Origin of the sequence: Rhodoferax sp. GW822-FHT02A01 (assembly GCF_038784515.1) — a bacterium.
In the GTDB taxonomy this organism is placed as follows: Bacteria; Pseudomonadota; Gammaproteobacteria; order Burkholderiales; family Burkholderiaceae_C; genus Allorhodoferax.
The window spans coordinates 2,904,849-3,135,534 of record NZ_CP152376.1 but is presented as its reverse complement, the minus strand read 5'-3'; the positions used below and the strand labels follow the sequence as shown (position 1 = coordinate 3,135,534).

General features: G+C 60.7%; 194 protein-coding genes, 1 tRNA gene, 1 pseudogene and 5 riboswitches (2 of these 201 only partly in view). Of the genes and pseudogenes, 83 read left to right on the top strand and 113 right to left on the bottom strand.

What is annotated here, in order from left to right:
- Positions 1-191 carry the final stretch of an RNase adapter RapZ gene (gene rapZ, locus AAGF34_RS14655; RefSeq protein ID WP_342621102.1) on the top strand. 703 nt of this gene lie to the left of the window's left edge, so 191 of the gene's 894 nt are visible here — the last part of the coding sequence; the start codon falls outside the window, past its left edge; it ends in the stop codon at positions 189-191.
- Positions 192-204: 13 nt separating this feature from the next.
- On the opposite strand, the gene mutY is transcribed toward rapZ, so the two are convergent.
- Genes mutY through mutM form a run of 3 tightly spaced genes read right to left on the bottom strand, consistent with a single transcriptional unit; the run spans position 205 to position 4,067 of the window.
- Complete coding sequence (gene mutY, locus AAGF34_RS14650; protein ID WP_342616463.1) at positions 205-1,248, bottom strand: A/G-specific adenine glycosylase; 1,044 nt, start codon at positions 1,246-1,248, stop codon at positions 205-207.
- A 2-nt stretch (positions 1,249-1,250) separates the two neighbouring features.
- Positions 1,251-3,203, bottom strand: a complete 1,953-nt coding sequence (locus tag AAGF34_RS14645) for a dynamin family protein (protein ID WP_342616462.1) — start codon at positions 3,201-3,203, stop codon at positions 1,251-1,253.
- Between the two features lie 48 nt (positions 3,204-3,251).
- Positions 3,252-4,067: a bifunctional DNA-formamidopyrimidine glycosylase/DNA-(apurinic or apyrimidinic site) lyase gene (mutM, locus tag AAGF34_RS14640; RefSeq protein ID WP_342616461.1), complete on the bottom strand. Its 816-nt coding sequence runs from the start codon at positions 4,065-4,067 to the stop codon at positions 3,252-3,254.
- A gap of 51 nt (positions 4,068-4,118) precedes the next feature.
- On the opposite strand from mutM, the gene AAGF34_RS14635 reads away from it, so the two are divergent.
- From AAGF34_RS14635 to AAGF34_RS14600, 8 genes are all read left to right on the top strand, one after another.
- Positions 4,119-5,849 (top strand): tetratricopeptide repeat protein, encoded by a 1,731-nt coding sequence (locus AAGF34_RS14635; protein ID WP_342616460.1) that lies wholly within the window; start codon positions 4,119-4,121, stop codon positions 5,847-5,849.
- Entirely contained in the window at positions 5,846-6,343 is a 498-nt protein-coding gene (locus AAGF34_RS14630; RefSeq protein WP_342616459.1) for an outer membrane lipoprotein LolB, read from the top strand. Before AAGF34_RS14635 ends, AAGF34_RS14630 begins: the two co-directional genes overlap by 4 nt.
- Positions 6,344-6,376: 33 nt before the next feature.
- Positions 6,377-7,255 (top strand): 4-(cytidine 5'-diphospho)-2-C-methyl-D-erythritol kinase, encoded by an 879-nt coding sequence (gene ispE / locus AAGF34_RS14625; protein WP_342616458.1) that lies wholly within the window; start codon positions 6,377-6,379, stop codon positions 7,253-7,255.
- Positions 7,254-7,330 (top strand) — tRNA-Gln (locus AAGF34_RS14620). The genes ispE and AAGF34_RS14620 overlap by 2 nt, the downstream gene beginning before the upstream one ends.
- Positions 7,331-7,407: 77 nt before the next feature.
- Positions 7,408-8,385 carry a ribose-phosphate pyrophosphokinase gene (locus AAGF34_RS14615; RefSeq protein ID WP_342616457.1) on the top strand — a complete coding sequence of 326 codons (978 nt, stop codon included), beginning with the start codon at positions 7,408-7,410 and terminating at the stop codon, positions 8,383-8,385.
- Between the two features lie 103 nt (positions 8,386-8,488).
- Positions 8,489-9,154, top strand: a complete 666-nt coding sequence (locus AAGF34_RS14610) for a 50S ribosomal protein L25/general stress protein Ctc (protein ID WP_342616456.1) — start codon at positions 8,489-8,491, stop codon at positions 9,152-9,154.
- Between the two features lie 81 nt (positions 9,155-9,235).
- The gene (gene pth / locus AAGF34_RS14605) at positions 9,236-9,889 is read left to right on the top strand and encodes an aminoacyl-tRNA hydrolase (protein WP_342616455.1); all 654 of its coding nucleotides are present in this window, start codon (positions 9,236-9,238) and stop codon (positions 9,887-9,889) included.
- Positions 9,890-9,922: 33 nt separating this feature from the next.
- Complete coding sequence (locus AAGF34_RS14600) at positions 9,923-10,381, top strand: hypothetical protein (protein WP_342616454.1); 459 nt, start codon at positions 9,923-9,925, stop codon at positions 10,379-10,381.
- Positions 10,382-10,409: 28 nt separating this feature from the next.
- Here the strand turns inward: AAGF34_RS14600 and AAGF34_RS14595 are convergent, their stop codons facing one another.
- Positions 10,410-10,679 (bottom strand): YfhL family 4Fe-4S dicluster ferredoxin, encoded by a 270-nt coding sequence (locus AAGF34_RS14595; protein WP_342616453.1) that lies wholly within the window; start codon positions 10,677-10,679, stop codon positions 10,410-10,412.
- A gap of 81 nt (positions 10,680-10,760) precedes the next feature.
- Between AAGF34_RS14595 and AAGF34_RS14590 the strand changes: the two genes are divergently transcribed.
- Positions 10,761-12,185 (top strand): amidase, encoded by a 1,425-nt coding sequence (locus AAGF34_RS14590; RefSeq protein ID WP_342616452.1) that lies wholly within the window; start codon positions 10,761-10,763, stop codon positions 12,183-12,185.
- Here the strand turns inward: AAGF34_RS14590 and coaD are convergent.
- From coaD to AAGF34_RS14565, 5 genes are all read right to left on the bottom strand, one after another.
- A complete protein-coding gene (gene coaD, locus AAGF34_RS14585; RefSeq protein WP_342616451.1) occupies positions 12,175-12,663 on the bottom strand; it encodes a pantetheine-phosphate adenylyltransferase in 489 nt (162 codons plus the stop codon). The genes AAGF34_RS14590 and coaD overlap by 11 nt on opposite strands.
- Positions 12,664-12,719: 56 nt before the next feature.
- A complete protein-coding gene (gene rsmD, locus AAGF34_RS14580; RefSeq protein WP_342616450.1) occupies positions 12,720-13,355 on the bottom strand; it encodes a 16S rRNA (guanine(966)-N(2))-methyltransferase RsmD in 636 nt (211 codons plus the stop codon).
- 174 nt (positions 13,356-13,529) lie between these two features.
- Positions 13,530-14,168, bottom strand: a complete 639-nt coding sequence (locus AAGF34_RS14575) for a hypothetical protein (RefSeq protein WP_342621101.1) — start codon at positions 14,166-14,168, stop codon at positions 13,530-13,532.
- A gap of 97 nt (positions 14,169-14,265) precedes the next feature.
- Positions 14,266-15,609, bottom strand: coding sequence for a pitrilysin family protein (locus AAGF34_RS14570; protein WP_342616449.1), 1,344 nt, complete (start codon positions 15,607-15,609; stop codon positions 14,266-14,268).
- 23 nt (positions 15,610-15,632) lie between these two features.
- A complete protein-coding gene (locus tag AAGF34_RS14565; RefSeq protein WP_342616448.1) occupies positions 15,633-17,060 on the bottom strand; it encodes a pitrilysin family protein in 1,428 nt (475 codons plus the stop codon).
- Positions 17,061-17,089: 29 nt separating this feature from the next.
- Here AAGF34_RS14565 and ftsY point away from each other — a divergent pair, with 29 nt between their 5' ends.
- The 8 genes from ftsY (at position 17,090) to AAGF34_RS14525 (ending at position 25,727) form a co-directional block, all read left to right on the top strand.
- On the top strand, positions 17,090-18,166 hold the full coding sequence (ftsY, locus tag AAGF34_RS14560) for a signal recognition particle-docking protein FtsY (protein ID WP_342616447.1): 1,077 nt from the start codon (positions 17,090-17,092) through the stop codon (positions 18,164-18,166).
- 7 nt (positions 18,167-18,173) lie between these two features.
- Complete coding sequence (locus tag AAGF34_RS14555; protein ID WP_342616446.1) at positions 18,174-19,388, top strand: ABC transporter substrate-binding protein; 1,215 nt, start codon at positions 18,174-18,176, stop codon at positions 19,386-19,388.
- Positions 19,389-19,419: 31 nt separating this feature from the next.
- Entirely contained in the window at positions 19,420-20,100 is a 681-nt protein-coding gene (locus AAGF34_RS14550; protein ID WP_342616445.1) for a carboxylesterase, read from the top strand.
- The gene (locus tag AAGF34_RS14545; RefSeq protein WP_342616444.1) at positions 20,097-21,380 is read left to right on the top strand and encodes an Hsp70 family protein; all 1,284 of its coding nucleotides are present in this window, start codon (positions 20,097-20,099) and stop codon (positions 21,378-21,380) included. Before AAGF34_RS14550 ends, AAGF34_RS14545 begins: the two co-directional genes overlap by 4 nt.
- Positions 21,381-21,398: 18 nt before the next feature.
- A complete protein-coding gene (locus AAGF34_RS14540; RefSeq protein ID WP_342616443.1) occupies positions 21,399-23,078 on the top strand; it encodes an ABC transporter permease in 1,680 nt (559 codons plus the stop codon).
- A complete protein-coding gene (locus AAGF34_RS14535; protein WP_342616442.1) occupies positions 23,075-23,488 on the top strand; it encodes a Rieske 2Fe-2S domain-containing protein in 414 nt (137 codons plus the stop codon). Before AAGF34_RS14540 ends, AAGF34_RS14535 begins: the two co-directional genes overlap by 4 nt.
- Entirely contained in the window at positions 23,485-24,117 is a 633-nt protein-coding gene (locus tag AAGF34_RS14530) for an ATP-binding cassette domain-containing protein (RefSeq protein ID WP_342616441.1), read from the top strand. The genes AAGF34_RS14535 and AAGF34_RS14530 overlap by 4 nt, the downstream gene beginning before the upstream one ends.
- Before the next feature lie 110 nt (positions 24,118-24,227).
- Positions 24,228-25,727 (top strand): AAA family ATPase, encoded by a 1,500-nt coding sequence (locus tag AAGF34_RS14525; RefSeq protein WP_342616440.1) that lies wholly within the window; start codon positions 24,228-24,230, stop codon positions 25,725-25,727.
- On the opposite strand, the gene AAGF34_RS14520 is transcribed toward AAGF34_RS14525, so the two are convergent.
- Both AAGF34_RS14520 and AAGF34_RS14515 read right to left on the bottom strand, forming a co-directional pair.
- Positions 25,724-26,320, bottom strand: a complete 597-nt coding sequence (locus AAGF34_RS14520; protein WP_342616439.1) for a methyltransferase domain-containing protein — start codon at positions 26,318-26,320, stop codon at positions 25,724-25,726. The two genes, AAGF34_RS14525 and AAGF34_RS14520, sit on opposite strands and share 4 nt — an antisense overlap.
- A gap of 52 nt (positions 26,321-26,372) precedes the next feature.
- A complete protein-coding gene (locus AAGF34_RS14515; protein ID WP_342616438.1) occupies positions 26,373-26,939 on the bottom strand; it encodes a nitroreductase family protein in 567 nt (188 codons plus the stop codon).
- Positions 26,940-27,105: 166 nt separating this feature from the next.
- On the opposite strand from AAGF34_RS14515, the gene AAGF34_RS14510 reads away from it, so the two are divergent.
- The 5 genes from AAGF34_RS14510 to AAGF34_RS14490 all read left to right on the top strand — a co-directional run bounded on the left by AAGF34_RS14510 (position 27,106) and on the right by AAGF34_RS14490 (position 32,427).
- Positions 27,106-27,711, top strand: coding sequence for a CDP-alcohol phosphatidyltransferase family protein (locus AAGF34_RS14510; RefSeq protein WP_342616437.1), 606 nt, complete (start codon positions 27,106-27,108; stop codon positions 27,709-27,711).
- Complete coding sequence (locus AAGF34_RS14505) at positions 27,708-29,867, top strand: FAD-dependent oxidoreductase (RefSeq protein WP_342616436.1); 2,160 nt, start codon at positions 27,708-27,710, stop codon at positions 29,865-29,867. Before AAGF34_RS14510 ends, AAGF34_RS14505 begins: the two co-directional genes overlap by 4 nt.
- A complete protein-coding gene (locus tag AAGF34_RS14500) occupies positions 29,795-30,979 on the top strand; it encodes an FAD-dependent oxidoreductase (RefSeq protein WP_342616435.1) in 1,185 nt (394 codons plus the stop codon). The genes AAGF34_RS14505 and AAGF34_RS14500 overlap by 73 nt, the downstream gene beginning before the upstream one ends.
- Complete coding sequence (locus tag AAGF34_RS14495) at positions 30,976-31,446, top strand: Mpo1-like protein (RefSeq protein WP_342616434.1); 471 nt, start codon at positions 30,976-30,978, stop codon at positions 31,444-31,446. Before AAGF34_RS14500 ends, AAGF34_RS14495 begins: the two co-directional genes overlap by 4 nt.
- A gap of 141 nt (positions 31,447-31,587) precedes the next feature.
- On the top strand, positions 31,588-32,427 hold the full coding sequence (locus AAGF34_RS14490; protein ID WP_342616433.1) for an alpha/beta hydrolase: 840 nt from the start codon (positions 31,588-31,590) through the stop codon (positions 32,425-32,427).
- 24 nt (positions 32,428-32,451) lie between these two features.
- Here the strand turns inward: AAGF34_RS14490 and metH are convergent, their stop codons facing one another.
- The 5 genes from metH to AAGF34_RS14465 form a co-directional block, all read right to left on the bottom strand.
- Positions 32,452-35,190, bottom strand: coding sequence for a methionine synthase (gene metH, locus AAGF34_RS14485; RefSeq protein ID WP_342616432.1), 2,739 nt, complete (start codon positions 35,188-35,190; stop codon positions 32,452-32,454).
- A gap of 21 nt (positions 35,191-35,211) precedes the next feature.
- Positions 35,212-35,292, bottom strand: a riboswitch (S-adenosyl-L-homocysteine riboswitch).
- Positions 35,293-35,301: 9 nt separating this feature from the next.
- The gene (locus tag AAGF34_RS14480; RefSeq protein ID WP_342616431.1) at positions 35,302-36,348 is read right to left on the bottom strand and encodes a homocysteine S-methyltransferase family protein; all 1,047 of its coding nucleotides are present in this window, start codon (positions 36,346-36,348) and stop codon (positions 35,302-35,304) included.
- An 84-nt stretch (positions 36,349-36,432) separates the two neighbouring features.
- Positions 36,433-37,533: a hybrid-cluster NAD(P)-dependent oxidoreductase gene (locus tag AAGF34_RS14475; RefSeq protein ID WP_342616430.1), complete on the bottom strand. Its 1,101-nt coding sequence runs from the start codon at positions 37,531-37,533 to the stop codon at positions 36,433-36,435.
- Positions 37,534-37,543: 10 nt separating this feature from the next.
- Positions 37,544-38,791: an aromatic ring-hydroxylating dioxygenase subunit alpha gene (locus AAGF34_RS14470; protein WP_342616429.1), complete on the bottom strand. Its 1,248-nt coding sequence runs from the start codon at positions 38,789-38,791 to the stop codon at positions 37,544-37,546.
- A gap of 119 nt (positions 38,792-38,910) precedes the next feature.
- Positions 38,911-39,068: riboswitch (cobalamin riboswitch) on the bottom strand.
- A gap of 86 nt (positions 39,069-39,154) precedes the next feature.
- Positions 39,155-40,450: a PilT/PilU family type 4a pilus ATPase gene (locus tag AAGF34_RS14465; protein ID WP_342616428.1), complete on the bottom strand. Its 1,296-nt coding sequence runs from the start codon at positions 40,448-40,450 to the stop codon at positions 39,155-39,157.
- 115 nt (positions 40,451-40,565) lie between these two features.
- Here AAGF34_RS14465 and AAGF34_RS14460 point away from each other — a divergent pair, with 115 nt between their 5' ends.
- The 3 genes from AAGF34_RS14460 (at position 40,566) to AAGF34_RS14450 (ending at position 46,856) form a co-directional block, all read left to right on the top strand.
- Complete coding sequence (locus tag AAGF34_RS14460) at positions 40,566-42,497, top strand: YhgE/Pip domain-containing protein (protein ID WP_342616427.1); 1,932 nt, start codon at positions 40,566-40,568, stop codon at positions 42,495-42,497.
- A 141-nt stretch (positions 42,498-42,638) separates the two neighbouring features.
- Positions 42,639-43,634 (top strand): AAA family ATPase, encoded by a 996-nt coding sequence (locus AAGF34_RS14455; protein WP_342616426.1) that lies wholly within the window; start codon positions 42,639-42,641, stop codon positions 43,632-43,634.
- 384 nt (positions 43,635-44,018) lie between these two features.
- Positions 44,019-44,108, top strand: a riboswitch (cyclic di-GMP riboswitch).
- Between the two features lie 27 nt (positions 44,109-44,135).
- Positions 44,136-46,856, top strand: coding sequence for an EAL domain-containing protein (locus tag AAGF34_RS14450; RefSeq protein ID WP_342616425.1), 2,721 nt, complete (start codon positions 44,136-44,138; stop codon positions 46,854-46,856).
- Positions 46,857-46,865: 9 nt separating this feature from the next.
- Here AAGF34_RS14450 and AAGF34_RS14445 read toward each other — a convergent pair whose 3' ends face one another.
- The 4 genes from AAGF34_RS14445 to AAGF34_RS14430 all read right to left on the bottom strand — a co-directional run bounded on the left by AAGF34_RS14445 (position 46,866) and on the right by AAGF34_RS14430 (position 49,116).
- On the bottom strand, positions 46,866-47,402 hold the full coding sequence (locus tag AAGF34_RS14445) for a DUF2867 domain-containing protein (RefSeq protein WP_342616424.1): 537 nt from the start codon (positions 47,400-47,402) through the stop codon (positions 46,866-46,868).
- Position 47,403: 1 nt separating this feature from the next.
- Entirely contained in the window at positions 47,404-47,841 is a 438-nt protein-coding gene (locus tag AAGF34_RS14440; RefSeq protein WP_342616423.1) for a DUF2267 domain-containing protein, read from the bottom strand.
- 47 nt (positions 47,842-47,888) lie between these two features.
- On the bottom strand, positions 47,889-48,434 hold the full coding sequence (locus AAGF34_RS14435; RefSeq protein ID WP_342621100.1) for a YceI family protein: 546 nt from the start codon (positions 48,432-48,434) through the stop codon (positions 47,889-47,891).
- Positions 48,435-48,501: 67 nt separating this feature from the next.
- Positions 48,502-49,116: a glutathione S-transferase gene (locus AAGF34_RS14430; RefSeq protein ID WP_342616422.1), complete on the bottom strand. Its 615-nt coding sequence runs from the start codon at positions 49,114-49,116 to the stop codon at positions 48,502-48,504.
- A 159-nt stretch (positions 49,117-49,275) separates the two neighbouring features.
- On the opposite strand from AAGF34_RS14430, the gene AAGF34_RS14425 reads away from it, so the two are divergent.
- Positions 49,276-50,211: a LysR substrate-binding domain-containing protein gene (locus tag AAGF34_RS14425; RefSeq protein WP_342616421.1), complete on the top strand. Its 936-nt coding sequence runs from the start codon at positions 49,276-49,278 to the stop codon at positions 50,209-50,211.
- Between the two features lie 87 nt (positions 50,212-50,298).
- Positions 50,299-51,474, top strand: coding sequence for a diguanylate cyclase (locus AAGF34_RS14420; RefSeq protein ID WP_342616420.1), 1,176 nt, complete (start codon positions 50,299-50,301; stop codon positions 51,472-51,474).
- Between the two features lie 20 nt (positions 51,475-51,494).
- On the opposite strand, the gene AAGF34_RS14415 is transcribed toward AAGF34_RS14420, so the two are convergent.
- The 7 genes from AAGF34_RS14415 to AAGF34_RS14385 all read right to left on the bottom strand — a co-directional run bounded on the left by AAGF34_RS14415 (position 51,495) and on the right by AAGF34_RS14385 (position 62,033).
- Positions 51,495-51,755 carry a hypothetical protein gene (locus AAGF34_RS14415; protein ID WP_342616419.1) on the bottom strand — a complete coding sequence of 87 codons (261 nt, stop codon included), beginning with the start codon at positions 51,753-51,755 and terminating at the stop codon, positions 51,495-51,497.
- A 61-nt stretch (positions 51,756-51,816) separates the two neighbouring features.
- The gene (locus AAGF34_RS14410; protein WP_342616418.1) at positions 51,817-52,554 is read right to left on the bottom strand and encodes an alpha/beta fold hydrolase; all 738 of its coding nucleotides are present in this window, start codon (positions 52,552-52,554) and stop codon (positions 51,817-51,819) included.
- A gap of 263 nt (positions 52,555-52,817) precedes the next feature.
- Positions 52,818-54,020 carry an ammonium transporter gene (locus AAGF34_RS14405; protein WP_342616417.1) on the bottom strand — a complete coding sequence of 401 codons (1,203 nt, stop codon included), beginning with the start codon at positions 54,018-54,020 and terminating at the stop codon, positions 52,818-52,820.
- A 188-nt stretch (positions 54,021-54,208) separates the two neighbouring features.
- On the bottom strand, positions 54,209-57,103 hold the full coding sequence (locus AAGF34_RS14400) for an EAL domain-containing protein (protein WP_342616416.1): 2,895 nt from the start codon (positions 57,101-57,103) through the stop codon (positions 54,209-54,211).
- A 15-nt stretch (positions 57,104-57,118) separates the two neighbouring features.
- A complete protein-coding gene (locus AAGF34_RS14395; protein WP_342616415.1) occupies positions 57,119-58,171 on the bottom strand; it encodes an ABC transporter substrate-binding protein in 1,053 nt (350 codons plus the stop codon).
- A 131-nt stretch (positions 58,172-58,302) separates the two neighbouring features.
- Positions 58,303-60,423, bottom strand: coding sequence for an NADH:flavin oxidoreductase (locus tag AAGF34_RS14390; RefSeq protein WP_342616414.1), 2,121 nt, complete (start codon positions 60,421-60,423; stop codon positions 58,303-58,305).
- A 26-nt stretch (positions 60,424-60,449) separates the two neighbouring features.
- Positions 60,450-62,033: a trimethylamine methyltransferase family protein gene (locus tag AAGF34_RS14385; RefSeq protein WP_342616413.1), complete on the bottom strand. Its 1,584-nt coding sequence runs from the start codon at positions 62,031-62,033 to the stop codon at positions 60,450-60,452.
- Positions 62,034-62,172: 139 nt separating this feature from the next.
- Here AAGF34_RS14385 and AAGF34_RS14380 point away from each other — a divergent pair, with 139 nt between their 5' ends.
- Positions 62,173-63,072, top strand: a complete 900-nt coding sequence (locus AAGF34_RS14380) for a LysR substrate-binding domain-containing protein (protein ID WP_342616412.1) — start codon at positions 62,173-62,175, stop codon at positions 63,070-63,072.
- 12 nt (positions 63,073-63,084) lie between these two features.
- On the opposite strand, the gene AAGF34_RS14375 is transcribed toward AAGF34_RS14380, so the two are convergent.
- The 7 genes from AAGF34_RS14375 to AAGF34_RS14345 form a co-directional block, all read right to left on the bottom strand.
- Positions 63,085-63,603 (bottom strand): glutathione peroxidase, encoded by a 519-nt coding sequence (locus AAGF34_RS14375; protein WP_342616411.1) that lies wholly within the window; start codon positions 63,601-63,603, stop codon positions 63,085-63,087.
- Positions 63,604-63,706: 103 nt separating this feature from the next.
- Positions 63,707-64,075: a CHRD domain-containing protein gene (locus AAGF34_RS14370; RefSeq protein WP_342616410.1), complete on the bottom strand. Its 369-nt coding sequence runs from the start codon at positions 64,073-64,075 to the stop codon at positions 63,707-63,709.
- Between the two features lie 153 nt (positions 64,076-64,228).
- The gene (arsB, locus tag AAGF34_RS14365; protein WP_342616409.1) at positions 64,229-65,272 is read right to left on the bottom strand and encodes an ACR3 family arsenite efflux transporter; all 1,044 of its coding nucleotides are present in this window, start codon (positions 65,270-65,272) and stop codon (positions 64,229-64,231) included.
- A gap of 7 nt (positions 65,273-65,279) precedes the next feature.
- Positions 65,280-65,786: an arsenate reductase ArsC gene (locus AAGF34_RS14360; RefSeq protein WP_342616408.1), complete on the bottom strand. Its 507-nt coding sequence runs from the start codon at positions 65,784-65,786 to the stop codon at positions 65,280-65,282.
- A gap of 17 nt (positions 65,787-65,803) precedes the next feature.
- Complete coding sequence (locus AAGF34_RS14355) at positions 65,804-66,127, bottom strand: helix-turn-helix domain-containing protein (RefSeq protein WP_342616407.1); 324 nt, start codon at positions 66,125-66,127, stop codon at positions 65,804-65,806.
- An 87-nt stretch (positions 66,128-66,214) separates the two neighbouring features.
- Entirely contained in the window at positions 66,215-69,262 is a 3,048-nt protein-coding gene (locus AAGF34_RS14350) for a CheR family methyltransferase (RefSeq protein ID WP_342616406.1), read from the bottom strand.
- A gap of 4 nt (positions 69,263-69,266) precedes the next feature.
- Positions 69,267-70,952, bottom strand: a complete 1,686-nt coding sequence (locus tag AAGF34_RS14345) for a PAS domain-containing protein (protein WP_342616405.1) — start codon at positions 70,950-70,952, stop codon at positions 69,267-69,269.
- A gap of 370 nt (positions 70,953-71,322) precedes the next feature.
- Here AAGF34_RS14345 and AAGF34_RS14340 point away from each other — a divergent pair, with 370 nt between their 5' ends.
- The 4 genes from AAGF34_RS14340 to thiD all read left to right on the top strand — a co-directional run bounded on the left by AAGF34_RS14340 (position 71,323) and on the right by thiD (position 74,349).
- Positions 71,323-71,859 carry a flavin reductase family protein gene (locus AAGF34_RS14340; RefSeq protein WP_342616404.1) on the top strand — a complete coding sequence of 179 codons (537 nt, stop codon included), beginning with the start codon at positions 71,323-71,325 and terminating at the stop codon, positions 71,857-71,859.
- 36 nt (positions 71,860-71,895) lie between these two features.
- Positions 71,896-71,989: riboswitch (TPP riboswitch) on the top strand.
- A gap of 38 nt (positions 71,990-72,027) precedes the next feature.
- Positions 72,028-72,858, top strand: coding sequence for a hydroxyethylthiazole kinase (gene thiM / locus AAGF34_RS14335; protein ID WP_342616403.1), 831 nt, complete (start codon positions 72,028-72,030; stop codon positions 72,856-72,858).
- Positions 72,852-73,520, top strand: a complete 669-nt coding sequence (thiE, locus tag AAGF34_RS14330) for a thiamine phosphate synthase (protein ID WP_342616402.1) — start codon at positions 72,852-72,854, stop codon at positions 73,518-73,520. The genes thiM and thiE overlap by 7 nt, the downstream gene beginning before the upstream one ends.
- Positions 73,510-74,349: a bifunctional hydroxymethylpyrimidine kinase/phosphomethylpyrimidine kinase gene (gene thiD, locus AAGF34_RS14325; protein WP_342616401.1), complete on the top strand. Its 840-nt coding sequence runs from the start codon at positions 73,510-73,512 to the stop codon at positions 74,347-74,349. Before thiE ends, thiD begins: the two co-directional genes overlap by 11 nt.
- 5 nt (positions 74,350-74,354) lie before the next feature.
- On the opposite strand, the gene AAGF34_RS14320 is transcribed toward thiD, so the two are convergent.
- Together AAGF34_RS14320 and acpA are read right to left on the bottom strand one after the other, a co-directional pair.
- Entirely contained in the window at positions 74,355-75,638 is a 1,284-nt protein-coding gene (locus AAGF34_RS14320) for a cytosine permease (RefSeq protein ID WP_342616400.1), read from the bottom strand.
- A 52-nt stretch (positions 75,639-75,690) separates the two neighbouring features.
- Positions 75,691-75,793: riboswitch (TPP riboswitch) on the bottom strand.
- 169 nt (positions 75,794-75,962) lie between these two features.
- Entirely contained in the window at positions 75,963-77,624 is a 1,662-nt protein-coding gene (gene acpA / locus AAGF34_RS14315) for an acid phosphatase (RefSeq protein ID WP_342616399.1), read from the bottom strand.
- A 131-nt stretch (positions 77,625-77,755) separates the two neighbouring features.
- On the opposite strand from acpA, the gene AAGF34_RS14310 reads away from it, so the two are divergent.
- A complete protein-coding gene (locus AAGF34_RS14310; RefSeq protein WP_342616398.1) occupies positions 77,756-79,078 on the top strand; it encodes a cytochrome c peroxidase in 1,323 nt (440 codons plus the stop codon).
- On the opposite strand, the gene AAGF34_RS14305 is transcribed toward AAGF34_RS14310, so the two are convergent.
- Genes AAGF34_RS14305 through AAGF34_RS14290 form a run of 4 tightly spaced genes read right to left on the bottom strand, consistent with a single transcriptional unit; the run spans position 79,079 to position 85,167 of the window.
- Complete coding sequence (locus tag AAGF34_RS14305; protein ID WP_342616397.1) at positions 79,079-80,557, bottom strand: GGDEF domain-containing protein; 1,479 nt, start codon at positions 80,555-80,557, stop codon at positions 79,079-79,081.
- Positions 80,558-80,593: 36 nt separating this feature from the next.
- Positions 80,594-83,134 (bottom strand): EAL domain-containing protein, encoded by a 2,541-nt coding sequence (locus AAGF34_RS14300; protein WP_342616396.1) that lies wholly within the window; start codon positions 83,132-83,134, stop codon positions 80,594-80,596.
- The gene (locus AAGF34_RS14295) at positions 83,135-83,533 is read right to left on the bottom strand and encodes a bacteriohemerythrin (RefSeq protein WP_342616395.1); all 399 of its coding nucleotides are present in this window, start codon (positions 83,531-83,533) and stop codon (positions 83,135-83,137) included.
- A 47-nt stretch (positions 83,534-83,580) separates the two neighbouring features.
- Positions 83,581-85,167 (bottom strand): methyl-accepting chemotaxis protein, encoded by a 1,587-nt coding sequence (locus AAGF34_RS14290; protein ID WP_342616394.1) that lies wholly within the window; start codon positions 85,165-85,167, stop codon positions 83,581-83,583.
- A 249-nt stretch (positions 85,168-85,416) separates the two neighbouring features.
- Between AAGF34_RS14290 and AAGF34_RS14285 the strand changes: the two genes are divergently transcribed.
- The 3 genes from AAGF34_RS14285 to add are packed head-to-tail and all read left to right on the top strand — an operon-like array spanning position 85,417 to position 89,707.
- Entirely contained in the window at positions 85,417-87,771 is a 2,355-nt protein-coding gene (locus tag AAGF34_RS14285) for an EAL domain-containing protein (protein WP_342616393.1), read from the top strand.
- On the top strand, positions 87,768-88,646 hold the full coding sequence (locus AAGF34_RS14280; RefSeq protein ID WP_342616392.1) for a phosphate/phosphite/phosphonate ABC transporter substrate-binding protein: 879 nt from the start codon (positions 87,768-87,770) through the stop codon (positions 88,644-88,646). Before AAGF34_RS14285 ends, AAGF34_RS14280 begins: the two co-directional genes overlap by 4 nt.
- Before the next feature lie 47 nt (positions 88,647-88,693).
- Positions 88,694-89,707, top strand: a complete 1,014-nt coding sequence (gene add / locus AAGF34_RS14275) for an adenosine deaminase (RefSeq protein ID WP_342616391.1) — start codon at positions 88,694-88,696, stop codon at positions 89,705-89,707.
- Between the two features lie 10 nt (positions 89,708-89,717).
- On the opposite strand, the gene AAGF34_RS14270 is transcribed toward add, so the two are convergent.
- The 4 genes from AAGF34_RS14270 to AAGF34_RS14255 form a co-directional block, all read right to left on the bottom strand.
- Positions 89,718-91,148 carry a GGDEF domain-containing protein gene (locus AAGF34_RS14270; protein ID WP_342616390.1) on the bottom strand — a complete coding sequence of 477 codons (1,431 nt, stop codon included), beginning with the start codon at positions 91,146-91,148 and terminating at the stop codon, positions 89,718-89,720.
- Between the two features lie 95 nt (positions 91,149-91,243).
- Positions 91,244-92,173 (bottom strand): DMT family transporter, encoded by a 930-nt coding sequence (locus AAGF34_RS14265; RefSeq protein ID WP_342616389.1) that lies wholly within the window; start codon positions 92,171-92,173, stop codon positions 91,244-91,246.
- Positions 92,170-92,928 carry a 2OG-Fe dioxygenase family protein gene (locus tag AAGF34_RS14260; protein WP_342616388.1) on the bottom strand — a complete coding sequence of 253 codons (759 nt, stop codon included), beginning with the start codon at positions 92,926-92,928 and terminating at the stop codon, positions 92,170-92,172. Before AAGF34_RS14260 ends, AAGF34_RS14265 begins: the two co-directional genes overlap by 4 nt.
- Positions 92,925-94,130, bottom strand: coding sequence for an argininosuccinate synthase-related protein (locus tag AAGF34_RS14255; RefSeq protein WP_342616387.1), 1,206 nt, complete (start codon positions 94,128-94,130; stop codon positions 92,925-92,927). Before AAGF34_RS14255 ends, AAGF34_RS14260 begins: the two co-directional genes overlap by 4 nt.
- A 233-nt stretch (positions 94,131-94,363) precedes the next feature.
- On the opposite strand from AAGF34_RS14255, the gene AAGF34_RS14250 reads away from it, so the two are divergent.
- Positions 94,364-95,290, top strand: coding sequence for a LysR family transcriptional regulator (locus tag AAGF34_RS14250; RefSeq protein WP_342616386.1), 927 nt, complete (start codon positions 94,364-94,366; stop codon positions 95,288-95,290).
- A gap of 242 nt (positions 95,291-95,532) precedes the next feature.
- Positions 95,533-97,857 carry an EAL domain-containing protein gene (locus tag AAGF34_RS14245; RefSeq protein WP_342616385.1) on the top strand — a complete coding sequence of 775 codons (2,325 nt, stop codon included), beginning with the start codon at positions 95,533-95,535 and terminating at the stop codon, positions 97,855-97,857.
- Positions 97,858-97,867: 10 nt separating this feature from the next.
- Here AAGF34_RS14245 and AAGF34_RS14240 read toward each other — a convergent pair whose 3' ends face one another.
- The gene (locus AAGF34_RS14240) at positions 97,868-98,944 is read right to left on the bottom strand and encodes a PLP-dependent cysteine synthase family protein (RefSeq protein WP_342616384.1); all 1,077 of its coding nucleotides are present in this window, start codon (positions 98,942-98,944) and stop codon (positions 97,868-97,870) included.
- 137 nt (positions 98,945-99,081) lie between these two features.
- Between AAGF34_RS14240 and AAGF34_RS14235 the strand changes: the two genes are divergently transcribed.
- The 5 genes from AAGF34_RS14235 (at position 99,082) to AAGF34_RS14215 (ending at position 102,555) form a co-directional block, all read left to right on the top strand.
- Positions 99,082-99,321, top strand: coding sequence for a DUF3820 family protein (locus AAGF34_RS14235; RefSeq protein ID WP_342616383.1), 240 nt, complete (start codon positions 99,082-99,084; stop codon positions 99,319-99,321).
- A gap of 110 nt (positions 99,322-99,431) precedes the next feature.
- On the top strand, positions 99,432-99,974 hold the full coding sequence (locus AAGF34_RS14230) for an iron transporter (RefSeq protein WP_342616382.1): 543 nt from the start codon (positions 99,432-99,434) through the stop codon (positions 99,972-99,974).
- A gap of 89 nt (positions 99,975-100,063) precedes the next feature.
- Positions 100,064-100,342: a cupredoxin domain-containing protein gene (locus tag AAGF34_RS14225; RefSeq protein ID WP_342621099.1), complete on the top strand. Its 279-nt coding sequence runs from the start codon at positions 100,064-100,066 to the stop codon at positions 100,340-100,342.
- Between the two features lie 27 nt (positions 100,343-100,369).
- Positions 100,370-101,173, top strand: a complete 804-nt coding sequence (locus AAGF34_RS14220) for an FTR1 family protein (RefSeq protein ID WP_342621098.1) — start codon at positions 100,370-100,372, stop codon at positions 101,171-101,173.
- A complete protein-coding gene (locus tag AAGF34_RS14215) occupies positions 101,173-102,555 on the top strand; it encodes a 4Fe-4S binding protein (RefSeq protein ID WP_342616381.1) in 1,383 nt (460 codons plus the stop codon). The genes AAGF34_RS14220 and AAGF34_RS14215 overlap by 1 nt, the downstream gene beginning before the upstream one ends.
- 24 nt (positions 102,556-102,579) lie before the next feature.
- Here AAGF34_RS14215 and AAGF34_RS14210 read toward each other — a convergent pair whose 3' ends face one another.
- From AAGF34_RS14210 to AAGF34_RS14185, 6 genes are all read right to left on the bottom strand, one after another.
- On the bottom strand, positions 102,580-103,839 hold the full coding sequence (locus AAGF34_RS14210; protein ID WP_342616380.1) for a putative Na+/H+ antiporter: 1,260 nt from the start codon (positions 103,837-103,839) through the stop codon (positions 102,580-102,582).
- Positions 103,840-103,899: 60 nt separating this feature from the next.
- Positions 103,900-105,084, bottom strand: a complete 1,185-nt coding sequence (locus AAGF34_RS14205) for a DUF1501 domain-containing protein (RefSeq protein WP_342616379.1) — start codon at positions 105,082-105,084, stop codon at positions 103,900-103,902.
- A gap of 29 nt (positions 105,085-105,113) precedes the next feature.
- Positions 105,114-106,727 carry a DUF1800 domain-containing protein gene (locus tag AAGF34_RS14200; protein WP_342616378.1) on the bottom strand — a complete coding sequence of 538 codons (1,614 nt, stop codon included), beginning with the start codon at positions 106,725-106,727 and terminating at the stop codon, positions 105,114-105,116.
- Between the two features lie 139 nt (positions 106,728-106,866).
- Positions 106,867-108,048 carry an AI-2E family transporter gene (locus AAGF34_RS14195; RefSeq protein ID WP_342616377.1) on the bottom strand — a complete coding sequence of 394 codons (1,182 nt, stop codon included), beginning with the start codon at positions 108,046-108,048 and terminating at the stop codon, positions 106,867-106,869.
- Positions 108,049-108,170: 122 nt separating this feature from the next.
- Positions 108,171-109,475, bottom strand: a complete 1,305-nt coding sequence (locus AAGF34_RS14190) for an AAA-associated domain-containing protein (RefSeq protein WP_342616376.1) — start codon at positions 109,473-109,475, stop codon at positions 108,171-108,173.
- Positions 109,476-109,484: 9 nt separating this feature from the next.
- Entirely contained in the window at positions 109,485-111,215 is a 1,731-nt protein-coding gene (locus AAGF34_RS14185; RefSeq protein ID WP_342616375.1) for an ABC transporter permease subunit, read from the bottom strand.
- Between the two features lie 129 nt (positions 111,216-111,344).
- Here AAGF34_RS14185 and AAGF34_RS14180 point away from each other — a divergent pair, with 129 nt between their 5' ends.
- Both AAGF34_RS14180 and AAGF34_RS14175 read left to right on the top strand, forming a co-directional pair.
- A complete protein-coding gene (locus AAGF34_RS14180; RefSeq protein WP_342616374.1) occupies positions 111,345-113,462 on the top strand; it encodes an ATP-binding protein in 2,118 nt (705 codons plus the stop codon).
- Positions 113,435-114,058 carry a response regulator gene (locus AAGF34_RS14175; RefSeq protein WP_342616373.1) on the top strand — a complete coding sequence of 208 codons (624 nt, stop codon included), beginning with the start codon at positions 113,435-113,437 and terminating at the stop codon, positions 114,056-114,058. The genes AAGF34_RS14180 and AAGF34_RS14175 overlap by 28 nt, the downstream gene beginning before the upstream one ends.
- A 328-nt stretch (positions 114,059-114,386) precedes the next feature.
- On the opposite strand, the gene AAGF34_RS14170 is transcribed toward AAGF34_RS14175, so the two are convergent.
- The 10 genes from AAGF34_RS14170 to AAGF34_RS14125 all read right to left on the bottom strand — a co-directional run bounded on the left by AAGF34_RS14170 (position 114,387) and on the right by AAGF34_RS14125 (position 124,950).
- Entirely contained in the window at positions 114,387-115,868 is a 1,482-nt protein-coding gene (locus AAGF34_RS14170) for a nicotinate phosphoribosyltransferase (protein WP_342616372.1), read from the bottom strand.
- A 1-nt stretch (position 115,869) separates the two neighbouring features.
- Positions 115,870-116,745: an NAD(P)-binding domain-containing protein gene (locus AAGF34_RS14165; RefSeq protein ID WP_342616371.1), complete on the bottom strand. Its 876-nt coding sequence runs from the start codon at positions 116,743-116,745 to the stop codon at positions 115,870-115,872.
- Entirely contained in the window at positions 116,742-117,674 is a 933-nt protein-coding gene (locus tag AAGF34_RS14160; RefSeq protein WP_342616370.1) for an ornithine cyclodeaminase family protein, read from the bottom strand. The genes AAGF34_RS14165 and AAGF34_RS14160 overlap by 4 nt, the downstream gene beginning before the upstream one ends.
- A 26-nt stretch (positions 117,675-117,700) precedes the next feature.
- Positions 117,701-118,312 (bottom strand): XRE family transcriptional regulator, encoded by a 612-nt coding sequence (locus AAGF34_RS14155; protein ID WP_342616369.1) that lies wholly within the window; start codon positions 118,310-118,312, stop codon positions 117,701-117,703.
- A gap of 112 nt (positions 118,313-118,424) precedes the next feature.
- Entirely contained in the window at positions 118,425-119,129 is a 705-nt protein-coding gene (locus tag AAGF34_RS14150; RefSeq protein ID WP_342621097.1) for an ABC transporter ATP-binding protein, read from the bottom strand.
- Positions 119,130-119,137: 8 nt separating this feature from the next.
- Positions 119,138-119,971 (bottom strand): high-affinity branched-chain amino acid ABC transporter ATP-binding protein LivG, encoded by an 834-nt coding sequence (gene livG / locus AAGF34_RS14145; RefSeq protein ID WP_342616368.1) that lies wholly within the window; start codon positions 119,969-119,971, stop codon positions 119,138-119,140.
- The gene (livM, locus tag AAGF34_RS14140) at positions 119,968-121,284 is read right to left on the bottom strand and encodes a high-affinity branched-chain amino acid ABC transporter permease LivM (RefSeq protein ID WP_342616367.1); all 1,317 of its coding nucleotides are present in this window, start codon (positions 121,282-121,284) and stop codon (positions 119,968-119,970) included. The genes livG and livM overlap by 4 nt, the downstream gene beginning before the upstream one ends.
- A complete protein-coding gene (locus AAGF34_RS14135) occupies positions 121,281-122,207 on the bottom strand; it encodes a branched-chain amino acid ABC transporter permease LivH (RefSeq protein ID WP_342616366.1) in 927 nt (308 codons plus the stop codon). The genes livM and AAGF34_RS14135 overlap by 4 nt, the downstream gene beginning before the upstream one ends.
- A 17-nt stretch (positions 122,208-122,224) precedes the next feature.
- Positions 122,225-123,295 (bottom strand): branched-chain amino acid ABC transporter substrate-binding protein, encoded by a 1,071-nt coding sequence (locus tag AAGF34_RS14130; RefSeq protein WP_342621096.1) that lies wholly within the window; start codon positions 123,293-123,295, stop codon positions 122,225-122,227.
- Between the two features lie 128 nt (positions 123,296-123,423).
- A complete protein-coding gene (locus tag AAGF34_RS14125) occupies positions 123,424-124,950 on the bottom strand; it encodes an aldehyde dehydrogenase family protein (RefSeq protein WP_342616365.1) in 1,527 nt (508 codons plus the stop codon).
- A gap of 93 nt (positions 124,951-125,043) precedes the next feature.
- Here AAGF34_RS14125 and AAGF34_RS14120 point away from each other — a divergent pair, with 93 nt between their 5' ends.
- From AAGF34_RS14120 to nadB, 8 genes are read left to right on the top strand one after another with little or no spacing between them, the layout of a single operon-like run.
- A complete protein-coding gene (locus tag AAGF34_RS14120; RefSeq protein WP_342616364.1) occupies positions 125,044-126,219 on the top strand; it encodes an FAD-binding oxidoreductase in 1,176 nt (391 codons plus the stop codon).
- A gap of 14 nt (positions 126,220-126,233) precedes the next feature.
- Positions 126,234-127,931 carry a thiamine pyrophosphate-binding protein gene (locus AAGF34_RS14115; RefSeq protein WP_342616363.1) on the top strand — a complete coding sequence of 566 codons (1,698 nt, stop codon included), beginning with the start codon at positions 126,234-126,236 and terminating at the stop codon, positions 127,929-127,931.
- The gene (locus tag AAGF34_RS14110; RefSeq protein ID WP_342616362.1) at positions 127,928-129,076 is read left to right on the top strand and encodes an FAD-dependent oxidoreductase; all 1,149 of its coding nucleotides are present in this window, start codon (positions 127,928-127,930) and stop codon (positions 129,074-129,076) included. Before AAGF34_RS14115 ends, AAGF34_RS14110 begins: the two co-directional genes overlap by 4 nt.
- A 40-nt stretch (positions 129,077-129,116) precedes the next feature.
- A complete protein-coding gene (locus AAGF34_RS14105; RefSeq protein ID WP_342616361.1) occupies positions 129,117-130,007 on the top strand; it encodes a DMT family transporter in 891 nt (296 codons plus the stop codon).
- Between the two features lie 46 nt (positions 130,008-130,053).
- Positions 130,054-130,902: a 3-hydroxybutyryl-CoA dehydrogenase gene (locus tag AAGF34_RS14100; protein ID WP_342616360.1), complete on the top strand. Its 849-nt coding sequence runs from the start codon at positions 130,054-130,056 to the stop codon at positions 130,900-130,902.
- Between the two features lie 52 nt (positions 130,903-130,954).
- Positions 130,955-131,845, top strand: coding sequence for a carboxylating nicotinate-nucleotide diphosphorylase (gene nadC / locus AAGF34_RS14095; RefSeq protein WP_342616359.1), 891 nt, complete (start codon positions 130,955-130,957; stop codon positions 131,843-131,845).
- Positions 131,846-131,853: 8 nt separating this feature from the next.
- Positions 131,854-132,993 carry a quinolinate synthase NadA gene (gene nadA, locus AAGF34_RS14090; protein WP_342616358.1) on the top strand — a complete coding sequence of 380 codons (1,140 nt, stop codon included), beginning with the start codon at positions 131,854-131,856 and terminating at the stop codon, positions 132,991-132,993.
- A gap of 15 nt (positions 132,994-133,008) precedes the next feature.
- Entirely contained in the window at positions 133,009-134,592 is a 1,584-nt protein-coding gene (gene nadB / locus AAGF34_RS14085; RefSeq protein ID WP_342616357.1) for an L-aspartate oxidase, read from the top strand.
- Between the two features lie 39 nt (positions 134,593-134,631).
- Here the strand turns inward: nadB and AAGF34_RS14080 are convergent, their stop codons facing one another.
- The gene (locus AAGF34_RS14080; RefSeq protein WP_342616356.1) at positions 134,632-135,573 is read right to left on the bottom strand and encodes a TIGR02285 family protein; all 942 of its coding nucleotides are present in this window, start codon (positions 135,571-135,573) and stop codon (positions 134,632-134,634) included.
- A 365-nt stretch (positions 135,574-135,938) separates the two neighbouring features.
- Here AAGF34_RS14080 and AAGF34_RS14075 point away from each other — a divergent pair, with 365 nt between their 5' ends.
- Positions 135,939-140,081 (top strand): response regulator, encoded by a 4,143-nt coding sequence (locus AAGF34_RS14075; RefSeq protein WP_342616355.1) that lies wholly within the window; start codon positions 135,939-135,941, stop codon positions 140,079-140,081.
- Here the strand turns inward: AAGF34_RS14075 and AAGF34_RS14070 are convergent.
- From AAGF34_RS14070 to AAGF34_RS14060, 3 genes are all read right to left on the bottom strand, one after another.
- Entirely contained in the window at positions 140,078-140,815 is a 738-nt protein-coding gene (locus tag AAGF34_RS14070) for a sulfite exporter TauE/SafE family protein (RefSeq protein WP_342621095.1), read from the bottom strand. The two genes, AAGF34_RS14075 and AAGF34_RS14070, sit on opposite strands and share 4 nt — an antisense overlap.
- Positions 140,816-140,863: 48 nt before the next feature.
- Entirely contained in the window at positions 140,864-141,790 is a 927-nt protein-coding gene (locus tag AAGF34_RS14065; protein WP_342616354.1) for a bestrophin family ion channel, read from the bottom strand.
- 109 nt (positions 141,791-141,899) lie between these two features.
- Complete coding sequence (locus AAGF34_RS14060; RefSeq protein ID WP_342621094.1) at positions 141,900-142,820, bottom strand: LysR family transcriptional regulator; 921 nt, start codon at positions 142,818-142,820, stop codon at positions 141,900-141,902.
- Between the two features lie 158 nt (positions 142,821-142,978).
- On the opposite strand from AAGF34_RS14060, the gene AAGF34_RS14055 reads away from it, so the two are divergent.
- The 3 genes from AAGF34_RS14055 (at position 142,979) to groL (ending at position 146,459) form a co-directional block, all read left to right on the top strand.
- Positions 142,979-144,247, top strand: coding sequence for an MFS transporter (locus AAGF34_RS14055; RefSeq protein ID WP_342616353.1), 1,269 nt, complete (start codon positions 142,979-142,981; stop codon positions 144,245-144,247).
- Positions 144,248-144,384: 137 nt separating this feature from the next.
- On the top strand, positions 144,385-144,675 hold the full coding sequence (gene groES / locus AAGF34_RS14050) for a co-chaperone GroES (RefSeq protein ID WP_342616352.1): 291 nt from the start codon (positions 144,385-144,387) through the stop codon (positions 144,673-144,675).
- Between the two features lie 128 nt (positions 144,676-144,803).
- Complete coding sequence (gene groL / locus AAGF34_RS14045) at positions 144,804-146,459, top strand: chaperonin GroEL (RefSeq protein WP_342616351.1); 1,656 nt, start codon at positions 144,804-144,806, stop codon at positions 146,457-146,459.
- A gap of 99 nt (positions 146,460-146,558) precedes the next feature.
- On the opposite strand, the gene AAGF34_RS14040 is transcribed toward groL, so the two are convergent.
- Genes AAGF34_RS14040 through tal form a run of 5 tightly spaced genes read right to left on the bottom strand, consistent with a single transcriptional unit; the run spans position 146,559 to position 151,664 of the window.
- The gene (locus AAGF34_RS14040; RefSeq protein ID WP_342616350.1) at positions 146,559-147,170 is read right to left on the bottom strand and encodes a DNA-3-methyladenine glycosylase I; all 612 of its coding nucleotides are present in this window, start codon (positions 147,168-147,170) and stop codon (positions 146,559-146,561) included.
- The gene (locus AAGF34_RS14035; protein ID WP_342616349.1) at positions 147,167-147,793 is read right to left on the bottom strand and encodes an HAD family phosphatase; all 627 of its coding nucleotides are present in this window, start codon (positions 147,791-147,793) and stop codon (positions 147,167-147,169) included. Before AAGF34_RS14035 ends, AAGF34_RS14040 begins: the two co-directional genes overlap by 4 nt.
- Entirely contained in the window at positions 147,790-149,094 is a 1,305-nt protein-coding gene (locus AAGF34_RS14030; protein ID WP_342616348.1) for a crosslink repair DNA glycosylase YcaQ family protein, read from the bottom strand. The genes AAGF34_RS14035 and AAGF34_RS14030 overlap by 4 nt, the downstream gene beginning before the upstream one ends.
- 18 nt (positions 149,095-149,112) lie before the next feature.
- Positions 149,113-150,666 carry a glucose-6-phosphate isomerase gene (gene pgi / locus AAGF34_RS14025; protein WP_342616347.1) on the bottom strand — a complete coding sequence of 518 codons (1,554 nt, stop codon included), beginning with the start codon at positions 150,664-150,666 and terminating at the stop codon, positions 149,113-149,115.
- Between the two features lie 50 nt (positions 150,667-150,716).
- Complete coding sequence (gene tal / locus AAGF34_RS14020; RefSeq protein ID WP_342616346.1) at positions 150,717-151,664, bottom strand: transaldolase; 948 nt, start codon at positions 151,662-151,664, stop codon at positions 150,717-150,719.
- Positions 151,665-151,752: 88 nt separating this feature from the next.
- On the opposite strand from tal, the gene zwf reads away from it, so the two are divergent.
- Positions 151,753-153,219: a glucose-6-phosphate dehydrogenase gene (gene zwf, locus AAGF34_RS14015; RefSeq protein WP_342616345.1), complete on the top strand. Its 1,467-nt coding sequence runs from the start codon at positions 151,753-151,755 to the stop codon at positions 153,217-153,219.
- 12 nt (positions 153,220-153,231) lie between these two features.
- A complete protein-coding gene (locus AAGF34_RS14010; RefSeq protein WP_342616344.1) occupies positions 153,232-154,080 on the top strand; it encodes an SIS domain-containing protein in 849 nt (282 codons plus the stop codon).
- A 669-nt stretch (positions 154,081-154,749) separates the two neighbouring features.
- On the opposite strand, the gene AAGF34_RS14005 is transcribed toward AAGF34_RS14010, so the two are convergent.
- A complete protein-coding gene (locus AAGF34_RS14005) occupies positions 154,750-155,754 on the bottom strand; it encodes a porin (protein WP_342616343.1) in 1,005 nt (334 codons plus the stop codon).
- A 241-nt stretch (positions 155,755-155,995) separates the two neighbouring features.
- On the opposite strand from AAGF34_RS14005, the gene coq7 reads away from it, so the two are divergent.
- Complete coding sequence (gene coq7, locus AAGF34_RS14000; RefSeq protein WP_342616342.1) at positions 155,996-156,613, top strand: 2-polyprenyl-3-methyl-6-methoxy-1,4-benzoquinone monooxygenase; 618 nt, start codon at positions 155,996-155,998, stop codon at positions 156,611-156,613.
- Positions 156,614-156,625: 12 nt separating this feature from the next.
- On the opposite strand, the gene AAGF34_RS13995 is transcribed toward coq7, so the two are convergent.
- Entirely contained in the window at positions 156,626-157,075 is a 450-nt protein-coding gene (locus tag AAGF34_RS13995) for an OsmC family protein (RefSeq protein ID WP_342616341.1), read from the bottom strand.
- A 74-nt stretch (positions 157,076-157,149) separates the two neighbouring features.
- Between AAGF34_RS13995 and ilvA the strand changes: the two genes are divergently transcribed.
- From ilvA to AAGF34_RS13970, 5 genes are all read left to right on the top strand, one after another.
- Positions 157,150-158,763 carry a threonine ammonia-lyase, biosynthetic gene (gene ilvA, locus AAGF34_RS13990; protein ID WP_342616340.1) on the top strand — a complete coding sequence of 538 codons (1,614 nt, stop codon included), beginning with the start codon at positions 157,150-157,152 and terminating at the stop codon, positions 158,761-158,763.
- Between the two features lie 18 nt (positions 158,764-158,781).
- Positions 158,782-159,681, top strand: coding sequence for a 5'-nucleotidase (locus AAGF34_RS13985; protein ID WP_342616339.1), 900 nt, complete (start codon positions 158,782-158,784; stop codon positions 159,679-159,681).
- 120 nt (positions 159,682-159,801) lie between these two features.
- The gene (locus AAGF34_RS13980; RefSeq protein WP_342616338.1) at positions 159,802-161,373 is read left to right on the top strand and encodes a DUF1800 domain-containing protein; all 1,572 of its coding nucleotides are present in this window, start codon (positions 159,802-159,804) and stop codon (positions 161,371-161,373) included.
- 14 nt (positions 161,374-161,387) lie between these two features.
- Positions 161,388-162,677 (top strand): DUF1501 domain-containing protein, encoded by a 1,290-nt coding sequence (locus tag AAGF34_RS13975; protein ID WP_342616337.1) that lies wholly within the window; start codon positions 161,388-161,390, stop codon positions 162,675-162,677.
- Between the two features lie 71 nt (positions 162,678-162,748).
- A complete protein-coding gene (locus AAGF34_RS13970; protein ID WP_342616336.1) occupies positions 162,749-164,572 on the top strand; it encodes an ABC transporter ATP-binding protein/permease in 1,824 nt (607 codons plus the stop codon).
- On the opposite strand, the gene queC is transcribed toward AAGF34_RS13970, so the two are convergent.
- The 4 genes from queC to AAGF34_RS13950 all read right to left on the bottom strand — a co-directional run bounded on the left by queC (position 164,521) and on the right by AAGF34_RS13950 (position 168,052).
- On the bottom strand, positions 164,521-165,267 hold the full coding sequence (gene queC, locus AAGF34_RS13965) for a 7-cyano-7-deazaguanine synthase QueC (RefSeq protein ID WP_342616335.1): 747 nt from the start codon (positions 165,265-165,267) through the stop codon (positions 164,521-164,523). The two genes, AAGF34_RS13970 and queC, sit on opposite strands and share 52 nt — an antisense overlap.
- Before the next feature lie 43 nt (positions 165,268-165,310).
- A complete protein-coding gene (locus AAGF34_RS13960) occupies positions 165,311-165,829 on the bottom strand; it encodes a hypothetical protein (protein WP_342616334.1) in 519 nt (172 codons plus the stop codon).
- Positions 165,830-166,035: 206 nt separating this feature from the next.
- Entirely contained in the window at positions 166,036-166,545 is a 510-nt protein-coding gene (locus AAGF34_RS13955) for an anti-sigma factor (protein ID WP_342616333.1), read from the bottom strand.
- Positions 166,535-168,052: an acetyl-CoA hydrolase/transferase family protein gene (locus AAGF34_RS13950; RefSeq protein WP_342616332.1), complete on the bottom strand. Its 1,518-nt coding sequence runs from the start codon at positions 168,050-168,052 to the stop codon at positions 166,535-166,537. Before AAGF34_RS13950 ends, AAGF34_RS13955 begins: the two co-directional genes overlap by 11 nt.
- A 186-nt stretch (positions 168,053-168,238) precedes the next feature.
- On the opposite strand from AAGF34_RS13950, the gene AAGF34_RS13945 reads away from it, so the two are divergent.
- Positions 168,239-169,174, top strand: coding sequence for a DMT family transporter (locus tag AAGF34_RS13945; RefSeq protein WP_342616331.1), 936 nt, complete (start codon positions 168,239-168,241; stop codon positions 169,172-169,174).
- On the opposite strand, the gene AAGF34_RS13940 is transcribed toward AAGF34_RS13945, so the two are convergent.
- The 14 genes from AAGF34_RS13940 to AAGF34_RS13875 form a co-directional block, all read right to left on the bottom strand.
- On the bottom strand, positions 169,169-170,083 hold the full coding sequence (locus tag AAGF34_RS13940; RefSeq protein ID WP_342616330.1) for an NAD(P)-dependent oxidoreductase: 915 nt from the start codon (positions 170,081-170,083) through the stop codon (positions 169,169-169,171). The two genes, AAGF34_RS13945 and AAGF34_RS13940, sit on opposite strands and share 6 nt — an antisense overlap.
- A gap of 28 nt (positions 170,084-170,111) precedes the next feature.
- Entirely contained in the window at positions 170,112-171,095 is a 984-nt protein-coding gene (locus AAGF34_RS13935; protein WP_342616329.1) for an aldo/keto reductase, read from the bottom strand.
- Between the two features lie 2 nt (positions 171,096-171,097).
- A complete protein-coding gene (locus AAGF34_RS13930) occupies positions 171,098-172,321 on the bottom strand; it encodes an MFS transporter (protein WP_342621093.1) in 1,224 nt (407 codons plus the stop codon).
- A 59-nt stretch (positions 172,322-172,380) separates the two neighbouring features.
- Complete coding sequence (locus AAGF34_RS13925) at positions 172,381-173,358, bottom strand: MDR family oxidoreductase (protein WP_342616328.1); 978 nt, start codon at positions 173,356-173,358, stop codon at positions 172,381-172,383.
- A 41-nt stretch (positions 173,359-173,399) separates the two neighbouring features.
- Positions 173,400-174,809: an efflux transporter outer membrane subunit gene (locus AAGF34_RS13920; protein ID WP_342616327.1), complete on the bottom strand. Its 1,410-nt coding sequence runs from the start codon at positions 174,807-174,809 to the stop codon at positions 173,400-173,402.
- A gap of 8 nt (positions 174,810-174,817) precedes the next feature.
- Positions 174,818-177,997, bottom strand: a complete 3,180-nt coding sequence (locus AAGF34_RS13915; protein ID WP_342616326.1) for an efflux RND transporter permease subunit — start codon at positions 177,995-177,997, stop codon at positions 174,818-174,820.
- A 12-nt stretch (positions 177,998-178,009) separates the two neighbouring features.
- Positions 178,010-179,260 (bottom strand): efflux RND transporter periplasmic adaptor subunit, encoded by a 1,251-nt coding sequence (locus tag AAGF34_RS13910; protein WP_342616325.1) that lies wholly within the window; start codon positions 179,258-179,260, stop codon positions 178,010-178,012.
- A gap of 157 nt (positions 179,261-179,417) precedes the next feature.
- Positions 179,418-180,056, bottom strand: a complete 639-nt coding sequence (locus AAGF34_RS13905; RefSeq protein WP_342616324.1) for a histidine phosphatase family protein — start codon at positions 180,054-180,056, stop codon at positions 179,418-179,420.
- The gene (locus AAGF34_RS13900) at positions 180,056-180,664 is read right to left on the bottom strand and encodes a DUF4136 domain-containing protein (protein ID WP_342616323.1); all 609 of its coding nucleotides are present in this window, start codon (positions 180,662-180,664) and stop codon (positions 180,056-180,058) included. Before AAGF34_RS13900 ends, AAGF34_RS13905 begins: the two co-directional genes overlap by 1 nt.
- A 2-nt stretch (positions 180,665-180,666) precedes the next feature.
- Positions 180,667-181,590 carry a tRNA 2-thiocytidine(32) synthetase TtcA gene (ttcA, locus tag AAGF34_RS13895; RefSeq protein ID WP_342616322.1) on the bottom strand — a complete coding sequence of 308 codons (924 nt, stop codon included), beginning with the start codon at positions 181,588-181,590 and terminating at the stop codon, positions 180,667-180,669.
- Positions 181,587-181,985, bottom strand: a complete 399-nt coding sequence (locus AAGF34_RS13890) for a dihydroneopterin aldolase (protein WP_342616321.1) — start codon at positions 181,983-181,985, stop codon at positions 181,587-181,589. Before AAGF34_RS13890 ends, ttcA begins: the two co-directional genes overlap by 4 nt.
- Complete coding sequence (locus AAGF34_RS13885) at positions 181,982-182,380, bottom strand: dihydroneopterin aldolase (protein WP_342616320.1); 399 nt, start codon at positions 182,378-182,380, stop codon at positions 181,982-181,984. The genes AAGF34_RS13890 and AAGF34_RS13885 overlap by 4 nt, the downstream gene beginning before the upstream one ends.
- Positions 182,377-183,192, bottom strand: a complete 816-nt coding sequence (locus AAGF34_RS13880; RefSeq protein ID WP_342616319.1) for an SDR family oxidoreductase — start codon at positions 183,190-183,192, stop codon at positions 182,377-182,379. Before AAGF34_RS13880 ends, AAGF34_RS13885 begins: the two co-directional genes overlap by 4 nt.
- Positions 183,179-184,012, bottom strand: a complete 834-nt coding sequence (locus AAGF34_RS13875) for an SDR family NAD(P)-dependent oxidoreductase (RefSeq protein ID WP_342616318.1) — start codon at positions 184,010-184,012, stop codon at positions 183,179-183,181. Before AAGF34_RS13875 ends, AAGF34_RS13880 begins: the two co-directional genes overlap by 14 nt.
- 112 nt (positions 184,013-184,124) lie before the next feature.
- On the opposite strand from AAGF34_RS13875, the gene AAGF34_RS13870 reads away from it, so the two are divergent.
- From AAGF34_RS13870 to AAGF34_RS13860, 3 genes are all read left to right on the top strand, one after another.
- Positions 184,125-185,204 (top strand): SAM-dependent methyltransferase, encoded by a 1,080-nt coding sequence (locus AAGF34_RS13870; protein WP_342621092.1) that lies wholly within the window; start codon positions 184,125-184,127, stop codon positions 185,202-185,204.
- A 129-nt stretch (positions 185,205-185,333) separates the two neighbouring features.
- Positions 185,334-185,702: a phosphomannose isomerase type II C-terminal cupin domain gene (locus AAGF34_RS13865; RefSeq protein ID WP_342616317.1), complete on the top strand. Its 369-nt coding sequence runs from the start codon at positions 185,334-185,336 to the stop codon at positions 185,700-185,702.
- Between the two features lie 31 nt (positions 185,703-185,733).
- Positions 185,734-186,717, top strand: a complete 984-nt coding sequence (locus AAGF34_RS13860) for an ROK family protein (protein WP_342616316.1) — start codon at positions 185,734-185,736, stop codon at positions 186,715-186,717.
- A gap of 9 nt (positions 186,718-186,726) precedes the next feature.
- On the opposite strand, the gene AAGF34_RS13855 is transcribed toward AAGF34_RS13860, so the two are convergent.
- The 15 genes from AAGF34_RS13855 to AAGF34_RS13785 form a co-directional block, all read right to left on the bottom strand.
- Positions 186,727-188,274: a methyl-accepting chemotaxis protein gene (locus AAGF34_RS13855; protein WP_342616315.1), complete on the bottom strand. Its 1,548-nt coding sequence runs from the start codon at positions 188,272-188,274 to the stop codon at positions 186,727-186,729.
- A gap of 82 nt (positions 188,275-188,356) precedes the next feature.
- Positions 188,357-188,566 carry a hypothetical protein gene (locus AAGF34_RS13850; protein ID WP_342616314.1) on the bottom strand — a complete coding sequence of 70 codons (210 nt, stop codon included), beginning with the start codon at positions 188,564-188,566 and terminating at the stop codon, positions 188,357-188,359.
- A 49-nt stretch (positions 188,567-188,615) separates the two neighbouring features.
- Positions 188,616-190,133: a methyl-accepting chemotaxis protein gene (locus AAGF34_RS13845; protein WP_342616313.1), complete on the bottom strand. Its 1,518-nt coding sequence runs from the start codon at positions 190,131-190,133 to the stop codon at positions 188,616-188,618.
- 294 nt (positions 190,134-190,427) lie between these two features.
- Complete coding sequence (locus AAGF34_RS13840; protein WP_342616312.1) at positions 190,428-191,786, bottom strand: vanadium-dependent haloperoxidase; 1,359 nt, start codon at positions 191,784-191,786, stop codon at positions 190,428-190,430.
- A complete protein-coding gene (locus tag AAGF34_RS13835; protein WP_342616311.1) occupies positions 191,783-193,393 on the bottom strand; it encodes a CRTAC1 family protein in 1,611 nt (536 codons plus the stop codon). The genes AAGF34_RS13840 and AAGF34_RS13835 overlap by 4 nt, the downstream gene beginning before the upstream one ends.
- 16 nt (positions 193,394-193,409) lie before the next feature.
- Positions 193,410-194,408, bottom strand: a complete 999-nt coding sequence (locus AAGF34_RS13830) for a Gfo/Idh/MocA family oxidoreductase (RefSeq protein WP_342616310.1) — start codon at positions 194,406-194,408, stop codon at positions 193,410-193,412.
- Between the two features lie 6 nt (positions 194,409-194,414).
- Positions 194,415-195,731: a xylose isomerase gene (gene xylA / locus AAGF34_RS13825; RefSeq protein ID WP_342616309.1), complete on the bottom strand. Its 1,317-nt coding sequence runs from the start codon at positions 195,729-195,731 to the stop codon at positions 194,415-194,417.
- A 57-nt stretch (positions 195,732-195,788) separates the two neighbouring features.
- The gene (gene xylB / locus AAGF34_RS13820) at positions 195,789-197,249 is read right to left on the bottom strand and encodes a xylulokinase (protein WP_342616308.1); all 1,461 of its coding nucleotides are present in this window, start codon (positions 197,247-197,249) and stop codon (positions 195,789-195,791) included.
- Positions 197,233-198,363: an ROK family transcriptional regulator gene (locus AAGF34_RS13815; protein ID WP_342616307.1), complete on the bottom strand. Its 1,131-nt coding sequence runs from the start codon at positions 198,361-198,363 to the stop codon at positions 197,233-197,235. Before AAGF34_RS13815 ends, xylB begins: the two co-directional genes overlap by 17 nt.
- A 42-nt stretch (positions 198,364-198,405) precedes the next feature.
- The gene (locus AAGF34_RS13810) at positions 198,406-199,230 is read right to left on the bottom strand and encodes an ATP-binding cassette domain-containing protein (protein WP_342616306.1); all 825 of its coding nucleotides are present in this window, start codon (positions 199,228-199,230) and stop codon (positions 198,406-198,408) included.
- Positions 199,227-200,417, bottom strand: coding sequence for an ABC transporter permease (locus AAGF34_RS13805; RefSeq protein ID WP_342616305.1), 1,191 nt, complete (start codon positions 200,415-200,417; stop codon positions 199,227-199,229). Before AAGF34_RS13805 ends, AAGF34_RS13810 begins: the two co-directional genes overlap by 4 nt.
- A 105-nt stretch (positions 200,418-200,522) precedes the next feature.
- Positions 200,523-201,542 (bottom strand): substrate-binding domain-containing protein, encoded by a 1,020-nt coding sequence (locus AAGF34_RS13800; protein WP_342616304.1) that lies wholly within the window; start codon positions 201,540-201,542, stop codon positions 200,523-200,525.
- A gap of 197 nt (positions 201,543-201,739) precedes the next feature.
- Positions 201,740-202,981, bottom strand: a complete 1,242-nt coding sequence (locus AAGF34_RS13795; protein ID WP_342616303.1) for a multifunctional CCA addition/repair protein — start codon at positions 202,979-202,981, stop codon at positions 201,740-201,742.
- A gap of 5 nt (positions 202,982-202,986) precedes the next feature.
- Complete coding sequence (locus AAGF34_RS13790; RefSeq protein ID WP_342616302.1) at positions 202,987-203,670, bottom strand: glutathione S-transferase family protein; 684 nt, start codon at positions 203,668-203,670, stop codon at positions 202,987-202,989.
- Positions 203,671-203,719: 49 nt separating this feature from the next.
- The gene (locus tag AAGF34_RS13785; protein ID WP_342616301.1) at positions 203,720-205,711 is read right to left on the bottom strand and encodes a transglycosylase SLT domain-containing protein; all 1,992 of its coding nucleotides are present in this window, start codon (positions 205,709-205,711) and stop codon (positions 203,720-203,722) included.
- Between the two features lie 36 nt (positions 205,712-205,747).
- Here AAGF34_RS13785 and AAGF34_RS13780 point away from each other — a divergent pair, with 36 nt between their 5' ends.
- The 3 genes from AAGF34_RS13780 (at position 205,748) to AAGF34_RS13770 (ending at position 208,620) form a co-directional block, all read left to right on the top strand.
- Positions 205,748-206,320 (top strand): 5-formyltetrahydrofolate cyclo-ligase, encoded by a 573-nt coding sequence (locus AAGF34_RS13780; RefSeq protein ID WP_342621091.1) that lies wholly within the window; start codon positions 205,748-205,750, stop codon positions 206,318-206,320.
- Positions 206,321-206,398: 78 nt separating this feature from the next.
- Positions 206,399-207,829, top strand: coding sequence for a bifunctional UDP-N-acetylglucosamine diphosphorylase/glucosamine-1-phosphate N-acetyltransferase GlmU (gene glmU / locus AAGF34_RS13775; RefSeq protein WP_342616300.1), 1,431 nt, complete (start codon positions 206,399-206,401; stop codon positions 207,827-207,829).
- 8 nt (positions 207,830-207,837) lie between these two features.
- Entirely contained in the window at positions 207,838-208,620 is a 783-nt protein-coding gene (locus AAGF34_RS13770; RefSeq protein ID WP_342616299.1) for an ATP-binding protein, read from the top strand.
- Here the strand turns inward: AAGF34_RS13770 and AAGF34_RS13765 are convergent.
- Entirely contained in the window at positions 208,600-209,088 is a 489-nt protein-coding gene (locus tag AAGF34_RS13765) for an Lrp/AsnC family transcriptional regulator (RefSeq protein WP_342616298.1), read from the bottom strand. The genes AAGF34_RS13770 and AAGF34_RS13765 overlap by 21 nt on opposite strands.
- A 137-nt stretch (positions 209,089-209,225) precedes the next feature.
- Between AAGF34_RS13765 and glmS the strand changes: the two genes are divergently transcribed.
- Positions 209,226-211,121, top strand: coding sequence for a glutamine--fructose-6-phosphate transaminase (isomerizing) (gene glmS, locus AAGF34_RS13760; RefSeq protein ID WP_342616297.1), 1,896 nt, complete (start codon positions 209,226-209,228; stop codon positions 211,119-211,121).
- A gap of 287 nt (positions 211,122-211,408) precedes the next feature.
- On the opposite strand, the gene AAGF34_RS13755 is transcribed toward glmS, so the two are convergent.
- From AAGF34_RS13755 to AAGF34_RS13745, 3 genes are read right to left on the bottom strand one after another with little or no spacing between them, the layout of a single operon-like run.
- Positions 211,409-211,846 carry a hypothetical protein gene (locus AAGF34_RS13755; RefSeq protein ID WP_342616296.1) on the bottom strand — a complete coding sequence of 146 codons (438 nt, stop codon included), beginning with the start codon at positions 211,844-211,846 and terminating at the stop codon, positions 211,409-211,411.
- The gene (locus AAGF34_RS13750; RefSeq protein ID WP_342616295.1) at positions 211,800-212,135 is read right to left on the bottom strand and encodes a response regulator; all 336 of its coding nucleotides are present in this window, start codon (positions 212,133-212,135) and stop codon (positions 211,800-211,802) included. Before AAGF34_RS13750 ends, AAGF34_RS13755 begins: the two co-directional genes overlap by 47 nt.
- A complete protein-coding gene (locus AAGF34_RS13745) occupies positions 212,132-213,946 on the bottom strand; it encodes an ATP-binding protein (protein ID WP_342616294.1) in 1,815 nt (604 codons plus the stop codon). Before AAGF34_RS13745 ends, AAGF34_RS13750 begins: the two co-directional genes overlap by 4 nt.
- Positions 213,947-214,026: 80 nt before the next feature.
- Between AAGF34_RS13745 and AAGF34_RS13740 the strand changes: the two are divergent.
- Positions 214,027-214,311 (top strand): annotated as a pseudogene (locus tag AAGF34_RS13740) (transketolase C-terminal domain-containing protein); the annotation flags it as partial.
- Between the two features lie 254 nt (positions 214,312-214,565).
- Here AAGF34_RS13740 and AAGF34_RS13735 read toward each other — a convergent pair.
- Positions 214,566-216,023, bottom strand: a complete 1,458-nt coding sequence (locus AAGF34_RS13735) for an efflux transporter outer membrane subunit (protein ID WP_342616293.1) — start codon at positions 216,021-216,023, stop codon at positions 214,566-214,568.
- Positions 216,024-216,112: 89 nt separating this feature from the next.
- On the opposite strand from AAGF34_RS13735, the gene AAGF34_RS13730 reads away from it, so the two are divergent.
- The 8 genes from AAGF34_RS13730 (at position 216,113) to AAGF34_RS13695 (ending at position 225,844) form a co-directional block, all read left to right on the top strand.
- Positions 216,113-216,730, top strand: coding sequence for a TetR/AcrR family transcriptional regulator (locus tag AAGF34_RS13730; RefSeq protein ID WP_342616292.1), 618 nt, complete (start codon positions 216,113-216,115; stop codon positions 216,728-216,730).
- Between the two features lie 81 nt (positions 216,731-216,811).
- Positions 216,812-217,927: an efflux RND transporter periplasmic adaptor subunit gene (locus tag AAGF34_RS13725; protein ID WP_342616291.1), complete on the top strand. Its 1,116-nt coding sequence runs from the start codon at positions 216,812-216,814 to the stop codon at positions 217,925-217,927.
- Positions 217,924-221,016, top strand: coding sequence for an efflux RND transporter permease subunit (locus tag AAGF34_RS13720; RefSeq protein WP_342616290.1), 3,093 nt, complete (start codon positions 217,924-217,926; stop codon positions 221,014-221,016). Before AAGF34_RS13725 ends, AAGF34_RS13720 begins: the two co-directional genes overlap by 4 nt.
- 25 nt (positions 221,017-221,041) lie before the next feature.
- Positions 221,042-221,848: an oxidoreductase gene (locus AAGF34_RS13715; RefSeq protein ID WP_342616289.1), complete on the top strand. Its 807-nt coding sequence runs from the start codon at positions 221,042-221,044 to the stop codon at positions 221,846-221,848.
- A gap of 146 nt (positions 221,849-221,994) precedes the next feature.
- Positions 221,995-222,942 (top strand): LysR family transcriptional regulator, encoded by a 948-nt coding sequence (locus AAGF34_RS13710; RefSeq protein ID WP_342616288.1) that lies wholly within the window; start codon positions 221,995-221,997, stop codon positions 222,940-222,942.
- Between the two features lie 814 nt (positions 222,943-223,756).
- Complete coding sequence (locus tag AAGF34_RS13705; RefSeq protein WP_342616287.1) at positions 223,757-224,533, top strand: transglutaminase domain-containing protein; 777 nt, start codon at positions 223,757-223,759, stop codon at positions 224,531-224,533.
- 110 nt (positions 224,534-224,643) lie between these two features.
- Positions 224,644-225,066 carry a hypothetical protein gene (locus AAGF34_RS13700; protein ID WP_342616286.1) on the top strand — a complete coding sequence of 141 codons (423 nt, stop codon included), beginning with the start codon at positions 224,644-224,646 and terminating at the stop codon, positions 225,064-225,066.
- Positions 225,067-225,157: 91 nt separating this feature from the next.
- Positions 225,158-225,844, top strand: coding sequence for a hypothetical protein (locus AAGF34_RS13695; RefSeq protein WP_342616285.1), 687 nt, complete (start codon positions 225,158-225,160; stop codon positions 225,842-225,844).
- A 226-nt stretch (positions 225,845-226,070) separates the two neighbouring features.
- Here AAGF34_RS13695 and AAGF34_RS13690 read toward each other — a convergent pair whose 3' ends face one another.
- The 3 genes from AAGF34_RS13690 to AAGF34_RS13680 all read right to left on the bottom strand — a co-directional run.
- Complete coding sequence (locus AAGF34_RS13690) at positions 226,071-228,281, bottom strand: EAL domain-containing protein (RefSeq protein ID WP_342616284.1); 2,211 nt, start codon at positions 228,279-228,281, stop codon at positions 226,071-226,073.
- Between the two features lie 131 nt (positions 228,282-228,412).
- Positions 228,413-229,300 carry a response regulator gene (locus AAGF34_RS13685; RefSeq protein ID WP_342616283.1) on the bottom strand — a complete coding sequence of 296 codons (888 nt, stop codon included), beginning with the start codon at positions 229,298-229,300 and terminating at the stop codon, positions 228,413-228,415.
- On the bottom strand, positions 229,290-230,686 hold the 3' portion of the coding sequence (locus AAGF34_RS13680; protein WP_342616282.1) for a PAS domain S-box protein. Its footprint extends 148 nt past the window's final position; 1,397 of the gene's 1,545 nt are visible here — the last part of the coding sequence; its start codon lies beyond the right edge, outside the window; its stop codon occupies positions 229,290-229,292. The genes AAGF34_RS13685 and AAGF34_RS13680 overlap by 11 nt, the downstream gene beginning before the upstream one ends.

Here is a 230,686-nt window from a genome sequence, read left to right as displayed (position 1 = left end):
TCAGCGGTTTTGTGGAAAGCTGGCTGCCTGACCTGGCCCGTGACAACCGCAGCTATGTGACGGTGGCCATCGGCTGCACCGGCGGTCAGCATCGCTCGGTGTATCTGGTGGAGCAACTGGCACGCCATTTTGAAGCCCAATGGGTGACGCTCAAGCGGCACCGCGAAATGGACGGGCGCGCCCACCACTAGCGCAAAACGGCTGTCAGCCGCGTTCCAGCAATTTGCGTACCGGTGCCGGAAGCCCCAGGGTGGGCCACTCTTCCGGCATCACCCAGCGCCCCTCACCCAACCGGTTGCTTGCAGCGAGCTGTACGCGGCAGGCGTGCAGGTGCAAGTCCTTGTGCGTCAGCACATGTGTGAAGGCCGGCTCGCACTGCAGTAGCTCCTGGAACCTGCCTGGCAATGCGTTGCGCAGGTCGGCCTCACTCTCGAACAGGGGCAGGCAATGCAGCCCCGCCCACACGCCCGGCGTGGGTCGCCGATCCAGCCACACCGCGCCCGCGCGTGTCTGCGCCCATAGCAGCCAGATTGACTGGCTACTGCGCTTGAGCTTGCGGCTACGCACCGGGAAGTCTTCGGGGTTCCCGTTCTTGAAGGCAATGCAGTCCTGTTGCACCGGGCAATGCAGGCACATCGGCTTCCTGGGTGTGCACACCATGGCACCCAGATCCATCATGCCTTGCGTGTAGCGCGCCATGTCCTGCTCGGCACGTTGGGGTGTGGGCAACAGCGAACTGGCGGCATCCCATAGGGCGCGCGCATTGGCCGCTACCGCAACATCGCCTTCAAAGCCCCGCACGCGCGTCACCACCCGCTTGACGTTGGCGTCCAGAATCGCAACCCGCTCGGAAAAGCACAGCGAGGCAATGGCGGCCGCAGTGGACGGACCAATACCGGGCAAAGTTGCCAGCGTTTGCGCATCCGCCGGAAAGGCGCCGCCATGCAGGCGCATGACATCCTGCGCGCAACGGTGCAGATTGCGGGCCCGGCTGTAGTAACCCAGACCACTCCACAGGCCCAGCACTTCGTCCTGGCTGGCAGCAGCCAGGGCAGCCACGTCCGGGCACTTTTTCAGAAATCGTGCGAAGTAGGCTTTGACCGTTGCCACCTGCGTTTGCTGCAGCATGATTTCCGAGAGCCACACGCGGTACGGGTCGCGCGTGTTCTGCCAGGGCAGGTCGTTGCGACCATGCTGCGCTTGCCACCGCACCACGCGGGTGGCGAAATCATCCGTCTTGCTGGACACGCTCAGGCGATCTCCAGGTCCACTGGTGCCTTGGCTTGTTCGGTGTCCATCAGGTGCGAAGTCAGCTCGAACAACTTGGCTTCGAGCTGCGCGATGTCCTGTTCTTGCTGATCAAACTCCTGTATCCGGTCATCCAGGCCGCCTGCAGCCTGCTGGATGCGGTCTATGGCCTCCATGCGCCGGGCAAATGCACGGCGGCGCTCACGCAGTTGGGCATCCAACTGGGCTGCCGCCGACTTGCTCCACAACTCGATTTCACCCAGTGCGACTTCGTTGATGGCGCGAATGCGCGAATACAGCGCACGCACCAGCCGGTCTACAAACTCCGGCTGGGCCAGGCGGAATACATTGCTGATGCCCAGGTACTGCAGGTGGCTACGCTCCGCCATCTCCAGGTCCTTGAGATAGAAACCCAAGTCCGGTTCGGCGACGGTCTGAAGGGAAAATCCGTACTCGGTATTGAGCTGCTTGAACATCGCCGAGAGCATGGTCTGCATCTCGGTGGTCAGCCCCTGCACTTTGGCGAAATTGGCGCGCAGGCGCTCAAACGTTTCGCCATACGCCTTCTTGACGCCAAGCTTCAGACCTTTTTGTGTCAGCAACTCCGTGAGCTGCTGCATCTCGGCCTTGAGTGCCTTGGAGCCCAGCATGCCAAACACTTCCTTTAGCAGCTTGAGATTGACGGATCGCACCGCATGGATCTTGGCCCCACCCAGATCAAAGTCCGCCTGCTCCTGGGAGATGCGCGCCCGCATGTGCTTGATGACCGAAGCGTTCTTGCCCTGCAGCCCCTGCAGTTCCATCTTCTGCTCGGTCAGGTCGCGCTTACGCACATTGATGGCCCGACCGGTTTCGTCACGCAGATCGGAGATGCCCTTGTCCACGGCCAGCCGAAGCAGGCGTTGGCGCGCCAGCAGCATGCCATCACCCAGCGCCGCTTCCAGTTGCCCCAGACAGCTCTTCTCCAACAGTTCTGCGTCGCGGTTGACTTTGGCAACCAGGCCTTTTTGCGCCGACACGGCAATGACCTGTTCGGCCCGGATACCCAGGATTTCGGCCGTGCTGGCCTTTTGCCGCACGATTTGTGCCTCAATCTGCTCGGGTGTACTGAGTTCGTCCCACAGCGTGTCAATCTTGTTGAGCACCACCAGACGCGCCTCGGTTCCGGTGCTGTCCGAAATCAGATGCTCGCGCCAGATGTCCAGGTCGGACTTGGTAACGCCGGTGTCGGCGCCCAGAATGAAGATGACCGCCTGGGCCTGCGGTATCAGACTCACCGTCAGCTCAGGCTCGGCGCCGATGGCATTGAGCCCAGGTGTATCCAGTATCACCAGCCCCTGCTTGAGCAAGGGATGTGCGATGTTGATCAAGGCGTGGCGCCACAGCGGGATTTCCACCAGACCGTCCGCGTCCAACAATGGTTTGTCCTCGGGCGTCTGGCTCTGCCAAAAGCCCAGGGCGCGCGCCTCTTCCTGCGTGACCTTGCGGGTTTGCGACACCATTTCCAGAGCCGCGGCTAGCTGCTTGGGGTTGTGTACATCCAGGTCGACGCGGTGCCACTTTTCGGGAACCATGCGCCATTCCATCAGGGCCTGGGGTTGCAAACGGGTCTCTATGGGGAGCAGTCGCAGGCACGGCGGTACTTCGGCGTCATAGCCCATTTCGGTCGGGCACATGGTGGTGCGCCCCGCGCTGGCGGGCATGATGCGCCTGCCGTATCCGGCAAAGAAGATGGCATTGATCATCTCCGACTTGCCACGCGAAAACTCCGCCACAAAGGCCACCATGACCTTGTCTGCGCGCACCTGGGCTTCCAGGCGCTGCAGCCGCTCGCGGGTCGCGGAATCCAACAGTTCGTGGTCGGCCATCCATTCCGAGAGCAACTTCAGGCGCAAGGCAAAGGCACGACGCCATGCGCCATGCTGATCCAGTTGCTCATTGAACGATGTGGCCAAGTGTTCCCCCGCTTTGCTTCAATATAGCACTGCGCCTGCAGTTTTCACTCAGGGCTTCTGGCACACCGGGCAGAAAAATGTGGAGCGCTGCCCCTGCCGCAGTGACTTGATGGTGGTGCCACAGACGCGACAGGGTTCGCCCTGCCGACCATACACCATGGCTTCAAGCTGAAAGTAGCCCGACTCCCCTTGCGCGTTGGAAAAGTCACGCAAGGTGCTGCCGCCTTTTGCCACGGCGCGCGCCAGCACATCGCGTATGGCCTGTTGCAGTCTCGCCGCACGCGGCCGGCTGATGCGGTTGGCCCGGGTTGTGGGGCGAATACCCGCCAGGAACAGGGCTTCGGACGCGTAGATATTGCCCACACCCACGACTAGGTCCCCCGCCAACAACACCTGTTTGATAGGAGCACTACGCGACTGCAATCCCTGGTGGAACTGCGCCACCTGGAATGACTCTCCCAGAGGCTCCACCCCCAGCTTGCCCAACAGCTTGCACGCCAACGGGTCCGCTTCATCGTGCGCAAAGACCACCGCTCCAAATCGTCTGGGATCATTCAGGCGCAAAGTGCCATGGCTGGTTTGCAACTCAAAGTGGTCGTGCTTGCCGGCTGGCGGTAAATCCCGGGTAAAGACCACACTGCCGGACATGCCCAGATGCAGCAGCAGCAGGCCATCGCTCAGATCAATCAACAGGTATTTGCCGCGCCTGCGCACGTCCCGCACGGTTTGCCCGACGAGGCGCTCGGGTTGCACGCCCAGCGGCCAGCGCAAGGGTTTGCCCATGCGGACTGCGACAATGGAGGCACCCCGGATGGCATCCACAAAACTCAGGCGGGTAACTTCAACTTCCGGTAGTTCGGGCATGGGGTGGTCACAGGTTGACGAAGGCTTCTCGTGTTGGATTATTATGGCCTGATGACACTCTTCAAGCGCTCCAAGCTCGCCCCGCTGATGCTACTCATGGCCTTGGGGTTGCATCCGGCATGGGCGCAATTCAAAACCCCGCAGAACTCGGAACTCAACGGCGACCTGATGTATGAGTTGCTGGTGTCGGAGATCAGTGCACAAAGCGGTGACAACGGCTCTGCCTTTCAGTTGATGCTGGATGCTGCGCAAAAGACCCGTTCCGAGCAATTGTTCGAGAGAGCCGTGGAAATTGCATTGCGCGCTCGCGCAGGCGACTCGGCCCTGCAGGCCGCACAAGCCTGGGCCAAGGCCCAGCCTACTTCCCGCAATGCACTGCGCTTTGTGTTGCAGATACTGATTGGCCTGAACAGACTGCCCGAAACGATAGAGCCAGTCAGGCGCGACCTCGCGCTGCTGCAGGGTATGGAAAGGGCCTCTGCCATCGGACAACTGCCGCGCTTCTTCGTGCGGGTCAATGACAAAAAGCAGGCTGCCAAAGTAGTGGAACAAGCATTGTCCAACGAGATCGGCAATGCCACCACCGGCCCGGCAGCATACGCCACAATAGGCACCATGCGACTGCTGGCCGGTGACGGCGAAGGCGCACTCGAAGCGGCCAGAAAAGGGGCTGCACTCAACCCCAAGGCGGAAGAGCCGGTGCAATTGGCACTGGCCCTCATGGACCCCAAACTGCCAGCGGCCGAGGCCATGGTGCTTCGGCACTTGCAGGCCGCTTCACGGCCTGAGCTGCGCATGGGCTATGTACGCAAGCTGCTGGAAGCCCAACGCCTGCAAGACGCCAAGGCACAGGTCATTGCCATCAACGACAGCACGCCTGACTTTGCCGACGCTTGGCTGGTACGTGGCTCGCTGGCCCTGCAGGAGAGAAATGAAAGCGAAGGCCGCTTTGCACTCAACACATTTGTGAAGCTGCGCGCGCCTGCGGGTGACGCTCCAGCCGACGCCGTGCAGGATCGGGGCTTGACCCAAGCCTACTTCATGCTGGCAGATTTGGCGGAACAAAGCCAGCAATGGGACGAAGCCGAGCATTACCTGGACCTTATCGACAGCCCGCAGGATGCCTTGCGCGTACAGGGCCGTCGTGCTGCCAATCTGGCACGCCAGGGCAAACTGGACAAAGCCCGCGCCCTGATCCGTTCCGCGCCCGAACTCCAACCCGAAGATGCACGCACCAAGGTCAATATGGAGGTGCAGCTGTTGCGCGACAGCAGACAGTACCAAGCCGCTTACGAATTGCTGAAACAGGCGGCACAAAACAACCCGGACGACGTGGACTACGCGTATGACCTGGCCATGGCAGCAGAGAAGCTGGACAAGGTCGACGAGATGGAGACCTTGCTGCGCCAGTTGATCGCTGCCAGGCCCGACTACTACCAGGCCTACAACGCATTGGGCTATTCACTGGCAGATCGCAAGTTGCGCCTGGACGAAGCACGTGAACTGATCCGCAAGGCGCTGGAAGCGGCCCCCAACGATCCGTTCATCCAGGACAGCATGGGCTGGGTGGAATTCCGCAGCGGCAATCTGGCCCAGGCGCGGCAGATTTTGCAGGACGCATACCGGAACCGTCCCGACCCGGAAATTGCAGCCCATCTGGGCGAGGTACTGTGGTCCCTCAGCCTCAAACCTGAGGCGCAAGCCATCTGGAAAGAAGGTCTGGCGCAAAGCCCGGACAACGAAACGCTGCGTGAAACCATCAAACGTCTGAGCGCACCGTGAATCGCACCTTTTGCACCTGGCGAAGTGTGGTCGCCTTGTGCGCTATCGCCCTGCTCAATGCCTGCGCCAACAATGCCCCGCTGCAGACACGTGCGCCAGATGAGGCCCATTGGCAGGGGAAACTGGCCGTTCGTGTTTACAGCAAACCACCGCAGGCTTTTTTCGCAAACTTCGATTTGCAGGGCAGACCATCGCAAGGTGAATTGCTGCTGACTTCGCCACTGGGCACAACCGTGGCGCGCATGCGCTGGGACGCAAATTCCGCCACGCTGGACGCACAGGGAGGTCAACGCAGCTTCAGTTCGGTGCAGGAACTGGCCCGTCAAGTCACGGGTGCGGACCTTCCCGTGGCCAGCCTGTTTGCCTGGTTGCAAGGCGTTGACGAAGCGGTGCCTGGTTGGCAGGCCGATCTGCAGGATGCGGCCAATGGCCGAATCAGCGCCAAGCACCTGGAAGAAGTGCAGTCGGAAGTCAAAATCATCCTGGAGCGCTGAAGCGGGTCTGCCGCCAAAGGGATAATGCTGCCCATGCAGTCGCTCTACGACATCCCCGCTCCGGCCAAGCTCAATCTGTTTTTGCACATCACTGGGCGCAGGGAAGACGGCTACCACCTGCTGCAATCGGCCTTCATGCTGATTGACTGGTGCGATACGTTGCACTTTTCGCTGCGCCAGGACGGCAATGTTTCCCGCGAGGACCTCACATGGGAATTGCCAGTGGACGACCTCAGCACCCGTGCGGCACGCGCGCTACAGACGGCGACGGGTTGTGCATTGGGCGTGCACATCGGCGTGAGCAAATCGGTGCCCGCACAGGCCGGCATGGGCGGAGGCTCTTCGGACGCAGCATCCACCCTGCTGGCCCTCAACTGCTTGTGGAACCTGCATCTTCCTGTGAAAAGCCTGATGAAAATCGGTCTAACCCTGGGTGCAGACGTGCCTTTTTTCCTGTGCGGGCGCCATGCCTGGGTGGAGGGCATCGGCGAGAAAATAACGCCCATTACGTTACCCAACGCACAGTTTTTGGTGGCAAAACCAGAGGCCGGATTGGATACCCGACTGATTTTTTCGGACCCTGAGCTAAAACGCGATTCAGAGCCTGCTATAATCACAGGCTTCGCTGCAGACGCACTGGCCTTTGGCCGAAACGACCTGCAAGCCGTTGCCCAGAAGTTGTGCCCCGGTGTGAATCAAGCCCTTGCGTGGCTCGCATCACTCGGTCTCAACGGCCGGATGACGGGTTCAGGTAGCGCGGTGTTTGCACATGTAGCGCATGGCGTGAACTTGGATAGTGCCCCAGGCAGTATGCAAGTCAGGTTGTGCAGTAGTTTGGATGTCCATCCCCTCCTCGGGTGGGCAACCAGCGACGGTTTATCGGTGGGTAGTGTTCACTGCCAACCCGTGTAGGGGAGTCGCCAAGTTGGTTAAGGCACTGGATTTTGATTCCAGCATGCGAAGGTTCGAATCCTTCCTCCCCTGCCAAATCTGTTGCAAGTTAGGTTCTTGCGACAGAATGCGCAAAGTTACAAAGTAAACCCACTCTTTTCGCTGGAATCCGCATGCAGGCACCCACTCCACCTGATTTCATGGTCTTCACTGGCAATGCCAATCCTGGCATGGCCGCTTCCATCGCAGACCACCTGGGTATTTCCCTTGGCGCTGCAACCGTGGGCCGATTCTCCGATGGCGAAGTCACGGTGGAAATCAATCAGAACGTGCGTGCCCGTGATGTGTTCGTGGTGCAGAGCACCTGCGCGCCTACCAACGAAAACCTGATGGAGCTGCTGATCATGGTGGATGCGCTCAAGCGCGCATCTGCTGAGCGAATCAGCGCCGTCATTCCCTATTTCGGTTACGCACGCCAGGACCGCCGCCCGCGTTCCACCCGTGTGCCCATTACTGCCAAGGTGGTGGCCAACATGTTGCAAGCCGTCGGTGTGGCACGCGTGCTGACCATGGACTTGCATGCCGACCAGATCCAGGGTTTCTTTGACATCCCGGTGGACAACATTTACGCCTCGCCCGTGCTGCTGGGTGACTTGCGCCAAAAGAATTACGAAGACCTGATCGTGGTCTCTCCCGACGTGGGTGGCGTGGTGCGTGCACGCGCCTTGGCCAAACAGCTGGGCTGCGATCTGGCCATCATCGACAAGCGCCGCCCCAAGGCCAATGTGTCCGAAGTGATGCACGTCATCGGTGAAATCGAAGGCCGCAACTGCGTCATCATGGACGACATGATCGACACCGCCGGCACCCTGGTCAAAGCTGCCGAAGTGCTGAAGGCCCGTGGCGCCAAGAAGGTCTACGCCTATTGCACCCACCCGATCTTTTCGGGCCCGGCCATCGAGCGCATTGCCAATGGCGGCGCACTCGATGAAGTAGTGGTGACCAACACCATTCCGCTCAGCCCTGCGGCTGCGCAGTGCACCAAAATTCGCCAACTCACCGTGGCTCCGCTGATCGCCGAAACGATCCAGCGTATTGCCAAGGGCGAGTCGGTCATGAGTTTGTTCTCGGATCAGGAGAACCTTTTCTAGGTTTCCCGATCAGGACAAAAAGCAAACGCCGCCGCATGGTGCAGCGGCGTTTTTATTAAACCGGAGTCACACTGGTCGCGGTGGACTCTTTCAGGAGTAAGTTATGAAATTTGTCGCTTTTGAGCGCGCTAAGCAGGGCACGGGTGCGAGCCGCCGTCTCCGCAATACAGGCCGTACCCCCGGCATCGTTTACGGTGGTGCAGGTGAGCCTCTGTTGATCGAACTCGACCACAATGCTCTGTGGCATGCCATCAAGAAAGAAGCCTTCCACGCTTCCGTGCTGGACATGGAACTGGCTGGCAAGGAACACAAGGTCTTGTTGCGTGACGTGCAAATGCACCCCTACAAGCAACTGATCCTGCACATCGATTTCCAGCGCGTGGACGCTACCACCAAGCTGCACATGAAGGTGCCACTGCACTTCTTCGGTGACGAGCTGTCGCCTGCGGTCAAGACCGACGGTTGCATCGCCAACCACGTGGTGACCGAAATCGAAGTCCTGTGCCTGCCCACCGACCTGCCTGAATTCATCAAGGTGGACCTGAGCGGCCTGAAGAAGGGTGCTTCCCTGCACCTGAACGACATCGTTCTGCCCAAGGGCGTGTCTGCTGTGACCCACGGCAAGAACAACCCCGTGATCGTTTCCGTGGTGGCCATCGCTGGCGCCGCACCGGAAGCACCTGCTGCTGACGCAGCCGCTGCACCTGCTGCTGCACCAGCAGCCAAGGGTGCCAAGCCAGCCGCCAAGGCACCTGCTGCCAAGAAGTAATCCACTTCCGCGCTAGCTGTCGACGGCCCACTTCGGTGGGCCGTTGTCATTTGTACAGCCCAATTGCTCTACCATCATTGCATGATCAAACTGTTTGTCGGCCTGGGCAATCCAGGCCCGGAATACGAAGCCACCCGCCATAACGCCGGTTTCTGGTGGATTGACGCATTGGCCCGCGCGCTCAAAGTCCCGCTGGTAATGGACCGCAGCTACCACGGCTTTGTGGCGCGTGCCACAGTGGACGGCAAGACGGTGTGGTTGTTGCAACCCCAGACCTTCATGAACCTGTCAGGCAAGTCCGTGGCCGCCTTGGCACGCTTCTTCAAGATCCTGCCGGAAGAAATCCTGGTGGCACATGACGAGATGGACATCGCCCCCGGTGAAGCCAAGCTCAAGCGCGGTGGCGGCCACGCCGGCCACAACGGCTTACGCGATATCCACGCCCAGCTGGGCTCACCGGACTATTGGCGACTGCGCATAGGCGTAGGACACCCCGGCGTGAAGTCCGAAGTGGTGAACTGGGTTCTCAAAAAACCCTCGCAAGACCATCGCATCGCCATTGAACAGACGCTGGACCGCGCACTCAAGGCCTTGCCTCACTTTCTCTCCGGTGACATGGACAAGGCCACGCTGCTGATCCATACCAGCAAGCCACCCAGGCCCAAGCCACCGCGCCCGCCGCAACCCGAAAGCCCACCGTCCGCGCCACCCCCTGGCGAGGCAGGGCCGACGTAGCCCCTCTCTCCCTCCACTGCAAAGGAAAAAACCATGAAGAGTTTTAAGTGCAACACCCTCCAGCCCCTGGTACTGCTGGCAACGGCGGCATTTGCTGCCGGAGCTGGTGCCCAAACGGTCTACCGCTGCGGCAACAGCTACAGCCAGACTCCGTGCACAGGAGCGACAGAAGTACCGGTGGATGACTCACGTACCGAGGCGCAACGGATTGCCGCAAAAGAAGGGCTGGCACGCGACAAGGCTCTGGGCAAGGAGATGGAGGCCAGCCGCCGCAAGGACGAAGCCCAGGCGCTGGCGCGTGACAAGGCTGCCTTGGCAGCCCACGCCAAACAGGCCGCCAAGCAAAAGATGGAAAACAAAAAAGCGGAAGAGAAGCAAAAAGCCGCAAGCAAAAAGTCCGGCGGCAAGGCCAAGTCCAAGGACCATGAAGTCTTCACGGTCAATGTCCCAGGCAGCAAACCGGACAGCAAACACACCCCAAAGTCAAAGTAACCGCCTTTGCCAGGCGGAGCCTGCGCCTTCAGCCCTCCTTGGCAACCGTTGCTTGCGCTTGCAGGCGACGGTACTTTTCCCACAGGGTTTCCTTGCTCTCCACATGCTGCGGATTGACCGGTATGCAGGCCACAGGGCAGACCTGCACGCACTGCGGCTCATCAAAGTGGCCCACGCACTCGGTGCACTTGTCCGGGTTGATCTCGTAGATCTCCGGCCCTAGAAAAATGGCCTCGTTCGGGCACTCGGGCTCGCATACATCGCAGTTGATGCATTCGTCGGTAATGATCAGTGCCATGCTGTTCTCGGTTTCATGCCCCGATTATCGCAACCCGATCGATAATCCGCCGGACGCAGCCCCCTTACACCCACTAACGACATGAGCACTGCCACCGAGCAATCCCTCCCCCTGCACGATTGGAGCGCCTCCGCGCTCGCCGACGCCTACCGTTGCCGTGCACTGTCACCGGTCGAAGTGGTGCAGGACGTGCTTCAGCACATTGCGCTCTGGGAGCCCCACATCCACGCCAGCTACCTGCTCAATCCGGAGCAGGCCCTGGAAAGCGCACGCGCTTCTGAAATGCGCTGGCTGCAAAAAAACCCTTTGAGTCCACTGGACGGCGTGCCGGTCACGTTGAAGGACAACATAGCCACGCGCGGCGATCCCATGCCACTAGGGACCCAGGCCACCGACAGTACACCCGCGCCCAATGACGCGCCGCCTGCAGCCCGACTGCGCGAGGCCGGCGCCGTGCTGTTGTGCAAGACCACCATGCCCGACTACGGCATGCTGTCCTCCGGCGTATCCAGCTTCCATGCGCTGGCGCGCAACCCCTGGGATCTGAGCAAGACACCGGGCGGCTCTAGCGCCGGTGCTGCAGCTGCGGCGGCCGCTGGTTACGGCCCGTTGCATGTGGGCACCGACATCGGCGGTTCACTGCGCCTGCCAGCGGGCTGGTGCGGCATCTACAGCCTCAAACCCAGCCTGGGCCGCATACCGATTGATCCGCCCTACACCGGCCGTGCTGCCGGCCCCATGACACGTTGCGTGGGAGATGCCGCCCTAATGATGCAGGCTTTGTGCTGGCCGGATGCGCGCGACAGCATGAGCCTGCCCTTCCAGGCCATTGACTGGGACAACTGGAATACGCCGGTGAGCCACCTGGAAGGCGTGCGCATCGGCCTGCTGCTGGATGCCGGCTGCGGCCTGCCGGTCGACCCGGAAGTGCAGATCGCGGTGGAGCGCGCCGCGCAGCTGCTGGAGCAGGCTGGCGCCATCATCATCCCCATGCAGCCATTTTTGACGCGGCAGATGCTGGACGGCATGGACCACGCCTGGCGCATGCGCTCCCACCTGGATCTTGCAGCCCTTTCACCCGAACGGCGCGCTTCTGTGCTGCCCTATATCCGCACCTGGGCCGACAGTGCTGCCAGCATGTCAGGTACTGCCATGTTTTCCGCCACCAGCCAGTTCCACGCCACCCGCATAGCCACCGTCAAAGCCTGCCAGGCATTTGATTACGTGCTGTCGCCCACCTCGCCCATCCCGGCTTTTGCAGCAGAGCTGCCCTCCCCTACCAACGACCCGTTGCGACCGCTGGAGCACATTGCCTTCACGGTGCCGTTCAACATGTCGGAGCAACCTGCGGCCAGCATCAACTGCGGTTACACCCGCAGCGGCTTGCCGATTGGCCTGCAGATTGCAGGGCAACGTTTTGATGATCTGGGTGTGCTGCAAATGAGCCGCGCCTTCGAAGTCCTGCGCGAACCTCAAAGGCCCTGGCCGCTTCCTCCTAAGCCTTGAGCTTTTCCAGCAGCATGGCGTGCACCTCGGGTGCCACGAACTGCTGCACATCACCCCTGAGCGTGGCGATTTCACGCACCAGCGTACTGCTGATGAACTGGTAGCGCGAGTCCGGCGTGAGGAATAGCGTGTCGACATTGGGCGCCAGCGCCCGGTTCATGCCGGCCAGTTGCGCCTCGTAGTCAAAGTCGGTCACCGAACGCACGCCGCGCACCATGGCGCCGGCGCCGTGTGCCACGGCAAAGTCACGCACCAGCCCGGTAAACGATTCCACCTGCACGTTGGCCCATGGCGCAAACACGGTTCGTACCATTTGCAGCCGCTCGTCCAGGGTGAACAGGGTCTTCTTGTGATGTGCCACTGCCACTGCCACGATGACCGTGGAAAAAAGACCTGCGCTGCGGCGAATCAGGTCCTGGTGGCCCAGCGTGATGGGATCGAATGTGCCGGGGAAAACTGCAGTCACTGCCTTGGACATGAGGGCTCCAACGTACAAAGGGTTAAACGTCTATCGTGCGTCGATTATGCAAAGGCCTAGACCTGTGGAGCAGCCCCGATCGGCTTCAGCAGATGCGCATGGACCGCACCTGCCTTGAGGTACTTGTGTACGGTCAGGCCCATGGGCGACAACAGCTCGTCGGTCCATCGGGTCGGGCCTTCCAGATAGATAGCCCCGGTGGGCGCCAACGCGCGGGTACAGGCATTCAGTGCGGGCTCCAGCAAAGGCGCATCGAAAGGCGGGTCCAGAAAAATCAGGTCCAGGCTGGCCGGTGCCGCCTGCCGGATGGACACGACGCCATCGCCACGCTGCAACTGCACGGCAGTGGCTTGCAACTGATCTTTGGTTTTCTGCAATTGGGCAATCAGCGCGGAGTCCGACTCCACCAATACAACGTTCGTGGCACCCCGGGACGCCGCCTCAAAGCCCAGTGCGCCGGTGCCAGCAAAAGCATCCAGACAACGCCAGCCGGTCAGGTCTTGGCCCAGCCAGTTGAACAGGGTTTCACGCACGCGATCGGGCGTAGGGCGCAGGCCGGGCTTGTCGGACACCTTGAGCTTGGTGCGTTTCCACAGGCCGCCGATGATGCGGACCTCGTTGCTATGCACACCACGGGGTCTGGCGGGGCGCTTGGGTTGGGTCGATGCGGGTTTTGCGGCTTTGGTACTCATGTGGGTGAGCTTAGCCGGTTTTGGTTGTTGTGCTTCATCGGCAAACAGTGGCACTTGCCTGTCCGGGAGGGGTGTGCCGGGCGGCTCATGCGTCCGTTGGCCGCAAAATCGCCGCCCGGCACTCCCCTCCCGGACGAGAACAGCGCGGCGGGTTGGCCCGGACGCTGGTTCGACCTACTTCACTGCAAAGCAGTAAAACAGTCCTTCACCCCCGGTGGGTTTGATCTTCTCGGCGCTGCAGCCGAGCGTGGGGTGGGCCGAATTCCACGATGTGGCCCATGTGGTTTCCAGCGGGCCTTTGCGGTCATGGTGGCCGGTCATGGCGGAGCCGTCGGGGCCGGACTTGGTCCAGTTGCCACAGGTCATGTCGGCAAACGGTGCACCGGGGAACGCCGTGCCATCGGGGCGGGAACCGGTCAGCATGTCGTGCACGTTAGGTGTATCGCCCCGTCCGTTGACTAACTCACCCTTCTCGGTCAGTGCTGTCGCCTTGTTCAGATTGCTGGCTGGGGAATGCAGTTCGTCCACCGAGCGCGCAATCACCTCGCCTTTGGCATTCTTCCAGGGGCCGGAACCAATGCGGTCACGTGCGTTGACAAAATTGGTATCGGTGAGCTTGGGTGCTTGCGTGCTCAGGTAGGCATGCCATTCATGGTTGCCCGCCCCGACGGCTTGCGCCAGACTTTGGCAATGCTTGTCGGCCCCCTCCAGCCCCCCCAGATCGCCACCGTTGCCGGGGCCGGTACTGGTCACGAAAAACGTCATGTCCTTGGCGTTGGTCTGTGCTGCAGCAAACGCCGCAACGCCCAACATCACTACAGCCAAACCAACCGGTTTCCACATTGTGCGCATGGCAGTCTCCTTGAGTTTGAAACCATGATATCGGACATGGGGTAAACGGCAAAATAAACTACTTGCCCGCCCCCAGCACCACCGTCACCATGCGCTCAGGCTGCAAGGTGCGGGTAAATGCCAAGCGGATGTCTTCGGTCGTCAGCGCCTGCACGCGCGACGTCCAGGTTTCCAGGTAATCCAGGGGCAAATCGTTCCAGGCGATATTGGCCACGTTGTCGAGCAGCTTGCGGTTGCTGTCCAGGCGCAGGGCGAAGCCGCCTATCAGGTTGTCCTTGGCGGCCTGCAGCTCCTTCTCGGTGGGGCCGTCCTTCACAAACTTGGCAAGCACCTCGCGCACCAGGTTGAGCGCCTGCTGCGCCTGATCTGGCCGGGTCTGCAGGCCGACGGTGAAGGCGCCCGCATGCAGGCCCGGCGCGAAATAGCTGTAGACGCTGTAGGTCAGCCCGCGTTTCTCCCGCACCTCCTCCGTCAGGCGCGCGGCGAAGCCGCCCCCGCCCAGGATGTGGTTGCCCACGGTGAGGGCAAAGAAGTCGGGCGAGTTGCGCTTGAAGCCGGGCTGGCCCAGCAGCACGTGAGCCTGTGCCGAAGCAAAGGCAATGTGCTCCTCTTTCGGCCCCGACAGCGCGGCCACCTCGGGCACGGGTGGCAAGGCATCACAGCCGCCCTGGGGCAAATACGCCAGCAGTTGGCCGACCAACACATCGGCCTGGGCTCGGTTGACCGCGCCCACAATGCTCACCTTGGCGCTGCAGGCGCGCAGTGCCTTATCGTGCAATGCACGCATGTCGGCGGCGCTGATACGGCCCAGGGACTCTTCGGTACTCTCCGCACCATAGGGATGGTCGCCATACACCGCCTTGGCAAATGCGCGTCCAGCCACCGTGGCAGGCCGGGTATTGGCTTCCTTGATGCTGGCCACCAGTTTGGGACGGTCACGCAGCCAGGGGGCGTCAGGGTAGGCCGGGTCGCCCAGCTGGCGCGCCGCCAGTGCAGCGGCCTTGGGCAATATGTCCGGGTAGGTGAGCGAGCGCAAGGCAAAGCTCAAGCGGTCGGAGCCAGCACTGCCGCCAAAACTGGCCCCCAGATCGGCCCAGGCGTCGCTCAGGCCGTTCTCGTCCAGGGCGGCCTCACTGCCACGTGCCTTGACGCCGTACGCCGTGCTGGAAGCCATCAGGTTGGCCAGCCCTGGCTTGTCCCGCGGATCACGCCGCGCGCCTGCGTCAAAGTCGATCTGTACATCCACCATGGCAATGGCCGGGCTTTCCACCAGAAAGATCTGGGCACCGCTGGCATGGGTCCAATGCACGATGGGAATAGCCGCCCGGGCAGAGCCAGCACAGCACAGCGAAGCAACAACGGTCAGAAGCCAACGGATGGCATGCGGAAATGGAGTAGTCATGGAATGAGCCATTGCAGATGGCATCAGTGGCGCAAACCGGGAATGGCAACGCGGGGTTTGCGGTTGGGGTCTACCGGCTGGGGCAGCAAGGTGGCCACGGTGAGGGAATCGTCACCGAAGTAGCGCGCAGCGACGTCCTGCACCTGGGCAGCGGTGACAGCGCGCAGGCGGGCAATCAGCTTCTCGTCGGTGTCCACCGGAAAGCCAATGGCCCAGTTGGAGCCCAGTATGCGGGCCTGGTTGAACACGCTGTCCTGCTTGTACACCTCGCTGGCAATCCATTGGTTCTTCACGCGGTTGAGTTCATGCTCCTGCACCCCTTCGCGGGCAATCAGCGCCACCTGCGCACGCAGGGCAGCTTCCACCTGGGCTGCGGTCTTGCCGGTGGACGGCACGCCGTAGAGGTAGCACATTTGCGGCCCGCGCGCGGCCAGCCCGCACATGGCACCCGCGCTGTCGGCCACATGGTCCTGCGGCTGGGCCAGGGCGCGTTCCAGCCGCGCATTGTCGTAACCGCTGAGCACCGCGGCCAACATGGTCAGCGCCAGCGCATCGTTGCTGACGGCATCTGTGGTGCTGTCCAATGCCGCAGCGGTAAAGCTGGGCGTCTTGAAGGCCAGTGTGACACTGGCCTGCTCAGCTTGCGCCTTGAAGTCCAGGCGCCGCATGCCGCCCTGCTCAGGCTCCTCACGCGGTTTGCGAGCGGGTACAGCGTGTCCGGCAATGCCGCCGTAATACTTTTGCGCCAGCGCCAGAACCGCATCCGGATCCACATCGCCCGCCACCACCACGGCCGCATTGGCGGGCGTGTACCAGCGTTGGAAAAAGGCGCGGGCATCATCCGGCGTCATCGCGTCCAGATCGCTCATCCATCCCACGATGGGGCGGCGATAGGGTGACGCGGTGAATGCCACCGCGCTGAGCGCCTCACCCAGACGTGCGTGCGGGTTGTCTTCGGTGCGCAGTCGGCGCTCTTCCTTCACCACCTCCAGCTCCTTGCGGAACTCTTCGTCACTCCACTGGTTGTGGGCAAAGCGGTCTGACTCCAGCTGCATCACGTCTTCCAGCCGGGCCGCCGGGATCTGCTGGTAGAAGCCGGTGTAGTCCCGGCTGGTGAATGCGTTTTCGCGCCCACCCAGAGCCGCCACGCGGCGCGAGAACTCGCCCGCCTTCACCGTCGGAGTACCCTTGAACATCATGTGTTCCAGTACGTGGGCCACGCCACTGGTGCCGTCCACCTCGTCCATGGCACCCACACGCACCCACAGCATGTGAACGGCCGTGGGTGCCCGGTGATCGGGCCGCACGATCAGCGTCATGCCGTTTGCCAGGGTGTATTGGCGCACTGCGTCGGCGGGCGTGGCTGCCTGCGCAGCCCCACAGGTGACCCAACCCAGCACGGCCAGGAATGCGATTTGCGCGCATCGGCGCCAGTGATTGGTGTGTTTCATAGAATGGAGCCATTCTAAGAACGGTTTCCATGTTCAGTTTTTTCAAGAAAAAATCCCCCCCCGCTCCGGTTGCCGCCCCTGCTGCAGTACCTGATGGCAGCGCCGCGCCAGTCCAGCCTGCGGCTGCTGGCACACAAATCGGCAGTGCCTTGGCAGCACCGGTACCGGTGCCCGATGCGATTGCGGCACCTGTTGCACCCAAGCCCGAACGCCAGAAATGGCTGGACCGTCTCAAGGCTGGTCTGGGCAAGACCGCCAGCAGCCTCTCAGGCGTGTTTGGCGGCAACAAGGTAGACGAAGCCCTGTTTGAAGAACTGGAAAGCGCCCTGCTGATGGCCGACGCGGGTGTGTCTGCCACCCAGTTCCTCACCGACAACCTGCGCAAGAAAGCCAAGTCTTCCAACCTGACCAACCCGGTAGCTCTGAAGAACCAGCTGATTGCCGATCTGACCGAGCTGCTGCAGCCTCTGCAAAAGCCACTGGTGATAGGCCAGCAGACGCCCACCGTCATCATGGTGGCGGGGGTGAATGGCGCAGGCAAGACCACCTCCATCGGCAAGCTCACGCGCCACCTGTCGGAAGAAGGCGCCAGCGTGCTGCTGGCCGCAGCCGACACCTTCCGCGCCGCCGCGCGCGAGCAGCTCAGCATCTGGGCCGACCGCAACACGGTGGAGATCATCAGCCAGGCGGGCGCCGACCCGGCAGCCGTGAGCTTTGACGCCGTATCCGCCGGCAAGGCACGCGGCAAGGACGTGGTACTGATCGACACGGCGGGCCGCCTGCCGACGCAGCTGCACCTGATGGAAGAGCTGAAAAAAATCAAGCGCGTGATCCAGAAGGCCGACGTGAGTGCGCCGCACGAAGTGCTGCTGGTGATTGATGGCAACACCGGCCAGAACGCGGTGGCGCAGGTCAAGGCCTTTGATGACGCGCTGGGGCTGACCGGGCTGATCGTCACCAAGCTTGACGGCACGGCCAAAGGCGGCGTGCTGGCGGCCATTGCACGCGACAGGCCCATCCCGGTGTACTTCATCGGTGTGGGCGAACAGCTCAACGAGCTAGAGACCTTCAATGCCCGCGAATTTGCGCAGGCCCTGCTCGCTTGAGAACACCTTGATACCCCAAGATACCCGCCACCTCCATCGCCGCCATGTGCTCTCCCTGCTGGGCATGGGCACCCTTGGCGCGGCCACCCGTGCGAGCGCGGCCGAAGCCTTTCAGGAAATCACCGCCAAGGCCAAGGGCCAGACGGTGTATTTCAACGCCTGGGCCGGCAGCGAACCCATCAATGCCTACATCCGCTGGGCCGGGCAACAGGCGCAGCAACGCTTTGGCGTGCGCCTGGAGCACGTCAAGATCAGCGATGCCGCCGACGTGGTCAAACGCGTGCGCAGCGAGAAAGCTGCGGGCAAGCAAGAAGGCTCGGTGGACCTGGTGTGGATCAATGGCGAGAACTTTCTGGCCATGAAACGCGAAGGCCTGCTGCACGGCCCGTTTACCGACAGCCTGCCTAACTTTGCGCTGGTGGACCTGCAGGGCAAGCCCACCACCCGTCTGGACTTTGCTGAAGCCGTAGAAGGCATGGAATCGCCCTGGGGCATGGCCCAGCTCACTTTCATGGCGGATAGCCAGCGCACGCCCAAACCGCCACAGAGCATCCAGGAGTTGCTGGCTTTCGCCCGTGCCAACCCGGGGCGGGTCACCTATCCACGGCCACCAGACTTCCACGGAACCACATTCCTCAAGCAACTGCTGCTGGACCTGACCCCCCAGCGCGACGCGCTCTACAAACCGTTTGCTGCCCCGGCCCTGGCCAAGGCGACTGCACCGCTGTGGAGCTATCTGGACGCACTGCACCCACATCTGTGGCGCGCTGGCAAGCAGTTTGCCAACAATGCTGCCGCCATGCGCCAGATGCTGGCCGATGGCGAGTTGCGCTGGGCCCTGACCTTCAACCCCAACGATGCTGCCAACGAGATTGCCGCCGGGCGCTTGCCCGCCAGCGTGGTCAGCTACCAGTTCCCTGCGGGCACCATTGGCAACACCCACTTCGTGGCCATTCCGTTCAACGCCCGCGCCAAGGAAGGCGCCCTGGTACTGGCCAACTTCCTGCTCGAGCCCGAAGCCCAGGCCCGCAAGGCCGATATCCGCGTCTGGGGCGACCCCACGGTGCTGGACACCAAACGCCTGAACGCACAGCAGCAGGCCCTGTTTGCAGGAGACGCCGTGCCCGGACAGGTGCGCCAGTCGGCGCCTGCCCTGCCCGAGCCCCACGGTTCCTGGGTGGAACCGCTGGAAAAAGAATGGCTGGCACGCTACGGTGTGTGAAGCCTGCGCCAACCGACAGTCCCCGCACACCATGACTACCAAAATGCTTACCCGGTTCGAAATGGAATCGGCACCCCGGCCCACGGCCTCCGTCATCATGCTGCATGGCCTGGGTGCCAACGGCCATGACCTGGCTGGAGTGGTCCCCGAACTGAATCTGCGGGGCTGCCAGCCCATGCGCTTCATCTTTCCGCATGCACCCAACATGCCGGTGACGGTCAACGGCGGCTATGTCATGCCAGCCTGGTACGACATCACCGGCACCGACCTCATCAGCCGCCAGGACGTACAAGGCATTCAGCAATCCGAGTTGGCCATCACTGCGCTGGTGGCCCATGAGATCAAGCGTGGCATTGCACCGGACCATATCGTGCTGGCCGGCTTCAGCCAGGGCGCGGCCATGTCCCTGCACACCGGGCTGCGTCTGCCTTACGCCATTGCAGGAATCATCGCCCTGTCCGGGTACCTGCCACTGGCAGATCGCTTTGCCAAGGAACGCTCCAGCGCCAACGCTTTCACCCCGATATTCATGGGCCATGGATTGGACGACACGGTCGTGATCCACGGCCGCGGCGAGACCACCCGCAACGTCCTGCAATCGCTGGGCTACACGGTGCAATGGCACAGCTACCCGACCGAGCACAACATCACCCCGCAAGAGCTGGATGACGTATCGGCGTTTCTGCGGCAGATACTGCCCGAAGCCCCGTGAGCGCGCGGCCACCCTTGGGTCGCAGCGAGAAGGTGCTGGGCATAGACTTTGGAACATCCAATTCGGCAGCGGCCTTCATGCAGCCAGACGGAGCACTGCAGGTCGTACCGCTGGATGGTGAGCGCAGCGAAATGCCCACCGCCTTGTTCTTCTGCACGGAAACCCACAGCCTGATGTTCGGCAGCGAGGCCATGCGTGCCTACCTGAGCGGCACCGAGGGCCGCCTGCTGCGCTCGCTCAAGAGCCTGCTGGGCAGCGCTTTGATGGAAGAGCACACCGCTGTGGGAGACCGCAGCATGCGCTACTTCGACATCGTGGTGCTGTTCTTCAAGGAGCTCAAGCGCCGCAGCGAAGCCTGTGCGGGCCAGCCCCTCACGCACGCCATGCTGGGCCGCCCGGTGCACTTTGTGGACGACAACCCCGAGCGCGATGCCCTGGCACAAGAGACGCTGGGCCGAGCTGCACGCGAGGCCGGCTTTACCCACATCGCCTACCAACTGGAGCCCATAGCGGCGGCGCTGGACTACGAGCAGCGCATAGCCGGGGAGCGCACGGCGCTGGTGGTGGACATAGGCGGCGGCACTTCCGACTTCACCGTCATCCGCCTGAACCCGCAGCGCAGTGTGCTGAGCGACCGCAGTGGCGACATCCTGGCCACCACCGGCGTGCACATCGGTGGCACCGACTTCGACCGCCTGCTGGACCTCTCCACCGTGATGCCCTTGCTGGGTTACCGCCACGTGGGTACCGGCGGCCGCCCGGTGCCCAACAGCGTGTTCTTTGACCTTAGCACCTGGCACCTGATTCACCAGGCCTACACGCGCAAGGGCATGCACTTTGCCAAGGAACTCTGGGCCGACTTCGCTGACCGCACGCTGCACCAGCGCCTCATGACGGCGCTGGAAGGCCAGTACGGGCACCGCATGCTGGCCGCGGTGGAGAGCGCCAAGATTGCCTGCTCCATCACCGGCGAGACCCACCCGGTGCAACTGGATTTTCTGGAACGCGCACTGGCGCCTTCCATCACCGCAGGGGCCATGGAGCTGACGCTGACCGATGCGATCGCTCAGGTGGTGCGCTGCGCCCAGGACTGCGTGCAGCAGTCCGGCCTGTCGCAGGTGGACGCGGTGTACCTGACCGGCGGCTCCTCGGCCCTGCGTCCGCTGGTGGCCGCACTACAGGCCGCCATGCCCGAGGCCACGCTGGTGTCGGGCAACCAGTTTGGCGGTGTGGCTGCCGGACTGGCGGTAGCCGGTTCGGCGCAGCAAGTCTGGCAGTAGCGGGCAACGGTGCACACCATGGTCCGGCCCGCACCCACGTACCGTGCTGCCGCCACCCTGGTGCTGCTGGTTGCCGTCCCGCTGGTTTGGAGCCTGTGGCAGGCCTTGCTGGCGGGATGCGATGGCGCGGCCTGGGCCACGTTGTGGGCTGACCCGCAGACCGGGCGCGCACTGGCTTTGAGCCTGTGGACCGGGCTGGCCAGCACCACCCTGGCCACAGCCACTGCGGCCTGGATGCTGGCGGGCTGCAGCATGGGGCAGAACCTGCAGCGACTAATCGGCCGCCAGTCCTGGATGCTGGCCTTGCCCCATGCGGCCTTTGCCATCGGTTTGGCGCTGCTGGTGGCACCGTCGGGTTGGCTGCTGCGTCTGTTCTCCCCTTGGGCCACCGGTCTGCAGAGTCCGCCAGATTGGCCCACCACGCAAGACCCTTGGGGGTTGGGACTGATTGCCGTGCTGGCGTTCAAGGAGACGCCGTTTCTCCTCTGGGCTGCAGGCGCCCATCTGCTGCGCCCGGATGTGGCTCAGCGCCTGCAGCAGGAACTCCAGGTCGCAGCCACCCTGGGTTATCCAGCACGCAGTGCTTGGTGGCGCATCGTCTGGCCCCAGCTGCTGGCGCGACTCACGGCGCCCTTGCTGGCCGTGCTGACCTACGGCCTCTGCGTGGTGGACGTGGCCCTGGTCATAGGCCCAGCGTCCCCGCCCACGCTGGCCGTGCTGGCCTGGCAATGGCTGCTGGATGCCGACCTGCAGACCAACGCCAAAGGTGCTTCAGCAGCCTGGCTGCTGGTAGCAACCCTCGCGGTGGTTACTGGCGTGGCGATGTACTTGCATCGCATGCCGCTTTGGCGCGTCCGCCGCACGCGGGGCGCACCGGACTCCAGCCGGCTTCGCAACACCACTAGGCACAGCCCACACCTGACGGGCGGCGACTTCTGGCTCCGGGGCATCTATGTGCTGGTAGCACTGGCACTGCTGCTGGCCAGCGTCAGCGGCGTGTGGCCTTTTCCGCAGCTCGTGCCGACGCAATGGAGCCTGTCGGCCTGGCGCTCGGTGGCGCAGAGCACGGACACGCTCGGGACCACGGTGTGGCTTGCAGCCGGCAGCGCGCTGGCGGCCCTGCTGTGGGTCGTTGCCTGGCTGGAACTGGCACCTATGCGTTGGCAGCACAGGCTGCAGGGGCTGACTTTGCTGCCACTGGTGCTGCCTGCTTTGCTGTGGGTGCTTGGTCTGCACCGCCTGACCCTTTCCTGGAGCCTGGACGGCACCGCCTGGGGGCTGTGGCTGGCGCACTGGCTTGCCTGCCTGCCCTATGTGCTGCTGACACTGCAAGGCCCGTACAACGGCTTTGACACCCGGCTGTACCAATTGAGCGCCACGCTGGGCCATGGACGCTGGGAGTTCATGTTGCGTATCAAGTGGCCTCTGCTACGTGCCAGTCTGGCCGCTGCGCTGGCGGTGGGCTTCGCCGTCAGCGTGGCGCAGTACCTGCCCACCCTGTATGTGGGGGCCGGTCGCTTTGCCACCGTCACTACCGAGGCGGTAGCGCTGGCCGCTGGGGGGCAGCGCGGCCTGATGGCCGCCTACGCCGCGCTGCAATTCCTGTTGCCCGCGGCGGTATTTGCGCTGGCGACGCGGCTGGGACGCCAGCGACACTTTGCACCTGCGCCACGGGCCTTGGGCACAATCGCGCCATGAGTGATACGCCCTCTTTGCCGCCCCTGTGGCATCAGCTACCCCATGCGCCCGCGCCGGGCACGGCGCTGCTGCACCGCGATGCCGTGCCGGATGGCGCGGTGCTGATGCACAGCGTGGTGACGTCGGCGGATGCCGAAACTCCTGCGAGCTTTCGCCTGCTGCTGCTGCGCAGCGGTGACACCGTGACCGCCTTTGCCAACCGATGCGCCCACTTTGGCGTGCCCCTGGCCAACAGCCAGGACAAGCTGATCTTCAAAGCCCACACCAGCATCACCTGCAATGTGCACTACGCGCGCTACCGCTGGGCGGACGGCATGTGCGAGCAGGGTGATTGCGTGGGCGAGTCGCTGATTGCTGTGCCGCTACAGTGCGATGCCGAAGGCATGCTGCGCATAGGCAGCAGCGCATGAGCCTGGAGCTGCAGGTCAGGCAACTGGCGACCCCGTCGCAGCTGCTGGTGCGGGACCTGCATCTGCGCATTGCACCGGGCACCGTGCACACGCTGATGGGCGAAAGTGGCAGTGGCAAGTCCAGCCTGCTGGCGGCGGTGTGCGGCACGCTGGACCCTGCCCTGCGCTTCGACGGCCAGGTGCTGCTCAACGGGCTGCGCATCGATGGGCTGCCGCCGCAAGCGCGGCGGGTGGGCATTCTGTTCCAGGACGCCTTGCTGTTTCCCCACATGACGGTGCGCGAGAACCTGTTGTTCGCTGTGCCGCGCGGCGATGCCGCCACCCGCGAGAGCCAAGTGAATCAAGCCCTGCTGGCCATGGAGATCGCGCCGCTGGCCCAGGCCGATCCTGCCACCCTGTCCGGTGGGCAGCGCGTACGCGTTGCTTTGGCGCGGGCGTTGCTGGCCCAGCCCCAGGCGCTGCTGCTGGATGAGCCCTTCTCACGGCTGGATGCGGCTTTGCGTGCGCGCATGCGGGAACTGGTGTTCGACCTGGTGCGCCAGCGCAATATTCCGGCCCTGCTGGTGACCCACGACGCACAGGACGTAGCCGACCCGGCCCTGCTCACCCGACTTGCGGAACCCGGCTGACAAAGCAATGCGCGCACACTGACTCAATTGACATTTCTCAAGACGACGTGGGGCAAAAGGCATCACCATCGAATCTGAGGCCTGTGGCCGCCTCCCCCCGAGGATTTCCCATGCAATTGCCTGTGCTGATCCAATCGCTGCTCGCGCCCGAACGCTATGGCGAGGGCGTGACGCAAGTCAGTCTTGTGGAAACCCACATCTCCTGGGTGCTGCTGGCCGGTGACTTTGCCTACAAGATCAAGAAGCCGGTCAAGCTGTCTTTTCTGGACTTCAGCACACTGGAGCTGCGCAAGCATTTCTGCGATGAGGAACTGCGGCTGAACCAGCGCTTCTCGCCGGACATCTACCTGGAAGTGGTGGGCATCTTCCACACGGAAGAGGTCCCGCTCTGGCAAGGCAAGGGCCCGCCGCTGGAGTACGCTGTGAAGATGCGCCGCTTCGATCAGGAGGCCAGGCTGGACCATGTGTGCGCACGTGGTGAACTAACACCCGAACTCGTGAGCAATCTGGCGCACAGCGTGGCGGACTTCCACGCACAGGCTGCCGTCGCGCCAGCGGACTCGGCATTTGGCGCGCCCGCTGCGGTGCTGGACCAGGCCCTGCAGAATTTTGATGATCTGCAGAAGGCGCTGCCCGAGCCACGAGTACAACAAAAGTTGCTGGCCCTGCGCGACTGGACCCGGCAGCAATTTGCACAACTGACCCCACTACTGCAGGCGCGCAAGCAGACCGGGTTCGTACGTGAATGCCACGGTGATCTGCACCTGGCCAATCTGGTGTTGATGGACGGCGGCATACGCCTGTTTGACTGTCTGGAGTTCAACGACGAGTTGCGCTGGATCGATGTGGCCAGCGACATTGCCTTTACCTACCAGGATCTGTTGGCCCAGCACCAGCCGGGTCTGGCGCACTGGTTTGTGAATGAGGTGCTGGCCCAGAGCGGCGACTATGCCTGTGCCCCGCTGCTGCGCTTTTATGCGGTGTACCGTGCGCTGGTGCGGGCCAAGGTGGCCATGGTGCACTACCTGCAGCACGGTGAACCCAAGGAACATGCCCTGGAGTGCATTGCGCTGGCAGAGCAGCTGGCGGCACCAGCTGAACTGCAGCTGATCATCACCCACGGTGTGTCCGGCTGTGGCAAAACCTATGCGTCCAACCAACTACTGCTGGATGACGCGCAGCCCGCCATCCTGCGTCTGCGCACCGACCTGGAACGCAAGCGTGCGTTCCACATTCCTGCGCTGGCTTCCAGCGCTTCCGCATTGAATGCCGGTGTCTATTCGCCACAGGCCAACGAGGCCACCTACACCCAGCTGCTTTCCATGGCCGACACGCTGCTGCACGCCGGCTGGTCGGTGCTGGTGGATGGAACCTTCTTGCAGCGCGCCCAACGCGATGCCTTTCACCAGCTGGCCCGCAGCCACCACGCACGCTTTTGCATCCTGGCGCCGGGCGCTAGCCAGGACGAATTGCGCAAGCGGATACAGGAGCGTGCGCAGCGGGGAGACGACGCATCCGAAGCCTCGCTGCAGGTGCTGGACGCGCAGCTTGCTGCAGTAGAGCCCCTGCAACCGGATGAGCCCGTGTGGCCGGTTACTGAACCGGCCTAGCCGTCATTGGCCAGAACTGCGGCCCCGTGTTTCACTGCGGTAAACAGTCCACCCATCTGCTGGACTTCCATCGTGCCGAGCTGATCGGCCAGCAGGCTCCAGGGCGCCGCCAACCCTTCCAGCGAGGTCACCGAATAGAGGGCGGCCATCAGTACCCAGCAGTTGGTTGCCACTTCCCAGGGTGAGGCCCAGTTCAGGCCCACCGCAACCACATTGGCGTGCGGCTTGAGGTGCAGCAGCACGCGCCGCACGGCTTCGGGCTGACGGAGTATGTCGTGGGTGAAGATGAACAAGGCAGCATCGGCCATGCAGGGGATCAGGGCATCGGCCACGGTTGAAGTCAGCAGCGTGACATTGGTCCAGCCCTTGTCCTGCACACGCTGGCGCGCCCGCTCCATCATCTCGGGACACTGCTCGATCGCAACAATGCGGCCTTCCGTCCCGATGATCTGCTGCAGCCGCTCGAAGCTCAGGCCCGTGCCGCAACCCACATCCAGCACCGTGTCGCCGGGCTTGAGGTCCAGCTGTTCAATGGCATCGCGGCGCAGGGATTCGAAGGCGAGCAACTCCATGTCGTATGCGTTGGCACGCATGCGGTATTGGGCCAGTGCAGGACGTGATGGAATGATGTGCTCCTCGTCAGCGTCAGCCTGCAATCCAGGAGGCAATGCGCGGCGCCTTGCGACCGACCGCTGGCGGCACCGCCAGCGGTTGCCCGACGATGATAGGCGCCACTGCCTCTACATCCGGCGGCAACCCGATGAGGGCACGGATCGGCGGCGAGTTGAGCGTTGCAACCGACATGCCGATGACGCAGGTGCCAAGGCCCATGGCGTAGGCACCGAGCATCAGGTTCTGCGCCGCCAGCCAGCAATCCGCCTGGGAAAAGCGCGCGGCACTCGGGGCGCAGATCACGACCAGGGTAGGCGCTCCGTGAAACACATCAGCCATCCCGTCCTGGTCGCGGTGCAAGCTGGGGGGCAGATCCGCCATGCCGCTCAGCGCTTGTTCGGAAATGCGCTGCAGCACTTTCTTGTCCTGCACCACGATGAACCCCCAGGGCTCCAGGTGCATGGCCGTAGGGGCTTGGACCGCCAGTTCCAACAGTTCCAGCAATGTGGTTCGTTCTATCTGTTCGGGGCCAAAGGTACGAACCGACCGGCGCCCCTGAATGGCATCGCGTAGTGCCATGGTTTCCAAAGAAGCATGCATGATGGTCCTTTCATTGCGTCCACAAGGTCTGCCTCTGCCCACATGGACCGGGTGCACAGCCCTACCTCTCAATATGGACCTTTGTCACAAACCTTCGTTGACCGCCATCAAACAACCCGCAGGAGCACGTTACCATGCAGCCTGCCATGCCCAACCCCACCCTTCCATGCTAGACCGCCTTGCCGTGCGTTTGTTGCGCAAACCGGTGACAGCAGCTGCCGTGGTGCTGGCGCGCATGGGGATTGGTGCCAACAGCATCAGCCTGCTGGGCTTTGCACTGGGCCTGGGTGCGGCGGCCTGCATCGCCAGCGCCAGGTACGCGCCGGGGACGGTCCTGATCCTGCTGTCGCGCAGCTGTGATGCACTGGATGGCGCCGTGGCCCGGCAGACGCGCGCCAGTGATGCGGGCGGCTTTCTGGACATTGCGCTGGACTTTCTGTTTTACGCCAGCATTCCACTGGCCTTTGCGCTGGCGCAGCCCGTCAGCAACGCCCTGCCCGCTGCCGTTTTGCTGACCGCCTTCATGGGCACCAGCTCCAGCTTTCTGGCCTTTGCCGCACTGGCTGCCAAGCGCGGCATGGACAACACCGACTACCCCGACAAGTCGATCTACTTCCTGGGCGGCCTGACCGAGGCAACCGAGACCTTGGGTGTGTTCCTTGCCATGTGCCTGTGGCCGCAGCACTTTGCCGTGCTGGCCTACGGTTTTGCGGCCCTGTGTGCCATCACCACTGCGACCCGCATCGTCTGGGGCTGGAGGGCTTTTCAATGAAGGCCACTCGCTGGATCGTGATCGCCTTGCTGCTGGTTGTCGGCACCCTTTTCTTCACGCTGGACCTGAACCAATACCTGAACCTGCACTATCTGCAACAGCGCCAGCAGGACTTTGCAGCGCTATACGCAGAGCACCCCTGGCAGGTACGCGCCGCCTACTTTGCCATGTACCTGTTGGTGGCAGCACTGTCGCTGCCCGGGGCTGTGTTGCTGACACTGGCGGGGGGTGCGATCTTCGGTTTCTTCTGGGGGCTGTTGCTGGTGTCGTTTGCATCCAGCATGGGTGCCACCGTGTCGTTCTGGGTGGCGCGCTGGCTGCTGCGCGATACGGTACAGACCCGCTTTGCCATACCGCTCAAGGAGATCAACGCCGGAGTGGAGCGCGCCGGAGCGCTCTATCTGCTGAGCCTGCGGCTGATTCCGGTGGTGCCGTTCTTCCTGATCAACCTGGGCATGGGGCTCACGTCCATCAACAGCTGGACCTTTTACTGGGTCAGCCAGCTGGGCATGCTGGTGGGAACGGCCGCGTTTGTGAATGCGGGTATCCAGCTCGGCTCGCTGCGCAGCCTGTCGGACGCAGCCAGCCCCGCGCTGCTGGGGTCGCTGGCACTGCTGGGCCTGTTGCCCCTGGTGGTGCGGCGCATCGTGCGCCACATGGAGCGGCTGCGCGTGCTGGCGCGCTGGCGCAGCGTGCGCCCTGCCCGCTTTGACCGCAACCTGGTGGTGATCGGTGCGGGCTCGGGCGGATTGGTGGCGGCCTATATTGCCGCAGCGGTCAAGGCCAAGGTCACGCTGGTGGAAGCCAAGGTCATGGGCGGCGACTGCCTCAACTACGGCTGCGTTCCCAGCAAGGCGCTGATACGCAGCGCCAAGGCCGCGCACCAGATGCGCCGTGCCCGCGACTACGGTCTTTCTGCCGCGCCGGTGGTGGATTTCAAGGCGGTGATGCAGCGGGTGCAGCAGGTGATTGCCGACATTGCGCCGCATGACAGCGTGGCGCGCTATACCGATCTGGGTGTGGACGTGGTGCAAGGCTATGCCCGCATCACCAATCCCTGGACGGTGGAAATACAGCGCACAGACGGCAGCCGGCAGACCTTGAGCACCCGCAGCATTGTGATTGCCGCAGGCGCACAACCCGTGGTGCCCGCGCTGCCAGGCCTGGAGGAGGTGGGCTACCTCACCAGCGACACCCTGTGGGAGCATTTGGCCACGTTGGACGTGCTGCCCAAGCGCTGGGTGGTGCTGGGTGGCGGGCCGATTGGTTGCGAGCTGTCGCAGGCCTTTGCGCGCCTGGGCGCCGATGTGATCCAGGTGGAAATGGCGCCGCGCCTGCTGCTGCGCGAAGACGAAGAAGTGAGCGCCGTGGTGCAAGCCAGTCTGGAGGCCGACGGCGTGCAGGTACTCACCAGCCACCAGGCGCTGCGCTGCGAACGCTTGGGAGACGCCAAGGTACTGGTGCTGTCCCACCACGGGCAGGAGGTACGCATGCCGTTTGACCAGTTGCTCTGCGCCGTGGGCCGCAAGGCGCGCCTTACCGGCTATGGGCTGGAAGCGCTGGGCATCGCCACCGACAAGACCATCATCACCGACGACACGCTGCAAACCGTCTACCCCAACATCTATGCGGCAGGCGATGTGGCCGGGCCCTACCAGTTCACCCATGTGGCCTCGCACCAGGCTTGGTATGCCGCGGTCAATGCGCTGTTTGGTGACTTCAAGCGCTTTCGCGTCAACTACCAGGCGATTCCGCAAGCTAGCTTCACCGACCCCGAGGTCGCCCGCGTGGGCCTGAACGAGCAGGAAGCGACTGCACAGGGCATTGCCTATGAAGTCACCCGCTATGTACTGGATGACCTGGACCGCGCCATTGCCGACGGCGAGGCGCGCGGGTTTGTCAAAGTGCTCACAGTGCCAGGCAAGGACCGCATCCTGGGCGCCACCATCGTGGGCGCGCAGGCTGCCGAACTGCTGGCCGAATACGTGCTGGCCATGCAGCACGGCCTGGGACTCAACAAGATTCTGGGCACGGTGCACACCTACCCCACCATGGCCGAGGCCAACAAATATGCAGCGGGCCAATGGCGGCGCGCGCACCAGCCGCAAAGGCTGCTGCAGTGGGTGGAACGCTTCCATGCCTGGAGGCGCGGTTGAGTCCGGCGCGCCAGTTGCTGCTGCTGGGCGCAGGTCATGCCCACGTGCAGGTGCTGGCGCAGATGGCCGGGGCGCCTTGGTCCGGCGCCCAGGTCACGCTGATTGCGCCGTATGACCGGCAGCTGTATTCGGGCATGGTGCCGGGTTTTGTGGCCGGACGCTATGCACTGGAGGACTGCGTGATTCCGCTGGAGCCGCTGGTGCGCCGCAGCGGCATCCGCTGGATAGCGCGCAGCGTGCGCGGCCTGGATGCAAGCGCCCAGACCGTGACCCTGGACGACGGCAGCGTGCTGCACTACGACTGGGCATCCATCAATACCGGGCCGGTACACAACCGCGCACTGCTGGAAGCGGCCATGCCGGGCGCGCGCGAACATGCCCTGTTCGTGCGCCCCATCGAAGCCTTTGGCGTGCTCTGGCCCAAGGTGGCGGCCATGGGCGAGGCGCGGCCACTGCGCATTGCCGTGGTCGGTGCCGGTGCTGCCGGGGTCGAGCTGGTGATGGCGATTCGCCAGCGCTTGCCCGACGCAGCGCTCACCCTGCTGTGCGGTGATGCCGTGCCGGGCGTAGGCTATCCGCCCAACGTGCAGGCCCGCATCCACGCGGCATTGCAAAAGCGCCGCATCACCATCCTGCGCGACAGTGCATGTGGTGTGCGCGCAGGGGAAGTGGCACTGGCCAGCGGTGCCACCCTGGCCTGCGACGTGCCCATCATCGCCACCGGTGCGCAGGCGCCAGCATGGCTGGCAAACAGTGGGCTGGCGCTGGACGCGCACGGCTTTGTGGCGGTGGACGCCTGCCAGCGCTCCACCAGCCACACCATGGTGTTTGCCGCAGGCGATGTCAGCAGCCGCACCGACCGCACGCTGGCCCGCAGCGGTGTCTATGCCGTGCGCAGCGGCCCGGCGCTGGCCACCAACCTGCATGCGGCGCTGCAGGGTCAGCCCCTGGTGGAGCACCAGCCGCCCGAGCACACGCTCAACCTGATTTCCTGTGGCGCCGGCTTTGCCATTGCCAGCTGGGGACAGTACAGTGCGCAGGGTTACTGGGTCTGGCGACTCAAGGACTGGATTGACCGCCGCTTTGTGCGGCGCTTTAGGGAGACTGTATGACCACCGCACTGGAACCCGACACTGCGAGCACGCCCACCCGCCGCGTGGACCAGTTGCTGGCGCACTACGCCAGCAGCCACCGCAACCCGCGCAACGAGCGCATCCACTACGTGGCCATACCCTGCATCATGCTCAGCCTGGTGGGCCTTCTGTACGCACTCAGCCCATGGGCGGCCCTGCTATTTCTGGCGGCCAGCCTGGTGTACTACTGGCGCCTGTCGAAGATATTCCTGGTCACCATGATGGCCATCACCGTAGTCATGCTGGCCATCCTTGCGGGCCTGAACGCCAAAGGGATTTTGCTGCCGGTGTGCGTCACGGTATTTGTGGTGGCCTGGATCTTCCAGTTCATAGGCCACCGCATCGAGGGCAAGAAGCCTTCGTTTCTGGAAGATGTGCAGTACCTCTGGGTGGGGCCACTGTTTGTGCTGAGTCGGTTGTTTGAGCGATTGGGCCTGCGCTGGTAACGACGGGCAATGCTTCAACCCAATCTGTAATCGACACGGAAGAAGCACGCCCATTCGCTTTGCTCTACGATGGGCGAGATGACTCTTCCAAAGCCGTTCTTTCACAACTTCAAAGTCCACCAGGTTCATCACGGACAGGCCGTGATTCACGCTGAAGTGGGCGGTAGTGGACCACCTCTGCTGCTTTTGCATGGCTATCCTCAAACCCATGTGGCGTGGCATCGAATAGTGCCTGCGCTGGCAAAGCACTTCACCGTGATCGCTCCTGACCTGAGAGGTTACGGCGACAGCGTGGGGCCTTCGGGTGACGCACAGCATACGCAATACAGCAAGAGAACCATGGCCCTGGACAACTTGGCCCTGATGCAGTCGCTCGGGTTTTCACGCTTCGCGGTGATGGGCCATGACCGTGGTGCACGGGTCGGCTACCGAATGTGTCTTGATGCCCCGCAAGCGGTCAATTGCTTTACCTCCCTGACCGTGGTCCCCACTGCGGAAATGTGGAGCCGGGCCAACATGGCATTTGGGATGAAGGCATTTCATTGGTATCTCTTTGCCCAGCCCTTTGATCTGCCAGAGCGCCTGTTGCGCTCCGATCCCTCTTACTTTCTGGACTGGACTTTGCGCAACATGGTGGTGGAAGAGTCAGCCATCCATTCCGAGTGCCGTGCGGAGTACCACCGCGCATTTGCAAGGGAGTCCGTGCGGCACGCCATGATGGAAGAATACCGAGCCGCCGCTTCCATTGACCTCGAGCATGACAAAGTGGATTTGGCTAACGGCCACAAAGTAGCTTGCCCCGTTCAGATCTTGTGGAACAAATCAGCGACCGCCAGCCCCACCCCGGAAGAAATCTGGAGAACCTGGGCCGATCAGGTCGAAGGGGCCACGATTGATTGTGGGCACTTGATGGCAGAAGAGGCACCCGACGAAGTGCTTCAACACGCATTACCGTTCCTGACGAGACATTCGGCCCCTTGACTCTGGCTGCAACCGGCCTTTCGCTCACAGATTGGGCGCCAGCAATCGCGAGAGCTCAGCCGGCTGCATCTGGCGGCGCTGGCACAGGTCCTGCAACTGGTCGTCACCGATTTTGCCGACGTTGAAATAGGTGGCCTGCGGGTGTCCCAGGTAGAAGCCGCTGACACTGGCAGCAGGATGCATGGCCAGGCTTTCCGTCAGCGCCATGCCGATGTCTGCGCAATGCAGCAGGTCAAACATGTCCTTCTTGGCGCTGTGGTCCGGGCAGGCCGGGTAGCCAGGAGCCGGACGTATGCCACGGTAGCGCTCGCTGATCATGGCCTCCATATCCAGGTTTTCATCGGGCGCATAGCCCCACCAGTCGGTGCGTACCCGGTGGTGCAGGCATTCGGCAAAGGCCTCTGCCAAACGGTCCGCAATGGCCTTGAACATGATGGCGCTGTAGTCGTCGTGTGCGTCCATGAATATCTGCTCGCGCTTCTCCGCGCCAATGCCGGCCGTCACGGCAAACACGCCCACATAGTCCGGCGCAACGCCTTTGGGTGCGACAAAGTCCGCCAGGCAGCGGCTGGGTCGCATGACGCCATCGATTTCCTGCTTGGGCGACTGCTGGCGCAAGCCGTACCAGGTCATGGCCACCTGGCTGCGCGACTCATCGGTGTAGAGCTCTATGTCGTCGTCATGCACCGTGTTGGCCGGGTACAGCCCGAGCACCGCATTCGCCGTCAGCCAGCGGCCATCGATGGCCCGCTTGAGCAAGGCCCGCCCGTCGCGCAACACCTGCTGTGCCTGCACGCCCACCACCTCATCCTGCAGGATGGCGGGGTACGGGCCCGCCAGATCCCAGGTCTGGAAGAACGGGCCCCAGTCGATGAAGCGTGCCAGCTCGCTCAGGTCGAAGTTGCGAAACACGCGTCGCCCAATGAACTTGGGGCGCGTGGGCTGGAAGACCGTCCAGTCCAGCGGCGTCTTGTTGGCGCGCGCGCGCTCCAGCGGCCACAGCGCGACCTGCTTTTTGTTGGCGTGCTGTTCCCGGACCTTGTCGTTGTCCGCCGCCAGCGCCTCCAGGTAGCTGGCTGCCTGCTCGCCCAACAGGCTCTGCGCCACACCCACGCTGCGCGAGGCGTCGGGCACATAGACAACCGGGCCTTCGTAATGCGGCGCAATCTTGACAGCGGTGTGCACCCGGCTGGTGGTGGCGCCACCAATGAGCAGCGGAATCTTGCGGATGCGGAAGTAGTCGTCCTTCTGCATCTCGCCAGCCACATAGGCCATCTCTTCCAGGCTGGGGGTGATCAGTCCGGACAGGCCGATCATGTCAGCGCCCTCCACCTTGGCCCGGGCCAGGATTTCGTGGCAGGGCACCATCACGCCCATGTTGACCACTTCGAAGTTGTTGCACTGGAGCACCACGGTCACGATGTTCTTGCCGATGTCGTGCACATCACCCTTGACGGTGGCAATGACGATCTTGCCCTTGGCCTTGGCTTCCCCGCCCGCTTCCACCATGGCGGCCTTTTCGGCCTCGATGTAGGGCAACAGGTGCGCCACGGCCTGCTTCATGACGCGTGCGCTCTTGACCACCTGGGGCAGGAACATCTTGCCCTGGCCAAACAGGTCACCCACCACATTCATCCCGTCCATGAGCGGGCCTTCGATGACGTGCAGCGGTCGCCCGCCCTGGGCCAGCAAGTCGCGGTAGGCCTCTTCGGTATCTTCGGTGATGAAATCGGTGATGCCGTGCACCAGCGCATGGCTGAGCCGCTGCCCCACGGACACGGGTGCATCCGGTGTTCCGCGCCAATCCAGCTTGCGGCTCTCGTCGCGCGCGGCACCGCGTGTGCTCTCGGCAATTTCCACCAGGCGTTCACCGGCATCGGCACGGCGGTTGAGCACCACGTCCTCGACGCGCTCGCGCAGCTCGGGTGCCAGTTCGTCATACACACCCACCATGCCGGCATTGACGATGCCCATGTCCATTCCGGCCTGGATGGCGTGGTACAGAAACACCGTATGGATTGCCTCGCGCACCGGGTCATTGCCGCGAAAGGAAAAGCTGACGTTGGACACGCCGCCCGACACCTTGGCGCCCGGCAGGTTCTGCTTGATCCAGCGGGTGGCTTCGATGAAGTCCACCGCGTAGTTGTTGTGCTCCTCGATGCCGGTGGCAATGGCAAAGATGTTGGGATCAAAAATAATGTCTTCGGGTGGGAAACCCACCTCATCGACCAGGATGCGATAGGCACGCGCACAGATGTCGATCTTGCGCTGGTAGGTGTCGGCCTGGCCCTGCTCGTCAAAAGCCATCACCACCGCCGCCGCACCGTAGCGCCGCACCAGCTTGGCCTGCTGCTTGAATGCCTGCTCGCCCTCTTTCATGCTGATGGAGTTGACGATGGATTTGCCCTGCACACAACGCAGGCCGGCTTCGATCACGCTCCATTTGCTGGAGTCAATCATGATGGGCACGCGCGAAATGTCGGGCTCGCTGGCGATCAGCTGCAGAAACCGCACCATGGCAGCCTGGCTGTCGAGCATGGCCTCGTCCATGTTGATGTCGATGATCTGTGCGCCGTTTTCGACCTGCTGGCGTGCCACGGCCAGGGCCTGCTCGAACTCGCCGTTGAGAATCATGCGGGCAAAGGCCTTGGAGCCCGTCACATTGGTGCGCTCACCAATGTTGACAAACAGGGTATCCGCGTTGATGACAACCGGCTCCAGGCCGGACAGCATCATGGGTGCGAGGTATTGAGAACGAAGCATGTGACTCACCGATGTAGGAATATCAGGTGAGCGTCGTTGCAATGAAAGTGCAGATCCAAGCCTGGTGGGGCCCTCGCCCGCACTGCAACGCTCCTTGGATGAGCGGCGATTCTAACGGTAGAAAGCCGCCTGGTGCAGCGTGCGCGGAGAAAACGGGCTGACTTCCCGGGCAATCGCGCTGATGTGCTGGGGCGTGGTGCCGCAACAGCCGCCCACGATGTTGACCAGCCCCTCCTGCGCAAACTCGTGCAACAGCCGGCTGGTGACTTCCGGTGTCTCGTCGAATCCGGTCTCCGCCATGGGGTTGGGCAGACCTGCATTGGGGTAGCAACTGATGAAGGTGTCGGGTGCCGCCCGGTGCAGTTCCTGGATGTAAGGGCGCATCAGCGCCGCACCCAGCGCGCAATTCAGTCCGACCGCCAGGGGCTGTGCATGGCGTACGCTGTGCCAGAAGGCGGTGACGGTCTGGCCGCTCAGAATGCGCCCCGACGCATCCGTCACCGTGCCGCTGATGATGATGGGCAGGCGCTCGCCTGAGTCCTCGAAATAGCGGTCAATGGCAAACAGGGCCGCTTTGGCATTCAAGGTATCGAAGATGGTTTCGACCAGCAGCACATCGGCCCCGCCCTCAACCAGCGCACGGGTCTGCTCGTAGTAGGCCACGTTGAGCTGTTCAAAGTCGATATTGCGTGCACCCGGATCATTCACATCCGGGCTGATGCTGGCGGTCTTGGGTGTGGGGCCCAGTGCGCCCACCACAAAGCGCGGCTTGTCCGGCGTGGAAAACTTGTCGCATGCTGCGCGGGCCAGGCGGGCCGATGCCGCATTCATTTCAACGGCCAGGTCCGCCATATCGTAGTCGGCCTGCGCAATCGTCGTGGCCCCGAAGGTATTGGTTTCAATCAGATCGGCGCCGGCTGCCAGATAGCCTTCATGGATATCGGAAATGATGTCGGGGCGGGTCAGGCTCAGCAACTCGTTGTTGCCCTTCACGTCCTTGTGGAAATCCTTGAAGCGCTGGCCCCGGTACTGTGCTTCGCTCAGCTTGAAACGCTGGATCATGGTGCCCATGGCGCCGTCCAGAATCATGATCCGCTGGTCCAGAATCTCGGGCAGCTGCTGGGCGCGGGTGTAGCGCGAAGGCGTGGAGGTTTGCATCAACTCTTTCATACAGATACGGGATGGTCGCAGGCCATGCTCTCACAGCCTGCGATTGCGGCCCGTAGTGTACGCAAACAGGACTCAGGCCTCTATTTCCAGCGCGGTTGTGGGTCTTGCACAGCAGGCCAGGATGTAGCCCTCCGCGATGTCTTCGTCCAGAATGCCGCCGTTGTGGCTCATGGTGACCTCGCCGGATAGCTTGCGCACCCGGCAGGTGCCGCAAATGCCGGATTCGCAAGCTGCAGAAATGCGAACGCCACTGGCACGCGCCGTTTGCAGAACCGTTTTCCCGGGCAGGCACTCCGCCTGCAGGTTGGAGTCCATGAAGCGAATGGGCAGCGTAGCCGGTCCCGCTTGCTGGGCTTCACCAACTGCGGCGTGCGTGCCAAGCACTTCGGCTTCGGCTGCACCAAAACTCTCCTGGTGGTAGCGCGACATATCAAATTGCGCAGACTTCAGCATGCCTTGCACGGTGCGCATGAAGGGATCGGGGCCGCAGCAGAACACCTCACGTTGCTGGAAATCGTGCGCCATCTGCGTGAGTGGCAGCGCATCAATGCGCCCGACAAAGCCCGGCCAGCTTTCCCGCAACGACCTTTGCTCCACCAGGAAGCGCAGCGACAGGCCCGGCATCTGACTGCCCAGCAGTTCCAGTTCCCGTCGGAAGACGATTTCTTCCGGTGCGCGAGCGCAGTTCACGAACACCACATCGGCGCCGGGCGCGCAGTCGTACAGCCAGCGCAGCATCGACATCATGGGCGTGATGCCCGAGCCCGCGGAGATGAACAGGTACTTTGCCGCCGGATGCTTGTGCAGTGTGAAGTCACCGTACGGCCCCATGGCCTTGAGCCGGGAACCTGACTTCACGTTGTCGAACATCCATTGCGTTCCTACGCTACCGGGCTGTGCCTTCACTGTCACCGCTATGGCATGGGGCCGCGACGGACTGGACGACAGGGTGTAGGTCCGGTTCAGAACGCCGTCCTGCGCCGGCAGCTGCAGCGTAATGAATTGCCCGGGCTTGTAACGAAACCAACTAAGCGTGTCGGAACGGAACGTGAAGGTCTTCACCCCCGGCGCCTCGTCGACGACGGAGATCACCTCCAGCCCCTGCTGACTGTCGTTCCAGGGCTCCATCTCATCCAGCGTCCGGAAATTGCCTGCATGCGTCACAGCGTTCATCTCATGCTCCTCAAACTACCTGACCCAGCTTGGGCTTTTCGATTTCGGCCAGACGTTGCGCCATGAAGCCGGCGTACCAGTCCACAAACTGGACCACGCCGCCTTCGTGCATCTCGGAATAGGGGCCCGGCTCATAGGCTGGAGACTTGATGCCAAACGCGTTCTCTTCGACGATGCGCCGGTCTTCGTCATTGGTCTCGGTCCAGACCTTGGTCAGTTCCTTGAGGTCGTAGTCGACCCCTTCGACCGCGTCCTTGTGCACCAGCCATTTGGTGGTGACCGCCGTCTCCGTGGCACTGATGGGCATTACCCGGAAGGTGACCGCATGGTCGCCCAGCACATGGTTCCAGGTGGTTGGGTAGTGAAACAGCAGCAGCGTTCCAATGCGGTCGGCAGACACGCTGTCCGACAGGTTGTTGCGTACCGCGCGCTGACCCGTCATGGTGTAGCTCACGCCATCACCCAGCAGGGGCGCGCGGCTGGTGCGGTACTGGCCGGCCTGGTCTATGCGAAAACGCGAAGGCAGACCTGCCGCCTCGCAGCGGTCCCAATGCGCCAACATCTCCGGATCGTTTTCCGCGCCCTCCACGCCGGTAACGGTCGGCGCTTCGGGGAAGGTCTTGCACAGCGCCGGGTGGTTTGCCGCGCAGTGGTAACACTCGCGGTTGTTTTCCCACACGAGCTTCCAGTTGCCCTTCTCGATGATGGTCGACTCGAAAGCGATCTTTGCGTCGGTCAGGCGGTGCGGTGCGAAATACGGCTCCACCATTTGCCGGAACGGCTCGAAGTCCATCGGGGTTTGCGCCAGACAGATGAAGATGTAGCCCCCCACATCTTCGCAAGCAACGGGTTTCAGACCGAACTCCGCCTTGTCAAAGTCCTCAGGCATCTGCCGCGCAAAGACGAGTGAGCCATCCAGGTCGTAGGTCCATTGGTGGTAAGGGCAGACCAGACGGGCCGCCGTGCCACGGTGCGATGCGCAGACCCGGCTGCCGCGGTGGCGGCAGGAGTTGTGAAAAGCTCTGATTTGCCCGTCCCGTCCACGCACCACCACAATGGGGTAGTCGCCCACCTGAACCGTGAAGTAGCTACCCGGCTTGGTGACCTCGCAGTTGTGCCCGACAAAAAGCCAGTCGCGGTACCAGATCAGGTCCAGGTCCTGCTTGTAGAAGTCGGGGTCGATGTAAAAGGGCTGTTCCAGAGTGAAACCGTCCCGTCTGCTGCGAAGCAGATGGAGCATCTTGGTGCGTGTGTCCATGTGAGTCCTTAAAAAAACAAGAGGACTGAACGCATGGTGATGCAAGAGGACAACACGGAAGGTGACGTAGTCTGACACGCCCCGTGTGCTCAGCCTCTTGACCGCCCGCCGCGATCAGCCGAAATCCAGTGTTTCCAGGCTGGTTTCCGGGCTTCGATGCCGTCCTGTCGGGACTGGAGGCATCGTTACCGTTGCGGGGGCAGCGCCGGTATCACACCGGCTTCCCAATTATCCCGATGGAGAATTTCCGCCAGGCACCTAGAACGTGGTGAATGAGACCACAGGGAGATTCAAATGGACCTATGCGAAAGCGACGTCGCGCGTACACCCTGCGACGCGGGTGGTCAACAGGGTTAACACGTGCTATTGGGTGCTGATGCGGCTGTCGGTGAAACGGCTGTCCAGGCCCTTTTCCTTGAGCTTGCGCTCCAGTTCCTCGTTCTCCAGCTGACGCTTGCGCTCGGCCTGTTTGCGCTGCTCCTCCTGGCGCATGACTTCGAGCTCTTCGGGCGTGGGTTCCTTGTCGAAAGACAGGGTTGGGCCGTCCGCGCCGGGCGGCTCGCCACGGCGGCTCTTGAGCTTGATGGCAAGGCGCAGCTCGTTGGCGGAGTCGGCATTGCGGATGGCTTCCTCGAAGCTGATGTGGCCCTCGTCATACAGTTCGTACAGGGCCCAGTCAAAGGTGCGCATGCCCAGTTCGCGCGATCGTTCCATGATGGTCTTGATGTCGCCGAACTGGCCTTTGAAAATGCGCTCGGCAATCGTGGGCGTGTTGAGCAGGATCTCGATGGCTGCCTTGCGCCCCTTGCCGTCTTCGGTGCGCACCAGCCGCTGCGAGATGATGGCGCGCAGGTTGGCCGACAGGTCCATCAGCAGCTGGTTGCGCCGGTCTTCCGGGAAGAAATTGATGATGCGGTCTATGGCCTGGTTGGCGCTGTTGGCGTGCAAGGTGCCCAGGCACAGGTGGCCGGTTTCGGCAAAGGCAATGGCGTGCTCCATGGTCTCGGGGTCGCGGATCTCGCCGATCAGGATCACGTCCGGCGCCTGGCGCAAGGTGTTCTTCAGCGCATGGTGCCAGCTGTGGGTGTCCACTCCCACTTCGCGGTGGCTCACCAGCGACTTCTTGGAGACATGCACGTATTCCACCGGGTCTTCCACCGTGATGATGTGCCCAGCCGAGGTGTGGTTGCGGTAGTCGATCATGGCGGCTAGCGAGGTGGACTTGCCTGAGCCGGTGCCGCCGACCACCAGCACCAGCCCGCGCTTGTTCATGATGACGTCCTTGAGCACGGGCGGCAACGAGAGCTTCTCGAAATTGGGAATCTCGGAGGCAATGGTGCGCACCACCATGGCCACGTTCTGCTGCTGCACATAGACGTTGACGCGAAAACGCGACACGCCGGGAATGCTGATGGCAAAGTTGCATTCCATCTCCTTGGCGAACTCGGCGCGCTGCTTCTCGTTCATCAGGGAGTGGGCGAACATCTTGGTCATCTCACCGTTGAGCTTCTGGTTGGTCAGCGGCTGCATGCTGCCGTGGGCCTTCATGCTGGGGGGAAAGTCGTTGGCAATGAACAGATCCGACCCACCGGCCTGGCTCATGGCGGCCAGGAGTTTGTGCATGTAGGCGCGGGCCTGCTCTTCGTTCAAGGTAGACATAGGCAATCGGGTAGTTGGTTGGACGGGCGACAGCGGTGCAAAGTATGGGGTGCATCGGGCATGGGGTCAACACTGCGGCCTGAGCAGATCAGGCCGGGCTGCGTCACAATGGGCCATGCCTTGGCTGTCACAAATTCTTCTGATCCTGCACCTGGAAGTGCAGTCTTTCATCCGCTACCCGCGCCTGATTGCGGCCACGTTTCTGGTGGCCTGCATCCCTGCGTTCTACTGCTTTATCTACCTCTCCAGTGTGTGGGACCCGGCTGCCCGTGCCATTGCCTTGCCGGTAGGCCTGGTGAACCTGGACCAGGGCGTGGAATACCGTGGCCAGGTATTCAACGTGGGTTGGGAAGTGGCCGCCACCTTGCGCAAGAAGCAGACCTTTGGCTTTCAGGACTTTGAACGGGAAGACCAGGCGCGCGAACAGGTGCGCAAGGGTGCGCTGGCCTTTGCGCTGGTGATTCCCAAGGACTTCAGCTCCAACGCGCTACCAGGCCACGAGGCCGGTGCGGGCAAGCTGGTGGTGTACACATCAGCCGGCAACAACTACGAGAGTGCGCAGTTGGCCCGCAGCTTTGCGCGTGAGCTCGGCCACGACGTGAATGAAAGCCTGAACGAGCGGCGCTGGCGACTGGTATTGCTCAACGCAGCGGGTTCGCAACGCAGTGTGGAACGGCTGCGCGATGGTGTCGACCAACTGCGTGCCGGAGCCCACGAATTGAGCAAGGGTATGGGCCCGCTGGTAAACGGTGCGCAGCAGGCTGCCACGGGTTCTCAGCGGATCAACAACGGTGTAGACCAGCTCAGCAGCGGTGTGCGCCAACTGGCCAACGGCCTGCGCACCATGGATGCCAAGCATCCGCGCGGCTCCGATCTGGACCGTCTCAGGAGCGGCGCCGAGCAGATGGCCGCGGGCCACGTCGAGTTGTCCAAAGGCATGGTCGAACTCAAGACCGGCAGCCAGGCCATACGCACCAGCGTGGCCGCGTTTCGCGACCAGGCACACGACAGCATTCTGGTGCCGAGCAAGGTGGCAGAGAGCCTGGACCAGTTGCACAGCGGCGTGACCCAACTCGATGCAGGATTGCAGACCGCGCTGGAGGCGCAGGGCAAGTTGGCCGAAGGCGCCGACGCACTCAGTAGCGGCGTCGGTGCCCTGACCACTGGCGTGCGCGCCATGAACCAGGGCCTGCACACCATGGTGACCAAACTGCCGGAGGACAGCCTGCTGGACGAGCTGGACAAGGGCACCGATACGCTGCAGGCGGCCAACACCGCACTGGCAAGCGGCGCCGTCACGGCGCAACAAGGCGCCGCACGCCTGAGCGCCGGGCTGGAGTTGCTGGCCTCCTCGCTGCCTCCTGCGGTGGAAAAACCGGACGGCAGTGCCCAAGGGCTGGCCAACTCCGTCAGCCCGGTGGTGGAAGTGGAGGCGCCCGTGCCCAACAGCGGCAGCGGCTTTGCGCCCAACATCATCCCTGCGTCCCTGTGGCTGGGTGCGGGCGTGGCCGCCTTTCTCATCCATGTGCGGTTGCTGCCGGTGCGGGCGCAACACTTCTCCGGCTCGGCCAAACTCCTGGGCAAGATCACGGTTCCGCTGGTGATCGTGCTGCTGCAAGCCGCCTTGCTGTATGCGCTGGTGGTGTTTGGCCTGCGCATACCCGTGGCCATGCCAGCGCTCTTCACGATCACGCTGGCGCTCTCGGCCATTACCTTTCTGTGCATCGTCATGGCGCTCACCCGTGCCATGGGGGACGCGGGCAAGGCCCTGTCGATGATTTTCCTGGCTGTGCAGCTCTCCAGCTCGGGCGGCATCCTGCCAGTGGAACTCAGTGGCACGTTGTTCAGCGAGATCAGTCCCTGGCTACCTCTGACCTGGGTGGTACGCGCCATGAAGATCTGTCTGTTCGGCGCCTATGAAGGAGCCTGGCAGCATCCGCTTACCGTGATGGGGCTGACTTGTCTGGGCGCACTGGTGTGCGCCTGCTGCCTGGGCCGTTGGCAATATGTGCGCCCCACCGAGATGCGCCCCGCGGTGAACTTCTGACGCCACGCGCCACCTCCCGCGGGCAGTGGCAAATTGTCAACACCGTTTAAAAAAATTCCCGTATGGCGCGTGCAGCGCCTGTGCCTGTGCTTGAATAGAAATCAGCGCATTGTTTAAAGGAATTTTGCACAGGAGGTCTCCATGGCATCTGGCAGTCTGGTCCCGCAATCACCACCGTTCCGTTTACCCGTGGCGCAAATGCGTCAGGTGTTCCAGACGCAGGAGGTTGAACGCAAACTCGCCAAGCTGCAGGGCAACGAGCAGGACAACCTGCGCACCACCTACCAGCGTATGCTGGAGCGCGGACCGGAGCGCTTCCAGGTCAAGCCCTCGGGCGTTCCGGATATGAGTGAGCTGTACCAGTCACTGCCGAATTTCACGGAAGTGCTGGACGACGTGAAGCGCCATGTGGCACTGGCCCAGGACTGCACGGATGGCATTGAGGTGACACCCATTTTGCTGCTGGGTCAACCCGGCATCGGCAAGACGCACTTCGCCAAGAAGCTGGCTGACCTGCTGGGCACCGGCATGACCCTGGTTCCCATGAGCTCCATGACCGCGGGCTGGCTGCTCTCGGGTGCATCCTCGCAATGGAAGGGAGCCAAGCCGGGCAAGGTGTTCGAGGCACTGGTGGACGGCGAATACGCCAATCCGGTGATCGTAGTGGACGAGATTGACAAGGCGGCGGCAGACGCGCAGTACGATCCCCTGGGCGCGCTCTACAGCCTACTGGAGCATGACACCGCCAAGGCCTTTACAGACGAATTTGCCGAGGTGGCGGTAGACGCCAGCCAGGTGATCTGGATCACCACTGCCAATGACGAACGCTGCATCCCCGAGCCCATTCTCAATCGCATGAATGTGTTCGAAGTGCAACCGCCATCGCCGGAAGCAGCAAGGCAGATTGCCCGCAATCTGTACAAGTCCATTCGAAGTGAACACGGCTGGGGCGAGCACTTTGCGCCCGAGCCTTTGGACGATGTACTCGACATCCTGAGCGAGTGCGCCCCACGTGACATGCGCCGCGCCTGGATGACAGGCTTTGGCAATGCACGCCTGGACCGCAGCGACACCGTGCGGGCAATCGACTTGCCAAGAGCCGGTGGCAAGAAGGCAAGCATGGGCTTTTTGCAATAACTGAGAGGCAGATCGGCTTAGGCGGTGTGATTACGCATCGCATGGATCTATACATAGCAGGCGCCACGAATTTCCTGATCCCTCTTCAGCCTCTATATATTCAAGAGCGTGTGGCGCGCTTTGCGTAAAGGCCGGGATGCAAAGATATTTCATGAAATGTGAATATCTTCCATACCATATGCAAATCCATATCAAAAAGCCCTCTATTTGCATCCCACACAACCCTTATGAACCGAGATACATATTTTCGTGAAGCGCAGCGCGGGAGTCTCATTTTGTATCAATAAAAATACAATATATGCAATAGATCGAAGATGTTTTACTTCTAAACCAGTAAAGGCCACGCCCGAGACATTCGTTGCACATATTTCGAAGTAAGATCGGCCACGATTTTGGCAAACGCATCGAAAGGTGCGGACGCAAAGCTACAGACCCGAACCCATTGATCAATGGATGGGTGGCTGAGTTGCTCTCAGGTTTTCAACCTAGGTATTCCGCCCTTTGTCTGCCAGCGCGTCCGGTAGTTCTGAAAGGGATTTGTTTCATGTGCAATTTGGATTCTGTGAACTTGGTACTCATTACCTTGCAAAGGCTGCCTGTTCAGGTGAGTGCACAGTTTTGACAGCTCGCCGAGCCTTGAGGTCCTGGTTGGTCCAAGTGCACTACCGTGCACGTGCAGTTACATTTGCCTTGGCTTTTGTAGCCACTGGTTTTCAAATATACGGCAAAGAGTTTGACTCCATTGCGTGGACTGCTCTTGCGCTTCTGTTTCTCGTATATCCCCATTTTCAATATTGGCGAGCCTGCGCTTCTCCAAACCCGGTTCGATCGGAACTGCGCAACTTGTCGGTCGACTCTGTGCTACTCGGTTTGTATGTTGCAGCCATCCAGTTTTCACTCTGGCTCAGTTTCGCTGCCATATTGGCAAACCTGATCAACAGTGTGGCCAATAAGGGATGGTGGGGAGTTCCACAATCGGTTCTGGGTTTGTTGGCGGGTATTCTTGTTTGGACCAGCATCTATGGTCTGCAGATTTCGCTGCACACTGAGTGGCCAGCCGTGGTGATTTGCATACTGGGCGTCGTCGGATATGTTCTGGTGTTGATCAATATTGGTTTCAGGCGCAATATTCAACTCAGGGACATAAAGAAGCGCCAGCGCGTGATTCTGGAGGGTGTTCAGAGTGGCGTGATATCCATGTCCGAAAATGGAATCATCGAATCATTCAATCAGTCGGCCGAGCACATGTTCGGCTACGGCGAGACAGAAGTGTTGGGAAGAAGCATCTTGATCTTGATGCAGGATCCCAGCCAATACGTAAATGAATCCGCACCCGACGGCGACCTTTATTCCTGCGTAAGAAAGGCCATCGGTTCTCCTTGTGAGGCAATGGGACGACGCAAGGATGGCTCCGGGTTTGACCTGGAGCTGCGGGTTTATGAAACCTTGCTCAATGACAGGCGATTGCTTATTTGTACTGCCTCTGACATCAGCTCCCACAAACAAGCGCAGGCCGAATTGCGCGTGGCTGCAACCGCCTTTGAATCGCTGGAGAGCATGATCGTCACCGATGCCGATCAGATCATTCTCAAGGTCAACAAAGCGTTTACCCATATCACGGGTTACGAACCGAGTGAAGTCGTTGGAAATACGCCGCAAATGCTCCGATCAGAGCGTCACAGTGATAGTTATTTCCGGGCCATGTGGGGTCGTGTCAATCGCGACAAATACTGGCAAGGTGAAATGTGGTGCAGACGCAAGAATGGAGAGGTATTTCCTCTGTGGCTCGCCATTACTGCCGTGCTGGACGAAAAGGGAGCAACTACCAACTATGTGGGCGTCTTCTCCGACATAACAGAACACAAGGTAGCGCAGGACCGCATTGAGCATCTGGCCTTTTCCGATTCGCTCACGGACCTGCCAAATCGCCGGCTGCTGATGGACCGACTGCATCAGGCATTGACTACCAGCGCACGCATTGGCCGTTGCGGTGCCGTGCTGTTGATTGACCTGGATGACTTCAAAACCCTCAACGATACCCTGGGCCATGACAAAGGTGACCTGCTGCTGCAGCAAGTGGCACAGCGCCTGACATCCTGCGTGCGCGAGAGCGATACAGTGGCTCGCCTTGGTGGCGACGAATTCGTCGTGATGCTGGAAGGACTGTCCGAATACACGGAAGGAGCCGCCAGCCAGGTTGATATCCTGGGTGAAAAAATACTGGTCGCACTCAATCAGCCTTACACGCTGGCCAACACGCAAATCCGCAGCACACCGAGCGTTGGAGTTGCCGTGTTCAACGGACAGCAAGTCTCCGCAGAAGAGTTGTTGAAAAGAGCCGATTTGGCCATGTACCAGTCCAAGGCCGCCGGGCGCAACACGCTGCGCTTTTTTGACCCAGTCATGCAAGCCGTAGTGACCTCACGCGCAGCCCTTGAGATCGAATTGCGTGAGGCAGTGAGCCAACAGCAATTTGTGCTGTACTACCAGGCACAGGTTGATAGCGAGGGGCGCATTGTGGGAGCTGAGGCGTTGGTACGCTGGCGCCACCCGGTGCGCGGCATGGTGTCACCCGCCGAATTCATCCCTTTGGCCGAAGAAACGGGATTGATCCTGCCGCTGGGAACGTGGGTTCTGGATACCGCATGCGCCCAACTGGCAGATTGGGCCAACAGGCCAGATATGGCGCACCTGAGCATTGCGGTCAATGTAAGCGCCCGTCAGATCCGGAACAAGAATTTTGTCTCCGAAGTCATGAACGCACTCGGCCACAGCGGAGCCAACCCGCACAAACTGAAGATGGAGCTGACGGAAAGCCTGATGGTCGATGGGGTGGAAGAGACTATCGAGAAAATGAACGCGCTCAGAGCGATAGGCGTGACCTTCTCCTTGGACGATTTCGGCACTGGCTACTCCTCTCTTGCATACCTCAAGCGCCTGCCTCTTTCGCAATTGAAGATCGACCAATCCTTTGTGCGTGACATCCTTACCGACCCCAATGACGCGGCTATCTGCCGCACGGTCATCGCCTTGGCACAAAGCCTCGGATTGACCTCCATCGCAGAAGGTGTCGAAACGGAAGAGCACCGTGACGCCCTGGCACGACTGGGATGCCAAGCCTACCAAGGCTACTGGTTCAGCAAACCACTGACGCAGGACGCGTTTGCGGCATATGTAACGCAATTTGACGGCAGCCCATTGGCCGCAGGCAACCGGGCCTGATCGCAGACGCTATCCAATTGCACCGAGAACGGCAGGCCCGATCATGCGGTGCATGGGAGTCACGGGAAGCATGTAGAGGCGACCGAGCCAGTTATGAACGTGCACCACGGTCGTCACCGTGATCGTGGCATGTACATGGCCCGCATCATGAGATTTGTGGACCGACAAGCTGACATCCAGGTGTCTGTCCTTGTCACCCAGCAGTACTTCGCTGGGGCTGTTCATGATGAGGGTAAATATGCCAACCCGATCTCCGGCAAGGTACTCAGAAGCAGGTTTGCCGGGGTCCAATCGTGACAGTCTGCCCAGGTCCTTGAGCCCAAACAGCGATACGACCCGATTGCGGGCCGACATCAGCAGATCGACCCAAGTTGGCGTTTCCCGCAAGGCTTTGAGAAAATAGTCCAAGGCCGTTGCCTCGGTGTCTTCTACCGATATGGAGGTAGCATCATAAAAATACGCTCCAGGCAGATACGTGCTGATGACGCTATTGAGCGGCACCTGTGACCGATAGGGCCTTGATTGCGTGGACTGGTTTTTGGGCATATCAAGTCATTGCAGGCGGCTTTGGCTGCCAGTAGCGGCGTGCCTCGACTGGCAATTGCGACAGCACACGGTCCAAGGCCTCCGCATCCACATGCTTGCGAAGCGCGGTAGCCACCGAGGCCACCGCATCAGGTGGGGAAAAATTGTGCCGAGAGCGGACACTGCGAACGTCTGCCAACCAATCGGCCGGCTCGCCAAATGGCAGGACGGGCCGCTCAGGCTCCCAGTCTTCAATGAACAGTGCGCGAACCACCGGCGGGAGAACAGCGGCGAAAGAAAGTGCCTGGCTCACGGTCAGGCGCCATCGGAACGCATGCAAGACACCCACCACCATGTTCCATGCCATATTTGTGGTGGGCAGACCTGCGCTATCGCGGGCATCCACCATGAAGCGCTCGAACTGCAGCGTGGGATTCTGGTATTCAAATGGCAGTGTCACGGACACAATTCTATGCACCCTCCTGCTTTCGGCAGGGCCGTGGACGTTTACTGCTTGATCGCTTCCACTTGTATGACTAGGTGAACCGTTCTGGGAAAGCCAAAGATGAGTCCATAGTTCATCCCCCAATCGACACGGTCGATGGTGGCTTCAAAGTCTCCGCCGCAAACCTCACGCAAGTAAACGGGACTTCGGTAACACCTGAACTGATTGGCTTTGAGCACCACAGGATTGGTCTTACCCAGCAGAGTCAGGGTTCCTGCGACCTCGCTCACGTTGTCTGCGCTGAAGCTGAACTTGTCGCCCATAAACTTGGCTGTCGGATAGGTGGCCGAATCAAATATCTCAAAACCCTGCAGGAATTTGTTGAAGGCTTCGGTTCCCGTGCTGACAGAAGTCATATCGATGGATATTTCCACCTTGCCCACTTTGGCAGTGCGGTCCAGCTGAACGGAACCTTCCTTCCGGTCAAAGCGACCACGGTTGGTCGATGCACCAAAGTGCCCTATTTCAAAAGTGACGAAGGTATGGCTGGGATCGATGGCATAGTTTTCGGTTTCCGCTTGGGCTGCACCTGTAGCAACGGCCATCATTCCAACCAATGCGAACCAATATGGGCGCACTGAATGGAGCGCACCTTTGCATTTGCAAACTGATGAATCAATCGCCATGAGGAGCCGCCAGGAAAACGGGCAGCGCTTCAGCCGCCTTCGAGTACGCCACCAGGTTGGGAAAGTCTGACGCGCGCACGATTTCAGGCAACATCTTCTGCGTGAAATACCATGCCACCGCAGTCGATATACCTGCCTGCCCCATGGCGGCATCGGGGGAAGCAAGTGGATGCTGCGTGATTGCCACTTCCAAGGCGCTGTAGGCTGCAAGCAGCTGCTCGGTCACCCGTGCGACCCACGGCTGATGCTGCTTCTCGCTGGGGCGCAGGTTCCGTTCATAGATGATTTGCACGCTTTTTTCGCATGCTGCGAGCGCCAGCCCCACAATGTGAAGCTCGTACTGCTTGTCACGGATATTGGATGACATCAGGCTATGTGGCTGTGCCAGCGCCTCAGCATATTCAATGATCAGCGTCGAGTCCATGAGGTACGTACCATCGTCGCAGACCAGTGTTGGTGCCTTGACTACGGGGTTGATGCGCTGAAATTCGGTGTAGGTACTGAAGACCGACAATGACTGGTGTTCAAACTTCAGACCCAGCATGCGAAGCGAAATGACCGCACGGCGGACATAGGGAGAATCCAGCATACCTATGAGTTTCATCGGGGGTTCCTTATCCAATTCCTTGTTGTGGGATGGTATGCCATCCTGGCCGCAGGGGCGGCATGGGTCCAATGAAATCGGGATATGCTATTCATTCCCGCTTCGCATCAATCCAACGAAAGTATGGGCACTTCCAAATCATCCCCGTCAGAAAGTCGCATGCCCAGTCGGCCTATATCCATGGGCCACTTGCGCACCTTGGAAGCGGTCGCTCGGCATTTGAATTTCCGCCTTGCGGCCGATGAACTGGCGCTGACACAGAGTGCAGTCAGTCGTCAGATCCAGGCACTGGAAGATGAAGTGGGTGTCCCCTTGTTCTTGCGCCATACCCGGTCGGTTGAGCTGACCGGCGCCGGGGCCGAACTATTGCGTGCAACATCACCGTCCGTGGACCGGATTGACAGTGCAGTGCGCACGATTCGCCATTCCGCAGGTCGCAAGACGGTGACATTGAATACCTGGGCTTCGTTTGCCTCCATCTGGCTGATCCCGCGACTGGAGGCGTTCCAATCGGAATATCCCGATATAGACATCCGCATCGATGCGACCGACATGCCCGTCGATCTGGAGACCAGTGACGCAGACCTGGCTTTGCGTTACACCCGCCCGGAGAAAGTCGGGCCGGACGCGATCCGGTTGTTTGGCGAGCAACTGACGCCGGTTGCAAGCCCTTGGCTACTTGAACGCAACGGCCCCTTGCGCCATGGAGCGGATCTGGCGCGCCATGCGCTCATCGAGGCTACCAACAGCCACCAGGCCAAGCATCTGCAATGGTTGACCTGGCGTCGTTGGCTGGATGCCAATGGCCACGCCAAGCTGGAGCCCAAGCGCTGGCTGTACCTCAATTACGCGCACCAGATCCTGCAGGCGACGCTCACTGGCCAAGGTGTAGCCTTGGCCAGAACCCCCATGGTTGCCGACAGTCTGGCCAATGGTGATTTGGTCGAGATCTTTCCTGGAAAACGCCTGGAAACACCGTATGCCACCTTCCTGATCAAAGGCCCCCGAAGTGGCTCTCGCCCAGAAATTCAGGCCTTCAATGCCTGGTTGTTGAAACAGGCTAAGGTGACACGCATGGCCATAGAGCCCTCTTGACCGGGGCAATCTAATTTGTGTCGAATTGTTACCCCATGCGGGAAGTGCGTTGACAAGGCTGGGGGCAGATGAAATATTGCAACCACAGTGAAAATCGCGAAACACATTGGGTGGTTCTGGGCTCTTGTGCCTCTGGCAATGGTAGGCCTGGGATTCGAGGTGTTCGCCTGGTGGCGCGACGATCAGCCGAAATTACAGGCGCTGCCGCTGTGGCTGGGACTGCTCAGTGTGTTCGGGTTCGTGATGGCAACCTGGTACAGGGCCTATCAACTGGCGCGCAAGGCGGAGGCTTCCAGAAAACTTCTGGTTTCGGTGCTGAATACGCTGGATGTGGGGCTCGAAATCTGGGACGCCGACGACCGGCTCTTGCACTACAACAAGCAAATCAATCGCTTGCGCATTGACTTCAGGACCTCCGGAGACATTGGCAAGACCTTTGAAGAGCTGACTCGCGCGAAGTTGCAGCAGCGGCAAATTGTGGTGGCTATTGGACGCGAAGAGGAATGGCTGGCAACCCGTATGCAGATGCGGGGCAGGAAGACGGATCCACAGCTGAAGGAATACACGGGTGATCAGTGGTTCAGAACCCACGATCAGCGAACCGCAGAAGGCTATCTGGTGACTTCCTGGGTCGACGTGACGGATCTGGTACGCAAGGAGCGGGAGCTGCAGGATCGCAATGCACTGCTGCAACAATTGAACAGCATGGATCCGCTTACCGGTCTGATCAACCGACGCCGTTTGGATGAAGTACTGGCCATTGAACTGTCCAGATCCGAACGCAGTGGCACTCCGATCAGCCTGCTGATGATCGACATCGATCACTTCAAGAAGTACAACGACCACTATGGTCACGTGGCTGGTGATGAATGTCTTCGTGCAGTTGCTGACGTACTGCGGCGCTGTGTGCGGCGGGCAGGTGAAACCGTGGCACGTTACGGAGGAGAGGAATTCGTGGTGCTCCTGCCAGGGTCCGACTTGAACCATGCCGTCGAAATTGCTCAGACCTGCATCACGTTGTTGCGCCAGCGGGCCATTGAGCACAAGGGCTCAGGCATGTCCACTTTGACTTTCAGCATCGGTGTTGCCAATACGTCTTCCATTTTCGGCCTATTGCCTGGCACCTTTGTGAACGCCGCCGATGCGGCTATGTACCGGGCAAAGATGGCGGGACGGGCGGGCTACAAGGTAGCAGATCAGGACGACTGGGAGATAGACCCAGACACCCCGCGTACCACGCCAGCTGAACTGGGACCGCAGTGAGGTCTAGCTACTGAAATGTTTCAGACCAGTCGCAGCGGCCCCAACACCGATTCAGTCATGCTCTCGTCAAGTTCTTCGATGGAAACCATGTAACGCTTCGCAAGCATGGTCATGGTTCCGTCCGCATTGGATTGGTCAATGGGTATGAATCCCCGTACATCGTTCATCAAGTCCTGAAGGCGCTGATCACTCGGAAGATAGACATAGCCCCTGACGCGCATGCCGTCGTGCATCAGTACGGAAACAGGTATGCGATCAAGGCCCGGGTGTTCAGTACTCAACGTTCTTCACCTTTTCACTTTTCTGCATTCGGCAGCGCGCCACTTCGTCGAGGTGCCATGCCTACATCGTAACGTGGCTAAGCATGTGGGCGGGCGCTATCGCCTGCAAAACCCTGTGGATAGCTTGCACCACCAGATCGGGGCGATCACGGTGGATGTGGTGTCCACTGCGGTCACACACCCGCAAATAGCCCTTGGCAGACATGCTTGCCATACGTCTTTGCCCCTCTGCCCACGCCCGCGCGATGCTGTCGGGCCAATGCAGGATCCGGCGATGGTGGGTCAGCACGCTCAATGGAATGTTGGGGAAGTCCCCGGTAATGCGGGCCTGCTGGTGCGTAATGGCCGCCGCCTCGAGCTCACGGCGCACTTCCGAGCGGCCCAGCATGAAGAGACCAATTGGCGGCTCGTACAGCAGGCGCAGCAGGCCACGCCCTTTGCAGCGTTGTACGAAGTCGGCATCTCTGGCATCGACCAGCACCACGCCCGCCACTTCCTGGGGGTAGGTGCGGGCAAAGAGCTTCATGATCGTGCCACCCAGGGAATGTCCAACCAGAACGTAGGGCGGTGGAATGTTTTCAGCTTGCAGCATGGCGCGCAGCTCTTCGACGATTTGTCCGCCATCGCGCGTCAACCCGGAGGGATCACTCTGCCCATAGCCGGCGCGGTCATAGGCAACGACACGGGTCACCGCACTCAGGGCATTGAAAACAGGTGCCCAGACCTCCTTGCCTTGGCCCAGGCCGGACTCGAAAACCACGGTGTAGGCACCCGTTCCCGCGGTGATGTAAGAACGCACGCCAAAAGGGGTGTGACTGAAGCGAATGGGCGGAAGGCTTTTGAGGGCCTCTTCGCATGCGCGGTCATCGCTGGCACGAAACACTTTATTTAAAAGTGCAGGCAGCCAGCGCTCTGCACCATTTTCCCAACGTCCCATTAATAGCTACCTGTTCTCATAAAGATCGCAGTGTGAGTCCACCATGAATGCTGGGCATTGTGTCAAAACTTCTGTCTGTTACCGGGCAAAAAGGGCATTAAATTGTTACAGAACGATTCAGGAGGCTACCAATTGGCCTCCCGCTCCGGGCTCGCACTGATTTTATGAATGGACAAGTCGGCACCGTCGTACTCTTCTTCCTGGCTCAAACGCAACCCCAGCAGGGCTTTGAGCAGACCGTAGACGGCAAAACCACTGACCAGTGCCCAGACGACACCCAGGCCGGTACCCAGCACCTGAGCCCCCATGCTGACCCCGCCCAGACCGCCCAGGGCCTTGCTGCCAAAGATGCCAGCGGCCACCCCGCCCCACGTCCCGCACAGCCCATGCAAGGGCCAGACACCCAGCACATCGTCGATCTTCCATTTGTTTTGCGTCAGAGTGAACATCGATACAAAGATTGCACCGGCAACGGCCCCTACCACCAAGGCGCCCAGCGGATGCATCAGGTCGGAGCCAGCGCACACGGCCACCAGGCCCGCCAGCGGGCCGTTGTGCACGAAGCCGGGGTCGTTCTTGCCGAGAAGCAGGGCCGTCAGGGTACCGCCCACCATGGCCATGAGCGAGTTCACGGCCACCAGGCCGGAAATTTTGTCCAGGGTCTGCGCGCTCATCACATTGAAGCCAAACCAGCCCACCGTCAGAATCCAGGCGCCTAGCGCCAGGAATGGAATGCTGCTCGGCGGATGTGCCGATATGGCGCCGTCCTTGCGATAGCGGTTGCTGCGCGCACCCAACAACATGACCGCACCCAGCGCAATCCAGCCTCCCAGCGCATGGACCACCACACTGCCGGCGAAATCGTGGAATTCGGCCCCGGTGTTTGCCAGCAGCCAGGCCTGCACACCAAAGTGCTGGTTCCAGGCTATGCCTTCAAAGAAGGGGTAGACAACGCCCACGATCATGGCCGTGGCCATGAGCTGGGGCCAGAACTTGGCGCGCTCCGCAATGCCTCCGGAAATGATGGCCGGAATGGCCGCAGCAAAGGTCAGCAGAAAGAAGAACTTCACCAACTCATAGCCATTCTTGGCCGCCAGGTCTTGCGCACCGACAAAGAAGCTGGTGCCATAAGCCACGGCATAACCCAGCACAAAGTACACAACCGTGGAAACGGAAAAGTCCACCAGGATCTTGACCAACGCATTGACTTGGTTCTTGCGGCGAACCGTACCCAACTCCAGAAAAGCGAAACCCGCATGCATGGCAAGCACCATGATTGCGCCCAACAAAATAAACAGGGCATTGGCGCCCTGTTGTAGTGCATTCATAAACAACCTCTTGGAAATAATGCATTCAGACGGTGCGGAAAATTGCACACGCCCACTGTCGCACCATTTGCAAGCAATAAATGCGCCACAACGGCGCAAAAATCTTTGAAGACGTCTTGTTTCAGTGCATTTTCGGGATTAAAGGTATGCCAAATGCCCTGGACAACCTATTCCACGCACCAAAAAGGCTACGCACTCCAACGGCTGTGGGGTTGCCAGGTCGCTGCCCAGGTCGGCAACTGGTCGGCGGCCATGGGGCGTGCAATGCCATAGCCCTGCGCCAGCTCACAACCCAACTGCAGCAACACGGTGCCGTGCGCCACGGACTCCACCCCTTCTGCAATGACCTTGCGTCTGAAAGCCGCGGCCAGGCCGATCACGCCTTGCAGGATGGCCCGGTCATCTGGGTCATCCAGCATTTCACGCACAAAGCTCTGGTCGATCTTGAGCATGGTCACGGGCAGACGCTTGAGGTAGGTCAGCGATGAATAGCCCGTTCCGAAGTCGTCCAGCGCAAATTCAACCCCCATGGCCCGGCAGGCTTCCATGACGCTGGAAACGTGCTCCAGGTCCTCCAGCGCACTGGTCTCGAGCACCTCCAGTTCGAGGTCTCCGGGCTTGACCCCGGGATGCGCTGTCATCAGATCGCGCAGACGCTCGACGAAATCCGTCTGCTGCAACTGACGGGCGCCGATGTTGACGCTTACCGAGATATCGAGCCCGCCCGCCTGCCAGGCGCCCATCTGACTCAGTGCCCGGTGAATCACCCACTCCCCGAAATCGACCGCCAGCGGATGGTCCTCGATGATCGGCAAGAAGCTGGCTGGGGGCAGCAAGCCCTTGGTCGGGTGCTGCCAGCGAATCAGTGCCTCGGCCCCGATGACGGCACCGGTGCGCATATTGACTTTGGGCTGGTAATGCAGGACGAATTCGTCATTGAGCAGGGCCAGTCGGATGTTTTCCAGACTCTCGTGGTGATCGCGAATGCTGTTGTCGTGCTCGGCGTCGAAGACGTGGTAGCGATTCTTGCCGCTCACCTTGGCCTGGTACATGGCGTGATCCGCCTGGCGCAGCAATTGGTCCGCTTCCGCTTCCTGAGCCTGCGGGTAGAACGTCACGCCCAGGCTGGCCGAAACCCGTAGTGTGAGCTCACCCACCTGTACGGACTGCGATGCCGCAACCAGCAAGCGGTTGAGCATGGGATGGCTGTCCTGCGCATCCGGAAGATCAACCAGCACTACCACGAACTCATCGCCGCCAATGCGGGCCAGTGTGTCCACCTCACGCAGTGCATGTTTCATGCGACTGGCCACGGCAATCAGCATCTGGTCGCCGGCTGCATGCCCGTGCTGGTCGTTGATGGCCTTGAAGCCGTCAAGATCCAGGTACACCACGGCCAGTTTGTGTCCGCGTCGATGCGCCAACGCCATGCCCTGAACCAGGCGGTCTGCCAGCAAGGCACGGTTGGGCAGATTGGTCAGCACGTCATAGTGCGCAATATGCTCCAGCTGCCGCTGATGCTCCCTGCGTTGCGTGATGTCCTCCTTGACCGCCACGAAGTGAAGCAGTGCACCTTGCTCATCCAGAATCGGGGAAATGGAAGCGTGCACCCAGAACAGGGAACCGTCCTTGCGGCGGTTGTGGAAGTCCCCGCTCCAGGTATGACCGGACCGGATGGTCCGCCAGATCTTGTCGTTCTCTTCGCGCGACTTTTCACCGCTACTCAGAATCCCCGGGGTCTTGCCTATAGCTTCTGCACTGCTGTAGCCGGTGACCTCCTCGAACTTGGGATTCACATATTCAATGACGCCCAAGGGGTCGGTTATCAGAATGGAAACCGGGCTTTGCGCAATGGCGCGTGACAGGGTATTGAGGCGCTCGCCCGCGCGCTTACGCTCAATGGCCAGAGCAGCCAGTCTGGCATAGCGCTCGATCAGCTCAATTTCGACGCCTGACGGTTTTGCCGCCTTGCGGTGGTACAGCGCAAAGGTGCCAAGCACCTGCCCTTCGGTTCCAATAATGGGCTCTGACCAACACGCCTGCAAGCCCGCTTGGCCAGCAATATCTCGGTACGACGCCCAGTAGGGATGCTGCTGGATGTTTTCAACGATGACCCGTTCGCCACGGAAAGCCGCTGTGCCGCATGAACCAACCCCTTCGCCTATGGCCACGCCGTCAATGGCGTCCACGAAAAACTGCGGCAGACCAGGCGCAGCGCCATGCCGCAGGTGCTTGCCTTCCTTGTCCAGCAGCAGGATCGAGCTGAACATATCCGGGTGCAGCTGCTCCACCTGCCGGGTCAGCGCGTCCAGCAGATTGCGCAGGGGGACATCACGGCTGATTTGATCCAGTATCTGGTTGTGCAAAGCCAGTTCACCCGTGCGCGCGGCCACCAGCTGATCGAGGTTTGACACGTGTGAGTAGACGGCACTCTGCAAGGTCTGAAATCCTTCGGCCAATACATCCACTTCGTCTGCATAGCGCTTGGAGCCCTTGTCATACACAACGGGTGCCGGAGCAGCGCCCGGCACGAGCTCCCGCGCGAACCGTGCCAGCGTGGACAGCGGGCGTTCCAGCTTCTGGCGCAACAGCACCGTGATGGCCAGGCAGATGGCCGTCACAAATACAAAATAGCCCAGCAGCAACTGGGCGATGTCACGCTTGATCTTGGCATGCCGGTACGCATCCTTGCCGGTCACCTGCAAAGTGCCCAGTGCGCCGCTGCCGCCGGGGGACGGAACTTCAATGCGACTCTTGACCTCACCGTCGGTGAGCGTGGTGTCGCCTGCCACGTAACGTTCTCCGGTCAGGGTCCACAGCTCCACATAGGCCACTTCCGGGCGCTGCGCAATCAGGGTGAGCTGCTTGCGCACCGCCTCCAGCTCAATGTCCCACAGACTGACGGAAAGTTGCGGAGCACTGGCTACGGATATGTCGCGTATGGTGGTCTGAAAGGCAACCTTCCCAGAGCGGTACTCAATCAGGGCATGCAGTGACCCGAGCACGACAAAGCACAGCGCCGCTAGCGCAACGACCCGTTGGATCAGTACGTTGGCAATGGGTCGGAAGGGGCGGCTTGGCATGGCGGGACCCTGCCCTCAGCGTATGAGCTGCTCAAAAGAAAAGTTGTAGTGCTTGACTTGCGGATTGAGTACCTTGCTGTACTTGCGAAAGTCGATCCTGCTGTAGCCGCTGGCATAGCGCGCACGAAATCGCTCTGCGCTCTCCGCATCGAACAAGGTGAACATCGGACGGTCCAGTTCCAGACCTTCGTCGGCAAAGTCACGGCCGTGGGCGTAGTCGTAAATCATGACCAACGCCCAGGCACCGGCGATGAAATGCCCGCCGGCCAGAGCCGTCAGGCGACCGGACTGCACCGCCTCCAGGGCTTCCTGCGACGTGTTGACGCCACTGAACCAGGCGTCCTGCCCCGGCTTTCCCCCGCGCTTTTCCCAGGTCTGCATGGCACCAAAGGCCATCTGGTCGCTACCGGCCCATACCAGGCGCGTACCCGGATAGCGGCCATACAGCACCGCACTTTGTTCAGCGGCTTTGTCACGGCTCCAGTCGGCAAAGACTTCCTGGTCCAGCACGACATCGCCGGCATCCAAGACCGCGTGGCGCATGCCCTCGTTGCGCTCTATGGAGGCGGGTGTGGAACGGTCGCCCGCGATCGCCAGCATGTGCAGCTTGCCATCGGGGGCCTGGGCTTTTTCAGCGCGGCCCTTGGCTATCAGGCTTCTGGCGGTGAGGTAACCAGCATCGGAGGCATGCGGCTGCAACGACCCTATCCAGAATGGGTAACGCTGGCGCGGAGCCCCAATCTCCTTGCGGGCCGCCACGCTGGGCGGACTGAAAGCAAAGAAGCAGCGTATGCCGCTACCCTCCAGCAGGCTCAGCTGCTTGGGCCCCAGGTCGTAGTCATTGGTCAGTATCAGGTAGTCGGGCCGCTCGGCCTTGGGGCGGCTGGCAATTTCCTTTGCTACGGCCAGGGCACGTGGATGGTCACGTTCCACGAAGCGCATTTCCAGCGTAATGCCCAGGCTGTCCGCCGCCGCTTTCATGGACTCGGCCACGGCAACCCAGTAGGCCTCATCCGACTTTCCGGGATTGATGAATGCCACTGTCAGCGCAAAGGAAGGCACTGCCATGAGCAGGCCAACAAGTAAAGCAAACCACCGAATCATTGTTGTATGTAGCGAAATCCCGAATAGGACGATTCTTGCACATACTGCTCCCCGTACATATCGGGGTAGCGCAACCCGACGCGTATGGGGATACTTTACAAATCCTTCACCAAACGCAATGCGTCGTAAATGGCCGCATGGGTGTTGCGCGCGGATACCGCATCACCAATGCGGAACAACTGATAGCCCTGCCCTGTGGCGGCGCTGTGCGGCTGTGGCACGCCGGCAATCAATGCAGCATGGTCCACGGCGCCCTGGTTGAGGGAATCTGCCTTGAGTTCAAAGTACAAATCATCCAGCGGACGCGTGCCGTGGTTGATGATGACCTGATCCACCACGCGCTGCTTTCGCACGCCACCATAGTCGCTGCCCACATGGGCGATCAGCCCTTCAGCACCGCGCTCCACCGACAGCAGCCGGTAGGTCACGGTAAAGACGACGTCCAGCTTCTGCAGGCTGCGCATGTAGGGCACCAGGTTCATGGCCATGACCTCGGGCGCAAAGCTGCGGTCGGGTGTCATGACTTCCAGATGCGCGCCACTGGCACCAATTACCTCGGCGGCCTGTAGCGCGGCGTGGTCACCGGCGTCGTCAAACAGCAGCACGTTCTTGCCTGGCTTGACCGCTCCGCTGATGATGTCCCAGGTAGAGTCCACCAGTTCATTGCCTGCCGACATGGCCCCCAGCCCAGGCTGAGCCTGGCCCCCCGAGGGGGTGCAGTCATCCTTGGAGCGGCCCGGCGGACGACTGAGCACTTCGGTGTGCGGCAGGCCTCCCGTGGCGATGATGACCACGTCAGGCCTTTCTGCCAGCACCCGCGCGGCATCGGCCAGGGTGTTGTATTGGAACTGCACGCCGGCCTCTTCGCAACGCGCCACGCGCCAGTCGATGATGCCAATCATCTCGCGGCGGCGCTGGCTCTGTGCGGTCAGGCGGATCTGGCCGCCCGGCTTGTCTGCCGCTTCCAGCACCACCACCTGGTGACCGCGCTCGGAGGCCACACGCGCGGCCTCCAGCCCGGCAGGCCCCGCGCCCACCACCACAACCTTGCGCGGTTTCTCCGCCCTGGCCAGTGTGTGCGGCATGGTCAGCTCGCGACCGGTGGCCGGGTTGTGCAGGCAATAGGCATCGCCACCCTGGTAGATGCGGTCCAGGCAGTAGTTGGCGCCCACGCAGGGGCGTATGGTGTCTTCGCGGCCCAGCATGATCTTGCGCACGATGTGCGGGTCGGCCATGTGCGCGCGGGTCATGCCCACCATGTCGAGCTTGCCGCTCTCAATGGCAAAGCGGGCGGTGGTCACATCCTGGATCTTGGCGCCGTGGAAGATGGGAATGCCACCCAGCTGCGCGCGCAAGCCACCGGCAAATTCCAGGTGCGGCGCGCTGCGCATGCCCTGCACCGGAATGACGTCGGTCAGACCGGCGTCGGTATCGATATGGCCCCGGATGATGTTGAGGAAGTCCACCATGCCCGACTTGGCCAGATAGCGCGCAATGCCCAGGCCCTCCTCTGCCGTCAAACCACCCGGCTGCGCCTCGTCGGCCACGCCACGCACCCCAATGATGAAGTCCGGCCCCACGCGCGCACGGATGGCCTTGAGCACCTCCAGCGTGAAGCGCACCCGGTTTTCCAGCGAGCCGCCGTAGGGCGACTCCAGCGTATTGGTCACAGGCGACCAGAATTGGTCCATCAAATGCCCATAGGCCTCCAACTCCAAACCGTCCACACCGGCAGCATGCATGCGCTCAGCGGCATCGGCATAGTCCTTGATGATGCGTGCAATGTCCCAGTCTTCCATCTTCTTGGGGAAGGCCCGGTGCGATGCCTCGCGCTCATGCGAAGGCGACACCACCGGCAACCAGTCGGCCTTGGACCAGCTGGTGCGCCGTCCCAGGTGGGTGATCTGGATCATCACCGCCGCGCCGTGCTCATGGCAGGCGTCGGTGAGGTCTTTCATCCACGGAACCACTTCATCCTTGTAGGCCAGGATGTTGTTGAACACGGGCGGGCTGTCACGCGACACGGCTGCCGAGCCAGCCGTCATGGTCAGTGCAATGCCGGCCTTGGCGCGCTCGACATGGTAGGCGCGGTACTTGGCCTTGGGCATGCCGTCTTCAGGATAAGCCGGCTCGTGGGATGTGAGCATCAACCGGTTCTTGAGCCGCAGATGTTTGAGTTGGAAGGGTTGCAACAGGGGATCGTTCTCGGGAGCCATGGAGAGTCTTTCGGATGGAATTGCGTTCAGTACCACTGATCGGTGGTGGCGGCCTTCTTGCGGGCCACAAAGTCTTTCAGGGCCTCATCGACGGCCACGTCCATGACGGGCGCCTCGTAGTCGGCCAGTGCGGTCTTCCAGCGTATGTTGGCACGCGTGGCGCTATCGGTCTTGCCGGCCTCGACCCAGGATTCAAACGGCGTGTTGTCGGAGATGGTGGAGTCGAAAAAGGCGGTGGTGTAGTTGGCCATGGTGTGGGCACTTCCCAGGTAATGGCCGCCGGGCGTGACTTCCTTGAAGGCGTCCATGGCCAGTGTGTTGTCGTCCACCACCACGCCGCCCAGGTAGCTGTGCAGCGCGCCGCAGAAGTCGGCGTCCATCATGAACTTCTCGTAGCTCATGGACAGCAGTCCGTCGAGGAAACCCGCCGAATGCAGGATGAAGTTGGCGCCGCAATGGATGGCCGAGAGCATGGACATGACGCTCTCCTGCATGGCCTGACCGTCGGGCAGCTTGGAGGTGGTGAAGGAGCCCGCGCAGCGCAACGGCAGATTCAGGCGGCGCGCCAGCTGGCCAATCACCATGGAGCCGATGGCGGGCTCGGGCGTGCCAAAAGTGGGCGAGCCCGAACGCAGCGACATGCTGGACAAAAAGTTGCCATAGATCACCGGCGCACCGGGCCGCTCCAGTTGCGTGATGGCGCAGCCCACCATGGTCTCCGCATGGGCCTGGGCGATGGCGCCGGCATTGGTGACCGGGCCCATGGCGCCACCCAGAATGAAGGGCACGATCACCGCAGCCTGGTTGGCGCGCGCGTAGGCCCGTGCCGACTTGGTCATGGTGCCGTCCCACAGCAGCGGCGAGTTGACGTTGACGTTGCCCAGGATCACGCAGTTCTGGTCAACAAACTCACGGCCAAACAGGATGCGCGACATTTCGATGGAATCCTCGGCACGCTCTTCCGAGGTGATGGAGCCCATGTAGGCCTTGTCGGAGTAGCGCATGTGCGAATACACCATGTCCAGGTGGCGCTTGTTGACCGGCACGTCGGTAGGCTCGCACACGGTGCCGCCGCTGTGATGCAGCCAAGGGCAGGCATAAGCCAGCTTGATGAAGTTCTGGAAGTCCTCCAGCGTGCCGTAGCGGCGGCCCCGGTCCAGGTCCATCACGAAGGGCGACCCGTAAGCCGGAGAGAACACCACGTTCTTGCCGCCGATTTGCACACTGCGCTGCGGGTTGCGCGCGTGCTGGGTGAACTCCCTGGGTGCCGTCTTGAGTATCTCGCGCACATGGCCCGGCTCGAAGGTGACACGCATACCGTTGACCTTGGCGCCGGCCTTGCGGAACAGGTCCAGGCATTCGTCATCATCGCGGATGTCCAACCCCACCTCGGCCAGGATGCGCTCCGCAGTCACTTCGATCTTCTGCAGGTTTTCCTCGCCCATCACGTCGTAGGTCGGGATGTTGCGCTGGATGTAGGCCGGGCCATTGATCTTGGCCTTGGGGTCGCGGCGCTCGCGTCCGCCGGCACGACGGTGCTTCTTGTGGTCGGTACCCGCAGCCACTGGTGGGAGTTCGGCGTCTGAGGTGGAGGCTACTGCTTCGGTCATCGTTTCTGCCTTGTTGTTGGTGGACTGGCGCAGAGAGCTGCACCAGCGACTGACCCTGAGCCAGCCGTGAGCCCAGCTTATGCCAAACGTCCGTGTCTGTGAATGGCAAACGCACTCATGTCTGTCATAAACTCAGCTTATGACCGACACCAAAACCAACCAAAGTCTGAACAACCTGTTGGTGTTTGAATCCGCCGCGCGCCGGGGCAGCTTTACCCGCGCTGCGGAAGACTTGGGGATAAGCCAGCCTGCAGTCAGTCACGCCATGCGCCTGCTGGAAGCAGACCTGGGTGTGGCGCTGTTCGAGCGCCAGCACAAGGGCGTGCAAACCACCGAGGCTGGCAAGTACCTGTTGGAGCAGGTGGGCATGGGCCTATCCCTGATCGACCAGGCACTGCGCGAAGTGCGCGGCATGCAGGCGCACCAAGTGACGCTGGCCGTCTCCACCGCGACCGCCACTTGGTGGCTGCTGCCCCGCATTGCGCGCTTCAAGCAGATGCATCCGGATATCGAGCTGCGCGTCATCACCACCGACACCGACCTGGACCTGGCGCGCGAGCGCATAGACCTGGCTGTCACCCTGGGTGCAGACGACTTCGCCCACTACCAGCGCTGGCATTTTGTCGATGAGGAAATCTTCCCGGTCTGCAGCCCAAAATTCCTGAAAGAGAATCCGTTGCCGGATCTCAAGGCCTTGGCCCATAGCCCCCTCTTGCTACTGGAAGAGCGCTACCGCCCGCGCATGGCCTGGAAGGATTGGCTGGCCCGCTTTGGCATCAGCCTGCCGCGCCAGCCCCGGCTGTTTCGCTTCAACGACTATTCCATCGTGCTGCAGGCGGCCATTGAGGGACAGGGTGTGGCGCAGGGCTGGCGACATATCGTGCAACCGCTGATCGCGCAGGGCCTGCTGGTGCGCCCCATTGACGCCAGCGTGACGACGGATCAGCCTCTCTACATCACGGCCCCTCAGGGCAAGGCCTTGCGCACCGATGTGGCATACCTCAAGGATTGGCTGGTGGCAGAAGCCAGCACCAGCTAGAGCAGGCGCCGTTCAGCGCAATGCCTGCTCTATGGCCGCCACCAGCTTGGGACTTTGTGGCTCCACGTCGCTGGGGTAATGGCCAAGCACTTTGCCGCTGCGGTCTATCAGGTACTTGTGGAAGTTCCACTGCGGTGTGGCACCGGTTGCCTGGGTCAATGCCCCATAGAAAGCATTCTTGCCCGGCCCGGAGACTACCGTCTTGGCAAACATGGGGAACTTCACGCCGTATGTGTTGAAGCAGAAGTCGGCAATTTCCTTGGAGTTGCCCGGCTCCTGTTTGCCAAAATCATTGGACGGGAAGCCCAGCACCACCAGGCCATCTTTTCCATACCTGGCGTACAAGGCCTCCAATCCCTCGTACTGTCGGGTGTAGCCACAGTAGCTCGCCGTATTGACCACCAGCAGCACTTTGCCGGCGTACTGGCACAGGTTCTGGGGACTGTCGTCCTGCAGACGCGGGAACTGGTACTGCAGCAGCGCAGGGCATGCTGTGGGAGTTGCTGGTTTGGTTTGTGCCATGGCTGCCATCGACGTGCATATCAAACCCAGGAGCGCAAGCGCGCGCCACTGGAACCACGAGCGAAACCATCTGCCGCCTGCGTATCGCTCCATTGGAAGTCCCTGACTTGGCTTACGGCGCGGCTGTCACCTGGCCGCGGATTTCACCGCCGGGGTTGGCCGCCGTATGCAGATTGGCATACCACTTGCCGGCCAACAGATCTTGTGCCTGGGCCGGAGTCAGTGTGGCCGTACCCTTGATCGGACTCTCCACCGACCCGGTGAAGCCCAGGGCAACGCCCGCATTCTTTCCCACATCAGCCGGACCATGGAAATGCCCCGCCTTTGCCGGTCCCGTCAAACCCGAATAGGTAAGCGTCCAGCTAAGTTGATTGGTCTGTGTGTCAAACGTTCCGTCCACCATGCCTACGCCTGCACTCGTTGTAGCAGGAACTTCGCTGGCACCGGACAGTGAAGCCTTAATACGCATGGTATCTGCCATACACGCGCCGCTGAATGCCAGCAGCGCTCCAACCAGAGATGTGGAAAGTAGTTTTGACCGGTAGTTCATGAATGCTCCTTGGAAGTTGCCATGCCCGCGTGGGGATGCAACGACTGTATGACTAAGGAGTAACCTCTTGAACCAAGTGGTAATTCAGGCCGCTTCCCTGCGCTCGTACCACCCCTTGGAATGGTTGACAATGGCGACCACCAGCAGCATGACCGGCACCTCGATCAACACGCCCACCACGGTTGCCAATGCGGCTCCCGAATGGAATCCAAAGAGACTGATGGCTGCAGCCACCGCCAGCTCGAAGAAGTTGGAGGCGCCAATCAGCGCCGAGGGGCAGGCGATGTTGTGCTTCTCGCCAACGGCACGGTTGAGCCAGTAGGCCAGTGCCGAGTTGAAGAACACCTGAATCAGGATGGGCACCGCCAGCAGACCGATCACCAGCGGTTGCTGCAGGATGGCTTCGCCCTGGAAAGCGAACAACAGCACCAGGGTTGCCAGCAACGCAGTGATGGACCAGGGGCCGATGCGGGCCATGGCCGCATCGAAAGCCGCAACACCCCTGGACAACAAGGACCTGCGCAGCCACTGCGCCAGGACGACCGGAATCACGATGTAGAGCACCACCGAGGTCAGCAAGGTATCCCACGGCACGGTAATGGCAGAGAGCCCGAGCAGAAAGGCCACCAGCGGCGCAAATGCCACCACCATGATGCTGTCGTTGAGCGCCACCTGCGACAGGGTGAACAGTGGGTCTCCGCCGGTCAGTCGGCTCCACACAAATACCATCGCCGTGCAGGGCGCGGCGGCCAGCAGGATCAGGCCGGCGATGTAGCTGTCGAGCTGGTCCGGCGGCAGCAATGGTGCAAACCAGTGGCGGATGAACAGCCAGCCCAGAAACGCCATGGAGAATGGCTTGACCAGCCAGTTCACAAACAGCGTGACGCCAATGCCCTTGATGTGCTTGCGCACCTCGCCCAAAGCGGCGAAGTCCACCTTCACCAACATGGGGATGATCATGACCCAGATCAGCAACCCCACCGGCAGATTGACCTTGGCAATCTCCATGCGGCCAATGGCCTGGAACACATCCGGCAGGAATTGCCCGCATGCAATGCCGATCACGATGCACAGGAAGACCCAGACTGTCAGGTAGCGCTCGAACACGCTCATGGTTTGTGTACGCATTGAGGGCTCAGGCCTTGGAAAGTTCGCGTGCGCTGGTCTGCAGCACACTTTGATCCAGCTTGCCAGCAGGCAAGCTGACCAGCAGCTCCAGACGACGTTTCATGGCGTGCAGGGTCTTGCGAAATGCTTCCAGCTTTTCCGCATCCGTGCCGTCGCCCTCGGAAGGGTCTGGATAGCCCCAGTGGGCAGTCGCAGGGTGTCCAGGCCAGATCGGGCAGACCTCGCCGGCGGCGTTGTCGCAGACAGTGATGATGAGGTTCATCTGCGGCGCGCCGGGGATTGCAAACTCGTCCCAACTCTTGCTGCGCAAGCCCTCGGTGGAAATGCCTGCCTTTTGCAAAACCTGCAGACCCAAGGGATTGGGCTGCTGGTTTTCGCGCGGGCTGCTGCCAGCGGAATAGGCCTTGAAGCGGTCCTTGCCCATGCTGTTGAGCAGGGCTTCGGCCAGGATGCTGCGCGCCGAGTTGTGGGTGCACAGGAACAGTACATTCAGTGGTGGGGTTGTCGTTGTCACGGGTGGTCTTTCGGGTTTCAGCAATCGCATTGCGTGGAGGTTTCTGCCAGGCAGGCCTGGCCCTGGCAGCAGTTCTGGGTCAGGTAGGCCAGCAAGGCATTCATCTGGTCAAAGCGGGCGCGGTAGATCAGGTTGCGCCCGGAGCGCTCCTGGGTGATCAGGTCGGCGTGCAGGAGCTCCTTGAGGTGAAACGACAGCGTATTGGCCGCCACGTCCACCTTTTCTGCCAGGGCACCAGGGGTCAGTCCGGGCGCACCGGCGACAACCAGCATCCTGAACACCTCCAGCCGGGACGACTGGGCAAGCGCCGCGAGGGCTTTGACTACTTCGTTGGATTCCATAGTTCGATGATAATGGAATAATGTGACAAGCCCGTGTCACAGTGCCACAAGCCTGCCGCCTTTTGAAAAGTAGGCGGGCTTAGCGAATCAGTTCCGGTCCTGTGCCTGGGCCAGCAGTCGGTGGTTCGCTTCCCGCAGTGCCTCTTCAATCTGCTTGCGCTCGGTAATGTCCTGAATGGCGCCCAACAGTCGTATCACCCTGCCGGCCTCCATCACGGCCATACCTTGTGAGCGCACCCAGATGGCGCGACCCCTGGCCGTCTGTAGCGGCAACTCCAGATCCCACGCGGTCCCATGCTCCATGCCCGCCTGAAAAGCCGTCTGAATTGCTGTTCTGGCCTGCGGCGCATAGAACTGGATCGAGGCCTCTTGTGTGGGTGCAAGCGGTGGGTCCACCTCGTGAATTCTGCAAGTCTCCGGAGACCAGTACAGTGCGCGGCTCTGCACCTCGAACTCCCAGCCGCCGACCTTGGCCAATTCACCGATGCGCTCCATCAGCGCACGCGTGGTGGCCAGCGCAGTGCGCACGCGCACGATTTCGGAGATATCGACAAATGAAATCACCGCACCTTCGATGACGTTGTCCAAGGTGCGATACGGCTGGATACGCAAGGTGTACCACTGTCCCTCGGGGGTTTGCACTTCGCGCTCCAGGGGCGCCAGATCTGCAAGGACTTTCTTGATATCGGCCACCAGGCTGCTGTAGCCCACCAGATTGGAAACAATGTGCGCCACCGGGCGCCCCACATCGGAAGGGATCAGATGGATGATGCTGCTGATTGCCGGGGTGAAGCGCAGGATGCACAACTTGAAGTCCACGAACACCGTGCCGATGCCGGTGCCCGCCAGCAGGTTGTTCATGTCATTGTTGACATGCGAGAGGTCGGTGACCTTGTTTTGCAGCTCGGCATTGACCGTAGCCAGCTCTTCGTTGACGGACTGCAGCTCTTCCTTAGATGTCTCCAGCTCTTCATTGGTGCTTTGCAGTTCTTCGTTGACGGACTGCATTTCTTCGTTGCTGGACTTGAGCTCTTCGTTGGAGCTCTCCAGTTCTTCGTGGGTGTTCTGCAGGTACTCATCCTTGGCCCGCAACTCCTGCATCAACGCCTCGATGCGTGCGCGGCTGTCAGATGCAGTCACGTCGGCGCTGCCGTTTGCCGCTGCGAGCGGCGCAGCGTGGGGCGCATCCTGCAGGATGACCAGAAACACCGGTTCCTCCGGTACACCCGCGCCGCTGGCGCCCACCTGATGGACCAGCACATGGACCTGCGTGTAGTGCCCGTTGGTCTTGACCATGAGGTTGAGGGCTTCACCTGATTTCTGCGTGGCTGCAGCAGTACGCAGGGCCGTACTCAGACCGGGACGCAACCCGTCGCGCGCCATCCTGAGAATGTTCTGCACCCCAACCTCCCCCGCACTGGGCTCCAGGTACATCCCGGTGCGTCCATGCAGATAGGCGATGTCACCCTTGGCATTGACCAAGGCCGCGGCCGGGGCCACGCGCTTGATCAGTTCCTGCTCCATCAGCTCACGCAAGGGCGGCTTGAAGGAATACGCTGCCTTGGTAGGCCGCCCCTGGCGCGCTGGGGACTCATCTGTTGGCAGCGGTGCAAGCAGGAAACCCAGGTTGGGCTGTCCAGCCGACTTTTCGCCGCTGCGCAGATACAGCTTGGACTTGCGATCCAGCACAGCAAACAGGGCGTCGTATTCGCCAATGCCCTCAGAGCTGCCCAGGAACAGCGTTCCGCCGGGCCGCAGCGCGTAGTGAAACAACGGGATCAGCCGCTTCTGCAAATTGGCGTCCAGGTAAATCATCAGATTGCGGCAGCTGATGAGGTCCAGCCTGGAGAAAGGCGGGTCCTTGATCAGGTCCTGTTCGGAAAACACCAGCAGATCGCGGATGCTTTTGTGGATGCGATAGCCCGCGCCATCGGGCTCCTGCACAAAGTAACGGGCCAGCCGCTCCGGGCTGATGTCAGCGGCAATACCAGCCGGATAGAGCCCGGCCCGTGCCACCGCGATAGCCCGGGCATCGATATCGGTGGCAAACACCTGCACCGTGTAGCTTTGCTTGCGCAATTGCATCTGCTCGACCAGCAGAATCGCCAGCGAATACGCCTCCTCGCCGGTGGAGCAGCCGGCCGACCACACACGCACCGTGGCGCCAGAAGGCTTGCCTTCAAACAGCGAGGGAATGACTTCATCAGCCAGCACCTGGAATGCCTGCGGGTCACGAAAGAAATTGGTCACACCGATCAGCAGGTCACGGAACAGCTCCTGTGCCTCGGTCGGAGTTTGCAACAGGAAGGTGACGTACGTCTCCAGCGAGTCCAGCTGATGCAAGGTGATGCGTCGCTCGATGCGGCGGCAGATGGTGCTGGGCTTGTATTGCGAGAAGTCGTGCCCGGTCTGGGTGCGCAGAAATACAAATATTTCCTTGAGCGCGCTTTCGCTCATGGGCATGGCTGAATGGACGGTACGCGACAGCTTGCCCATGCCATGGGCAACATAGGCCATGAGCTGTGCCGCCATATCCGCTGGCGGCAGCTGGTAATCCACCAGACCGGTGGCGATGGCGCTACGCGGCATGCCATCGAACTCGCTGGACGCCGTGCTTTGCGCCATCACCATGCCGCCTACGCCCTTGATGGCACGCACGCCCAGCGTGCCATTACTACCCGTACCCGACAGCACAATGCCAATGGCGCGCTCCTGCTGGTCCTCCGCAAGCGACTGGAAGAAATAGTCAATCGCCAGACGCTGGCCACGCGGCGCCAGTGGCTCGACCAGATGCAGCGCGCCAAGCTGCAGTGCCATGTCAAAACTCGGCGGAATGATGTAGGCACAGTTGGGTTGAACCACCATGCCTTCTGTCACCACAAAGACCTGCATGCGGGTGTAGCCTCGAATCAGGTCGCTGAGAATGCTCTTGTGGTCGGGCGCCAAGTGCTGTACCAGCACAAAGGCCATGCCGGTGTCGCGGTCCGCAGGCATGCCGGCGAAGAAGGCCTCAAACGCAGCCAGACCACCGGCAGAGGCGCCGATTCCGACAATAGGGAAAGACACTGCACCGGAATCCACAGCAGCCACTGCACGATCATCCGTGCTGCGTGTGGCGTTTTTCTTGTTTGTCATACCTTCATCCTTGCGGCACGCGGAGTTCGATCCAGAAGACACTGCCTACCCCCATGGTGCTTTGCACTCCGACGCGGCCTCCCATCAACTCGGTCAGGCGCCGGGTCAGGACCAGGCCAATGCCCGTCCCTTCCGTTCCCTTGGACTCCTGCCCGAGCCGGTTGAAGGGTTGGAACAGCTGCGACATCTTCTCCTCGGACAAGCCCTCACCCATGTCCTGCACGCGGATGCATAGCGTCTGCTGCGCGTCGCTGCTCACCGTCACATCCACCACGCCATTGACGCGGTTGTACTTGATGGCGTTGGACAGCAGATTCACGATGACCTGCTTGAGCCGCAAGGGATCGGCTGTGGCCACCAGCGAATCGCTGAGCACCGGAAAATTCACCTGGATGCCGCTGCGTTCCGCTTGGGGGGCAATCAGGCTTTGGCAATCAGCCAGCACTTGCGATATGGCAACCGGTTCCAGTGACAGCGCGAGTTTTCCGGACTCAATGGACGACAGATCCAGTATCTCGTTGATCAGCGCCAGCAGATACCAGCCCCCGCGCAGGACCATCTGGATATTTCTTTGCTGCAGCGTGGTCAACTCCGGGGTACCCGACTCCAGCAACTGCGCAAACCCCAGGATGGAATTGAGCGGCGTGCGCAACTCGTGGCTCATGCTGGAGAGAAAGTCCGACTTGGCCTGGTTGGCACGCTCGGCCAGGGCGGTGGTGCGCTGAAGTTCCAGGTTCTTCTCCAGCAGAACACGGTCCAGCTCCTTGCGGACGCTGACGTCGGTATTGATGCTGATGAAGTGCGTCAGTCGACCCTGGCCATCGCGTACCGGGGAGACCACCAATTGGTTCCAGAAGTGGCTTCCATCCTTGCGGTAGTTGACGAACTCACCGCTGAAGTCCCTTTGCGCCTGGATGGCCTGCATGAATGCACACTGCGTATCCGGATTGGTCAACGGTCCATTGAAGATGCTGCAGGAAGCACCGATCAGCTCCGGCTCGGAGTAGCCGGTCATCGTTAGAAAGGCCTGATTGGCGGAAACCACCTGCAACTCCGGACTGGCGATCAGCACACCCTGTGATACAGCCTTGAGTGCAATGTCGCTGATGCGTATGTGGTCCTGCTCCAGCTTTCTTTCATTCACGTCGGTCAGCACCAGTCGGTGCAGCGCCTTGGTGGTCGATCCGGAGTCGAAGGTGGAACGCAACAAGCTCCAAAAGGTACTGCCACCGGCACGCAGCAGACGTACCTCACACGACTGGGGAAGGCCCGTATCAAAGAGTTTCTTGCGGTGCAGATAGTAGATATCCTGATCCGCTGCCCAGATGAAGTTCTGGAAGCGTTTGCCCACCAGCGCATCGCGCGACAAGCCCAGCAGACTGCCTCCTGTGAGGTTGGCCTCCAGAATGATTTCCGCCTCGCTCAAGGTGCAATAGCCCACAGGCGCCAGGTCATACAGATCAAAGTAGCGGCTACGCGCGGCAGCGAGCTCAATCTGCATGCGACGCAGCTCCTCGTTCTGCAGCTCCAGTTCAATCTGATGGACACGCAGTTCGTGCACCAGTTGTCTGGAGGTCAGTGGGCTGACGATTGCACGGCGCTCCTGCCGGTCTGCTTGCCGCACATCCAGCGCGTCCAGGTCGGGCTTTTGTGGCGCTGCAGAACTATCCTCGTCCGAACCAATACCCATATCGCACCTCCAGGGGGGTGGCAGGTGGCTATGCAGCTTGCACTGCGCAGGTTCATCCGCCGTGGCTCGACAAAGAGCCAGAAACAAATCGCTGCCCATTGGATGGGAAGCGGACTTCTTGGGTACGAAGAACCGATCAGGCTTGGCTGACCCTAGTTTGCAGGGATGAAGAAAAACATGGCGGCCCCTCCCGGAGCCACGCTGTCCCACGGCTTCGTGGGCTTTAGCTATTGGGCCATTCTATGCCAGGGGCTGCACCACTACTTGATCTGAAACAGTTTCACACGATTGCGGTTCAGGTGTCGCTTGGTTGAAGATGTAGAGTGACCCGATCCGCAGGATATTCAACCCGACTCAGGAGTCCCACGACATGCCCAAACGAACTTTCCCCCTGGCGAAGGTGTATGGACTGCTGGAAACCGGCCCGGTACTGCTGCTGACAACAGCGCACAAGGGGGCGTCCAATGTCATGACACAGTCATGGCACACCATGATGGAGTTCGAGCCACCGATGGTGGGATGCGTGGTGAGCAAAGGCAACTTCAGCTATTCCGCGCTCAGGGCCACCCGAGAATGCGTGCTCAACATTCCGACTGCTGAACTTGCGAAGAAGGTCGTGCAGTGCGGTAACAGCACCGGCCAAGCCATGGACAAGTACCAGGCATTCGGCCTGACCCGCACCCCGGCATCGCTGGTCGCCGCGCCCCTGATTGCCGAGTGCTACGCCAGCCTGGAGTGCCGGGTCGCCGATACGCGCATGGTCAATCGCTACGGCTTCTTTGTGCTGGAGGTGATCAAAGCCTGGGTAGATACTTCAATCAAGAAACCGGACACGCTCCACCACCGGGGACATGGCCTGTTCATGGTGGCAGGGGACACCATCAAGCTGGCTTCCAAGATGAAGTGAGGCTTCTTTCGGTTGCACCACAACATCACCGATAATCCACCCTGCTAGAGGTGCCACCGCCGGTGGCTGAGAAATACTCTTTGAACCTGATCTGGGTCATGCCAGCGTAGGGAAGCCCGCTTCGCTGCTCTTTGCATGGTCCCGGTCCCTGACCACACTAGGAAGACCATGACCGACCTGCTCTCCCCCTCCGACATCTGGGCCGACATCACCGCTGTGCGAGAGCGTGCCCCCCTGGTACACAGCATCACCAACTTTGTCGTGATGAACCTCAACGCCAATGTGCTGCTGGCCGCCGGTGCATCGCCCGTGATGGCCCATGCCCACGAAGAGGTGCAGGCCATGGCCGGCATTGCGCAGTCGCTGGTTCTCAACATCGGCACGCTGGAGCCCTACTGGATCGAGAGCATGCGCCTGGCCTTGCAGACCGCCACACAGCGTGGCATTCCCACGGTGCTGGACCCGGTGGGTGCCGGTGCCACGGCCTACCGTAACGAGAGCATCGAGCTGTTGCTGGGCACCGCTGCACCCACCGTCATTCGCGGCAATGGCTCGGAGATCATGAGCGTGGCTGGTGCCAATGTGCAGACCAAGGGCGTGGACAGCAGTGCCGCATCCAACGATGCGCTGGGTGCGGCGCGCGCCCTGGTGGCGCGCACCGGTGGCGTGGTGTGCGTGAGCGGCCCGACCGACCACATCGTGGACGGCAAACGCTGGGCATTGCTGGGCAACGGCCATGAATGGATGACCCGCATCACCGGCGTGGGCTGCTCGGCCACGGCCCTGATCGGCGCCTTCTGCGCCGTGCAGCCCGACGCCTGGCGCGCCACAGTCTCTGCCATGGCGCTGATGGGCGTGGTCGGTGAAGTGGCTGCCGAAAAGGCCGTGGTACGCCGCCAGGGCGTGGGCAGCATGCAGGTGATCATGCTCGACGAATTGCAGTTGCTGGACCAGGCCACATTGGAGCAGCGTCTGAAGATGGAATTCAAGCCTTGGTAACTCACGCTCAGGCCACACCTTGGAGCCGCGAGCGGCTGCGCGAAGCTCTGCGCCTGTATCTGGTCACCGACCAACCCAGCCTGAAAGGTCGCACCTTGACCGATGTGGTGCTGGCTGCGGTGCAGGGCGGCGTGACCTGCGTGCAACTGCGCGAGAAGCACGCAAACAGCCGCGACTTCCACGCGCTGGCCATGGCCCTGATGGACCTACTGCAGCCCTTGCAGATTCCGCTCATCATCAACGACAGGCTGGACATTGCCCTGGCGTGTGGCGCACAGGGTGTGCATCTGGGGCAAAGCGATCTGCCGGTGGCAGCGGCACGCGCCTTGCTCCCGCCGGGGGTCTTCATCGGCTGGTCGGTGGAGACACTGGACGAAGTGATGCAAAGCGCGAGCCTGCCGGTGGACTATCTAGGCGTGAGCCCGGTCTATGCCACTCCCACCAAGACCGATACCGCCACGCCCTGGGGACTGGATGGTCTGCAGCGCGCACGCGCCGCAACGCCGCTGCCGCTGGTGGCCATTGGCGGCATCCATGCCCACAACGCTGCTGCCGTGTTGCAGGCCGGGGCCGATAGCCTGGCCGTGGTCAGTGCCATCTGCTCGGCCGATGACCCGCGCAGCGCCAGCCAACACTTGAGAGACCTGATCGATGCCCATTGATTTGCCATTCACCTACCCCCGTGTACTGTCCATTGCCGGCTCCGACAGCGGCGGTGGCGCCGGCATTCAGGCCGACCTGAAGACCTTCAGCGCGCTGGGCTGCTTTGGCATGACGGCCATCACCGCCCTCACCGCGCAAAACACCCAGGGCGTGCGCGCCATCCATGGCGTGCCGGCGCAGATGCTGACCGATCAGATCGATGCGGTGGTGGAAGACATTGGCGTGGATGCCGTCAAGATCGGCATGCTGCACTCCCCCGAGATCGTGCGCACCGTGGCCCAGGCCATTGACCGTCACGCGCTGCAGAAAGTGGTGTTCGATCCGGTGATGGTCGCCACCAGCGGCGCGGTGTTGATCGACAACGAGGCCATAGACGTCCTGGTGCGTGAGCTGTTTGCGCGCACGGCTGTGATCACGCCCAACCTCGACGAAGCGGGGCTGCTGGTGAAGCGCAAGCTTCAGAATGAAGCCGACATGGAAGCCGCAGCCAACGCCCTGCTAGCCATGGGCGCCAACGCGGTGCTGGTCAAGGGCGGGCACTTGCAGGGTGAGGCAGTGAGTGACCTGCTGGCGCTGGCGACCGGCGAGAAGGTCTGGATGCGCGACAGCCGCATCCACACGCCCAACACGCATGGCACCGGATGCACTCTGTCTTCGGCCATCGCCGCCCATCTGGCGCTGGGCCAACCCCTGGCAGAGGCGGTGCAATCTGCCCGCAGCTACATACGGGGCGCCCTGCTGCACGGTGCGCAGGTGCGCACCGGCAAAGGCAGCGGACCACTCAACCACGGCTACGCACCCCAGGCCATGGTGCGCTTGCCGCGCTGAAACGCTCAGGGTTTGCGGGTCACGACCGCCAGCACGCCGGTCAGCAGCAGGGTGGGCAAGGTGGCACCCCACTGCGGCGCCAAATTCGTCAACACCTGGAACACGACAATGCCTGCGATCCAGATGCCGGCGGCGACAAAATCCACCTTCACGCCCGAGCTACCCCGGGTTTCTGCAAAGCCCAGGCGCCCCAGGATCACGCCATACAGTGGCACGAACACGGAGCTGAGCATCAGCAGGAAAGGCTCCAGGTCGTGCATGGGCAGCACCAGTGCCAGCACGGTGCACAGCACCGCCAGCAGCATGCCCCAGGTGCGGATGGACCACTTGGGTAATAGGCTGTGGGTGGAAACCGCGCCGGAATACACATCGCCATAGGCGTTGTCGATTTCGTCGACCAGGATCAGGCTCAGCGCAATCAGGCCGCCTTGCGCCAGCAGCAAGGTGCCCACCAGATCGGCGTCGGGGGCCGACACACTGGCCACCATCACACCCAGCGCGTAGCACCAGACATTGGCCACCGCGTAGCCGACCCAGGTACCCGAGAAGGCACCGCGTCCGCTCTTGCCAAAGCGTGCATAGTCCGCCACCAGCGGCAACCACGACACCGGCATGGCAATGACCAGATCCATGGCAGCAAGCAGGCCCATGCTGCCGTCACCCGCGCGGTCCATGAAGGCAGCGAATCCGTGTGACTGCACCTTGCCACCAAACTGCCAGCTCAGCCACAGCAGCGACAGCAGCACCAGCGGCAGGCCATAGCGGCCGATGATCTTGCGCACCAGCTGGGTCATGGACCCGGCCAGCAGCAGCGTCAGCACCGCGCCCCACAACAGCGTGGTCGCCGCGTTGCCCACCCAGCCTTCGAGCGGCAACCCCAGGGACTGTTTGAGAATGGCCAAGGTGCCATCGCGCATGATGACCAGCTCGAACGTGGTCCAGCCGATCAGTTGCGCGATATTGAGAAACACCGGCAGCCGGGCAAACCAGTGACCGTAGGTCTTGTGCATCAGGCCCGCGCTGGTGAGGCCGCTGTCCGCGCCCAGCTTGGCAGTCCAGGCCAGCAGGCCTGCACCCACGGCGGTACCCAGCAAGATGGCAATAGCCGCATCACGCGTGCCTACAGCGGGCACCAGATAGGCGCCCATTTGCATCACCAGCAGGCCCACCCCCAGGCTGAACCAGAGCGAAGCATGCTCATGCCAGCTGAAGACGCGCTCACTGGCGGGCAGGCTGCCCAATGCGTAATTGGTAGATCCGGACGAAGTGCCGGTAGTTGTCGTTGCCATCCTGTTGCTCCATGCAAAAGTGTTGGCAGGTAAGCGGGAGACTACGGCTCAGTGCCGTCTGAAACTGCTTCCCTGCGCGAGGATTACCTCAATCAGGTTCAAAGGGACTTTCTCAGTCAGTCCGATTGCGCGGACCAACACCCCTAGCGAATGTGCTCCAGCGAGCACGGGCATATTGTATGTTCTGTGCTCAGGTGCTCAGAAACGGGTCCCCGAATGGCCCAAAGAGAAAGCGCCTGCCCGGCGTTCCGGTCAGGCGCTTACCGTGTTTGCAACACGTGCGTCTTGCAAACGCCCGCCACAGCGGACGGGCGGATGGAACAATTAATTCAGAATCAGCGCGTTGGTCATGTCACCCATGGGCGATGCACCATTGGCCTTCAATGCGGCGTCACGCGCGGCAAGGCCGGGCAAGGTGTCCAGACCAAAGGTTCTTGTAATGAGGCGCAAGACCGAGCCCGTGTCGTATTGGGTATGGTCCACGGTACCGGATTTGGCCCAGGGCGAAATCACCAATGCGGGAATGCGCGTGCCAGGGCCAATCTTGTCACCCTTGGGTGGTGCCACATGGTCCCACTGACCACCGAACTCGTCGTAGGTCACCACGATTGCCATGTTGTTCCACTGCGGGCTGGCCTGCAACTTGGCGATCAGGTCTGCAATCCGGGCATCGCCATCGGAGATGTTGGCGTAGCCGGGATGTTGGTTGTAGAGCCCCTCCGGTTTGTAGAAAGTCACGGCGGGCAATGTACCTGCGGCGGCATCGGCGACCAGATCGGTGTAGTCCTTCAGATGTGCCGTGCGGTTGGCGGTATTGGCCACCGGATCAAACTTGGCGTAGTAATTGAACGGTTGGTGATGCGGCTGAAAGTCCAGGTTGGCGGTCGTTGCAACGCCAAAGGTGTTGCCGTTGTAGATCACATTGCGGGTGGCCGTCGGTGCCTGCATGCCGTCTGTCACCGCGTTGTTCCAGGAGCCCGAATACCACTTCCAGCTCACCTTCTTGGCATCCAGCAAATCACCGATGGTGGTGGCGGTTTGCGGGGGCAATGTGGTGGCCTTGGTGGTGTCGGCATACAAAGCATTGTTGCCAGTCACGTTGGCGGGCGGATTGCCGCTGGGCTGGTAAGGCGCCTGCATGGTGTTGACGGCGTAGAACTTGCCATCACCAAAATAGTTGGCGGGTGTGATGTTGCCGCTCAGCAGGAAAGCGGCTGGACCTGTCATTGCCGAGGCCGGGCTGGTGCCTTTGACGGTCAGTTTGGGAAGGTAATTGCCCGACGCATCGGTATCGAGTTTCGCAATGGTAGGCGCTGCGGTCGCCGTATCTGCGTTGGGATATTCCGGCGCACAAGCACACACCAGGTACTGGTGGTTCAGAAAAGAGCCACCATACGCCGCCTGGAAGAAGTTGTCTGCCAGCACGTACTGCTTGGCCAACTTGAACATGGGCGACGCACTGTAGTCAAAGCCTCCCATGGTGAGACCACCACCATCGGCCCACGCAGCAAACATGTCGTTCTTGCCACCGTTGATTTGCATCTGGTTTTCAAAGAAGCGGTGAAAAAGGTCACGTGTCACCGTGCTGGTGGTCAACTTGGAGCCAGAAGCCGCGAAAAAAGCCGTTTCCACTGAGAAAGGTGCATTCGGCAAATTGGCACTTTGCGCCTGCGTCACAACCGGCGTGACACCACCAGCCGTAACACCGCCCCAGGTTTGCGGCAGCGTGGCCAGTACTGTAGTGCCATCACGGTCCTTTTGAGGAATATAGGCGGAAGTCGGGTTGCCATTGGCATCCAGCACAGCATTGAGTCCGTTGGCCCCTGGGAACTTGCCGTACAGGCTGTCGAAAGAACGGTTCTCTGCGTATATCACCACAACGTTCTTGATTCTGGATTGCAAAACCTTGGTCGGATCAGTGTCTCCGCTGCCGCAGGCGGTAAGTGCCAGAGCGGCTACTGCTGTGAGTGGGAACCATGCTTTCATCGGCGAATTCTTCATGAGCGCTACCAAAATTTGTTTGTCGAAAGGCCCAATGTATCGACGCATTAAGACAACTTCATGAAGGTGGAAGGTCTTGTCACCCAACCGTCATACGGCAAAAGTAAGCTGAATGCATGCAAGTTCACGTTCTTTGCCGCTTTCTGAGGTGCTCAGCGGCGCGCGTCGTCACGCCCACTCTTCCCATTGCCTTGTTGTGCTCCGTTTGGCTGACCGCTTGCAATCCGGCAACGCCTGCCCTATCTGCACCGGCACATGCGGCCTCAGCCCCAGCACCACAACGCTCTTTCTATGAGACGGCATTCGAGCGCCGCCCCAGTGCAAAAGAACTCGCAGAGTTGGGCAAGGCCCTGTTCTTTGACACGGCTCTGTCGGCGTCCGGCAAGATGTCGTGTGCGTCCTGCCATAGTCCGCAACATGCCTACGGCCCACCCAATGCACTACCTGTGCAACTGGGTGGCCCGGCCCTACGCACGCCCGGACTGCGCGCGGTGCCATCGCTGACCTATCGCCAGCAAACACCACCGTTCAACGAGCACTTCAGTGATAACGATGGCAACGACAGTGAGGACCAAGGCCCTACCGGCGGAAGCACCTGGGATGGCCGTGTCAGCAGTGTTCATGAGCAAGCCCAGCTCCCCCTGCTGTCGCCGCTGGAAATGGCCAATGCAGACTCGGCCAGTGTGGTTCGGCAGTTGCAGCAATCTGCCAGCGCGCGGCGCATGCGCGAAACTTTTGGCCCCCACGTACTGGACACGCCCGACAAGGCCTGGAACGGCTTGTTGTGGGCGCTGGAGGTGTTTCAACAGAATCCTGAAGACTTCTATCCCTACAACAGCAAGTACGATGCCTTTTTGCGGGGCCAAACCCAACTCAGCCAACAGGAGCTACGCGGTATGCGTGCCTTCAACGATCCGGAGAAAGGAAACTGCGCATCCTGCCATGTGAGCGCTGTCAAACGCGGCGCATTCCCGGACTTCACTGACTTCGGCCTCATTGCCCTGGGCGTGCCGCGCAACAACAGGATTGCCGCCAACGCAAACAAAGACTGGTATGACATGGGGTTGTGCGGCCCCATACGCACGGATCTGACGGATCACAAGGATTACTGCGGCAGGTTCAAGACACCGTCGTTGCGCAATGTGGCAATACGCAAGAGCTTCTTCCACAACGGCGTATTCCACACATTGGAGGAGGCCGTGGCCTTTTACGTTGAACGTGACACCCGCCCCGAGAAATACTACCCACGCAACAGCAAAGGCGAAGTGCAGCGTTTCGACGACCTACCCAACGACCTGCAAATCGCCATCAACACCGACGCCCCATTTGGTGGCAAGCGTGGTGACAAGCCTGCGCTCAATGCCGCCGAGGTCCGCGACGTGGTCGCGTTCCTGCGCACGCTCACCGACGGATATAAGCCGCCAGCGAACTCACACTGACTAGCGCCTGCGCTCCATCTTGGTGTCTTCGTAAAAGCGCGTCTTGGCAGCGAACATGGCCTTGTCCGCCTCATGGCTGAGTGCATCTACGTGGGTTGCGGATTGTGCCGTGGCGATGCCGATGGCCAGGCTGAGTTTGCGCCCGGTGTAGTACTGGTTGTTGATTTCCAGCAAGGACTCCACGCGCTCCTTGAAGGCCTGGGCCACGCGTTCGTCACAGCCTGGCAGCAGTGCAATGAACTCGTCGCCTCCCACCCGTGCCACGCAATAGTTGGTGCCAGCCGAAGCGCTGCTGAGCACCTCGCCCACGCGGCGCAGCATACCGTCGCCTGCCGCATGGCCTTCCACATCGTTAACGGACTTCAGCCCGTTGAGATCCATCGCCAGAATGCTCAGCGGCCACGGGCCGCGGCGCGAAATACGGTTGAGCTCCTCCGTGTAGAAGGCGCGGTTGTGCAGCTTGGTCAGCGAGTCGTGCTTGCCCAGGAATTCCAGATAGGCTTCGGCCTTCTTGCGTGCGGTGATGTCCACCAGAGACACCAGCACCAGGTCCCACGTGTCTTCGTGCCCGCTCAGGACGGAAAACTGCATGTGAATGTTAATCAGCGAGCCGGCCAGCGAGTAGTTCACCACTTCGCGCATCTGGTTGGTACTGCCGTTCCACAGGTCGGCCAGCTGCTCGGTGAATGACACATGCATTTCGTCGCGAAACACCACATCCAGCCGGGTCAGCAACTCTTCCTTGGTTCTGGCAGCAAACATCTGCAGCGTTTGCCGGTTGACGTCCAGCACCTTGATCTTTTCCGCACAGCGCACGACGAAGTCCGGGTGCACGCTCACGAACGTGCGGAAATCCTCTATGCCCTGCGCGCGCGCCTCGTCCAGCAGCTGCTTCACACCGCTGAAGTCTTCCACCCAGAGCGACACCGGCGAATAGTCAAACAGATTGCGGGCATAGCGCTCACTGGCAATCAGATCGGCGCGCGCCTTCACTTTGTCGGTCACATCTTCCAGCGACACCATGACGCGGTCCCAGGTGGACTCGTGCCCCTGAAGAACGCTGACGTTGATCTGCACATCCATGCGGCGGCCATCCAGCGCGTAGTTCACGGTCTGGTTGGAAAAGCTCAAGTTGCCGGACCACAGATGCACCAGCTCGGAGAGCATCTGGTCCAAGGTGTCATCCCGGAATACCTCGTGCAACCGGCTGACCAGATCCTGCTGGTCGCGTGCGGCAAACAGGCGCAATGTCTGCTGGTTGACCTTCAGCACCTTCAGGCTGCTGGAGCACTGGGTGATCAATGCAGGGAACTGCCGCAGATGCGATGCGATGTCCGTCACACCCTGTGCGCGCCAGGCATCAAACAGGGTCTTGAGTGCACTGTAATCCTCAAGCCACAGCGATATGGGTGCCGAATGAAACATCTGCTCGAAATCGGCAGAGATGGATGGCTCAGTGCGGGTGGTTGGCAAGCTCATTTTTTTGACACATCGAATGGATGCGCCATTGTGACATCAGGATCTGCCAGCAAATCGATGCAGATAAGCCTCCAGGTCCCTGGCTTGCAAGGGTTGGCTGAACAGATAGCCCTGGCAGAACCTGCAACCCTGGCTATGAAGAAACTGTTCCTGGGCTTGCGTTTCCACACCCTCCGCAATGACGTCAAGTCCCAGGCTTTCGGCCAGCAGAATGACCATCTTCGAAATGGCGGCATCATTGGGGTCGGACAGGATGTTTCTGACGAACCCCTGATCGATCTTGAGCTGGTCCAGCGGCAACCGCTTCAGGTAGGACAACGATGAATAGCCGGTGCCAAAGTCATCCAGCGAAAAGCAAACGCCATGGCTTTTGAGCTTGTTCATCTTGGCGATGACGCCTTCCACATTGGTGACCAGCAGGCTTTCGGTCAACTCCAGCTTGAGCAAGCGCGGATCGGCACCGGTTTGATCCAGTACGGCAAGTACCTGCTCAGCAAACTTTTCCTGGTGGAACTGGCGCGCGCTCACATTGACGGCGACGGTCAAATGGCTGGTATCGGGATTGGAAGACCACGCGACCAATTGCGCACAGGCCGCACGCAGCACCCAGTCGCCTAGCGGCAGAATCAGCCCCGTCTCTTCAGCCAACGGGATGAATTCCGACGGAGAAACAATGCCCCGCTGCGGATGCTTCCAGCGCACCAAAGCCTCAACACCCAGCACGCGGTGATCCTTGGATACCTGGGGTTGGTAATGCAACACCAGTTGATGCTGGTCCAGCGCCTTGCGCAGGCCAGCCTCGAGCTCCGCACGGGCCGCCACCACGGCTTGCATATTGGGATCGAAGAAACGCAAGGCGTTGCGCCCTGCAGCCTTGGCCTGGTACATAGCCATGTCGGCGCGCTTGAGCGGCTCGTCGATGCTTTCGTTCTTGACGCTTCCAAACAAGGTTACGCCGATGCTTGCCGTGCTGTAGTGGCGATGCCCGGAAATTTCGTAGACCTGATCGAGCGCTCTGAGAATTTTTTCGCCAATGGCTTCGGCCTGTGTGGCCGCATCCAATTCATGCAGACTCAGGTCTTCAAGCATCACAACGAACTCATCGCCACCTAGACGCGCCACCGTATCCCCTTCGCGCACGCAATGTGACAGGCGCCTGGCCACTTCCTCCAGCAGCCTGTCCCCCACTTGATGTCCCACGGTGTCGTTGATGGTTTTGAAATTGTCCAGGTCAACAAACAACAAGGCGCACCGGTGCTGCCGCCTGGAGCTGTTGGTCTGCGCCATGGCCAGCCGATCCATCAACAGCCTTCTGTTGGGCAACTGGGTCAGCGGATCGTAGAAAGCCAGGGTCTTGATCTGGTCTTCCGCCACCTTGCGCAAGGTGTTGTCCGTGAAGGTTCCAACGTAGTGGGTGGCAACGCCTGCGCCGTCCCGCACGGCGGTGATGGTCAACCATTCGGGGAAGACCTCACCGCCTTTACGGCGGTTCCAGATTTCGCCTTCCCAGGTTCCCTTCTGCGTGATGGATTGCCACATCTCGGCATAGAACTCCGGCCCGTGCCGCCCCGAACTCAGCAACTTCGGCGTCTTGCCGACAACCTCTTGCGCTGAGTAGCCCGTGATGTCGGTAAACGCCTTGTTGGTTTTCAGAATGGCCAGTTTGGCATTGGTGATTGCAATACCCACACGCGACTCGAATGCGGTCGCGGCAATCTTCATCTCCTCCGCGGCCAGCTTGCGTTCGGTAATGTCTTCTCCCACGGCCTGAAAGTGCGTCACAACGCCACCGGCATCGAAAAAGGCCCGGTTGGTCCATTGGTGGTATCCCACTTCACCCGCCGGGCCAACATAGGTCTGCTCATGGGCTTCCACAGGCTGCTGCGGCGTCAGCTGCGACAGGCGTTTCTGCACCACCTGTCGGTCGAACTCATTGAGGAAGCTCAGGAAATTCAACCCTACCAGCTGAGGCGGCTCCATGCCGACCAATTTTGCAATGGCCTGGTTCGCGAAAGTCAGAACACCGCCCGGCAAGTAGGTCACGATGAACGCTGGCAAGTCGTTTGCCAGCTGACGGTACTTTTCCTCGCTTCTCTGCAACTGGGTCTCTGCGTTCTTTCTGTCGGTGATGTCCGATGTGACACTGATGATGTGCGGCACTTCCCCCAGCCGGATCACGGCAGCCGACATGAGCCCATCGATGATGAAGCCGCGCTTGGTCCGGAACTGTGCGTCCAGATTGATGACCATCCCATCGGTCTTGAGCCCCTGCACCAGGCGGGCCCTGTCTTCGGCATGGACCCAGATGTCCACTTCAAGAGACGTTTTGCCTATGACATCCGACTCCTCATAGCCCGTGATCTGGGTGAAGCCATGGTTGACCGAAACATACATCCCGTCTTCAAGGCGAGTGATATTCATCGCATCCGGGGTCAGGAAGAAGGCCTTGCGGTACATCTCCTCGCTGAGAACGAGTCTGCGCAGACTGTGCGCGGACTCTTGTGAATCCTGTGGCGGAGCAAGCGCTGAATCCCGCTCTGCGGGCGGCTTGTCTGATCCTGCGCGCTTGTGTGTCATCTAACCACGTTTGAAATACTGGTGCAGCTCTTTGTCGTTGCGCCTGATATGCAAGGACAGCCAGTCCCGCAACACAGTCGACAACTGGGACGCCACCGTGATGCTGCCGTTCTGGTACTTCTTCTCCAGACTCAGGAGGTCCTCGATGAACTTCTCATGTCCGCGCTGATGTCCCTCCATATGGGGGAAATGCATGCGGGCCATCAGCTCTTCTTCGGTCTTCAGGTGGGTCTTGGTGTACTTGATCAGTGAAGCCAGTATGTCTGCCACCACCGCCTGCCCCTCTCCCACGCTGGTTGCCGTGTGCAGATCATTGACCAGGTCCACCAGCCGGTGATGGTCCGCATCGATGGCCCCGCCATCGATCTCCATGTCTTTTGCCCATTCGAAATACGCCATACGAATCACTCTGCCTTTATGTCATCACGTGCACAAATCGGACCTCTTCATGCTGCCAACAAGCGCATGGAGTGGCCGCCACCCTGAAGCTTGAACACGCTGACAACATCCACCATCTGACGCGCCTGTTGCTCCAGCGATTGGGCTGCCGCTGCGGCCTCCTCCACCAAGGCCGCATTTTGCTGCGTGACCTGATCCATCTGACCCATGGCTTGGTTGATCTGGTCGATACCGGCATTCTGGTCCTGGCTGGCGGCGGAAATCTCGCCCATGATGTCGGAAACCCGCCGCACGCTCACCACGATCTCGTCCATGGTACTACCGGCCTGCTCCACCAGTTTGCAGCCGTCGGCCACGTTGGTCACTGAGGCTTCAATCAGCGCCTTGATCTCCTTGGCCGCCGTGGCAGAGCGACCGGCCAGATTGCGCACTTCGCTGGCCACCACGGCAAAGCCACGACCCTCCTCGCCGGCTCGCGCCGCTTCCACTGCAGCATTGAGCGCCAGGATGTTGGTCTGGAACGCAATGGAGTCAATCACACCAATGATGTCGGCAATCTTGCGCGAAGAGACATTGATGGCCTCCATGGTATGCACCACCTGCGTCACCACTTCCCCCCCCTTTACGGCCACATGGGAAGCTGAAGTGGCCAACTGGTTGGCGTGCCTGCCGCTCTCAAAATTCTGTTTCACCGTGGAAGCCAACTCCTGCATGGAGGCCGTTGTTTCCTCCAGCGCACTGGCCTGCTCCTCGGTGCGCGAAGAAAGGTCCACATTGCCTGCAGCGATCTGGCCCGTGGCGGTAGCCATGGACTCGGCGCCCGCGCGCACACTGGCCACGATGCGCACCAGGCTGCTTTGCATCTCCTTGAGCTGCGCCATCATGCTGTTCTGGTCGCCCTCACGCAACGCAATGGACAGGCTTAGATCTCCGTGCGCAACGGCGTGCGCCAACCGAGTGACCTCGGCAGGTTCGGCGCCAAGCTGCACCGTGATGGAACGCGTTACCAGCCAGCCCAGCAAGGCCGACAGGGCGATGCAGATGCAATTGGCAATGATCAAGAGACTGCGAGCCTGGGCATAGTCCTCCGTAGCCTGCTGGTACTTCTGCTGGGTGATGTTCTTCTGGAACGCAATGTTCTCCTCCAGCAAGTCCTGCCACTTCTGGGTCGCCGGGCCGGCCTCCTGGACCAGCAGCTTGTTGGCCTCATCCACGTTGCCAGCCAGCCCCAGTTCGATCACCTTGTTGTTGAGAGGCCTGGCAAAGTCGCGGGCTGCGGTAATTTTTTCGCGTATCGCCTTGCCTGCCTCGCTGGCCGGCATCTTCTGCAGCTCTGTCCAGGCCTTGTCATAGGCCTCGCGGGCCTTGGTGATCTTGGTCATTTCGGCATCCTTGGCCGACTTGTCGCTAAGAATCACGACGCTGCGCATGACACGGGTGACGATGTGGATGGCGTCGCCCATGGAGTTGCTCAACTCGATGCGCACGTTGTTGTCGAGCACGATGTCGCTCAGATTCTCCTGAATGCTGGCAAGCTTGAACAGCGACAGCGCTGCCGCAACCAACGACACCACTAGGACGGCGCCAAATGCCAAGGCCAGGCGGGCAGATATCTTCAGATTGGAAACATTCATTTTGGACTCCCGAATTTTTCAAGAGCGCATGTTCGGATAGTCGGACAACTTCTGCGTTGATGCAAATCAATTCTGGGGGGATGCGTCACACGGTTCATGCGATTCAGTTCAAACAGCATCTGGTCGCATCGGCAATTTCCGACCAAATTGCGAAATACCGGCAATTGCGGCATTTCTGACAAATTCGTCACACAACTGTCACATGATGGAAACACACTCTGGCCTTTTGGCCCTGTCCAGTACCTCCGAGTGACCGACACCATCCTTCCACGTTTCTGGCAAAAGCTGTACGCACCCAAGGCAAGAGACCTGCGACGTCCGCTGCATGGCGTCATCGCACTGTCACTGATCCTTCTGGCCACCACCTGGTCCGTAACCTGGCAATGGCTGGGCAACGAGCAGGTTTTGATGCTCAAGAACTCCCAGGCGCGGCAGGAAAGCCTGGCCATCATCATTTCCGAGAACTTCAACCGGGCCATGGACCAGGCCCGGATTTTCTCGATGGCATCATCCGAGTGGTTTGACGGCAACCCGCAGGATGCCGCCAAGCGCCTCTCGGCCATGTGCTCGGCCAACCAGCTCTTTTTGCGCATTGCGCTCTACGACGATACGGCGCGGCAGGTGTACGCATCCTCGCCGGATACAGACACCAGTGCTTTGACGCAGGCCATCCATGATCGGCTGGCCAATCCCGCGGACATGTCGGGGCTGCAGCTGGTCCCTCCCGTGGACTCCATGACGCGGGCCTGGCAAGTACAAATGCTGCTTCCGGTGCTTGGAAAGGACAACAAGAGCCGCGGCATCCTGTTGGTGGTGCTGGATCTGGGCTACGTATTGGGGCTCTACCGCGACGTCGACATAGGCCGCACCGGCGCCATACAAGTCCTGCTGAACGACGGCAAGGAAGTGGCTAGGGCACGCATGGGCGGGCTGGAATACACCCAGGGAACCTGGCAGACCGCCCTCTTCCAGCCACTGCACAGCGAGCAGGGATCGGTGGTCGCAAACTACTTTGGCGACGAACACGAATACCTGACCAGCTACAAGCACCTGGCCAAATACCCCTTCATGGTGGTGGTCAGCCGCGACGTGGCCGAACTGCAGGTGGAATACGGCGCCAGCCGCGCTCGCGGTCTGGGCGTCTTGTGTCTGTTCACCGTCATCATTCTGCTGGCCACCTTCTGGATCGGGCGCTCGCTGCGGGCCCGCGAAAAACTGTTCGACGCGCTGCGCAAGGCAGACCTGGAAAACCGCAAGCTGATCCTGGAACTGGAAGACCAGAAGCACCAGGCCTACGAGCTGGCTTCGCACGACGCCCTGACCGGCCTGCCCAACCGCCGCCTGTTCCTGGAGATGAGCCACACGCACCTGACCCGTGCCAAACGCAGCCGCAAACATTTCGGCATGTTGTATGTGGACCTGGATCGCTTCAAGAGCATCAACGACACGCTGGGCCACCATGTGGGTGACCTGCTGCTGCAAACCGTGGCCAGTCGTCTGCAGTCCGCCTTGCGCGAATCCGACGTCATTGCCCGCATGGGTGGCGACGAGTTCACGGTGATGCTCAATGAGCTCGACAGCGTGGCGGACATCGTGAGCGTGGCAACCAAGATCATCGAGCTCATCAGCCGCCCCTGCACCAATCTGGATGGCAATGACATCCAGGTCAGTCCCAGCATTGGCATCGCCGTGTTCCCGCAGGACGGGCATAACGTGGAGACGCTGTGCCAGCACGCGGACGCAGCCATGTACCAGTCCAAGCGTGCCGGACGGGGGCGCTATACCTTCTACGACCCCGCACTCAACCCCGCCAGCGACCGCCAGTTCAGCCTGGAGCAGCGCTTGCCGACAGCCATTGCCGAAGATGAGCTGGTGCTGCACTTTCAGCCCAAGGTGCGGTTGAGCGACTTCAAGATCGTGGGCTTGGAGGCGCTGGTGCGCTGGCAGCACCCGGAGCATGGGCTGATCTACCCCGGCGAATTTGTACCGATGGCGGAGCTCTCGGGCATGGACGTGGCGCTGGGCGACTGGGTAGCGCAAAGCGCGTGCATGCAACTGGCCCAATGGAAGGAAATGGGCTTGGAGCCAGTGCCGGTTGCCATCAACGTCTCGGCACGCCAGCTGCGCGACCTGGAGTTTCCGCAGCGGGTTGCGTCCATGCTGGCATCGTTCGGCATTGCAACGCATCTGCTGGAAGTCGAGATCACCGAAAGCAGCCTGGTCGAGTCCATAGAAATCGCCACCAAAGTATTGACCGAGCTGCAACAGATTGGCGTGCGCATTGCCTTGGACGACTTCGGCAACGGCTATTCCAGCCTCTCCTACATCCGCACCCTGCCGATTCACGCCATCAAGATCGACCGTGCCTTCATCAAGGACATCCGCAACAACCCGCAGGATGCCACCATTGTGGAAACCATAGTGACCATGGCACACAAGCTGCAGATGCAGGTGGTGGCTGAAGGCGTCGAGCTACAGGACCAACTGCTGCACCTCAAGTCCATCAACTGCGACCAGGTCCAGGGGTACTACATGAGCCGCCCGGTGGATGCAGGAGCGGCGGGCCAACTCATTCGCCAATCCATACTGACACCGCCTAAATGACCCGCACCATCGCAATCCATTTGCTGGGCCTGCTCATGGCAGGTTGTGCCTGCCTGGCCCAGGGCCAGACTTGCGAAAGCCCGAAGATCATTCGTGTCTCGCTGATCCCCAAGAAGTCATCCGATGCCCTGGGCGCGGAGTACCAACCCCTGGTCAAGGTGCTGGAAGCTGCGGTGCGACAGCCGGTGGAGATCGTCATGGCCTCTTCCTACGGAGCGGTGGTGGAAGGTCTGCTGGCAGGCACCGTGGACCTGGCTGAACTGGGGCCGGCGTCCTACGCACAAGCCAAGGCGCGGGACAACCGCATCACGGCCTTTGCATCGATGATCCAGCGCGTGGGCCCCCATACCGAAGCGGGCGACAGCTACCGCTCACTGCTGGTGGTGCGGCGCGACAAGAAGTTCCATGGATTGCCTGATCTGCGTGGCAGTAACATCAGCCTGATTGACCCGGCCAGCACTTCGGGCGCATTGATACCGCGGCAGGCCATCGCCAAGCTGACCGGCATGGCGCTGGAGCACTACTTCGGTCGCATCACCTTCGCAGGCTCCCATGACCGCGCCATACAGGCCGTGCAGAAAGGCCTGGTTGATGCCGCCTTTGTTTCCAGCAGCCGCCTGGACGAGGCCGTGCGCAACGGCAGCTTGCGGGCAGACGAATTGCAGGTGCTCTGGAAGTCATCCCCCATACCCTACGACCCCTTTGTCTATCGCGGCCAACTCTGCCAGCCAGTGATAGACAAGATCAAACAGGCCTTTTTCCAGAATAGCGCCTCGTTGCAAGATATGTTTCGCGGCATGAATGGCGAAGGCTTTGCGCACGTCAGCGATGAGCAGTACCGGGGCATCCGGGAGGTGTACGCGAATCAGCCTTAGACTACAACCGCGAGACCCAACGCCCGGTTGATTCCCAAAGGCCTTTCATGAATACATCTGTCCAGAACGCTAAAGCAAGTCGACTGAAATCACTTCCCAAAGCCGAGGTGCATCTCCATTTGGAGGGCAGTTTTGGGGCCAGTTTGATCGCCCAGTGGGCCAGGCTGGAAGGCGTCAGCTTGCCCCGGCCGCAGGAGGACCTCTTCAAGTTTTCGGGCCTTGCCGATTTTCTGGGCTTTCTGGATTTGGCCTGCGGCCTGGCTTGCACCACCGATCGACTGGTGGAATTGAGCTATGGCCTGAGTCAACGGCTGGCCGACAACGGGACGGGCTATGCCGATGTGATCTTCAACCCCACGCACTGGCATGCCTGGCACGGCCGACTGGGCGCCATGCTGGAGGCGATCGATGCCGGCTTTACGCAGGCCGAGCAGGACGGTCTGCCCAGCGTGGGACTGTGCGTCAGCCTGCTGCGCACACAGTCAGCCGACGCCGCCATCGAACTGGTTGACATGCTGACCACCATGCGTCACCCGAGAGTGGTCGCCTTGTCGGTAGATGGCAATGAGGCCGCCGCAGGTCGCACCGGTCCACGCTTTGCCGATGCCTTCCGCAGGGCGACAAACGCCGGTTTGCGCCGCACAGTCCACGCCGGCGAGTCCAGTGGACCCGAAGGGGTCTGGGACGCGGTGGAGCTGCTGGGCGCAGACAGGATTGACCACGGCGTCAGAGCCATAGAAGACCCGGCACTGGTCCGCATGCTGGCCGACCGGCAGATCCCCCTGGGGATCTGCCCCACGTCGAATCTGGTTCTGCGCGTATATCCGTCCATGCAGGAGCATCCCATCGAAAGGCTGCGAGCTGCGGGTGTGCCTGTCTCAGTCAATACCGATGACCCCGCCTTGCTGGACGCCAGTCTGGTGGGGGAATATGCCTTGTGCCAACGGACTTTTGGCTGGAACGATGACGTCACCAGGTCGGTCGCGCACACCTCCATAGAAGCCAGCTTTGCCAACGAAGATACCAAGGCGAAGCTGCTCGGTGCATTGGCCACCTGGTAGCAATCACGGGCTACAGTTCCTCGGCGAAATCCACACGGTTTCGACCACGGCGCTTGGCGCTGTACAAGGCGTCATCGGCCGCAACGAGCAGGCGCTCCGCTGTCATTTCCGCGTGGCGTGCAAATGCGGCCACGCCTGCGCTGATGCTGACGCTAGGCGCAGTCGGCGAGCCGGCATGCGCAATGTTCAAGTTGGCTACGGCAATCCTGATCGAGTCGGCAACCTGGATGGCTCCATGCAAGTCCGTTCCGGGCAACACCACCGCGAACTCCTCACCGCCGTATCGGGCCACCATATCGGCGGGCCGATTGGTGCACTTCTGGAGTGCCGTCGCGACAACCTTCAGACATTCGTCGCCACGCGGGTGGCCGTACCGATCGTTGTACAGCTTGAAATGGTCCACGTCGATCAGGACCAAGGCCAGCACGTCCCTTTGCCGCTTTGCCAGAGTGATCTGAACATCCAGATATTCGTCCAGATAGCGGCGGTTGGACAAGCCGGTCAGCCCATCGTGGCGGGACAGCGTGGCAAGCGCCTGGTTTGCCGTTCCCAGCTCCATGGAAAGCTGTACCAGCCGGGCGTACTGCCTGCCATGCTCTATCAGCAGCACGATCAAAAGAAGACTCGCTGCCAGCAGGCCGTACATGCGTCCCACATACCAACCCAGGTCATAGCGACCGGTGTTCAACAGAGCCCCCAGCGCAATGTCACACAACCAGACGCACAGGACGACCAACAGCCATACATCGAGCACGGAGTGCGGCTTCTTGCGCCAAAGTGCCACCAGCGCAGTTGCACTCAACAGCCAGACGGCCAACAGAAACCCGTGCCCCAGGGGAGTTGTCTGGTTGCCATCCAGAAACGTCGGGATAAGCCCATTTCCTCGCAGCGCAAACAGCGTGAACCCCGTTACAAGGGCAAGTACCAGGAACACTGTGGCAACCACACGGACGGTTGCTGCGCGGGTCGTCTGGGTTTCGGGTGGTCCGCCCGTGCCATCGTCGCGCCTGGTATTGGCATAGGCAATGACAAACAGGGGAAAGCCACCGTGCCAGAACATGTACATGGCAGACGATGTTTGCGGCCCGGCGCCGGTCACCTGTGGCGACCAGAACAGATTGGGAAAGCTCAGCGCGTAGACCAGCGTAATCAAACAGGAGAACACATAACCGCCTGCCAGCACCAACAGGGCGGGTGCCCGCAGTACGCCGTACTGACTGAATAGCAGCGCCGCAGTAATCAGGTCACAGAGAACCAGCGCCGCCACATATGCCGGGAGGAAGGCGGAGAACTCTTCCAAGGGACTCTTGGCAAACGGTGCTGCACACAGAAGAACCAGGGCTGAAAACAGGATGGCGCACAGCGCAAGTCGGTACTCCCTCCGTCCGGCGGGCTCGGTCGAAAGCAACACCCAATGCTCGTTTGGCAGGTTTTGTAGCATCGTTTTCCCCAACGGCGGCTTGCGCTGCTCTGAAAACTATTTTTTTATGCCTCCAATCTACGAGTGTCCTGCATATTCCATCCGTTGTCTCACTTTTATTTGCGCGGCGCCCGCAACACGGCACCGGTACCGGCAAGTATGAGTCCGCATCCGATCCAGGCCCAGCCAGAGAGCATCTCCCCGAAAAATATCCAGGCGAATAGGGCACCAAATATCGGTTCACTGCCCATTAAGAAAACGACCTTGGTGGGTGAAGACCTGGCAGCGGCATAGTTCTGTGCAAAGAATGCAAACACCGTGCAAAACAGAACCAAAAATCCCATGAGGAACCAGAAATCCAGATTGCCGGGGATGGTGTCGGCAAGCCCTTGCCCATCCGTAGACAGCAATGCAAACAGGGCACCCAGAAACACAATCCAGGCCTGCATGGCGGTGAGCTGCAGGGCAGAGACCGGGTGCCATTGCGTCATCTTGCGTGTCAGGGTCATCATGAGCGCGCGCAGAAGGGCTGCGGCCAGCATCAGCCAGTCACCCTTGCTCCTTAGGGGCTCCATGAGCGCAGAGGGGCTCAGTAGCAGAACGCCTGCCAGGCAGGCTGCCACGGCCGCCAATACCACCTGGCTTGGTGGGCGTCCAAGAAGGGCCCATTCCACCAGAGGGGTCAGCGCAACGCATAGGCTGATGAGAAACGCCGCGTTGGTGGCCGAGGTGAGCGTAACCCCGACCGTCTCGCACACAAATATGCACAACAGCAACAAGCCCAACGTGGCACCAACCGTCAGGCTTTTGCGCACGTTCTGCCGTCCCAGCATGGACAGCAAGGACGGTGTCAGCACTATCGCCGTCAGGCTGAAACGCAGCACCAGGTAATGCAGCACCGTCACCTGCAGGGTCACCTGCTTGGCCACCGCGTAGCTGCCGCCCCACACCGCCGCGACTGCCAGCAACATGAGTTCGGGCAGATACCGGGTGTATGACGCAGCCGTAGTTGCGGCATTTGCCAACCCTGCAGGTGAGCCCTTCATGCAGACTCCCGCCGGGTGAAGGCGACAACCAGCACGTCCCGATAAGCGGGCATGCCGTCGATCTTGGGGGAAATGGCGGTGACGGCATGCATCGTGCTCTCGTCATTGGCGATGAAGGTATGCATGGGCTCCGTCAGCGTCGCGCTGTCCAGCAGGCGTCTGCGGACATCCGTGATCATGCTCTCGCCACCCACCACGTTCTGCCGACGCACCATCATTGAGACGATGTAGTGCACCCCGTCACGGTGCAAGCCCTCAGGCGTAGGTTGTCCAAGCTCTCCACTGCGCGCCAGGATCCGGTAGGGGTGCAAACGGATGTTCCAGGGGGTCGGATGTCCTTGCGCGGCATCGACAATGCGCACCAGGGTCCACAGGATTCCCCGCAGGACGGGGTGCGCCACAAAGCCTTGCTCCAATGGATCAAAGTAGCGCGGTATGCCGCCGTTGAGCGCATTCACATAGCTCGGCTGCTCATAGGGCCCGTGCGGAAGTTGCAGCAACGAGCCATCCGGCTGGGTATTGAACTGCCCGTAACGCCGCAGACGATAGCGCCCACCGTCGCCCATGTGCCGGTCCAATGTCAGCCGGTTCCAATAGTCCGCAAAGTCATGCCAGCTGGAGTCGTACACACCTGCAGCCTCGGCAACGTCGGAGCCGGCCAGTACAGCATAGTCCTTGGAGGCCAGGAGCCGCGAGGCGCGCGCCCATAGCGGCGGGCTTGTTACTTGGCGCGTCGGGGAGAGTACGGCGTTCATGCTGCCACCTCCATGGCCTCGGGGATTTGCAGGCTGTTGCTGCCGCGAATCTTGGCAACCGACTTCTCCCACGCATCGCGGTCCGTCAGGTAGAGCGGCACGTCAGCCACGATGGAGCACACGTCGGCAGCACCGCCGCGCAGTTGAAAGCCGACAGTCCCGCTGACCTGCTGGGCTGTGCAGTCGATGAACTGCTCCGCCGATTCGCGCAGCTTGCCATACCACCGGCCTTCAATGGCCTCACGTACCCAGAGCTGCTCCTGGCTGGCTTTCTCACGCAGCACCTCATATTCAAGGCAGGCCGTCTCCAGATGCCTGTAGGCATCCATCAGAATGGTTGCAGCCGGGGCCTCCCGCACTTCAAGCACCTTCTCACCCTGGTCCAGGTGTTCAAGCCCACTGTACCGGCCAATGCCGAACGAACCCACGTGGTAGTTGAGCTGCTCAACAAGCTCCATGGTCGGCATGCGTTTGCCGTTGACCGCCACCGGCCTGCCGCCTTCAAAACGAATCTGCACGCTGGCTCCAAACTTGCTCTGCGTCGCGGCGGTCCACTGGTACAGAGAGTCCGGCACCCAGAAGGCCTCCGGGTTGTCCAGTGAGCCCGATTCGTACTCGCGCACCCACAGATTGGCGTCACCACTAATACCGCGTGCCTGAAAGCGCGTGAGCCCTGCTGCCGCCAATCCGGCGATCTTCTCTTCACGGCTGAGGGCAGAAAATTCATAGGGCGTCCCGTACCAACCACCAAATCCCAATTGCGAGATGGCACCGTTGAGGCGGCGCAGGCTGTTCTGCGATTGATTGGCGGTATGGATGACGGCGTCGCAGCCAAGCCTCTTTGCCGTCCGCACTGCGGAGGCCGCAATCAGCGGACGGGTGAGCGAAGAACTGATCGGGTAGATGCCCAGGTATTTGGCTTGCGCGCGGATGGCAGGAATGACACCCACGTTGACGAACTCTTCCCTCGCATCCACGACTTCCAGGTCGGCGCCGAAGTGGTCGGCGATGGACTTCAGGTCGCTCTGGTCCACGCCATCCCCGACATCCACCGCCATTGCAGTAACCTTGCAGTTGCGTCGGGCCAATTCCTTCAAGGCATAACTGCTGTCCAGGCCACCGCTGAAAAGCGTCAGGATATGGCGTGAATGACTGGCCACAACGTCCATATCTGCAAAGCTGCGAATCCGTTTAGAGATCATGTTTCCTCCGGTTTGAAAGTGAGATCGGGACGGACTGATCTTCTGGTCGGAAGAGTGTTTGCAAAATCCCACATGGCGGAACAGCTGATATGCCCCCTCGGAACCAATTTCCGATTGACTGCTTGACGATTTACCGGTATCGCCCTGGCCGGTACAAGGTCTCATGCCGCAGCGATCCTCTTCCTTCACAGGTATATTGACAACAGGTGTCGCTGGAAAGGGAGTGTTTCCCAATGGGAAAGAATGAATTCTTGGATGTGTTGACCGAAATGGTCACCTTCGTTCGCGTGGCGGAGTCGGGCAGCTTTTCGGCCGCCGCGCGCTTTCTTCACATCACGCCGTCAGCGGTGAGCAAACAGGTCACCCGACTGGAAAGAGTGTTGGGGGCCCAACTGATTCGGCGCACCACCCGCCAGTTGCAACTCACCGACGTGGGCATGGAGGCCTTCCACAAATGCAGCGAACTGGTGGAGGCCGCGCAAGGCGCCATGCAGGTAACGGCCAAGTTCATGGAGCGACCGCAAGGCATGGTGCGCCTCACTGCGCCCAAGGCTTTTGCAAAGCACATCCTGCATCCTGCGATCCTGGATTTCCTGGACAAGTATCCCGAAGTGGACGTGCAGCTCATCGTCACCGACAAGCTGGTCGACCCTATTCAGGAAGGTGTCGATCTGGTGGTCCAGCTGACCAAGGTGCCGCCGTTGAATCTGGCTTCGCGGCCGCTGATGGAGGTTGAGCACATCCTGTGCGCTTCGCCCAAGTTTCTCAAGAACAACCACCCCATCAAGAACCCCAAAGACCTCGTGGGAATCAACTGCCTCTACCTGGGAGAGCGCGACCGGGACAACTGGTGGCGATTCAAGAAGGGCAACGAAGTTGAGGACGTCGTCGTCAAGGGGCGCTATGTCGCCAACCACAGCGAAATGCGCCTGGAAGCTGTCCTGCGGGGCGTGGGTGTTGGATGCGTTCCCGACTTCGTGGCCCGAAGTGCGCTGCGATCAGGGGCCGTGCAGCGCATCCTTCCAGAATGGGAGCTGGAGGCAAACTACCACGGCACCGCGCACATCCTGTATCCGCCCAATCGCTTCCTGGCGCCCAAATGCCGCGTGCTGATTGACTTCCTGGTGGAGCACGTTGCCGCACGCATGAAAGCGGCCTGAGGACCTGCGCGCCGACGCCCCGCTGGCACCGAACTGGACACGGATAGCCGCATTCCGCGGCTGGAACAAGACTGTTGCCGCCCAGGCACAAAACGATTGTTGATCCTCCTTCACAATTTGAATCAATGCGAATGGGGACGTCTTAGGAAATCAATACTGCTATTGCACCTTAGATGGAGGTTATCAATGCATATTGAGAAGTTCGGCGGATCGACTCGGCAGATCACTCACGAGGTGGTCAAATGACCACGACCATACTGACGGGCACGTTTCTTCTGGGCTTGGTTCTTGCGATCTATTCGGTCCTGAGAAGACAGGCCAACGACAGTGAAGACCATCTGTCGGGCATTGCCAACAACGTGCCTGCCCTGATTGCCTACGTCAACGCGCAGCAGCATTACGAATACGTCAACGACCTGTACAAGAAATACTTTGCCCCCTGCATGAAAGACATACGGGGGCACAGCGTGCAACAGGTCTTGGGGCAGGACCGCTATGCCACGGTTTCACAACAGATTGAAAGTGCGCTGAAAGGTCAGTTGCAGCATTACGACTGGATGCCGTTTCCAGACACCTGGCTTGCCATTCAGTACGTTCCCCGGTTGGGCAATCGTGACGAGGTGATCGGGTATTACGTAGTGGGTAGCGATATATCCGAGCGCAAACGCACCGAAGATCAGATTCAGGAGCTCAACGCGGAGCTGGAGCGACGCATTCGGTTGCAGGAAAGTGTGAGCCGCGCGCTCACGACGCTCAGTGCAGGGAACCGCGCACTGCTCAGGGCCACGGACGAACAATCCCTGTTGGACAGCATGTGCCAGGCCATCGTCAAGGTAGGTGGCTATGCCATGGCCATCGTGTGCTACACCAATGACGACAAGGACAAGACCCTGCGCACCATGGCGGAGTGTGGTCACTCGGCGGGCATGGAGGCGCTGCGCGCCATCAAGAACAGTTGGGCAGACAACGAGTATGGGCGCGGTCCCATGGCACGGGCCATTCGCACGGAAAAGGTATGTGTCATTCAGAACCTGCATGCGGATCCCAACTATTCCGCTTGGCGCTCCGATATGGCCGACTACGCCGCTGGCATTGCCTTCCCGTTGAAGGTGCAGGGAGAAACTATAGGAGGCATCGGAATATATGCGTCCCAACCGGATGCGTTCGGACCAGATGAGGAAAAGCTGCTGACGGAACTTGCAGAGGATCTTGCCTATGGCCTCACCTCGCTGCGTGAAAGAATAGAAAAGGAGAAGATAGAAAATGCGATGCACCTTCTCACGAGCTACGACGCGCTCACCGGCCTGCCCAACAGCAGTTACTTCACCGAGCTGTTGAATGGCGCCATTCATTCGTGTCATGCCAAGGGGCAGTCGTTCGCGTTGATTCAGACAAATATCGAACGGCTGTCCGAAATCAACGACGCGCTGGGCTTTCACCAGGGTGACTGTCTGCTGCGGGAATTCGCGGAGAGACTGCGCTCGGCCGCTGCAAATTCCGCAATGGTCGCCCGCTTGCGCGGCGATGAGTTTGCGGTATTGATACCTGAGTGTGACGAAAGCGCTGCCATTCTGATGGGGCAGCAACTGCAGCAGGCTTTCTCGGGTCGTTTTCTCATTGCCGACATTCCCCTGGAGTTGTCAGCCAGGATCGGCATCGCCCTGTATCCCCAGCACGGAACCAACCCGCACGACCTGTATCGCAACGTTGACATAGCGGTCCACCAAGCCAAGAAGCGTGGGATCGGCTTGTGCGTCTGCAGTCCGCCCAAGGCGCGCGACCAGTCCAGACGCCTGACGCTGGCCGGAGAACTGAGGCGCGCCATTGATGAGGGAGACTTGCGCATCTACCTGCAACCCAAGATCCATATGGCCTCAGGTCTGGTCCGAGGGGCAGAGGCCCTGGTCCGCTGGAAGCATGCCAAGTATGGAATCATTCCGCCGGGGGAGTTCATCGATCTGGCCGAGCACACCGGGCTCATCAAACCCCTCACGGATTGGGTCATAGAAGCCGTGTTGGGCATCGCGCAGGACTGGAATGAAAGAGGTTGCGCACTACCCATTGCGGTGAACATTTCCGCCCGCAACCTGCATGACGAGGATTTTGAAAATCGACTGCACAAGCTGCTGTCAGTCAAGGATGTACCGGTCGGCCTGCTGGAGATGGAGGTAACCGAATCCGTCATCATGGAGGACGCCGAGTTTTCATTGCGTGTATTGCACGGGCTGCGCAACCAAGGCATACCGCTCTATATCGACGACTTTGGCACAGGCTACTCCTCCCTGAGCTACCTGCAAAAGATGCCAGTCGACTATTTGAAGATTGACCAATCGTTCGTACGGAATATCACTACCAGCAAGGAGTCTTCGCTGATCGTGCGTTCGACGATCGAGCTTGCACACGACATTGGCCTGAAGGTCGTCGCCGAAGGCGTTGAAACCCAGGAGCACTGGGACCTTCTGGCCCAATTCAAATGCGACTATTCACAGGGCTACTTCGTCGCTCGGCCCATGCCGGTGGAAGAGTTCCAGGATTGGGTCCGGCTCTGGGACGCACGCCGCAACTGATTGCTGCCGGTCAGGTGCTCGCTTGCGACATTGCAGCACGCACCCACTGCGCCGCATCCGTGCAATCACCTATCGTTTGAGCAACCCATTGTTCGTCGTAGTAGGTGGGCAAGTAGCGTTCACCGGCGTCGCACAGCAATGAGAGTATTGACCCGGACTCACCACGCTCGCGCATTTCCAGCGCCAGGGTCAGCATGCCCATGAAGTTCGTACCGGTGGAAGGGCCCACCTTGCGTCCCAGCAACACCGACAGCGAGCGCATGGCGGCAATGGAATAGCTGTCTTCTACCACCAGCATGCGATCCACCAGGGTTCGGATGAAGCTTGGCTCCACACGGGGGCGTCCGATACCTTCGATGCGCGAGCCCGGTCCGCAGATGGCGGCATCGCCACTTGCAAAATAGTCGGAGAAAACCGAACCGGCCGGATCGGGCACCAACAGCCGTGTGGCGTGGCGACTATAGCGGATGTAGCGTCCGATGGTGGCACTGGTTCCGCCCGTGCCCGCCGCCGCCACGATCCAGCGCGGCACCGGGTGGCGCTCCTGCTGCATCTGCTGGAACATGCTTTGCGCAATGTTGTTGTTGCCACGCCAGTCCGTTGCGCGCTCGGCGTAGGTGAACTGGTCCATGTAATGGCCCTGGCATTGGTCGGCCAGTTGCTTGGCCTGTGCATAGACCTGGGACGCCGTATCCACAAAATGGCAGCGCCCACCATAAAACTCGATCTGGGCGACTTTCTCTGGAGAGGTGCTTTTTGCCATGACGGCAATGAACGGCAGCCCCAACAGGCGTGCAAAGTAGGCTTCGCTGACGGCGGTGGAGCCGCTGGAGGCTTCGACAATGGTCGAGCCTTCACGGATCCAGCCATTACACAGGGCGTACAAGAACAGCGAGCGTGCCAGTCGGTGCTTCAGACTGCCGGTCGGATGGGTTGATTCGTCTTTCAGATACAGGTCGATCCCGCGATCCGAAAACATGGGCAGATTCAACGGAATCAGATGCGTATCGGCGCTACGCTGGTAGTCGGCCTCAATGCGGGAGATTGCCTTGTCTGTCCAACTATTGGCACCCTGGTTAACATGCATACTGAAGTTCCTCGGGCACGGTTGAGAAGAGGGAAAGTGACTGGCGCGCATTGTAGCGAGACTGGTCCCCCAGACCGCCTGCAAAGAGGCCGAAAATCTCAACAATTGACCTCACCCCAGCCACTGTAAAGCGCCCCATGAATCCCGATGACCTGCAACTGCTTGTGACCCGCGAAATGCCCTACGGCAAGTACAAGGGCCGCCGCATTGCCGATCTGCCAGGCAACTACCTCACCTGGTTCGCGCGCGAAGGATTTCCCAAAGGGGAACTAGGCCGCCTGTTGGCATTGATGCACGAAATCGACCACAACGGCCTGTCTGACCTGCTGACGCCACTGCGCCATCAAGGGTCCTACGCAGAAACTGCAAAGCGCTGATACCTCCTGAAAGACAGTCCCTGGAGAGGCATATTTACAAAAGTAAATGAGAGTGATTCGCATTCTGTGTTAGGATTTATCCATCCTCACCACCCACTGATGTCTTCACCATGAAACCACGTATTGCTCATTCCGCGCTCCTTGGCCTGGCACTGCTCACTTCGCTCGCACAGGCGGCAGAAACCCCGATCGGCAAGCACCAGATCGTGAGCGGCCTTGAAATCGGCGCCGTCTATCTGCAGCCGGTGAAGATGGAGCCGGACGGCATGATGAAGAAGGTTGAAGAATCTGACATCCATCTGGAAGCGGATATCCACGCAGTCAAGAACAACCCCAACGGCTTCGCCCAGGGCGACTGGATGCCGTATTTGATGGTCAAGTTCGAACTCAGCAAGACGGGAAGCAACTTCAAGCTCTCCGGCGACCTGATGCCTATGGTGGCCAGCGACGGACCGCACTATGGGGACAACGTCAAGCTCGATGGTCCTGGCAAGTACAAGCTCAAGCTCACCATCATGCCGCCATCGGACAACCCGCATGCGCACTTTGGCCGCCACGTCGACAAGGAAACCGGTGTGGGTCCGTGGTTCAAGGCGTTCGATCTGAACTACGACTTCACCTACGCCGGAACCGGCAAAAAAGGCGGCTACTGAGCCTTGGGAGATCTACCGTGGCCCAGGGATTCCGACACTTCGCAGCAGGCCTTCTGGCTTGCCTGACGCTGGCAGCGGCCCCCGCCGCTATGGCTACCGAGGACCTGCCGAGCTTTCGGCTGGAATGCAACAACGGTGTGTTCAAGCCGCAAAAACTGGTGGTTCCTGCGGGCAAGAAATTCAGGATCGACATCTACAACACGGGCACGGAAGCCATCGAGTTTGAAAGCGTGCAACTGCGCAAGGAGAAGGCCCTGAACCCCGGCGGCAACTCTTTTGTCGTGGTCTACCCGTTGGACCCGGGCGAATACAAATTCTTCGACGACTTCCACATCCAGCAGGGCCAAGGCAGCCTGGTTGCCAAATAGCCGGAGTTACAAAACGCGATGCACAACCTGGCCCAGATCTTCTTTGTGATGTGGCGCGAAAGCGTCGAAGCCATGCTGGTGGTGGGAATCCTGCACGCATGGCTTTCCCGCAACCCGGAGGGACGAAGAGGCGTGCGGTTCCTGTGGCTGGGCGTTCTGGCGGGGCTGTGTGGTGCCTTGTTGCTGGGCCTTGGCATCGAAGCCCTCAATGCAGTTCTTTCCGATGAGGGGCAGGAATACTTTCAATCAGCGCTGCAATTGGCTGCGGCCGGCCTGATCGTGCAAATGGTCTTCTGGATGCGCCGCCACGCGCGCAGCCTCAGGCGCGATATGGAGCAGTCACTGGAGCTCAACGCCCGCCAGAAAAACTGGTGGGGCGTGGGCGCACTGGCTGCCATCGCCGTTGCGCGAGAGGGAAGTGAGACCGTGGTTTTCCTTAGCAGTCTGGCCAACGGCAGCAGTCTGGCTTCACCCGCCTTCTGGATCGCCCTGAGCTTGGGCGTGCTGGTTGCGGCGGTCACGTTCTACGCACTGCAGCTGGGTGGGAAGCTGATTTCCTGGCGCGCCTTCTTCCGGGTAACCGAGGCCATGCTGCTGTTACTGGCCTGTGCCCTGCTCATCAGCGGCGTGGAACGGCTGATTGGCATACAGACCCTGCCGGCCTTGATCAACCAGCTGTGGGATAGCTCCGCACTGCTGGACGATGGCAGCGTCGTGGGTAGCGTCGTGTCCGCCTTCACCGGTTACCGTGCGCGTCCGTCTCTGATGATCGTTCTGGTGTTCTGCGCCTATTGGCTGGGGGTCCAATGGAATTCGCGACGACTGCGCTAATGCGTGTCCCACGCAGGCCCCTGGTGGCCGGCCTGGGCGAGTGGCTCAAACGCCATGGCAAGCTGATTCGAGCCACTCAGTGGATTGTGGTGGTGTGCTACGCCATATTGATTCTGGTTCCGGCACTGCTGCCGCTTCCAGACGAAACCGCACACGTCTTTACCCACCTCACCGTCTTTGCGCAATTCGTCTTCTGGGGCATCTGGTGGCCTTTTGTGCTGGTGAGCATGGTTCTGGTGGGGCGCACCTGGTGTGGTGTTCTCTGCCCCGAGGGCGCGCTGACTGAATGGGCCAGCAGCAAAGGCCTGAACCGTGCCATCCCGCGCTGGATGCGTTGGGGCGGCTGGCCTTTCGTGGCCTTCGTCGGCACCACCGTCTACGGACAAATGGTCAGTGTCTACCAATACCCCAAGGCTGTCTTGCTCGTACTGGGCGGCTCCACGCTGGCAGCCATTGCAGTGGGCTATGTCTATGGCCGCGAAAAACGCGTCTGGTGCAAATACCTGTGCCCGGTGAATGGCGTGTTCGGGCTGCTGAGCAAGCTCGCGCCGCTGCACTACCGGGTCGATGCCGACGCTTGGCGACAGTCCTATGGCCCCACCATCCGCATTCAGCCCATCAACTGTGCCCCCTTGGTTGCCATACGCAAGCTCGAAGGCGCCAGCGACTGCCACATGTGCGGTCGCTGCAGCGGCCACCGTGACGCCATCGCCCTCACACTTCGCTCGCCCAACCATGAAGTGGTGAACCTCGGCAGTCATCTGGCGAACGGTTGGCAGACGCTGCTGATCCTCGTAGGGTTGCTGGGCATCGCCCTGGGCGCGTTCCAATGGACCATCAATCCGCATCTGGGCGAAGCCAAGCAGTGGTTGGCCGACTGGCTGATAGAGCGCGACATCATGTGGCCGTTTGCCGAAAACGCGCCCTGGTGGCTGCTGACGCACTACCCCGAACAACGCGACGTCTTTTCCTGGCTGGACGGAGGCCTGTTGCTGAGCTACCTGATGGGCATGGGTGTGGTCATGGGCGTCGGCCTGGCCCTGCCGCTGGCGTGGACCACGCGACTGCTCGGTCCCTGGCAAAAGCAACGCTTCTACCACCTCAGCCAGGCACTCATTCCGGTTGCCGGTGTGGGCGTGTTCCTGGGACTCTCGGCTTTGACCGTCAGCCTGTTGAAGGCCGAGGGCATTTCACTGCACTGGGTCAATGACGCACGGCTGCTGCTGCTGACGGTTGCCAACCTGTGGTCACTGTCCCTGTTTGCCGGCATCGTGCGACGCTATGCCGCCACCCGCACTGTGACGGCACTTGGCGTACTTGCCGCGACCCCGGCCCTTGCGCTGATTGACTACGCCTGGGCGCTCACCTTCTGGATCTGGTGAGCGGCATCCCTGCCACGGAGCATCTCAGAAGAACCGGAACGCAACAGCCGCCACCAGTGTGGGAGGCAGCGCCGCCAGCAGCAAAGAGCCTGGGCTTACCACACCGTCTTCAAAGTGCTCGCGCAGAATGGCAATGCCGGCCGGGTTGGGCGCATTGGCAATGATGGTCAGGCCGCCACCGGTCACCGCACCGGCCACCAACGCGTATTTGAAACTCTCGCTTAAACCCTCCACCAGGGAACCCAGATAAGTAAGCGCGGCATTGTCGGTAAAGGCGGTGAGCGCCATGGCGCCCACAAAGACCACGTCGCTGCTCATGCGCATCAACACCGGTTGCAGCCACCATTGCTGCTGTCCGCCCAGCACCACCAGACCGGCCAGGAAGAACGCCACCAGCAGACCTTCCTTGAGGATGAGTTTGTCTTGGTGGCGCTCATAAGCGTGCGCAATGCCCAGAAAGAACAGGAACAGCCCCATGAAGATGGCCGGGTGGTGGGCAAAGACCACCACGCCTACCAGAAACAGCAAATGCACCAGCACCAGCCGCAGAGGAACGGCTTCTCCCGCTTCCGACTCCAGCGGCAACGGCAGCGCCTGCAGTTCCCGGCGGAACCACACGGACAGCACCGTGGCATTGATCACCACGGCAGCTGCGGCCTTCCAGCCGAAGTGCGAGGCCATGAAGGTTGTGTCCCAGCCCCAGGCAGAAGCCACCATCAAGACAGGCGGCGCGGCAAAGGACGTGAGCGTCCCCCCAATGGATACATTCACCAGCAGCACCCCCAGCGTGGCGTAGCGCAATTGCAAAGACAGCCCGCAGGCAAAGAAGCGCTGCCCCAGAATAAGCGCCGCCAGCGTCATGGCCGCGGGCTCGGTGATGAAGGATCCCAGCAGTGGCACACACACCATCACCACCAAAAAATAGCCCAGGCTACCGCCCAGAGGGACTGCCTGCGCAATGCGCAACACCAGCGCCATCGCCGTCTGCAAAATGGGTCGGGTGGCGGCAATCACCATCACCACGAAGACAAACAGGGGCTCGGTGTAGTTGCGCGTGTCGATGTACTGCACCGCCGCTTCCTGCCCCTCCATGGCGAACATCACCAGGGCCAGCACCAGGGCCCAGAAGCCGAACACCACTTCCACCTCGCCCAGCAGATGCCACAGCCCGGCATGGCGCGGCTGCAGATGCGCCAGGCGTTCAAAGTATTTGGTGGAGAAGGTGTGCACGATGGCCAGGGCAAACAAAATGCCGCAGACCAGTTGAAACGATGTGTAAGTCAAAAAACCTCCGGACGCGCGTGGGCACCAATACCCCCATTCTGCCGTGCCTTTCCGCCCACCTCAGAGCAGACCCAGGTCCTTAGTCTTCACACCCGCAAAAACGCTGTCCACCTGAGCGGGCCCGAGCGCGTACTGGCGCGCAAACAGTCCGCCCAGCACGGCCCGGTATTCGTTGAGCACGGGAAAGTCCCTGTCCTGAAACAGCGTGGCCTTTTCCACCGCTACTTGCTCGCCCGCCACCCGCCCACCGCGCACACTGCCCCCCATGACCCACATCACGCTGCCATGCCCGTGGTCGGTGCCCCGGTTGCCGTTTTGCCGGAAGGTGCGGCCAAACTCGCTCATGACCACCACGGTGGTGCTCTTCCAGGCGCTGCCCAGCTCTTGCGGCAAGGCAGCAAGGCCCTTGCCCAATTCGTCAAAGCGGCTGGCCAGGTAGCCGGTGGCCGCGCCTTGCCCCACATGTGTGTCCCATCCGCCCACATCCACAAAGCAGATGTTGTAGCTGTCCTTCATGAGCTTGCCGATGCGCCGCGCCTCCAGCTCGAAGCCCTTGGCCGTGATGGAGTTGCGGCTGGCGGCGTCCATCTCGGCCGCCATCTCGCGCATCACCTCATTGCGCACCGCAAAGCCCTCCTGCACCGGGCCTGCCAATGCCGTGCCACGGTACATGGAGGCAATGATGTCGCTCTGGCGCGCATCCACCGACGGCTTGGCCAGCGACTTGAGCGCGGTGTTGGGCACCTTGGCAGAGCCCAGGAAGATGCTGGGCAACTGGTCGGTGAAGGCCATGGGGGCGCTGCCGCTCATCACCGAGGCCAGGCGGTTCAAAAAGCCGGAACTGAAGTCGCGCCGCCCTTCCAGCGGCTGGCCCAGCTCGATGCTGTCCTGCGTCTCAAAATGGCTGCGGCTCACATCGTCGATACCCGAGAACGGCACAAAGGCCAGCTCGCCACTCTGGTACAGCGGATAGAGGCTGTCACGCAGCGCCGGGTGCAAGCCCCAGTCGGCATTCAACGGCAGTGCCGAGGCCAGGTCCGAAGACGGTTTGGCCAGCGCAATATCGGGCCGCACGGTGTAGTAGTAACTGCTGGAAATGGGCACCAGCAGGCTGGCCGCGTCATAGCCGCCACGCAGGAACACGAACAGAAAGCGCCCTGCATTGCCGGGCGCCGCATGCAGGGTGGCGCTGCCCCAGGCCAATGGCAACGCGAGGGAAGAGGCAATAAAGTGACGGCGCAACATAAGCAGACTCCGGTGGCGTCGGTCCGTACCTAGCGGTACATCATCTCCGGCGAAGACAGCAAAAAGGTATTCCACTCCTGGGGCGATGTGGCCTGGTCCAGCGCCTTGGCCGTGGCCGGCTGCAAGGTCTTGGCTATAGCCTGGAAGTACAAGGCGTTCGAGAGTTGCGGGAACGCCGCACGCTCCTGCGCCTGCGGGCCATCGGTCTTGAACAGGCCTGCACTGCCCGAGCCAATGGCCTTGGCTATCTCGAAGCGCGTAGCCATCTGGCCTGGACTATCCCAGGCGTGGCTGTTCAGCGGATAGCCATCGGGCGTGACCCGGCCATACAGCGGCTCGCCCATGCGGTTGAGCCAGTTGAAGATGGGGTTCACATTCAGAATGGCCTTCTGGTCATACGCCAGCCGCACGGCCGACACCACGTAGCGCATGGGGTCCTTGAACTTGGGCGCCGCACGGGCAAACTCCGGCGCCGTGAACAGCACTTGCAGCGTGCCCGCAATGTCGCCCTTGCTCTGCGCAAACGCCTTGGCCATGCGGTTGACCAGCGCAGCGGGCGGCTCATCGGCCAGCCAGTACACCGCCAGCTTGCGGCTGATGAAGCGGGCTGTGGACGGGTGCAGGGCCAGGCGGTCCAACGCCTCGTTCAACTCTGCCAGCCCCTTGCTCTTGATAGGCTGACCCAGCAACACTTTGTCGCCAAAGTCATGGCGCGCCGGGTTGAATTCAAACAGCCCACGGCGCACGTAGTACCCCTGCAGCTCCTTCTTCAGTCCGGGGTTGGTAGTGCTTTGGTTGACACCGTTTCCAGTCAGCACGCGGGCCAGTTCCTGCACGTCGTGCTGGCTGTAGCCGCCGTCCACACCCAAGGTGTGCAACTCCATCAGCTCGCGTGCATAGTTCTCATTGATATGCCCGGCGGCATTCTGGTCGTTGTCCAGATAGCGCAGCATGGCCGGGTGTGTGGCCACGGCGCCCAGCAGCTCGCGAAAGCTGCCCAGCGCATGGGCACGGATGGCGTTTTCCTCGTAGTCACCCAGCAGGACGCGCAAGTTGCTCTTGTACTGGTGCACGCTGAAGTGGTTCATCCAGAACCAGGTCATCTGCTCCTGAATCTGGTTGGGCGAGTACAGCGCACGCAACACATGGCGCGTAGCCGCTTCCCGTTGCAGCCGGTTGAGCTCCTGCTGGTAGGCCTGCTGCGCCGTCTTCTTGGCGTCGTCCGCCGCCACGGCGTCCGCATCCTTGCGCATCTGCTCCATCTGTTGCAACAGCTCCAGCACCGGCGTCTTGCTGATGGTCATGCTGTCGATCTGTGCCTGCAGTTCAGGAGCCAGTCTGGATGCCGATGGATGCAGCTGACGGGCCAGGTACTGGTCTGCGCCTTCGGCGCTGTACTGCTCCACCGCGCTGGTGCTGGCGCCCCAGGTCAGGCGGTTTACCGGCAGATACGGATTGGTGTTACTTGCCTGTGCACGGGAAGAATCGGTCACCGGGGTGGCGCAGCCTCCCAGCAACATGGCGCAACACAGCAAGGCCCACGTGAGCGGGCTCCTGCGTATCCAGTGGGGTCGCGAAATAACCACGGCGTTGGGCATCCGTTCACCATACACCCATATTGTGTATTTCGTGTTTCTGGACATGCCCGTCCGGGCTTTTTGGGTGGGGCGTGTTTGTACGCCGCACGCAGTTGCGTTGTCGAGCATTCAAGGCATCCCATACCGGCCCATGCGATGCCATAGCGCAGGGTCCGATGAGGCCCTGAAGCGATTGAGAAACTGCTCAATCTCCCAGCAATTCGCCAATCGGTTTGAGGTCGTCCACGCGGTCGCAGACGGCCTTTATCGTGGTGAGTATGGGTACACCCAGAAATAGTCCCCAGACACCCCATAGCCAGCCGAAGGCAAGCACGCCGATGAAAACCGTTACCGCATTCATCCGGCTGGTGCGGCTGGTAAGCCACGGCGTGAGCAGGTTACCCGACAGCGTATGCAGCACCATCGACACGCTCGCTATGGCCAGTGCCATATGAAAGCTGCCAAATTGAACGAAACCGACCAGTGACGCCCCCCCTGTGACCACCAAGGAACCGATATAGGGCACCAGATTGGCCAGTGCTGCGCCCACACCCCAAACCGCTGCATGGTCCAGCCCCATGAGTCCGAACAAAACCCAGGTGGCCAGTCCCACCACCACGCTGGTAAAGGCCTGCGCTAGAAGGTAACGCTGGACCTGGGCGGTGATCTCGTCCAGTGCCTGCACCGTGATGCGCTTTTGCGCAAAGGTGGGTCCGGCAATGCGAACCATCTTTCGGCGAAAGGTGTTGCCCGATGCAAGCAGGAAGAAAGCAATGAACACCACGACCATCGCCTCACCGATAGATGCCGCCAGACCCAGCGTTCCGACCCATAGATAGTCCTTGATGTCGAACTGTGTGCGTTCAATGCGTACCCGCGTGACACCCCGCACGGTGGCGGGTTCGGCGGCACCGCCTTCCTGAGCGGCTCTCTCGATTTCCGATGCCGCACGCTGTACCTTGTGGATTGTTGTTTCGCTGGCGCCGCGCTGGTCGCGCAGCGCTTGCCGAACTTTTTGCGCCGCTTCCGGCAGAGACTCTATCAACGCGGCAGCGTCGTCACTGACTGACCATGCGGTCCAACCGACAGCACCAAACAGGCTGACGATAAGCAGCGCAGCGCCAATCGCGCGAGGCAATCGCCAGCGCTCCAAACGGTCAACCAAAGGACTGAGTGCGTAACTGATCATGAGGCCCAAGAGCACAGGTATCACCACCGCCTGGGCCCAGCGAAGTGCGAACAGGGAGCCGAGGAATGCCAGCAACGCCAACGATACGCTGCGCACGTCGACCGGCATATACAAAAGAACCCGCTGGGGTTCCGGCGGAGGCACCGAGAGCGGCTCCGGCAAAGGATCGTTGGGCGGAGTAACAGGGGCGAAAGTCATCGGCCAGCGTAGCACGGCGAGCCAGCACGTTCTGTGCGCCATCGCACAACGAAGTGCCAGCTAACAGTGTGGGCTGCGATGACTGGGAAACCCTTGCACGCCAGCCACCATGTACCCCGAAGTCAATGCTCCGCTTCCGGCTCCGGCAACTGGATCATGCCGGTGTTGTAGTTGTAGCTATACACCTCGCCATGGCGACCCCACTCGATGGCCACCTTGAGCACGCGTTCGGCCTCCTCGCTGTCCATGCTCTCGCGCAGCAGATCCAGGAAGTGCTCTTCCTTGAGCTCGCCCACCGGGTCCTGCTGCAGGCTATGGCGTATGTGCGCCGCCAGCGGAACACGCTTGAGCAACTGCTGCGCAAACAACACCTGGCGCTGGTCGTGCTGGGATGCCACATAGCTCTTGCCCAGTTCGGTCACGGACAGGTCGCCGCTTTCCAGCACGGCAAATTCCAGCAAGGCCAGGGCTTCGGCGGCTGGCAGCAGGTCCTCGTCGGTCAGCTCGGTTTCCTCGCCCAGCTGCGGCAAATCGGCGCGGCCCAGGAACGGCTCGTCCATCAGCTTTTCCAGCACACCTTCCACCAGGCCGATGTCGGCATCGGGCAGGCGTGCGTCCAGGCGCATGGGCTCCACCTCACCGGTGGCCTTGCCGGCACGTACACGACCGGCTGTCATCACCGCATAGATCTCATCCACCAGCATGCGCACTTCTTCGCTGTCGGCATCGCGTGGCCGCGGCAGATCGACGCGCATCTCGTAGCGCACCCGGCCCGGGTCGCTGGCGAATATCAGCACGCGGTCGGCCATCATGATGGCTTCCTGGATGTTGTGCGAGACCACCAGAATCGCCTTGGTGGAAATCTCCTCCTGCTCCCACAGCTCCAGGATGTCGTCGCGCAAGCGCTCACCGGTCAGCACGTCCAGCGCGGAAAACGCCTCATCCATCAACAGCACGTCGGGGTTGACCACCAGCGCGCGCGCGATGCCCACGCGCTGGCGCATGCCGCCCGACAACTCACGCGGCAAAGCGCCCTCGAAGCCGGACAGGCCGATCAGGTCAATCACCTTCTGTGCCCGCGCATCGCGTTCAGCCGCCGGCACACCCTGTGCCTCCAGACCAATTTCCACGTTCTGCTGAACCGTCAGCCAGGGAAACAGGGCAAACGACTGGAACACCATGCTGATGCCGCGCGCCGGGCCGTACAACGGCTGACCGCGGTACAGCACATCGCCACGGTCAGCCATGACCAACCCGGCCATGATGCGCAACAGGGTGGACTTGCCGGAGCCGGACTGCCCCAGCAGGGCCACGATCTCGCGCTCGCGCAAGGTGAAGTCCACGTTGTCCAGAACCGTGCGCGGCGCGCCGTCGGCGGAGCTGAAGGATTTGCCGACCCCCTTGAGGTCTACGATGGTGGGGTTCACAAGCGCTCCTTAGAAATGCATGCGGTCTTCGGCCATGCGGTAGAGCCGGCGCCAGACAAAGTGGTTGAGCGACATCACGTACACACACATCACACCGATACCCAGTGCGATGCGCGGAAAGTCACCAGCGGAAGTCATCTCAGCGATATAGCTGCCGATGCCATGGGCCTGCACCGTGGTGTCGCCCCAGGTCACGTATTCCGACACGATGCTGGCATTCCACGAGCCGCCACTGGCCGTGATGGCACCGGTCACAAAACTGGGAAACACCGCCGGCAGCAGGTAACGCCGCCAGCGCAACGAGCCCTTGAGCCCGATGTTGCGGGCCGCAAAGCGCAGCTCGGTGGGGATGGTGGAAGCGCCGGCAATCACGTTGAACAGCAAATACCACTGGGTGCCGAAGATCATCAGCGGCGACAGCCAGATGTCGGGTGTGAGGTGGAAATGCACGATGCCCAGCACGAACACCGGAAACATCAGATTCGCCGGAAAGGCAGCGAGGAACTGCGCCAGCGCCTGCACCCGCGCCGCAATGGCCGGGTTCATGCCAATCCATATGCCGATGGGCACCCAGACCAGTGCGGCCAGGCCGATCAGCAGCATGACCCGCAGCAGCGTGTAGAAGCCCAGCAAGAACACATGGCCCACCTCGCCCCAGCCCACCTCGGCGTGGATGAACTCCGCCAGGCGCCAGCTCGCAAAAAGAATCAATGCCGCCAGCACCGCATCCCATACCCGCACCAGGGTGGGTGAAGGTTCCGACACGCGGGATTTGATGGAGGTACCGTCATGATGGCGGCGAAACAGGGCAAAGCTCTTTTGCAGCAGCACGGCCATGCCATCGCCAATGGTCTGCAGCCGCTCGGTGCGGCGCAGCCATGTCAGCAGCCACGATGTCTGGTTCTGGGCGCCGCCAATCTCTTCGAAGCGGAACTTGTCGGCCCATGCCAGCAAGGGCCGGAAAAACAGCTGGTCATACAGCAGCACGCCGATCAGCATGGCGCCCACGGCCAGACCGATGGCGCCCAGATCCTTGGCCTCGATGGCCATGGCGATATAGGAGCCTATGCCCGGCAGCTTGATGTTCTGGTTGGAGACCGAGATGGCCTCGGAGGCGACCACGAAGAACCAGCCACCCGACATGGACATCATCATGTTCCACAGCAGCGAGGGCATGGCAAACGGCATGTCCAGGTGCCAGAAGCGCTGCCAGCCCGACAGCTGAAACACCTTGGAGGCCTCGACCAGTTCCGAAGGAATGGTGCGAAACGACTGGTACAGGCTGAACGCCATGTTCCAGGCCTGTGAGGTGAAGATGGCAAAGATGGCGGCGCATTCCACGCCAAACAGGCTGCCGGGGAAGAGCGCAATGAAGCCGGTCACCGTGATGGACAGAAAGCCCAGAATCGGTATGGACTGCAGGATGTCCAGCATGGGCACCAGAAACTTCTCGGCAGCGCGGTACTTGGCTGCCAGCACCGCAAACACCACACTGAACACCAGCGACGCCGCCAACGCCATGAACATGCGCAAGGTGGTGCGCAACAAGTAGTAAGGAAGGTAGGTGAAATCCAGCGAGATGGGCAGTTCCACACCCACCTGGTAAGGCGTTACCATCTGCCGCGCACCAAACGCCATAACAACGATGATGGCCAGAACCAAAGGTAACAATGCCCAATCCCATCGATTGCCTCCGGCCTCAACCACCTGTCGGGGAAAGAATGTCTTCTGGTTCAGCATGCGCAGTGGTTTCTACAAGGCGGAAAGTAGGGGATTCTCTCTCAGCGATTGTGACGGATTTGTTACTTTACCAAGCGTTGACCATGACATTTCTGCAGCAATGATCCACCGCACTGCCCAGGCCATCCGATGCCAATGACAGCGGCACTCAAGAACCGGCACTGGCAGGCCGGGTTGTTCGCGGCACTGCTAGCGCTGACGCTGGTCGTGTCTGCGGGCGTGCTGGCCGCACGCCGAGAAACCAGTCTGCAGATCGATCTGCTCAAGCGCGTGGTGGAAGTGCATGCGCTGGCCCTGCGCGGCGCCACCACACAGTACAACTACCTGCCCTTCACCGTGGCCCAGCATCCCAAAGTGCTGGCCGCACTGCAGACCAGCGACACCGCCAGTGCCAACCTGTATCTGGAAGAAATCAACCGGCGCGCTGGCTCCGACGTGCTGTACCTGATGACGGCCCAGGGCAAGACGGTGGCATCGAGCAACTGGAACACCCCGCAAAGCTTTGTTGGACAGGACTACTCCAACCGACCCTACTTCCTGGACGCCCTGGCCGGGCGCGGCGGCAGGTTCTATGGCGTGGGCAAGAACACCGGTGTGCCGGGCTACTTCATTTCCACCCCGGTGCGCAGCGGCGACCGTGTCGTGGGCGTGGTGGTGGTCAAGGTGGATCTGCGCCAGGTGCAGCAGACCTGGCTCAATGCGGGCAGCCCGATTGCCTTGTCGGACGAACGCGGCATCCTGTTTTTGGGTTCGGTGCCGGAGTGGATGTACACCACCTCACGGGAGCTCAGCCCGCAGGAAATCGCCTGGCTGGCCCGGCACGAGGTCTATGGCAAGAACCGCGTGCTGGCACCCCTGCTGTGGGAACGCGAAAGTCTGGACGACGGAGGTCAGCTGCTGCGTACGCATCTGGCCGGCAAGGAGCGGCGCTTTGTGGCCGTGAGCGAAACCCTGCCCGATCTGGGTTGGACCCTGACCGTAACTGCTGACTATGCCTCTGTCACCCAGGCACGCAACCGCGCCTGGGCGCTCTCGGCCATGGCGGCGGGCCTGCTGCTGCTGGGCGGCATGCTGTGGCAGACCCGCAGGCGCCAGTTTGACGAACTGGAGAAAGAGGTGCGCCTGCGCACCCAGGACCTGAACCAGGCCCACGCCTTTCGCAAAGCCATGGAAGACTCGCTGCTGGTTGGCATGCGGGCACGCGACCTGGAGGGCCACATCATCTACGTCAACCCGGCACTGACCGACATCACCGGCTACCCGGCAGAAGAGCTGCTGGGCAAGCAACCACCCTACCCCTACTGGCACCCGGAGGACATGGAGCGCCACTGGCATGACAACGAGGCCGCGCTGACCGGGCGCTCCGACATGACCGGCTTCGAGTCCCGCGTGCGCCACCGCGACGGACATGACGTGTACACCATGGTCTACACCGCGCCCCTGATCGACGCCGACGGCAAGCACAGCGGCTGGATGAGTTCGGTGGTGGACATCACGGCGCAAAAGCAAAGTGCCGCACGCCAGCGGGAGCAGGAGGAAAAGCTGCGCCATGTGCAGCGCCGCGCCATCATGGACGAAATGGCCTCCACGCTGGCCCATGAGATCAACCAGCCGTTGCTGGCCATTGGCGCCAATGCCAGCGCCGCACGCAAACTACTGGAGCGCGGCGTCATGGACCAGCTGCAGGGCTGCCTGCAAGCCATTGAACAGCAGAAGCAGCGCGCCGCCGACATCGTGCGCAAGATCCAGGACCATGTGCGCATGAAGACCCGTGGCGCGGAGGACTGCGATGTCAACGCGCTGGTGCGCAGCGTGCTCGCCTTCGTTGCAGCCGAGGTACGGCAGCGCCAGACCCGCGTGATCACCCGCCTGCAGGAGCCGCTACCCACGGTGCGTGGTGACCGCGTGCTGCTGGAGCAGGTGCTGGTGAACTTGGTGATCAACAGCCTGCAAGCCATGCAGGCGCAAGAGGCCCACACCCGCGTGCTGGAGCTGCAGACCCTGTCGTCCAGTGCCGGTGTGCTGGTGCAGGTGAGCGACAGCGGGCCGGGCATTCCGGCGGACATCGCCGACCAGATTTTCAAGAGCTTTGTCACCACCAAGGAAGAAGGCCTGGGCATTGGTCTGAGCATCTGCCGCACCATCGTGGAAAGCCACGGCGGACGCCTGAGCTTCGAGAACCGCGCCCAGGGCGGCACCACCTTTACCATCCAGTTGCCATGCACACCGAATACAAACCCGATCTGACGCTGCACGTCGTGGACGACGACCAAGGTGTGCGCGAGTCCATGGTCACCCTGTTCACCGCCTGCGGCTTGCGGGTGCAACCACATGCCAGCGGTGAAGACTTTTTGCACCAGGCCAATCTGCAAAAACCGGACTGCGTGCTGCTGGACTTGCGCATGGAGGGCATGACCGGCCTGCAGGTGCTGGAAGCGTTGCAGAAGCAGTCCAGCCCGATGGTGGTGATGTTCCTGTCCGGCCACGGCGACATCCCCACGGCCATGGCGGCCACGCACCGGGGCGCGTTCGACTGGCTGGTCAAGGGCATGCCCGAGAGCGAGCTGCAGGCCAAGGTGGCAGCGGCCATGCAGCGCGCCGAGGAGCTCAGTCTGCTATTGCACCGGCGCAGCGAAGTGATCGCACGCTGGGATACGCTGACGCCGCGCGAGAAGGATGTGGCGCGGCTGGTGCGCAATGGCTGGACCAACAAGCTGGTGGCCGATGAGTTGCACATAGGAGTGCGGGTGGTGGAAGGTTATCGGGCCAAGGTCTTTGACAAGCTCTGGGTGTCCAACCCGACCGAGTTGGACCGGTTGTTGCGGGATCACGCTATTGCATGACGCGTGTCTCGGGGTGGCTTTGTGCTTGATTGCGTTCATACGCTTCTTCGGCCACAGGCTGACGTGGTACTCAGCTCCGCGGCTGTCCCCCGGCCTTCGGCCTCCTCCTTGATGCCGCTGCGCTGAGCACCTCGCCATCCTGAGGCTGCTACGTAGTTGGCGCACATACGGTATTCAGACATCGCGTGCCAACAGTGCTGGCGGCCGATGACGCTGGGGCGGATGGTGCAGCGAAATCAAGGGGGAGCCCGCAGGGCGGAGGACATTCGCGGAATCATCTGCCCCAGTGTCATCGACCTACACAAATCTGCCCCGTGGCAAGGAATTCCTAAGAGCTGACCGCAGAAAAATATCCCGGCTTGTACTGTCCTCCAGCAGCCTCGGCCCGCTCCCGGATAGTGGCCAATGTGTCATCCACCAACAGGCTGCCATTCTCAAACACCACCTGCAGGGCACCGCTGAATCCCTGTTCCAGCGCACTGGCCATGGCCGTGCTGCCTTCCACCTCCGTGCGGTATTCATTGCCCTTTTGCAGCAGCATCTGCCGCCCGGCGCGGGAGCGCTTTTGCGGGTCGGTGCGCGGTGACTTGAATACATCGCGCCACGCACCGTTGACTTCCACCGCGCTGCACTTCATGGCGAAGCGCTGATCATCGCGGTTCACGATCTGCAGCAGTGCACCGCCCTGGCTAAAGGCCACGTTGTCGGCGCTGTAGCCGTTGAACTGCAGGTTGGCCAGGATGGTGCGTATGCTGCGGATGGTGATACCGTCGCCCTGGAGCACGCGCACATGCTGCAACACGCGATAGCCCTTGGCATTGACCGTGCTGCCGAACGAAGCATCCAGCGCCCGGATGGTGTTGAGCACCATGGAGGCCGGGTCGCCGCTGTCGGGGCGAATCACCACCAGCGCGCCGCTGTCCATCACCTGCTGGCGCAGTTCCTGCCCCCAGATCTTCTTGACTGCGTGGTCCAGGTCGTAGGAGTCCGACACCACGGCCAGCACGGCGCCGGGTTGGGCGTACTGCTGGAGCATGTTGGCATAGGCATCGCGTTCACCGTCGCGGCCCCAGCTGGTGATGGTGCTGTGTTCCGCTGCCGGAGTGGAAAAACCGGCCATGGCAGCGCCGTAATAAACGCGCGCGCCCAGCACAGCCGTCAGCGTGTCAGTGCCCTGGAAATTCACCAGATGGGCCATGCCGCCAATCAGGGCCGACTCCATGGAGCTCACACCGCGCGCGCCGAAGTCGTGCAGCTTGCCGGTGATGGTGGATTCATCCCCGGTTTCCACCAGGTACTTGTGGATGAGCTGGCGGCACATCCAGCTGTTGGTGGCCACGGTGATCGGGTACCACACGCGCATCAGCACCGTCTCCAGAAAGCTGGTGAGCCAGTAGCAGGCGGGGTCGGTGTTTTCTATGGTCAGCAGCACATTGCGCGTGGGTACCACACTGCCTTCTGGCACCGCCAGAATTCGCACCGGCAGGCGGCCCTGGTGCGCGTTCACGATGTGCAGCCAGCCGGCCCGGTTGAAGGGCACGCCGTGGGCACGGCACACTTCGTCGGCCAGTTCCACATCGCTGGCCGTTACCGGTTTGACCAGGTATTCCTTCAGGATGTATTGCAGGCCGAAAAACACCGTGCGGTCATGCACACCGCCGCGCGACTCGATGTAGCTGAACACCTTGCTGGTGCCCGGCGGGTACTGCAGGTAGTGGGAGGTCTTGTAGCTGTCGGTGTTGAGGATCAGCAGGCGGCTGATGCCACTGAAGGACTGCAGGCTGGTCGGGTTGGAATGCGTGGGATTCATGTCATGCGGACCGGTTGCCCGCTTCGTTCTGCAGCAGCCAGTGCAATGCCTCTTGCGCCGTGGGTGCGGACTGCGGCGGTGGTTGCGTAGCCAGTGCGTCGGCGGTGCGGCGAAAACGCTGCTCCACGCCGGGCAGTACCAGCGAGGGCAAACCCGCCTGCTGCAGCGACAGCGCCACGGCATGCACCTCCTCGGCGCGGCGCCGGGCGTGCAGCACATGGGTGCTGACCAGCATGTCCACAAAGGTCTGCAAGGGCGTGTGGTCCACGTCCTGCAATTGCTCGAACAGCGCCTCGCGCAGGCCCTGCTGCTCGGCTGCCATGCACACCTCCACACTCAGTGCTTCCAGCCCTTTGGTGAACTGGCTGCGCAACAGCTTGAGTGCGATGGTGTCCCCAGCCGCAGCGCCCGCCATGACGGTCACACGACTGCCGACACCCTGCAGTGCATCGGCCAACGCCTGTGCGCCCTCACCGGCGGTCAGCAACGGGGTCTTCTCCCGCCCCAGCGCGATGGCGCCCATGATGGCTACGTCCACATAGCGCATGCCGCTGGCTGCGCACAGGGCCGCGGCCTGTCTTTTGGTATCCATCGAAGCGGTGGTGAAGTCGCATACGGTGCTGCCAGTCGCCGCATGGCGCACGATGTTCTGCACCACAGGCAGCGCCTGCGCGCCGGTCACGCAGGAAAATATCCAGTCCGAACCGCTCAGCGCATCGGCCAGATTAGCGGAAATGGAAAGGCCCATCCCCGCGGCAATTTGCGTGGCTGCAGACGACGGGCGGGGTGCAGCGAGTTGCAGGCTATGGCCTGCCTGATGCAAGGCCTGCGCGTAGCACTGGCCTACCTCGCCCAGCCCGATGATGGCAATGTTCATGCCCCATTGTGTACGACAGATTGGGCAGCGATCAGATCCAGTGCGGCAAAGCCCACCGACTTGAACACCGTGATGGACTCGGCACTGCTGCGCCAGGCACGCTCGGGGTTGGCTGCCAGCTCGGCAATCTCACCCTGGATGTCGCTGTGCGCCATCAGGCCTTGCTGAATCGCCTGCAGCACTTCGCCGCCCTTTTGCAATATGGCCTCGCGGCTGTCGGCAAACACCTGGCTGCGCGCCATCAGTGCGGGTTCAGCCTCGGCCATGGCCGGGGTGAAGGCGCCCACCAGCCCCACGTGGGTACCGGGCTGCACCCATTCGCTACGGATGAAGGGATCCACCGCCGCGCTGCAGGCACACAGCACATCGGCCTGCGACACCACCTGCTGCAAGTCGGCATTGGCGTGGGCCACCACACCTTGGCGGGCCAGAATGTCCACCACGGCGCGGGCCTTGTCGGGGTTGCGGCCCCAGACTTCAATGCGTTCGAAGTCCATCACACTGCGGTGCGCCAGCACCATGGGCACGCTGAGCGAGCCGGTGCCCAATACCGCCAGGGTCTTGCTGTCCTTGCGCGCCAGAATGCGCGCGCCCAGGGCGGCCACGGCCGCTGTGCGGCGCTGGGTGAGCTCTGTACCGTCCAGCACCGCCAGCGGGCTGCCGTCCACGCACGACATCAGCACATACACCGCAGCAATGGTGGACTTGCCCCGGCTGCCGTTGTCCGGCCAGAACGACACCAGCTTGACGCCCATGACCTCGTGGGATTTCCAGGCCGGCATGATCAGCACCGTGCTGTCGTCATGGTTGGGCTCGAAGTGGCTGCGCAGCGGCGATTCGATCGGTGTCTGCAGCCCCTGCGCCAGCGCATCTATCAATGCGGGATAGGGCAAGGCCCTGGCAACGGCGGACTGGTCAAAAAACTGCATGCGGGGCCTTCACGGTAACAATGGATTCAGATGGATGGAATATTGGGCGTGGTACGCGGGTTGGTGGTGCTGACCCACAGCACCACCGCGTTTTCGGGACTGACGCTGATGACGCGGTGGCCCATGCGGCTGTCCAGATAGGCACAGTCCCCGGTGCGCAGGCGCTCGGGCTCATAGAACTCGGTGAACATCTCGACCTCGCCCTGCAGGATGTAGACCAGTTCTTCGCCCTCATGGCGGCTCCAGTCATCGAAGTCGTCGAAGCTGCGTGCGGTGACCACACTGCGAAACGGCGTCATGACCTTGTGGGACAGGTCGTTGCACAACAGCATGTGCTGGTAATACGCGTTGTTGAGCGGTTGCCCCTGACCGGCGCGGGTGATGCTGCGCCGCCCGCTGCCATGGTCGGGCTCGTGCGACTCGAACAGATCGCTGATATCGATGGCAAAGCCGTGGGCCAGTTTGATCAACGCATCGTAGGTCGGTGACATCTGGCCGTTTTCGATCTTGGAGATGGTGGAGCGCGCCAATCCGGTTGCCTTGGCAGCCGAGTCCAGCGTCCAGCCCAACTGGCTGCGCAAGCCGCGTATGCGCTGGCCAAGAAGTACTTCGCTGCTCGGTGCTGAGGGGGCATTCATGTGTCGGGTCTCGGTGGTGGAAGGATGGTACAAATCGGTGGCAGCACCGGCATGGCGCCGGGGTGGCGCGGACCGCATGCTGCCTTGATTGTAAAAAAAGCCCTGCGCAGGCTCAGTGCCCTCCCAAATAAACCTTTTTCACTTCCTCGTTGGCGAGTAATTCCGCGCCACTTCCCTCCATGCGCACCCGGCCATTGACCAGCACATAGCCACGGTGCGCCAGCGCCAGTGCCTGGTTGGCGTTCTGCTCGACTAGGAAGATGGTCTTGCCGGCCTTGGCAATCTGGCGCAGCGCGGCGAACACATTGGCAATCATCTTGGGTGCCAGGCCCAGCGAAGGCTCGTCCAGCAGGATCATCTTGGGGCGGCTCATCAGCGCACGGGCGATGGCTAGCATCTGCTGCTCGCCGCCGGACATGGTGCCGGCGCGCTGGTTGCGCCGCTCCTTCAGACGGGGAAACAGGCTGAACATGGCCTGGCGGTCTTCGTCGGCATGGGCCGGGCCTATGGCCACGGTGCCGATCAGCAGGTTCTCCTCCACTGTCATGGCAGGAAAGATGCGCCGCCCTTCGGGCACCTGCGCCAACCCGCGCTTGGCAATGGAATGCGGCGCCACATGGGTAATGTCTTCCCCATCAAAGCAGATGCGCCCGGCGCGCACGCCAGGGGTCCCATACAGGCTCATCAACAGGGTGGATTTGCCCGCACCGTTGGCCCCGATCAGGGTCACGATCTCACCGGCATGGACCTGCACCGACACATCGTGCAGCACCTGGATCGCGCCATACGACACGTCGATCCCGTCAATTTCCAGCAGTGCCTGGCTCATGCCGCCACCTCCGTGCTTTCGTCCTCGGCCACGCCCAGATAGGCCTGTATCACCGCCGGCGACTCGGCAATTACAGCCGGGGTGCCTGCGGCAATCACCCGACCGTAGTCCAGCACCACGATATGGTCGCTGATGCCCATGACCAGCCCCATGTCGTGCTCGATCAGGAACACGGTCACGGCATAGTCGTAGCGCAGGCGCTGAATGAGTGAGGCCAGTTCCTCGGTCTCGCGCGGGTTCAGTCCGGCGGCGGGCTCGTCCAGGCAGATCAGTTGCGGTTGCGTGCACATGGCGCGGGCAATTTCCACACGGCGCTGGTGCCCGTACGGCAGGGTGCCGGCCAGGCGGTTGGCACAGTCTCGCAAGTCCACCACGTCCAGCCACTCCAGCGCACGGTCCAGCGCCTGCTGCTGGGCCTGGCGGTAGCTGCGGGTATGAAAAAGCCCCGCCAGCATGTTGCGGTTCAGGCGCCGGTGCTGGGCCACCAGCAGGTTCTCGATCACCGTCATGTCCTTGAACAGGCGGATGTTCTGGAAGGTGCGGGCAATGCCGGCCTGCGCGATGTTGTGCGAGCCCCCATTCAGACGCGAAGCTGTCAGCTCGGCCAGATCCTGCGCGCGTCCCTCCCGCGTGATGCGGATGTGCCCGGAGCTGGGCCGGTAGAAACCGGTAACGCAGTTGAACACCGTAGTCTTGCCCGCCCCGTTGGGGCCGATCAGGGCGGTGATGGAGCCTGCCGCCACTTCAAAACTCACGTCCGCCAGCGCCTGGATGCCTCCGAAGCGCATGCCCAGCGACTCCACCTTTAGAAGGCTGTCGGGCGCGCTCATGTTTTGTCTCCCGTCACTGCGTAGCAGGGTCTGCGGGAGCGGATCAGCCCGCGCGGACGCCACACCATCATCAGCACCATCAACGTGCCGAAGGCCAGGATGCGGAAGTCGGCAAAGTCGCGCAGCAGCTCGGGCAGCAGCGTCAGGATGAAGGCTGCGGCGATCACGCCGACGATGGAGCCCAGACCGCCCAGCACCACAATGGCCAGGATCAGCGCCGACTCGAAGAAAGTGAATGAGGTCGGGTTCACAAAACCCTGGTAGCTGGCAAAGAAGACGCCGGCCATGCCGCCCGTCATGGCGCCCATCATGAAGGCCGAGAGCTTGACCGTGACCGGGTTGATGCCCAGCGAGCGGCAGGCAATCTCGTCTTCCCGCAAAGCCTCCCAGGCGCGACCCATGGGCATGCTGCGCAAGCGATAGACCCAGACAATCATCAAACCCACCACCAGCAGCAGCACCGTGTAGAGAAAGATGAACTTGGTGTTGGGGTTGTAGTCCCAGCCCATCACCGTATGGAAGGGCTGCCCGCCCTGCTTGGCAATGCGCGAGAACTCCATGCCAAACAGCGTGGGCGCCGGCACCGACAAACCATTGGGGCCGCCGGTGAAGTCCAGCCAGTTGGTCAGCACCAGGCGGATGATTTCACCAAAGCCCAGGGTCACGATGGCTAGGTAGTCGCCATGCGTGCGCAGCACCGGAAAACCCAGTAGGCCGCCTACCGCTGCGGCCAGAATTGGCGACAGCACCAGTGCGCTCCAGAAGCCCAGGCCCAGATGCAGCGAACCCAGCGCCAGAAAGTACGCACCCACCGCATAGAAGGCCACATAGCCCAGGTCCAGCAGTCCGGCTAGGCCCACCACGATGTTGAGCCCCAGCCCCAGCAAGACGTAGATGAGTGCCAGGATCAGCGACTTCATCACATAGCTGTTCTGCGCAAACACCACCGGCAAGGCAAAGGCCACCACCGCCGCCACCGCACTGATGAGCAACCAGCGCCGCACCGCGCTACCGCGCTCGACCGTGGTGGCGTGGCTGTTGGCAAAGGCAGCCTGGCGCAAACGCTCCTGGCCCCAGGCGGTCTGCAGCACCGCCAGGAACAGCACGCGCCCGAGCGTAACGATTCCTGCCAGCCACACTGGCCGCTGGGCATGGGCCACAAAATCGAAGCCGGGGCTGAGTTGCAGGCCGGTGATCGGGCCGAACACCACGCAGGCCAGCAGGAAGGTGCACAGTCCGTCAAGTGCCAGGGGCTGCCAACGGTTGCCCGATCCAGCCGGCGCCGAGCCCGTGCGAACAAGGGTGTTGCTCATACTTTTTCCACCGCAGGGCGTCCCAGCAATCCACTGGGCTTGAAGATCAGAACAATGATCAGCACCGAGAAGGCAAACACGTCCTTGTAGTCGGTGCTGACATAGCCGGAAAAGACCGACTCCAGCATGCCCAGCAATACGCCGCCCAGCAGCGCCCCGGGCAATGAACCAATGCCGCCCAGCACCGCTGCGGTGAAGGCTTTCACGCCCACCACAAAGCCCACATTGAAATCAAACGAGCCGTAGTTCAGCGTCACCAGCAGCCCGGCAATGCTGGCCGACACGGCGCCGATCACGAACACAATGGATATCACCCGGTTGGTGTCTATGCCCAGCAAAGTCGCCATGCGCGCATCCTGCTGCGTGGCGCGACAGGCGCGGCCCAGGCTGGTGTGGTTGATCAGGTAGGCCAGTGCCGCCATGCTCAGGATGGCCACCACGACGATCAGCATCTGCACATAGGTCACCTGGAAGAAATCCTGCTCTCCGGTACCCACTGCCACGCGAAAGGCGCCGCTCAGAAACGGGCGTATGCCCTGCGGATTGGGGCCTTGCGCGATCTGCACATAAGCCTGAAGAAACAGTGACACGCCAATGGCCGAGATCAGCGGAGCCAGTTTGGTCGAGTTGCGCAAGGGCCTATAGGCCGTGCGCTCCACCACCCAGCCGTACGCGCCCGTCACCGCCATCACCACCAACAGGGTGATGAGCAGCGTGGGCGCGATGGCATGGACATGGAAGAATGCCAGCACACTCATGGTGATGCCGGTGATGTAGGCCGACACCATATAGATGTCGCCATGGGCAAAGTTGACCATGCCGATGACGCCGTACACCATGGTGTAGCCCACGGCGATCAGGCCATAGATCATGCCCAGCACCAGTCCGTTGATGATTTGCTGAGCCAGTATGTGCAGATCCATGACCCGGTCCCCGCTGCTTACTTGGCTACCTTGGCGTACGTGCCGTCATCCTTGTACTGGTAGACCACGTAGTCGGCCACCGTCAGGTCGCCGTTGGCGTCCCAGGCCTTCTTGCCGAGCACGGTGTCTACCGGGTTGGCCTTGAGCCAGGCAGCCATGGCGGCGCCGGAGCTGGACTTGGCGCTCTTCAGGGCAGCAGCTACAGTCTGCACGCCGATGTAGGTGTACATGGTGTAGCCGGCTGGCTCAAAGCCGCTGGCACGGAACTTCTGCACCACGGCCTTGCCGATGGGGTTGTCGCGCGGATCGTCGCCAAAGGTGATCAGCACACCCTTGAGTGCCGCATTGCCGCCCGCCGCGGTGGCAAAGGATGCATCCACCGCGCCGTCGGCAGACATGAAGGTGGTGGTCAGACCCTGCTCGCGGATCTGGCGCAGCAAGGTACCGGCTTCGGCCGACAAGCCGCCAAAATAGATCAGGTCGGGGTTGGTGGATTTGATCTTGGTGACCAGGGCGTTGAAGTCCTTTTCGCCGCGGGTCAGGCCTTCGTACAGCACTTCCTTCACGCCGCGCTTGCCCAGCTGCGCCTTGGTGGCATCCACAATGCCCTGGCCGTAGGTGTCCTTGTCATGGACCATGGCAATGCGCTTGGCCTTGAGCTTGTCGACGATGTAGTTGGCAGCGATCACGCCTTGCTGGTCGTCACGTCCGCACACGCGCATGATTGATGGCAGCTTGCGGTCGGTGACCTTGGGGTTGGTGGAGGCAGGGGTGACCATCAGCATGTCGGCCTCGGCATACACCTCGGAAGCAGGCATGGTGCTGGAGGAGCAGAAGTGGCCCACCACGGCTGCAACCTTATCCTTCTCAATCAGGCGCGAGGCCACGGCCACCGCCTGCTTGGGTTCGCAGGCATCGTCACCAAACACCAGCTCGACCTTCTTGCCATTGATGCCGCCCGCCGCATTGATGTCGTCGGCTGCCATCTGGGCACCCTTCTTCATTTCCTCACCATAGGAGGCGGCGCCTCCGGTCATCGGGCCGGCCACTGCAATCTTGACGTTCTGCGCCCAGGCGCCGGACGTCATGGCAAACGCTGTGAGCAGCGCTGCACCCACCAGAGACTTCTGAATATGCAATTTCATCGTTGAGACCTCATGTTGTTGAATGCTCGTTGCCAGCGAGCGGTTAGGCAGGGGGGAAGCAAATGCGGCTGCTAGACGTCGAAGCGCACGCCCTGGGCCAGCGGCAACTGGTTGGAGTAGTTGATGGTGTTGGTGGCGCGGCGCATGTAGGCACGCCAGGCGTCCGAGCCCGACTCGCGACCGCCGCCGGTTTCCTTTTCACCACCAAAGGCGCCGCCGATCTCGGCGCCGGAGGTGCCGATGTTCACGTTGGCAATACCGCAGTCCGAACCACTGCTGGAAAGGAACTGCTCGGCCTCGCGCAGGTTCAAGGTGAAGATGGCCGAGGACAGGCCCTGGGGCACGGCGTTCTGCAGGGCGATGGCCTCGTCCAGCGTGGTGTAGGACAGCACATACAGGATGGGCGCAAAGGTTTCGTGGCAGACCACCGCAGTCTGTGCCGGCATTTCCACGATGGCGGGCGTCACGTAGTAGCCGCCAGCGAACTGCGGTTGCAACACGCGCTCGCCACCGGTGACCAGACCACCCTGCTCCGCTGCCTGAGCCAGGGTCGCCTGCATATTGTCGAAGCTGGCCTTGTCGATCAGCGGTCCCACCAGGGTTCCGGCCTCCAGTGGTGACCCGATGGGCAGCTTGGCATAGGCACTCTTGAGCTGGGCCACCAGCTGGGCGCGCACGCTTTCGTGCACGATCAGGCGGCGCGTGCTGGTGCAGCGCTGGCCAGCGGTACCCACGGCCGCAAACAGGATGCCGCGCACCGCCATGTCCAGATCCGCCGAAGGCGCCACGATGACGGCGTTGTTGCCGCCCAGCTCGAGCAGGCTGCGGCCAAAGCGTTGTGCCACGCGTGGCCCCACTTCGCGGCCCATGCGGGTGCTGCCGGTGGCGGAGATCAGCGCCACCTTGGGGCTGTCCACCAGCACCTGGCCCACGTCGCGCAAGCCGACCACCACCTGCAACAAGCCCGCCGGTGCCTTGCCGCCGTTGGCGCTGTAACGCTGCAGGGCCCGCCCGAACAAGGCCTGGCAGGCCAGAGCGGTCAGAGGCGTCTTCTCGGACGGCTTCCACACCACGGCGTTGCCACAGACGATGGCCAGGGCGGTGTTCCAGGACCACACCGCTACCGGGAAATTGAAGGCAGTGATGACCCCCACCACGCCCAAGGGGTGCCAAGTTTCCATCATGCGGTGGCCGGGACGCTCGGACGCGATGGTCAGTCCGTACAACTGGCGTGACAACCCCAGAGCAAAGTCGCAGATGTCGATCATCTCCTGCACTTCCCCCAGCCCTTCGGACAGGATCTTGCCGGCCTCCAGGGACACCAACCGCCCCAGTTCGGCCTTGGCGGCGCGCAGCTCGTCACCCAGCAGGCGGATCAGCTCACCGCGCGCCGGCGCCGGCACCTGGCGCCACTCCAGAAAGGCCGCCTGGGCTGCGTCTATGACGGCTCCGACCTGCGCGGGGGTATGCGGTGTGATCCCGCCCAGCAAGCTGCCGTCAATGGGCGAATGCACGGCCAGACTGCCACCGGCATACTGGTCGGCAGGCACTCCCAGGGACTGCATCAGGGGGGGTAACAGGGTATTGACTTCAGACATTCAGGGTTCTCCGTTCGTGTTGCACATTTCCATTATGCACAAATGTTTCCGATAGTGTATATTTTCCATGAATTTAAATTACTCTTCGAATTTATGCAAAAAGTTGATGTTTTGATCGTCGGCGGGGCTGCTGTGGGCAGTGCAGCAGCCTATTTCCTGGCCTCACAAAGTGACTTCAAGGGCTCGGTGATGGTGTTGGAGCAGGATTTTTCCTATGAGAAATGCGCCACTGCCCTGTCTGCCGCGTCCATACGCCATCAGTTCTCCACGCCGCAGAACATCCAGCTGTCGCAGTTCGGCAGCCAATTCCTGAAGCACATAGGCGACTACCTGGCGGTCGATGGCGACGTGCCAGATGTAGGGTTCCACGAAGACGGCTACCTGTTCCTGGCCACCGAAGCCGGGCGGGAAGTGCTGCAGTCCAACCACCGCATCCAGAAGGCGCAGAACGTGGACGTGGCGCTGCTCACGCCCGAGGAGCTGCGCACCCGCTACCCCTGGATGCAGGTGGACGATCTGGTGGCTGGCTCGCTCGGGCTTTCGGGCGAAGGCTGGATGGACGCCTATGGCCTGATGCGCGGACTGCGGCGCAAGGCGATGGCGCTGGGCGCGCAGTACAAGGAGGCCCGGGTCACCGCCCTACAGCGCGAAGGCCACCGCATCGTGGCGGCCACGCTGTCGGACGGCAGCTCGGTGGCCTGCGGCACCGTCATCAATACCGCCGGAACGGGCGCAGCAGCCCTGGCGCGCAGCGCAGGCATTGCGCTGCCGGTGGAGGCGCGCAAACGCAGCGTGTTTTACTTCACCACCAGCGCCCAGCTGGACAACTGCCCCATGGTGATAGACCCCAGCGGCGCCTACTTCCGCCCCGAGGGCAAAGGCTTCATCTGTGGCGTGGCGCCTGCGCCCGAAGACGACCCCGAGTGTTATGACTTTGACGTGCAGCACACGCTGTTTGACGAGGTGCTGTGGCCCACGTTGGCCGCGCGCGCGCCTGCCCTGGAGGCCCTGCGGGTGCAACGCAGCTGGGCCGGCCATTACGACATGAACACACTGGACCACAACGTGATCCTGGGCGCCCATCCGGAGGTGGACAATCTGCTGTTTGCCAACGGCTTCAGCGGGCACGGCATGCAGCAATCTCCCGCCGTGGGGCGGGCGCTGTCGGAACTGGTGACCTATGGCGGCTACCGCACGCTGGACCTGCAGGCCTTTGGCTGGGAGCGTGTGCTGAAGAACCAGCCTTTGTACGAAATCAACGTGGTCTGACGAGGAACGCATCCATGACAACAACCCTGAGCGGCGGCCAGCTGCTCGTGCAACAACTGCAAACCCATGGCGTGGCCCATGTCTTCTGCGTCCCCGGTGAAAGCTACCTGGCGGTGTTGGATGCGCTGCACGATGCAACATCCATCGCGGTGACCGTGTGCCGCCAGGAAGGTGGTGCGGCCATGATGGCCGAAGCCCACGGCAAGCTCACTGGACAGCCCGGCATCTGCATGGTGACCCGGGGACCGGGTGCCACCAATGCGTCGGCCGGCATCCACATCGCCATGCAGGACGCCACGCCCATGATTCTGTTCGTGGGCCAGATCGAGCGCGGCATGCGCGAACGCGAAGCCTTTCAGGAAGTGGACTACCGCGGCGTGTTCGGCAAGCTGGCCAAGTGGGTCACCGAGATCGACGACGTGGCCCGCATCCCCGAGCTGGTGTCGCGCGCCTTCCATATCGCCACTTCGGGCCGTCCCGGACCGGTAGTGATCGCCTTGCCGGAAGACATGCTGACCGAACTGGTGGAACAGCCGCAAGCAACGCGTGCACCGCGCGCATTTGCCACCATTGAAGCCAGCCCCAGCGCTGCGCAGCTGCAGCAGTTTGCCCAGCTGCTGGCGCAGGCCCAGAAACCCATGCTGGTGCTGGGCGGTAGCCGCTGGTCGGCAGAAGCGGCGCAGCGGGTGGCCGACTTCGCCGCAGCCTGGCAGCTGCCGGTGGGCTGCTCGTTTAGGCGCCAGATGCTGTTTGCGGGCGAACACGCCTGCTACGCCGGTGACATCGGTCTGGGCATCAATCCCAAACTGCTGGCGCGCCTGCAAGAGGCCGACCTGATCGTGTTGCTGGGCGGACGCATGTCGGAAGTCCCCTCGCAAAGCTACACACTGCTGGGCATCCCGGTGCCGCAGCAGACCCTGGTGCACGTGTACCCGGACCCGGACGAGCTCAACCATGTGTACCAGGCGGACCTGGCCATTACGGCGTCACCCCAGGGCTTTGTGCAGGAGCTGGCCCGCCTTTCGCCGCCGACTGCGCGTGTGTGGTCGGCATGGACAAAAGCCATACACGCCGACTACCTGGCCTGGAGCGATGTGAATGACCGCACGCACCCGGGCGCGCTACAGATGGGGCCGGTCATGGCGCACCTGCGGGAGGTGTTGCCGCAGGATGTGATCCTGTGCAACGGTGCGGGCAACTTTGCCATCTGGTTGCACCGCTTCTGGCGCTTTCGCCAGTACGGCACGCAGCTGGCGCCCACCAGCGGCAGCATGGGCTACGGTCTGCCCGCCGCAGTCGGTGCGCAGCGGCTCTACCCGGAACGCACCGTGGTCTGCTTTGCCGGCGACGGCGACTTCATGATGCACGGCCAGGAGCTGGCCACCGCGGTGCAGTACGGGTTGCCAATCATCATCATCCTGCTGGACAACGGCATGTACGGCACCATCCGCATGCACCAGGAGCGCAACTACCCAGCGCGCGTGTACGCCACCGAACTGCAGAACCCCGACTTTTGCGCACTGGCGTTTGCCTATGGCGCCCATGGTGAGCGGGTGGAGCGCACCGAGCAGTTTGCCCCGGCGCTGGAGCGTGCCCGCCAGAGTGGCAAACCTGCGCTGCTGCATTGCCTGATAGACCCGCAGGCCATCACCCCCAGCGCCACGCTCGACAGCCTGCGCGCCCAGGGTCTGGCGCAGCAGGCAGCACGATGACGGCCGAAGCCCCCCTGCACTGCGACTACCTGGTCATAGGCGGCGGCATTGCGGGCGCATCGGTTGCCTATTGGCTGGCACCCCACGGCCAGGTGGTGGTACTGGAGCGCGAGTCGCAGCCCGGCTACCACTCCACCGGCCGCTCGGCCGCGTTGTTTGAGGAAGCCTACGGCACCCCGCAGGTGAACCGGCTGGCCCACGCCAGCCTGGCCTTTCTGCAGGCCCCGCCCAGCGGATTTTGCGAGGTGCCTCTGCTGGCGCCACGCGGCGCGCTGACGATTGCCGAACACGATCAGCAAGCCGAGTTGCAGCAGTGCTGGGACCGCCTGCGCAGCATTACGCCGCGCGCCGAGCTGCTGAGCGCAGAGCAAGCCTGCGCCCTGGTGCCGGTGCTGCGCCCCGAAAAAATCCTGGGAGCGGTATTGGACCCCGACGCCCAAGACATGGATGTGGATGCGCTACATCAGGGCTATCTGCGCGGCCTGACGCGTGCCGGCGGCAAGCTGGTCTGCAACGCAGAAGTGACTGTGCTGCAGCAGCGAAACGGGTTGTGGCTGGTTCAGGCCGGTGGCAGGCATTACCAGGCCGCAGTGGTGATCAACGCCGCTGGCGCCTGGGCCGACCAGATCGCGCAGTTGGCCCAGGTGCCGCCCATAGGCTTGCAGCCCTGCCGCCGTTCGGCCCTGCTGTTTGCACCGCCCGAAGGCGTGCCCACGCGGCACTGGCCCATGGTCTTTGGCATCCGCGAAGACTGGTACTTCAAGCCCGACGCCGGGCTGCTGCTGGGCTCCCCTGCCAACGTCGATCCGGTGGAGCCTCAGGACGTGCAACCTGAAGAACTGGACATTGCCATGGCGATGTATGCCATCGAGGCCATCACCACCATGCAAATCCGCCGCCCCAGCCGCACCTGGGCCGGCCTGCGGTCGTTTGTGGCCGATGGCGATCTGGTGGGCGGGTTTGATCCCCAGGCACCGGGCTTCTTCTGGGTCGCTGCCCAGGGCGGCTATGGCGTCATGACCTCACCCGCCATGGGCGAGGCCTGCGCTGCACTGGCGCGCGGGCTGGATCTGCCTGCGCATCTGAAAGCCTGCGGGCTGGACGCTGCCATGCTGTCGCCCGCGCGCTTGCCACATCGGCGATGATCCGGGCTTTGCGCATTGCGCAGGCTCTGCTCCATCATTCATGACTTTTCGCCGCTTTGGAAACCTGGTGCCGCTGTTGGCCGTGCTGGGTTCCGTCACTGCTCTGGGTATTGGCACTTCGTTTGCCAAACAGCTTTTCCCCCTCGTGGGTTCCTTGGGTACCACCGCGCTGCGCGTGGGCTTCTCCGCGTTGTTGCTGCTGATGCTCTGGCGCCCCTGGCGCTGGAAACTCGCACGCGCCGATGCCAAGGCCGTGCTGCGCTACGGCGTGGCGCTGGGGCTGATGAACCTGATGTTCTACATGTCGCTGCGGACCATTCCCTTCGGGCTGGCCGTGGCGATCGAGTTCAGCGGCCCCTTGTGCGTGGCCATGTACGCGTCGCGCAGGCCGGTGGATTTCCTGTGGCTGCTGCTGGCGGTTTGCGGTCTGGCGCTGCTGCTGCCGTGGAACCCGGGTACCGCGCCGCTGGACCCGGTGGGCGTGCTGTTTGCACTAGGTGCGGCAGTGCTGTGGGGCGCCTACATCGTGTTTGGCAAGCGCCTGGGGCATTTGCATGCGGGGCAGTCGGTGGCTTTGGGTCTGAGCGTCGCGGCGCTGGTGGTGGTGCCCATTGGGGTGTGGAACGCAGGCGCCGCGCTGCTGCAGCCGCAACTGCTGCTCTACGGCGTGGGCGTGGCTGCCGTGTCCAGCGCCATTCCCATTTCACTGGAGATGGTTGCCCTTAAACGCCTGCCCAAGAGCGCCTTTGGCATCATGACCAGCATGGAGCCGGCCGTGGCGGCGCTGCTGGGCCTGCTGGTGCTGGGAGAACATTTGAGCGCACTGCAATGGCTGGCGATCGTTCTGACCATGCTGGCGGCTGCGGGCAGCGCATTTACTGCGCCAAAGCAAGTTCCTGCGATTTCAGCGGCCCAGGCGGTGGTCCAGTGATTAAACTTTGGTCAGACTTTTCCCACTTTTACCTGGAGTTTTGAACATGAGCATTAACACGGTTGGCATCATCGGTGCGGGCACCATGGGCAACGGCATTGCGCAGGCCTGCGCCGTGTCGGGCATCAACGTCGTGATGGTGGATATTTCGGATGCGGCGGTCAGCAAAGGCCTGGCCACCATCAGCTCCAGCCTGGAGCGCCTGATCAAGAAGGAAAAACTCACCCCCGAGCAGCGCGATGCCGCCTTGAGCCGCATCAAGATCAGCACCCAGTACGACGACCTCAAGAGTGCCCAGTTGGTGATCGAGGCTGCCACTGAGAACTACGACCTCAAGGTCAAGATCCTCAAGCAGATTGACGCGCTGGTCGGCGCCGAGGTGATCATCGCCTCCAACACCTCGTCCATATCCATCACCAAGCTTGCCGCCGTCACTGGCCGGCCAGACCGATTCATCGGCATGCACTTCTTCAACCCGGTGCCGCTCATGGCCCTGGTGGAGATCATCCGCGGCCTGCAGACCAGCGATGCCACCCACGCAGCCGTGCAGGCTCTGGCGCAGGCATTGGGCAAGTCGCCCATCACGGTGAAGAATGCGCCGGGCTTTGTGGTCAACCGCATCCTGGTGCCCATGATCAACGAGGCCTTCTTTGTGCTGTCTGAAGGACTGGCCACTGCCGAAGACATTGACGCCGGCATGAAGCTGGGCTGCAACCAGCCCATAGGCCCGCTGGCGCTGGCCGACATGATTGGTCTGGACGTGTGCCTGGCGGTGATGGAGGTCTACCTCAATGAATTCGGCGACAGCAAGTACCGCCCTTGCCCTTTGCTGAAGGAAATGGTGGCTGCCGGCCACCTGGGCCGCAAGACCGGACGGGGCGTCTACACCTACTGATCCGATGTCCCCGGCGCGCCGCGCGGCGCCAATGGCGTTATGCTGCGCGCCTATGAAAACCGAAATCATCCCGTTGGACACCAGGCAAGTCGCAGAACTTGCCCGGCATGACGTCGAAATGGCCCTCGCGGAAGACGTGGGCCATGGCGACCTGACTGCCAATCTGATAGACCGCGCCAAAACCGCCCGCGCCCGCATCATCGCCCGCGAAGATGCCGTAGTGTGCGGATTGCCCTGGGTCAAGGCTGCCCTGACCGCTCTGGACCCCAAGGTGCACCTGACCATGCATCTGGAAGAAGGCCAGCGCTGCAGCGCCAACCAGACCGTGCTCGAAATGGAGGGCTCGGCCCGCGCCTTGCTCACGGCAGAGCGCACGGCCCTCAACTTCCTGCAGATGCTCAGCGCCGTGGCCACCAAAACAGCACAGTACGTGGCCGCCGTGCAAGGCACCGGTACGCAGATCGTGGACACCCGCAAGACCCTGCCGGGCCTGCGGCTGGCACAGAAGTACGCGGTGCGCATAGGCGGAGGTGCCAACCACCGCATCGGCCTGTTCGACGCCATCCTGATCAAGGAAAACCACATCGCCGCAGCCGGCGGTGTAGCCCAGGTGCTGGCCAAGGCCAAGGGGCATTCGGCAGGCGCCGCCTTCATCCAGATCGAAGTAGAAACCCTGGACCAATTGCGTGAAGCGCTGGAGCACGACGCCACCATGGTGTTGCTCGACAACATGAACCTGCCCACCCTGCGTGCGGCGGTGGAGCTAAACCGCACCGTGGGCACACCACGCAAGATCGGTCCTGCCATTCTGGAGATATCCGGGGGTGTCACGCTGGAGGGCCTGCGCGAACTGGCAGAGACCGGGGTGGACCGCATCTCGATCGGCACGCTGACCAAGGACGTTCGGGCTACCGACTATTCCATGCGCTTTGACGCACTCTGAGGCGCACCATGAGCACCACAACAATCGGCCAGCCGCTAAGCGTGGCCTATGAAATCCCCGACTTCTCAGTAGCCGCCGTTTCGGGCACTACCAAGATTCAGCACGCCTGGGCCCGCGTTCCCGTGGAGCCCAGTGCCGCCGAGCGCAAGGCGCTGATGGCCCACATCGCCGAGTTGCTGCGCGCGCGCGACGCAGTACTGGTGTCGCACTACTACGTACATCCGGACCTGCAGGACCTGGCCGAACAGACCGGCGGCATCGTGAGCGACTCGCTGGAGATGGCCCGCTTCGGGCGCGACCACAAAGCCCGCACGCTGGTGGTGGCCGGCGTGCGCTTCATGGGTGAGACTGCCAAGATCCTCTCGCCCGAGAAGACCATCATCGTCCCCGAGATGGAGGCCACCTGTTCGCTGGATCTGGGCTGCCCAGTGGAGCAGTTCAGCGCATTTTGCGACCAGCACCCGGACCGCACCGTGGTGGTGTATGCCAACACCAGTGCCGCTGTAAAGGCACGCGCCGACTGGATGGTGACCTCCGGTTGCGCACTGGATGTGGTCAACCACCTCACCGCGCAGGGCAAGAAGATTCTGTGGGCGCCGGACCGGCATCTGGGCGCCTACATTCAGCGCGAGACCGGCGCCGACATGGTGATGTGGAATGGCTCATGCATCGTGCATGACGAGTTCAAGGCCTTCGAGCTCGAAGGCCTCAAGGCGGCGCATCCGCAGGCAAAAATACTGGCCCATCCGGAGAGCCCCTCCTCGGTGCTGGCGCTGGCGGATGCCATCGGCTCCACCTCCGGCATTCTCAAGGCAGCACGCGAGATGGATGCCCGTGAATTCATCGTGGCCACCGACAACGGCCTGATGCACAAACTGCGCACGCTCAACCCGGACAAGGTGTTCATCGAAGCGCCTACCGCTGGCAACAGTGCCACTTGCAAGAGCTGCGCACATTGCCCCTGGATGGCCATGAACAGCCTGCAAGGGCTGGCCCAGGTACTGGAGAGCAACAGCAACCACATCGCAGTCGATCCAGCCTTGGGGCTGCAGGCACGCAAGTGCATTGACCGCATGCTGGACTTCACCGCAAACAAGGCGAACCCACAAGCCGCAGCAGGCTTGGTCCCCAACATCGGCGCTGCCTGAAGCGCAAGGCATTTCATGAAACACCATTCCTTTGACGTGCTGATCGTCGGCAGCGGTCTGGCCGGCCTGAGCGCCGCACTGCAGTTGCCCAGTCACCTGCGCGTGGCCCTGATCACCAAGGGCGAACTCAACGAGGGCGCCAGTGCCTGGGCCCAGGGCGGCATCGCCGCCGTCATGGCGGACACCGACAGCTTTGACGCACATGTGAGCGATACGCTCACCGCAGGTGCGGGGTTGTGTGACGTGGAGGCGACCCAGTTCGTGGTGGAGAACGCACCGCAATCCATCCGCTGGTTGATGGAGCTGGGCGTGCCGTTTACCGAAGAAGACGGCGCCCTGCACCTGACCCGTGAAGGCGGGCACAGCGAAAGACGCATCGTGCATGTGACCGATGCCACCGGCGCTGCCGTGCAGAAGACGCTGATTCAAAAGGTACTGCAAGCCGACAACATCACCGTGTTCAACCACCACATGCTGGTGGACCTGATCACCCATCAGAAGATGGGCAAAACCGGCCAGCAGTGTGTGGGGCTGTATGCGCTGGACGGTGTGCGGGACATGGTAGACACCTTCAGCGCACCGCACACCATTCTGGCCACGGGCGGCGCGGGCAAGGTCTATCTCTACACGACCAACCCCGACACCGCCACTGGCGACGGCATTGCATCCGCCTGGCGCGCGGGTTGCCGCGTGCAGAACATGGAGTTCATCCAGTTCCACCCCACCTGCCTGTACCACCCCGAGGCCAAGTCCTTCTTGATCAGCGAGGCGGTGCGGGGCGAAGGCGGACTGCTGCGCCTGCCCAATGGTGAGCGATTCATGCCCGCACACGACCCGCGCGCAGAACTCGCGCCACGCGATGTGGTGGCACGTGCCATCGACTACGAGATGAAGAAACACGGGCTGGACTGCGTCTACCTGGACATCACCCACAAGGGCCGCGCATTCCTGCAGGAGCACTTCCCCAACATCCTGGAGCGCTGCGCCCAATTGGGCATTGACATTAGCAACCAGCCGATCCCGGTGGTGCCTGCAGCCCATTACACCTGCGGCGGCGTGATCACCGACCTGTCGGGCCGCACCGACCTCCAGGGCCTGTACGCCATTGGCGAGACGGCCTGCACTGGCCTGCACGGCGCCAACCGGCTGGCCAGCAACTCCCTGGTGGAATGCATGGTGTTTGCGCGCTCGGCCACCCAAGCCATAACCCAGTCTGCACTGCCCCAGCCCGGCGCCCTGCCCGCCTGGGATGACAGCCAGGTAACCGACGCCAACGAGGCGGTGGTGATCTCGCACAACTGGGACGAGTTGCGCCGCTTCATGTGGGACTACGTGGGCATTGTGCGCACCAATAAACGGCTGGAACGCGCTGCCCACCGCATTGCGCTGCTGCACTCCGAGATCCAGGAGTACTACGCCAACTTCCATGTGAGCCGCGATTTGCTGGAGTTGCGCAACTTGCTGCAGGTGGCTGACCTGATCGTGCAATCCGCACGGCTGCGGCATGAAAGCCGCGGCTTGCATTTCAGTCTGGACTATCCCGACAAGCTGGAGCAGGCGCTACCCACCATCCTGTCGCCGATGTTTGGCAAGTCTTAAGACTCTCCGTCCGCTCCAGTACGACCAACCGCCTCACCGCTACTGCGCATATTTGGCGGGATCAGTCGGCTTGGTGCGCTGACGAAAGAAAGCATCTTGCGACGCCTTGTAATGCTTGACAGTCTCGCGTGTGAGCCATCTGTTTTGCGAATTGAGATATTCCGGTCGCCTGGAATTCCTGACCATCAACGCATCAATCTTCTTGATGACCCGTCGCCCCCAATCGGTACGCGGACAAGCAAAACCAACCAGCGGTCCGGTGGAGCCGGCGATGGGCAGCGCCCGTAGACCTGAGGCTTTCAACTCGGGGCTGCGGGCCTGCTGGTACGCCAGGATGAAGTCGTATTCCAAGGTGTAATCCGCCCTGTTGAGCATCAGCATCTTGAGGGTGCTGGCTCCCGAGTCGGATCGAATCGCATTGCTGATGCCCAGCGTAGGACCACGCCGCCTCAAATAGGCGTCAGCGAGTGGTCCATAGCTTCTTTGTGGCTCGATGATTCCACGCACGTCGGCCCTGCCCAACAGAGACTCCAGCAATACCTCTCCAAGGGCGTTCATTGGGATCCTGGAGATGGCTTCGGGACGCACGATCAACTGAAGCGGCACAAGCTGATACATCAGCGAGTAATACGCAAATGTCTCACGCTCGGGGGTCATGAGCACTCCGGCGAAGCACGACTCCACACCACCCGACAAATTGGCCAGACCGCGCGGGATGGTCACCTCAACAAAGTCGTGCTCCACTTCAGGCCAATCATCTGTCACCAGTTGGATGACCTTGTCAAAAATGCCTTCGGTGGGTTTGCCATTGACCAATATGAATCCGGGCGGAACGTCCTGCACCATCCACAGCATGCGGGGCTTCTCTGCCGCACCAGACTTCAGAGGAATCTGCAAACAAATAAACAGGCACAGACCAATCAACAACCGCCACGAATTCGGAGTAGGTCTCGACAAACGAATGGATATCAAACTGTGCATGGAGTGCTTCCCTGAAAACGCAATGACTGCATTAGAGGCCTTGGCACGTTGGACCAATGTAAAACCAGCTTAATGGATATTCATGCGCCCTGACCGACTTCTGCGTCTGCAGGGCCGGACTTTCATCGCCAGTTCCGACTCAACTGCTAAGCGCTTTTTACAGTAGCGCGAGCGGCAATCTCCTTTAATTCGTCGGTCGCTTCGGGTTCGATTTGGTCGGGTGCGATGAACGCCCCATCTGCCTTTCTGAAGGTTGTGCCAGTCCTGCTTGACGCACTGATGCATCCACCAATCCGGAGGCGTCAAACCCCATCTCGAGGCAGGAGGACAAAGTACCAACGCGTTCTCCTCTTAAGGAACAGAACATGAAGTCAGAAACATTGCCTATGCAAACCCAAGCCAAGGTATTGGGCAGCCGCTACAAGAAAACACTTTTCTATAGCATCATCTTTCTGACGGCAGGCACCTTTCTATTCGGATGGAATACAGCGGAAACCGAGAAGACAAATGTACTGACCGAATTACGCTCACACGGCGACGAGATGCAAATCCTGCTGGCCAGTACGCTGGACGTCGCCAAGTCACATATCCACGTGATGCGCCATATTGCCGAGACGCGCCTGGACAACCCGGAGCTGACGGACACGGGTTATTCGGCAAGAATTGCCAGCGCGTCGTTGGGCTCACCTGAGGACTCACCGTGGGACAACGCCCGAAGCAGTTTGCGTAAGCACATTGGCTCGATCACCATCAATCCCCAGGCGAAACTGAATCAAGAGACGTTCAAGCGCGACGTGTCGGCCATCAGCAGTTCCATTTTCCAGGCGGATGGAATGCATGAGTACCACAGGTTTTTTCAGAGGAGTCATTACTATGACGCACAGAAGCAATGGTGGCTTACGTATCCCGCTCAGTCGCGGCAGGAGCTGCTGAAGACAACGGATACCAACAGCATTTCAGCGGCCATTGATACGATATTTGACGCCAGTGGCATCCGCCCGCTGGTTACTGCGGGACCAATCAACAACCCCAAGCGTGCCGATATATGGACGGATCCCTATTGGGATGCCTTGGGGGCAGGCATGACGGTTACGCTTCTTGCGCCCGTGTACTCCAATGACAATTACATCGGGGTGCTGTGTGCCGACGTGACCCTCAGCATACTGAACAATGTCCTGTCAGAACGACCTCTTGAAATCGGAAGAGCCTTCGTCGTGAATGACTCGGGAGTCATATTGGCAGACAGTGTCAGCACCAACAAAAAAACCGGCAGCATCGTTCATATTTCAGACCTGATCCCATCCACGCCACTGAAGCAGATTACGTCATCCGACAAATCGGAATACGTGGGCAGTGATGCCACCTGGTTCAAACTGCCCATTGATGGAACGAAATGGACATTGCTGCTGCAGGTGCCGGATGCCGAAGTGCATGCAAGGCTTGTGAAAAGGCTTGCACCCACTCTGGCACTTCCGCTTGCATCCGTGCTTTGCCTGTTCGCGCTGGCCTTTATCCAAAACAAAAAATATGTGCTTCCCGCAATGTTGCTGGCTGACTACTTCGATCGGCTGAACGCGAATAGAAATCCCAACAAACCCAAGGTTCCATCCATCTGGACCCACACGTTTGATCAGGTGGAGCGCGCTGCCAGGGAACGCGAGAAGATCAGATCGGAAATGGCTGCGAAGAACCAGATCTACTCCAAGGGTCTGGCCTCGACTTCCCTGTTGCTCAAACTGATCGGCAAGTCCATTGACAATCTGCAGCGCATATACGAAGGAGCCACATTTGAAGCTCTAAAAATTTGCGAGGCGAATTACGTCACCATCTTTCTCATCCGTGAAAACGTCATCAGTCTGGCCTCTGCCGCGCCTGAACGCTCGCACAAGACGCATGCATTGTCAAAGGCCTTCCCCACGAAGATACCTGCCCGATCGTTCTGCTCCGACTTGCGCGTGGGCGATGTTCTGCAATTTGACATGTTGAATGATGTATCCGTAACCAACGACCCCATATTGGAAAAACTGCATTCCGCGGGTAACGGTAGATTGCTGGCATTGCCACTGAACCATGAAGATAACGTGGCTGGATTGTTGTGCGCGATGAAACCGGTCGGCCAGATATTTACCGACGACGAGGTGCGTCTAGTGTCTCTGCTGTGTGATCAGGTGATGATCGCCGACAGGATGTCACGGCTGTTCTTGGGTATACAGAGTGCGCAATTGGTTGCAGAGAACGCGACACGCGCCAAGTCCGATTTTCTGGCCAACATGAGCCACGAAATCCGCACACCAATGAACGCCATCATTGGCCTTTCGGGACTTGCACTGAAGAACGCTTCTCCCGCACGCGTTCACGACTATCTGGTCAAGATCAAGAACTCGGGGGAGCACCTGCTTGGCATCATCAACGACGTACTGGACCTCTCAAAAATTGAGGCGGGTCGACTGGAAATTGAGCACGTTCCCTTTGAGCTGGAAGGGGTGATAGAGAACGTGGTCAATCTCATCGCTGAAAAGGCTGATGTCAAGGGGCTGGAATTGCTTTGCAGCGTGGAGCGCAATGTACCGGGAACGTTGATTGGCGACCCGTTGCGCCTGGGTCAAATCCTGGTCAACTACGCCACCAACGCGGTCAAGTTCACGCAAAGAGGACAGATTCGTATCCATGTCCAATTGGCGCAGGCGACGGCCACAGAAGCCGTGGTGCGCTTTGAGGTCAGTGACAGCGGCATAGGATTGAAGGAAGAGCAATTGCCCAAACTATTCCAGAGCTTTACGCAGGCCGACAGTTCCACCACACGCCAATATGGTGGCACCGGCTTGGGGCTGGCCATCAGCAAAAGACTGGCCGAGGGCATGGGCGGTGAAGTGGGCGTCTCCAGCAGATATGGCAAGGGCTCCACTTTCTGGTTTACCGCAAGACTGGGAATCGTCGCCAACAGTCGTCACTCCATGCCTGCGCTGACCATTGACCTGCACGGAAGGCGCGTGCTGGTGGTCGACGACAACAAGGATGCAGCACAGATTCTTCTCAACATACTGGGTGAAGTGGGCTTTGCTACGCGTCATGCTGACAGCGGTGAATCTGCATTGCAGATGATCAAGGCCGCCCACTCCATAGGTCAGCCGTTTGATTACGTGTTGATCGATTGGCTTATGCCTGGGATGGATGGGCTGGAAACCATTCGTGCCATCAAGGCGTTGCAACTTCAGCAGCTTCCTTTCATCCTCATGGTTACGGCGTACAGGCGCCAGGAGTTGGTCAAGAGCGCCGAGCTGCTGGGTGTGGAGTACGTTCTTGCCAAACCAGTGAATGGCTCCACGTTAGTGGACACCATGATGCAGCTCACGGGCAACGCTGTACCGTCGATCAGACTGCAGCACTCCAGCGTCATCAAGAAGGGGAACGAACTCGAAGCTGCATTGCGGGCCGTGCGCGGTGCCCGCATCCTGCTGGTGGAAGACAACGTACTCAATCAACAAGTGGCAATCGAATTGTTGACCGATGCTGGCTTTGAAGTGGATATGGCCGCAGACGGTCGTGCTGCCCTTGACCGCGTGGAAGAAAGTGTGGAACTACAAAGGCCCTACGACCTGGTGCTCATGGATATGCAAATGCCCGTGATGGACGGCGTCACGGCCTCACAGCACCTGCGCCAGCGCCACAGTGCCCAGGAGTTGCCCATTGTGGCCATGACCGCCAGTGCCATGCAGGCGGACCGCGATCGCTGCCTTGCGGCCGGCATGAATGACTTTGTCACCAAACCCATCCTGCCTGCGCAGCTGTGGCAAAGCCTGTTGCGCTGGATTGCACCGCGGGAAGGCTTGGGTCAGACCAGCAAGCCAGCCCCATCAACGGATTCCATGCCGGATTCGGACCTGCCGCCTATTGAATTGCCGCTGCGCATTGCCGGGCTGGACATCGAGCGTGGCGTGGCGCTCATGGGTCAAAACCAGGGCCTGTATCTCAAGACGCTGAGAACATTCGCCTCCACCCAGAGCAGTGCCATGGACGAGATCCGCCTTTCGCTGCAATCCCAGCGCGTTGCCATCGCGGAGCGACAGGTCCATACCCTCAAAGGCCAAGCGGGCTATCTGGGTGCCGTGGATTTGTACGAGGCAACTGCCGAGCTGGAGACATTGCTGGGCAAAGGCAATGTGGAGTCCCACGAATTCGAGCTGTCACTGCATGCAACGACACAGCAACTCTCAGCGCTGATCGCGTCCGTGAATCGGGCTCTTCCGCCCATGCCGGAAGAAGTGCAGCGTCCACAAGATCAAGCCGTTCTGCCACAGGAACAAGCCACGGAGCTGATGCAGGACCTGGAGCACCTCGTAAAGAGCAACGACCCTTACGCACTGGAAATACTGGAGATGTACCGACAAACACTCAAGAGCTGCATGGAGGACAGCTTCGAAACATTTGAGACTGCATTGCAAAATTTCGATTTTGAAGCCGCAGCAACGCTGTTGGAGAGCGTTGCAAGCGGAAGCGACTCAGCCTAAATTGGCTTCATAAACAGACCGATGGTCAACACCACACCAATGCAGACAATGGCCACGCGCAGCACCTTTTCATTGACCCGGTGCAACGCCCAGGACCCCATGAGTCCACCCAATATGGCGCCTGAGCTCAGCACCACGGCTTCCAGCCAATGCACCTGGGGCGAGGTGATGAACAGCAAGACGGCTGAAGCATTCATGACGCTGGCCAATGCGTTCTTGGTTGCACCCGCATTGCGGGTGGGCAAGCCCGCCATGGTCAGCGCGGCCATCATGAGAATACCAATTCCGCCGCCGAAGTAGCCGCCATAAATGGCAATGCAGAACTGCGCAATACCGGCCCCCACCGTGCCCAGATGTGCAGAGCCGCTGCGGATCTTGCGAAAGAGACTTCCCCAGGCGAATACGGTTGTGGCAAACAGCACCAGCCAGGGTACCAGTCGGGCAAATACGCTGGAAGGCGTGTTGAGCAGAAGCAGGCCGCCCAGCGCCCCACCCAGGATACTGATGCCAAATAGCGCACGAAAGGAAAGCTTGCCTGCGCCGGTTACCAGCGCCCGTCCTGCCAGGCCTGAGGTCACTTGTCCTGGAAAGAGTGCAACCGTCGATGTAATGTTGGCCGCCAGCGGCGACATGCCAGAAATGATCAGCATGGGCAGTGTGACGAATGAGCCACCTCCGGCCAACGAGTTTTGCAAGCCAGCCCAGGCGCCCGCGATAAAGATAAGAGCAATCAACATAACGATTCCAAGGTTAGGGTTCCGTGCGCTGTCGGTGCGCAGGACTTACATCAGGCAATAGTCCACCGGCAACAGCGGGGGTGGAATTTCTTCCTCACCAAGCGCTTCCCGGACAGTGATTTCGATGCTTCGGCAAATGGCGTCCAGTGGCAGGTCGTTCGGAGAGCTTCCGAAAGGCTCCTCAATTTCATCGCCCAGTGCATCGAGTCCGAAAAAAGTGTATGCGACGATGGCAACCACTACCGGGGTCATGAATGTCAGCGTATCAACTAGGCCAAAGGGCAACAGCAGGCAATAAGCATAGGCCGTTCGGTGCAACAGCAGCGTGTAGGAAAACGGCACCGGAGTGCTGTTGATACGTTCGCACGAAGCAGCAGCGTTGGTCATGGCTGACAGGGTGCTGTCTATCTGGGCAACCACCTGCGGGTCTGCCAGCCCGGCGCGGCGCAGTGCACCAAGGTCCGCCCCCATGCGCATCATCAAGGCCGCACTGTGATTGCTGGCCTTGGCCACATCGGCCCACTCCTGCAGGCTGACAAATGCCTGGACTTCGGCGCCCGACGGCGTGCCCCGCAATTGCAGACGCAAGGCATGGCAGAACGCCACCGCCCGGTACAGCATGCGTGGGCGCAAATCTTCCTGACCAGGTGCGGGTGCATCCACGAGGTAGAGGCACTGGCGCGACAGATTGCGACAGCGCAGCAGCAACTCTCCCCACAGTTTGCGCGCTTCCCAATAGCGGTCATAGGCAGCGGTATTGCGAAAGCCCAGGAAGATGGCCAACGGCAATCCCATGAGTGAAAAGGGAATGGGCGACAGCGTGACCTTGAATTGAAAGAACATGCCATGGGTCACCGTGACCGCGGTTGCCAGTGCGATATTGAAAATCAGGATTTTGCTGATGCGCGGCAGTATGGAACCGCGCATCAGAAGAAACAGGTCAAGCCCGGTCGGTCGGTCTCGTACGATCATGCAGTATCCAGGCTTTCAGAAGAGGCTCCCTGTGCGGGCAAGAGGTGGATTCTAAGGGTTAACCCTTGATTTCTCGAGACATCTCTACAGGTTGCAGACGGGGCCTGCGTCAACTCTGGACGGCCATCGGCACTGCATCGCGCATGATGGAAACAAAGCGCTGTAGTCGCGACGGATAGAACTGCGCATGCGGATAGGTCAGGTAGACCGGCAACGGTGCCGCCTGCCACTGCGGCATCAGGTGCAGCAGGCGGCCTTGCGCGATATCGTCGGCGAGCAGCCACGCAGAGCCGACGCAGACCCCCAGTCCCAACAACGCCGCGCTGCGCAAGGCGTAGAGGTTGTCCGTGGTGAAGCGGGGACGAATAGGAACCTGCCGGACCTCCCCCGTCACGTTATGCCTGAGCACCACCTCGTTGCGGTAATAAGTCCCCAGAGCCAGCCAGGGTAGATGCGCCAGATCCCCAACCTCGGCCGGCAGCGCATCATCCAGCACGGAGGGCGCCGCAACGACGAAGCGCGGCACCTCGGACATCTTGATAGCCACCACCGCCGGATCCTTGGGCTCTCCCACCTGGACCGCGCAATCAATACCTGAGCCGATGTAGTCCTGCACGTCGTCCCGCAACAGCCATTCCACGGTGACTTGCGGGCACTCCTTCAAGAAGCGGGCCAGGGGCAGCACAAATTTCTCCTGTCCGAAGGCGTGGGGGACTGCCACGCGCAATTTGCCCTGGGGTTCCTTTTGCGTTCCGCGCAGGTCGGCCTCAAAAGCAGCCCAGCTTGCCAGCAGCTCCTTGGCTCGCTCGAAACAGCGCTCGCCGTCAACCGTCAGCCGCATGCCGTGTGTGGAGCGCTGCAGCAGACGCACGCCCAGATGCCGCTCCAGCGCCTGCAAGCGGCGACTGACCGTAGGCTGCGTGGCGTTCATCTGCGCAGCAGCTGCCGACAGGCTGCCGGACTCCACAATGCGCACAAAAGTACCCATGAGCAGCATGCTCATGTCTGCGTCTGCAGCGCCTGCGGCCATGAGACCCGATGTCTTGGTACCTATACGGTCAGTAGGAAATTTGCCACTCGTTTTCATACGTTCAATGTATAACAAATATGCTTGGCAACCTACTACCACCTTTCCTTCTTGGCTTTCACAATGCAGCCATGCTCCAAATATCCTGAAGGAAAAGACACATGTCGGTTATGCAACCATCGAATTTCAATAAAGGCCCAGCGCCTGGCAACGGTACACAACCAGCGGCTGAAGCCGAGCTTCCTGCAACGCTGGTACTGCTACTGGCCACCGGGGCGGGGCTCAGTGTGGCCTCTCTGTATTACAGCCAGCCCATGCTGGGCGTACTCGGCGATGAACTCAGCGCATCAACCCGCGCCATCGGCTGGGTACCCACGCTGACCCAACTGGGTTACGCCCTGGGACTTTTTCTTCTGGCGCCGCTGGGCGACCGGTTTGACCGCCGCAGCATCATTCTGGGCAAGGCTGCGCTTTTGGTGCTGGCCCTTTTGCTGGCTGCCCTGGCACCGTCCATACAAGTATTGCTCGTTGCCAGCCTGGCAATTGGAATCACTGCAACCATGGCACAGGACATCGTTCCTGCCGCTGCCACGCTGGCGCCCGTGGCGTATCGGGGACGGGTGGTGGGCACCGTCATGACCGGGTTGCTCCTGGGCATCTTGCTATCCCGGGTAGTGAGCGGCTTTGTGGCGGAGCACTTCAGCTGGCGCACCATGTTCTTTGCGGCGGCGGCCAGCGTTGCCGCCATTGGCGTGGCGGCCATGCGGGGACTGCCCCATTTCAAACCAACGACATCCCTACCCTACGCTGCCTTGTTGGGTTCATTGGGCAATCTATGGCGCCGCTACCCCGCCCTGCGCCGGGCTGCATTGGCCCAGGGTTTGCTGTCGGTAGCCTTTAGCGCATTCTGGTCCACGCTGGCGGTCATGTTGCACTCGGAGCCTTTCCATCTGGGCAGTTCGGTCGCAGGAGCTTTCGGTTTGGCTGGCGCTTCAGGTGCACTGGCCGCCCCGCTGGCCGGACGACTGGCTGACAAGCGTGGACCGGAGTTGGTGACCCGTTTGGGTGCAGGCTTGGTGATGTTGTCCTTTGTGGCCATGGCCATGGCGCCTTGGCTATCAAGCCATGCGCAGTTGGTGCTGTTGGTGGTTTGTGCGGTCACATTCGATCTGGGCGTACAGGCAGCGCTGATCGCACACCAGACCATTGTGTACGGCATTGAACCCGCCGCCCGTAGCCGACTGAACGCCGTGCTGATGGTTGGTATGTTCGTTGGAATGGCCACTGGTGCCGCCCTGGGCAGCACGTTGCTGGCTCAGTGGGGATGGGTGGCGGTGACCTTTTTGGCCGCAGGTGCCTCATTTGCTGCGCTGCTGGTGCGCCTTTCGCAGTCCGGTATTTCGACCACGGTCGGGCTGACCAACCCTTGAAAACGACCAAAAAACCCGTATGATTAGCACTCAAGTCTGGCGAGTGCTAACATTGCCGACTGAAAACAACCTGGGTGCTGACGCTTTGGCGTCGGCACTTTGCTTTTACCTCTGTTTCAAAACCAAGGAGATTCCTCATGAAACTGCGCCCATTGGCCGACCGCGTGATTGTCAAACGCGTTGAAAGCGAAACCAAAACTGCCTCCGGCATCGTCATCCCCGACAACGCTGCTGAAAAGCCTGATCAAGGCGAAGTGCTGGCTGTTGGTCCCGGCAAGCGCAATGACAAGGGCGAACTCGCTGCCCTGACTGTCAAGATTGGTGACCGCGTTCTGTTCGGCAAGTACAGCGGCCAGACCGTCAAGGTGGACGGCGACGAACTGCTGGTGATGAAAGAAGACGACCTCTTCGCTGTGGTTGAAAAGTAAATTGCGCAGCAATTTACTTTCGGCGCAGGCTAACTTTGCGCAGCAAAGTTAAGGGGCGTAGCCCCGGGCCGCAGCCAAAAGTACCCTCGTTACTTACTTTTTTAATTTACTGAATTCGGAGAAATCACATGGCAGCAAAAGACGTAATTTTCGGCGGCGAAGCCCGCGCACGCATGGTTGAAGGCGTGAACATCCTGGCTAACGCAGTCAAGGTGACACTGGGCCCCAAAGGCCGTAACGTAGTTCTGGAGCGCTCTTTCGGCGCCCCCACCGTGACCAAGGACGGTGTGTCCGTGGCCAAGGAAATCGAACTCAAAGACAAGCTGCAGAACATGGGCGCACAGATGGTCAAGGAAGTTGCTTCCAAGACTTCTGACAACGCTGGTGACGGCACCACTACCGCTACCGTTCTGGCGCAAGCCATCGTGCGCGAAGGCATGAAGTACGTGGCAGCCGGCATGAACCCCATGGACCTGAAGCGCGGTATCGACAAGGCTGTGGAAGCCCTGATCGCCGAGCTGAAGAAGGCTTCCAAGCCCACCACCACTTCCAAGGAAATCGCCCAGGTTGGCTCCATCTCCGCCAACAGCGATGTTTCCATTGGTGACATCATTGCCAGCGCAATGGACAAGGTCGGCAAGGAAGGCGTGATCACCGTGGAAGACGGCAAGAGCCTGCAAAACGAACTCGACGTCGTTGAAGGCATGCAATTCGACCGCGGCTACCTGTCTCCCTACTTCATCAACAACCCCGAAAAGCAATCTGCGATTCTGGACAACCCCTTTGTGCTGCTGTTTGACAAGAAGATCAGCAACATCCGTGACCTGCTGCCCACGCTGGAGCAAGTTGCAAAGGCTGGCCGCCCCCTGCTGATCATTGCTGAAGATGTCGAAGGCGAAGCCCTGGCAACTCTGGTGGTCAACACCATCCGCGGCATCCTGAAGGTTGTGGCTGTGAAGGCTCCTGGCTTCGGCGACCGTCGCAAGGCCATGCTGGAAGACATCGCCATCCTGACCGGTGGCAAGGTGATCGCAGAAGAAATCGGCCTGACCCTGGAAAAGGTGACTCTGGCTGACCTGGGTTCCGCCAAGCGCATCGAAGTGGGCAAGGAAAACACCATCATCATCGACGGCGCTGGCGCCGCTGCTGACATCGAAGCCCGCGTCAAGCAAGTGCGCGTGCAAATCGAAGAAGCTACCAGCGACTACGACCGTGAAAAACTGCAAGAGCGCGTGGCCAAGCTGGCCGGCGGTGTTGCCGTGATCAAGGTTGGCGCTGCCACCGAAGTCGAAATGAAGGAAAAGAAAGCCCGCGTGGAAGACGCCCTGCACGCTACCCGCGCTGCTGTGGAAGAAGGCATCGTGGCTGGCGGTGGCGTGGCTCTGCTGCGCGCCAAGCAAGCTGCCGGCACCATCAAGGGTGACAACGCTGACCAAGACCACGGCATTGCCCTGGTGCTGAAGGCTATCGAAGCTCCTCTGCGCGAAATCGTTTACAACGCGGGCGGTGAAGCTTCTGTGGTGGTGAACGCTGTGATGGCTGGCAAGGGCAACTACGGCTTCAACGCTGCCAACGACACCTACGGCGACATGATCGAAATGGGTATTCTGGACCCCACCAAGGTGACACGTACTGCTCTGCAGAACGCTGCATCCGTGGCTTCCCTGATGCTCACAACCGAATGCATGGTTGCCGAGACTCCCAAGTCCGAATCCGCTGCTGGCGGCGGCATGGGCGGTGGTGATATGGGTGGTATGGGCGGCATGGGCGGCATGGGCATGTAATTGCTCCTTGCCTGAGTGGACCTGTTTCACTCAGCCGCATGAACAAAACCCCGCAGGGCTAGCGCTCTGCGGGGTTTTGTTTTGGGTACTTGCTTCTTGTTAAAGCTTGTTGGGATCGAACTGCTTGCGGGCCTTGAGTGCTGCTTCACGCACAAAGCAGCTTTCCTCATGGTCATTGACCAGGCCCATGGCCTGCATGAAGGCGTACATGGTGGTGGGGCCAACGAACTTCCAGCCACGTTTCTTCAAGTCCTTAGAGAGTGCCACGGATTCGGCATTCTGGGTCATGGCGCGCAACGTATCGCGGGTGATACGTTTGGGACGGCTAGATGCCGGTGGTTCGAATTTCCAGAAGTACGCTGCGAGCGAGCGTTCAGACTCCAGCAGCTTCTCTGCACAACGCGCATTGTTGATGGCCGCTTCGATCTTTCCGCGATGTCGCACGATGCCGGCATCGCCCAGCAGGCACTCGACGTCCTTTTCGGTAAAGCGTGCAACCTGTGCAACGTCAAAGCCCGCGAACGCCGCACGGAAGTTCTCGCGTTTCTTGAGGATAGTGATCCAGCTCAGTCCCGACTGAAAACCTTCCAGACAGATTTTTTCAAACAGCCGGGTGTCGTTGTAAACGGGGAAGCCCCATTCACGGTCATGGTAGTCACGGTAGATCTGCGAATCGTCTACCCAGAAGCAGCGTGCGTGTTGGATTGTCATAGCCCGCAATGGTGCACCAAATCCGTCGCCAATTGCGATGCTGAGGTGAAGTGAATGCCCTTCCATCCCAGCTCGCGCGCCGCCTCCACATTGCCTGGCATATCGTCAATGAATACCGTGCTTTCGGCGGGAAAGCCGTAGCGGGACTGCAGCAACTGGTAGATGCGCAGATCGGGTTTGCTGCAATGTACATCCGCGGAAAAAATACCGCCGTCGAAGTGCCCCAGGAAGGTGTGCTTGGACTCCAGGTCACGTGCATAGGGCGCAGGCATATTGGAGAGAAAGTACACACCGCTTACGCCACTGCCAGCTTCGCGCCTGGTGAGCAACAGCTGCAGTATCGACAAGGAGTCCGGCAGGGGAAGCAACCACTCGGGGATTGTGCTGAACAGATGGTGCAGCGTATTGGCGTCAAGGCCCAACCTCTTCGAAGTGCGCTCCGTGACGGCATCCAAGTCCAGCAGGCCTCGGTCAAAGTTCTGCCAGTCTTCGTGGCCGAACACTTCTTGCGCCAGTCGCTTGGCCTGTGACGTATCAACGGCGTGCTGCGGAAATACTTCTGCCACGATGTCGACCGGCCGCCAGTTGAACAGCACCGCTCCAAAATCAAAAACAATGTTCATGCAACAAGCTCTTCCATTGACAAGGCGCGCAGTGCGCGGCGTAGTGCGGCCGCCAGGTAGGCCGGCTTTGTGCGTCCAATCCGAACCTCGGGCGTGCCGTGCCATTGGGCACAGCGCAGAATAGCGCGCGCCACCTCTTCAATCTGCATTTCAGTCCAGCGCGGGCCCTGCTGTACATATAAGGCCCTGACTTCGAATACGCCATCGGCGCGATGTGCCTTGGCATCCAGTCTGCCAATCAGCTCGCCGCGACACAAAATCGGCAGCACAAAGTAGCCATATACCCGCTTGGGCTCGGGCGTATAGCACTCAAGGCGGTAGTCAAAGTCAAACAGAGTCTGCGCCCGCTCACGGTCCCAAACCACCGGGTCGAAAGGCGAGAGCAGCGCAGTATGGGTTGCATGCAATTTGTCGGCTGCAGCTTTTTTCACCAAGGCGGCCTGACTCCGGTGCACATATCCGGGAGAGTCCCATCCGCATACCTTGATGTGCAGCAGATCGCCCTGCTCCACCAAGGTGTCCAGATCCACGTCCTTCAATCGGGGTTTGCTGCGGTAATAGTCATGGATCCAGCGTGCCTGCGTCACGCCCAGGGCGGCAACGGACTGGCAAATGAACTGAGCGCGCACCGCGGCGATTGCAGGCACATTTGTGGCATCTCCTGCACCGGCCTGGCCACCTGAAAGGCTTTCGGGCTGGCCCAGCAAATGGGGCACAACCCGGTGCGCCAAGTCGTACACGCGCTGAAATTTATCGCGTCGCTTCACCATCAGTTCGCCGGAGGCAAACAGCGCTTCCAGCCACCGCTTTTCATCTTTCCAGCCCCACCAGGCCGAACTCGCGCCGTCCGGTCTTTCAAAATCAGAAGACTTCACTGGGCCATGGGTATGGATGTGTGCCAGCAATGTATCCAGCTCGGCCCGCTGCTTCGCGTGGATTTTCTGGGCATGGGCGAGGCCCCAATGAGAGCGCGCCTCGCGGTTGAAAACGCGATGCGCCAGCAGGTCGGAAATGGGGGCAAAGCAGGCCTCATGGGCCCAGGTCTCAAACACTTCGCCTTGGGCCAAGGCGTCTTCCAACCACTGCGCGGGATAAGCCCCAAGTCGCGAGAAAAGGACCAGGTAGGGGCTGCGCGCCACCACGTGAATCGTGTCGATCTGCAACAACCCCATGCGCGCGAGGCAATCACGCAAGGCCTTGCGCGTTGCCCGCTTGGCCGGGGGATGCAGCAGGCCCTGTGCAGCCAGTTGCAGGTTGCGCGCCTGCTGCAGTGTCAGTTCAACCGGATGACGACGCTTCAAGCGCAGAGTGCTCCGGGTTCAGGCCCGCAGCCGCGCCAGCAAACCGGCCGTGGACCCATCCAGGCCGGTAGTATCGCCACTGCCAAGGCGAGCCTCAACGTCCTTGGCCAGCACCTTGCCCAGCTCCACACCCCACTGGTCAAAGCTGTTGATACCCCACAGACTACCGCTGACGAACACACGATGTTCCTGCAAGGCAATGAGCGCACCCAGCGATGCGGGTGTCAAATCGTCCAACAGCAGGAATGTGCTTGGGCGGTTGCCGGGGAAATGCTTGTGACCTCCCGCATCGACCTTGCCGACCATCAATGCCTGTGCCTGCGCCAACACATTGGCGAGCAACAAGGTGTGATGAGACGCGAGTGCATGGCGAGGCTTCTTGACCGCCACAAACTCCAGAGGAACGACATCGGTGCCCTGATGCAGCATCTGAAAGTAGGCGTGCTGACCGTTGGTGCCCGGCTCGCCCCACAACACGGGCGAAGTGCCAAACGGCAAGGCGGCACCCTCGGCGTCCACCCGTTTGCCGTTGCTTTCCATTTCCAATTGCTGCAAGTAGGCAGGCAAACGACGCAGTGCGCTGTGATATGGAGCAATGCTGCGGCTGGTGAATCCATGGAAGTTGCGATACCAAAGGTCCAACAGGCCCAGACGCACGGGCAGGTTCTGCTCCAGTGGCGCTGTGCGGAAGTGCTCATCCATGGCGTGCGCGCCCGCCAGAAATTCCCGGAAACCTTGAGCGCCTATGGCAATGGCCAGCGGCAATCCAATCGCAGACCAAAGCGAGTAACGTCCGCCCACCCAATCCCAGAAACCGAAGGTCGTGGTGATGCCGAAGGCATTGGCCGCTGCAACATTGGTGGTGAGCGCAGCAAAGTGACGGGCGGTATCCGTACCGCCCTGCGCTTCGAACCAGGCCTTGGCCGAGCGCGCATTGGTCATGGTCTCGATGGTGGTGAAAGTCTTGCTGGCAATCAGGAACAGCGTGCTGTCTGCCTTGACCGTCTTCAGTGTAGCCGCCAGTTCATGTCCATCCACATTGCTGACGAAATGCAGACGCTTGCCAGTGGTGGCAAACGCGTCCAACGCGATCACCGCCATTTGCGGTCCCAGGTCGGAGCCACCAATGCCGATGTTCACCACATCGGTGATACCGCTGTCAGAGCGCACACTTTCTGCAAAAGCCAGCATGGCATTCAGCGTCTCATGCACCTTGGCCAACTCCACCGAACGGTGACTGCCGTCTTGCGATGATTCCGGCGGTGTGCGTAGCAGCACGTGCCAGACTTCGCGCCCCTCGGTGTGGTTGATCTTCTCACCGGCAAACATGGCATCGCGGTGCTCCTGCAATCCGCTTTGTCGTGCCAAATCGAACAGCAATTTGTCCGTTGCAGCGTCTATGCGGTTTTTGGAAAGGTCTGCGAATACATACGGTGCACTTTGACTGAACGCCTCAAATCGCCCTGCATCCTGCGCAAATGCCTGGCGCAGATCAAATGCCTTGCCACTGTTGTCATACGCCAGTTGCAGTTGTGCCCAGGCGGGAGTGCGATCACATCGTGTACGTGCCATGGTGTGGTTCTTCTAAGTGGAAAATTGGAAAGACAGTATCAGTCGCGTGTTCAAGCCGCTAGCAACAGCTTCTCGAGTTTGACCGCATCCACGCAGAATGCACGAATGCCTTCGGCCAGCTTTTCGGTCGCCATGGCGTCTTCATTCAGCGCAAAGCGAAAGCCGGCTTCGTCCAGGTGCACATGTTCCATGTCCAGGGTTGCTGCCTTGTTGGCGTCCAAGGCGCGCTCAATGGGGCTGTTGTCGGCGGCTAGTGCGGCAAGCAGATCGGGGCTGATGGTCAGCAGATCGCAGCCGGCAAGAGCAGTGATCTGGCCCACGTTGCGAAAGCTTGCACCCATGACTTCAGTTGCGATGCCAAACTTCTTGTAATAGTTGTAGATCTGCTTGACGGACTGCACACCGGGATCGTTTGCGCCAGCCTTTTCGGATTCCACCCATGCAGCGCCAGCCGACTTCTTGTACCAGTCGTAGATACGGCCAACAAAGGGAGAAATCAGCTGCACTTTGGCCTGCGCGCAAGCTACTGCCTGGCAGAACGAAAACAGCAAGGTAAGGTTGGTGTGAATGCCTTTGCGTTCCAGCTGCTCTGCTGCCTGAATGCCTTCCCAAGTTGATGCGACCTTGATCAGCACGCGATCCACATGGATGCCCTGGGCCTGATACAGCTCGATCAGACGCTCGCCGCGTGCCACCGTGGCGCTGGTGTCAAAGCTCAGACGCGCATCCACTTCAGTGGAAACACGGCCCGGAATGATCGAGAGGATCTCGCAGCCAAAGCGCACCAGAAGACGGTCCACAATTTCATCGAGCGGGCGACCACGGTACTGGTTCACCGTGTCCTTCAGCAAAGGGGCATATTCGGCTTTTTGCACCGACTTGAGAATCAGCGATGGATTGGTCGTGGCATCCTGGGGTTTGAACGCGTCCAATTGCTTGAAGTCGCCTGTATCGGCGACCACGGTTGTCCATTGTTTAAGGGCTTCGAGTTGGTTCATGGTGCAGTTATCGCAGAATAAAAAGTCACTTGAATTATCAATGAAACAAAGTTACATTACAACGTCAATATTTATGTAACTTTTAATCATGAGCTTTGATCTTGTCATGTTTGGCGGCACCGGTGACCTTGCTTGGCGCAAGTTGATGCCGGCTTTGTTTCAGGCATTTCGCCATGGCACACTACCGGAAGGTGGACGCATCATTGGCGTAGGCCGTGAAGACATGGGCACTGCCAAGTACCGCGCGCTGATGCAATCGCGTTTTGACAATGTGGATTTGGCCAAACGCCCCAGTGCAGAGGAATTTGGTCGTTTTGCAGCCATTCTCGAATACGTCAAGATGGACTTGTCCAAGCCTGATGATTACGTCACGCTTGCCAATACCCTGAATGAACGCAATGCAGACACGGTTGTCATGTACGTGGCAACCGCGCCGGCGCTGTTTACCACGGTGTGCGAACAGTTGGCCGCAACCGGACTGAATACTGTAAAGACGCGCGTCGTGCTGGAAAAGCCATTGGGCCACGACCTTGCGTCCAACCGCACCATCAACAGCACAGTGCGTCAGTACTTTGCAGAAAATCAAGTCTTTCGCATAGACCACTATCTGGGCAAGCCTGCTGTGCAGAACCTGTTTGCACTGCGATTTGGCAACGCATTGTTCGAGCCGCTCTGGCGGCGCGAGCACATCGCCAATATCCAGATCAGCATTGCCGAAGATCTGGGCGTGGAGAGCCGTGGCGCCTTTTACGAAAACACCGGTGCGTTGCGCGACATGGTGCAAAACCATGCGCTGCAATTGCTTTGCGCCATTGCCATGGAACCGCCAATCAATTCGCATGCCGACGCTATCCGTGATGAAAAACTCAAGGTACTGCGCTCTCTCAAGCCATGGACCAAAGAGGCACTCACGCATGACGTGATACGAGGTCAATACACTGCAGGCACCAGCGGTGGCAGCAAGGTTCTTGGTTACCGCGAAGAAACGGGTGTGAACCCCAACAGCAATACCGAGACCTTTGTCGCCTTGCGCGCTGAGATTTCGAATTGGCGCTGGGCCGGAGTCCCCTTCTATATCCGCACCGGCAAGCGCCTTGCCGGACGCGAGGGCAGCATCGTCATCAATTTCCGCGCCACGCCCCACGCCATCTTCAACTCCAACATCAATGTGGCCAACAAGCTGGTCATCCATCTGCAGCCCAAGGATGGTCTGGAATTGCACCTGCTGGCGCAGGGCCAGGCCAGCCGCAGTGTCAAAGGTGCCGCAGCACAGACGCTAGCGCCCGTTCAACTGGATTTGGACTTCGACAAGCGCTTTGGCTCTGAGCGTGTGGGTGCGTATGAACGCCTTTTGCTCGATGTCATCGATGGCCGTCTGAATCTGTTCGTGCGCAGTGATGAACAGGAAGAGGCATGGCGCTGGGTGGAGCCCATGATCGACTACTGGGCCAATGACCCGCAAGGACCACGCATGTACTCAGCCGGAACCTGGGGGCCGAGTGCGTCCAGCGCCATGATCGCCCGCGACGGCTTTTGCTGGAGTGAAGAATCCTAACTGGAGAGCACCATGCTCGAACGCATCAAAGCCTCATTGCCTTCGCTGGCTCCCGCCGAACAGCGGGTTGGCAAGCTCTGCCTGGCGGACCCGCGGGTATTTGCCAAGCTGCCTGTCAGTGAACTGGCGGACCGGGCTCACGTAAGCAAGCCCACCGTCGTGCGATTCTGTCGCAGCGTGGGCTATGACGGCCTATCGGATTTCAAGCTCAAGTTGGCCGGCACCGTGAATGAAGGTGTCCCCTTCATCCATCGCAGCGTGGATGTCGATGACAAGACCAGTGATGTCATGGTGAAGGTCATCGACAACACGGTGGCTGCTTTCCTGAAATACCGCAATGACGCAAGCAGCATGGCCATCGAAAAGGCGGTCAACGCACTGCTCGAAAGCTACAACTCTGGAAGACAAATCCAGTTTTTTGGAGTGGGCAATTCCGGCATCGTGGCGCAGGATGCGCAGCACAAATTCTTTCGCCTGGGCATCAATACAACGGCCTATAGCGACGGGCACATGCAAGTCATGAGTGCTTCCATCCTGTCTGCAGGCGACTGTGTTGTCGTCATCAGTAACTCTGGGCGTACGCGTGATCTGATGGATGCTTGTGACATTGCGCGCAAGAACGGTGCGACCACTATTGTCATCACTGCCACCGGCTCACCTCTGGCCAGCGCCGGCCACATCCACCTGAGCGCCGATCACCCTGAAGGCTTTGACAAGTACAGCCCCATGGTCTCACGCCTTCTGCACCTCATGATCATCGACATCCTGGCTACTTGCCTAGCGTTGCGCATTGGTGGCGGCAAATTGCAGCCACTGCTGCGCGAAATGAAGCACAACCTGCGCAGCAAGCGCTACGCCTAGTTGCAAAGATGTTCATTGGTTTTCGGAGCTTACATATTAAGCTCGCCTAAACGCCCAAAGATCTCTTGGGTAAACAGTTGTAAACGCGTACCGAAAGTAGTGGCTCCGCTTGCCTGAACAGTTTCCCACCGAGAGATAAAGAGAATAAGGGCGGGTTGAATTTATGCGATGTTGACCACGGGAAAAGCGGTGGTCAACGCGAGGGCATCTGGGGTTTTCATTTATTGCAGACTGGGCTATCTTGGTCATTCATTCCTAATTAGCTTGCTCTGGCGGCCTGTCCTCCATGCTGGAATGAACCCGTTTCATGGTTGTACCAGTGATGTATTGCGCCACGTTGGCCTTGGCCTCACTGACCGCAGTGTAAGCGCGCAGGCGGACACTCATATTTCACTGATCGGGGTGTGTCCGGAATTTCGTGTAAACAGGGCGGACATCAGTTTGCGGAGATGCGATCTCCAAGCTGAATGGCAAACTGGGGCAGTGCTGCCGTCAAATCGACATGCCGACAGGCACTATTACTTGGTGAGAGAGGAGGACGTAAGTAGCGGCAACGTCCGAACGACCACCACAATGCTGAGCTTTTCACCTAACAAAAAAGCCCCGCTGTGTTTCCACAGCGGGGCTTTTATTCAATCGAATTCAAAGCTGACTTACGCCAGCGTCAAATTAGAAGGACTTGGCGATGGCGATTTCGTTGTAAGTGTTTTTGTCGGAACCGGCAGCTTGTGCAGCAGCGCTTGCGTCGTAAGACTTGTACTGCCACCAGATGGCGGTAGACTTGCTCAGAGCATAGCGAGCACCAACACCCCAGCCGCTGATGGTGCCGTCGATAACGTTCAGACGACCGCTATCCTTGTGCTGACCCCAGTCCAGACCAACGGTGAAAGCACCGACAGGAACGTTCACGTTCAGCATGGTATCGTTGGAAGTACCGTTTTCGTAGGAATCAGACTCGTAAGCGCCACCAACAACGGCCATGCCGAAGTTGTAGTTAGCACCAACGCGGGCACCAGTGGTGCCGCTGGTACCAGCTGCCAGGCCGGAACGGTTGTCTTGAGAGATGAAGCCCACGTTCGCGTTCAGAGCACCGGAGGAGTAGATAGCGCTGATGATAGTCTTGCGCTGCAGAGTGTTACCGGTTTGACCAGTTCCCATACCTGCGTCGTTAGCTGCGTTAGTTTGGAAATTGGGTTCACCCCAGTAGAACTGAGCTTTCAAGCCAGGGATCAGGTCAGGCGATGTGTAAACCACTTGGTCGCGGTAAGAACGGGCACCCCATACGTTGCCGTCGAAGCAAGGTGCAGCACCTTGAGCAGACATCACGCACATGTAGTCGCTGTTACGGGTAGTTTGCATGTCAAACTTACCGAAACCACCGGTCAGGGACAGAGTGGTGTTTTCGCCTTGCACATTGCTGTTACCAGCGGATTCACCGTTACGGCCAAGACCGATCAGGCCCATGTGTGCAGCAATCTTCATGCCGCCACCCAGGTCTTCCACTGCGTCAATGTACAGTTCGTTGGTGTCGACGCCGAAACCGGAAGCGTCGGACTTGGTCGCGCCATTGTGGGAGCCAGCCCAGCCCCATTCAACGTCACCAGAAATGGTAACTTGTGCGAAAGAAGCGCCAGAAGCAGCCAGAACTGCCAGTGCAACGAGAGTCTTTTTCATGTAGAAATTCTCCAAGGTTAAACAAAGGGCTCCAGGTGGAACCCCGGGCCAACCTCCTAAATCAAGGAAGTTGCATGTATTGCACCAGACCGGGAAAGCTTTGGCAAAGGAAAGTAACCAATTAATGCTGCGCCAAGCCGCATTCGTTGTTGAGGTGCAACATTGCATAACCCAAGGCTCATTGCTGCGCCGCAACGCAACTTCTAATACACTTATCGGCAACCTGCGTAAAGGTAAAACTATGGACACTCTGTTTATTGCTGCCGACTCAGCGCTACGCACCCTCTTTGCCAAACCCCGCGCCAGCGCATCGTGCGAAACCTTGCCAGAAGGGCCGTCCGAATTGAATGACGCGGAGCGCCGCAAGGCCGCCGGGTTGATGCGCGTGAATCACGTCGGAGAAATTTGTGCACAGGCGCTTTACACAGCGCAGGCGCTGTCAACTTCCAATCCAGATCTGCGCCAGCACTTCAACAAGGCCAGTGCCGAGGAAGTTGACCACCTGGCCTGGACTGCCGAGCGCCTGCAGGAGCTGGGCTCGCGACCTTCGGTACTCAACCCACTGTGGTACGCAGGTGCATTCGGATTGGGTTTGCTGGCTGGGCGCTTGGGTGACCCGATCAGCCTGGGTTTCGTGGTGGAAACCGAACAACAGGTAGGGGCACACTTGCAAAGCCACCTGGAAGCGCTGCCCGCCGGTGACCACGCGTCACGCGCCATCGTCGCCCAAATGGCCGATGACGAGCTGCGCCACGCGCAGCAGGCTCAGGCTGCTGGTGCCGTTGAGTTGCCTTGGCTTGCCAAGCAAATGATGCGCTCGGCAGCCAAAGTCATGACCACGGTCGCCGCGCGCATCTGATTTAGCAAGAGGTCAAACCTCCACCAATTCGAAGCTGGTGGTGATTGCAGCAGTCTTGGCCAGCATGATGCTGGCCGAGCAATACTTTTCATGGCTCATGGCGATGGCACGCTCCACGGCAGCGGCGGGCAGACCTTTTCCACTGACGGTGAAGTGCATGTGGATCTTGGTGAATACCTTGGGATCCACTTCGGCACGTTCTGACGTCAGTTTGACGCTGCAGCCCTGCACATTGTGTCGACCACGCTTGAGGATGAGTACCACGTCATAAGCCGTGCAACCACCCGTGCCCGCCAGCACGGTCTCCATCGGGCGAGGCGCCAGATTCTGGCCGCCATTCTCCGGCTTGACAGGATCAGGTGCGCCATCCATCACGATGGTGTGGCCACTACCGGTTTCCGCGACAAAACCCATGCCCGAGCGCGTTGCCAAAGCCCCTGTCCAACTTACTGTGCATTCCATGAATGGTTCCTTTCAAATTGCCCCGCGCGGAGCAAAATTTCCGTGCCTATAATGGGTACAGGAGTTTACCCACGATGTCCCATTCCCCGCTCACCAGCCTGTCACCGGCTGATTACCTCAAGAAAATCCTGACCGCGCGCGTCTACGACGTTGCCAGCGAAACGGCACTGGAGCCCGCGCGCAACCTGAGCCGCCGCTTGCACAACACCGTGCTGCTCAAGCGCGAGGACCAGCAGGCGGTACGCAGCTTCAAGCTGCGTGGCGCCTACAACAAGATGGCCCATCTCAGCTCCGAGCAGCTCAGCAAGGGCGTCATTTGTGCATCGGCAGGAAACCATGCGCAAGGTGTGGCTCTGAGCGCCAGCAGGCTGGGCACCAGGGCCGTGATCGTGATGCCAACCACCACACCACAAGTCAAGGTCGATGCCGTGCGCGGCTTTGGTGGTGAGGTCGTGCTGTTTGGCGACAGCTACTCCGATGCCTACGGCCATGCCGTGATGCTGGAGAAGAAGGAGGGCCTGACTTTTGTGCACCCCTTTGACGACCCGGATGTGATTGCTGGCCAGGGAACGGTCGCCATGGAAATGCTGCGCCAGGTGCAGACGCTGGGCGCAGACAAGGCGGCCAAGGCCGGCAATAAGGACCGCGTCAAGGACAGCAGCGGTTTGGATGCGGTGTTCGTTGCCATAGGCGGAGGCGGCCTGATCTCGGGTGTGGCCAATTACATCAAGGCGGTGAACCCGCGCATCAAGGTCATCGGCGTACAGATGAATGACTCCGATGCCATGCTGCAATCGGTGCAAGCAAAGAAGCGCGTTACGCTGGACGATGTGGGCCTGTTCTCCGACGGCACAGCCGTCAAGCTGGTAGGCGAAGAAACGTTCCGCATCGCCAGCGAATTGGTGGACGAATACATCACGGTGGACACAGACGCCGTGTGCGCAGCCATCAAGGACATCTTCATTGATACCCGCAGCATCGTAGAGCCGGCTGGTGCCATGGGTGTGGCTGCCATCAAGCAATACGTCGCCCGACACAAGACCAAGGGCGAGACGTACGGCGCCATCCTGTGCGGCGCCAATATGAACTTTGACCGCCTGCGCTTTGTCGCCGAGCGCGCCGAAGTGGGCGAGGAGCGCGAGGCGCTATTTGCCGTGACGATCCCCGAAGAGCGTGGCAGCTTCAAGCGCTTTTGCGCCCTGATTGGCGAACTGCCTGGCACAGCACGCAGTGTGACCGAGTTCAATTACCGCATGAGTGACTCGGCCAAGGCACATGTGTTCGTTGGTCTCACCACCCACGGCAAGGGCGAATCCACCAAGATTGCGGCCAATTTCAACAAGCATGGCTTTGAAACCCTGGACCTGACGCACGATGAACTGGCCAAAGAGCATGTGCGCCACATGGTGGGAGGTCACTCGCCACTGGCTGATGATGAGCGCCTGCTGCGCTTCGTGTTTCCTGAACGTCCGGGCGCGCTGATGAAGTTCCTGAGCCTGATGCGCCCGGGCTGGAACATCAGCCTGTTCCACTACCGCAACCAGGGCGCAGACTACGGCCGCATCTTGGTGGGGCTGCAAGTGCCACAGGCCGATAACAAGGCCTTTGCCAAGTTCCTGCAGACGCTAGACTACCCCTATGTGGAAGAGACCGACAACCCGGTCTATCGCATGTTCCTGCAGAGTTGAAACGAGGCAAACAACACCATGGGCATCAATCTCGACGGGCGACTGGTGGTGGCAATTTCCAGCCGCGCCCTGTTTGACTTTGAAGAAGAAAACCTGGTGTTCGAGCAGAGTGACGATCGCGCCTACATGCAGCTGCAGCGCGAGCGACTGGACATACCTGCCAAACCCGGGGTGGCATTCTCTCTGGTGAAGAAGCTGCTGGCGTTCAACGAAACACCCTCGCAACGCGTGGAGGTGGTGATCCTTTCGCGCAATGACCCTGTCAGCGGTCTGCGCGTGATGCGCTCCGCACAACACTATGAACTGCCCATCATCCGCTGCTCGTTCACGCGCGGCGAAGCGCCCTGGCGTTATCTCAAGCCGCTGCACGCCAACCTTTTTCTGAGCACGCACCTGAGCGACGTGCGCGCGGCGCTGGCTGCCGGCGTGCCAGCAGCCCAGGTCTACCCCCACTCGGCCCACGCCAGTGACGCCCATCCCGGCGAAGTGCGCATTGCGTTTGACGGAGACGCCGTGCTGTTCAGCGACGAAGCCGAACAGGTGTACCAGAGCGAGGGGCTCAATGCCTTCCAGAAGCACGAGATGGACAAGGTCACCCAACCCCTGCCCGACGGTCCGTTCAAGCCGCTGCTGGTGGCGCTGCACCGCATGCAGCAGGCCGAGATTCCACATATGCGCATACGTACCGCACTGGTGACCGCACGCAGTGCCCCCGCCCATGAGCGCGCCATCCGCACACTCATGGACTGGAACATCGAGGTGGACGAAGCCATGTTCCTCGGCGGGCTGGACAAGGGTGAGTTTCTGCGCGAATTCGAGCCCGACTTCTTCTTTGACGACCAGACTGGCCACATCGAGTCCGCCGCCCGCCACGTGCCCAGCGGCCACGTGGCCAGTGGTGTGCGCAACGCGGACTAGCCCTTTTTGCTTCGCCGGCAAAGGCACTGCGCGTGTAAAGAAAATTGAAGGTGGTAGACGCCCCTACCGCGCCGGGCGTTGGGATGGCACACTGCCCGCAATACCTAGGGAACGCCTGACATGCCCCAGCAAAACCCCATTGCCTTGCCGCGACGCCACGCAATGCACCGCATGGCCTGCTGGCTTGCCTGGGCCGCTGGGACCACTTCCAAGGCCTGGGCGCAGACCGACAACCCTCTGGACACACAGGCCGCAATCCCCCAGCAAGTCAATGCGCAGCTTGCCGAACAATGGCGTGCGCTGTCCCGCCTGGGATACGGCGCCAGCGCCGCCCTGGTAGCCGACATTCAGTCAGCCCCAAACGCGCGGGCCTGGGCACTGCGACAACTGGATACCGCTCACAATGCCAGCCAATCGGCACCGGCGCTGACTGCTGAACTGCAGGACATCAATGCACCGCTGCCAGAGATATTCGAAGGCGCACAGCGTGAGCGTCAGGCCCGGGCCAGCATCAAGGCGGGCACTGACCTCGTTGGCAAGGGTGCTGCCAGCGAAGGCATGCACCAGCGGCTGGATTTTTCCACTTCACCAGAAACGCAGAACTTCAACCGCACCATGGTTGAAAAGACGGCCGTCTGGCGCCTGCAAGCCTGCAGCCAGTCCGAGCTGGAAAACCCGTTGCTGGCGCGCATGACCGAATTCTGGTTCAACCACTTGAACGTCTATATCGGCAAAGGCCCGGTGCGCCCCTTCGTCGGCCACTACCTCATCCACGTTGCACGTGCGCATGCGCTGGGCACTTTTGAAAACCTGCTGCTGGCCAGTGCCCGCCACCCTGCCATGCTGCATTACCTCGACCAGGCCCAAAGCGTGGCCGAAGGCACACGTGGTGCGCAAGGCAACACCCGCGGGCTGAATGAAAACTACGCGCGTGAACTGATGGAGCTGCACACGCTGGGCGTGGACGGCGGCTACAGCCAGACCGATGTGCGGGAATTGGCCAAGGTGCTGACGGGCTGGACTGTGGGGCCCACGTCGTCGGACGGGTTTCGCTTTGTCATGCGATGGCATGAAGGCGGCAGCAAGAGGGTCATGGGCCACGTCTATCCCGACGGCTTTTTCGGCCGCGGAGAGGCCGAAGGCGTTCAGGCCATCCGCATGCTGGCAAGGCACCCCAGCACTGCGCACCGCCTCAGTCTGCGGCTGGCGCAATTCTTTGTCGCTGACACGCCCAGCCCCGAGCTGGTCCAACGGTTGAGCCAAAGTTTCATCGACAACAAGGGCGATATCAAACGCTGGATGCAGACGCTGATCGAGTCCGAGGAATTCTGGGATGCTTCCAACCGCTTGTTCAAGACGCCGATGGACTTCGCCTGCTCTGCACTGACTGCCACACAGGGCGCGCAGGACCGCAAGAATCTGCTGCTCACCCTTGGCTTCTTGAACAACGCCGGCCAACCATTGCACGGCTGGCAGACCCCCGACGGATACAAGACGGATGCTGCCACCTGGCTGGCTCCCGAGGCGCTCACGCGCCGCGCCGACTATGCCCTGCAATTGGCCAGACACAGCGAGGACGTCGACTTTCTGCAGCCCTATTTCAGCCTGGCTACGCTACAGACCGTGGCTGCGCAGCGTGCGGGCCTGCGCAACGGACTGCTGCTGGCCAGCCCGGACTTCATGTACAAGTGAGCGCAAACCACGCCATGTCTCCCATCGATACATACGCGCTACCGCGCAGAAATTTCCTGGCTACGCTGGCTGCAGCCGGCAGTGCCTGGGCCGCCCCAGCATGCTGGGCGCAGAACAGTGCGGCAGATGCCAGTGGGCGGCTTGTCGTGGTGTTCCTGCGCGGTGCCTATGACGGTCTCTCCGCATTGGTACCGCATGGCGACAGCAACTACTACGCGCTGCGGCCTTCGATAGCCATTGCCGCACCCGACGGCAACGGGCTAGCCGCGATCCGGCTGGACAGCACCTTTGGGCTGCATCCCGCACTTGCGCCCTTGATGCCACTTTGGCAGCAAGGCGTGCTAGGCGTGATACCCGCCGCCGGCTCACCCGATCCCACACGTTCCCACTTCGATGCCCAACACCACTGGGAAACCGGCTTGCCCGGTCATGGCGGTGCTGCCAACGGCTGGATGAACACCTTGGCCTCCCTGCGTACCAACGCCCCTGCAGCGGATGGAAAAGCACACGCCATCGCATTGGGTGTGGGAGAAGCCAATCCACAAATCCTCTCGGGCGGCGCGCCGGTGCAACTGGTTCCGCGCGGTCAGGCGGCTACGCGCCAGGGTGCGCTGGGCGACAGCCGCACACGCGATGCCGTGATGCAACTCTACGCAGGGCAGGACAGACTGTCCCAGGCCTTTCGCGCCGGCGCGGACAGCCGCATGCAGACAGCGCAGACACTGAACGCCGACATGGCAGACCCAGCCATGGCAAGCAAGGAAATGCTGGCCGCCAACAACGGTGCCGGATCGGCCCAAGGCCTCTTGCTGGATGCCCAGCATCTGGGCACGCTGATGCGACAGGACCGGCGTCTGCGGCTGGGTTTTCTGTCGGCGGGCGGCTGGGACACCCATGCCAACCAGGGCTCCGCTACCGGGACGCTGGCCAACAACCTGGGCAATCTGGCCGCCACCCTGACGCAACTGCGGCGCGATTTTTCGCAGTCCGGCGACGTAGTGGTGGTGTGCAGTGAATTTGGCCGCACAAGTGCCGAAAACGGCACTCGCGGTACCGACCACGGCCATGGCAATGCGCTGTGGATCATGGGCAACCAAGTGCAAGGCGGGCGTTGGCACGGTAACTGGACCGGTCTTGCGCCGGGCAATCTGCATGAAGGTCGGGACCTGCCGGTGCACCATGATTTCAGGGCCGTCTTTGCACAGATTCTTCGCCGCACCCAAGGCCTGGGCAATGCAGAGCTGGACCGGCTCTTTCCCGGATTCTCCTGGGACAGCAGCCTCGACAGGCTGCTTCAGGGCTAGGGCCGGCCGGCACGGCGATGCCGCTGCGCTGCGGCTACCATCACGTTCACGCATTCACAGGTACGCAAGGCATGTCCAATTCAACCGATAACAAGAACCTCACTACCACCCAACCGAACACATTGGCCGCCAAATGGGCTGCCACCCGCCAGCAAGCCCAACGGGTGTGGGCGCTCTCCAAGCCCTACTTTTCTTCGGACCAGAAGTGGAAAGCGCGTGGTTTGCTGGCCGCCATCGTGGCGCTCAATCTGGGCCTGGTGTACATGAACGTGCTGTTCAACGACTGGAACAAGCTCTTCTATGACTCGCTGCAGGACAAGAACGCAGCAGTGTTCTGGGAGCAACTCGGGCGCTTCACCTACCTGGCCTTCGCCTTCATCGTGATTGCCGTCTACAAGTTCTACCTGTCCCAGTTGCTGGACATGCGCTGGCGCGCCTGGATGACCACGCACTACCTGCAGCGCTGGCTGAGCAACCAGGCGTTCTACCGTTTTGAGTTGTCGCGCTACGGTGCGGGCAACGCGGAAGGCGTTGCCTCCAAGAATCCCGACAACCCGGACCAGCGTATCCAGGAGGACATAGGCCAGTTCACCGGCCAGACCCTGTCGCTCACCATGGGCCTATTGAATTCAGTGGTCACACTGGGCAGCTTTGTCGGCATTCTGTGGACGCTGTCTGGCGGCTTTGCCTTCAAATTCCAGGGCAGCGAATATGTGATTCCCGGCTTCATGGTCTGGATGGCCGTGGTCTACAGCGTGGCGGGCAGCGTGATCACGCATTACATCGGCAGGCCGCAGATTGCATTGAACTTCCAGCAGCAACAGGTGGAAGCCGACTTCCGCCACCGCATGGTGCGGGTGCGTGAATACAGCGAATCCATCGCACTGGACCGTGGAGAAACCGTGGAGCATGCGCAACTGGAATTGCGCTTTGGCCGCGTGCTGTCCAACTACCTCAACCTGATCCGTGCGCAAAAGCGATTGATCTGGTTCACCAGCTTCTTCGGCCAGGCTGCCGTGGTGTTTCCGTTCCTGGTGGCGGCGCCCCGCTTCTTCAGCGGTGCCATCCAGCTGGGTGAGCTGATGCAGATTTCCAGTGCGTTCGGCCAAGTACAGGGCGCCATGAGCTGGTTTGTGGACAGCTACAGCGGGCTGGCCGCGTGGCGTGCCACCACCGATCGTCTGACCACCTTTGAAGAATCCTTCAATAAGGTCATGCCGGTCACCGCGGCAGCACCGGCGGTCTCGGACGTGGCCGTACACACCAGTGACCTGGGAGTGGCACTGCCGACGGGCGCAATTTTGCTGGCCCACACCCCTTTGCAGGTGGGTGCGGGTGACACGGTTCTGCTGACCGGCCCCTCGGGCAGCGGCAAGTCCACCCTGTTTCGCTCACTGGCGGGTATCTGGCCTTTTGCCACGGGGCGCGTGGAGCGTAGCGAAGACACCATGTTCCTGCCCCAGCGACCGTATATCCCCGACGGCCCCTTGCGCGACGCCTTGGCCTATCCGCAGGCGGCGGCCAGTTTTGCGGACGCGGCGCTGCAACAGGCATTGCAGGACGCCATGCTGCCCCATTTGGCAACGCAACTGGACCGTTCCGATGCCTGGAGCCAGAAGCTCTCGGGCGGAGAGCAGCAGCGCCTGGCCTTTGCCCGCGTCCTGCTGAAGAAACCCAAATGGGTGTTTGCCGATGAGGCCACCAGCGCCTTGGACACGGCGGCAGAAACCTCGCTGTACCAGCGGCTGACCGCCTTGGTGGCAGCACGCCATGGCGGCCTGGTGTCCATCGCCCACAGGCCGGGCGTGGCGGCATTCCACCACAGGCACTGGGCGCTGGAACCTCAGGCCGAGGGTGCCGAGGCCTTGTTCAAGCTGTCCGAAAAAGCCGCATAGCCCTTGGCGCGCAGCACGCAGGCCGGGCATTCGCCACAGCCATAACCCCAGGCCTGGCGATGCGTGCGGTCGCCCAGATAGCAGGTGTGGGTGTGCTCCACGATCAGGTCCACCAGCGCCTCACCACCCTGCGCCACGCCCGACTGTTCGCCCAGACTGCGTGCCAGCTCCCAGGTCTGGGCCTTGTCTATCCACATCAAAGGGGTTTCGATCAAAAAGCGCTGATCCATTCCCAGGGAGAGCGCCAATTGCATGGCTTTCATGGTGTCATCGCGGCAATCGGGGTAGCCGGAGTAATCCGTCTCACAAACGCCGGTGACAATGACCTGCAACCCGCGCCGGTAAGCCAGTGCCGCCGAAAGCGTCAAGAACAGCAGATTGCGCCCAGGCACAAAGGTGTTGGGCAAACCATTGGCCTCCATCTTGAAGGCCATGTCGCGCGTCAGAGAGGTCTCACTCACCTTGCCCAGTACCGACAGATCAAGCAGATGGTCTTCGCCCAGCCGGCCGGCCCACTGCGGGAACTGCAAACGCAACTCGCGCAGCACGTTCAAGCGGGCGTCCAGCTCCACATGGTGGCGCTGACCATAGTCAAATGCCACGGTCTCGACGCGTTCATAACGGGACAGGGCGTGGGCCAGGCAGGTGGTGGAATCCTGACCGCCGGAAAAAAGTACAAGGGCTGTTGTATGCATAGCCGCCATGGTAGACCACGGCAGACCGAGCTGCCGGCAAGGCCTAGATCTTCTCGTTCTTCTTGATCTTGGTGGGCTGGTAGGTGAGCACCTGCTTGGCCAAATCGCCTGGCGTCTGGGCAGGCGTCGTCGGCGTGTTGGGCGTCAGGGCCTGGCTCACCTGCTCCACGGTCACCGCACTGGCGCTGGCGTTCCACATGGACTTGAGATGGTCCATGAGCACTTGCGAAATGGGTTTGGGCGGAGGATCTTCCTTCTTCTCGGCGGCTGGACGATGGATAGTCCAGTCGTGTGGAGAGCCTTGTTTGGAGCCGTTTTGACTCACCGGGTCGGGCACGCTGGTATAGGTGACCTCCCCTTCGTTGGGCTGCAACTGCGGTCCCGCTGCCTGCAAGGCGGGGTTCACATGGTTCACCACGCTGGGTGTGGGCTCCAGCGGCGGACTGGCTTCTACGCTCGGGTTGACCGGAGGAACCGGAATGACGACACCGGTCCTGGACAACACCGAATCCGCAGCCGAAGGCCGAGGATTGAGGGTTCGTTCAATGGATGGTAGCGACACGTTGTTTCGGGCTCTAGGCCCCTCCGGTTACTTTTGGTAGTTGACGTACGTTTCATAACGGCAGATTTAGGGGGTAATTTAGGCCTATTTTCAAAAAGTTGAAAAATATTTTGAGAACGACCGTTCGCAACATGGGGGACGTACCCTACCGGTACGCCCTTCCCTGCTGACAAATAAGCCCGGTGGAGCGGGTGTCGCGTGCGGCTTTACAGTGCCTTGCGCACCAGCGCGCCGGAAAAAAGATAAGGCAGCCTGGGGCCCTGGCTTTGCGGCACACCGCCCCGGCTTTCGACACTGATAGCCAAGCGGCTCGCATTTGTGAGCGCTTGCTCACCGATTTCCAGACGAGGGGTCTTGATGGTGCTTTGCACCACGCCCAATGACGCGGGGGTACCGCTGGTGGGCAAGGCCCATAGCTGCATGCTGTCTTCACGCCCTTCCAGCACAGCGTTGAGCCGCTGCAGCTGCAATACGTTCTCACCAGCCATCTGGGTGACCAGCATGGCTGGCTCGCCCTTGTCGTCCAGCAGCACGGCGACGTACTGAAGCTGCGCCGTCTTCTGCACTTTTTGCTGCAGATCATGAATCTGTGCAACGAACTGCTCGAACATGCTGATGCCAGCGGCGATGCCTACCGCCAGCAGCAGCATCAGGGCAATGGCGCCGGCACGCCAATACGCGCCGGCACGTGTCGTTGGTGCCGGATTAGCGGACATGCATGGTCCCGGTATCCACGAAGCGTTGGTGCCAGGACAGGGCTTCAGTCAGCAGATGGGGGGTGTGCTTGCCCCCCTTGCTGGCCAGCGAGCGTTCAAAGTAGTCCTGCAGCGCCGGCTTGAAGTCCGGATGGGCGCACTTCTCGATGACGCGGCGGGCACGCTGCGTGGGGGACAGGCCGCGCAAGTCGGCAAGGCCTTGTTCGGTCACGATGATCTCCACGTCATGTTCGGTATGGTCGGTATGGGACACCATGGGCACGATACAGGAAATCGCCCCGTCCTTGGCGGTGGAAGGCGTCATGAAGAACGACAGATAGGCATTGCGGGCAAAGTCGCCCGAGCCGCCAATGCCGTTCATGACGCTGGTGCCCATGATGTGGGTGGAGTTGACGTTGCCGTAGATGTCTGCCTCGATCATGGCATTCATGGCGATCACGCCCAGGCGACGTATCAATTCCGGGTGGTTGCTCACCTCCTGCGGCCGCAGCACGATGCGCTCACGGTAGAAGGCGATGTTGTCATTGAATTCCTTGAGCGCAGTGGGGCTGAGCGACAGCGCAGTGGCCGAGGCCATGGACAGCTTGCCGGACTTGAGCATTTCCAGCATGCCGTCCTGCAGCACTTCGGTATAGGACGTCATGTTCTCAAACGGCCCCTTGTTCAAACCGGAGAGCACCGCATTGGCAATGTTGCCCACGCCGGATTGCAGCGGCAGCAGTTCCTTGGGCAGGCGGCCCTGCTTCACCTCGTTGTTCAGGAAGTCAAGAATGTGGTTGGCAATGCGCTGCGAGTTTTCATCGGGCGCCGCAAAGGCGCTGTTGCGGTCCGGCTGGTGGGTGTTGATCACCGCGACCACCTTGCTCCAGTCGCACTCCAGGTACGGTGCGCCGATACGGTCACCAGCGCTCACCAGCGGAATCGGCTGGCGCTCGGGCGGCAGGCGCGTGCCGTAGTAGATGTCGTGCATGCCTTCGAGCCCCGGGTTCTGCAGGCTGTTGACTTCCAGGATGATCTTGTCGGCCAATTGCAGCCAGGTCTTGTTGTTGCCGATGGAAGTCGACGGGATCAGCTTGCCATCCGGGCGCACACCGGCAACTTCGACCACCGCCACATCCAGCTTGCCCAGAAAACCGAACCATGCCAGCTGCGCCACATGCGAGAGATGGATGTCGGTGTACTGCATTTGTCCGGCGTTGATCTGCTTGCGCACGGTGGGGTCGGACTGGTAGGGCAGGCGCATGCTGATGCCGTCTGCCGCGGCCAACACGCCGTCCAATTCGGACGCAGTGGAGGCGCCGGTCCACAGGCCGATGCGAAATTCTTCACCGGCTGCGTGCAGTTTCTTGATGCGCGCTGCCAGCGCGCCCGGTACCAGCTTGGGGTAGCCGGCACCGGTAAATCCACTCATCCCAACGTGCGCACCAGCAGGAATGAGCTCCGCAGCCGCTTCTGCCGACATGGTTTTGGACGCGATGATGGAAGGATCAAAGGAGGAACTGGTCATGACGTGGATTGCTTGATAAGGGAGGCTGCGCTGCGCGCGACTGCGGGAGTTTACCAGTCCGGATTGTTGATATTAGGGTTTGCCCTAGGTTACAGTTCAATGAGCTCCACCGAGCAAACCGATTGGGACCGCTGCTCAGCCCAAGCACCGCCCAGCAGTATTTCAGTCACACTTCCAGGGAAATTCATGTCCGTGTCCCCTTCCGCCATGCCTGCACGCCTTCCCCGCGCTCCTGCTGTCAGCACCAAGACCCTTGCCGGTATTGGATTGCTGATCGCAGCCGTGGCCTGCTTTGCGGTGCTGGACACCACCACCAAGCGGGTGACGCTGGAGGTGCCGCTGCTGATGGCCATCTGGGCTCGCAATTTTTTCCAGGCGCTGCTCACCACCGCCTTGGTGATTCCCAAGAAAGGCATGTCTGTATTCAGGACCGACAACCTGGGAATGCAGGTTGCCCGTGGCTTGCTGATAACCATGGTCACCTTGCTGGCATTTGCCAGTCTGCGCGTGATGCCAGTGGGCGAATTCACCGCCATCGTGATGACCACCCCGCTGCTGGTGACCCTGCTGGCAGCGCGCCTGCTGGGCGAGCATGTGTCCATCTTCCGGGTTGTCCTGGTCACCGGCGGCTTCATTGGCACGGCCATCATTGTGCGACCCGGTGGCGATGCGGTGAGCTGGAACAGCTGGGCTATGTTGCTGCCACTGGGACTGGTGATTGCCAACGCGGCGTTCCAGTTGCTGACCAGCAAGCTGACGCGCACCGAATCAACCCTCACCACCCAGTTCTACACCAGCTGGGTCAGCCTGCTGGTAACCAGCGTGCCGCTGTACTGGGCCTGGACCACCCTCAGTGACGTTCACCTGTGGCTGGGATTGGCTCTGATGGGCGTGGCCGGATCGGTAGGACACCTGCTGATGATCATGGCCTTCGAGCGCTCGCCCGCCGCAACGCTGATGCCTTATATGTACATGCAGATCGGGTTTGCCATGCTGGGCGGCTGGATCATGTTCGACCACATTCCCGACCACATGTCGCTCATCGGTATCGGGCTGATCGCGCTGTGCGGCACGGCAGGCGGTCTGCTGACGCTGCACGAGGCACGGTTGCGGCGGCTATAGGTCCGCGTCGTCAGGCTGCAGGTCCACGCCACTCATGGCGGCGATCAGCTCCGGCAGCATGGGCACCATGGTTTGCGAGCCGCCCATCTGCACCGCCAGGCCAAAGGCGTTCTTGACTGCGTTGCCCATGCTGTTGGCCACACCGGCATCGTCGGCCATGGACTCCAGGTAGCGCAGGTCCTTGTAGGCATTGGTGAGTGTGAACTTGTGCGCCTCCTTGTTGCCGCGCAGCGTGTACTCCATGAAGGTCTGGTAGAACAGGTTGTCCATGCGGCCGCCACGGATGACCGAGTCGAACATGGCGGGCGTGATGCCCACCGCCTGCGCCAGGGTCAGGGCTTCCGCATACAGCGCGGCGTAGCCCAGAGACACAAAGTTGTTGATCAGCTTCATGCGGTGGCCGGTGCCGGGACCGCCCAGGTGCACGATGCGCCCGGCAAAGGTTTGCAACAGCGGCTCCACCCGTGCAAAGACTTCCGGGTCCGCACCGACCATGGTGTCCAGTGTTCCTGCCCAGGCTTCCTTGGGTGTGCGGCTCAAAGGCGCATCGACCAGATGCACGCCTACCGCCTGCAACTCCGCCTGCAGGGCATTGGTGGAGACCGGGTCCGACGTGGAGCAATCCACCACCACGCTGCCTGGTGCCAGCCCGGCCTTGAGCCCTTGTGGCCCGCGCACAATGGCCTCCACATCCTTGGATCCGGTGACGCACAGGAACACCACCGACGCGTTGCGCGCGACCTCCGTGGCTGATGCGCGCAGGACGGCACCGCGGCGCTGCAAGTCTGCCGTGGCCTCGCTGGGCTTGCGGGCATAGATGGACAGCGCAAAGCCCTTGTCCACTAGGTTCTTGGCCATGCCATGGCCCATCAGGCCCAGGCCGATGAAGCCGACAGTTTCTTGCGTCATGGTGTGTGGTGCTTTCGTGGCAAAGGGTTTACCAACCGTGGTGAACCCAGGGTTTGGCGTATTGCTCATATACCGTTTGCACCGCCTGCATCTGCGCATCGGTGAAGGCGGGCAAATCGGCGGCGTGAACGTTGTCTTCCACTTGCGCCGCACGCTTACCGCCGGGAATGGCACAGGTCACCGCCGGGTGCATGGTGATCCAGCGTAGGGCCCATTGCGCCATGCTCATGCCCGCGGGCACCAGCGGACGCAGGGCTTCGACGGCAGCCAGGCCCTTGGCGTATTCCAGGCCGGAAAAAGTCTCACCCTTGTCGAACTGTTCGCCGTTGCGGTTGAACAGGCGGTGGTCGTCTGCTGCAAAGGTGGTCTGCGCCGTCATCTTGCCGCTGAGCAGTCCCGAGGACAGTGGCAGCCGCGCGAGGATGCCCACGCCCTTGCGCTGCGTCTCCTTGAAGAGCAGGTCTGCCGGGCGCTGGCGCAGCATGTTGAAGATGATCTGCACACTTTGCACGCCAGGGAACTCGATGGCCTTGAGAGCCTCTTCCACCTTCTCCACGCTCACGCCATAGTGACGCAGCTTGCCCTCACGCTGCATTTCGTCCAATGCATCAAACACCTCGGGCATGTAATACACCGGTGTGGGCGGGCAATGCAGTTGCAGCAGGTCCAGTGCCTCGGTATTCAGGTTGGTCAGGCTGCGTTCCACAAAGGCGCGCAGGTTCTCACGGTTGTAGCCACCGGCCACATGCGGGTTGAGACGACGCCCGGCCTTGGTGGCCACGTAGAAAGGCTCGCTGCGCTCCTTGCGCAGGCGGGCAATCAAGCGTTCGCTGCGGCCGTCGCCATAGACATCGGCCGTGTCGAAGAAGTTCACGCCCATGTCCAGCGCCTTGTGCAGCGCGCCCATGGATTCGGCGTCGTCCACGTCGCCCCAGGTGCCACCAATGGCCCAGGCGCCAAAGCTGATGGTGGAGATGTTCCAGCCGGTGCGGCCAAGAGGTCTGTATTGCATATTCAAGTTCTCTGTTGGAATCGGTGTGCGATGGCACCCAGTCGTGTGCCGTCAAGGGTGGGCGATGATAGTGCCAGCAGCCAGGCACGGCGCAGTAACCACGCAACAACCACGGCATTGAGCAGGTTGAATGCAATGCCATTCAGAAATGCGGCACGGTAGGAGCCGGTCCAATCGAAGATGGCACCCGACATCCAGCCCCCCAGCGCCATGCCAAAGAGCGTGGCCATCAGCACCGTGCCCACCCGTGCGCCAGCCTGGCCGGGTTGGCAATATTCGCGAACGATGAGCGCATAGCATGGCACGATGCCGCCCTGGAACAGCCCGAACAGGCCGGAGATCACATACAGCGGCACGAGACCCTTGAAGGGCAGGAACAGCAACAAGGCCAGCATCTGCAGGAGCGAACCGATCAACAGCGTGATCAAACCGCCCAGGTGGTCCGACAGCCAGCCCGACACCAACCGGCTCACAATGCCGGCACCCAGCATCAGCGACAGCATCTGCGCGCCCTGCGTGGCGCCCAGCCCCAGGTCGGTGCAATAGGCCACGATATGGACCTGCGGCATGGACATGGCCACGCAACACGACAGACCCGCAATGCTCAGCAACCCCGTGAAGAGATTGACGTTCAGGTTCAGAGGCCGGTCGGGCACCGCACTGGCAGCCGTTGCAGCATGGCCCGCGTGCGGCGCGCGTGTCACTACGGGCGGCCGGCGCTTGAGCACCAACGCCAGCGGCAACATGCTCGCCAGACAAAAGAATCCGATGGCCGAATAGGCAGAACGCCAGCCCCAGAGCTCCACCAGATGCTGCGCCACCGGAGGCCAGACAGCACCGGCCACATAGTTGCCGCTCATGCAGATGGCCAGCGCAATGCCGCGCCTGCGTGTGAACCACTGCGAGGTGTCGGCTACCAGCGGCGCAAATGTGGCAGAACTGCCCAGCATGCCAATGAGCAAGCCTTGGGCCAGATTGAACTGCCACAGGTCGTGTGCCGAACCGGCCACCAGAAAGCCCGAACCCAGCGCCACGCCTCCCAGCAACACCGGCACCATCACGCCAAATCGGTCCGCCAGCCGACCCATGAGAATGCCGCCCACGCCAAACCCCACCAATGTCATGGCGTATGGAAACGAAGCTTGCGCGCGCCCCACGCTAAATTCCTGCTGGATGCGTGGCAGCACCACGGTGATGGCGTACATGCCGCTGCCGCCGATGGTCATCAACGTCAGCGAAACCAGCAGCCGCAGCCAGGCGTAGGCTGATTCGCCCTGCGGCTGGCTTATGGCTTCACCACGACCCGGCCGCGTACCTTGCCCTGCAGCAGCTCTGCGGCCACGCCAATGGCTTGCTCCAGGCTGATCTCGGTGGTGAGCGCTTCCAGCTTGGCTACGTCCAGATCACGTGCCAGCCGTGCCCAAGCCTCTTCGCGTTTGGCAAGTGGCGCCATGACGCTGTCAATGCCGTAGAGCGTGATGCCACGCAGGATGAACGGCGCCACCGATGCGGGAAAATCCATGCCCTGCGCCAGACCGCATGCCGCCACGGCGCCGCCATAGCGGGTCGCAGCGCAGGCATTGGCCAGGGTATGGCTACCCACACTGTCCACCACAGCGGCCCAGCGTTCCTTGGCCAGCGGTTTGCCCGGGCCGGAGAGTTCGTTGCGATCGATCACGCTACTGGCGCCCAACGACTGCAGATAAGGCGCCTCTTCCAAGCGACCGGTCGATGCGACCACCGTGTAGCCCAATTTGGACAGAAGAGACACCGCCACGCTGCCCACGCCACCGCTGGCACCGGTCACCAGCACCTCGCCATCGGTGGGGCGCACGCCGTGTTTTTCCAATGCCATGACGCACAGCATGGCGGTATAGCCCGCAGTACCGATGGCCATGGCCTGCCGTGTGGTGAAGGCAGCGGGCAATGCCACCAGCCACTCCCCTTTGACACGCGCAGTCTGAGCCAGGCCGCCGCTGTACGACTCGCCTACGCCCCAGCCGTTGAGGACTACTTTGTCGCCCACCTTCCAGCGCGGGTTCTGGCTGGAATACACGGTGCCGGCAAAGTCGATGCCCGGCACCAGCGGGAACTTGCGCACCACCGGTGATTTGCCGGTGATGGCCAGGCCGTCCTTGTAGTTGAGGGTGGACCACTCCACACCCACCGTCACATCACCGTCGCCCAGCACCGCGTCATCCACGCTTTGCACCGAGGCACCGTAAACACCATCGGTCTTGGTGACCAGAATTCCTTTGAACATGCTTATCTCCTTGTTTTTCTGCGCCCTTGCAGGCCAACACGTCAGGACTTGGCCGCTGCACTCCAGCCACCGCCCAATACCCGGTACAGCGTTGCCTGATTCTGCAGAACCTGCAACCTGAGCTGCAGCTCTGCCTGTTGCGAAGCAAACAGGGAGCGCTGGGCATCCAGCACCTCCAGATAGCTGCTGGCGCCATTCTTGTAGCGCAGCTCGGTCAGCCGGGTTCTTTCGGTCTCAGCCAGGGTCTGGGCCTGTTGCGACTTGAGCTGGTCCCCCAGGGTGGCGCGGCCCGCCAGGGCATCGGCCACTTCACGAAAGGCGGATTGGATGGCCTTTTCGTACTGGGCAACGGCGATGTCGCGCGCGGTCTTGGCCACTGTCAGATTGGCCTCATTGCGCCCGGCATCGAAGATGGGCAGCAACAGCTGGGGCACAAAGCTCCAGGCAAAGGTTCCGTCCTTGAACAGATCCTGCAATTCGCTGCTGACGCTGCCAGCGCTGGCCGTCAACAGAATCTTGGGAAAGAACGCCGCGCGGGCTGCGCCGATATTGGCATTGGCCGCCAGCAACAGTTGCTCGGCCTGGACCACGTCGGGTCGGCGCAGCAGCACCTCGCTGGGCACACCAGTGGGCAGCTCGGGCAATGGCGTGGTGAGCTGCGCACTGCCAGCCACCAGCTCGCTCGGCGCCGCTTGCCCTAGCAGCAGATTGAGCGCGTTCTCGTCGAGCATGCGCTGGCGCGTGGTTTGCGCCAGGCTCACACGTGCGGCTTCCAGCAGCGACTGAGCTTGGCTCAGGTCCAGTTGGGAACTGGCGCCGTTGTCAAAGCGCAGTCTGGTGAGCTTGAAAGACTCTTCCCGGGTCTTGGTGGTTTGCTGCGACAGCTCCAGCAACGCGGTATCCGCCTGCAACGCAAAGTAGGCATTGGCCACGGCGCCGACCAGGCTGATCTGTGCTGCCTTGCCGGCCTCGGTGCTCGCCAGGTATTGCGCAAAGGCGGCATCCGACTGGCTGCGCAGGCGGTCGAACAGGTCCACTTCATAGGACGTGACGAGCAGACCCGCGCTGTAACTGCTGGTGACCGCGCCGGTAGTCGTCGTTCCTCGGGTCAGGCTCAGTCCGGCATTCACCGTGGGCCACCGGTCGGCCTTGCGCACGTCCACTGTGGCGCGCGCCTGCTCCACGTTGAGCAGTGCCACGCGTAGGTCCCGGTTGTTTTCCAGCGCAATGCGGATCAGCTTTTGCAGACGTTCATCGGCAAAGAAGTCTTGCCAGGGAGTGTCTGCTGCCGCGGCGCCTGCCGTGCCTGCAGCTGCAGGAAACTGCGCCGGAACGGGCGCAGCGGGGCGTTGGTAATCGGGCGCCATGCTGCCGCAAGCAGCCAGTGTGGCTGCCACGATGGCCAGGCTTGCGGCCTTGAACGGGAAAGCCAACGACGGGGAAGATTTCATGGCGCGGGTCATACATGGTCCTCCGGGTCCACTGGCACGGGTGCGGCCAGTTCACCTTCCTGCTTTTCATGGGCATACATGCGGCGCTGGCGCTCGCTGCCCTTGAAGATGCGGCGCACCACCACAAAGAACACGGGCGTAAAGAAGACGGACAGCGCCGTGGCGGAAATCATGCCGCCCATCACGCCGGTACCGATGGCGCGCTGGCTGGCAGAACCTGCGCCGCTTGCAACCACCAATGGCAGCACGCCCAGGATGAAGGCCATGGAGGTCATCAGAATCGGCCGGAAGCGCAGGTGCACCGCTTCCAGCACGGCCTCCACCAGCCCCTTGCCCTGCGCATGCAGGTCCTTGGCGAACTCGATGATCAGCACCGCGTTCTTGGCCGACAGGCCGATGATGGTGATCAGGCCGACCTTGAAGTAGATGTCATTCTCCAACCCGCGCAGATGCGCTGCCACGGTCACGCCCAGCACGCCCAGCGGCACCACCAGAATCACGGCAAACGGGATAGACCAGCTCTCATACAGCGCGGCCAGACACAGGAACACCGCCAGCAGCGAGAAGGCAAACAGGATGGTCGCCGTCGAGCCGGAGAGCTTTTCTTCATAGGTCTGCCCCGTCCACTCATAGGCAAAGCCGGGCGGCAGCTGGGACGCCAGACGCTCCATCTCGGCAATTGCCGTACCCGTGCTGTTGCCGGGTGCGGGCTCGCCCGAGATCCGCATGGTGGGGAAGCCGTTGTAGCGGATGGTCTGCATCGGGCCGGTCACCCATTCGGTGCTGGCAAAGGCGGAGAACGGCACGGTCTGGCCGCTGCTGTTGAGCACGTTCAAGCGCAACAGGTCCTCGGGCTGCATGCGCGTGGGCGCATCACCCTGGACCACCACCCGTTGCAGCCGGCCGGCGTTGGGGAAGTCGTTCACGTAGCTGGAGCCCAGCGCGGTGGAGATCACTGCATTGATGGCGGAGAAGTTCACACCCAGGGCGCTGGCCTTGTCGCGATCGATATTGAGCTGCAGCTGCGATGCGTCTTCCAGACCATCGGGGCGCACGGCAGTAAGCACCTTGCTTTGTGCGGCCAAGCCCAGCAGCTGGTTGCGTGCAGCCAGCAGGGCGTCATGCCCATTGCCGCCACGGTCCTGCAGCCGGAAGCTGAAGCCGTTGGAGCGGCCCAGCTCGGGAATGGGCGGCGGGCTCAAGGGAAAGATGAACGCATCGCGAATGCCCATCAAGGCACCGAATGCCTTGCCTGCCAGGGATTTGGCTGCATGCTCGGCGCCGGTGCGCTCTTTCCAGTCCTTGAGCGCCACGAAGCCCAGCGCCGCATTCTGGCCGGTACCGGAGAAGCTGAAGCCCAGCACGCTGACCATGTCGGCCACCTCAGGCTGCTTGAGCATGAACTGCTCGACCTGCGTCATCACGTCGCTGGTGCGGTTGACAGTGGCCCCTGGCGGCAGCTGCACGTTGACCAGGATGGTGCCCTGGTCTTCATTGGGCAGGAACGAGGTGGGCAGCCTGCCGAAGAGGATGACCACGCAGGCAATGATGACGCCGTAGATGACCAAGAAGCGCCCGGTGCGCTTGAGCACGCGCGCCACCAGACCCTCATAGCCATGGGTGGTGCGAGTAAAGCCCCGGTTGAACCAGCCGAAGAAGCCGCTCTTGGCATGGTGGTGCCCGGCCTGCACCGGCTTGAGCAGCGTGGCGCACAGGGCCGGCGTGAACGACAGCGCCATGAAGGCCGAGAACAGGATGGAGCTGAGCATCACCACCGCAAACTGACGGTAGATGTTGCCCACCGATCCGCTGAAGAAAATCAGCGGCACGAACACCGACACCAGCACCACGGTCACACCGATGATGGCGCCGGAGATCTGGCCCATGGCCTTGCGCGTGGCCATCAGCGGGTGCAGCCCCTCGGTACTCATGATGCGCTCGACGTTTTCCACCACCACGATGGCATCGTCCACCACGATGCCGATCACCAGCACCATGCCGAACATGGTCAGCACGTTGATGGAATAGCCCAGCGCCAGCAGCGTGGCAAAGGTTCCCATCAGCGTGATGGGAACCACCAATGTCGGAATGATGGTGTAGCGGATGTTCTGCAGGAACAGAAACATCACCAGGAACACCAGCACCACGGCTTCGAGCAGCGTCTCCACCACCTGGCGGATGGAGATGTCCACGAACTTGGAGCTGTCATAGGGAATGGTGGCTTTCACGCCGGGCGGGAAATAGCGCGAAAGCTCGTCCAGACGTTTGCGTATGGCCTTGGCCGTTGCCAGCGCGTTGCCGCTGGGCGCCAGTTGCACGCCAATGCCGCTGGACGGTTTGCCATTGAGGCGCGCCTGCGTGCCATAGGACTGGGCACCCAGCTCTATACGGGCCACGTCGCGCAGCCGCACGGCGGAGCCGTCCGCATTGGCGCGCAGCACAATGTTGCCGAACTCGTTGGCGGAACTGAGCTGCCCCTTGACCACCACAGCGGCAAAGATCGACTGCCCCGGCACATTGGGCAGATCGCCAATGGTGCCCGAGGTGACCTGCGCGTTCTGCGCGGCAATGGCGCTGTTCACATCCACGCTGGAGAGCTTGTAGCCCACCAGCTTGGCCGGGTCGATCCAGATGCGCATGGCACGCTCTGTACCAAACAACTGCGCCTGGCCGACGCCGGGCACACGCTGGATTTCGGGCAGCACATTGCGCGAGGCGTAGTCACCCAATGCCACCGGGTCGTAGTCCGGGTTGTCGGAGGACAGAATGGTGAACAGCAGGAAGTTGGAGCGCGACTTGTCCACCCGCACGCCGTTCTGTGTCACGGCGGCCGGCAAGCGCGGTGACGCGCGGCTGAGCCGGTTCTGCACATCCACCTGCGCCAGATCGGGATTGGTGCTGGGGTCGTAACTCAGGGTGATGGAGCCGCTGCCATCGGCCTGCGCCACCGACTCCATGTACAGAAGACCGGGCGAGCCATTCATCTCGCGCTCGATCACGGACAGCACGCTGTTTTCCATGGTCTGTGCCGTGGCACCCGGATAGGCCGCCGACACCACGATGGACGGTGGCGCCACCGACGGGTATTGCGCCACCGGCAACTGCGTGATGGCAACCGCTCCGGCCACCACGATGAACAAGGCAATCACCCATGCAAAGATGGGCCGGTCGATGAAGAAGCGCGCCATGTTGCGGGCCTCTCAGGACTTGGCCGTGCCGGAAGCCGCGGCAGCAGGCGCGCTGGCGGCGGGAGCTGCCGGCGCAGCGGAAGGCGGTGTCCAAGGCACGGGTTTGACCGGCGCCTTGCCCTGCATTTTCTGGAAGCCGTCCACCACCACCTGCTCGCCGTCCTTCAGGCCGGAGAGCACCACCCACTGGCCGTCCTTGCCAGAGCCCACCTTGACGGTACGCGTCTCGACCACTCCGTCGGCGCCCACCACCTTGACGCTGTCTCCTTGCGACGTACGCTGCACCGCCTGTTGCGGCAACAGGATGGCACCACCCGCAGCCGCCTGCTGCAACTGGGCCCGCACATACATGCCGGGCAGCAGCACACCCTTGGGGTTGGGCACTTCGGCACGCAAGGTGATCTGACCCGAAGTCGGATCCACGCTCAGGTCGCTGAACAAGAGCTTGCCGGGGATGGGATAGGTGCTGCCGTCGTCGAGCACGATGCGCACCTGAGCCGATTCGGCGCCTCCAGCGGTCTTGAGCTGGCCACTGGCAATGGCTGCACGCAGGCGCAGCACATCCGCCACCGGCTGGGTGAAGTTGATGTACATGGGGTTGATCTGCTGCACCAGCGCCAGTTGCGTAGCTTCGCCCTGCCCCACCAGCGCACCTTCCGTCACCAGGGCGCGGCCAATGCGACCCGAGATGGGTGTGGTCACGGTGGCGTAGCCCACATTGATTTGCGCGGTCTGAATTGCCGCCTTGGCAGAAGCCACATCCGCCTCGGCCAGCTTCTGTGCAGCCACAGCAGAGACCAGGTCCTGTTGACTCACGGCATTGGCTTCTGCCAGCGGTTTGTAACGGTCCGCCTGGGCCTTGGCCTGCGTCAGGTTGGCTTCCGCCCGCGCCAGGCTGGCCTGGGCGCTGGCCAGTGCGGCACGGTAGGGCGCGTCATCGATCTGGAACAGCGTCTGGTTGGCACGCACCTCACTGCCCTCTGTAAAGCGAATGCTCTGCAGAATGCCGGCCGCACGTGCACGCACCTGGGCCACGCGCGAAGCCTCGGTACGTCCGGGTAGTTCGGTCACCAGGCCCACGGTGGTCCGCGCCACGGTCACCACGCCAACCTGCGCGGGCGGTGGTGCCTGGGATGCTCCGGCTGCAGGGGGGGCTGCTGACTGACCACACGCAGCCAGCAAGGCCACCGAGCACAGAACCATCAGAGAAGAGGCAGAGGAGACAGGCCAAGCGCAGGCCACCGCTTTTCGCAATACGGACATCAGAGAACCCTTCTGAAAAGCAAGCGGGGGCCCACAGGCCCCGCTATGAAATGACTATGGGCACTGCAAATTTGCGGGTTGCAGATGCGCCAAGCCAGTATAGCCAACAGGGGCAATCCCCCCTGTGCGACCACAGTATCCAAACTGTGCACACATTTCAGGTGCCGTATTCGTCCCTGACGGTCTCATCCAGATGCCGGGTATCGGCCCAGCCGACCAGCGTCAGCGCGTCGGGTGTCCAGAGCAGGCGGTTGATGGCGGCGTTGCCCAGCTCCCAACTGCGGGGAGCGCTGACACTTTGGCGCGTGGCCAGGCGATACAGCATGTCCATCACGCCACCGTGCGAAACCAGCACGATCTGCCCACCCAGGTGGCGCGCGGCAATTTCGTTGACGGTCCGCGCCACCCGCTCCATGACCTGCGTCGGGCTCTCGCCGCCTTCCGGTGCAAAGTGTGGGTCACGGATGCGCCAGAGCCTGGACTCTTCGGGCCAGCGCTCTTCAATGGCGGCATAGGTCTGGCCTTCAAACTTGCCAAAGGCACGTTCGCGCAAGCCTTTATGGGTCTGCACCGCCAGGCGTTTTGCCGCAATGGCCTGGGCCGTGCTGTAGGCACGTGAGAGATCACTGGCGTATATGGCATCCACAGGCTCGTCCGCCAGCGCGAGTCCAGCCTGCTGCGCCTGCCAACGGCCCTTGTCGTTCAGCCCGATGTCGAGCTGCCCCTGGATGCGCGTATCCACATTCCAGGCGGTCTCGCCATGGCGTACGGCGATGATGCGGGTGGCAACGGGCATCAGGGCTGCTGAGCCGGGCCTCCCGGCAATTCGATATTCACCTTGCGCGGTCCAGCAGGCGGTTGGGGATAGTCTTGCAGGGCGGCCTGCAGCAGAACCGGCAGCAGATTGCCGCTGTCACTCCAGGTGCCATCAAAGCTGGCGGACGTTTCATACACCACCTGCCCAGATGTCAGCTCACGCATCAGCACATGCACGCCATGCCGGTACCAGACAGGTTCCATCCACGCTCCCATGCCAAAGCCGGCGTGTCTTGCCCAGAAGCCACCCATGCCCCCATAGGAAAACGTGTTCTGCAGCACCAGCACCTGCGCACTCACCTGTACCGAGTAACGCGGCCGGCCTTCTGCGGAAGTGGTCGCTGACTGGGTCAGGCCGACCTGCGCCAGAGCCTTTGCCGCCATGGCTTCCAGCGTGTCCTGCTGCAGCGACTGGGTTTGCGATGGCAGGCGTTCAAAACGATAAGTCGCCGGCCGGACGGCTGCGGTCGTGCCGGTGAAGCTCTGCACGTCGCTGTCGATCATGCGGGTCGTAGAACATCCCGACAACACGGCAAGCGCGAGCACGGCAGCACAACCAGCGATCAGGGCGCGCAAGGACTTCGACATGGTCAGGCCCCAACGACTTGCAAGCCCGGCAGTGCGGGTGCGGGGAACTCTTCTGCATCAAATGCCTTGTCGCCCTCTTCATCGGCAGTACCGGTGGCCTTGACGCCCTTGAAATCAAACAGCTTGGAGTCCATCAGGTGCGAGGGCACCACGTTCTGCAGCGCGGTGAACATGGTCTCGGCGCGCCCGGGGTATTGCTTTTCCCACTCGCGCAGCATGTTGCCGATCTGCACCCGCTGCAGGTTCTGCTGGCTGCCGCACAGGGTGCACGGGATGATGGGGAACTGGCGGTGCGCGGCCCAGCGGATCAGGTCTTTCTCGGCCACATAGGCCAGCGGGCGGATCACCACAAACTCGCCGTTGTCGCTGGTGAGCTTGGGCGGCATGCCCTTGACCTTGCCGCCGAAGAACATGTTGAGGAAGAAGGTCTGCAGCATGTCGTCGCGGTGGTGGCCCAGTGCCAGCTTGTTGCACTTCAGGCGCCGTGCCACGCTGTACAGAATGCCCCGGCGCAACCGGCTGCACAGGCTGCACATGGTCTTGCCTTCGGGGATGTTGCGCTTGACGATGGAATAGGTGTCCTGCGTCTCGATGTGGAACTCCACCCCCAGATTTTTCAGGTACTCGGGCAGGATGTGGTCGGGAAAGCCCGGCTGCTTCTGGTCCAGGTTGACCGCCACGATCTCGAAGCGGATCGGCGCGCGCTGCTGCATCTTGAGCAGGATGTCGAGCATGCCGTAGCTGTCCTTGCCACCCGACATGCAGACCATGATGCGGTCGCCCTCCTCGATCATGTTGTAGTCGATGATGGCCTGGCCCATCTGGCGGCACAGGCGCTTTTCCAGCTTGTGGGTTTCGCGTTCTATCTTCGCCTGCTTGTCCGTACTCACCGCAGGCGCTTCGTCCTCAACCCACACAGCATTCATTTCACATCTCCTTGCGGCACAGTGGCCCAGTTTCCGGTTTCCATGCGAATGGCCACTTCGCAATCGTCAAAAATTTCCAGCTTGGCAATCTTCACCCGCGCACCGATCACGCCCGGCAACTGCATCAGGCGGTGGGTGAGTTTGCCGATCAAGGTTTCCAGCAGATTGACGTGCTCGGACGTGCACTCGTCAATGATGATCTGGCGTACCTTGCGGTAGTCCAGCACATGGTTGATCTCATCGTCCTTAGGCAGCAGCGGCTGGCAGCCCAGGCACAGTTCGGCGTCCACCTGGATCGGTTGCGGTTCGCTGATTTCAGACTCCAGTATGCCCAGACTGGCGTCAAAACGCAGGCCGGTAAGGGTGAGGGTCTGGTTGCCGGTGGCGTGCGTCATACAGTGTCTTTCATTCGGAAAACCTCCACCCCCACCGCCGCCGTGTCCGCGTACACATCGGGCTTGCAGCTCGACAGGCGCACGGCCATCACCCGCGGATGGGCCAGCATGCGGCTGGCCAGGTCATCGCACAGGGTTTCCTGCAATTCCACGTGGCCGGTGCTCACACGCTGGGCAATGATTTCGCGCACAAAGTCGTAGTCCACCACTTCCGACAGCTGGTCGGCTTGAGGGGTGGACAGGGCATAGGGCACGAAGAGTTCCACGTTGAAGATCACACGCTGTGGCCGCATCTTCTCGAAGTCATGGGCACCGATCTGCACCAGCACCTCATGGTCCCGCAAGAAGATCCGACGGCAGGTCAGCGCAAGCCGGGTTAGGGGGTCTTGGTTCATGTTGAGGAAGCCAAATTGTCCTGGACCGCATACATCACATCCCGCCTCAGAGGGACCAGATGTTGTCCATTGTCGACACACAGCGTGGTTCCGGTGATGCAGGGGTTTTCTGCCAAGAACACGCAGGTCTGCGCCACCCTTGCCGGATCGAGCGCGCTTTGCATCAGGTTGACCCGTGACGCCTGGTCAAAGTTTTCCTGCGTCTGCGGACCGCTCAGGAACATCAAGCCCGGCGCCACACCACAGACCCGCAGGCGCGGCGCCAGGGCCTGTGCCTGCAGCGCCACGCTGCGCTCCAAAGCCAACTTGCTCACGGTGTAGCTGAAGTAGTCGGGGTTGAGGTTGAACACTTTCTGGTCCAGCACATGCAGGATGCTGCACGCACCCGGTGCTGCATCCGCCGGCAACTGCTGCGCCATCAACGAGGATAGCGACAGCGGTGCGATCAGGTTGACCTCCATCTGGCGACGTACCGAATCGATGTCCAACCGGGCCGCGGCGTCTTCCTCAAACATGGAAGCATTGTTCACCAGGCAGTGCAATGGGCCGCTTTCCTGGGCAATGTGCGTCATCATGCGCTGGCGCTCGGCCTCGCTGGCCAGATCGGCCTGTACCGCGTGGGCTGCAAAACCTTGGGTGCGCAAGGATTCAACCAGCGCCTGTGCCTGTATGTCTGAGCGCTGGTAATGGCACCAGACCTCCCAGCCCGCCTGCGCAAACGCGCGGCATAGCAAGGCGCCGAGGCGCTGCGCGCCGCCGGTCACCAGCACGCGCCGGGGTTGTGTGAACGCGGACATGCTAACGGCGGCCATGGCGACGCACCGGTTCTGCTGGCGGTTCCGGCGGCAGCGCCGGAGCCTGCGGCTTGTCCTTGGGCAATTCCTCTTCCACCAGCAAGGTGGTGCCGCTGATGCTGCCTTCCTGCAAGGCCAGCAGTACCGCGGCCTTGGTGTCGAGGTCGGTGCTGCGGTGGTGGCTGGGCACCGCGGCACTGCGCTCGGCCAGCTTTTCGCCACGCAGCAGGGGCTGGTGTTGGCCCATGATGGGCGCCACGCCCACCACACGCACCAGGGGGCTGAGAGCCAGAGCCAGCATGGAATTGGCCGCATCCAGTGCCGCCTTGGACAGGGTGTAAGAGACAAAATCCGGTGTCTGGTTCCACAGCTTCTGGTCCAGCAGATTGACCACCACACCGCGCAGGTCTGGCTGGCGCACTTGGCGTTCCGAGATGTGGGTGTGCAGCGCCTGGCTGATCAGGATAGCTGCACCCGCGTTGCTGCGCATGTGCTTTTCCATGGCGGCGAAGCTGAAGGTGGCCGCTGTGTCATGCTCAAAGGTAGAGGCACAGTTCACCACCGCGTCCACCTGCCCAAAGGCTTCGATCACGTTGGGCAGCAGATTGCGCACCGCCGTCTCGTTGCCCAGGTTGGAGCGAAAGGCCTGCGCGCCTGGGGTGAGACGCGCACAGTCGGCCACCGTCTGGCGTGCCTCTTCCACCGAATCGCGGTAATGCACGGCCACGCGCCAGCCGTGGGCGGCGAGCTTGAGCGCAATTTCACGGCCCAGGCGCTTGGCAGCGCCCGTGACCAATACGGCTGGCGGCAACACGGTGGGGGAGGCGGGGGCAGGCATTGAGGGACAATCCGACGCTGTTATGACAACAACCCCGAGTTTACCCACCCCCCCTCTTTCCCCGGAAGCCGTCGGTCTTTTGGCTGCCTTGCAGGCGCGCATTGCCGCCGAAATGGAGCAGGCCGGCGGCTGGCTGGGGTTTGACCGCTTCATGGCGCTGGCGCTATACGAGCCGGGCCTGGGCTACTACGCCAACGGCTCCACCAAATTCGGCACCCTGCCCCAGGGCACGCTGGAAGCGGACGGCAACCTCAAGGGCGCGGGTAGTGACTTTGTGACCGCACCGGAAATGACGCCCCTGTTTGGCTACGCGCTGGCGCAACAGGTGGCGCAGGCGCTGCAGGCCACGGGCACGACGGACATCTGGGAATTCGGTGCCGGCACGGGCGCCTTGGCCTTGCAGCTGCTCACCGCACTGAAAGCCATGGGCCAGCCGGTGCAGCGCTACACCATCGTGGACCTGTCGGAATGCCTGAAAGAGCGGCAACGCCACACCCTGCGTGAGCACCTGGATACCGTGCAATGGGTCAGCGAATTGCCCCCAAGCTTTAGCGGTGTGGTGGTCGGCAATGAAGTGCTGGATGCCATGCCGGTGACCCTGCTGTCACGGGTGCAGGGCCAGTGGTTCGAGCGCGGCGTAAGCCAGAAGGACGGCCAGTGGGTCTGGGAAGACCGCCCCACCGCGCTGCGACCGCCCCTAGAAATCGAAGGCCCGCACGACTACCTGACCGAAATCCATCCGCAGGCACACGCTTTTGTGCACACCCTGGCCGACTGGCTGCAACGGGGCGCGGCGTTCTTTCTGGACTATGGTTTTCCGGAAGCGGAGTACTACCACCCCCAGCGCCACATGGGTACGGTGATGTGCCACCGCGCCCACCGGGCCGACAGCAACCCGCTGGATGCGGTGGGCCTGAAAGACATCACGGCCCACGTCGATTTCACCGGCATCGCCGTGGCCGCGCAGGACGCCGGGCTGGAAGTGCTGGGCTATACCAGCCAGGCACATTTCCTGATGAACTGTGGCCTGATCGACCTGATGCAGAACGCCCCACTGCCCGAGCGCGCCGCGGCGCAAAAGCTGGTGATGGAACACGAGATGGGCGAGCTCTTCAAGGTCATTGGGCTGGTCAAAGGTCCGGTGTTTGAGGCCGTGGGATTTGCCCGTGGTGACCGTACCCACAGGCTCTGATCGCAGTTTGCAAATAAGTGCTTTTTGGGTAACCCGCAAGTAACCCAAACAGCGCTTGCCGGGTTAGCATCGCAGGGGGCGTTTCAACACCCTTTTTTGACCCGCAATCCGTAATATCCACGCAAGCCCATGAGCAGCATCACACGCACCCAAACCATCGAACGAACCATGCGTCCCTGGGGCTGGTACGAAACGATTTCCGAAGAGTCGGGGAACAAGGTCAAGCGCATCGGCGTGCACCCCGGCCAGCAGCTCAGCCTGCAACGTCACGCCCAGCGTGCTGAACACTGGGTCGTGACGCGGGGCACGGCCACGGTGACGCTGGACGACTCCGTTTTTGAACTTCCCCCAGGCGGGCATTGCGACATCGCCCTGGGACAGGTTCATCGACTGGCCAACCGCACGCAGGAGCCGGTGGAAATCGTGGAAGTGCAGTTTGGCAGCTATCTGGGCGAAGACGATATCGAGCGTCTGCAGGACGATTACGGCCGCACCTAAAACAACAAGAGCACATCGATCGGGAAGACACATGAACCACACCACCCACGAACCCAGAATCCATTTGCCCGAGGGTAGCCCTACCCTGGCCTGTGTCGACATTGGCGGCACCAAAGTGGCCGTCAGCATGGCCGACCACCGTGGCGTACTGGGCAAGGTGGCCGAGCCCACGGCCAAGGAAGGCAACAATGACGCGCTGGGACGGCAAATCATCCGCATGATCGGTGAGAGCTGCGCGCTGGCAGGCGTTCCCGTAGACAGCGTGGGCTCGGTAGGCGTTTCGTCCTGCGGCCCGTTTGTGCTCAATGACGGGCTGGTGGAACTGGCCGCACCCAATATCTGCGGTGGTCTGGCCGGCAAGGCGCGTGGACTGCCCAACGACTGGATGAGCGCGCTGCTGGAAGCCCCGCTGCGCGACGCCTTCAAGAACGTGCGCGTGGAAAACGACGGCGTTGGTGCGTTGGAGGCGGAACGTCGCTGGGGCGCGCTCAAGGGCGTACGCAATTGCGCCTACGTGACCTGGAGTACCGGCATCGGCATGGGCCTGTGCGTGGACGGGCACATTCTGCGCGGCAAGAATGGCAACGCGGGCCATGGCGGCCACATCTTTGTCAGCGACAACGACGACGCACTGTGCGGCTGCGGAATGATTGGCGATGTGGAGGCACTCATTGCCGGCAATTCCATTCCCCGGCGGTTTGCCTCCCAGGGCTATGCCGACGCCTCCGTACTCTTCACCGCAGCACGCAGCGGCGACCAGCGTGCCATCGACATCATCGACTCGCTGTGCCATGTGATGGGGCGTGCCCTGTTCAACATCACCGCGCTGCTGGACCTGCAGCGTATCTCCCTGGGTGGCAGCGTGTTCTGGCACAACCAGGACTACCTGCTGCCCCGTCTGCAGGCCTTCATGCACGGCAAGTTGCCCGCGCTCACCAACGGGCTGGAAATTGTTCCGGCTGGGCTGGGCGAGCGTGTGGGGGACTTTGCGGCACTGGCCCTGGTGATGAAATAGGGGGCCTGATCAGGTCAGGCCGGGTGCCAACTTGAACATGGCAACGGTTTGTACCTGCTCATGTGCCTGATTCTTCAGGCTTGAGGCTGCGGCAGCCATCTCTTCCACCAAGGCCGCATTCTGTTGCGTGACTTGGTCCATCTGGTTGATGGCTTCGCCAATTTGTGCGACACCCTGGCTCTGTTCGTTGCTGGACGAACTGATTTCTCCCATGATGTCCGTCACGCGACGGATGCTGCTCACCACCTCCGTCATGGTTTCGCCAGCCTTGTCCACAAGGGCCGTTCCCTGCTCGACGCGCTCCACACTGGTATTGATGAGCGTCTTGATTTCCTTGGCAGCCTCGGCACTGCGACCAGCCAATGAGCGCACCTCGCTGGCCACGACTGCAAAACCACGGCCTTGCTCACCGGCACGCGCTGCCTCCACTGCCGCGTTGAGCGCCAAGATATTGGTCTGGAATGCGATGCCGTCAATGACACTGATGATGTCGCTGATCTTGCGGCTGGATTCGTTGATGCCCTTCATGGTTTCGACCACCTGCCCCACCACTTCACCGCCAGACACCGCCACGTTGGAGGCCTGCTGTGCAAGCTGGTTGGCCTGACGCGCACTGTCGGCGTTTTGCTTGACGGTGGATCCCATCTCTTCCATGGAAGCGGCTGTTTGCTCCAATGCGCTGGCCTGATGTTCCGTGCGCGAACTCAGGTCGCTGTTGCCATGTGCAATTTCGGCGCTTGCCGTTGCAACCCCTTGGGAGCCCTGCCGCACCTTGCCCACCACTTCAGCAAGACTGGCGCGCATGCGCTCCATGGACGCAAGCAGACTGGTAGCGGGACCATTGACTTCAATGGCCATGCTCAGATCGCCAGAGGCAATGAGATTGACCACGTCGGAGGCGTACTGCGGCTCCCCACCCAACTGCTTTTGTATGGATCGAAAGAGCATGGTTCCCAATGCGCCCATGAACAGCAGAATCACGCCACCGATGGCCAGATACTTGTAGGCGTACGACATGAACGCCGCATCCAGATCGTCAACAAATACGCCGTTGCCAACAACCCAGTTCCACGGCTCGAAGCGAATCGCACCCAGCAGTTTGGGAACGGGCGTCTTGGTTGCATCACCAGGGCGCGCCACATACGCGATCATGTAGACCCGGTCGGACTTGGAGAGTTCATCGACATAGATGTCGGACGTCATTCGTCCATCCGAAGTCTTGGACCCCTTGTCGACCTTGCCGATGCGACTCGCATCCGCATGGACCAGCATCTGGTTGTCCATGGTCCGAACAAAGATGTAGTCGTCATCGTGACGCAGGCCGGACAGCGCTTCCTTGGCCTGGGTTTGTGCTTCTTCGCGGCTCAGCTTTCCACTGGCCTCCAGTTTCTGGTAGCGCTCGAGTACACCGCGACTGAGCAGCGCAACCTTGTGAATCTCTTCCTGGCGGCTCTCATACAGATTCTGACGCAGTGCATACAGGCCGAAGGCGCTGCTCAACACGATGCCCAAAAGTGCCGCTGCGATGATGAGCAGGATTCTGTTGCGCAATTTCATATTCAATGTCCCATTCGCCGAATCCATTCCGGTGTGAGAGCACCATAGCGCACTTTGTCGATATTGGAAGTACTTGTTTCCCCTACGGTAGGCTCAAGCTTCGCGCACCTTGAATCAGCCCCATCAACTTGCCTTTTTTGCAAAGCAGTACTGCACTGATCCCTGCCTGGGCATTGTTGCGCGCCGCCAAGTCAAGCACTTCCGGCAGATCACGTCCGTACTCATTAACCATCGTGCTTTCCAATATGAGGCTCACCACACCCATATCGTCCCCCGTGAGTAAGGCTGCCAACCCAGGGCTGTAAATCACTTACGAAGACAAGGTGCGCAACGTTGATGCTCTACGAACCGGCGAATGTGATGGCGCGATAACTGTTTGGGACCCTGAACACCGCGACTGTGCCCACTAGCTCTTCAGCTTGTGATTTCAATCCACTGGCAGCTGCAGCCATCTGTTCGACCAAAGCTGCATTTTGTTGCGTCATTTGGTCCATTTTCTGGATCGTTTCTTCTACCTGATTCACGCCAGAGGCTTGTCTTCCACTTGCCGAGCTGATCTCGCTCATGATGTTGGTGACGCGGTCAATTGCGCTTACAACTTCAGCCATGGTGGCGCCCGCCAGGTCAACCAATTTCGATCCCTGGTCCACGCGGACCACACTGGTATGGATGAGATTTTTTATTTCCTTGGCCGCATCGGCACTGCGCCCAGCCAGGTTGCGAACTTCAGACGCAACAACCGCAAAGCCCCTTCCTTGTTCACCCGCACGTGCGGCCTCTACAGCCGCATTCAGGGCCAGAATATTGGTCTGAAATGCGATGCCATCAATGACACCAATAATTTCGGAAATCCTTCGGGAACTTTCGTTAATTTCCTTCATTGTGGCGATCACCTGGGTTACTACTTGTCCACCCCTTGCGGCCACCGCCGAGGCGCTATGGGCCAGTTGATTGGCTTGCTCGGCGCTTTCGGCATTTTGAGAAACCGCTGCGCTGAGATGCCCCATCGATGCAGCCGATTGCTCTACCGAGCTGGCCTGCACTTCTGTCCTTACGGACAACTCGTGGTTCCCCTGCGCAATTTCACCGCTGGCATTTGCCAACATATCTGCGTTGTCCCGAACCTTCAACACGACCCGCCCCAGACTCATCTGCATGTCGTGCAAAGCCCGGAGCATTTCAGCCATTTCACTTTCGCCGGAGAATGAAATCTCTTCGCTCATGTCACCGGTGGCAACGCGTTTGGCAATGGCGACCGCCTGACGTATGGGTACGGAAATGGCACCAATGAGCAGCCACGCAGATGCGACAGTTCCTGCAATGACCAAGGCCACTGCAATCGCGAAGCTGCGCATGTTTCTCTGATAGCTCGTGTTGACCTGCTGAAACTCTTCACTTGAATGATCCAGTTGCAATTGCACCAGAACATTGATCTGCTTTGACATCGCATTGACCAGGTCATTCAGATCCAGCGCCAACAAACTGGTTTGCATCCGGTCTTTTTTTGCCAGTGCATCCAGCAAATCCGCAATGGCCGGCTTGGATTTCTGTGCCAGTGCCGATGCTTTGTTCAACTCTTGCACATCGCTTTGGCCCTGTAGCGTTGTCGCCAATATCTTCCAATGCGTGTTGATTTCTTCTACGTCTTTTTGGACATCTTTGCCTGCTTCCACCGGATCGCCACGTCCTAAGCCTATTTGGTTGGCCTTGAATTGCACATCCGAGTACAAATCAGTCAACTTCTTCAGGTGCTCCAAAGGTTCCAATCTCTGTAGATAGAGCGTTTCAAGTGCCCGGTTTGACTCTCTGGAAACATAGGCCGCCAGCAGCGCAACAGCTGCTACAAGTGCGATCAGCACAGCGCTTCCAACCGTCAACAGCTTCGAAATTTTTACGTGCCGCAAATGCATTTTTCGGGATCTCTACAAGGCCAGTGAATTCCGTCCTTCGCAAATTCTATTAGTAAATCTATTTGATTTAGATAAGGGTTTACACCATTAAATTGCTGATCTCTTCACCCTCTTCCTGCGAACTACAGACGCTTACCGATACTTTTTTGATTCTGTCGATGTGAGTGCATAAAGAAAACGGCGCCCAAGGCGCCGTCGCAATTCGCTCAAAATCTGCGTGCAATAGCCCGCCTCACCTGGCACTCAGCGCTTGAACTTCAGCGCCAGCACCTTGTCCGCCACACACTGTCCTTGCGGCTTGCCGCCCTCGATGGAAAAGCGGTAGTGGATACCGGCATACAGGCGTGATGCGGCAGCCTCATCGGAAGCGGCCTTGAAGCTCTTGAAAGTGCGTGGTCCCCAGCCGCGGTCGTTGTGGGTATTGTCGGTAAACGCGGTGTTCGCGCCAAACATCTGTTCCAGTACCTTGGAGGCAGCCGCTGACTGCACCGAGTGGCCGGAGGGGTAATCCGGGAACGGAGGCGTAGGCATGAGCGAGGGCGTCCAGTTACTGTCAATGCCCAGTTGAATGTAAGTCACCGGGCGGATCACATTGAGCGTGTACTTCGTGTACCAGCCCGCCACAAACGCATCCGACATGGCCAGGTTCAGCCGCGCAAAGGTTTCTGCAGCAGTGGCAAGGTCGGCTTTGCGGCTCTTCAGAATGTCATTGGCAATATAGGCCCAGTGGCCGCCTGGTGTGGGCGTCTTGCCCGCGTCGTCAGCCCAGTACAGAGCGAACTGGCGCTGCTCTTGTGTGGCAGCAGTGCTGATCTTGTACACCTCCATTCCTTCCTTGTAGAAGGCGGAGCCTGGCTCTTCAGAGTACACAGGTGGCGGGGGCGCGGGGCAGTCTGCCGCGTTCTTGATGACAAAGGGTCGGTTCTGCCCCCAGTAGGGCAGCAAGGCCGGAGCAAAGGCGGGCGGCGTGGCCGACCATTTGCCCGTGCCGCTCGGTGGCACGTAATTGGCCTGGGTGCGACGCAGCGGGCCCCAGGCCTCATGTCCGCCATCGGTGCGCGCCCAGGTCATGATGGCCATGGCCATGAGCTTGCCGAAGGTTTCCGACCGGTTGCTGATGTCGGGTGTGATGGTGTTGGGGTCAAAGTCCTGCGTGTATTTGAGCGGCAGATTGCGCTCCAGCAGATCGATGCGCGCCTTGTTCTCGGCGCTGGCGTTGCTGAACATCATGCGCGTCATGGTGGCCATGGCTGCGTTGGCCACGGTGGGCCAATGCAGGGGCTCATCTGGCTGCGCCCAGGGCAGCGAACTCAGGTCGTTGAGCTGACCGGCTAGGCTCTGGTAGCCCGGCATGCCGGGCACCACCGACTCATACAGAGTGAGCCCGACATAGCCCAGTGCTCGCGCTGCCACCGGCGGACTGAAGCCCGGCGTCTGCTGAATGAGCTGCAGGTCCAGGTAGATCCAGTCATACACCACACCGGAGCCAAAGGCAGAAGCCGGTTTGGCTGCCACGGTCGGGCCGGTCTGGGCATGCAGCACAGGGGCTGCCGTTGCGGAAAACAGGGTCGCCGCCACCATGGCTATCACACGCATCTTCATGGGGCTTTCCAGCTCTGTACGCCGGCCTCACGGTTGAACACATAGAACCCGTCTCCCGATACGCCCTGCCAATCGCTCCATTCGCCATGCGGCCATTGCACGCGTACCTTCACATCCTTGGATTCACCCAGACCGAAGTGCATCCAGCCCAGTTGTCCGCTGGCATGGCCACCACCAATGGTGTGCTCTTCGCGGATGATGCGGCCGCCCAGATCCACTTCCACCCAGGCGCCAACAGCATCGCGGTTGCCACCGGCCTGCTGCAGGCGCAGCTGTAGCCAATGCCCCATGGGCGCAGGCTTGTCCACGGTGCCAGAGCCCAGGTTGCGCCACAGCTGGGCCTTGTCCCAACGGTTGACCACCACCATGTCGAGCAGGCCATCGCCGTTCAGGTCGACCAGCATGCCGCCGCGTCCGCGCCGGAAGCTGGCCACGCCGGCCTGCTGCCCCACTTCGGTGAAGTGACCGTCGGACTCCTGCAGCAACAGGTCGTTGGGATCGAGAATGGCGAAGTCAGGCATGGTGGACACATTGCCCTTGACGATGAACAAGTCGGCATAGCCATCGTTGTTCACATCGGCAAACTGCGCGTGCCACGCCGTGCTGGGATGGATATCTCCTCCCACATAGGGCCGGTGCGCCGTAATGCCGCGCTTGTAGGCCTGATCGATGTAGGAAGGTTTGGAAGCATCGCCTTCGAGCTTCTGGAACTTGTTGTCGGCCATGCTGGTGATGAAGACTTCGGGATAGCCATCCCCGTCAATGTCGTGGCTGGCAATGCCCATGCCCCACACCTGCAGGCGTTTCCAGCCCTCTTCGGCGGTGTACTGACGCGCGGGCTGGCCCGGTGTCACCTTCCAGAGTTGCTCCTGTCCTCCCTTGTAGTACTCGCGGTCGTTGCTCACGCGCAAGGACGCCTCGCCGCTGCGGTTCCAGTCGGAGAACAGCATGGACAGCGCGCAGTAGCTGGGCGTGAGCATTTCAGGCGCCGCAAACTTCTTGCCACTGGCGTCAGGCCGCAACAGCATGGCCGGCGTACAGGTGCCCCATGGGAAGTCGGGGCGGCTGCGGTCGTAGTAGCTGCCTATGGCCAGGGTCGGCCAGCTCTGTCCACGCTCCCAGGTGGCCGAGAATGCGGTGTGCCAATCGTTGCTGGCAGGAATGTTCCACATCTCATTGGCGCGCTCGAACTTGCACTGGCCCAGTCCACGGAACACGGCAATCTCGCCTACGCGCAGCACCACCAGGTCCACATTGCCGTCACCATCGATATCAATGGGATAGGCGCCGGTAGCGTTGGTCAACTCCAGGCCGGTGCGCTCTTCCTGCAGCTTGATGGGGCCGCCGCGTGTGCTCTTGTTGCGGTAGAACTTGGACTTATTGACGCCGCCGGTTACGTAGATGGATGGCAATCCACCGCCATCGCAATCAAACACGGCCACTCCGCCCCCCACCATGTATTCGTCCTGCCCCTCGAACCGGATTTGCAGGCCCGCAGCATCGGTCTCTTCAATGAAATGCGGAATGGCAAGTGTTGCCGCATGCAGCCCACTGGTCGCCGCAAACGCGAGCAGTGACGCAAGGAGTGGGAGACGTGGCTTGTGCATGGTGTGTTTGCAGTTGTTAAACGTTGACCCAGGCCCCGGTCTTTTCGGACGCAAACAAGGCGTCGATGACGCGCATATTCAGAATGGCATCTTCCACGCCGTAAGGCAACGCGATGTCGCCACGTACGGCACGCGAAAAGGCATCCACTTCCAGCGTGTACATGTCGCAGGCTGGAATCACTTCGGCACTGGTGGAGCCACCATCCAGCCGCGCACCGTCGTCGGTATAGACCTTGGTGCTGCCGCCCAGCGGTGCGTTGAACGGGATCTCGATCTCGATGCGCTTCTTGGTGCCACACACCTGCACACGCTGGTAGGGCACGCTCTGGGTCGACACGGTGAAGTCCAGTCGGCGGCCTTCACCGAAATCCACCAGGGCGCTGACCATGCGGTCGGTCTTGAAATCCGGATCACGGTCGACCAGGGCGATAACCCGTTTCGGTTCGGCACCGAACAGGAAGCGCCCGGTGACGATCGGATAGCAGCCGATGTCATACAGCGCACCACCACCAATATCTGCCTGGTTGCGGACATTGCCCGGGTCGCGGTTGAAATACGAGAAATAGGTATGGATGGACCGCAGCTCACCCACCTCACCACTGCGCACACGCTCGCGCACCGATAGCCATTGCGGATGGAAGCGCACCATGAAGGCTTCCATGATGTGCACCTTGCCTGCCACGGCGCGCAGCTGTTCTGCCTCCTTGGCATTCAATGCAACCGGTTTCTCACACAGCACGTGCTTGCCCGCACGCGCTGCCGCCAGCGTCATGGGTACATGCTCGTGGTTGGGCAGCGGGTTGTAGATGGCTTCGATTTCCGGGTCGGCCAACAGCGCTTCGTAGCTGCCATAGGCCTTGGGGATGCCCAGGCGGTCAGCCAGCGCTCGGCCCTTGTCCAGCGAGCGTGAGCCGATGGCGCGTACTTCGCAGTGTTCGCTTTTGAGCATGGCAGGGATCACCTTCTCCCAGCCAATCTTGGCCGTGCTCAGCACGCCCCATACGACTTTTTTCATGGCGACTCAGATAAAGGAGTTCAGCAAGTTTTCGATGTGCTCCTGGCGGCCGGACACCGGGCGGGTGTCGGTGTTGTGTTCCAGCACACGGGCCGCCACAGCATCCAGGCTCAGCTTGCCACCCAGCAGATCCTTGCCGAAGTCGGTGTTCCAGCCGGCATAGCGCTCTTCGGTAATCTTGGCAAAGCGGCCATCGGTGATCATGGCGTCGGCAATCAGCAGCGCACGGGCCGAAACATCCATGGCACCAATGTGGCCGTGGAACATGTCTTCCGGGTCGATGGACTGGCGACGCACCTTGCTGTCGAAGTTCAGACCACCCGTGGTGAAACCGCCGCTCTTGAGGATGTAGTACATGGCCAGTGCCGTCTCGGGAATGTTGTTGGGGAACTGGTCGGTGTCCCACTGGCATTGCATGTCGCCGCGGTTCATGTCGATGGAGCCGAAGATGCCCAGATCAATGGCGCTGACGATTTCGTGCTCGAAGCTGTGGCCGGCCAGGGTGGCGTGGTTGGCTTCGATATTGACCTTGACTTCCTTTTCCAGGCCGTGCTTGAGCAGGAAGCCGTAGACGGTTGCGACGTCAAAGTCGTACTGGTGCTTGGAGGGTTCGCGGGGCTTGGGTTCCAGCAGGATGGCGCCCTTGAAGCCGATCTTGTGCTTGTACTCCACCACCATGTTGAGGAAGCGACCCATCTGGTCGAGCTCCTGGCCCATGCGGGTGTTGATGAGCGTCTCGTAGCCTTCGCGACCACCCCAGAGCACATAGTTCTCGCCGCCCAGCTTGAGCGTGGCATCCATGGCTTCCTTCACCTGCAGGGCGCCCAGGGCAAAGATTTCGGGGTTGGGATTGGTAGCAGCGCCCGACATGAAGCGGCGGTGCGAGAAAAGATTGGCCGTACCCCACAGCAGCTTCATGCCGGTGTCTTGTTGCTTGCGTGCCAGCACGTCCACCATGGCGTGCAGATTGGCCACGCTCTCGCGCGGCGTGCTGCCCTCGGGTGCCACGTCACGGTCGTGGAAGCAGTAGTACGGGGCGCCCAGCTTCTGGAAGAAGTCGAATGCGTTGTCGGCTTTGGCCTTGGCTGCGGCCATGGGGTCGCTTATGTGCTGCCAGGGGCGCTCGAAGGTGCCGTCATAGCCGAACGGATCGAAGCCGTTCCAGCAGAAGCTGTGCCAGTAGCACACGGCAAAGCGCAGATGGTCTTCCATGCGTTTGCCGGCGACGATGCGGTCCTTGTCGTACCACTTGAAGCTCAGCGGCTCCTGCGATTGCTGGCCAGCGTAACGGATGGGGGCGATGGCGTCGAAATAATTGCTCATGGTGATTCCTTGGGGTGTAGCGATGGAAACCATCGGATAGGGATGGGGAGGCGCTGTCTAATGCAGCGCTTTGAGTGCGGGATAAATGGCCTGGAAGCGTGCATAGCGTGGCGCCAACAAGGCCTGCTCTGCTGCGTCCGGACGATAACTGCGGGTGACGGCGGGTTGGGTGCACACTTGCTCCAGCGTTGCGCCAGTAGCCAGCCAGCCCAGTCGCGCTGCGCCCAGGGCACCGCCAGCGGCGGAGTCGGCATGGGTCACGATCTCGACGTTCAGCGAGGAAGCCAGTTGCTGCGCCCACATGGCACTGCGTGCGCCGCCACCCACCAACGAGAGACGCGTGACGTTACTGCCAGCCTTTTTGAGTGCGTTAAGGCCATCGGTCAGACCAAAGGTCACGCCTTCAATCACCGAATAGGCCAATGCAGCCTGGCTGGTGCTGTGGCTGATGTGGTGAAAACTGGCGCGAATGACGGCGTCGTTGTGTGGTGTGCGTTCACCGCTGAGATAAGGCAGGAACAGCGGCGCATCGGCGCGGCTGGCAAAGTCGAGCCCGCTGGCCTGTTGCTCCAGCGCGGATTCGGAAGGCGCACCCAACGCCTGCTTGGCCCACTGCAGGCAGCTGGCGGCCGACAGCATCACGCTCATCTGGTGCCAGCGCTCGGGCACAGCATGGCAGAAGGCATGGGTGGCGCTGCTGGCGTTGGGCGCAAAGCGTGGCGTCACGACAAACAACACACCGCTGGTACCCAGCGACAGGAAGCCCTCGCCCGCGTTCACGGCGCCCATGCCCACGGCACTGGAGGCGTTGTCACCGGCGCCGCCGGCCACGACGATGCCGGGCTTCAGGCCCAGCGCGGAAGCCGCCGACGGGCTTAGTGCGCCGCCAGGCGCGCTGCCCTCCACCACGTGCGGCATCTGCACTTCGCTCAGACGCGTCAGTGCCAGCAGCTCGGGAGACCACGCGCGATTGGCCACATCCAGCCAGGCTGTGCCGCTGGCGTCCGACAAATCGGTGATGTGCTCACCCGTGAGCATCAGACGCACGTAGTCCTTGGGTAGCAGCACCTTGGACACCTGCGAGAAAACCTGCGGCTCGTGCTTGGCCACCCAGCGCAGCTTGGGCGCGGTAAAGCCCGGCATGATGAGACTGCCTGCAAGCTGGGCCGCCGCTGGCAGCTCAGCCATCATCTCTTCGCACTCCAGCGCGCTGCGGGTATCGTTCCACAAAATGGCGGGGCGCAGCACCCGGTTGGCCGAGTCCAACAACACGGCGCCATGCATCTGGCCGGACAGGCCGATGGCACGCACCGCCTGGTATTCCTGCGGATGGTTTTGCTGCAACGTCTTGAGCGCCTTGCCAGTGGCGCTCCACCAGCTGGCCGGGTCCTGCTCGCTGTGGCCCGGGTGGGGACGTGATACTTCGAGCGTGGAGCCAGCCGTACCAATGGTGCGGTGCTGGTCGTCCAGCAGCAGCACCTTCACTTCGGAGGTGCCGACATCAATTCCCAGATACATGGTTCGATTCTTTGAGTAGGGGTCGCAAAAATTGGTGCAATACCAGGGCCGCAGCGCCTACCGCAGCAGCCTGCAGGCCGTAGCGTGCGGACCGCACCACCGGTGCGCGCATGCCTGCTGTCTGCGCATAGGCCAGCTGGGTGTTGCGGGCAATTTCCACCAATGACGGGTTGTCAACGCAGGAGCGCCCACCTATGACGATGACGTGCGGATTGAACATGGCATCCAAGTTCTGCAGCAGCACGCCCAGGTATTCACCGGCCTGTGCTACGCCGTTCTTGCGGGCGAGTGCGCGGGCTCCGATAAAGGCTTCGGCACAGCCCTTGCGTCCACAGGAGCACAGCGGGCCGTTGACTTGCAGAATGCTGTGGCCCACTTCGCCAGCGGTGCCCAGAAAGCCGGTAAACAGGCGATCATTGAGCACGATGCCGGCGCCCACGCCCACATCGCAATTGATGAAGATGAGCGCGTCATCGCCAGAGTCGCCGAACTCGTATTCACCCAGCGCTGCGGCATCGGCATCGTTCTGCAAATGAATGTTGGCCGGCGCGATGCCCGCATGGGCAAATTCGGCGGACAGCATGGACAGGAACGGTACGTCGCGCCAGCCCAGGTTGGGCGCCAGACGCACGATGCCACTGCCGTCTTCCACAGCACCAGGCAGGCACACGCCCACACCGGAGAGCAACAATTGCTTTTCCTTGAGCTGCTTGCACAGCGCACGCACCAGCTTGCCCGCCTGCTTGCAGGCGCTGGCCGGGCGCTTGTCCGGAAGCTCCACCTCGGTCTGCGACAGCACGTCACCGCACAGCGAGACACAGACCACGCGTAGGCAATCCACCGCAATCTCAACGCCGATCAGCACACGTTTGTGGTTGTCGATGTTGAGCGGCGTGGAAGGTCGCCCCATGCCCTGGGACGCCACCGGTGCATCGGCCTCTGTGAGCCAATGCTCATCCAACAGCTCACGCACCAGGGCGCTCACAGTGGACTTGGTCAGGCCGCTCAAATGCGCCAAGCGGGCCCGGGAAAGGTCTGGCTGGCTACGGATCAAGCGCAGCAATACGCTGCGGTTGATCCGCTTGAGCAGTTGCAAATCTCCCGTCGTTTTCATGCGGTTTCAGCCGGTTCTTATGGATCTATGGTCAAGCAACACTTAGCGCGCAGGACGTTCAGTCTGGGGCTTGCCTTCGGGCTTCTTGCCCAGAATGATCATGCCCAGCACTTCGTCTTCGGTCACATCCTGGGTACGGTAGGTACCCACCAGCTTGCCGTTCTTCATGACCGACAAGCGGTCGCTCAGCGCAAACACGTCGTGCATGTCATGGCTGATCAGGAAAATGCCCACGCCTTCGGCCTTGAGCTGCTCGATCAGCTTGGCCACCATGGCGGTCTCTTCCGGTCCCAGTGCCGCGGTGGGCTCATCCATGATCAGGATCTGGGCGTTGAAGTAGATGGCCCGCGAAATGGCCACCACCTGACGCTGACCACCGGAGAGGCGGCGCACTGGCGTGTGGTAATTCTTGAAGTTCTTGTTCAGGCGCTGGAACACCTTGCGGGCGTCCGCGTCCATGCGGTGGTCGTCCAGCGTGTTCCACTTGGTCAGCAGTTCGCGTCCCAGGAACAGGTTGGCCACCGAATCCAGGTTGTCGGCAAGGGCCAGCGTCTGGTAGATGGACTCGATGCCCACGGCCTGCGCATCGGCAGGTGTGCGGATGTGCGACTTCTCGCCATTGATGATGACCTCGCCGCTGTCGATGGGGTAGGCACCGGCCAGCATCTTCATGAGCGTGGACTTGCCTGCGCCGTTGTGGCCCAGCACGGCCACCACTTCACCGGGATAGAGGTTGATTGACACATCGTCCACGGCGTGCACACCACCGAAAGCCTTCTTGATGTTGCGCAGCTCCACCAGGCATTTGTTGGGGTCTGCCTTGGCTCGCTTGGCCGCTGCCTCTGCGTTATGCGATTCGGTGGTCATTGCACGTCTCCTGTCCATTTGCGATAGGCCACGTCAAACACCACCGCAGCGATCAGAACCTGGCCGATGATCACGTAACGGGTACCAATGGATACGTCGAGCAACAGCATGCCGCTGTCAATGCATTGCATGATCAGCGCACCCAGCACCGATCCGACAATGGTGCCGCTACCACCGGCCAGCGCTGTGCCACCGATGACGGTAGCCGCAATCACCAGCAGTTCCAGACTGTTGCCCAGGGAGTTGGTACCGGCATTCAGACGCGAGATGGCCACGATGGCGGCGACGGTGGTCAGTACCGCCAGCAGCAGGAACAGCAGCATGGTGACGCGCTTGACCGGGATACCCACCAGCGCAGCGGCATCCGGATTGCCACCCATGGCAAACACGTAGCGGCCGAAGCGAGTACGGTGAACCAGGAAGGACATGAACAGCGCCACGACTCCCCAGATCAGCACGGGAATGGGAATGCCCTGCGCATCGTCCTTGCTGGGAATCTGGTACGAATTCATCACGGCCACAAAGCCCAGCACGATGACCACGGGAATGAGAGACAACGCCAGATCGATCACGAAAGGATTGGTGGGCACGTCATAGCGCTTCTTGGCGCGGCGCTTGGCCAGCATGGAAAGCAGAATGCCCAGACTGATCACCGCACCCAGCACCCAGCTGGCCGTGGTACCAATGCCACCATTGAAGCCGCCACCCAGCTTGAGGAAGAAAGGATCGCTCAACGGTTGCGTCTTGCCGTCTGCCACCAGATAGGCGGCACCACGGAACGACATCAGGCCGCCCAGGGTCACCACAAAGGATGGCACACCGACGAAGGCCGTCAACGCGCCCTGGTACATGGCCACCACAATCGCAGCCGCCAGGCCGGCCAGACAGGCCGCAGGCCAGGACCAGTGCGAGGTGTACATCAGGAAGGCGATGAGCACACCGACAAAACCCATCACGGAGCCCACCGACAAATCGATGTGCCGGGCCACGATGATCAAGACCATCACCGTGGCAAGAATTCCAACCACAGCGGTCTGCTGTGCAATGTTGTACAGGTTCTCGGCAGAGAAAAAGATGCCGTCTGTCAACACGTTAAAAATGACGGTGATCACCACCAATACTCCGGCCATCAGCACCATGCGCCAATCAACGGCCGAATGTTTCAAGTTCTGTAATGCTTGATTCATTGACTACTCCAAACTTTGCCCTAAATACGAAACCAAAAAAACACCGCGGCAACCAAGCGTTCACCCGGCCCGCGGTGTCGGATTCAAAATCCCTAGCCTATTGGTTTATTTGCAGGCAGTTACCTTGGGATCGGTCACGCCCTTGCACAGCTCTTCCTTCTTGATGTGGCCGGCCTTGACCACCACTTCCAGGTTGGCTTGGGTCACGGGGATGGGCTTGAGGAAGATGGACTTCAGAGAAACCTTCTTCTCACCACCGGCCCAGTCCACCGCACCGGTCACAGGCTTGCCCGCACCCAGTTCCACAGCGGCCTTGGCTGCAGCAGTACCCAAGTCGGCAGAGTTCTTCCACACCGACACGGTTTGGGTACCCAGGGCCACGCGGTTCAGCGCTGCCAAGTCACCGTCCTGACCGGATACGGGAATGCCTTGCAGACCCTTGGCAGTCAACGCTGCAACCACACCACCGGCCATGCCGTCGTTCTGGCAAACCACGGCGTCAACCTTGTTGCCGTTCTTGGTCAGGATCTGTTCCATGTTCTTCTGGGCGTTCTGGGGATTCCAGCCAGCGGTGTACTCTTCACCGACGATCTTCACGTCACCCTTCTTGATAGCAGGCTCCAGAATTTCCTGTTGACCTTCGCGCAAGAAGTTGGCGTTGGCATCACCCGGGTCGCCCTTGATGATGGCGAAGTTGCCCTTGGGCTTGGCAGCCAGGATGGCGCGTGCGGTCATGCGGCCCACTTCCTTGTTGTCGAAGGTGATGTAAGTCACTCCAGGAGCTTCAAACAGGCGGTCATAGGCGATCACTGGAATCTTCAGCTGGTTGGCCTTGTTGACGGCCGGCAGGATGGCGTCCTTGTCACGCCCCAGAACGATCAACACCTTGGCGCCCTTGGCGATCAGACCGTCGATGTCGGTCAGCTGCTTTTCAGTTGAAGCACCTGCATCGGACATGATGTACTTGGCGCCATGCTTGGCCAGCTCAGCCTTGATGGCAGCTTCGTCGGTCTTCCAGCGCTCTTCCTGGAAGGCGTCGTAGCTCACGCCGACAACCAGTTGTGCGAAAGAGGAACCAGCAGCCATGGCAAATGCCAATGCGGTAAGTTGACGTTTAAATTTCATGCTTGTCTCCAGAAAATGAGCCCTGTTCGGGCATCTGTGTTGAATTGACCTCCTGCCGTTCAAACCCTGTTTGACATGATTTAGTTCGGACAGAAAACCAAGTATCTGTCTTTTCGGATAGACGCCACACTAGGGGAAACACTGAGGCGTACCCCTGACCCTGTCAGGGTCAATTCAGAAGAGGGTTTGCGCCGAGGTCAGGAGATGGCGGCAAGGCGCGCCTTGCGTACTGCAGCACCGATCTGCAGGCCCGTGGCGCCATGCTGCTGCGCAGCAGCTGCAACCGGCGCGGTGTCCACCGAAAGCACTTGCTGCAATGCATGCCACAGGCGTGCGCGTTGCGGGTAGGCTGCGTCCTGCAAGCCCTGCCTGCCGCGCGCATCGCACTCGCAGGCCCAGAGCACTTCTGCCATGCGTGCTGGCTTGCGGATGGCGTCGCAGCGCTCCAGCAGACGCAGCATCGCATCGGCACCCAGCTCGCTGCTGCGGTGGATGTTGCCGTGTTCGCGTGCGACGACCTCCGCCAACTCGGCGCACTCGGTCGGTACCCGCAGGCGCTTGCACAACACCTGCAACAGACGCACGCTGCGCGCCTCGTGGCCAATGTGGCGCGGCAACACGTCTGCAGGTGTGTTGCCCTTGCCCAGGTCATGGCCCAGGCAGGCAAAGCGCACAGCCAGACTGCATTGCAGTTGCGCGGCCATGTCCAGCACCAGCATCACATGCACACCAGTGTCCACTTCCGGATGGTGCTGCGGACTTTGCGGTACGCTCCATAGACGATCGAGTTCCGGCAGCAAACGCTTGAGCGCGCCGCAACTGCGCAACACCTCAAACATGCGCGAAGGCGTTGCCTCCATCAGTCCCTTGGCCAGTTCCTGCCAGACGCGCTCAGCCACCAGATGGTCCACTTCACCGTCTTGCACCATGCTCTGCATCAGGGCCTGCGTCTCGGGCGCGACCCGGTAATCTGCAAACCGCGCAGCAAACCGCGCCACACGCAGGATGCGCACCGGGTCTTCGCGGAAGGCCGGTGTCACATGGCGTATCACCTTGGCATCGACATCGGCGCGTCCATGAAAAGGATCCACCAGCTGCGCAGCGTCAAAGCGGCCATCAGTCTGCAGACACTGCGCAGGCAGTGCAATGGCATTGATGGTCAGGTCGCGTCGCGCCAGGTCTTCTTCCAGCGTGACCGAGGGGTCCGCATGCACGGTAAAGCCGGTGTAGCCGTGACCGGACTTGCGCTCGGTACGGGCCAGTGCGTACTCTTCCTTGCTGTGCGGATGCAGGAACACCGGAAAGTCCCGCCCGACCTGGACATAGCCCTGATCCAGAAGTGCCTGCGGCGTGGTTCCCACCACTACCCAGTCGCGGTCGCGCATGGGCAGGCCCATCAGGGCATCACGCACGGCACCACCAACCAGATAGGTTTGCATGAAAGTCAGGGTTGCAGGCGGTAGGGCTCTTCGAAGTCGAGGAAGTCTTTTTCTGCCAGGGCCCCCTCTATCCACGCAGCCACGCCAGGCAGATCGGAGACGCGTCCCACATAGTCGGCAATCGAGATGGGCAGCGGCAGCATATACGTTCTGAAACGCATGCACACCGGCGCAAAGTAGGCGTCTGCAATACTGAAGTCGCCAAACAGCATGGGGCCTCCATGGGTCTCCAGCAAGCCGCTCCACATCTGGACGATACGCTGCACCTCGCTGCGAATTTCGGGCTTGTCGCGCCATAGCAGCGCACCCACTTCAGGCAGGGACGCCTCGATATTCATGGGGCACAGATTGCGCAGGCCACTGAAGCCGCTGTGCATCTCCGCACACACGCTGCGTGCCTGCGCGCGCGCAGCCTTGTCCTTGGGCCAGAGGTTCTTCTGCGGAAACTGTTCTGCCAGGTATTCGGCAATAGACAACGTGTCCCAGACAGCCAGATCGCCATCCACCAGCAGCGGCACCTTGCCCGTGGGCGACAAATCGGCCAGGGTCTGCTTGAAGCGGGAGTCGGTGTCAAAGGAATCAAAGCGCACCATGTGCTCTTCAAAATCAATACCTGCCTGGCGCATCAGTACCCAGGGACGCATGGACCAGGAAGAGTAGTTTTTGTTTCCTACAAAAAGTTTGAGCATGGTGGTCTTTCCTATAAAGACACCATGCTAAACCAAGCCCATCGCATCATCAGGGCAGATCGGTGCTGGCGTCCGGCGTATTGGCGTCCAACGGACCCACCGTACCCAATCTGGCTTTGAGGGATTGCGGCTGCCCGGTGATCAGTGCTGCGTAGTTGGCGGTATTGGAGAGCACCTTCTTCACGTAGTCCCGCGTCTCGTTGAAGGGAATGTTCTCGGCCCAGATGGCAGCCTCCAGCACCGGACCGTTGCGCCAGTTGCGGGGGCGCCCCGGGCCGGCGTTGTAGGCAGCGGCGGCCATGGGCATGGAGCCGCCAAAGGAATCCAGCAGCAGCTTGAGATAGCCCGTACCAATGGCGATGTTGGTGTCGCGCTCGGTGATCTGTGCCGGCTGGAAGTCCGTCATCCCCAGCTTCCTGGCCGTCCATTTGGCCGTGGCAGGCATCACCTGCATCAGGCCGGAAGCACCCACGCCCGACCTGGCATCCATGATGAAGCGGCTTTCCTGGCGGATCAGACCATACACATACGCTGGATCAATGCCGATCTGCTTGCTACGTGCCAGCACCGAATTGCGAAACGGCATGGGAAAGCGCTGCTCGAAGTCCATCAGGTTGCGGGTGCGGTCGCTGCTGTTGATGCAACGATCCCACACCTCGGCGCGGCAAGCCAGGTCGGCAGCTGCCAACATGGCGCGGTCGTCCAGACCACCACGCACGTGCAGATTGGTGCTGTAGTTCCATTCGCGAACCCCTTCGGAACGCAGACCAACCTGGATGGCGTAGAGCGCGCGGGCCAGACCGGGGTTGGCACGGGCCGCTTCACGCTCTTCCACCGTTAGCGGTGCAGGACGCTCCGGAACGGTAATGCGTTGGCCCAACTCCTCGAGTGCCAGTTGTTCATAAAAGCCGCGCACGCCGGCAATGCCGCGCATCAGGTTCAGCGCCACTTCACGCCCGCCATCGACGGCAGGCAAAGCCAGCATCGCCCTTGCGCGCCAGTAGACCCAGACTGGCTCGGCCGCCATCGATTCCGGCATGGCGGCAATGGCGTCCTGCACCATCTGCCACCGCCCTGCACGCAAGGCCGCGCGCACGGCCCAGGCCAGATGGTCTTCATGCATCTGGTTGAAGTCGCCCTGGGCAAAGTAGCCCACCGCATCATTGGATTGCTTGATCGCGGCGCGCTTGCCGATCGCGCCCCAGATCCAGCTACGCTCTTCCTGTGTGAGCTGGGCTTTCCAGCGCAGGTGGTTGACTTCGACCGCAGCGGCATCCGGATCCAGATAGGCCAGGCGGATGATGGCCAAAGAGACCAGCTCACGGGTTTGCGGCCGCAGCGCGGTGAGCTTGTCGTTCAGGTATTTGGATGGATTGGCGTAAATGTCACTCACGGCCTTCACCAGGCCGTCCTTGACGATGCCCACCGCCTGGGTGGTGATGCGCAAGCGATCGTTCTCAAAGCCGAGCCGGGCGCGCGGCCAGACCAGATCGGGCTTTACCGCGTGATCCTTGACCAGCTGTTCGGCAGCGGCAGCACAGCCCTCGTCCGCATCCTTGAGCGACATCCAGGTCTGCAGCACATCCGCCTTGACGTCGGCCCCGGTGGCAAGATGGTCAGCCAGCAGGCCATAGCAGCGCACCGACTTGTCGTCTCCCATGCGGTACTTGAGGAATTCCCGGTTGAAGGCGACCCAGTCCCGGTTGCGCCCGAGCTGCAGCAGCCATTCGGTACGCAGCTTGTCTTCCTGATAGGTCCCGCTGTAGCGTGCGAGAAAATCCTGTATCTCGGTCGGACTGGCCTCATCCAGTCGCGCCGACAGCTCCCAGTAGGCTCCCCAGGGCTCCAGCACATAGCCACGTACCTGGGGCAACAGGCCTGTCAGGCGCTTGCGGTCGCGGACCTTGTAGGCTTGCGCCATGTCGGTGATGACTTCGTCGTAGTGGGCGTTGTCACGACCCTGGGCAAAAACAGGTGAAACGGATGGCAAGAAGACACAGGCGGCTAGGGCTAACGGTGTCAGAATGGCTGGAAACTGCATGTGGACATTATGGACAACTCGAACACGGCAAAAGCATTGGAAAAAAAGGCCCTTCGCGCCGCATTGATTGAACAGCGCAACAGCCTGCCGGACCGGCAGCTGCGGGCAGACATGCTGCAGCAGGTCATGCGCATCTGGCTGGTCGGCAGGCCGGACATCGTGATTGGCGCGTATTGGCCCATCAAGGGCGAGTTCGACCCCCTGCCCGCCCTGCATCGCTGGAAGGAAGATGGCGAACTGCTGGACCAGCCCGAGCCGCGGCGCATCGGACTGCCGGTGGTGAACAAAGAAACCCACACCATGACCTTCCATGCCTGGTATCCGGGCTGCCCCATGGAAGAAGACGCCTACGGCATTCCCAAGCCCAAGGACACCGAGGTGATCGTCCCCACGCTGGTCTTTGCCCCGTGCGTGGGCTACGGGCCTGGCGGCTTCCGCCTGGGCTATGGCGGTGGTTTCTACGACCGCATGCTGTCCAGTCTGAACCCCAAGCCGTTTTCGGTGGGACTGGGCTTTGGCATGGGCTTCCTGCCTGATTTCGAGCCCGAACCCCACGACATGCCGCTGGACGCCATATTGAACGATTACGGCGCTATCTGGCCGGTGTGATGCCTCTGTGCGGGCACGGATAATACCGGGGCATCGCGCACCGGAGGCGCGAATAGTCTCGCATCAGGAAGGAAATCCATGAGTTCACAATCCCCGCTTTCCAGCATGGGCACGCCCATTGACGTGGTCATCATGGCGGCTGGCAAAGGTACCCGCATGAAGAGCTCGCTGCCCAAAGTGCTGCACACCCTGGGCGGGCGGTCGCTACTGCAGCACGTGCTGGATACCGCCGCCAGCCTGCAGGCACGCAAGGCCGTGGTGATCACCGGACACGGCGCCCCTGAGGTGGAAGCTGCGTGCAAAGCAAACACGGGCGTGGGTTTCACCCTGGAGTTTGCCCGTCAGGAGCCGCAACTGGGCACAGGCCACGCGGTGCAACAGGCGGTGCCGCATCTGGAAGATGACGGTATGGTGCTGGTGCTATCGGGCGATGTGCCGCTGACGCAGGCAGACACGCTGTTTCACCTGATTGCTGCGGGTGCTGGCCGCAATCTGGCGCTACTGACGCTGGAGATGCCTGATCCTACGGGCTATGGCCGCATTGTGCGCGACACGACGGGCTCGGTGAAAGCGATTGTGGAGCACAAGGACGCCAGCCCAGAGCAGCGTGCCGTCCACGAGGTGTACAGCGGCATCATGGCGGTGCCCGCAACATCGCTCAAGCGCTGGCTGGCCCGCCTGGACAACAAGAACGCGCAGTCCGAGTACTACCTGACCGACATCGTGCGCTTTGCCGTGGAAGACGGTGCGCAAGTGGTGGCCTACAAGATCAACGATGCGGTGCAGGTTGCTGGCGTAAACAGCCCGGTGCAACTGGCCGCACTGGAGCGCGCTTACCAGCATGGCATTGCCCACCGGCTGATGGAGGACGGCGTGCGACTGGCCGACCCCGCCCGCATCGATGTGCGGGGCGACCTGCGCTGTGCACATGACGTGAGCATCGATGTGAATTGCGTCTTTACCGGGCAGGTCAGCCTGGGCCGGGGCGTCAGCATTGGTGCCCATTGCGTGATCTCCAATGCCGTGATTGAAGAAGGCGCCGTGATTCACCCTTTCACCCACATCGACGGCGAGAAGCTGGGCGTTACGGTGGGTGCCGGATCATTGATCGGACCGTTCGCCCGTCTGCGTCCCGGCGCCCGGCTGGGCAAGGAAGTGCACATTGGCAACTTTGTGGAAGTAAAGAACTCCACCCTGGCGGATGGCGCCAAGGCCAATCACCTGGCCTATCTGGGTGATGCCACCGTGGGCGAGCGTGTGAACTATGGCGCCGGCAGCATTACGGCCAATTACGACGGCGCCAACAAGCATCGCACCGTGATCGAGGCCGACGTGCACGTGGGCAGCAACTGTGTGCTGATTGCCCCTGTGACGCTGGGTGCGGGCGGCACCATAGGCGGTGGCTCCACCATCACCAAGGACACACCCGCTGGCGCCTTAAGCGTGGCGCGTGTTCGGCAGGTCTCTATTGCCAACTGGTCGCGCCCCAAGAAAGCCCCCAAGGCATAGGGCACACCATGTCGGACGCGCAACAGCAACGCATTGCGGCACTGGAGGCCGAGTTGGCAGGCCTGCGCGCGGAAATGCAGGACTACACCTACACCGTGTCCCATGACCTGCGCGCACCGCTGCGCCACATCCTGAGCTACGCGCAACTGGCACAGGAGGAGGCCGGGCCGTTGCTGCCGGAAGAATCCAGGGGCTTTCTGCAAACGATTTCAGAGTCGGCGCAGCATATGGGCAGCTTGCTGGACGGGCTCACCGAGTTGTCGCGTCTGGGCACGTCCCCGGTGCAATGCGCGCCGGTACCCCTGCATGCGCTGTTGCAGGACGTGATGGCAGAGGTGGTGCAGCCCTACCCCGGGCGCGCTGTCCAATGGGCAGTGCCACCGCACGCCCCTGAGGTGATGGCAGACGCCTCCCTGTTGCGGCGCGCCTTGCACTGCGTCCTCGACAACGCCCTGAAGTTCACCGCGCAACGCAATGTGGCCCATATCTCCATTTCGGTGGAGCTTCAGGTCGCCGCCGATAGCCACCGCAACGCGCTGGTCACGCTGTCCATTCAGGACAACGGTGCGGGGTTCAACCCGGCGATGCGGGAGCGGCTGTTCAAGCCGTTTCAACGCTTGCACACCACGCGTCAGTTTCCCGGCGTTGGCATGGGTCTGGCACTCACCCACAAGATTGCACAGCGTCTGAATGGGGCGGTCACCATCGAAGGCGCTCCGGATGCAGGCTGCCGCGTGCAGCTGAGTCTGCCAGCGGCCATGGCTGTCACCTCAGACCTCTTGCAGGGATAGTTCGGCGCCAAACTTGCTGCGTTTGACACTGAAAAAAGCCTTGACGTTGCGCACATTGGCATCACTGGTGAACAGGCGCTGCACCAGCGCCTGGTAAGCCGGCATGTGTGCGGTATGCACCACCAGCACAAAGTCCGGCCCGGGCGATACGCGATAACACTGCTGCACGGCTGCGTCTTGCAGCACACGGGTTTCAAAACGCTCCAGTTCTTCGGCGCCCTGACGATCCAAGGTGATTTCTACAATGGCGCTCAGACCATGGCCTATGGTTTGTGCCATTGCTTCCGGATTGAGCACCGCAATCTGCCGCTCAATCAGGCCTGCTTCACGCATGCGCTTGATGCGCCGCAGACAGGTCGGCGCCGAAGTGTGCACCGCCCGGGCCAGGTCCTGATTGCTCAGCGACGCGTCGCGCTGCAACTGCGCCAGGATTTGAATATCCATCGCATTCAAAGATATTTGTTTCATTTTTCAATGATGTTCAATTTTTAATTTCACTTCTTTGACTTAGTGCAATATTAGTTCATTTTTCAAACCTGTTTGCACACTTATTTCTTAATCGACGATCTAATATCGCTCCATTACCAACTGCTGGAGCGCGTTTTATGTGTGGCATCGTCGGCGCGGTTTCGACCCGCAACATTGTTCCCATCCTGGTTCAAGGCCTGGAACGTCTGGAATATCGTGGGTATGACTCCTGTGGTGTGGCGGTCTACGCGCAGGATCTGCACCCGGGCTTGCGCCGCGCCCGCAGCACCTCACGCGTTTCCGAACTGGTCGAGCAGATTTCCAGCACCCACCTGCAGGGCCTTCTGGGCATTGCCCACACCCGCTGGGCCACCCACGGTGCGCCAGCCGTGCACAACGCCCACCCCCATTTCAGCCACGGCGTGGGTTCGGATGCGGCCACCAAGCCAGGACACATCGCCCTGGTCCACAACGGCATCATCGAAAACCACGATGAACTGCGTGCCAGCCTGAAGGCGCGTGGCTATGTGTTTGACAGCCAGACCGATACCGAGGTCATCGCCCACCTAATTGACAGCCTGTATGACGGCGACTTGTTTGAAGCCGTCAAAGCCGCTGTGCTGCAGTTGCATGGCGCCTATGCGATTGCCGTGTTCTGCAAGGACGAGCCGCACCGCCTGATCGGTGCGCGTGCGGGCTCCCCCTTGATTCTGGGCGTGGGCAAGGACGGCCAGGAGCACTTTCTGGCCAGCGACGCCATGGCACTGGCCGGCGTGACCGACCAGATCGTGTACTTGGAAGAAGGCGACCTGGTCGACGTACAGCTGGGCAAGTACTGGTTGTTCGACAAGGAGCACAAGGCCGTCGCCCCCGCCCTGCGCCCGGTGAGAACGGTGCATGCACACAGCGGCGCGGCCGAACTCGGCCCCTACCGCCACTACATGCAAAAGGAAATCTTCGAGCAGCCGCGCGCCATCGCCGACACGCTCGAAGGCGTGGAAGGCATCACGCCCGAGCTGTTTGACCAGCAGATGAACCACCAGCCCGGCGCCAATGCCGCCCGCGTGTTCAAACAGATCGACTCGGTACTGATACTGGCCTGCGGCACCAGCTACTACAGCGGCTGCGCGGCCAAGTACTGGATAGAGAGCATTGCCAAGGTACCTTGCAATGTGGAAGTGGCCAGCGAGTACCGCTACCGCGACTCGGTACCCAACCCCAATACCCTGGTGGTCACCATCACCCAAAGTGGCGAGACCGCCGACACCCTGGCAGCCCTGCGCCACGCCCAGTCACTGGGCATGAAGCACACACTCACCATCTGCAATGTGGCCACCAGCGCCATGGTGCGCGAGTGCAGCCTGGCCTACGTGACGCGTGCCGGCGTGGAAATCGGCGTGGCATCCACCAAGGCCTTCACCACCCAACTGGCAGGCCTGTTTCTGTTGACCCTGTGCCTGGCCCAGGCCAAAGGCCGCTTGAGTGATACGGAAGAAGCCCGCCACCTCAAGGCCATGCGCCACCTGCCCGCCGCTTTGCAAGCCGTGCTGGCGCTGGAGCCGCAGCTGATTGCATGGGCCGAGGACTTCGCCAAGTGCGAGAACGCCCTCTTCCTGGGCCGCGGCCTGCATTACCCCATTGCACTGGAAGGCGCGCTCAAGCTCAAGGAGATCAGCTACATCCATGCCGAGGCGTATCCCGCCGGTGAGCTCAAGCACGGTCCACTGGCCCTGGTCACCAGTGCCATGCCGGTCGTTACCGTGGCACCCAACGATGCGCTGCTGGAAAAACTCAAGAGCAATATGCACGAGGTGCGGGCCCGCGGTGGTGTGCTCTACGTTCTGGCCGACAGTGACACGCACATCGAAAGCGGCGAAGGCTTGCACGTGATCCGCATGCCGGAACACTATGGCGAACTGTCACCGCTGCTGCACGTAGTGCCCTTGCAGTTGCTGGCCTATCACACCGCTTGCGCGCGCGGAACCGATGTCGACAAGCCAAGGAATCTGGCCAAGAGTGTGACGGTGGAGTAACGGAATAACGAAGAGCAGGGAACTTATTTCGCGCAATTAAAGTCGAAAACAACCTATTTTTCTGGCTGTTCGATACGCAAGAGTTCTAGGGAGCAACTGGATCACGATCAGTCGTCTTTCTGACCGAGATGGGCCGGATGCAGTCGCTGCACTTAAGAATGGCCGGTTACTGGAAGCCCATCGGGTTATTGGTTTGTAGGTGGCCGTTGATTTCATGTATGCCACCGAACTCGTGGGTGGAAGTGACACCAGCGGTTGAATTGATTTCTCCGAACCAGTCATTCACCCTACTGAGGAGCTGCAGGTTGCGCAACCTGCACGGGTTGCGGCAAACCCTGAATCACCACTTCCGCAAAAGGTTGCAAGCTTTTTGCGATAGCGTCAGGAAAATTCTCCACGGGTGTCAGGTTGTAGGAGCTTGAACTGCCCCCGGCACCCATGAGCGCACCAATGACCAAGGCGGCTGTATCGGTGGCACTCGTAGCCTTCTTCTCGGCGCCTGCAAAAACTTCGCCGGGCAGCATGGCCTTTTCCAAAAAAGAAAATTGTGCTGTCTTACCGTCGAAGTGAAACCGCACATAACCACTTTTTACATGCAAGGCGGGCTTATGTTCAATCTGCTTCCATTGAAACCAGTTTCCACTGTCACTGGCCTTTTTGATGGCCACCATGTCCATATCAAAATCCAGCTCCAAAACAATCGAGTCCTTCTTCGCTTTGGACAAGGCGTAGTAGTGCTGTGCGTACCAGATTGTGATCCAGCTCCGCCGATATCAGCACCGTACGATCAATCCACGGTGTGCTGCACAGCCAATGGAAAAGCCGGTGCTGCGGGTCATCCGGCAGGTTAATGTCCAGAAAGATCCAGTCAGGTGCAGGCAGGCGCGCTAGTTCGCTGTGGGCCTGCGCCACTGTGTAGGCGCTGGATACGCTGGTCTGCGCTTGCGTGGCACCCAGCAATGCTGCCAGACCCTGGCAGGTAAGCGGGTGATCATCAACAATCAGGATTTTCACGCGGTTCTCGTTTCGGATGTACGGTCCAGCACGGCACACAAGGTGTGGGCCAGCACGTCCGGCGAAACCGGTTTGAAAGCGACAAGGTAGCCTGACTCCTCGGCCTGGGCCTGAACATTTTGTGCAAGCTCGCCCGTTTGCAACAGCCCCACGACATTGGGAAAATGTTCCAGCAACGCATCCAACAGCGCAACGCCGTTTAATTCTCCCGGCAACCGGTAGTCGCTGATAATGCATTCGGGCACCCAGTGCGGCCCACACTGGTCCAACACCAATCGGAGCGTTCCCACGCTTGCACAGCGCAGGTCGATTTTCCAGCTCCCTAGCAATGCCTGCATCGCCTGCAGAACCATGACGTCGTCATCGATCAGCAAAATGCGCCGTCCAGCCAGTACACCTTTGGACAACTGCTCGCCCTGCGCCACATCAGTGCTCACCTGGGGCAGTTCCATTTGCATAAACAGTTCGCCTGGAATATGCAAGCGAAAGCAACTGCCGCGTCCCGGACGTGAGTGCAGGGTCACGCGCAGGCCCAGCAGGGCCGTTGACTGGCGCACGATGGCCAGTCCCAAACCCAAACCCTTGCTGCGGTCGCGTTCCCGATTGCCGATTTGGACATAGTGATCAAAGATACGCTCATGGTCCTGCGGGGCAATGCCAACGCCCGTGTCCCACACCTCCAGCCACAAACCGTGCCCCCCATGGGCCGGACGCAGAGCCAACAGAACACCGCCTTTGGCGCTGTAACGCACAGCATTGCTCAGTAGGTTTCCCAATATGCGTTCAAGCAATAGTTTGTCAGTACGCATCACAACATGTTCAAGGGTGGAGGCAATGCGCAATCGCATGGCTAGTCCCTTGTAGGTGGCCTTGGGACGCACCGGCTCCAATGTGTCGCGCAAAAGGGCGGGCAGATCCAAGCCTTCCAGGGTGACGCGCTCTGTGCCAGAGTCCAGCCGTGAAAGCTCCATCAAGGCGTTAAACAAGGAACTCACCGACGTACCTGCCGCGGCAATCTTCTGTATCAGTGGGTGGTTGGCCGCCTGCGGTTCACTTTGTCGATAGGCCTCTATCAGCAGCAGCAAGGCATGCACCGGCTGACGCAGGTCATGGCTGGCTGCGGCTAAAAATTCAGATTTGTCGCGATTGGCCTTTTCGGCACGTGCGGCGTGGGCGGCATTGGTCAAAGCCAATTGTTCATTGTCCAGGCGCAACTGGATCGAATCAATCAGGGTCCTGTGTGTACTGCGGGCAATCAAGACCAACACCATGAGATACAGCACGCACATGCCAATGACAAAAGGCGCCTGCTCACCGAATATTTCAGGTAGCTGCGAAGTCAGTGCCACGGTTCCCAGCAGCACGCTGGCGTAAAAGGCCCGCATGTCGTAAACATTGCTTACCGCGGAATAAGCCAAAGCACCTGCGAACGAAGTCATCACCACCAGGTTGCTGACCTGCGCATTGACCACAAACAGCAAACCCAAGCTGCCCCACGCCAATCCAGCAATCGAGACCAGGAAGAAGTTTGTGATTTGCCATTGGCGCAGTACCTGTGGGTCCGGCACGGGCCTTGCAACCTTGTGGCGAAAAAACCAGACAGCTGCATACAGTACGCCAGCCACCAGTTGCATGGATAGTGCCCAAAGCATCACGCGCTGGTGGGGTGCTGCAGCCCATACACCCGCCGCCACCAGGAGGGACAGACAGATCTGACCAAACACGTGGGAGCGCAGATTGCGGTAACCCAGGCGGAACAGTTCCCGCTGTACTTCGAGTAGCTGGATTGGTGCTAACTGAGAACGGGTCATAAAGTGCAAAGCGGTATCCAAGCAAGTATGAATAGCGGGTGATTGTGATGCTACCCCCCAAATGGGGGGTTATACGTGGGGTGCTGACCTGCCCCACCATCAAGCCCTTAGACGAAGCCGCCATTCTGGAAGCGGTCCGCTACAAGCGTCGCCTAGTGGTTGTGGCAGAAAACCATTCCATCGTGGGTGACCTAGGTGAAGCGATGTCGAGCACACTGCTGCATAACCGGGTTCAGCCAGCCGGCTTTGAGCTGGTTGGTTTACCCGACCAGTATCCGGATGCTGGTGCACTGCCCACGCTGCACGATCGCTATGACATCAGTCGCGAGGTTCTCGGCCAACGCATCCTGAAGTGGTTACTCTGAGCTATTAGCAGAAAGTCGCGGCACTTGCTGTCGCGGCTTTTGTGCAACTGTGTTTTCCATATACCGCGTCTGATCCTCCAAATCGCTTAATTCAACAACGCGTGCACGAAAATGGGGGTATCGGACGAATGGCAGCCTAGTGGGGGCACGACACTCTCACATTCTTGACCGCCTTGGGCGCACTGGAGGTGCTTAGCGATAACGTAAAAGTTCGTGGGTCACGATTGCTTGGATTGAGAGGACCATTCAGGCAGCTAATTGGCTGCAAGCGTCTTCACCTCGCCGGGTTGCCAGCCACCTCCAAGTGCTCTAAAGGTAGCGACGGCCGCACGTGCAGATTCCATTTGCGCTTGCGCTTTTGCATCCGATGCGCGAAGCAGGTTCTCGTCAGCCTGAAGGACCTCGATCAAGCTGACCACTCCCTTTTGATAGGCTGCATACGAAGCGTCACGCGCGCGGCCAAGCGAATCCACTCCTTCTGCCAATATGATGCCCTGGTCCTCTCGCTTGACCAGGGCCGAAAACGCGTTCTCCACATCCTCGGTTGCGTGCAAGGCAGCGAGTCGATACGCAGCCAACATCTCGGCCTCTTGCCCCTTGGCCAAGGCAATCTGCGCATCAATGCGACCGAAGTCAAACAGACGCCAACGCAGACCAAGCATGCCAGATGCTTGGCTGGCGCCTCCAGTGAACAAATTGCCGGAAACGGTAGTAGCGCTACCGATCAATCCGCTAAGAGAGAGCTTTGGATAGTATTCAGCGAGGGCTACGCCTATACGCGCGTTCGATGCGGCCAAGCGGCGTTCGGCTGCAATGAGGTCCGGTCTACGCCTGAGCAACTCCGCGGGCGAACCTATGCCGGTGATACGTGGCGGTGTCGGAATGGCGGCGGATGCAATCAACTGCGGCCGGTGCGTTCCGGCTGGAGCGGCGAGCATCACATCCAGCGCGTTCATGGCCACATCCAGACCAGACTCCAAAACCGGGATGGATGCCCGCACCTGCGCAAGCGCGCCTTCGGCCTGCCTCACTTGAAGTTCTGCAGCCAGGCCTTTGCCGTACAAAAGCCTGATGGTTGAGAGCAGATCCTGTTGGGTCTGGACTTGGTGGCGTGCAACATCCAAGCGGGTTTGCAGGCCCCGAATGGTGATGTATGTATCGGCCGTCTGCGCCGCCACTGCCAAGCGGGTAGCCGCAAGTCCTGCCTCTGTAGACTGGTATTCGGCGCGTGCTGCTTCCTGCTCTCGGCGCAGCCCTCCAAACACGTCCAGCTCCCAGCTTGCACCGATGTCGACCTCGTATGCATTTCCATAACGGTCATAGCCTGGTGTCGAATTCAAGACCCTGCCCAAAGGGGTCTCTATCGATTGGTAGGCTCTGGCGGCTTGACCACTCAAATTACCGGACGGCTGCACTGCTGCGTTGGCAAAGCCTAGACCGGCGCGGGCCTGAGCCAAGCGAGCAGATGCCTGTGCCAGATCCAGGTTCTGTTCCAATGCCTGGGTCACCAGCTCAGTCAACTGAGGATCTCCAAAACCCGTCCACCACGTAGTGAGGTCGGCAGTGGCTTTCGCCTGTCGCAAATCTACCGCAGCCTGACCTTGGAATTGCTCCAGCATGGGCACATTCGGACGAACATATTCTGGACCTACGGCACAGCCTGCTGACAGGCCGGCAACCACGAGCGCGGCAAGCGTATGTTTGGGCAACATCGGATATCTTCCTTAAAAGTTGATAGTGACTAATATACCAAATAGTCACATATTGTCCAAGTCCCACAAATGACGTAAGCTGAACTGCTATGACAAAAACCAGTACTTATTCCGCTTCAGGCCGCGGCCCGGCCGATCACGATGTGCGAAATCAAATTGTTGTTGCAGCCACACAACATTTCAGCCGCTACGGCTATGAAAAAACAGCAGTCTCCGATCTCGCCAAGGTCATCGGGTTTTCCAAGGCCTACATCTACAAGTTCTTTGAGTCCAAGCAAGCCATAGGCGAGGTGATCTGCACCAATTGCCTTCTCCAGATCGAATCCGAGGTCAGCGCAGCGATCGCCGGGACTGAGACGCCGCCAGAGAAGTTGCGTCGAATGTTCAAGGTCATGACCGAGTCGAGCCTTCGCCTTTTCTTCCAGGATCGCAAGCTGTATGAAATTGCCGCATCCGCTGCGACCGAGCGCTGGCAGTCGGTTATTGCCTATGAAGGGCGCATCCAGAAGATGCTTCGGGACATATTGCAAGAAGGTCGCCAAACCGGAGACTTCGAGCGCAAGACGCCCCTGGATGAAACGGCGATGGCGATTTATCTGGTCATGCGCCCCTACCTCAACCCGTTGCTCTTGCAACACAGCCTGGAGAACACCGAGGAGGCACCCCTGCTTTTGTCGAGCCTCATCCTCCGCAGCCTGTCGCCTTGACGAAAAATATGTGTGACTATTGACACATTTAGTCACTAGTACCATAATGAAAGTCCTGATCATTTCCTCAAAGGGACTTTCATGCTCCGGCTCCGCCTCGCTATACCTCTATTCATTTGTGCACTGCCGTTGGCGTTGGTCGCTTGCGGCGAAAAGGCTTCTGTCGATCCGCGCACCGAACAGCCCTTGGTTCGTGCGGCGGTTGTCCAGACGGCAGCCGCTGCCTCACGTTCGTTCACCGGTACCGTAGCGGCCCGGGTGCAGAGCGACTTGGGATTTCGAGTCTCCGGCAAGGTGTTGGAGCGACTGGTGGACGCCGGGCAGAGCGTCAAGCGCGGCCAATTGCTCATGCGTATCGATCCCGCCGACCTGAAGCTTGCAGCCAATGCTTCACTGGAGGCCGTTGCCGCCGCACGCGCACGCGCAAAGCAGACTGCGGATGACGAAGCCCGCTACAACGACTTGCGCGGTACCGGCGCCATTTCGGCATCGGCCTACGATCAGGTCAAAGCTGCAGCCGACGCAGCCAAAGCCCAACTCAGTAGTGCTGAGGCCCAGGCAGATCTTGCCCGCAATGCGAACCGCTATGCGGAGCTGGTGGCCGATGCCGACGGCGTCGTCATGGAGACGCTGGCCGAACCCGGCCAGGTTGTTGCCGCAGGCCAGACCGTGGTCCGTCTGGCCCAAGCTGGCAGCCGCGAGGCTGTGATTCAACTGCCTGAAACGCTGCGCCCCACCATCGGATCATCGGCACAAGCCACGTTGTTCGGCAAGGAGGGCATTGTCATTGCGGCCAAGCTGCGGCAGTTATCCAACTCAGCGGATCGACTCACACGCACATTTGAGGCGCGGTATGTACTGGATGGGGCGCAGTCAGACGCGCCATTGGGCACCACAGTCGTCGTGCAGATTCCCGATGGACGCTCGTCCGGGCAAGACGGGTTGCACGTGCCGATTGCCGCTTTGTTCGACGCGGGCAAGGGGCCTGGGGTATGGGTCATCCAGGGAGAGCCTGCAAAGGTGTCCTGGCGGCCAGTCACAGTCCAGCGAATGGATGACGCCGGTGCATATGTTGCCGGGCAGATCAAACAAGGCGAACGCATAGTCGCGCTTGGCGTGCACTTGCTGCGCGAAGGCGAACAGGTTCGGGTGGCGGGTCTTGCCGTCGCCAAGGCGACTGAAGGAGTGCGTCCGTGAGTGAAGGCCGCTTCAATCTGTCGGCGCTCGCGGTACGCGAACGCGCCATCACCCTGTTCCTGATCTTCCTGATCTCGGCCGCCGGCATTCTGTCGTTCTTCAAGCTCGGGCGTGCAGAAGACCCGCCATTCACGATCAAGCAGATGACGATCGTCACCGCCTGGCCAGGCGCGACGGCCCAAGAGATGCAGGACCAGGTCGCCGAGCCGTTGGAAAAGCGCATGCAGGAACTGCGCTGGTACGACCGCACGGAAACCTTCACCCGCCCCGGCCTGGCCTTTACTATGGTTTCGCTGCGCGACAGCGCGCCGCCCGCCGAAGTCCAGGAAGAGTTCTATCAGGCCCGCAAGAAAATTGGCGACGAGGCCAAGAAGTTGCCTGCTGGCGTCATTGGCCCGATGGTCAACGACGAATATGCGGATGTGACCTTTGCACTCTTTGCACTCAAGGCCAAGGGCGAACCACAGAGACTGCTGGTGCGCGACGCGGAAGCGCTGCGCCAGAAACTGCTGCATGTCGCCGGCGTCAAGAAGGTCAACATCATCGGCGAGCAGCCCGAACGCATCTATGTTTCCTTCTCCCACGACCGTCTGGCCACGCTGGGCGTTGCGCCGCAAGACATCTTTGCCGCGCTCAACAGCCAGAACGTACTGACGCCCGCCGGCTCCATAGAGACCAAGGGGCCACAGGTCTTTGTACGTGTCGATGGCGCCTTCGACACGCTGGAGAAGATTCGCCAGACACCCATCGTCGCGCAGGGGCGCACATTGAAGTTGTCGGATGTGGCGAGCGTCGAGCGCGGTTATGAAGACCCAACCACCTTCATGGTTCGCAATGGCGGTGAGCCGGCATTGTTGCTCGGCGTCGTCATGCGCGACGACTGGAACGGGCTCGACCTGGGCAAGGCCCTTGGTGCGGAAGTCAGCAAGATCAATGAGGAACTCCCGCTGGGCATGACACTGACCAAGGTGACCGATCAATCCGTCAACATCAGCTCGGCTGTGGACGAGTTCATGGTCAAGTTCTTCGTCGCCCTGCTGGTGGTCATGGTGGTGTGCTTCGTCAGCATGGGCTGGCGCGTCGGCATCGTGGTTGCTGCAGCCGTGCCACTGACTCTGGCGGCCGTGTTTGTGATCATGGCTGCCTCCGGAAAGAACTTTGACCGCATCACGCTGGGCTCGCTGATTCTGGCGCTGGGTCTGCTGGTGGATGACGCCATCATTGCTGTCGAAATGATGGTGGTGAAGATGGAAGAGGGCTATAGCCGTATCGCCGCCTCGGCCTATGCATGGAGTCTGACCGCCGCGCCCATGCTTTCAGGCACGCTGGTCACGGCCGTGGGCTTCATGCCCAATGGATTCGCACGCTCCACGGCGGGTGAATACACCAGCAACATGTTCTGGATCGTCGGAATCGCGCTGATCGCTTCATGGGTGGTCGCAGTCGTCTTTACACCCTACCTGGGCATCAAGCTGCTGCCTGACGTCAAGAAGAGCCACAGCAGCCACACAGCGCTCACCGTTGCCCTGTATGACACGCCGCATTACAACCGCTTTCGTCAATTGCTGGGACGCGTCATTGCCCGCAAGTGGATCGTTGCTGGCGCGGTGATCGGGCTTTTCGTGGTGTCAGTACTCGGCATGGCAATGGTCAAGAAGCAGTTCTTCCCCACTTCCGACCGGCCGGAAGTGCTGGTCGAGGTCCAGATGCCTTACGGCACTTCGATCCAGCAGACCAGCGATGCGACAGCGAAAGTGGAAGCCTGGCTGGCCAAGCAAAAGGAAGCCCGGATCGTCACGTCCTATATCGGTCAGGGCGCTCCACGCTTTTTCCTGGCAATGGCACCTGAACTGCCCGATCCGTCCTTCGCCAAGATCGTGGTGCTGACGGGCGATGACAAGGAACGGGAAGCCCTCAAGGTCAGACTGCGTCAGGCCATTGCCGACGACCTTGCGCCCGAGGCACGTGTGCGCGTTACCCAAATCGTGTTCGGCCCGCCCTCGCCCTTCCCGGTGGCCTACCGTGTCACGGGGCCGGACCCGGACAAGCTGCGCGAGATTTCCGCCGAGGTCGAGGCCGTCTTGCATGCCAGCCCGATGATGCGCACCGTCAACACGGACTGGGGCCCGCGCGTCCCCACCCTGCACTTCACCCTCGACCAGGACCGGCTCCATGCCCTGGGACTGAGCTCCAATTCGGTCGCTCTGCAGTTGCAGTTCCTCCTGAGTGGAGCGCCACTGACGGAAGTGCGCGAGGATATCCGCTCGGTACAAGTAGTGGGCCGTGCAGCCGGAGCCATTCGTCTGGACCCCGCAAAGATCGCCGGCTTCACGCTGGTCGGGTCGGCTGCGCAGCGCATCCCGTTGTCACAGGTGGGCAAGGTCGAAGTGCGCATGGAAGACCCCATCCTGCGGCGACGTGACCGCACACCGACGATCACCGTACGTGGCGACATTGCCGATGGCCTGCAGCCACCGGACGTGTCTACCGCCATGACCAAGGAGCTCCAGCCCATCATCGCCAAGCTGCCCAGCGGCTACCGCATCGCGGAGGCCGGCTCCATCGAGGAAGCCGGCAAGGCGACAGTCGCCATGCTGCCGATCTTCCCCATCATGCTGGCGGCCACCCTGCTGATCATCATCCTGCAGGTCCGCTCCATCTCCGGCATGGTCATGGTCTTCCTGACCAGTCCGCTGGGCCTCATCGGCGTGGTGCCGACGCTGCTCCTGTTCCGCCAGCCCTTTGGCATCAATGCGCTGGTCGGCCTGATCGCTTTGTCGGGGATTCTGATGCGCAATACGCTGATTTTGCTCGGGCAGATCCGTGAAAACGAGAAAGCAGGGTTGGACTCGTTCCGTGCGGTCGTGGAAGCAACGGTGCAGCGCGCCCGACCGGTGATCCTGACGGCCTTGGCTGCCATGCTGGCCTTCATTCCGCTTACCCATTCCGTGTTCTGGGGAACGCTTGCGTACACGCTCATAGGTGGCACTTTTGCCGGGACCATCCTGACGCTGGTTTTCCTGCCCGCCATGTATTCCATCTGGTTCAAGATCAAACCGACCCCTTCACAGATTCAATCCACCCATTGAAATCATCAACAAGAAAGTAACAACCATGTCGAACTCCAAAGTTGTCGTCGTTACCGGTGTTTCATCGGGCATCGGACGCGCTGCCGCGTTGCAATTTTCCGAGCAAGGTTGCCGCGTCTTCGGTACCGTGCGAAACACTGCCACAGCGCAAGCCATACCTGGTGTCGTACTCATCCAGATGGACATCCGTGACGAAGCGTCCATAGAGCGAGGAATCCAAACCATCATGGCGCAAGCCAAGCGCATTGACGTGCTGGTCAACAGTGCAGGAGTGACCTTGCTGGGCGCAACGGAAGAAACATCGATTGCCGAAGCGCAGACCCTGTTCGACACCAATCTATTCGGTCTTTTGCGCACGATCAAGGCGGTGCTGCCGCATATGCGCGCGCAGCAGTCAGGACGTATTGTCAACATCAGCTCGGTGCTGGGTTTTCTGCCTGCACCGTACATGTCTCTGTATTCAGCGTCCAAGCACGCTGTTGAAGGGCTGTCGGAAACCTTGGATCACGAGGTGCGTCAATTCGGCATCCGTGTGGCACTTGTCGAGCCATCGTTTACCAAGACCAACCTGGATCTCAACGCACCTCAGACCGTTGCCAGAATCTCTGACTACGCCAAGGAGCTTGGAATGGTCTCCAAGGCGATCCAGAACAATATTCAAAAGGCGCCGCCGCCTGAGGGAGTTGCCGCAACGATTGTCAGCGCCGCCTTGGGCGCCCGGAAGATGCGTCATACGCCCAAAGGCGAAGCATCTCTTCTGGCCAAGTTACGTCGCTTCATGCCTGCGACCCCTGTCGAAAAGGGTCTACGAAAAAGTTTCGGGATCGCCTAAAAAGGCTGTGCTTACGCGTCCATACCGCGCCAATGAAACCAGCTCGGGTGGGCAAGCGATCGCAACGGCGGCACTTGAGATCGCGGTGGGTTATGCCCCGGCTGCGATTGCCGACGGCATGGGGAAATGAGGCCAAGGAAATTATCATGGACCACCTTCAATCGATGCGCGTCTTTCAGTGCGTGGTGGACGAAGGCGGCTTTTCTGCAGCCGCGCGCAAGATGGATCTCACGCCGACGATTGTCACCCGGTTGATTCAGGACCTTGAACAATCTCTCGGCGTTCGTCTTTTGCATCGTACGACGAGAAGGATGTCGCTCACCCAAGCGGGCGAGGCCTACCTATCACGTCTGCGTTTGATCCTCTCCGAAATCGAGGAGGCGGCCGAAGAGGCACGGGCTCATTCCAGTGAAATATCGGGCAACCTGCGTGTGGCCACTACGTCGCTGGTGGCAGTGAATCTGTTGGCGCCATGCGTTGCCGAATTTCAGAAGGTGCATCCCGACGTGCAAGTCGAGATACACACCACCGATCACCCGGCGCCGCAGTTGCACCAGTTCGACCTGTCCATCGTGAGACAAGACGATCACCTTGATGCCGACGTCATCGTGCGCCCAGTGCTCAATATGAACTACGTTCTCTGCGCCTCCATACACTACCTTCAGGTTCATGGTGTTCCGACAGTGCCGGAAGACCTCTCCGAGCATCACATGGTGCGCTTGCACATCCCTGGCACACGGATGCATGCGGTCAACCTTGTGAACCCTGAGGAAAGTGATCGCAGAGTCGAGGTCAAGCCAGTTTGGTCTGTCATTTCGAATGACGACGAAACAGCGTATCAAGCCACTTTGGCAGGCGCAGGCCTTACCTTGATGCCCGAACTTGCTTTAACCGCCCGCCCTCATGGAGGACAACTGCGCCGTGTACTTGCGCCATGGGTCAGCGTAGAAGATTTGAGACTTGTTGCCACCCTGCCCAGCAGGCGATTTCTACCGTTGCGCACACGTGCCTTCGTCGAATTTTTCATTCAGTACGTCCGGAATGTGGCCACGATGAATGAGGCTGCGCATTCTCCTCCAATAACTGGTCTCTGACACAGATTTCATCTTTGGTCGTGACCGTTTTGGGCACACTGCCAACTTCCGTCAGTGTCGGCTAACGGGTTGATCAATTTGAAGGCTCGCAGGAACGGTCTTTGATCAAGCTCGTGCAAAGCTTCGGATGCGCAAAAAAATTGTTTTCGACTTCAATTGCTCGGAATAGTTTTTATTCCGTGCAAATAAAGCCATAAACACGTCTCTAGGATTTATGTGGGTTTGCGGGGTGTTGGATTTTGGGGATGGATTAATTAAAGTCGTAAAAACAACGACATCTGCAAATGTTTACCGCAGATCGGCAACGCCTGTTGTGGGCCAGGTCCAGTCATTCCCCAATGGCCGGTTTGGGGCAGCGGATATGTCTGACGCCAATTGTCTCCACAGCAGAAATTATCGTCGACTCCTTCGTGCCCATGGCGGTCAGAGGTCCACACAAAGCTGGATCCCGAAAGCTGCCATTCGAATTCCAACTTAGATGCAATCAACGTCTGTCATGTGGCAATTCTGTTGGGGCGGTCACATCCACTTTGGTCGGAATTCACTGGTGGAATTTCGTGGCTACTCTTGGCGCGCGGGGCTTGCATAGCGTGGCACCACGGCAGCAGATGTCATCGTCATACGTACAACCGGATGCCTGAAGACCAAGTAGCCCTCAATCCTGGGCACAAAGTGCTCTTCAACTCGGTTGGCATTCGAGTGCATAAAGGCGAGAATATTGCGTGAATATGTCGGCGACGATCTTGACGTGCGCAGATTTCAAGGGAGTATTTACTAAATGGCAAATCACGGACGATGGCTCATGCACGGTCCCATGACCGACCCAAAAGAGATAGAGGCATTGATCGCTCAACTGCCGGACGGCATCCAACCCTTGTGCGCAGTCGTCCAAGGACTGCTGATTCATGGAGAGCTACTTGCCGTCTACGGTGTAGTCGAGGCTCCGGCCGTGTTTTCACGAGATACCATGCCGCTGGCGGCAAGGTTGCAGCAAATACAAGAGATGGACCCACGCCGACTAGACATTCCCCGCGGTCCGAGAGAACGTTCCATTGGTACTTGCCGCGATTTCGCGCTAATGATGTGTGGATTTCTTCGGGTCAAAGGTATTGCGGCGCGCGTTAGATGCGGGTTCGTTGATTACTTTTTTGGGGTCCCTTGGTCGGACCACTGGATATGTGAGTATTGGTCGGTGTCCGAAGGCCGGTGGGTCCGGATCGATCCGCAAATCGACGAGAGGCAACGCTCTTTCTACGCCAAGATTGACTTCGACGCATGTGATATTCCACTGAACCGGTTCATGACAGCCGGCGAGGCGTGGGGATCCTGCAGAAGCGGTCACATTGATCCTTCCGTGTGCGGGCATGGTGATGCGACAGGACTGTGGTTTGTGCGTGTGAATGTCTATCGCGATCACCTATCCGTCAATCACCGCGAGACCTCACCATGGGATTCTTGGCGGCAATCCAGGACGAGGGATCAAGTGATGACTGAAGCAGATTTTGCATTGACTGATCACATCGCAATGAACCCCGAGGCAGAACCGGCTTCGAGCGCCATCCCACCATGGCAAGTCAGCGTTAGCCGATGATAGATTTCGGTCGAAAATCAGCTTAAATTGACGGAGGTTATGTGAACTCTAAACTTGCTCACCTTGCATCAACTCTGCAGCTTTCGGCACCCGATTCCAGGGAGCTAGCATTGAAATTTTCATTAGCTTGTGCCAAACGCATTGAGCATCTCCTCGAAGAACCGGAAGTTATTGAATGCTTAAGAATGCTTGAGCGATATGTAGCTGGTAATGCCAGTTCAGGGAGCCTGGCCAAGGCGACTGAAGATGCGGCGCTGTTAGCAAACCGCCATCGAGGATCAAAGTCCATTGACGGTTGCGGCCACGCTGCTGTCTCTGCCAGTTATGGCGTATCGAGGGCAGTCGCGGGAAGGGCATTGGAAGCGGCGCAGTATTGTGCGTATGCGTCTGTCTATGCTTCTGGTGGCTATGCTGCAGTTGCCGATCGGGAAGCTTTTGAAACCGAATTTTCTTGGCAGCTTGCATGCTTAACATCGTTGGCCAAAGATGCCCATATCGAAGCTGCTGGTGCATCAAGAACAGTTGACGCCTGAGCCGCGAAAGCAGCCACTCGTTACAACCGCCAACCTTTAAAGGGACCTGACACTCCTAAAAACTCTCACGTGTTCGAGCTGCAGCACCCCTATGGATAGCTTTGCTTTCATGAGCAAGCTGGGCCAGGAGATGGCGCTGGATGTGTGCTTTACCTGCCAGAGCATGTGGTTTGACAAGCATGAGAGCCAGCAGCTCGGTGCCAAGGAGACTTTAGAACTCTTTCGGCTGATTCACTCAAAGGGCCAAGGACCAGGACAGCCCTGGAAAGCCAAACTGAGTTGCCCGCGTTGTGAAAGCAGCCTCTTACCCACTTCAGACCTGTGCAGGGCTGGGCGGTTTACGTACTTTCATTGTCCGAACCAGCATGGCCGATTCACGGCGTTTTCTGCGTTCCTCGTTGAAAAGGGCTTTGTGAGGCAGCTCACGGGGCAGGAGAGAGTAGACCTCGCAGCCATGATTGGCAGTGTCACGTGCTCGGGATGTGGAGCCACTGTGGACATCCGTAAGGACTCGGTATGCAGCTACTGCCATGCCCCCATCGTCGTACTGGATCCCCAAGCGCTGGAGAAGGCGCTCGCCACACTGGATCAGTCTGCCAGCGCTCAACATGACTTGGATCAGTCCGTCGTGGTAGATGCTTTGCTGCTGTCGGAGCGTCAGAAGTGGCTTGATGAATTGCAACAAAGAACCCGCTCAGCCCAGGGGGGCTGGCGCAACATCGACGATGGGTCACTGGCCCAGGGTGTGGATTTGCTTTGGCACCTCTTTCAGAAGTAAATGCGTCGCGAAAGCATTTGCCACATCGATCTGTCCAAGTCATTGCCAGCCATGGAGCTGAACTTAATCACCAAAGTGGATAAGCATCGGCTCCGCCTGGGTTCTGAGGCAGCCGCGCAGCGCGGCATACGTTGAAGGTGTGCCGCTGGTTCACCGCGATCGCAGTCAATGCTTATCGCCAGGCCCATGCGGTGCGAAGTGACCGCCAGCAAGAGCGGGTGCTATTTCATACGGTGCTGGTTGCAGTCAGGTTGTTTTGAGCAAAGGCCTCCAGGGCGGGCAGCGGCAGTGGCCGGCAGAACAAATAGCCTTGGTAGGCGTGGCAGCCCATTTGCGCAAGAAGCACGCGCTGTGCTTCTTGCTCCACACCCTCAGCAATGACATTCAGCCCCATGCTTTGCGCCAAGGCAACCACCATGCGGGCAATGGCGGCGTCATTCGGGTCGGTCAAAATGTCGTGCACAAAGCTTTGATCGATTTTCATCTGATCCAGTGGCAGTCGCTTGAGGTAGGAGAGCGAGGAATAGCCAGTACCAAAGTCGTCCAGCGAAAAGCCTATGCCATGGGCTTTGAGCTGGGTCATCTTGCCAATGGTGGATTCCACATTGGCGACCAGCAGGCTTTCGGTCAGCTCTAGTTTTAGCCGCTGCGGGTTGGCCCCGGTGCGAGCCACCACACCTAGCACACGATCTACAAAATCCAGCAGGTGCATCTGCTTGGCGCTGACATTCACGGCAATGGTCAGATGGGCCATGTCAGGCCGCTTGGCCCATTGCGCCAACTGGGCACAGGCGATTTCCAGCACCCAAAAGCCCAGCGGTAGGATCAATCCAATTTCTTCGGCTAGGGGGATGAACTCTCCTGGTGACACCAGGCCGCGCTCTGGATGTTGCCAACGCACCAAGGCCTCCACACCGGTCAGTCGGCCGTAACCGGCCACTAACGGTTGGTAGTACAGCATAAACTGAGATTGCTTCAGGGCCTCGCGCAGGTCATCCTCTAATAGCGCGCGGCCAGTCACAATTGCCTGCATTTCAGGGTCGAAAAAGCGCATGGTGTTGCGCCCAGCGACCTTGGCTTGGTACATGGCTAAGTCGGCTTGTTTGAGCAATTCGTCGTTGGACAAATGCGGGCCGTTAAACAGCGCCACGCCAATGCTGGGCGTGCTGCTGAAGGCACGGTCGACCAATTGGTAGGGTTGGTTCAGCGCGGTGAGGATTTTCTCACCCACGGTTTCTGCTTGCGCTGCTGCGCTTTCAGGTTGCTCGCTCAGGCCGTCGAGCATGACCACAAATTCGTCACCGCCCAAGCGCGCCACCAAGTCTCGAGCGCGCACACAGGCGGTCAGTCGCTGCGCGACCTGCTGCAGCAGCAAGTCGCCCTTGTCATGGCCCAGGGTGTCGTTCAGGATCTTGAAGTGGTCCAAGTCAATCAGAAGCAGTGCGCCGTAAATATGGTGGCGCTCTTCGATCGCTCGGATCTTGATTAACCGTTCGGTCAGCAGACGCCGGTTGGGCAGCTGGGTGAGGGCGTCATGAAAGGCCAGACGCTGGATCTCTGCGTGCGTGCTTTCCCTTTCGGTGACATCGCGAAAGCTCCAGACCCGGCCACGGCTTTGCCCATCCATGCGCTGAGGGGTGGAACGCAGTTCCAACAGTCGGCCGTTGCTGCAGCGCAGGGTGTCAAAGCTGCTGTTCTCGGGCTGCGCGTACAGGGCTTCTAGCCTATGCCAAAAGGCCGGTGGATCGACCAGCTGCTCAGCTATGTGGGCCAGAACCTCTTCACAGCTGCAGCTGTCCAGGTCGGCCGAGTGCAGGCTCCACAGGTCCACAAAGTGCTGGTTATAGGTCTCGACATCTCCGCTGGGGCCAATCGCCAGAATGCCATCGGTGGCGGCCTCGATCACGGCCTGCTGCAAAAAGGTGGCACGTCGCAGCTTCTTGACCAGGTCGGGCACAGGCAGCAGCACCAAGCCCAGCGACACAGCACCAATAGACCAGGCCGTTATGGGTGTGCCCGGGAAATATGGCGCGGGCAAAATCTCCGCCGCGCGCAGGCCCAGATAGAGCAGCCAGGCCAGCATATAACCCACGCTGAACAGGATGGCCGCGCGTAAGTGCACCACGATAGCCAACATCATCACCATCACCACGGCCCCGGCCGAGGGTGGCGGCAGGCCGCCAAACATCAGCCCGATCATGACGACCCATATGCCGGTGGCAAAGATACACAACGACTTTTGTGTCTGACCACGCAGGTTCATCCGCCACCCTTGGTACACCAGCACCAGCAAGATGGAGAGCGCTATCGCAGTAACCAGCTTCCTGTGAAAGACAAAGGGAACACCCACCACCAGCAAAAACGAGACGATCGAAAAATAGATCTTGTAGAACCGATCTAGCAGGTTTTGGTTGGAAGTTTGTAGGGCTTGGCTCACTGGGTTCAGGTTTGCATTGCAAAGAATGGGTAAGTGGCCAATCCGTTGCCAGATGGCGGTAGGGCGCGTGCTTATTATGGTGCAAATTACACTCTTAAACTCTGTTGCAATAGCTTCAGTGACGTCTCACGTTAAGGTGCATTCGGTGACAACAGACTATGAATGGCGTCCAACAACTTGGCCTTAGTGGTCTTGATAACAGGCGCCAATTCATCCATGCGTCCGCCGAAGTCCGGTATCCAGTTATTCGACTTGTATTGAATTTCAAGCTCAGCAGCTTGTGCCGCAAGCTGGCTCGCCCCAAGCGTTCCTGCATTACCTTTAAGGGTATGGAGTCGCATAATTACTTGCTGGCTATCTCCGGAAGAATGCTTTTGCTTCAACTCGGGGATCAGACTATCCAAGATCCTTATGAAGTCCTGTGCAGTTCGTGTGTAAAGGGCCCGATTGCCAGACATTCTTCCTAGAGCCAATCGCATATCCAGACCTGGTATATCTTCAAGCACCAGCCTCTGATCAGCGGTTGGGCGTGGATCAATCCATTCATTTTCAGCGGAGCGATGTTTATCGTTGCGAATGAGTATCGAAACCAAATTGCTGATGTCAAAGGGTTTACCAACGTGGTCATTCATGCCAGCTGCAAGGCATGCTTCACGATCAGATGCCATTACGTTGGCGGACATCGCAATGATGGGCAACTCCTTAAGTTCCAATTCTTCACGAATTATCTTTGTCGCAGAATAGCCATCAAGTACGGGCATCTGGATGTCCATCAGAATCGCATCAAACTGAGGTGCTGCAGAGGCAACAGCCTCAACAGCAAGTTGTCCATTCGCCGCCAGCGATACGATCGCACCTTCAGCCGTTAACAACTCATCGGCAACCTGCTGATTGATCAAGTTGTCCTCTACCACCAGAATGCGCATTCCCGCCAATTGTCTCAAGCTGCTTCGTCCGTTAGTCGACCTAAGCAAGGTAGATTTTTCTGAAGATGCCTCTACCACCTCTTCAACCAACATTGACGTGGTGAAGGGTTTGACAAGAACCCCGTTCAAGGTCTGCCTCCAATCGGGGTAAGTTCAACGCATACAGTTCAGGCCCAAGAACTTGAGAAATGTGCATTCCCTGAATCTGGCTAGGGTCTACACCAAACCAATCCGCATATGCGTTGTTTGCGAATCGATTTTTTAATTCTTTATCCCAATAACCAACCATAGAAGGAATGGCATTTAACGTATTCTGCAAATCATGCAAAGCACGATTTGCAACGTCAATCGCATTACGACGAGCAGAAATGTCTAGATGAATGCCAGAAATATTGAGCGCCTTACCGCCTTCATCACGCTCGCCGACTCGTCCACGACTCAGTATCCAGATCCAGTGACCACTACGATGCTGTACACGAAACTCCGCCTCGTAAGCGTCCGTCAAACCATTGATGTGGGACTCCCAATGTGCTTCCACTTGCTCTCGGTCTTCGGAATGAACAATGTTCTGGAAACGTCCTGCGATTTTTGCAACTATCGTTGGGACATCGTAGCCAAGCATCTGTGCGTAAAGCTCATTGACCTTGTCTTCTCCAGTTACAAGGTCTAACTCCCAGGTTCCTGCATTGGTTCCCTTGATGATGTTCTCTAAGTGTCGACGCTCCAGGTGCAGCTCGCGCTCAACCTTTAATCGCTGGGTAACATCTTCTACCGTGGAAAGGCTGTAAATTGGCACACCTGTGGCATCACGCTGGAGAACAGCAGACACCAGGGTGTCAACCACCTCTCCCTGACGGGTAACAAATTGATATGGAACTTCCTTAACAAGGCCCTGTGATAGCAACCGAGGTAGTCCAACCTCAAGCCCGAATTTCGCTGATTCAGGCGTCATGAATTCAGAAAGCTTCGCTCCCAACATTTCTTCACAGCGAAATCCCAATCTACTCGCAAATGCGCTGTTGATTGAAGCGATTGTTCCGTTCGGCTCGATGGAGTACAACATGGCCGGTGTTGACTCATACATGTTGTGACGTTCATCTTGTTGGCGCTTTAGCTCAAGATGGGATCGCCTCCCTTCAAGTGCTCGACTTGCAGCTACTGCCAGTTGGCTTAATACCTCGCGCTGCGTTGAAGTCAGCTTATTTGGCTTTTGATCAATTACACACAATGTTCCCACATTGAATCCACTGCTCAACCGTATAGGACACCCGGCGTAAAAGCGGATATGAGGGCTTGCCTCCACCAAAGGATTGTGGGCAAATCTACCGTCTTGGGCCGCATCCTCTACCTCGAAAATATCGTCTCCAAGGATGGCATGAGCACAGAATGCAATGTCGCGCGACGTTTGAGACACGCCTGGCAACCCTACCTCTGCTTTAAACCATTGGCGTTGCGAATCCACCAAACTAATAAGCGACA

Excerpts from the sequence above, each read along its gene's own strand:
- mutM (WP_342616461.1), bottom strand. The coding sequence starts at position 4,067 with ATGCCCGAACTACCGGAAGTTGAAGTTACCCGCCTGAGTTTTGTGGAT.
- AAGF34_RS14635 (WP_342616460.1), top strand. The coding sequence starts at position 4,119 with ATGACACTCTTCAAGCGCTCCAAGCTCGCCCCGCTGATGCTACTCATG.
- ispE (WP_342616458.1), top strand. The coding sequence starts at position 6,377 with ATGCAGTCGCTCTACGACATCCCCGCTCCGGCCAAGCTCAATCTGTTT.
- AAGF34_RS14615 (WP_342616457.1), top strand. The coding sequence starts at position 7,408 with ATGCAGGCACCCACTCCACCTGATTTCATGGTCTTCACTGGCAATGCC.
- AAGF34_RS14610 (WP_342616456.1), top strand. The coding sequence starts at position 8,489 with ATGAAATTTGTCGCTTTTGAGCGCGCTAAGCAGGGCACGGGTGCGAGC.
- pth (WP_342616455.1), top strand. The coding sequence starts at position 9,236 with ATGATCAAACTGTTTGTCGGCCTGGGCAATCCAGGCCCGGAATACGAA.
- AAGF34_RS14600 (WP_342616454.1), top strand. The coding sequence starts at position 9,923 with ATGAAGAGTTTTAAGTGCAACACCCTCCAGCCCCTGGTACTGCTGGCA.
- AAGF34_RS14595 (WP_342616453.1), bottom strand. The coding sequence starts at position 10,679 with ATGGCACTGATCATTACCGACGAATGCATCAACTGCGATGTATGCGAG.
- AAGF34_RS14590 (WP_342616452.1), top strand. The coding sequence starts at position 10,761 with ATGAGCACTGCCACCGAGCAATCCCTCCCCCTGCACGATTGGAGCGCC.
- coaD (WP_342616451.1), bottom strand. The coding sequence starts at position 12,663 with ATGTCCAAGGCAGTGACTGCAGTTTTCCCCGGCACATTCGATCCCATC.
- rsmD (WP_342616450.1), bottom strand. The coding sequence starts at position 13,355 with ATGAGTACCAAAGCCGCAAAACCCGCATCGACCCAACCCAAGCGCCCC.
- AAGF34_RS14575 (WP_342621101.1), bottom strand. The coding sequence starts at position 14,168 with ATGTTGGGCGTTGCGGCGTTTGCTGCAGCACAGACCAACGCCAAGGAC.
- AAGF34_RS14570 (WP_342616449.1), bottom strand. The coding sequence starts at position 15,609 with ATGACTACTCCATTTCCGCATGCCATCCGTTGGCTTCTGACCGTTGTT.
- AAGF34_RS14565 (WP_342616448.1), bottom strand. The coding sequence starts at position 17,060 with ATGAAACACACCAATCACTGGCGCCGATGCGCGCAAATCGCATTCCTG.
- ftsY (WP_342616447.1), top strand. The coding sequence starts at position 17,090 with ATGTTCAGTTTTTTCAAGAAAAAATCCCCCCCCGCTCCGGTTGCCGCC.
- AAGF34_RS14550 (WP_342616445.1), top strand. The coding sequence starts at position 19,420 with ATGACTACCAAAATGCTTACCCGGTTCGAAATGGAATCGGCACCCCGG.
- AAGF34_RS14540 (WP_342616443.1), top strand. The coding sequence starts at position 21,399 with ATGGTCCGGCCCGCACCCACGTACCGTGCTGCCGCCACCCTGGTGCTG.
- AAGF34_RS14535 (WP_342616442.1), top strand. The coding sequence starts at position 23,075 with ATGAGTGATACGCCCTCTTTGCCGCCCCTGTGGCATCAGCTACCCCAT.
- AAGF34_RS14530 (WP_342616441.1), top strand. The coding sequence starts at position 23,485 with ATGAGCCTGGAGCTGCAGGTCAGGCAACTGGCGACCCCGTCGCAGCTG.
- AAGF34_RS14525 (WP_342616440.1), top strand. The coding sequence starts at position 24,228 with ATGCAATTGCCTGTGCTGATCCAATCGCTGCTCGCGCCCGAACGCTAT.
- AAGF34_RS14520 (WP_342616439.1), bottom strand. The coding sequence starts at position 26,320 with ATGCGTGCCAACGCATACGACATGGAGTTGCTCGCCTTCGAATCCCTG.
- AAGF34_RS14515 (WP_342616438.1), bottom strand. The coding sequence starts at position 26,939 with ATGCATGCTTCTTTGGAAACCATGGCACTACGCGATGCCATTCAGGGG.
- AAGF34_RS14510 (WP_342616437.1), top strand. The coding sequence starts at position 27,106 with ATGCTAGACCGCCTTGCCGTGCGTTTGTTGCGCAAACCGGTGACAGCA.
- AAGF34_RS14505 (WP_342616436.1), top strand. The coding sequence starts at position 27,708 with ATGAAGGCCACTCGCTGGATCGTGATCGCCTTGCTGCTGGTTGTCGGC.
- AAGF34_RS14500 (WP_342616435.1), top strand. The coding sequence starts at position 29,795 with ATGGCGGCGCGCGCACCAGCCGCAAAGGCTGCTGCAGTGGGTGGAACG.
- AAGF34_RS14495 (WP_342616434.1), top strand. The coding sequence starts at position 30,976 with ATGACCACCGCACTGGAACCCGACACTGCGAGCACGCCCACCCGCCGC.
- metH (WP_342616432.1), bottom strand. The coding sequence starts at position 35,190 with ATGCTTCGTTCTCAATACCTCGCACCCATGATGCTGTCCGGCCTGGAG.
- AAGF34_RS14480 (WP_342616431.1), bottom strand. The coding sequence starts at position 36,348 with ATGCAAACCTCCACGCCTTCGCGCTACACCCGCGCCCAGCAGCTGCCC.
- AAGF34_RS14475 (WP_342616430.1), bottom strand. The coding sequence starts at position 37,533 with ATGAACGCTGTGACGCATGCAGGCAATTTCCGGACGCTGGATGAGATG.
- AAGF34_RS14470 (WP_342616429.1), bottom strand. The coding sequence starts at position 38,791 with ATGGACACACGCACCAAGATGCTCCATCTGCTTCGCAGCAGACGGGAC.
- AAGF34_RS14465 (WP_342616428.1), bottom strand. The coding sequence starts at position 40,450 with ATGTCTACCTTGAACGAAGAGCAGGCCCGCGCCTACATGCACAAACTC.
- AAGF34_RS14460 (WP_342616427.1), top strand. The coding sequence starts at position 40,566 with ATGCCTTGGCTGTCACAAATTCTTCTGATCCTGCACCTGGAAGTGCAG.
- AAGF34_RS14455 (WP_342616426.1), top strand. The coding sequence starts at position 42,639 with ATGGCATCTGGCAGTCTGGTCCCGCAATCACCACCGTTCCGTTTACCC.
- AAGF34_RS14445 (WP_342616424.1), bottom strand. The coding sequence starts at position 47,402 with ATGCCCAAAAACCAGTCCACGCAATCAAGGCCCTATCGGTCACAGGTG.
- AAGF34_RS14435 (WP_342621100.1), bottom strand. The coding sequence starts at position 48,434 with ATGATGGCCGTTGCTACAGGTGCAGCCCAAGCGGAAACCGAAAACTAT.
- AAGF34_RS14430 (WP_342616422.1), bottom strand. The coding sequence starts at position 49,116 with ATGAAACTCATAGGTATGCTGGATTCTCCCTATGTCCGCCGTGCGGTC.
- AAGF34_RS14425 (WP_342616421.1), top strand. The coding sequence starts at position 49,276 with ATGCCCAGTCGGCCTATATCCATGGGCCACTTGCGCACCTTGGAAGCG.
- AAGF34_RS14405 (WP_342616417.1), bottom strand. The coding sequence starts at position 54,020 with ATGAATGCACTACAACAGGGCGCCAATGCCCTGTTTATTTTGTTGGGC.
- AAGF34_RS14400 (WP_342616416.1), bottom strand. The coding sequence starts at position 57,103 with ATGCCAAGCCGCCCCTTCCGACCCATTGCCAACGTACTGATCCAACGG.
- AAGF34_RS14395 (WP_342616415.1), bottom strand. The coding sequence starts at position 58,171 with ATGGCAGTGCCTTCCTTTGCGCTGACAGTGGCATTCATCAATCCCGGA.
- AAGF34_RS14390 (WP_342616414.1), bottom strand. The coding sequence starts at position 60,423 with ATGGCTCCCGAGAACGATCCCCTGTTGCAACCCTTCCAACTCAAACAT.
- AAGF34_RS14385 (WP_342616413.1), bottom strand. The coding sequence starts at position 62,033 with ATGACCGAAGCAGTAGCCTCCACCTCAGACGCCGAACTCCCACCAGTG.
- AAGF34_RS14380 (WP_342616412.1), top strand. The coding sequence starts at position 62,173 with ATGACCGACACCAAAACCAACCAAAGTCTGAACAACCTGTTGGTGTTT.
- AAGF34_RS14375 (WP_342616411.1), bottom strand. The coding sequence starts at position 63,603 with ATGGCAGCCATGGCACAAACCAAACCAGCAACTCCCACAGCATGCCCT.
- AAGF34_RS14370 (WP_342616410.1), bottom strand. The coding sequence starts at position 64,075 with ATGGCAGATACCATGCGTATTAAGGCTTCACTGTCCGGTGCCAGCGAA.
- arsB (WP_342616409.1), bottom strand. The coding sequence starts at position 65,272 with ATGCGTACACAAACCATGAGCGTGTTCGAGCGCTACCTGACAGTCTGG.
- AAGF34_RS14355 (WP_342616407.1), bottom strand. The coding sequence starts at position 66,127 with ATGGAATCCAACGAAGTAGTCAAAGCCCTCGCGGCGCTTGCCCAGTCG.
- AAGF34_RS14350 (WP_342616406.1), bottom strand. The coding sequence starts at position 69,262 with ATGACAAACAAGAAAAACGCCACACGCAGCACGGATGATCGTGCAGTG.
- AAGF34_RS14345 (WP_342616405.1), bottom strand. The coding sequence starts at position 70,952 with ATGGGTATTGGTTCGGACGAGGATAGTTCTGCAGCGCCACAAAAGCCC.
- AAGF34_RS14340 (WP_342616404.1), top strand. The coding sequence starts at position 71,323 with ATGCCCAAACGAACTTTCCCCCTGGCGAAGGTGTATGGACTGCTGGAA.
- thiM (WP_342616403.1), top strand. The coding sequence starts at position 72,028 with ATGACCGACCTGCTCTCCCCCTCCGACATCTGGGCCGACATCACCGCT.
- thiD (WP_342616401.1), top strand. The coding sequence starts at position 73,510 with ATGCCCATTGATTTGCCATTCACCTACCCCCGTGTACTGTCCATTGCC.
- AAGF34_RS14320 (WP_342616400.1), bottom strand. The coding sequence starts at position 75,638 with ATGGCAACGACAACTACCGGCACTTCGTCCGGATCTACCAATTACGCA.
- acpA (WP_342616399.1), bottom strand. The coding sequence starts at position 77,624 with ATGAAAGCATGGTTCCCACTCACAGCAGTAGCCGCTCTGGCACTTACC.
- AAGF34_RS14310 (WP_342616398.1), top strand. The coding sequence starts at position 77,756 with ATGCAAGTTCACGTTCTTTGCCGCTTTCTGAGGTGCTCAGCGGCGCGC.
- AAGF34_RS14305 (WP_342616397.1), bottom strand. The coding sequence starts at position 80,557 with ATGAGCTTGCCAACCACCCGCACTGAGCCATCCATCTCTGCCGATTTC.
- AAGF34_RS14300 (WP_342616396.1), bottom strand. The coding sequence starts at position 83,134 with ATGACACACAAGCGCGCAGGATCAGACAAGCCGCCCGCAGAGCGGGAT.
- AAGF34_RS14295 (WP_342616395.1), bottom strand. The coding sequence starts at position 83,533 with ATGGCGTATTTCGAATGGGCAAAAGACATGGAGATCGATGGCGGGGCC.
- AAGF34_RS14290 (WP_342616394.1), bottom strand. The coding sequence starts at position 85,167 with ATGAATGTTTCCAATCTGAAGATATCTGCCCGCCTGGCCTTGGCATTT.
- AAGF34_RS14280 (WP_342616392.1), top strand. The coding sequence starts at position 87,768 with ATGACCCGCACCATCGCAATCCATTTGCTGGGCCTGCTCATGGCAGGT.
- add (WP_342616391.1), top strand. The coding sequence starts at position 88,694 with ATGAATACATCTGTCCAGAACGCTAAAGCAAGTCGACTGAAATCACTT.
- AAGF34_RS14270 (WP_342616390.1), bottom strand. The coding sequence starts at position 91,148 with ATGCTACAAAACCTGCCAAACGAGCATTGGGTGTTGCTTTCGACCGAG.
- AAGF34_RS14265 (WP_342616389.1), bottom strand. The coding sequence starts at position 92,173 with ATGAAGGGCTCACCTGCAGGGTTGGCAAATGCCGCAACTACGGCTGCG.
- AAGF34_RS14260 (WP_342616388.1), bottom strand. The coding sequence starts at position 92,928 with ATGAACGCCGTACTCTCCCCGACGCGCCAAGTAACAAGCCCGCCGCTA.
- AAGF34_RS14255 (WP_342616387.1), bottom strand. The coding sequence starts at position 94,130 with ATGATCTCTAAACGGATTCGCAGCTTTGCAGATATGGACGTTGTGGCC.
- AAGF34_RS14250 (WP_342616386.1), top strand. The coding sequence starts at position 94,364 with ATGGGAAAGAATGAATTCTTGGATGTGTTGACCGAAATGGTCACCTTC.
- AAGF34_RS14245 (WP_342616385.1), top strand. The coding sequence starts at position 95,533 with ATGACCACGACCATACTGACGGGCACGTTTCTTCTGGGCTTGGTTCTT.
- AAGF34_RS14240 (WP_342616384.1), bottom strand. The coding sequence starts at position 98,944 with ATGCATGTTAACCAGGGTGCCAATAGTTGGACAGACAAGGCAATCTCC.
- AAGF34_RS14235 (WP_342616383.1), top strand. The coding sequence starts at position 99,082 with ATGAATCCCGATGACCTGCAACTGCTTGTGACCCGCGAAATGCCCTAC.
- AAGF34_RS14230 (WP_342616382.1), top strand. The coding sequence starts at position 99,432 with ATGAAACCACGTATTGCTCATTCCGCGCTCCTTGGCCTGGCACTGCTC.
- AAGF34_RS14225 (WP_342621099.1), top strand. The coding sequence starts at position 100,064 with ATGGCTACCGAGGACCTGCCGAGCTTTCGGCTGGAATGCAACAACGGT.
- AAGF34_RS14215 (WP_342616381.1), top strand. The coding sequence starts at position 101,173 with ATGCGTGTCCCACGCAGGCCCCTGGTGGCCGGCCTGGGCGAGTGGCTC.
- AAGF34_RS14205 (WP_342616379.1), bottom strand. The coding sequence starts at position 105,084 with ATGTTGCGCCGTCACTTTATTGCCTCTTCCCTCGCGTTGCCATTGGCC.
- AAGF34_RS14200 (WP_342616378.1), bottom strand. The coding sequence starts at position 106,727 with ATGTCCAGAAACACGAAATACACAATATGGGTGTATGGTGAACGGATG.
- AAGF34_RS14195 (WP_342616377.1), bottom strand. The coding sequence starts at position 108,048 with ATGACTTTCGCCCCTGTTACTCCGCCCAACGATCCTTTGCCGGAGCCG.
- AAGF34_RS14185 (WP_342616375.1), bottom strand. The coding sequence starts at position 111,215 with ATGCTGAACCAGAAGACATTCTTTCCCCGACAGGTGGTTGAGGCCGGA.
- AAGF34_RS14180 (WP_342616374.1), top strand. The coding sequence starts at position 111,345 with ATGCCAATGACAGCGGCACTCAAGAACCGGCACTGGCAGGCCGGGTTG.
- AAGF34_RS14175 (WP_342616373.1), top strand. The coding sequence starts at position 113,435 with ATGCACACCGAATACAAACCCGATCTGACGCTGCACGTCGTGGACGAC.
- AAGF34_RS14170 (WP_342616372.1), bottom strand. The coding sequence starts at position 115,868 with ATGAATCCCACGCATTCCAACCCGACCAGCCTGCAGTCCTTCAGTGGC.
- AAGF34_RS14165 (WP_342616371.1), bottom strand. The coding sequence starts at position 116,745 with ATGAACATTGCCATCATCGGGCTGGGCGAGGTAGGCCAGTGCTACGCG.
- AAGF34_RS14160 (WP_342616370.1), bottom strand. The coding sequence starts at position 117,674 with ATGCAGTTTTTTGACCAGTCCGCCGTTGCCAGGGCCTTGCCCTATCCC.
- AAGF34_RS14155 (WP_342616369.1), bottom strand. The coding sequence starts at position 118,312 with ATGAATGCCCCCTCAGCACCGAGCAGCGAAGTACTTCTTGGCCAGCGC.
- livG (WP_342616368.1), bottom strand. The coding sequence starts at position 119,971 with ATGAGCGCGCCCGACAGCCTTCTAAAGGTGGAGTCGCTGGGCATGCGC.
- livM (WP_342616367.1), bottom strand. The coding sequence starts at position 121,284 with ATGAGCAACACCCTTGTTCGCACGGGCTCGGCGCCGGCTGGATCGGGC.
- AAGF34_RS14135 (WP_342616366.1), bottom strand. The coding sequence starts at position 122,207 with ATGGATCTGCACATACTGGCTCAGCAAATCATCAACGGACTGGTGCTG.
- AAGF34_RS14130 (WP_342621096.1), bottom strand. The coding sequence starts at position 123,295 with ATGACGTCCGGCGCCTGGGCGCAGAACGTCAAGATTGCAGTGGCCGGC.
- AAGF34_RS14125 (WP_342616365.1), bottom strand. The coding sequence starts at position 124,950 with ATGTCTGAAGTCAATACCCTGTTACCCCCCCTGATGCAGTCCCTGGGA.
- AAGF34_RS14120 (WP_342616364.1), top strand. The coding sequence starts at position 125,044 with ATGCAAAAAGTTGATGTTTTGATCGTCGGCGGGGCTGCTGTGGGCAGT.
- AAGF34_RS14115 (WP_342616363.1), top strand. The coding sequence starts at position 126,234 with ATGACAACAACCCTGAGCGGCGGCCAGCTGCTCGTGCAACAACTGCAA.
- AAGF34_RS14110 (WP_342616362.1), top strand. The coding sequence starts at position 127,928 with ATGACGGCCGAAGCCCCCCTGCACTGCGACTACCTGGTCATAGGCGGC.
- AAGF34_RS14105 (WP_342616361.1), top strand. The coding sequence starts at position 129,117 with ATGACTTTTCGCCGCTTTGGAAACCTGGTGCCGCTGTTGGCCGTGCTG.
- AAGF34_RS14100 (WP_342616360.1), top strand. The coding sequence starts at position 130,054 with ATGAGCATTAACACGGTTGGCATCATCGGTGCGGGCACCATGGGCAAC.
- nadC (WP_342616359.1), top strand. The coding sequence starts at position 130,955 with ATGAAAACCGAAATCATCCCGTTGGACACCAGGCAAGTCGCAGAACTT.
- nadA (WP_342616358.1), top strand. The coding sequence starts at position 131,854 with ATGAGCACCACAACAATCGGCCAGCCGCTAAGCGTGGCCTATGAAATC.
- nadB (WP_342616357.1), top strand. The coding sequence starts at position 133,009 with ATGAAACACCATTCCTTTGACGTGCTGATCGTCGGCAGCGGTCTGGCC.
- AAGF34_RS14080 (WP_342616356.1), bottom strand. The coding sequence starts at position 135,573 with ATGCACAGTTTGATATCCATTCGTTTGTCGAGACCTACTCCGAATTCG.
- AAGF34_RS14075 (WP_342616355.1), top strand. The coding sequence starts at position 135,939 with ATGAAGTCAGAAACATTGCCTATGCAAACCCAAGCCAAGGTATTGGGC.
- AAGF34_RS14065 (WP_342616354.1), bottom strand. The coding sequence starts at position 141,790 with ATGATCGTACGAGACCGACCGACCGGGCTTGACCTGTTTCTTCTGATG.
- AAGF34_RS14060 (WP_342621094.1), bottom strand. The coding sequence starts at position 142,820 with ATGGCCGCAGGCGCTGCAGACGCAGACATGAGCATGCTGCTCATGGGT.
- AAGF34_RS14055 (WP_342616353.1), top strand. The coding sequence starts at position 142,979 with ATGTCGGTTATGCAACCATCGAATTTCAATAAAGGCCCAGCGCCTGGC.
- groES (WP_342616352.1), top strand. The coding sequence starts at position 144,385 with ATGAAACTGCGCCCATTGGCCGACCGCGTGATTGTCAAACGCGTTGAA.
- groL (WP_342616351.1), top strand. The coding sequence starts at position 144,804 with ATGGCAGCAAAAGACGTAATTTTCGGCGGCGAAGCCCGCGCACGCATG.
- AAGF34_RS14040 (WP_342616350.1), bottom strand. The coding sequence starts at position 147,170 with ATGACAATCCAACACGCACGCTGCTTCTGGGTAGACGATTCGCAGATC.
- AAGF34_RS14035 (WP_342616349.1), bottom strand. The coding sequence starts at position 147,793 with ATGAACATTGTTTTTGATTTTGGAGCGGTGCTGTTCAACTGGCGGCCG.
- pgi (WP_342616347.1), bottom strand. The coding sequence starts at position 150,666 with ATGGCACGTACACGATGTGATCGCACTCCCGCCTGGGCACAACTGCAA.
- tal (WP_342616346.1), bottom strand. The coding sequence starts at position 151,664 with ATGAACCAACTCGAAGCCCTTAAACAATGGACAACCGTGGTCGCCGAT.
- zwf (WP_342616345.1), top strand. The coding sequence starts at position 151,753 with ATGAGCTTTGATCTTGTCATGTTTGGCGGCACCGGTGACCTTGCTTGG.
- AAGF34_RS14010 (WP_342616344.1), top strand. The coding sequence starts at position 153,232 with ATGCTCGAACGCATCAAAGCCTCATTGCCTTCGCTGGCTCCCGCCGAA.
- AAGF34_RS14005 (WP_342616343.1), bottom strand. The coding sequence starts at position 155,754 with ATGAAAAAGACTCTCGTTGCACTGGCAGTTCTGGCTGCTTCTGGCGCT.
- coq7 (WP_342616342.1), top strand. The coding sequence starts at position 155,996 with ATGGACACTCTGTTTATTGCTGCCGACTCAGCGCTACGCACCCTCTTT.
- AAGF34_RS13995 (WP_342616341.1), bottom strand. The coding sequence starts at position 157,075 with ATGGAATGCACAGTAAGTTGGACAGGGGCTTTGGCAACGCGCTCGGGC.
- ilvA (WP_342616340.1), top strand. The coding sequence starts at position 157,150 with ATGTCCCATTCCCCGCTCACCAGCCTGTCACCGGCTGATTACCTCAAG.
- AAGF34_RS13985 (WP_342616339.1), top strand. The coding sequence starts at position 158,782 with ATGGGCATCAATCTCGACGGGCGACTGGTGGTGGCAATTTCCAGCCGC.
- AAGF34_RS13980 (WP_342616338.1), top strand. The coding sequence starts at position 159,802 with ATGCCCCAGCAAAACCCCATTGCCTTGCCGCGACGCCACGCAATGCAC.
- AAGF34_RS13975 (WP_342616337.1), top strand. The coding sequence starts at position 161,388 with ATGTCTCCCATCGATACATACGCGCTACCGCGCAGAAATTTCCTGGCT.
- AAGF34_RS13970 (WP_342616336.1), top strand. The coding sequence starts at position 162,749 with ATGTCCAATTCAACCGATAACAAGAACCTCACTACCACCCAACCGAAC.
- queC (WP_342616335.1), bottom strand. The coding sequence starts at position 165,267 with ATGCATACAACAGCCCTTGTACTTTTTTCCGGCGGTCAGGATTCCACC.
- AAGF34_RS13955 (WP_342616333.1), bottom strand. The coding sequence starts at position 166,545 with ATGTCCGCTAATCCGGCACCAACGACACGTGCCGGCGCGTATTGGCGT.
- AAGF34_RS13950 (WP_342616332.1), bottom strand. The coding sequence starts at position 168,052 with ATGACCAGTTCCTCCTTTGATCCTTCCATCATCGCGTCCAAAACCATG.
- AAGF34_RS13945 (WP_342616331.1), top strand. The coding sequence starts at position 168,239 with ATGTCCGTGTCCCCTTCCGCCATGCCTGCACGCCTTCCCCGCGCTCCT.
- AAGF34_RS13940 (WP_342616330.1), bottom strand. The coding sequence starts at position 170,083 with ATGACGCAAGAAACTGTCGGCTTCATCGGCCTGGGCCTGATGGGCCAT.
- AAGF34_RS13935 (WP_342616329.1), bottom strand. The coding sequence starts at position 171,095 with ATGCAATACAGACCTCTTGGCCGCACCGGCTGGAACATCTCCACCATC.
- AAGF34_RS13930 (WP_342621093.1), bottom strand. The coding sequence starts at position 172,321 with ATGACCATCGGCGGCAGCGGCATGTACGCCATCACCGTGGTGCTGCCA.
- AAGF34_RS13925 (WP_342616328.1), bottom strand. The coding sequence starts at position 173,358 with ATGTTCAAAGGAATTCTGGTCACCAAGACCGATGGTGTTTACGGTGCC.
- AAGF34_RS13920 (WP_342616327.1), bottom strand. The coding sequence starts at position 174,809 with ATGAAATCTTCCCCGTCGTTGGCTTTCCCGTTCAAGGCCGCAAGCCTG.
- AAGF34_RS13915 (WP_342616326.1), bottom strand. The coding sequence starts at position 177,997 with ATGGCGCGCTTCTTCATCGACCGGCCCATCTTTGCATGGGTGATTGCC.
- AAGF34_RS13910 (WP_342616325.1), bottom strand. The coding sequence starts at position 179,260 with ATGTCCGTATTGCGAAAAGCGGTGGCCTGCGCTTGGCCTGTCTCCTCT.
- AAGF34_RS13905 (WP_342616324.1), bottom strand. The coding sequence starts at position 180,056 with ATGCCCGTTGCCACCCGCATCATCGCCGTACGCCATGGCGAGACCGCC.
- AAGF34_RS13900 (WP_342616323.1), bottom strand. The coding sequence starts at position 180,664 with ATGTCGAAGTCCTTGCGCGCCCTGATCGCTGGTTGTGCTGCCGTGCTC.
- ttcA (WP_342616322.1), bottom strand. The coding sequence starts at position 181,590 with ATGAATGCTGTGTGGGTTGAGGACGAAGCGCCTGCGGTGAGTACGGAC.
- AAGF34_RS13890 (WP_342616321.1), bottom strand. The coding sequence starts at position 181,985 with ATGACGCACGCCACCGGCAACCAGACCCTCACCCTTACCGGCCTGCGT.
- AAGF34_RS13885 (WP_342616320.1), bottom strand. The coding sequence starts at position 182,380 with ATGAACCAAGACCCCCTAACCCGGCTTGCGCTGACCTGCCGTCGGATC.
- AAGF34_RS13880 (WP_342616319.1), bottom strand. The coding sequence starts at position 183,192 with ATGGCCGCCGTTAGCATGTCCGCGTTCACACAACCCCGGCGCGTGCTG.
- AAGF34_RS13875 (WP_342616318.1), bottom strand. The coding sequence starts at position 184,012 with ATGCCTGCCCCCGCCTCCCCCACCGTGTTGCCGCCAGCCGTATTGGTC.
- AAGF34_RS13870 (WP_342621092.1), top strand. The coding sequence starts at position 184,125 with ATGGAGCAGGCCGGCGGCTGGCTGGGGTTTGACCGCTTCATGGCGCTG.
- AAGF34_RS13865 (WP_342616317.1), top strand. The coding sequence starts at position 185,334 with ATGAGCAGCATCACACGCACCCAAACCATCGAACGAACCATGCGTCCC.
- AAGF34_RS13860 (WP_342616316.1), top strand. The coding sequence starts at position 185,734 with ATGAACCACACCACCCACGAACCCAGAATCCATTTGCCCGAGGGTAGC.
- AAGF34_RS13855 (WP_342616315.1), bottom strand. The coding sequence starts at position 188,274 with ATGAAATTGCGCAACAGAATCCTGCTCATCATCGCAGCGGCACTTTTG.
- AAGF34_RS13840 (WP_342616312.1), bottom strand. The coding sequence starts at position 191,786 with ATGAAGATGCGTGTGATAGCCATGGTGGCGGCGACCCTGTTTTCCGCA.
- AAGF34_RS13835 (WP_342616311.1), bottom strand. The coding sequence starts at position 193,393 with ATGCACAAGCCACGTCTCCCACTCCTTGCGTCACTGCTCGCGTTTGCG.
- AAGF34_RS13830 (WP_342616310.1), bottom strand. The coding sequence starts at position 194,408 with ATGAAAAAAGTCGTATGGGGCGTGCTGAGCACGGCCAAGATTGGCTGG.
- xylA (WP_342616309.1), bottom strand. The coding sequence starts at position 195,731 with ATGAGCAATTATTTCGACGCCATCGCCCCCATCCGTTACGCTGGCCAG.
- xylB (WP_342616308.1), bottom strand. The coding sequence starts at position 197,249 with ATGTATCTGGGAATTGATGTCGGCACCTCCGAAGTGAAGGTGCTGCTG.
- AAGF34_RS13815 (WP_342616307.1), bottom strand. The coding sequence starts at position 198,363 with ATGAAAACGACGGGAGATTTGCAACTGCTCAAGCGGATCAACCGCAGC.
- AAGF34_RS13810 (WP_342616306.1), bottom strand. The coding sequence starts at position 199,230 with ATGACCACCGAATCGCATAACGCAGAGGCAGCGGCCAAGCGAGCCAAG.
- AAGF34_RS13805 (WP_342616305.1), bottom strand. The coding sequence starts at position 200,417 with ATGAATCAAGCATTACAGAACTTGAAACATTCGGCCGTTGATTGGCGC.
- AAGF34_RS13800 (WP_342616304.1), bottom strand. The coding sequence starts at position 201,542 with ATGAAATTTAAACGTCAACTTACCGCATTGGCATTTGCCATGGCTGCT.
- AAGF34_RS13795 (WP_342616303.1), bottom strand. The coding sequence starts at position 202,981 with ATGCAAACCTATCTGGTTGGTGGTGCCGTGCGTGATGCCCTGATGGGC.
- AAGF34_RS13790 (WP_342616302.1), bottom strand. The coding sequence starts at position 203,670 with ATGCTCAAACTTTTTGTAGGAAACAAAAACTACTCTTCCTGGTCCATG.
- AAGF34_RS13785 (WP_342616301.1), bottom strand. The coding sequence starts at position 205,711 with ATGCAGTTTCCAGCCATTCTGACACCGTTAGCCCTAGCCGCCTGTGTC.
- glmU (WP_342616300.1), top strand. The coding sequence starts at position 206,399 with ATGAGTTCACAATCCCCGCTTTCCAGCATGGGCACGCCCATTGACGTG.
- AAGF34_RS13770 (WP_342616299.1), top strand. The coding sequence starts at position 207,838 with ATGTCGGACGCGCAACAGCAACGCATTGCGGCACTGGAGGCCGAGTTG.
- AAGF34_RS13765 (WP_342616298.1), bottom strand. The coding sequence starts at position 209,088 with ATGAAACAAATATCTTTGAATGCGATGGATATTCAAATCCTGGCGCAG.
- glmS (WP_342616297.1), top strand. The coding sequence starts at position 209,226 with ATGTGTGGCATCGTCGGCGCGGTTTCGACCCGCAACATTGTTCCCATC.
- AAGF34_RS13745 (WP_342616294.1), bottom strand. The coding sequence starts at position 213,946 with ATGACCCGTTCTCAGTTAGCACCAATCCAGCTACTCGAAGTACAGCGG.
- AAGF34_RS13735 (WP_342616293.1), bottom strand. The coding sequence starts at position 216,023 with ATGTTGCCCAAACATACGCTTGCCGCGCTCGTGGTTGCCGGCCTGTCA.
- AAGF34_RS13730 (WP_342616292.1), top strand. The coding sequence starts at position 216,113 with ATGACAAAAACCAGTACTTATTCCGCTTCAGGCCGCGGCCCGGCCGAT.
- AAGF34_RS13725 (WP_342616291.1), top strand. The coding sequence starts at position 216,812 with ATGCTCCGGCTCCGCCTCGCTATACCTCTATTCATTTGTGCACTGCCG.
- AAGF34_RS13715 (WP_342616289.1), top strand. The coding sequence starts at position 221,042 with ATGTCGAACTCCAAAGTTGTCGTCGTTACCGGTGTTTCATCGGGCATC.
- AAGF34_RS13710 (WP_342616288.1), top strand. The coding sequence starts at position 221,995 with ATGGACCACCTTCAATCGATGCGCGTCTTTCAGTGCGTGGTGGACGAA.
- AAGF34_RS13705 (WP_342616287.1), top strand. The coding sequence starts at position 223,757 with ATGACCGACCCAAAAGAGATAGAGGCATTGATCGCTCAACTGCCGGAC.
- AAGF34_RS13695 (WP_342616285.1), top strand. The coding sequence starts at position 225,158 with ATGGATAGCTTTGCTTTCATGAGCAAGCTGGGCCAGGAGATGGCGCTG.
- AAGF34_RS13685 (WP_342616283.1), bottom strand. The coding sequence starts at position 229,300 with ATGTTGGTTGAAGAGGTGGTAGAGGCATCTTCAGAAAAATCTACCTTG.